Consider the following 230,686-nt stretch of genomic DNA (forward strand, 5'->3'; position numbering starts at 1 on the left):
AGTGCGTAGGGGGGTAGGGGTGCAATCCGCAGAAACAGAAAAGCCCCGCCGAAGCGGGGCTTTTTTTGTTCAACCCAATCAGCCGCGCTGATGCACGCTGCGGCCGGCGGCGAAGGTTTCCTTCACGGTACGGTCGTCGCCGAGGATGGTCAGGGCGAACAGCTTTTCCGCCAGGGTCTTCGCCTGTTGCATGCGGTAGTCCATCAGCGGCGTGGCCTTGTAGTCGAGGACCACGAAGTCCGCGTCCTTGCCGGCCTGGAAGTTGCCGATCTTGTCGTCCAGGTAGAGCGCGCGGGCGCCGCCCAGGGTGGCGAGATACAGGGACTTGAACGGGTCGAGCTTCTTGCCCTGCAGCTGCATCACCTTGTACGCCTCGTTCAGCGACTGCAGCTGGGAGAAGCTGGTGCCGGCGCCCACGTCGGTGCCCAGGCCCACGCGCACGCCGTGCGCTTCCAGCTTCTGCAGGTCGAACAGGCCGCTGCCGAGGAACAGGTTGGAGGTGGGGCAGAAGGCCACGGCCGAGCCGGTTTCCGCCAGACGCTTGCACTCGTCGTCGCACAGGTGCACGCCGTGGGCGAACACCGAGCGCGCGCCGATCAGCTTGAAGTGGTCGTAGACGTCCAGGTAGCCCTTGCGCTCCGGGAACAGTTCCTTCACCCACTCGATTTCCTTGCGGTTCTCGGACAGGTGGGTGTGCATGTACAGGTTCGGGTATTCGGCGAACAGCTTGCCCGCCAGCTCCAGCTGCTCGGGCGTGCTGGTGGGGGCGAAGCGCGGGGTCACCGCATAGTGCAGGCGGCCCTTGCCGTGCCAGCGCTCGATCAGCTCCTTGCTGTCGGCATAGCCGGATTCAGCGGTGTCGGTCAGGTAGTCCGGGGCGTTGCGGTCCATCAGCACCTTGCCGGCGATCATGCGCAGGTCGAGGGCCTGGGCTGCTTCGAAGAAGGCGTCCACCGATTCCTTGTGCACGGTGCCGAATACCAGCGCGGTGGTGGTGCCGTTGCGCAGCAGTTCCTTGATGAAAATGGAGGCGACGTCGGCGGCATGGGCCTTGTCGGCGAACTGCTTCTCGGTGGGGAAGGTGTAGGTGTTCAGCCAGTCCAGCAGCTGTTCGCCGTAGGACGCGATCATGCCGGTCTGCGGGAAATGGATATGGGTGTCGATGAAGCCGGGGGTGATCAGGGCGTCGCGGTACTCGCGCACCTGGACGCCGGCCGGCAGGCCCGGCAGCAGCGCCTTGGCCTCGCCCACAGCCTTGATGCGGCCGTCTTCCACCACCATCAGACCGTCTTCGAAATACTGGTAGGACTGCTCGACGCCCACCTGGGCGGGATCGGCGATGCTGTGCAGGATGGCGGAGCGGTAGGCGGTTACGTGGCTGGTCATGTCAGTCTCGTTCTTTCGTGATTTCGACGCCCGAAGGCGGAATTCGTCGTAGGTTGGCGCTGAGCCTGCGAAGCCCAACGTCCGGAACGGTTGGGCTTCGCTCCGCTCAGCGCCAACCTACAGGGATGTCAGGCCTGTTCTCGGCGGGAAGAGGGGATCAGTTTGGCGACCGTCTCACCCTTCTTCACTTCCTGGCCGAAGTTGGCGTTGTAGGTGGCGACCACTTCACCGGCGATGGAAATGGCGATTTCTACCGGCAGTTTGCCTTTGACTTCCTGGATGCCCATGGGGCAGCGCATGCGTTGCACGGTTTCGCTGGCGAAGCCGCGTTCACGCAGGCGGTGCTCGAACTTGACACGCTTGGTCTTCGAGCCGATCAGGCCGAAATAGGCGAAGTCGTTGCGTTTGAGGATTTCGGCGGTCAGTTCCAGGTCCAGCTGATGGTTGTGGGTCATGACGATGAAGTAGCTGCCCTTGGGCATCTCGGCGATTTCGTCGATCACCTCTTCGTTGACCACCTTCTCCACGCCGGCAGGAATCTGCTCGGGGAACTCATTTTCCCGCGAGTCGATCCAGCGCACCTTGCAGGGCAGGCTGGCGAGCAGCGGGACCAGGGCGCGGCCGACATGGCCAGCGCCGAAAACGGCGATGTGTGCCTGGGGCTGGCCCATGGGTTCGAACAGCAGCACCGTGGCACCGCCGCAGCACTGGCCGAGGCTGGCGCCCAGGCTGAAGCGCTCCAGGCGGGTGTCCAGGGTGCGTTCCTCGAGCATCTGGCGGGCGATTTCCATCGCCTTGAACTCGAGATGACCACCACCGATGGTTTCGAAGATGCGCTCTGCGGTGACCACCATTTTCGAGCCGGCATTGCGTGGCGTGGAGCCACGCTCTTCGATGATGGTCACCAGCACGCAAGGTTCTCCGCGTTGCTGCAGGTCGGCGAGGGCGCTGATCCAGCTCATTTGCTCAGTCTCCAGCTACGCAGGGGCCTTGTGGTACGCGACAGGCGCCAGTCGTCTCTGGGACGAGCCAGTGCCGGCAACGTTTCCAGCAGCACGGCATCGCTGCCTTGCTGCGTGTTCTTCGAACGATCGGTGGATGTTGTCATTGTTCTGCACCGTGGGTTTCGTGTGGCGGCCAGTCCCGGTGGACGGGCCGCCACGGGTCATGCCGGTTCGGTTTCCGTCGGGGTCGAGGCCTTGGCCGGCTGTTGGAGTTTCTTCATCTGCTCGACGCCCCAGAGCACGCGCTCCGGGGTGGCGGGCGCGTCGATCTGCGGCTGCGCCTTGTAGTCGCCCAGGCTCGCCACGGCGTCCTTGATGGCGCACCAGGCCGCGATACCGAGCATGAAGGGCGGCTCGCCCACGGCCTTGGAGTGGAACACCGTCTGCTCGGGGTTCTTGCGGTTCTCCACCAGGTGCACCCGCAGGTCGATGGGCATGTCGGCGATGGCCGGGATCTTGTAGCTCGCCGGACCATTGGTCATCAGCTTGCCCTTGGCGTTCCACACCAGTTCCTCGGTGGTCAGCCAGCCCATGCCCTGGACGAATGCACCTTCCACCTGGCCGATGTCGATGGCCGGGTTCAGGGAGGCGCCGACGTCGTGGAGGATGTCGGTGCGCAGCATCCGGTATTCACCGGTCAGGGTGTCGACGATCACTTCGCAGCAGGCCACGCCATAGGCGAAGTAGTAGAAGGGGCGGCCGGAGGCCTTGTCGCGGTCGTAGAAGATCTTCGGCGTGCGGTAGAAACCGGTGCTGGAGAGCGAGATCTGGTTGAAGTAGGCCAGCTGGATCACTTCCTCGAAGGAGAGGTAGTGGTCGCGCACACGCACCTGGTCGTTCTTGAACTGCACGTCCTCGGTGGTCACCTTGAAGTGATTGGCGAGGAACTCCACCAGGCGGCCCTTGATGGTCTCGGCAGCGTTCTGCGCGGCCTTGCCGTTCAGGTCGGTACCGCTTGATGCGGCGGTCGGCGAGGTGTTGGGCACCTTGTCGGTGTTGGTCGCGGTGATCTGGATGCGCGAGATATCGACCTGGAAGACTTCGGCCACCACCTGGGCGACCTTGGTGTTCAGGCCCTGGCCCATCTCGGTGCCGCCGTGGTTCAGGTGGATGCTGCCGTCGGTGTAGACGTGCACCAGCGCGCCGGCCTGGTTGAGGAAGGTGGCGGTGAAGCTGATGCCGAATTTCACCGGGGTCATCGCCAGGCCTTTCTTCAGCACCGGGCTCGCGGCGTTGAAGGCACGGATTTCCTCGCGGCGCTTGGCGTACTCGCTGCTGGCTTCGAGGTCGGCGGTCATCTCGGCGAGCATGTTGTGCTCGACGGTCTGGTAGTAGTGCGTGACGTTGCGCTCGTCCTTGCCGTAGTAGTTCAGCTTGCGGACGTCCAGTGGGTCCTTGCCCAGGTGGCGGGCAATGGCGTCCATGATTTCTTCGATCGCGACCATGCCCTGCGGGCCGCCGAAGCCGCGGTAGGCGGTGTTCGACGCGGTGTTGGTCTTGCAACGGTGACCGTTGATGGTGGCGTTTTCGAGGAAGTAGGCGTTGTCCGAGTGGAACATCGCGCGGTCGACGATGGAACCGGACAGGTCGGGCGAATAGCCGCAGTTGCCCGCCAGTTCCAGTTCGATGCCGGTGAGCAGGCCGTCATCGTTGAAGCCCACGTCGTACTCGACGTAGAAGGGGTGGCGCTTGCCGGTGATGCTCATGTCTTCCATGCGCGGCAGACGCATCTTGGTCGGGCGCTTGGTGTGGTGAGCGATCACGGCGCACAGGCAGGCCGGGCCGGCTGCCTGGGTTTCCTTGCCGCCGAAGCCACCGCCCATGCGGCGCATGTCGATGACGATCTTGTGCATCGGGACGCCCAGCACCTCGGCCACCAGTTTCTGCACCTCGGTGGCGTTCTGGGTGGAGGTGTAGACGATCATGCCGCCATCTTCGGTGGGCATGACGGAGGAGATCTGCGTCTCCAGGTAGAAGTGCTCCTGGCCGCCGATGTGCAGGGTGCCCTGCACGCGGTTCTTGGCGTTGGCCAGTGCGGTAGTGGAATCACCACGCTTGTGCTGGTGGCTGTCCAGCACGAAATGCTTCTTGCGCAGGGCGTCGACCACGTCGAGAACGGGCTCCAGGTCCTCGTATTCGACGATGGCCGCCATGGCCGCCTTGCGGGCGGTTTCCAGGCTGTCGGCACCCACGGCCAGTACCACCTGGCCGACGTACTCGACCTTGCCATCCGCCAGCAGCGGGTCGCCGGCGACGACCGGGCCGATGTCCAGTTGGCCGGGCACGTCCTTCGCGGTGATGGCGATGGCCACGCCCGGGAACTGGTAGCAGGGGGTGGTATCGATGCGCGTGATGCGGGCATGGGCGCGGTCGCTCATGCGGGCATAAACGTGAAGCTGGTTCGGGAACTCCAGGCGGTCATCGACGTACACGGCTTCGCCGGTGACGTGCTTGGGCGCGCTCTCGTGCTTGACGCTCTTGCCGACGCCGGTGGTGATGTCGGCGCGGAACAGTTCCGCCAGTTCTTCCTGGGTCTTGTGGTGGAAATGGTTAGACATAAGCGGTCACCCGGGTTTCGACTTCTGGGGATTGCAGCTCGAGGAAGAACTTGCGCAGCAGGTTCTGGGCGGTCAGCAGGCGGTATTCCTTGCTGGCGCGGAAGTCCGAGAGCGGCGTGAAGTCCTTGGCCAGGGCCTCGCAGGCGCGTTCGACGGTGCCCGGGTACCAGGCGGCGCCGATCAGGGCCTGTTCACAGGCGCTGGCGCGCTTGGGAATGCCGGCCATGCCGCCGAAGGCGACGCGGGCCTTGCGCACCACACCATTCTCGATCACCAGGCTGAAGGCGGCGCAAACGGCGGAGATGTCGTCGTCCAGGCGCTTGGACACCTTGTAGGCGCGGAACGTCTGGTTCTTGCGGGCGCGGGGCACGCGAATCTTTTCGATGAACTCGGATTCCTGGCGTGCGGTGACCTTGTAGTCCAGGAAGTACTCGTCCAGCGGCAGGATGCGGGTCTGGTTGCCTTTGCGCAGGACGATCTCGGCGCCCAGGGCAATCAGCAGCGGCGGGGCGTCGCCGATGGGGGAGGCGTTGCCGATGTTGCCGCCCAGGGTGCCCTGGTTGCGGATCTGCAGCGAGGCGAAGCGGTGCAGCAGTTCGCCGAAATCCGGGTACTCGCGGGACAGGGTTTCGTAGCAGTCGGACAGCGGGGTAGCGGCGCCGATCTCGATGAAATCGCCGTTTTCCTCGATGCGCTTCATGGCTTCGATATGGCCGACGTAGATCATCACCGGCAGTTCACGGTGGAACTGGGTGACTTCCAGAGCCAGGTCGGTGCCACCGGCCAGCAGGCGGGCCTGCGGGTTGGACACGTAGAAATCAGCCAGGTCGGCCACAGTCAGCGGCACCAGGCAGCGCTTGTCGCCGCTGTTGAGCTCGGCGGTCGCGCGCGGGGCGATGGCTTTGAGTTGGGCGACGGTCTGGGCTTCGGCTACGTCGAACTGGTCCGGCTGCTTCTGGCAGCAGGCCTGCTCGGCGGCGTCGATGATCGGACGATAGCCGGTGCAGCGGCACAGGTTGCCGGCCAGGGCTTCCATGGTCTGGGCCTTGTCGAAGCCGTCGCTGTTCTTCTGCAGGGCGAACAGGGACATGACGAAACCGGGGGTGCAGAAGCCGCACTGGGAACCGTGGCAATCCACCATGGCCTGCTGCACGGAATGCAGTTGGCCCTGGTGCTTCAGGTCTTCCACGGTAATCAGTTGCTTGCCGTGCAGCGAGGACACGAAGGTCAGGCAGGAGTTGAGAGTGCGGTAGCGGATGCGGTCGCCCTCCAGCTCGCCGACTACAACGGTGCACGCACCGCAGTCGCCGGAGGCGCAGCCTTCTTTGGTACCGGGTTTGCCGACATGCTCACGCAGGTAGTTGAGCACCGTGACATTGGGATCGAGGGCCTGCTCAGTGCGCAGCTCCCGATTGAGTAAAAACTGGATCAAGGACGACCTCCAGGCACTTTATTGTTTTTACGAGGGCTCGTATGGGGGCAAATTTAGAGCGACCTGACTTTCCGGTCAATAAATTTCTGACTCAAAAGTCAGGAAAGTGTCATCTCTTTCGGTTATTAGCCCGCTGCGCCCGCTCTGTCTCCGGGCGTGGGCGCCGTTGATGCCTCTTGTCATAAGTGTAGGAAAGCGCGGGCGGGGCGCCTGGCGCCTTGTGGTAGACTGCGTCGCCTGCCCTATCCTGCGGCAGAGCCGGAAATTTCCCCCATTGCTCTTGCCTGCACTGCCCGTACCCGTAGTACTGTCGGCGCCTGAGCTTTTGCGCGGAATTTCCCGGCGCAGCCCACAATGTCTTCCAGTTCGAAGGAAAACCATGACGTTCAAGGCATCGGACAGCCTCTCCGAGCAGATCGCCCAGCACCTGGCCGCGCGCATCATCCGCGGCGAGCTGAAAGAGCGGGAGCGCATTCAGGAACAGAAAGTCACCCAGGCCATGAATGTCAGCCGGGGGTCGGTGCGCGAAGCGCTGCTGATCCTGGAACGCCGTCATCTGATCACCATCCTGCCGCGTCGCGGCGCCCAGGTGTCCGAGCTGACCCAGCAGCACGTGCGCAGCCTCTATACCCTGGTGATGGAGCTCTACATCCTGCTGGGCTACGCCGTAACCGAGCAGTGGCGCAGCGAGGAAGACCTCCTGCCGTTCCGCGCGATCCAGGAGCGCCTGGCCGAAGCGCGCGAGCGGGAAGACATCCTGGCGTTCGTCGACGCCAGCTTCGCCATCATGCAGGCCGCCTATCCCTTCGCCGACAACCCGTTCCTGCAGCAGACCCTGGACAACCTGCAGCCGGCCATCGCCCGTACCTACTACATCGCCCTGGAACGCCGCCGTGGTCAGATGGGGCAGTTCGGCGCGGTCTTCGACGACCTGTTGCAGGCGGTGATCGCCCGGGACCAGGTGAAGGTCCGCGAAGTGTTGCTGGGCTACTGCAAGCAGAACTGCGAGCTGGTGCTCGCGGCCCTGGCCGAGCGTTGAGCGGAGCGCACCGATGCGGCTGAAGTGCATCAAGCTGGCGGGGTTCAAGTCTTTCGTCGATCCCACCACTGTCAGTTTTCCCAGCAACATGGCGGCCGTGGTCGGTCCCAATGGTTGCGGCAAGTCGAACATCATCGACGCCGTTCGCTGGGTGATGGGCGAGAGTTCGGCGAAGAACCTTCGTGGCGAGTCGATGACCGACGTCATCTTCAACGGCTCCAACACCCGCAAGCCGGTGGCCCAGGCCAGCATCGAGCTGATCTTCGACAACTCCGACAACACCCTGGTGGGCGAGTACGCCGCGTTCGCCGAGATTTCCATTCGCCGCCGCGTCAGCCGCGACGGCCAGAACACCTATTTCCTCAACGGCACCAAGTGCCGGCGCCGCGACATCACCGACATCTTCCTCGGTACCGGCCTGGGCCCGCGCAGCTACTCCATCATCGAGCAGGGGATGATCTCCAAGCTCATCGAGGCAAAGCCCGAGGATCTGCGTAACTTCATCGAGGAAGCGGCGGGCATCTCCAAGTACAAGGAGCGCCGTCGCGAGACCGAAAGCCGCATCCGTCGTACCCAGGAGAACCTGGCGCGCCTGACGGACCTGCGAGAAGAGCTGGAGCGCCAACTGGAACGCCTGCACCGCCAGGCCCAATCCGCCGAGAAATACCAGGAGTACAAGGCCGAGGAGCGTCAGCTCAAGGCTCAGCTCGCCGCCCTGAAATGGCGGGCGCTGAACGACCAGGTCGGCCAGCGCGAGGCGGTGATCGGCAACCAGGAAGTCAGCTTCGAGGCCCTGGTGGCCGAGCAGCGTAATGCTGACGCCAGCATTGAACGCCTGCGGGACGGGCACCACGAACTGTCCGAACGCTTCAATCAGGTACAGGGCCGCTTCTACTCCGTGGGCGGCGACATCGCCCGCGTGGAACAGAGCATTCAGCACGGCCAACAGCGCCTGCGCCAATTGCAGGACGACCTGCGCGACGCCGAGCGCGCCCGCCAGGAAACCGAATCCCACCTGGGCCATGACCGCACCTTGCTCGCCACCCTGGGCGAAGAGCTGGACATGCTCGGCCCGGAACAGGAAATGAGCGCCGCTGCCGCCGAGGAAGCCGCTGCCCAGCTGGAAGAAGCCGAAACCGGCATGCACGCCTGGCAGGAGCACTGGGATGCCTTCAACCAGCGCAGCGCCGAGCCGCGGCGCCAGGCCGAGGTGCAGCAGGCGCGTATCCAGCAGCTGGAGCAGAGCCTGGAGCGTTTGCTGGAACGCGAGCGCCGTCTGAAGGATGAAAGCACCCAGCTGTCCGCTGACCCGGAAGATGCCGCGATCCAGGAAATGCTTGAGGAGCTGGCGCTTGGCGAAATGCGCCTGGAGGAGCTCCAAGGCGCCGAACAGGCGCTGGCCGAGCGACTGGATGCTGTGCGGGAAGAGTTGCAGCAGGCTACCCAGGCCCAGCAGCAGGCCCAAGGCGAGCTTCAGCGCCTGAACGGCCGTATCGCTTCCCTGGAAGCGTTGCAGCAGGCCGCACTGAATCCTGGTAAGGGCGCCGCCGAATGGCTCCGCGAACAGCGACTGGCCGATCGCCCGCGCCTCGCCGAAGGGCTTCGGGTCGAGCAGGGCTGGGAGCTGGCGGTGGAAACCGTGCTGGGCGCCGATCTGCAGGCGGTGCTGCTGGACGATTTCAGCGGGCTCGACCTGTCCGGCTTCAGCCAGGGTGAATTACGCCTGGCCAGCGCCGGCAGAAGTGGGGCGCGGGCGCCTGGCAGCCTGCTGGACAAGGTAGAGGCTCCGGTGGACCTGGCGCCTTGGCTGGCGAAGGTCCTGCCCGTGGAAACCCTGGACCAGGCGCTGGCCCGCCGCGCCAGCCTGGGAGATGGTGAAAGCCTCATCAGCCGCGATGGCTATTGGGTTGGGCGCAATTTCCTGCGCGTGCGCCGCGCCAGCGAGGCGGAAAGTGGCTTGCTGGCCCGTGGCCAGGAACTGGAGCGCCTGCACGCCGAGCGTGAAGAGCGCGAAGCCGCCCTGGAACAGCTGGAGGAACGCCTGCAGCAGTTGCGCGATCGTCAACGCCATGACGAAGAGGCTCGCGAGCAGCAGCGCCGTCAGTTGCAGGACGAATCACGCAGCCTCGGCGAGCTCAAGGCCCGGCTCTCCGCCCAGCAGGCCAAGGTGGAACAGCTGGCGCTGCGTCGCCGTCGCCTGGAAGAGGAACTTCGCGAGCTGGACGAGCAGCGAGCCCTCGAACACGAACAATTGGGCGTGTCCCGCCTGACCTTGCAGGACGCGCTGGATGCCATGGCCACTGACACTGAGCAGCGGGAGAAACTGCTGGCAGAGCGTGACGGCCAGCGCGAGCGCCTCGATCGAATTCGCCAGGAAGCCCGCCAGCACAAGGATCACGCCCACCAACTGGCCGTGCGCGTCGGCTCCCTGCGGGCCCAACACGATTCCACCCGCCAGGCCCTGGAGCGCCTGACCCTCCAGTTTGAGCGCCTCAACGAGCGACGCGAACAGCTCAACCTCAATCTGGAGGAGGGCGCCGCGCCCCTCGAAGAGCTGCGCATGAAGCTCGAGGACCTGCTGGAACGGCGCATGGGCGTGGAGGAAGAACTCAAGCAGGCGCGACTGGCCCTGGAAGATGCCGACCGGGAACTGCGCGACGCCGAGAAACGCCGTAGCCAGGCCGAGCAGCAATCGCAGCTGCTGCGCGGCCAATTGGAGCAGCAGCGCCTGGAATGGCAGGCCCTGACCGTGCGTCGCAAGGCATTGCAGGAGCAATTGCACGAAGACGGCTATGACCTTCACGGTGTGCTTGCCACCCTGACGACCGAAGCGACCGAAGCAGGCTGGGAAGAGGAGCTGGAACGCCTCGCCGCGCGCATCCAGCGCCTGGGCCCGATCAACCTTGCGGCCATTGACGAATACCAGCAGCAATCCGAGCGCAAGCGCTACCTGGACGCGCAGAACGACGACCTGGTGGAAGCCCTGGAGACGCTGGAAAACGTCATCCGCAAGATCGACAAGGAAACCCGCAACCGCTTCAAGGAAACCTTCGACCAGATCAATGCCGGCCTGCAGGCGTTGTTCCCCAAGGTCTTCGGTGGTGGCCACGCTTACCTGGAGCTCACCGGCGAAGACCTGCTGGACACCGGCGTGGCCATCATGGCGCGGCCACCGGGCAAGAAAAACAGCACCATCCACCTGCTGTCCGGTGGCGAGAAGGCCTTGACTGCGCTGGCCCTGGTGTTCGCCATCTTCCAGCTCAACCCGGCGCCTTTCTGCATGCTCGACGAGGTGGATGCGCCCCTCGACGACGCGAACGTCGGTCGCTATGCGCGGCTGGTGAAGGAAATGTCCGAAAAGGTGCAGTTCATCTACATCACCCACAACAAGATCGCCATGGAAATGGCCGACCAGCTGATGGGCGTGACCATGCACGAGCCGGGGTGCTCGCGCCTGGTGGCGGTGGATGTCGAGGAGGCGATGTCGATGGTCGAGGCCTGACGGGGAAGCCCGATGCGAACTCCGAGCCGGGTAAGGGCTCAAATTCGCATCGCCTTTGGTGTAAGCCTCTATCAGAGGTTTCTCTGCTGGGCTGGTCGTGCTAGCTTTATGCCCAATTTTGTCGCACGTGGAAAACGCCAGTCAGAACATGGAGTTGGGCGCCACGTTTCAGGGGACGGGATGTCCTTTCTTCACCTTTGTTTGCACTTTTTCACTAGGGGACACAGGACTACATGGATATCGGTCTGCGCGAGTGGCTGATTGTCATTGGCATCATCGTAATCGCCGGCATTCTGTTCGATGGCTGGCGCCGCATGAGTGGCGGCAAGGGGAAACTCAAGTTCAAGCTGGATCGCAGCTTCTCCAATCTCCCTGACGATGATGAAGATCCGAACCTGCTCGGCCCGGCACGGCTCAAGGAGCAGCGCTCACACCAGGAACCGTCCCTGGATGAGGCCGACCTGCCATCCCTGAGCTCCCGCGAGCCCAGCAAACGTCGTGGCGAGCCCCATCAGGGCGACCTGAACCTCGATGAACCCGTGCCGACCCTGCTGACTCCGGTGGACGAGGGCGGCAAGAAGAACGGCAAGGTCCATCCCCAAGCCCAGCCTCAGGAAGTACCGGTCGAGGAAGTCCTGGTGATCAACGTGGTCGCCCGCGACGAAGACGGCTTCAAGGGCCCGGCCCTGCTGCAGAACATCCTGGAAAGCGGCCTGCGCTTCGGCGCCATGGACATTTTCCATCGCCACGAGAGCATGGCCGGCAACGGCGAAGTGCTGTTCTCCATGGCCAACGGCGTCAAGCCAGGCACCTTCGACCTGGACGACATCGACCATTTCAGCACCCGCGCCGTGAGCTTCTTCCTCGGCCTGCCGGGCCCGCGCCATCCGAAGCAGGCCTTCGACGTGATGGTCGCCGCCGCCCGCAAGCTGTCCCAGGAACTGAACGGCGAGCTCAAGGACGACCAGCGCAGCGTGATGACTGCGCAGACCATCGAGCACTATCGCCAGCGCATCGTCGAATTCGAGCGCAAGCACATGACCCAGAAGCGCTGATCCAGCGTGCAGTCGACCGAAAGAGCAGCCCCGGCTGCTCTTTTTGTTTGAAGAGAAAGAGCCAGAACCATGACTGATGCCCAAACCGCCGCCGAACGCATCAACGCGCTGCGCGCCGAGCTGGATGCGCACAATTACCGCTACTACGTGCTGGACGAGCCCAGCGTGCCCGACGCCGAGTACGACCGCCTGTTCCGCGAGCTGCAGGCCCTGGAGGCCGAGCACCCTGAGCTGGTGACCCCCGAGTCGCCCACCCAGCGGGTCAGCGGTGCCGCCCTGGCGGCCTTCGGTGAAGTGCGCCACGAAGTGCCCATGCTCAGCCTCGGCAACGCGTTCGAGGAGCAGGACCTGCAGGACTTCGACCGCCGGGTGCGAGAAGGGCTGGGCGAACTGTTGCCGGCGGGTGACCTGTTCGGCGCTGGCCCTGAGGTGGAGTACACCTGCGAGCCCAAGCTGGACGGCCTGGCCGTCAGCCTGCTGTACGAAAACGGCGTGCTGGTACGTGGCGCCACCCGGGGCGATGGCACCACGGGCGAGGACATCAGCAGCAACGTGCGAACAATCCGCAATGTGCCCCTGAAACTACAGGGCGAGGGCTGGCCGGCGGTGCTGGAGGTGCGGGGCGAGGTCTACATGTCCAAGGCCGGATTCGAGGAACTGAATGCGCGCCAGGCGGAAAGCGGCGGCAAGACCTTCGCCAACCCGCGCAACGCCGCCGCCGGGAGCCTGCGTCAGCTGGACTCCAGGATCACTGCGAGCCGCCCGCTGGAGTTCTGCGCCTATGGTTTCGGCCGGGTGGAGGGCGAGTTGCTGGACAACCAGTACGCCATCCTCCAGGCCCTGAAGGCCTGGGGCCTGCCCATCAGTCGCGAGCTGAAGCTGGTCAACGGCGCTCAGGGCTGCCTGGACTACTACCGCGATATTGGCGAGCGCCGTGACAGCCTGGCCTACGAGATCGATGGGGTGGTCTACAAGCTCAACAACCTGGCCTGGCAGCGCGAACTGGGCTTCCGCGCCCGCGAGCCGCGCTGGGCCTTGGCCCACAAGTTCCCCGCGCGGGAAGAGCTCACCGAACTGCTGGACGTGGAATTCCAGGTAGGCCGGACCGGCGCCGTAACCCCGGTTGCACGGCTGAAACCCGTGCAAGTGGCGGGTGTCACCGTGTCCAACGCCACCCTGCACAACATGGATGAAGTGGCGCGCCTGGGCCTGATGATTGGTGACACCGTGGTGATTCGTCGCGCTGGCGACGTGATTCCCCAGGTCATGCAGGTGGTGACGGAGCGCCGTCCCGCCGACGCGCGCCCGGTGCATATCCCCGAACAGTGCCCGGTCTGCGGTTCTGCTGTGGAGCGCACCCAACTGATCAAGCGCGGCAAAGGCAAGGAAACCACCAGCGAAGGCTCTGTCTATCGTTGCGTCGGCCGCCTGGCCTGCGGCGCCCAACTGAAGCAGGCAATCATCCACTTCGCCTCGCGCCGCGCGCTGGATATCGAAGGCCTGGGCGACAAGATCGTCGAGCAACTGGTGGATACCGGCTTGGTGGCTTCGCCGGCTGATCTCTACACCCTGAAATACGAGCAGGTGGTGGAACTGGAAGGCTTCGCCGACCTGTCCACCCGCAATCTCCTGGGTGCCATCGCCGACAGCCGCAAACCAACCCTGGCACGCTTCATCTACGCCCTGGGCATCCCCGATGTGGGTGAGGAAACCGCCAAGCTGCTGGCCCGAGCCCTGGGCTCCCTGGAGCGCATCCAGCAGGCCCTGCCGGACGTGCTGACCTACTTGCCGGACGTAGGCCTTGAAGTGGCCCACGAAATCCACGCCTTCTTCACCGACGATCACAACCGGAAAGTCATCCGCGACCTGCTGGAGCGTGGGGTCGAGCTGCAGGAGGAGGGCGGCCTCAGCCCTGAATTCGCTGCCTGCGCAACCTTCGCTGGCCTGATCGACAAGCTCAATATTCCCGGTATCGCAGCCACTGGCGCGAAGAACCTTGCGGAGAAGGCCGGCAACCTGGAAGGCCTCATCGCCCTCAGCCGCGACTGGCTGGAACTGAGCGTCATGAAGGGCCTGAATGAAAAGGCGAAACAGGCGCTGCGCGAATACTTCGCGGTGGAGCACAACGTTGGTCGTGCCATGGAAATCGACCAGCAGCTGCGCGCCTTCGGCATGCACTGGGAGAGCGAGAAGAAGGCCGTGGAAGGCCTGCCCTTGGCGGGTCAGACCTGGGTGCTCACCGGCACTCTTGAGGTCATGAGCCGGGATGTGGCCAAGGAAAAGCTGGAGGCGCTGGGGGCCAAGGTGGCGGGTTCGGTGTCGGCACGCACCCACTGCGTGGTGGCCGGACCGGGTGCAGGTTCCAAGCTGGCCAAGGCCAATGAACTGGGTGTTCGGGTGCTGGACGAGGAGCAATTCCTCGCTGAATTGGCCAGGTTGGGCTAGGCCTCCAGGCTGAGCACCACCTGCTCAATCTCCGCGGCGGTGGTGTCCGGCTGGACAGCACTCGCCGCGCCCTCCTGGCACAGGTGCTGGCGGTACTCGCTGGGCGTGCAGCCGACCAGCTGCTTGAAGGCGCGGGCGAAGTAAGAGGGGTCCTTGAAACCCGCCTCGTAGCCGATGCTCGTCACCGGCATCTGGCTGTTCTCCAGTAGCTGCTTGGCGTACTCCATGCGCCTGCCGAGAACGTACTCCATGAAGCCGACGCCGTTGACCTCCTTGAACAGCCGGCTGAAGCGAAAGGGTGTCATACCACACCTCCGGGCCAGCTCCTTCTGGTCCACGCTGTCGCGAAAATTCTGGTCGATGTAGGGCATTACAACGCCCAGTGCCTTGTGCTTCTGGTGATTTGCGGTGAGGCGGATACTGTCGGGCAGTGGCAGATCGCAATCCAGGAGCGGCCTTCGACCCAGGCTAGTGACGGCGCGGCGTGCTTCGATGAGTTGTTTCAGAATGAGGAGATATCGGTTGAACTCCCCGGAATCGAGGGGAAGTACGAGGTACTCCCACATCTTGGCGCGCATCGCCCAGACCGCGAGCTCTTCCGAGTGTTGCACGGTGAACATGGTAATCGGGATTGAAGGGTAAGAGCGTTTTAGTCCCAGCAGGAAATTGAGACCGTTCGCATCAGGGTGGTCGAAATGAGCGCAGATCATGTCGGTTTGTTGGTACTGGTCCTTTCCCGAATCAGGCCAGGCTCCACACAACCTGTTGTTGCAACGGCCGTCGAATTGCTCGATGAGCCTCTGCGTCGACCTGTCGTGAGTCAGATCGAGCCAGAGTAGATTCGGTTTTCCGGCCGAGATGGACTGCATCTTCTGACCCCAGAATTTTATTGTGCTTCTGTGATCAGGAGTATTGTCATTCTGCTATTACATTAAAGAACCGATCCCTATAGCACTTATTGTTTTCATAACCAGCTGTTGTGCCCTGTTCTGGAAGCCCCAATTCTGGGGGTTCCACTGGTAGCCGGTCCGTTCGTCATCCGATCAATCACCGTGATTTCCCCTCCCGACAAGGTGGCGCAACGACTGGGGCGCTCCGTCCAGATACATCAATCGACCGTTCAGGGCGATTTGCAAGAAAGTCCTACTGGTCTGCAAAAAACTCCTAACTGGCCGTTCTGGGGGAGCACTAGGGTGGACTCAGGTGGATTGGTTAGTACCGCCGAATTCTGGTTGTAGGTACAACGTTAGCGAGGTGGGCGAAATGGCTTTTGAAGGGCTCAAGCGTTCAATGATCAAGTTCGTGAAGGACGAAGATGGCTTGACCATCGTGGAGTATGCCGTTGCCGGCGGCATCATCACCCTGGGTGTGGTTGCCGCTTTCACCTTGCTGGGCACAGAAGTGGATACCAACATCAGAGGGTTGTGCGGCGCGGTCAAATCCCGTGCGGGGACCCAGGCTGCAGCGTGCTGATCGGAGCGATATCCAAAGGGAGTTCCCGTCTCACGCCCGGATTGGAAGTGGTTCGCCGTACAGTCTGGGCGGCCGAGTAGCGCGGTGGTGTGCGACAGTCTCGCCACCGCGCGCCAGTCTTGTTTTTCCCCCCTTCAGAAAGCGCCAGAAGTGCTCCTGATGCTTCGGTGCTTGGTTCCCTTCAACGCTGCACGTCGCTCTCCACCGCGTCCGGACCCTCCAGAATCGCCGTCCCATGCGGTAGCCCCGGATAGCTTGCCGTTTGTCTCCGATGGACAGACAAGTCCCCCATTCTCGCCCGTATGCCTTGCTGTGCGGTGCTTCCAGCCCAGGCCATAGGCCCTGCGACGCATCAGCGGACAAAAAAGTCCTAGCAATCAGCAAAAAACTCCTAACGGCAATGGCTGGCGGCTGACTAGCTTCGAGATAGGCGGGCGAGAAGCATCGCCTGTCCTGGAGTAATCACTTGAATGAGGTGGGCGAAATGATTGAAGCAATCAAGGCATCGGTGACGAAGTTCGTGAAGGACGAGGGTGGCCTGACCATCGTCGAGTATGCCGTTGCCGGCGGCATCATCACCTTGGGTGTGGTCGCTGCGTTCACTCTGTTGGGTGGTGCGGTGGATACCAACATCAGAGGTCTGTGTGGTGCGGTCAAGTCTCGCGCAGGAACCCAGGCTGCCGCGTGCTGATTGGACCAATCGTGGAGAAAGAGGCCGTCATGCCCATGGAGCAGATTCTGCTTGTAGTTCTGTCAGGGCTGCTGGGGTGTGCGGTGGTGACGGATGTGCGTCGCCACCGTATTCCCAACCTGCTGATCCTGTTTGGATTGGCATTGGCGCTGGGCCTGCGCCTCTTTACCGGCGGTAGCAGTTCGGTCGGTGAGGGCTTGCAAGGATTGCTGATCGGTTTCGCGATCTTTCTGCCCCTGTATGCCTTTGGCGGGATGGCCGCTGGCGACGTCAAGCTGATGGCTATGACCGGCGCCTTTCTCACGCCGGGGGGCACACTCTGGGCAGCAGCGCTCAGCCTGATGGTGGGCGGATTGTGGGGGGCAATCTGGGTCCTTTCTCGTGGGCAGGTATTGAGGACGTTCGGGCGCTACTGGTTGATGGTGAAAGCGCGCTGCTACCTGGCCCCGGAGGCGGACGAGATAGCTGGCAAGCCACTTCCCTATGCAATAGCAATTCTGCTCGGAACCTTGATCAGCATTTTCTGGCAGCCATTCGGCCAGTAGCTTGTGGGAGATGAATCATGTATGCCGTCAGCGAAAGCGAAGCCTTTCCCAGCGAGCGAGAAGCCGTACAGCGGCTTGCACCTCAACCGCGCAATATTCGGGAAACCGGTCTGGCGGACAATTTCCTTGGCGACCTCGTCTGCAAGCACCTGCATGATGCCGGCGTGCTGGATATGCCGCGGCTGGTGGAGCGCCTGGCGCTGACAGGCGCTGTTCTGGAAGAAATCCTTACCTTCCTGCGCAAGGATGGCCGTATCGAAGTGCTGGGCCAGACCGGTGGGCAGGCCTTGCGCTATGGGCTCACCGAGCGTGGCCGCGCCTCGGCGCGTGATGCCCTGTCGCGCAGTGGGTACATCGGCGCCGCCCCCTTTCCGGTCAGCGCTTACCGCTCCTTGCTGAAAGTCCAGACCATCCACCACGGGCGCATTACCGCCCGTGATATGCAAGCCGCCTTTCATGGCGTGGTGCTCTCGGCAAGCATGATGGACCAGTTGGGAGTGGCCATGAATTCGGGCCGCGCCATCATGATCTACGGTCCGGCTGGTACCGGTAAGACCTATATCAGCAGCCGGCTGATCCGTCTCTTTGCCGAGGCAATATGGGTGCCCTATGCCATCGCCATCAACGAGTCGGTGGTGGAGATCTTTGATCCCCAGGTGCACCAGCGCCTGGAGGACTGCACACAGCCGAACAAGCTACTGCTGGACGAAGGTATCGACAGGCGCCTGGTGTGCTGCAAGCGGCCCATAGTGATCACCGGTGGCGAGCTCAGCATGGAACAGCTCGACATCCGCTACGACCCCTTTTCCCGTCTCTACCAGGCCCCGCTGCAACTGAAGGCGAGCAACGGCCTGTTCATCATCGACGACATGGGCCGTCAGCGCATGGCGCCAGCGGAGCTGCTGAACCGCTGGATCGTGCCCATGGAGGAGAAACGCGACTTTCTCAATCTGGGCGGTGGCCGCCACTGTGAGCTGCCGTTCGATCTGGTGCTGGTGTTTTCCACCAACCTCAATCCGCTGGAGCTGGCAGACGAAGCCTTTCTCCGACGCATCGGATACAAGCTGCATTTCACCTATCTGCAGCCGGAAGAGTACGAGCGCATCTGGCGCCAGGAAACTGAGCGTCTGGGCCTCGCTTTTGACCCAGTACTGCTGCGTTACGTACTGCAGGGACTCTATGAGGAGCAGGGCATGCCGCTGGTGCCCTGTCATCCACGTGACCTGCTCGGCATGGCCCAGGATCGCCAGCGTTACCTGGGGGAATCAGGCCCTCTCTCGCATAGCGACATGAAGTGGGCCTGGCACAACTATTTCGTCCAGCTCGACAGCCTTGGATAAGGAGATGCCGAAATGAGTGCTCGTACCCTCACCCTGATTACCCTGTCGCTGATCCTCGGGCTCGGTGCGGCCTGGATGGCCAACAACTGGTTGAGCAACAAGCTCAACGCAAACCCTGACGACGACCTGCGTGCCGTGGTAGTTGCCACGGTTGAGATCCCCTTCGGGCAGATGATCGAGGCGCAGCAGGTAACCGTTGTGCGCATGCCCAAGGATACGGTGCCGGATGACGCCTTCGATTCCACCGACCAGGTGATCGGCAAGATCGCCACCTTCTCCCACCTCCAGGGCGACATCCTGCGCAGTGCCCGGGTTGCCGAACATCTGGGTGGCAGCACCCTGGCCTCGCTGATAGCAGCGGACAAGCGTGCGGTTTCGGTACGGGTCGACGATGTGGTGGGTGTCGGCGGGTTCCTCCTCCCCGGCAACCGGGTCGACGTGCTGGCTACCAAGCAAACGGGTTCAAACAATACTGCCGAGTCCAGGACCATCCTTCAGGACCTGCGAGTGCTGGCCGTGGACCAGACCGCCAGTACTGACAAGACCCAGCCGGTGGTGGTGCGTGCCGTGACCCTGGAAATGACCCCCAAGGAAGCGGAAGTCCTGGTCAAGGCCATGAGCGAAGGCCGTCTGCAGCTGGCCCTGCGCAACCCGCTGGATGATCAGAAGAAGCCGGAAGTCCCAGTGGCCAGCGCGGCGAAACCGACGACTCCTGCGCCTGCTCCGGCCGCCCCCAGACCCATTGTCCGCCCCAATGATGGCGGCTACGGCGTGATCATCATTCGTGGTACGGAAGTGAAAGTGGCAAAGGCTCAGCTCTAGGTCGGTACTTGCGTCAGTCGGTGCAAAGGCGGTCAGGGAAGCGACCAATCACATGAGGATAGGGTTATGCAAAGCATTTGGAATGTTGGAACCCTGGCACTGGTCCTGATCGCCTGGACCCTGCATCCGGCTCCTGTGGATGCTGCGCAGCCAGCAGTGGTTGCGGCCCCCATGTCGTCGGCCAGTACTGGCCGTATCCAGGTGCCCATCTACAAGGCGCGGGTGCTCACTACTCGCGCACCGGTGAAACGCATCTCGGTGGGTAATCCGGAAGTCGCTGATCTCCTGATGACCAGCCCTACCCAGCTCTATCTGCTGGGGCGTTCCCTCGGCAGCACCAACGTGCTGCTCTGGGACAACAGCAATCGCCTGATCGATAGCCTCGACCTGGATGTGGTGCATGACCTCGGCGGTCTGAAGGAAAAGCTGCACCAACTGATGCCCAATGAGCGCATCGAGGTTTTCAGCTCCCAGGGCTCGCTGGTGCTGCGTGGCCAGGTCAGCAGCGCCTCGGTAGTGGATACCGCCGTGAAGGTGGCCAAATCCTATGCCGCCCAGACTGCCAGCGTGGTTCAGGGGGAGGGCGATGAGGCCAAGTCAACGCCGACCCAGTCGCTGGAGGTGATCAACCTGCTCACCGTCGGTGGCAGCCAGCAGGTGATGCTGGAGGTCAAGGTGGCGGAGATGCAGCGCAACCTGCTGAAGAGCCTCGACGTACGCTTCAATGCCGTTGGTTTGACCGGTAACTGGTCGTTGGGAGGCTTCAATAACGGCCAGCGCCTGGGCTTCGACCAGGATGGCGTGGTCAACCCGACCTCTCTGTTCGGATCTGGTAAGGGCTTCTTCGGCCAGTTCCTCTCGGATGACTTCCTCTTCAACGTGGTGCTGGAAGCGGCCAAGGACAATGGTTCGGCCAAGGTACTGGCCGAGCCGACCCTGACCACCCTCAGCGGACAGCAGGCGGAGTTCATCTCGGGCGGCGAGTTCCCGGTGCCCATCACCGAGGACGATGGCATCACCGTCGAGTTCAAGGAGTTCGGTGTCGGGGTCAAGTTCATTCCGGTCGTGCTGGATGACGGGCGCATCAACCTGAACCTCAATGTCTCGGTCAGCGAGCTGTCCAACGCCAATGCCTTGGCACTGGATACCGGTCTGGACAGCGTCCTGGGTGGAGGCGTGGCCCAGGTGATCCCGTCGCTGACCAAGCGCAGTGCCCAGTCCACGGTTGAGTTGGGCAACGGCCAGACCATCGCCATCGCCGGCCTGATCAGCGAGAACACCCGAGACTTTGTCAGTCGCTTCCCAGGCCTTGGCGACATCCCGGTACTGGGCCACCTGTTCCGCAGCCAGCAGTTCCAGAACGGGGAAACCGAACTGGTGATCCTGGTCACCCCACACCTGGCCAAGCCCATCGATGCCAAGACGGTGCGCCTGCCTACCGAGAAGTTCGTCGAGCCTAGTGACATGGACTTCTATCTGCTGGGCAAGACCAAGGGCCGTGAGCCCGGAAGGACGGTACCCGTCAGTCTCGGTGTCAGCGAAGGCCGCTTTGGCCACGATCTCAAGTAACCGGAGGCATGACCATGAAACTGATCATTCCGTGCTGCCTGATGGCGCTGTGCTGCGGTTGCGTCATGGATTACGAGGAGGGCCGGGTCGGCACTCTGGGTTACACCGTCTACCAGACCACCTACCAGCAGATCGCCGACAAGGAGCGGGCGGCCCATCCGGGTACTGAAGTCTCGTCCGCCGGGATGGATGGCCCGCTTGTCGAAAAGTCGATGGAGGGGTATCGGAACGCCTCCGGCAAGGCAGAGCAGGTGGGACAGCCTATCGAGATCAACATCGGCGATTGAGGGCAGCGTCATGAGCCAGCCAATTCGGCGATCTTGCTTGCCAGCGCTTCGACACCAACGGGGCGCAGTCCTGGTCCTGGTGGTGGTAGCCCTGCTGGCACTGCTGGCCGTCGCTGCGCTGGCGCTGGATGGCGGCCACATGCTGGTGAACAAGACACGGCTGCAAAATGCAGTGGATGCGGCGGCCCTGAGTGGCGCCAAGACCCTCAGCCAGGTAATGGGAGCGGCCAACGCGTCCACCCAGGTGCAGGCTGCGGCACTGGCAACCTTGAGTCTCAACGCTGCCGCCTCCGGGAACGGAGAGCTGGCCGACGCCATGGCCGGCAATGCGGGATTTGCCACGGTGGAATTGTCGAACAGTGTCTACGGCCCCTTCTCATTCCCGGGGCCGGCCAATTCCCGCTATGTCCGTGTGACCGTCCCGAACTACCCCCTGGCCGGATTTTTCTGGGGCATCCTGCAGGCCACGGGCGCCGGCACGCCAGACAAGGCGGTAGCGGCAGTCGCCACTGCGGGCCCCAGTCCGACCAGCCCTTGCGACCTGTCGCCTCTGATGGTTTGCGGCGACACCGCACCTGGCCAGAATGACCCGACCAACGGGTTGTTCTGGGGCTATCGCTTCGGCGACCTGGAACTCTTGAAAGCCGCGAAGAACAGCACGTCAGGAATCGGTCCTGGCAATTTCCAGTTGCTCGACTTCGGTGCAGGCGGCAAAACGGTCAGGGAGGAACTGGCAGGTGGGGGATTCCTCTGCCCGGATATCGGGAACAACGTGAGTACCAAGCCCGGCAACACTGCGGGGCCCTCTGTGCAAGGCCTTAATACGCGCTTCGGTGACTACAGCGGCCCGCTCAGCGCTCAGGACTACCCCCCGGATCTTGTCATCGACTACAACAAGCTGGACAACGGCAAGCCCGCTCTGGCGCCGGATCTGGATACCGACGCCGTGTCCTATACCGGTCCCGGTGGTGGAGTGGTCAGCACGGACTCTTCCGGCAACATCAGTACCGCTGATGGCACTGCGCTCTATGACTACAACGACTGGAAAAGCCAGGTGACCGGGTGTGTCGGCAATTCCTCCGGCGCAGGCTGCCAGAGCAACGGGGTCTTTGAGCGGCGCATGCTGAAGATCGTCATAGGCCAATGCACTGGCACCGACGGGGGCACCGCGTCGGTACCCGTACTGGGCTTCGGCTGCTTCTTCGTGCTGCAACCCATGGAGCAGCAGGGTGGGCAGGCCTGGATTCTTGGTCAGTTCGTCCGCCAGTGCGAAGGCGACAACGTACCCGTCTCCAATCCGGCCAACGCGCTCGGGCCGCAGATCATCCAGCTGTACAAGACCTACATCGACAACAACCAGACGCCGAGCGGCGACTCGTAGGAGGCGTCATGGGACGTCTTGAATTCAGGCGGACGCAGGCCGAACGCGGGGCAGCCATGGTGGAGTTCGCAATCACCTTGCCGTTCCTGCTCCTGCTGATGCTCGCCATAGGCGAAATCGGACGGATGTTGTTTCAGTACAACACCCTGCTGCAGGCCAATCGCGATGCGGTGCGCTATGTGGCGGGCAAGGCCTGGAACCCGACGCTTGGCACGGTGGATCTGAGCCTGCAGTTGCAGGCCGAGACCAAGAACCTTGCCGTGTATGGCTTGCCCGTGGTGCCGTCGGGCGGCCAGCCCCTGGTTCCAGGATTGACCACCGGGGATGTGCAGATCGTTGCAGTAGGGCTCAACCAGATACGGGTCACCACCAGCTATACCTTCGTGCCGATCGTGGGCACCGGCATCCCGGCTCTGCTCAGCAGCGCCATACCGCTGAACTTTCCCCTGGTCGCCACCACCATCATGAGGGTCCTGTGATGAACGCCAGGAAGATGCGTGGGGTGTACGTGGTGGAGTTCGCCGTCATCGGCCTGCTGCTGTTTATCGTGTTGTTTGGTGTTCTGGAGCTGGGGCGCCTCTATTTCACCGTGAATGCGCTGAATGAAACCGTGCGGCGCGGCGCTCGTCTGGCCTCAGTGTGCAATATCAGCGACCCCGTCATTCTGCGTCGGGCAATTTTCAACACTGCCGCGGACACTGGTGCCAGCAGCCTGATCGCCAACCTGGATACGGCCGACCTGACGTTGACCTACCTGGACGAAAATGGCGCGACAGTGGCCAACCCGAGCGACCTGGCCAGCGCCAACGGTTTTCGCGCCATCCGCTATGTGCAAGTGCAGGTGGCCAACTTCACCTTCGACCTGATGATTCCAGTGCTCGGCGGCACCATCACGCTCCCGGTCTTCAGGTCGGTCCTGCCCCGTGAAAGCCTCGGCCGCCATGCAGAGACGGGGGTATTGCCGGGGATTACGCCATGCTGAACAACCGGGAAGTTCCCATTACCTCGTCCTCCACGGCCCGCCAGGGGCTGCGTTTGCTGATCAGCAGTCGTGATGCAGCGGCATTGCGTCATCTGCAGGGCGGCTGTCAGCGTCTTCCTGGGCTGCTGGTGAACACGCGCCTGGTGACCAATGGGCACACCGATCCACTCTATGGGCTCGAACAAGTGCCCGACTTCCTGCTGCTGCGGGTCAGTCACCTGTGGCGTGAAGAACTGGCTGCCCTGTTGCAGCGTCCGGCCCATGACCGCCCGCCCTTGCTGGTCTGCGGCCCACTGGATGAACGGGAAGGCATGCGCCTGGCCATGCAGGCCGGCGCCAGGGACTTCCTGCCGGAGCCGGTAGCCGAGGAGGAACTGCTGGCGGCGCTGGGACGCATGATGGCCGAAGTGCGTTCCAGCAGTACGACCAACAATGGCAAGTTGGTCGCCGTGATCAATGCCAAGGGTGGTTCTGGCGCCACTCTGCTGGCCTGCAATCTGGCCCATCAGCTCAGCAGCCTGGGGGGCAACACCCTGTTGCTGGATCTGGACCTGCAGTTCGGCAGTGTGGCCCATTACCTGGATGTGCCGACCGCCCACAGTCATCTGGATGTGCTGCAGCAAGTCGACGAACTGGACAGTGTGGCGCTGCGTGGTTTCTGCAGTCACTTCAGCGCTGACCTGCATGTGCTGGGCGGCCGCTCCAGCGAGCTGTGCCTATCCCAGGACGTTCGCCTGGAGCAGTTGGAGTCTCTGCTGCGGCTGGCGCGCAGTACCTACGACTGGGTGGTGGCGGACTTGCCACGACAGATTGACCACCTCACGGGTATCACTCTGGAACAGGCCGATCGGGTGTACATCGTGGTGCAGCAGAGTCTCAGCCATTTGAAGGATGCCACTCGGCTCGTGCGCATCCTGCGGGATGACCTTGGGCTGCAGGGCAACCGCCTTCAGGTGGTGGTCAATCGTTACAACAAGGCGTCGCCCGTGACCCTTCACGACATCGCCGAGGCGTTGCGCTGCGAAGTCCTGCAGAGACTGCCAAACGACTATGCGGTGGTCACTGAAAGCCAGAACACCGGCGTGCCGCTGGAGCTTCATGCACCTCGGGCACCACTGACGCTGGCCATGCGCGAATTGAGTCAGGAATTGCTCGGCACCGAAGAAACAGATCAGGGATTGCTCAAACGTGCTTTCGGCCGTCTGTTTGGGAGATAGATCATGCTCAGCGAGTTCCGCAATCGCCTGCGTCAGAACACCAGCAAGAGCACTGTTTCTCCTGGGGAGGAGCAATCTGGCGTTGCAGCTGAAAATCCGCTGATGGCCTGGGAGACCTGCGCGCCGGACACCCCCTACGAGACCAGGACGCACCTCAACCAGGTGGAGGCCGAGTGTCGGGAGAAGACCTACCAGCAGTTGCTCAAGATCATGGACCTGTCCCTGCTGGATTCCCTTGAGCCGGCTGAAGCGGCGCGGCAGATACGCGAGATTTGCCTGCGCCTTCTGGATGAGGCTGCCGCACCGGTTACCGCCAACATCCGTCAGCTGATCATCAAGCAGATCACCGACGAAGTGCTCGGACTTGGCCCCCTGGAGCCGTTGCTGTCTGACCACAGCGTGTCGGACATCCTGGTCAATGGCCACGCATCGGTGTACGTCGAGCGCCATGGCAAGCTGCAACGCACCGATGTGCGCTTTCGCGACGACCAGCATTTGCTGAACATCATCGACCGGATTGTCTCCAGCCTGGGGCGGCGTATCGATGAATCGTCGCCGCTGGTGGACGCGCGCCTGAAGGATGGCTCGCGGGTCAACGCGATCATTCCGCCGCTGGCCATTGACGGGCCGAGCCTGTCGATCCGCCGTTTTGCGGTTGACCTGCTCAATGCCGAGAGCCTGATCCAGATGGGCACCCTGATCCCAGCCATTGCTCTGGTGCTGAAGGCCATAGTGCGCGGCCGGATGAATGTCCTGGTGTCCGGCGGTACTGGCACGGGGAAGACCACCATGCTCAACGTGCTGTCCAGCTTCATCCCGCATAACGAGCGCATCGTTACCATCGAAGACTCCGCCGAATTGCAGCTCCAGCAGCCCCATGTAGTGCGGCTGGAAACCCGGCCGGCGAACATCGAGGGGCGCGGCGAGGTGAACCAGCGCGAACTGGTGCGCAACAGCCTGCGTATGCGCCCTGACCGCATTGTTATCGGCGAGGTGCGTGGCGCAGAGGCGCTGGACATGCTCACAGCGATGAACACCGGCCACGACGGTTCGCTCACCACCATCCACGCCAACACGCCCCGCGATGCCCTGGGGCGGATCGAGAACATGGTGTCCATGACCGGAGCCACCTTCCCGATCAAAGCCCTGCGCCAGCAGATCGCCTCGGCGATCGACGTGGTGATCCAACTGGAGCGCCAGGAGGACGGTCGGAGGCGTCTGGTCAGCGTGCAGGAGATCAACGGCATGGAGGGCGAGATCATCACCATGACCGAGATATTCGGCTTCGAGCGGTGCGGCATAGGCGAGCACGGCGAGGTGCTGGGGGATTACCGCCCGACGGGCATGGTGCCGGCTTTCCGCGATGTCCTGGCCAAGCGCGGCATCGAGTTGCCGCTCAACCTGTTCCGGCCTGAATGGATGGAGGGATAGCAGTCATGAGCCAGATTCCCTCGGAGTTCATCCTGGCCTTTCTGGGCATGGTGTTTGTCGCCGTCTTCCTGCTCAGCCAGGGGCTGGTGGTGCCGGTATTCGGTGAGGCGAGCAAGGTACGCAAGAGGATCCGGACACGTCTGGATCTGCTGGAACATGCCAGCAACCTGCCAAACATGCAGACCGTCTTGCGGCAGAAATACCTGAAGCACCTGTCTCCGCTGGAAGCGGCACTGGAGCAGATGCCTTTCATGGAACGCCTGGCACAAATGATCGAGCAGTCGGGGCGTGAGTACCGTGCCTATCGGGTTGTGTTGCTTGGCGTAGTACTGGCCCTGGTGGCGGCGGGCGGGATGTGGATGGTGCTGAAACTTTGGTGGGCGGCCCTGATTCTGGGGGCCGTGGTGTTCTGGATACCGATCCTGAAAGTCTCCAGCGATCGTGCCAAGCGATTCGCTGCCTTTGAAGAAGGTCTGCCGGATGCCTTGGAGGCCATGTGCCGAGCCCTGCGTGCCGGGCACCCCTTCAACGAGACCCTGCGTCTGGTGGCGGAAGAACACAAGGGGCCCGTGGCTCACGAGTTTGGTCTGACCTTCGCTGACATCAACTACGGCAACGATGTGCGCCGGGCCATGCTCGGCCTGCTGGAGCGCATGCCGAGCATGACGGTGATGATGCTGGTGACCTCCATCCTGATCCACCGGGAAACCGGCGGTAATCTGACCGAGGTTCTGGAGCGCCTGAGCAGCCTCATTCGTGGGCGTTTCCGCTTTCAGCGCAAGGTCAAGACGCTGTCGGCGGAAGGGCGCATGTCGGCCTGGATCCTGGTTGCCATACCCTTCGTGCTGTCCTCGGCGATCATGCTTACCACCCCGACCTATCTGCCTTTGCTGATCAAGGAGACGCTCGGCCAGAAACTGGTGATGGCCGCCTTCGTTGCCATGCTGCTGGGCATTTTCTGGATCCGCAGGATCATCCGAATCCAGGTTTGAGGTTCACGAACCTGACGGAAGGAGTGTGTCATGGACTATCTGCTTGGTCTGATCAATGGCGCAGTAGGCGACGAGCAAATCGCGCGTCTCCTGTTTCTCCTTGGAGTGGGCATCAGCGCGATGCTTGCCGCAGTCACCGTGGGGCTGCTGGTGCTCGGGATGCAGGACCCGGTCCAGCGCCGCTTGGCCCTGATCAAGCGTGGACAGGGCGAGCTGGTCAATGGACAGCGCCCGCCCAGCAACTTGCAATTGCTGCTGGAGCGGGTTGGCCAGCGAATTTCCCCCGAGGATGAGCGCAATCTGTCTGCCACCCGCGTCCTGCTGATGCACGCCGGTTATCGCTCGAATTCGGCCGTGCAGATGTACTGGGCCATTCGTCTGCTCTTCCCCTTGCTGACGCTGGGTGTAGCGGTGCTGGCCATGCCGTTCCTGCCCAAGATATCTGTGACGGTTGGCCTGCTGATTGCTTCGGCTGCCGTCGGTGTTGGCTGGCTGGCGCCGGCTCTGCACGTGGAGAAGCGCAAGGAAGCCCGCATCAATCGCTTGCGGGCGGCTTTTCCGGACGCGTTGGACTTGATGGTCGTTTGCGTCGAGTCGGGCCTGGCCCTGCCGCAAGCCATCGAGCGGGTGGCCGACGAGATGGCTGTGAGCCAGGTAGAACTGGCTGAGGAGCTGGCGCTGGTCAATGCCGAAATCCGCGCGGGCATTCCGAGTACCAAGGCGCTGAAGCATCTGGCCGAACGCACTGGCCTCGACGACCTGCAGGGTTTGGTGAGTCTGCTGTCGCAGAGCATCCGTTTCGGCACCAGCGTGGCGGACACCTTGCGCGTCTATGCCGAGGAGTTTCGCGACCGGCGGACCCAGGCTGCTGAAGAGCGGGCAGCGAAAATCGGCACCAAACTGGTATTCCCACTAATCTTCTGCCTGTGGCCAAGCTTCTTCCTGGTGGCCATTGGGCCCGTCATCGTCGGGGTACTCAAAGCCTTCGGGAAGCTGTGACATGAAGAAAATCAGTCTGCTGATGGCCATGATGGCTGTGCTGTCGGGATGCCAGAACATGGGGCCGGAGACGTCCGGGGGGATCAAGTCGATCTACCGCGGCGACAACTCGGTGCTCTATCAGGTTCAGACCCAGGTCAACTCTCCTGACCAGGCCATGCAGCTGGCCGCCCGATCCTATCAAGCCGGCGACATGGACCAGGCACTGTTCCAGTACCTGCGCGCCATTGAACTGGACCCCAAGCGCTATGAAGCCCTGGTCTGGGTGGGGCGCATCCATCGGGAACGGGGTAATACGCAACTGGCAGAAATGGCGTTCTCCGAGGTGCTGGACAACGACCCGGGCAATCTCCACGCCTCGGCCGAAATGGGCCTGCTCAACCTCGCCCTCCGCCGCTACGACAAGGCGGAGGAGTTCCTGCTCCAGGCTCTGGGTGGTGATCAGCAGAGGTTGGGCGGCGCCTCGAAGGTAGCACTTGGCGATGTGGCTACGCTCAAGGTGGACAGCAAGTCCCCAGTAAGGGTGTACAACGGCCTGGGCGTGCTGATGGACCTTCGCGAAAACTTCGCCGTATCCGAAGGCTTCTACCGCCTGGCCATGCAGATCGAGCCCCGTTCGGGGCTGGTGCAGAACAGCATGGGCTATTCCTACTACCTGGCGGGTCGTTGGGCCGATGCGGAGCGGGCCTACAAGCAGGGCATCAGCTTTGAGCCCGAGTACCACCCGTTGTGGCGGAATTACGGTTTGCTGCTGGCGCGGATGGGGCGCTATGAGGAAGCGATCTCGGCCTTCGAACAGGTCGAGAAGCGCGCAGAGGCGAGCAATGATGTCGGCTACATCTGCCTGGTGGAAGGCAAGCTGGAAGAGGCTGAGCAGTTCTTCCGCAGCGCCATCGAGCAGTCGCCGGCCCATTACGAGACGGCCTGGGAGAATCTGAATCGGGTACAGCAGATTCGCCGACTGCGTGGTCTGGGGAGCAATTCGGCAGACGTTGTGCCGGTTGCGGTAGTGCCAGCTGCACAGGTGAATCCTGCGCCTGCGCCCTGACGGTGGACAAAAAAGGGGCGGGCCATTGGCCTGCCCCTTCTTTCATTACTTGTTGACCGCGTCGCTCAGGCCTTTCGCCGGTACGAACTTGACCACCTTCTTCGCGGCGATCTGGATGGTCTTGCCAGTCTGCGGGTTGCGACCGGTGCGGGCGGGACGGTCGCCGACCTTCAGCTTGCCGATTCCCGGCAGGGTGATCTCATCACTGTTTTCCAGGGAATCGCTGACGATCTCGCTGAGCTGGTCCAGCACGGCGCGCACGGCGGCCTTGGTGGTATCGGTAGCTTCTGCGATGTCAGAGATCAGCTGGTCTTTGGTGATTGCCATGGTGTTGCTCCATTGAGTGAATGACTGGCTTGTGGCCTGGCCGGTCGCGCCGGCCCTGGTGAGACAAGCGGCGAGCCTGGAAGTGCGGGTGGCGGTTGCGACCGAGGGCCGGAACCCGGACGAAGCTAGCACAAATGCGCCGGCTGACTCGGGTGGTTGAGCGGGTTTTACGCAGAAATCACGCGGCCTGTTGTGCAAGGCCGGGAACAATCAAGAAAAGTGGTCGACCGATGCGGGCTCTGGCTCCAGGGGGTGGACCGGCTACGCTTGGCTGTACGCGCTACGCGCAAGGAGAGACGCCATGCTACGTGCCTTTGCTGATCTGGGTTTTCGCTGGAAAGTCGCTCTGCCCATCATGCTGCTGGCGTTGCTATTGATACTGGTGGGCGGCCTTGGGATGCAGGGCATCGCTCAGGTGGCTGATTCCAGCAAGCAATTGACCAATCGCTACCTGCCTGCCATCAGCCTGCTGCTAAATGCCGATCGTGATCTGTACCAGGCCTTCGTTGCCGAACGCAGTCTGCTGGACGAGGCCGCTGGCGACCACGCGCAGGCGCTCAAAGCGTCCCACGGGGAAAACATGCAGCAGGCGTACGACCGTGTGCACCAGTACGCGGCCCTTGGCCCCGGCGCGGAAGCCCGGAAACTGGTGGAGCAATTCGACCGCGGCTTCGCCCAGTGGAAGGCGACCTCGCTGCAGGTCCTGGAGTTGTCGACCCGGGACCCGGTGGCGGCCAGCACGCTCAGCTTCGGCGACGGCGAGCGCCAGTTCGAGGCCATGCGCGATGCCATCGACAAGCTTGGCGAGTTGGAAGACAAGGCCGCCAATAGCGAAGGGCAGGGCGCTATCGCCCTCGGGGAGGCGCGCAGCTGGCAGCAGGGCGTGGTCATCGCGGTTGGCCTGGCCTTGTGCCTGGTGTTGATGATCGGTTTCCCATTGCTGGTAACCCGTCCGCTGCAAAACCTCCTCGAACGCATCGAGCAGATCGCCGACGGCGACGGTGATCTTCGAGTGCGGCTGGATGTGATGTCACGGGACGAACTGGGCAAGCTCAGCCATGCCTTCAACAGGTTCCTCGACAAGCTGCAGCCGCTGATCCGCGAGGTCAGTCGGGTGACCGGCGAGGTTGCGGACTCGGCCCTCAGCCTGGCGGGACTGGCTGCGGCCAATGACCGGCTGATCAGCAGTGAGCACGCGGCCGTGGACCAGGTGAGCACTGCCGCCACGGAAATGTCCGCGGCGGTGCAAGAGGTGGCGCGCAATGCCCAGAGTGCCGCAGATGCGGCGCGCGTTGCGGAGGAACAGTCCCGTGAAGGTGCCCAGGTGGTGGGGGCGACCATCGATGCCATTCGGCAGCTGGCGCAGGAGGTGGAGAGCGCATCGCGCACCATCGGCACCCTGGAGCAGGAGACCTCGAAGATCGACGCGGTGCTGGCGGTGATAAAGGGCATTGCCGACCAGACCAACTTGCTAGCCCTGAATGCCGCCATCGAGGCGGCGCGTGCCGGCGAGCTGGGTCGGGGTTTCGCAGTGGTGGCGGACGAGGTGCGGGCCCTCGCGGCCCGGACCCAGGAGTCCACCAAAGACATCCAATTGATGATCGAACGCCTCCAGGCCGGGGTGCAGGAGGCGGTGCTGGCCATGCGCTCGGGCAGCCTGAAGGCCCGAGACAGTGTTGAGCGCGCGGCAGGCGCGGACCAGGCGCTTACCGATACCGGCGGCTCGGTACAGCGGATCAATGACATGGCGGCACAGATCGCCACGGCCTGCGAGGAGCAGAGCAGCGTCACCGAGGAGATCGCGCGCAACATCAGCGATATCCGTGACCTCTCCACCGAGGCCGCGCAGACGTCGGAAAAGAGCACCCAGGCCAGCCGGCACCTTTCCGAACTGTCCACTGGTCTGGCCCAGTTGGTGGGGCGCTTCCGGGTCTGATTCGCAAGTGCTTGTAAGGAAACCGGTTTTACCGGTTGTAAGTTGGCGAAGAGCCGGTACAATGGCGCGGCTCGCCGATCTGGCGAGCTGCGTGATGGTGGCCCTGCCGGTCCCCCCGCAACGATCAGCCGTGAACCCGGTCAGGCCCGGAAGGGAGCAGCCGCAGCGGTGAAATCGTGTGCCGGGGTGTGGCTGGTGGGGTCACCTCCAATCTCTCCCTCGCTGCCGAACCTTACTGGTAGCGCGCCAGAATCTCCTCGATCTCCCCTGACTCCTTCATTTGCAATAGCGTTTGCAGGATGCGTTGTGCGGGTAGCGTCGGGTCATTGCGTACCAGGCAGCTCACGGGTTCTTCTTCCAGCGTGGCAACATCAATCAGGCGATCGCCGTCCGGCAGATCGCGATTGAACCAGCCCAAGGCCATTTCGCTACTCACCGCGTACCGGTAGCGTCCCGCCAGCAGCTTTTGCAGCACCAGGTCCTGATTGCGTGCCTCGTCCCGTTGCACGGCACCGTGGTCGAACAATGGCTGCAAGCGCGGATAGGAGTAGCCAAGGACGGTGCCAATGCTCTGCCCGGATATGGCTTCGGGACTCGTTAGAGGTTCGCTGCCCTGGCGGGCCACGATCACATCACGCTGGTGGAGAATCGGGACGCTCCAGAGGTAGCTGTCGCTGTTGCCGATCCACTTTGGGCTGATATAGCACCGAACATCAATCTCGCCCTGTTTCAGGGCCAGTTCCACTCGATTGCGAGGCAGTACCAGGACTTTGACCGGAATGCCGAGTTTCTGCGACAGGCGCTGGATCACGTCGTGGATGATGCCGCCCACCAGGCGGTTTTCCTTGAACCTGGCCAGCGGCATGGCCCAGCTGTCCACTGCCGAGAAGCGTAATGTGGAGGGCGCAGCACTGCCAAAAGCGCTCCAGCAAAGAAGAAGGGCGAGGACAAATGAGCGCATTGGGCTCCCTCGTCTGGGTGGACGGTGCTTCACAATGCCCGTTGCAGGACGGATTGAACAGTGCGCAAATCGCATCGGATGCAATTTGTGCATCGCTCCGCTAGCATTAGCTTCTTCTGCTTCCCCAGACGCGATGGTTTTCAATGAGTTATCAGGTACTTGCACGTAAGTGGCGTCCGCGCTCGTTCCGCGAAATGGTCGGCCAGACCCATGTGCTGAAAGCCTTGATCAATGCCCTGGACAACCAGCGCCTGCACCATGCCTATCTTTTCACCGGCACCCGTGGCGTGGGCAAGACCACCATCGCGCGCATCCTCGCCAAGTGCCTTAACTGCGAGACCGGCATCAGCTCCACTCCCTGCGGCCAGTGTTCGGTCTGCCGGGAGATCGATGAAGGGCGTTTCGTCGACCTGATCGAAGTGGACGCCGCCAGCCGCACCAAGGTTGAAGACACCCGCGAACTGCTGGACAACGTGCAGTACGCCCCCAGCCGAGGCCGTTACAAGGTCTACCTGATCGACGAAGTGCACATGCTCTCCACGCACTCGTTCAACGCCTTGCTGAAGACCCTTGAAGAACCGCCGCCCCACGTCAAATTCCTGCTGGCCACCACCGACCCGCAGAAGCTGCCAGTCACCATCCTTTCGCGCTGCCTGCAGTTCTCCCTGAAGAACATGCCGCCGGAGCGTGTGGTCGAGCACCTGACCCACGTTCTGGGCGCTGAGAATGTGCCCTTCGAAACCGATGCGCTCTGGCTGCTGGGCCGCGCCGCCGACGGTTCCATGCGCGATGCCATGAGCCTCACCGACCAGGCCATCGCCTTTGGCGAAGGCAAGGTGCTGGCTGCCGATGTGCGTGCCATGCTGGGCACGCTCGATCATGGTCAGGTCTACGGCGTACTCCATGCGCTGCTGCAGGGCGATGCCCGTGCGCTGCTGGAGGCCGTTCGCCAGTTGGCGGAGCAGGGGCCGGACTGGAATGGCGTGCTTTCCGAGATGCTCAACGTGCTGCACCGCGTGGCCATTGCCCAGGTGCTGCCGGATGCCGTCGACAATGGCCAGGGTGATCGCGAGCGCGTTCTGGCCCTGGCGCAGGCGCTGCCTGGCGAAGACGTGCAGTTCTATTACCAGATGGGCCTGATTGGTCGCCGTGACCTGCCCCTGGCGCCGGATCCGCGCAGCGGTTTCGAGATGGTGCTATTGCGCATGCTGGCGTTCCGCCCGGCCGATGCCGAAGGCGCGCCAAAGGTGGTGCTAAAGGACCCGGGGATCAGCCAGGCCACAGCTGATCCCCGGACCAACCCAGTGGCCGGAGCCGCCGTGTCGGCTCCGGTTGCCGTTTCCGCACCGGCACCCGCTCCCGTTGCAGCGACCACGCCTGCACCGGCCGTTGCTTCCGCTCCCGTGGCGAGCGAGCCTGTCGCGGCTCCGTCTCCGTCTCCGTCTCCGTCTCCGGTCGTCGAGGCGCCTGCGCCTGCGGCCGAAGTTCCGGTCGTTGCTCCCGTGAAAGAGGACATTCCGCCGGCGTCGGTCGTCGAACCCGTTGCCGAGCCTGTTCCTGGGCCCGTGATGGAAGCTCCCGCTGTCGTGGAGGACGCTCCGGCCGAGGTGGTAGATCTGCCTTGGGAAGAGCCTTCTGCTCCTGCGGCGGCTGCTCCCGTCGTGGAGCCCCAGCCTGAGCCGGAACCGGAACCCGCGCCGATTGCTGAGTCCGCACCTGTTGTGGCCGAGTCCGTGGCGACGTCCCTGCCCGATGCGGCTCCGGCCAATGACGATGCCGATGACGAGCCGCCGCTCGGCGACTACGAGGATTACTACTCCGCTGATGGCGACAGCATCGCCTACCTGGATGACCTGGGTCCGGCGGAAGAACCGGCCGCTGCGCCGGAAGTGCTGCCCGCCGCTCAGCCGGCCACCGGTCTGGCTGCCGAATGGCTCGACCTGTTCCCGCGCCTGGGGCTGTCCGGCATGACTGGCAACATCGGCGCCAACTGCACCTTGGTGGCGGTAGAGGGCGACGTCTGGCGGCTTCACCTGGACCCCGCGCAGAGCGCGCTGTTCAATTCCAACCAGCAGCGTCGCCTGAACGACGCGCTGAATCAGTATCACGGGCGTACCCTGAAGCTTGAAGTTGAAGTGCGTCGCCCGGAACAGGAAACTCCGGCCCAGGCTGCTGCACGCAAGCGCGCCGCTCGTCAGCGTCAGGCCGAGGAAGCCATTGCCAGCGATCCGCTGGTACTGAAAATGATCGAACTGTTCGGCGCCCAGGTGCGCGCCGACACCATTGAACCCCTTGACCGCTGAGGACAATCACCATGATGAAGGGTGGCATGGCAGGCCTGATGAAGCAGGCCCAACAAATGCAGGAAAAGATGCAGAAGATGCAGGAAGAGCTGGCCAATGCCGAAGTCACCGGTCAGTCCGGTGCCGGTCTGGTGAGCGTGGTGATGACCGGTCGTCATGACGTCAAGCGCGTCACCCTGGACGACAGCCTGATGCAGGAAGACAAGGAGATCCTTGAAGACCTGATCGCCGCTGCGGTGAACGATGCCGTGCGCAAGATCGAGCAGAACAACCAGGAAAAAATGGCTGGCATGACTGCTGGTCTGCAGCTGCCCCCTGGTTTCAAAATGCCCTTCTGAGTGGGTGACGCCCAGCCGGCACGCATTACTGCGTTGCGCGCGGCCGCGGGCGTCCGCATTTACAGACATAAACTCCGGTGCCCTCGGCCGCTCGCGCCTTGCACGGCATACCGCCTGGTCGCCCCGATCGATAGCAATGGGGCGGCACCGGAGTTTCTCCAACCTCAATCTCCCCCCATCCTGAGACGCCCATGAGCTTCAGCCCGCTGATTCGCCAACTGATCGACGCCCTGCGCATCCTGCCCGGTGTGGGCCAGAAGACTGCACAGCGCATGGCGCTGCAGTTGCTGGAGCGTGATCGCAGTGGTGGTCTGCGCCTGGCCCAGGCGCTGACGGCGGCGATGGAAGGGGTGGGGCATTGCAAGCAGTGCCGGACCCTGAGCGAAGAGGCGCTCTGTCCCCAGTGCGCCGACCCGCGCCGGGACGACTCGCTGCTCTGTGTGGTCGAGGGTCCCCTGGATGTCTTCGCCGTTGAGCAGACGGGCTATCGGGGGCGCTTCTTCGTGCTCAAGGGGCATTTGTCCCCGTTGGACGGGCTCGGCCCTGAGGCCATTGGCATTCCCGAGTTGATGGCGCGCATCGAGGCCGGCAGCTTTGCCGAGGTGATCCTGGCCACCAACCCCACAGTGGAGGGCGAGGCCACCGCCCACTACATCGCCCAGTTGCTGGCGCCGAAGTCCATCGTCGTCTCTCGAATCGCCCACGGCGTGCCGCTGGGAGGGGAGCTGGAGCTGGTGGACGGCGGTACGTTGGCCCACGCCTTGGCCGGGCGCCGGCCGATTGGATCCTGAGCGGGTTCTGTTTCGGCTGATACGACCTTGCCGATGGCAAAAGTCTCGCCTTGAAAACCAAGCAAGCGCTCGGTAAGTTCATTCGATCTTACCGGGGAGTCTTGCCATGTCTGCCTATCAGGAATACTTCGACGAGTCCCACCAACTGGTGCGGGATTCGGTGCGTCGCTTTGTCGAGCGAGAAATCCTGCCCCATATCGCTGAATGGGAAGAGGCCGAAGAGTTTCCGCGTGAGCTTTATCTCAAGGCTGGCGCAGCCGGAATCCTCGGGATCGGCTACCCCGAGCCGCTCGGCGGCAGCCATGAGGGCGATCTGTTCGCCAAGGTAGCGGCCAGCGAGGAGCTGATGCGCTGTGGTTCCGGCGGTCTGGTGGCTGGGCTGGGCTCCCTGGATATCGGCTTGCCACCGGTGATCAAGTGGGGCCGCGCCGAGTTGCGGGAGCGGATCGTGCCGCAAGTGTTGGCGGGCGAGAAGATCATGGCCTTGGCCGTCACCGAGCCTTCCGGTGGCTCGGATGTTGCCAACCTCAAGACCCGGGCTGTGCGTGATGGCGCCTTCTACCGCATCACTGGTAGCAAGACCTTTATTACCAGCGGCGTACGCGCCGATTACTACACCGTGGCAGTGCGCACCGGCGGCGAAGGGTTCGGCGGTGTCAGCCTGCTGCTGGTGGAGAAGGGCACCCCGGGTTTCACCGTCGGACGCAAGCTGAAGAAGATGGGCTGGTGGGCCTCGGACACCGCCGAGTTGTTCTTTGATGACTGCAAGGTGCCGGTGGAGAATCTGATCGGCATGGAAAACATGGGGTTTGCCTGCATCATGGCGAACTTCCAGAGCGAGCGCCTGGCCCTGGCGATCATGGCCAACATGACCGCACAGCTCGCGCTGGAGGAGTCGCTGAAATGGGCCGCCGAGCGCGAAGCCTTCGGCAAGCCGATTGGTCGCTTCCAGGTACTGCGCCACCGCATGGCAGAAATGGCCACCCAGCTGGAAGTATCCCGCGAGTTCACCTATCGCCAGGCGGCGAAGATGGCGGGGGGCAAGAGCGTGATCAAGGAAATCTCCATGGCGAAGAACTTCGCCACCGATATTGCCGACCGGATCACCTACGACGCCGTACAGATGCTGGGTGGCATGGGGTATATGCGCGAGAGCCTGGTGGAGCGGCTCTACCGCGATAACCGCATCCTCTCCATCGGTGGCGGCACGCGGGAAATCATGAACGAGATCATCGCCAAGCAAATGGGTCTTTGAGCGACGCAGGAGCTTCCGAACGGGAGTTCCGGTTTTCTTTGGTTCGTATATATTTCGACCATCATTTAACTGAGCAGGATGACCCAGGAGAAACCCGATGAGCGATCTGTCCCGTGAAGAAAAACTGCAAATCTGGCTGGCTGCCGAGGCCGAAATTCGTGCGCGCCTCAAACCCGGCACTCTGAGCATTGCCGAAGTGGCAGCCCTCAGTCCGCTGGAGTTCTTCGACGGCATCGGCCGCGGCGAATTGCCTGCGCCGCCCATCGGCGAGCTGATGGGCTTCGTGCCGGTCGAGTGGTCGAAGGAGCGTTTCATTTTCCAGGGGGTGCCACAGATGCAGCACTACAACCCCATTGGTTCGGTGCACGGCGGTTATGCCGCAACCCTGCTGGACTCGGCCATGGGTTGCGCCATCCACACTCACCTGGAGAAAGGCCAGGGCTACACCACCACTGACCTGCGCATCAGCTATATCCGTGCGCTGACCACCAAGACCGGCCCGGTACGTGCCGAAGGGCGGATCATCCATGTCGGCCGCTCCACCGCCCTGGCCGAGGGACGCATCTACGACGTGGACGGCAAGCTGTATGCGACCGGCTCCACGACCTGTCTGATCCTCGGGGGCAAGTAGGCGCCGCCTGCAGATTGGCCGGCTTGCGTGTTCTCAAGGCCGTCCGGGCATTGGCATGCCGTGAATCTCGACCACGGTGCGCCGCTCGCCCGGCCAGATCGCTGCTTGGGTGCTGCTAATCTCATTTGAGATCAACGCTTGTGCTCAAGCCGGCTGGTGGTGCCGCCATGAGAATTGTCTTTCTGGTCAATCGGGACATCGAGAGCAACTACATCCTCAATCTGCTGTTGCCCGAGCTCCATCGGCATACCGTCGGTATTTTCCTTTCCGAGCGGGTTGGCGCGAGCAGCGGGGTACGGGCGCGGATGCTGGGCCAGCTGGCCTTTATCGAGCAGGACCTGTTCGGCGAGCTGGTCTTTCCCCTCATCGAGCTGACCAGTCCTGGCGGCGGGCGATATGCCGGTTTCAGTGAGTTGTCGCGACGCTTCGGTATTCCGCTGCAGGTACTCTCGACCTTGAAAGATTCGGCAGCGCTGCAGCAGCTGCACGACATGCGAGCCGACCTGTTCGTCTCGATTCGCTTCGGTTTGATCCTGGATGTCAATGTGCTGGGGATTCCCCAGTGCGGCTGCCTGAACCTGCACTCGGGCCTGCTGCCTCAATACCGGGGCGTGCTCGCTACGTTCCGGGCCTTGCTGAATGGCGACGATGAGATCGGCTGCACGCTCCACTGGATCGATAGTCCGAGCATCGACAGGGGGGCCGTTATCGACAAGGCGCGGAGGCCGGTGGTGAAGGATCGCTCCTTGTTCTGGCACATTCTTTCGCTCTACCCCTTGGGAGCCGACTTGATCTTGAGTGCTATCCGCCGCCTGGAAGATGGCGCTCCCGTCGTTGGCGAGCCGCAGGATGCAACGGCTGGCGCCTACTACTCGTTTCCCTCGGAGGACGACCTGACGCGGTTCACGGCGCAGGGGTGGCGTCTGTTCGATCGGGGAGACATCTGGGAGATTCTTGAACCGTACGGATGCAGGCCGGGTGCGGCCCTGAAGCTGTAAGTCGCGGGGTGAGTAGCCGGGCGATGCGCGATGTTCGTGCACGAAAAAAGAAGGGGGCACGCTTGTGGCGTGCCCCCATTGCCGTCAGTGAATGACAGCCAACCGTCGAAGAGAAGAGTGGGCGGAGGCGCCCGGTAAGGCGGTCCGCCTGGAGGCAGGGCCTCCGGTGTTGCGCCCGACGCGGCCTTGTGAGCCGTGCCGGGGTGGAGCGGGCCGCGCCCGGAGGCGCGGCGGGTGTCAGCCGATGGTCATCAGGCTGGCGTTGCCGCCGGCGGCGGCGGTGTTGACGCTGATGGCGCGTTCGATCAGCAGACGCTCCAGCGGGATCGCGGTCTCGCCCTGGGACAGGCCCTGGACGCCGATGATCGGACCCTTGCGGGCGGCGACCTGCTGGCAAATTCCGCGCAGTTGGTCGGAATCACCGTGGTGCAGCACTGCGTCGAAGCCGACGTCGGCCTGGGCCCAGTCCGTCACCAACTGGATGCGTGCCTGCACGGCCTTCGGCAGGGCGCCACGCAGCTTGCCGGTCAGCTCACTGGTGGCCCACAGCGCGCTGCTGCCGACGGCCAGGGTGGCGGCCAGTTGGGTCAGCAGATCGCCTTCATCGTCAGCCAGGCAGAGCACGGCCTCGCGCGGCAGCAGTACATAGGTGTTGCGCTCGCCGGTCGGGCCGGGGAGCACGCGGCTCAGGCCGCTCTGGGACTGCTCAGCGAAGCTGTCGCAGAGGCTGGCCAGGCCGTCCTTGCCGTTCTTCACGGCCCAGGCCTTGAGGGCTTCCAGGGGCTTGCCATGGCGCTCGTGCAGGGCAGTGCGATGCATGGCATCGGCGGCAGTGGCGCCGTCCAGGCGCTGGAAGGTGCGGCTCACGCCATCGGCCGGGCGAGTGGCCAGCAGGCGGTACATGTACAGCGGACCGCCAGCCTTCGGGCCAGTGCCGGACAGGCCTTCACCACCGAAAGGCTGCACGCCCACCACGGCGCCTACCATGTTGCGGTTGACGTAGAGGTTGCCGGCGTGGGCCTTGTCCACGACCTTGGCGATGGTTTCGTCGATGCGGGTGTGCACGCCCAGCGTCAGGCCGTAACCGGTGCCGTTGATCTGGTCGAGCAGGGCGTCCATGTCTTCGCGCTTGTAGCGCAGCAGGTGCAGGACGGGGCCGAAGATCTCGCGCTCCAGGTCAGCCAGGCTGTTCAGTTCGATCAGGGTCGGCATCACGAAGGTACCGCGCTGCATCACATCGCCCTCGGTGCGGGCGATCTGGAACACGCTGCGGCCTTTGTTGCGCATGACCTGGATGTGCTGATCGATGTTGGCCTTGGCTTCGGCGTCGATCACCGGGCCGATGTCCACGTTCAGGTGCTCGGGGTTGCCGATGCGGCACTCGCCCATGGCGCCCTTGAGCATTTCCACCACGCGGTCGGCCACGTCTTCCTGCACGCACAGGACGCGCAGGGCGGAGCAGCGCTGGCCGGCGCTGTCGAACGCGGAGGCGATCACGTCGGTCACCACCTGCTCAGCAAGGGCGGAGGAGTCCACGATCATGGCGTTCTGGCCGCCGGTTTCGGCGATCAGCGGGATCGGGCGGCCCTGGGCGTCCAGGCGACCGGCGACATTGCGGGCGAGGATGCCGGCGACTTCGGTGGAGCCGGTGAACATCACGCCTTTCACGCGCTCATCAGCCACCAGGGCGGCACCGACGGTGTGGCCGAGGCCCGGCAGCAGCTGTACCACGCCTTCCGGAATGCCGGCCTGGAGCAGGATGCGTACGGCCTGGGCGGCGATCAGCGGGGTCTGTTCGGCGGGCTTGGCCAGCACGGTGTTGCCGGCAGCCAGGGCCGCGGCCACCTGGCCGGTGAAGATTGCCAGGGGGAAGTTCCACGGGCTGATGCAGACCACCGGCCCCAGGGGGCGGTGAGTGTCGTTGGCGAAGTCGTGGCGGGCCTGGGCGGCGTAGTAGCGCAGGAAGTCCACGGCCTCGCGCACTTCGGCGATGGCGTTGTTGAAGGTCTTGCCCGCTTCACGGACGAGGATGCCCATCAGCGGCTGCATCTCGGCTTCCATCAGGTCGGCGGCGCGATCCAGGGCGGCGGCGCGCTCCACCGGCGGGGTGGATTGCCAGATCGGCGCGGCGGTGATGGAGGCCAGTACGGCGTTGCCCACGTCAGCGGTGGTGGCGTTCTGTACGTGACCGACCACGTCGCGGTGATCTGCCGGGTTCAGCACGGGCTCGCTCGGGCCTTCGCTGGCCGGGCAGCCGAGCATCGGCTGGGCGCGCCAGTCGGCGTGACCGGAGCTCAGCAGGGCGCTGGACAGCGAGGCCAGGCGGTGTTCGTTGGCCATGTCGATGCCGCTGGAGTTGACGCGGGCGTCGCCATACAGGGCCTTGGGCTGCGGAATGCGCGGGTGCGGCAGGCCGAGTGCGCCTTCCACGGTGGCCATGGCTTCGGCGCTGGCGACCGGGTCTTCCACCAGCTCCTTGATGGAGATGCTGTGGTCAGCGATGCGGTTGACGAAGCTGGTGTTGGCGCCGTTTTCCAGCAGGCGGCGCACCAGATAGGCCAGCAGGGTTTCATGGGTACCGACCGGTGCGTAGATACGGCACGGACGGTTCAGCTTGCCGTCGGCCACCTTGCCCACCACCTGCTCGTACAGGGGTTCGCCCATGCCGTGCAGGCACTGGAACTCGTACTGGCCCGGGTAGTAGTTCTGACCGGCGATCTGGTAGATGGCGGACAGGGTGTGGGCGTTGTGGGTGGCGAATTGCGGATAGATCGCATCTGGCACGCCCAGCAGCTTGCGGGCGCAGGCGATGTAGGAAATGTCGGTGTAGACCTTGCGGCTGTAGACCGGGAAACCTTCCAGGCCGTCCACCTGGGCGCGCTTGATCTCGCTGTCCCAGTAGGCGCCCTTCACCAGGCGGATCATCAGGCGATGGTTGCTGCGGCGGGCGAGGTCGATCACGTAGTCGATCACGTACGGGCAGCGCTTCTGGTAGGCCTGAATGACGAAGCCGACACCGTTCCAGCCTTTCAGGGACGGCTCGAAGCAGAGGCGCTCGAGCATGTCGAGGGAGATTTCCAGGCGGTCTGCTTCTTCGGCGTCGATGTTCAGGCCGATGTCGTACTGCTTGGCCAGCAGGGTCAGGGACAGCAGGCGCGGATACAGCTCGCCCATCATGCGCTCGTACTGGGCGCGGCTGTAGCGCGGGTGCAGGGCGGAGAGCTTGATGGAGATGCCCGGGCCTTCATAGATGCCGCGGCCGTGGGAGGCCTTGCCGATGGCGTGGATCGCCTGCTCGTAGGAGGCGTAGTAGCGCTGGGCGTCTTCCTCGGTCAGCGCGGCTTCGCCGAGCATGTCGTAGGAGTAGCGGAAGCCCTTGGCTTCGAAGCTGGTGGCGTTGGCCAGGGCTTCAGCGATGGTTTCGCCGGTGACGAACTGCTCGCCCATCAGGCGCATGGCCATGTCCACGCCCTTGCGGATCAGCGGCTCGCCGCTCTTGCCGATGATGCGGTTCAGCGAGCTGGAGAGGCCGGATTCGTTGTGGGTGGATACCAGCTTGCCGGTGATCAGCAGGCCCCAGGAGGCGGCGTTGACGAACATCGACGGGCTCTGGCCCAGGTGCTGCTGCCAATTGCCGGTGCTGATCTTGTCGCGGATCAGGGCGTCGCGGGTGCCTTTGTCCGGGATGCGAAGCAGGGCTTCGGCCAGGCACATCAGTGCCACGCCTTCCTGGGAGGACAGGGAGAATTCCTGCAGCAGGCCCTGGACGATGCCGGCGCGGCCGCTGGCGCTCTTCTGGTTACGCAGCTTTTCGGCGATGCCGTAGGCCAGCTTGTAGGCGGCGTCGGCCAACTCGGCGGGCAGGCGGGCCTGCTCCAGCAGCATGGGTACGGCTTCCTGCTCGGGGCGGCGGTAGGCGGCGGTGATGGCCGCACGCAGCACGGACTGCGGCAGGATGCTCTCGGCGAAATCGAGGAACGGCTGGTGAACGGGCTCGGGGAGGGCCTCGAGCGCGTCATGGTCACCCTCGGCCAGGCGTTGGGCGATGCCCTGGAGTTCGGGCAGGGTCATGCCGCTTTCCAGTGCCTCGAGGTAGCTGAAGATCGCTTGCTTGATCAGCCAATGCGGGGTGCGCTCGATCCTGCGCGCAGCTTCCTTGAGACGGTCGCGGGTTGCCTCGTCCAGTTTCACGCCAAGGGTGGTGCTCGTAGCCATTTCTTGTCCTCTTTTCAGCCGTCGTCCGCGGCAATAGCGGCGCAAAGAGTAGCGATGTCCTACATGGGGTGCAACCTGGTGCAACCAAAGGTTGCGGGGTGCAGCGCATTCTCCTGATGAAAGGTCGGTGCGATGGCTGTTCGGGGTTGCACCTGTTGAGCTCGAAGGGCAGGCCTGCCGTGATCTCTCAAAGGCAGGCAGGACTCAATTACCGATGGTGCAACCCTGGGTGCAGCCGGTTTAAATCGGGATCAGGAAAGCATAGGCGCCCCTCGGCGGATGCCGAGGGGAAAGGGAGGGGCAAGCGGGGATCAGGACTTGGCGCTTTGCAGGGCGTCGAGCTGGGTCAGCAGGCTCTGGCGCGCACTGTCGAGGATACGGTCGGAGAGTTCTTCACTGGCGACGCTGCGGGACAGGCTCAGGGCGCCCACCAAGGTGGCGAGCATGGCAAGGCTCTGCTCGGTATTGCCGGTTGCCTGCTCCAGGTGTCCCAGCAGGCCGGTCAGCACTTTGTCGGTGATGGGGCTGGCATTGCCGCGCTGACCCAGTTCCGCCGACATGGTGGGCAGCGGGCAACCCTGCTCGGGGTGGGCGCGGTGCTGTGGCGAGAGGTAGCGCTCGAAGAAGGCCTTCAGCGGTTGGTCCTTGGAGAACGCTTTGTCCCAGTTGGCACTGGCGTCATGCGCCGCAGCTTGCAGGGCTTCCTCCACCAGGGCGTCTTTGGATTTGAAGTGGGCGTAGAAGCCGCCGTGGGTCAGACCCAGGGCCTTCATCAGGGGCTGAAGGCCGGTGGCGTCTATGCCATCGCTGCGGAAACGGCGGGACGCCTCGGCGACGATGCGTCGGTGGGTCTCGGCTTTGTGATCTTCGGGATAGCGCATGGAGGTCGCCTCACGGGAGGGTTGATATGGCGATTGTAATTCCACATCCCCGGTTGCGCGAGTGTGATTCGGCCACGACGCCGACGGGCGTGTCGTGGCCGATGAATCAGGCCCTTTCCAGCAGGGTGGCCACGCCCTGTCCGCCGCCGATGCATTGCGTGGCGACGGCATAGCGGCCACCGCTGCGCTTGAGCAGGCTGGCGGCCTTGCCGGTGATACGCGCGCCGGTGGCTCCCAGGGGGTGACCGATGGCCATCGCGCCGCCATCCAGATTCACTTTCGCCGGGTCGAGGTCCAGTTCCCGGATGCAGGCCAGCGCCTGGCTGGCAAAGGCTTCATTGATCTCGAACAGGTCGATGTCGAGTGCCTCCAGGCCAGTGCGCTGCAACAGTTTGCGGGTGGCGTAGAGGGGCCCCATGCCCATGATCTCCGGTGGGCAGCCGACCACGGCCACGGCCTTGATGCGTGCGAGGACATCCAGGTTCCAGCGCGCAGCGAAGCCCTCGGTGCAGACAAACACCGCAGCCGCGCCGTCAGTCAGAGGCGAGGCGGTGCCCGCGGTGACACTGCCGCCAAAGGCCGGCTTCAGTTGGGCGAGGGCATCCGGGGTAGTGCCCGGGCGAATGCAGCCGTCCTCGGTCACCAGGCCGTCGGGCGTTTCGATGGCGATGATTTCATCCTGAAGTAGCCCATTTGCCTGGGCTGCTGTGGCCTTGCGGTGGGATTCCACGGCCATGGTTTCCTGGTCGCTGCGGGGGATGCCGTAGCGATCGGCGACCACCTCTGCGGTGTGCCCCATGGCCATGTAGGCCTGCGGGTAGCCGTTCACGAGCTTCGGATTGGGGGAGATGTTGAAGCCACCCATGGGCACGCGGGTCATGGATTCCACGCCGCCACAGAGAAAGGCTTCTCCCGCGCCTAGCTGGATCTGCCCGGCAGCGTAGTGGATGGCGCTCATGGAGGAACCGCAGAAGCGGTTGATCGTGGCGCCTGCGACGGTTTCCGGCAGTCCGGCGAGAAAGCTGGTGATGCGCGCGATGTTCATGCCCTGTTCGGCTTCCGGGTAGGCGCAACCCAGGATCAGATCCTCTATTTCCCGAGGATCGATATCCAGACGCTGCACGAGCCCCTTCACGACCTGGGCAGCCAGGTCATCTGGACGAAGGTTGATCAGGCTGCCTTTCTTGGCGAATTGAAAGGGCGAGCGGGCGTAACCGGCGATGACGATGGATTGCATGTAAGGCTCCTCGGGGTGGGGCGGGCGACATGTGTTTGCATGATATCCATCATTCAAATCGCTGTATATGACGTGTGTAATTTAACTATTGATGCAACGGCTGCCGCCAGTCGCCGCTCCATCGGCCCTGCCAGGTGAGTCTTGAGCCATGCGGGCTTAGCCGATATCTTGAGTCGCCTAATCATTAGTCTGCTATCAGGCTTTTTCCCGCAGGCGTCCCGGATCCTCCATGAGTTCCCAAAACCCTCTGTCGCAACGTGTCGACCAGCCGCTCAAAGGTATTGTCCTGGTCTGCCTGGCCACCTTTTTCTTCTCCAGCCACGACGCGATTTCGAAGTACCTCTCGGCCTTCTATCCCATCGTGATGGTGGTCTGGGTGCGTTACCTGGTGCACACCCTGCTGATGGCGGGGTTTCTGCTGCCGCGAGAAGGGGCGCGGGTGTTGCGTACCAGGCGGCCGCTGCTGCAGGTGGCGCGGGCGCTCTGCCTGATTGGCGTGAGCCTGCTGTTCACCACGGGGCTACGGCATATTCCCCTGGCCGAGGCCACGTCGGTGATCTTCCTGGCGCCGTTGCTGGTCACTGCCTTGTCGGTGCCGCTACTGAAGGAGCGGGTATCCCGGGGGCAATGGGTGGCGGTGCTGGTGGGCTTTGGCGGGGTGCTGTTGATCGTCCGGCCGGGCAGTGCGTTGTTCACTCCGGCGATCTTCTTCCCGCTGGCAGCGGCAGTCTGCTTCGCCTTCTACCAGTTGCTGACGCGCATCCTGACCCGTACCGACAGTTCGGCCACCAGCAACTTCATCACCGGCCTGACGAACACCCTGGTGATGAGTGCCCTGGTGCCGTTCTTCTGGCACCTGCCGGAGACTCTCGGGCACGGCCTGCTGATGCTGGCCGTGGGCACGTGCGGCATGGGCGGGCACATGCTGCTGACCCAGGCATTCCGCCACGCCTCGCCGCCACTGCTGGCGCCGTTCGGTTACGGGCAGATCGTCTTCGCCGGCACGCTGGGACTGTTGCTGTTCAACCATGCGCCGGACCAGATGGGGCTGCTGGGCATTGCAGTCATCGTGGGCAGCGGGTTGTTCATGGCCTACGCCCAGAGACGCTAGCGGCTCTGGGACTTGGTCCCGCGCTGCGTTCCCTACGCCGTCTCAGCCTCCCGTGAATCCACGTAGTCCTTCAACCACCTGAGTACCTGCACGGGCTCCCAGCGAGCGGGGTCGAACAGGGCGTAGGCCTGGCCCTGGTAGCCCACCACGTCCAACTGCCGGTGATAGCCGGCGCGCTGGAACAGGGCCTCGATCTCCGCCAGGCAGGTGTTGAAGTGCAGGCGGCCGAAGGGCGTCTTGCCGTCGGTTACCAGGCCTTCCAGGCGTAGTTCTTCCACCGCTTCGCGGATCTCTTCCGGGGCCATGCGGCTCACGGTGTATTTCAACTGGCGTACATCCAGCATCTGGGCCTCCTCCGGCGCGGTCAGTGCAGCCGCCGGCTGGCTAGCAGGGGCTGCACCTGGCCGCGGGGCGGGAAGGGCAGCGGCAACTGATAGGGCACAGGGATGCTCGATGGAACGGGTTGCTCGGGAATTGGCAATCGGATCGGGGCTGATACAGGCATAGGATTCTTCCTGAAATACTGTATATTTATACACATATCAGCTGCCGTCGTCTGATGGCAACCAAACCAAAGGAAAAATCTGCTGTCAGTCATTTCCCCCTGACGCAGTACCGAGAACAAGAATCCTGATGATCCGCTCTATTCTGCTGGCCTTCCTGCTGTTTTCCGCCGCAACCGAAGCCTCCGCTCCCCGCACGTTCAACGAAGCCAAGAAGGTCGCCTGGAAGCTCTACGCCACCCATCCAGTGGAGTTCTATTGCGGTTGCCGCTATGAGGGGAACCGGGTCGACCTGAAGAGTTGCGGCTACGTGCCGCGGAAAGCTCCGCAGCGGGCCAAGCGCATCGAGTGGGAACACATCGTGCCGGCCTGGGTGATCGGTCATCAGCGACAGTGCTGGCAGAAGGGTGGGCGCAAGAACTGCGCCGAGCACGACCCCACCTACCAGCGCGCCGAGGCCGACCTGCACAACCTGGTGCCGAGCATTGGTGAGGTGAACGGCGACCGTAGCAATTTCAGTTTTGGCTGGCTGTCGCAGAAGCCCGGCCAGTACGGCGCTTGCCCCATGGTGGTGGACTTCAAGGCGCGAAAGGCGATGCCGCGCCAGCAGGTGCGCGGGATGATCGCGCGCACCTACTTCTACATGAGTGACCGTTACGGCCTGCGCCTCTCCAGCCAGGACCGCAAGCTCTACAACGCCTGGAATCGCCAGTACCCGGTGGAGGCCTGGGAGCGCAATAGGAACCAGCGCCTGGCGTGCGTGATGGGCCACGGCAATCCGTTCGTGGGGAAGGTGGATATGAACGCCTGCCGGCGGTAGAGCCGGTACGAGGTTTCCGGTGCGCAGAGCGCACCCTACAGCGAAGGCCGGAGTTCTTCGATCGACCACCAGTTCGGCAATAGCCGTTGCACGTCCTGCCGCGCGAAGCGGTCGTCGATCAGGTGCACCACGCCTTGGTCCTCGGTCGTGCGGATCACTCGCCCAGCGGCCTGGACCACCTTCTGCAGGCCCGGATAGAGGTAGGCGTAGTCGTAGCCTGCGCCGAAGAGTTCGGCCATTCGCTGCTTGAGCTGTTCGTTCACCGGGTTCAGCTGCGGCAGCCCAAGGGTGGCGACGAAGGCGCCGATCAGGCGTTCGCCGGGTAGGTCGATGCCCTCGCCGAATGCGCCGCCCAGGACTGCGAAGCCAATGCCCTCGCCGCCAGCTTCGAAGCGTTGGATAAATGCCTGGCGTGCGGCTTCATCCATTTGCCGACCCTGTAGCCAGATGGGGACGTGCGGATATTCCCGAGCAAAGCGGTCGGCCACCTGTTGCAGGTAGTCGTAGCTGCTGAAGAAGGCCAGGTAGTTGCCGGGGCGCTCCTCGAACTGTCGCGCCATCAGTGCCGCGATGGGGGCCAGTGAGGCGCTGCGATGCTGATAGCGAGTAGAGACATCGGCCACTACCCGTACCTGCAACTGTTCAGCGCGGAAGGGGGAGTCCACCTCCAGCCACGGTGTGTTCTGTGCCAGCCCCAGCAGGTCGCTGTAGTAGTGACGTGGATTGAGGGTGGCGGAGAACAGCACCGTTGAGCGGCTGGCGGAGAAGCGCGGGCCGAGGAAGGGCGCCGGCACCAGATTGCGCAGGCAGAGGCGCGAAAGACAGCCGCTGCCCTTGGCGGGGCGCTTGCTGATATCGAACAGCGAGTGGCTGTCGAACTGTTCGGCCATGCGGCCGAACTGCAGGGCTTCGAAGTAGAAGTCCTGAAGCGCGGCGTCGAGGGCCGTGGGGTTGTCAGCCAGGTAGTCGGTGATGGCGGTGACGGCGCCTTGCAGGGCGTTCAGCAGCTTCTGCGGTGGTGCGTCATAGGCGCGATAGTCCTCGGCCTGGTCCCGGTTGAGCTCGCTCCAGAGGCGCCCGACTCGTTCAAGGGGTTTCTTCAGCACCGCTGGCGCGCTCTTGCGCAGGGACTTGATGGCGAATTGGTCGAGCTCGGCCGAATACATCTTTCGCGCCCGGTCCACCAGGTTGTGGGCTTCGTCCACCAGTACGGCGATGCGCCACTGATTGGCGGCAGCCAGGCCATGGAGCAGGGCGCTGCTGTCGAAGTAGTAGTTGTAATCGCCCACCACCACGTCGCTCCAGCGGGCCATTTCCTGGGCCAGGTAGTAGGGGCAGACCTGATGGGCGAGGGCCACGTCGCGCAAGGCTGCGCGGTCCAGCCAGCGGCGTTCCGCAGCCGCCGCGCGGGCGGCCGGCAGGCGGTCGTAGAACCCTCGGGCCAGTGGGCAGGATTCGCCATGGCAGGCGTTTTCCGGGTGCTCGCAGGCCTTGTCGCGGGCCGCCAGCTCCAGCACCCGCAGGGGCTCGGTGCGCAACTGCTGCAAGGCGTCCAGGGCCAATTGGCGGCCGGGTGTCTTGGCGGCGAGGAAAAACACCTTATCCAGGCGCTGGCGCGGCACCGCCTTGAGCAGAGGGAACAGGGTGCCCAGGGTCTTGCCGATGCCGGTGGGGGCCTGGGCCATCAGGCAACAACCGGTGCTGACGGCCTTGTACACGGCTTCGGCCAGTTGGCGCTGGCCGTGGCGGAAGCTGGAGTGGGGGAATGCGAGGTGCTCGAGGGCTTTGTTGCGTGCATCGCCGTGGGCCACTTCCTGCTGGGCCCAGGCCAGGAAGTGCGCGCATTGCTTCTCGAAGAACAGGCGCAGTTCCTCGGCCGTGCAGGGCTCGGTCAGGAGGGTTTCCTTCTGGCTGCCCACCTCGAAATAGACCAGCGCCAATTCGACTTCCGGCAGATCCAGCTGCTGGCAGAGCAGCCAGCCGTAGACCTTCACCTGGGCCCAGTGCAGCTGCCGATGGTTGTCCGGCATGCGCTGCAGGTCGCCCCGGTAGGTCTTCACTTCTTCCAGGCGATTGCGGATCGGGTCGTAGCCGTCGGCGCGACCGCGCACCTTCAGGGGGCCGAATTCGCCTTCGAGAGGGTGTTCGGACTGGTAGCCCTCGCCTCGGCGGCTGGCCACCACGGCGTGGCCGGCGATGCCTTCCTGGGCGGTGGGGGCAGGGGTGAAACGCAAGTCGAGATCGCCGCCCTTGGCGGTGAACTCGCAGAGCGCACGGACCGCAATGCTGTACGTCATTGGCAGGTGTCCGCCCACTGCACGTAGCAGACTTCCACGGGAATCCCGTGTTGGGCGCAGAATTCCAGCCAGCGCAGTTGGTTGTCCTGCAGGCGGTCGCCCGGCCCCTTCACTTCGATCAGGCGGTAGCGGCGCTCTTCGGGCCAGAACTGGATCAAGTCCGGCAGGCCAGCGCGGTTGGCTTTGATATCGGCAAGGATGCGCTGGAAGCAGGCTTTCAACTGCGTCGCCGGCAGGCAGGCAAGGGCTTGTTCCAGCAGGGCTTCGTCCAGGTTGCCCCAATAGACGAAGGGCGACAGCAGGCCCTGCTTGGTTGCATAGGCGCGGCGGATGCTGGTCTGGTACTCGCCGCTGTCCAGTTGTGCCAGGCAGGCATCGAAGAGCCCTGCGCGGCGGGCATGGAAGTCGGGGCTGAGCAGGTCTGCCGGGCCGTTGTGGAACGGGTGGAAGAAGGCGCCAGGCAGCGCGGCGAAGATCGCGTCCCAGCAGAGCAACCCGAACAGGGAATTGAGCAGGGTGTTTTCCACGTAGTGCACCGGCGCGCCGTCTTCGTGGAGATGCAGGAGCACCGCTTGCTCCACCGACAGTGGTTTCGGAGGCTGGGGCAGGACCAGGTCGATGCGTTGTACGGGTGCGCTGCTGGCAGGCGGCACCTTGGGCAGGCCGAGTTTGCGGCGCAGTCGCGGCAGGATTCGCGTGAGATGCTGCGCTTCCTCATCATTCTCTGGGGTTGCGCACGCCTGTTGGGCCAGGGCAAAGGCTTCTTCGTGCGCTTCCTGCCGCTCCAGCACGCGGATGCGCCGCACTCGCGCGCCGGGGTAGTCGCACAGGCCGTAGAGGCCCAGGGCGATTTCCGGCAGCTCGCAGCGTTCGCAATGCTGGCCCACCTGGAACAGCAGCTTGCGTCGACGCGCGTCCAGCCAGGGATTGGCGTGGGATTCCAGGGGCAGTTCGGGCAGGAGCTGATCCAGGGGCTCGCCAGCGTCGAAGCGCTCCCGCCAGTGGTGCAGGCGCAGGTAGTAGTCCAGGTCCGCGCGCTCGCGGAATCCCCGCGCGGAGGCGTCGATCTCGACTTTTTCGTACTGGTAGATACCGAGGTCGGCGAGGACGAATTCAGACCAGTCCTGGTAGAGGTTGCCGAAGAACATCAACCGCAATCGGTCGCAGATGCCCATCAGGCCAAGCGCGTAGACGCAGTCGACGCTGGTCGGATGCCAGTCGGCGAAGGCGCGCGGCTGTGGATGGTCGGCAAGCAAGGCCTCAAGCCGCTCGGCCTTGCGTCCTGGTGTCTTGCCGAAGCAGGCGTCCACCTCTCCCAGGGTCAGTAGGCCAAAGAGCTGCGAGAGGTCCAGTACCGGATCTGCATTCACCCAGCCCAGCTCCACCAGTGGCGCGGCTGCCTGACGGGTATCGCCGATTTCCGTGTAGTTCAGCTTGCTGGCGCGGAACAGCGTGCCCTTGCGCATGACCATTCGCACCAGAAGCGCCTGGGAGACGCGGGGCAGGGCGCGGAAATCGTCGATGAAGGCCCGCTCTTCGGCGACCAGCAGGTCGCTGTAGCGCCCGCTGATCCAGTCCAGGAGGGTGTGGAAATTCTGGAGGTAATAGAACGGGTCTTCGAGGGCGGCAGGCATGGTGGGAAAGGTCGGGTTTTACTGTGAATTTATACAGATATCAGGCCTGGCCGGACGGCGGCAAATGGATTTCGATCAGTGGGACGCAAGCACGTTGTGCCTGCGGGTGCCGAGATGGGTGGCATTACCGAAATTGTCGCGCCTGAAGCTAAAAAAACTATATCCACGCCCTTCTGCCGCGCGGGCCCCGTGCTGTCCGAGCTGGCAGCTTTTTCCTAGCCAGCGACTACAAAAATCATAATTTCGCGAATCCCTGCCTCTGAACAGAATGCGGCCATCACCACCCCATATAGCCGCAACAGCAGAACAACAATGATCGGAGTCAGAGGAGGCAGGCCATGACCGACCTGAATCAAACCGCGCTGCAGAAGGGCGCAGACAGGGCGCTTGAGAAAATTGAAATCGATACGCTGGTCGTGGGTGCCGGTCAGGCCGGCGTGGCCATGAGCGAACACCTGACCAAGCTCGGGGTGCCCCACCTTGTCCTGGAGCGCAACCGCATTGCCGAAGCATGGCGTACGGGTCGCTGGGATTCGCTGGTTGCCAATGGTCCGGCCTGGCACGATCGCTTCCCCGGTCTGGAGTTCGAAGGCCTCGATCCCGACGCCTTTGCCTCGAAAGAGCAGGTTGCGGCTTATTTCGAAGCCTATGCCAAGCAGTTCAACGCCCCCATCCGCACCGGCGTGGAAGTGAAGAAGGTGGTGCGCAATGCCGAAGGGCCGGGGTTTACCATCGAAACCTCTGAGGGTGTGATCCAGGCCAATCGTGTGGTGGCTGCAACCGGACCGTTCCAGCGTCCTGTCATTCCACCGATCGCGCCGAAAGACGACAGCATCACCCAGATCCACTCTGCTCAGTATTTCAATCCCCAGCAGCTGCCTGAAGGTGCCGTACTGGTGGTGGGCGCCGGATCGTCGGGGGTGCAGATCGCAGACGAACTGCAGCGTGCCGGCAAGAACGTTTACCTCTCCGTTGGGGCGCACGACCGCCCGCCGCGCGCCTATCGAAATCGCGATTTCTGCTGGTGGCTGGGTGTGCTCGGTCTGTGGGATGCGGAAGCCGCTCAGCCGGGCAAGGAGCACGTCACCATCGCGGTTAGTGGCGCGCGTGGCGGGCACACCGTCGACTTCCGTGGTCTGGCTCATCAGGGGGTGACGCTTGTGGGGCTGACCAAGGCATTCAATGACGGTGTCGTGACCTTCCAGGCGGACCTTGCCGAGAACATCGCCCGTGGCGACGAGAACTACCTGTCGCTGCTGGATGCCGCTGACGCATACATCGCTCGCAATGGGCTTGATCTGCCGGAAGAGCCCGAAGCCCGCGCCACCTATCCGAATCCGGATTGCGTGACCAATCCCATTCTGGAACTCGACCTGGCCAAGGCTGGCATCACTTCGATCATCTGGGCGACTGGCTATTCGGTCGATTACAGCTGGCTGAAAGTCAACGCCTTCGACGAACGCGGCAAGCCGAAGCATCAGCGCGGCGTGTCCGGTGAGCCCGGCGTTTACTTCCTGGGGCTGCCATGGCTGTCCCGCCGCGGTTCCACCTTCATCTGGGGCGTTTGGCACGATGCCAAGCACATTGCCGACCACATCGCCACGCAGCGCAAGTACCTCGCCTATCGCGATGCTTCGCAGCGCAGTGCGAAAGACTGATCGAAAGAAACGTCCTGACGGCAGCTGCCCCGATTCGCAATCTCCGAACGCTTGAATAAAGGAAATCCAGTCGATGCCTACCCATACCCGCATCCGCATGTTCAATACCAAAGACACCTATCCGAACCAGACGCTGAACAATGACCTGTGCCAGGCGGTGCGCGCCGGCAACACCGTCTATGTGCGCGGCCAGGTGGGGACCGATTTCGAAGGCCGTCTGGTTGGTCTTGGCGACCCGCGTGCCCAGGCCGAGCAGGCGATGAAGAACGTCAAGCAATTGCTGGAGGAGGCAGGCAGCGACCTGTCCCACATCGTCAAGACCACCACTTACCTGATCGATCCGCGCTATCGCGAGCCCGTGTACCAGGAAGTCGGCAAGTGGCTGAAGGGCGTGTTTCCCATCTCCACCGGCCTGGTGGTCTCGGCCCTGGGCCAGCCCCAGTGGCTGATGGAAATCGATGTGATCGCGGTGATTCCGGACGATTGGCAGCCGGCGCAGGCATAAGGAGCAGGGGTATGACGTTCTCCATCATCGGTCGTTGCCCTGAAACCGGGCAGCTCGGTATCGCCATCAGTTCGTCCAGCATTGCTGTCGGAGCTCGTTGCCCGTGGGTACGGGCCGGGGTCGGAGCGGTGGCGACCCAGAACGTCACCCTGCCGGCCCTGGGCCCGCAGATCCTCGACCTGCTCGACTCGCAGCAGTTGGAGCCCGCGGCGGCTCTGGATCGAGCGCTGAGTACCAACGGCTGGAGTCAGTACCGGCAGGTGACGGTAATCGATGGCCAGGGGCGCATCGCATTGTTCAGTGGTAGCGAGGCTCTGGGCGTCCACAACGCCGTCGCGGGTGAGCAGTGCGCCGCAGCAGGCAATCTGCTCTCCAGCACCAAGGTGATCGAGGACATGGTCCAGGCCTTCGAGACTGCGCCGGGGATGCTGGCGGACCGCCTGCTGGCCGCCATGCACGCCGCGATGGCGGCCGGTGGCGAGGCTGGACCGGTACATTCGGCCGCACTCAAGGTCGTTGGGGATCTCACCTGGCCCATCGTCGACCTGCGGGTGGACTGGGCCGAGGAGGACCCGATCGGCGAGCTGGATGGGCTGTGGCAGGCCTATCGGCCGCAGATGCAGGACTACGTGACCCGGGCACTGGACCCGACGGCGGCGCCCAGTTACGGGGTGCCGGGTGATGAGTGAGCTATCCAGTCGCGAGCTGTTGGAGCGGCTGATCGGTTTTGCCACCGTCAGTCGGGATTCCAACCTTGAACTGATCACGTTCATACGGGATTACCTGACGGGACTGGGGGTGGAGAGCGAGCTCTTCTATAACCCCGAGCGCACCAAGGCCAATCTGTTCGCCACCATCGGTCCTCGTGACCGGGGTGGCGTCGTGCTGTCCGGGCATACCGACGTGGTTCCAGTGGACGGGCAGGCCTGGACGGTGGAGCCATTTCGTCTCACAGAAAGGGAAGGGCGGTTGTACGGGCGCGGCACGGCGGACATGAAGGGCTTTATTGCATCTGTCCTGGCTGCGGTGCCGGCTTTTCTGGAGCATCCGCTGACGCTGCCGGTGCACCTGGCCTTTTCTTATGACGAGGAAGTGGGCTGCCTGGGCGTGCGTCCCATGCTGGCGGAGTTGGAGAAGCGACCGAACAGGCCGCGTTTGTGTCTGATCGGCGAACCCACCGAGCTGAAGCCGGTGCTGGGCCACAAGGGCAAGCTCGCCATGCGCTGCCAGGTAAAGGGGGCGGCGTGCCATTCGGCCTATGCGCCCTATGGCGTCAATGCCATCGAGTACGCCGCGCGACTGATCGGCAGACTGGGGGAGATTGGCACGAAGCTGGCGCGGCCCGAACTCCACGACGAGCGGTTCGATCCACCGTTCTCCACGGTGCAGACGGGCGTCATCCAGGGGGGGAGGGCGCTGAACATCGTTCCGGCAGAGTGCGAATTCGATTTCGAAGTGCGCGCATTGCCGGATTTCGATGCCCAGCAGGTGGCGGACGAGCTGCAGAGCTTCGCCGAGACGGAGCTGGAGCCGCAGATGCGGGCGGTGCAGGCGGATACCGGCATTCGTCTCACCCCGTTGAGCGCCTATCCGGGGTTGGCCACACCGCCGGACAGCGAGGCGGCCCGATTGCTGGCGCTGCTGAGTGGCTCGACCGAGTTCGGCACGGTGGCCTTCGGTACCGAGGGCGGGTTGTTCGACGCGGCGGGTATTCCCACGGTGGTCTGCGGTCCGGGAAGCATGGATCAGGGCCATAAGCCGGATGAGTTCATCAGCGTTGAGCAACTGTCTGACTGCGACGCCATGCTGCGCCGCCTGGCGCTTTATCTGCAGGACGCGGGCCGTCTGCTGTAGACTGCCGCACCTCTTTAGCGATGGCTGGGGTGTGCAATTGACGGGCGAGTACCCCGTTGCTACCATTCCAGCCCTTGTATTGGCTCGATTCCTCCGTCCGGAGGTTGAAAATGCCAATGTCAATCCCGAGATTTGCGTCGCTAACGGCTTCGGCTGAGAGCGGCGCCACTGGGGCGGCGCGGGATACCAGCTTCGATCCTCGTCGCTTCTATTGATGACTTGACCGCATTGGCTGGAGTGCGGAATAGGGCCTTTCCTGGCCTTTGACTACAGGTATGAACATGAGCGAAAGCTTTGCAGAACTTTTTGAAGAAAGCCTGAAATCCCTCGACATGCAGCCGGGTGCAATCATCACCGGCATCGTGGTCGACATCGATGGTGACTGGGTCACCGTCCATGCTGGCCTGAAATCCGAGGGCGTCATCCCGGTCGAGCAGTTCTACAACGAACAGGGCGAGCTGACCATCAAGGTGGGTGACGAGGTCCACGTAGCGCTTGACGCGGTGGAAGACGGCTTCGGTGAAACCAAGCTGTCCCGCGAGAAAGCCAAGCGTGCCGAGTCCTGGCTGGTTCTGGAAGCCGCCTTCAACGCCGAAGAAGTGGTCAAGGGCGTTATCAACGGCAAGGTCAAGGGCGGTTTCACCGTCGACGTCAGCGGCATCCGCGCGTTCCTGCCGGGCTCCCTGGTGGATGTGCGCCCCGTGCGCGACACCACTCACCTGGAAGGCAAAGAGCTCGAATTCAAGGTCATCAAGCTGGATCAGAAGCGCAACAACGTTGTCGTTTCCCGTCGCAGCGTCCTGGAAGCCGAGAACAGCGCCGAGCGCGAAGCCCTGCTGGAATCCCTGCAGGAAGGCCAGCAGGTCAAGGGTATCGTCAAGAACCTCACCGACTACGGTGCGTTCGTTGATCTGGGCGGCGTAGACGGCCTGCTGCACATCACCGACATGGCTTGGAAGCGCATCAAGCACCCGTCCGAGATCGTCAACGTTGGTGACGAGATCGACGTTAAGGTCCTGAAGTTCGACCGCGAGCGCAACCGCGTATCCCTGGGTCTGAAGCAACTGGGCGAAGATCCGTGGGTCGCCATCAAGGCCCGTTATCCGGAAGGCACCCGTGTGACCGCCCGCGTTACCAACCTCACCGACTACGGCTGCTTCGCCGAGCTGGAAGAGGGCGTGGAAGGTCTGGTGCACGTTTCCGAAATGGACTGGACCAACAAGAACATCCACCCGTCCAAAGTCGTTCAGGTTGGCGACGAAGTGGAAGTTCAGGTTCTGGACATCGACGAAGAGCGTCGTCGTATCTCCCTGGGCATCAAGCAGTGCAAGTCCAACCCGTGGGAAGATTTCTCCAGCCGCTTCAACAAGGGCGACAAGATCTCCGGCACCATCAAGTCGATCACCGATTTCGGTATCTTCATCGGCCTGGAAGGTGGCATCGACGGTCTGGTTCACCTGTCCGACATCTCCTGGAACGAAGTTGGCGAAGAAGCCGTACGCCGCTTCAAGAAGGGCGACGAGCTGGAAACCGTCATCCTGTCCGTTGATCCGGAGCGTGAGCGCATCTCCCTGGGCATCAAGCAACTGGAAGACGATCCGTTCTCCAGCTACGCCTCCCTGCACGAGAAGGGCAGCATCGTTCGCGGCACCGTGAAAGAAGTTGACGCCAAGGGCGCTGTAATCAGCCTCGGCGGCGAGATCGAAGGTGTTCTGAAGGCTTCCGAAATCAGCCGTGACCGCGTTGAAGACGCGCGCAACGTGCTGAAGGAAGGCGAAGAAGTCGAAGCCAAGATCATCAGCATCGACCGCAAGAGCCGTGTAATCAGCCTCTCCATCAAGTCCAAGGACGTTGATGACGAGAAGGACGCCATGAAGGAACTGCGCAAGCAGGAAGTCGAGTCCACCGGCCCGACCACCATTGGTGACCTGATCCGTGCTCAGATGGAGAACCAGGGCTAATCACCCTGCTCCATCAGCAAAAAGGGCGGCCTAGGCCGCCCTTTTTGTTGTCTGCGATTTCCCTTCCGGGCATTGGGCTGTTCAAAGCCACTCCGGCGTGCTAAAAACTCATTGAGCTGATCTAGCCGCTTGAATTAGAAGGGAAAACCATGACCAAGTCGGAGTTGATCGAACGAATCGTTACCCATCAGGGCCAGCTTTCGTCAAAGGACGTCGAGCTTGCCATCAAGACCATGCTTGAGCAGATGTCCCAGGCCTTGGCCACGGGGGACCGTATCGAGATCCGTGGGTTTGGTAGTTTTTCTCTTCATTTCCGCGCACCGAGGGTCGGCCGGAACCCCAAGACGGGGGAGTCCGTGCGACTGGATGGAAAATTCGTTCCGCATTTCAAGCCGGGGAAGGAGCTCCGGGATCGAGTGAACGAGCCGTAGAAAACGTTGTCAATGATCACGTTGTTCCGCCTTTTTTGCTAAAGGCGGTTTTTTGCTTTTTTTGAAATTGCTGTTGCTGATTTTTACGTTTTGAATTCTCTCCATTCTAGGAAATCGCTTATTAAAGTGATTTTGTTTTTTGGATTTTTATTTTTATATTGTGAGTAAGTCTGTGCCACAGTCTTTGCGTGTTGTTGACGAAATTGATCTTATTGAATTTGTCGGGGGGTTATGGGGACAGAGGGTTCTAATAGCGCTTGTTGCGTTAGTGGTTTTTGCCTGCGCAGCAATGTATGCGTGGCTGAGTCCTCCTGTATATGAAGCGCAGGTGTCTGTGATGCCTCCTGCTTTGAGCGACGTAGAAGGCTTCAATCTTGGGCGAGAGTCGGGTGATGACTTGGAGCCAATAAAGCCAGAAGACGCCTATGGCGTATTCACTAGGAACTTGTTGGCAGATGCCACGAAGCGACAGTTTTTCGACGAGGTTTATCTTCCGAGTCTGGCTAAGGAGGCTTCTCTCGGCTCAAGAGAGGCCTTGTATCGAGCTTTTGTCGGTGCATTGAAAATTCAAGCCACTGATAAGGCTCAGCCGTGGCGCTATACATTGACTTTCCAGTCGCCAGATCCGGAGACGGCTGCGCGTTTATTGAGTGCGTACATCGATAGAGTGTCAAGAACCGCTCTTGATGGCATGTTGATGAACACGAAAAGCCAGCTCGGCATGAAAAGTGAGAGCGTGCGTCGAAAAATCGCCACGTTGCGCGAAATCGCGAAAGTGAGACGAAGTGACCGAATTATACGCTTGATGGAAGCGCTTAGTGTTGCAGAGTCAATCGGCCTAGAAAATCCTCCGGTAATTGTCAGTCAAATGGCGAATCAGCTTTCCGCCATTATGGAGGGGGATCTTATGTATATGCGTGGTTCGCGCGCTCTGAGGGCGGAAATCAAGTCCTTGGAATCTCGCTCATCTGATGATCCTTTCATCTCTGAGCTGCGAGGGCTTGAAGAGCGACTTGCGCTTTATCGAGACATTAATGTCGATGCAGAAGCAGTTGAGGTTTTTGAGATGGATGGGCAAATAACCGTTCCTGAGTTTCCTGTAAGGCCGAAGAAACTGTTGATTCTGCTCATTGGGGTTGGTGCTGGATTGATTTCGGGTGTTTTTCTTGCTTTTTCGAAACTTCTGATTCAGCGCAAAATGGCGTTGAGTTAGGTTTTGTGCGCTTCCGGTTGATCTGGCTGATTTTCTTCGAAATGTGAGCTGAGTCTTGGCTGTCAACGATGTCTTTGGTTGTGGGACGTGTTCAACTGACTTGGAGTGCGTGCATAGGGAAAATGCAAATTTTCAGTCTTGAAGAATTTTTGTGCTCATAGAGTTTAGTTTGGTGGGGTTGCCATGAGTTCGAATGTTGATCTTGCGAGTATTGCTCGGTTTAAGAATAAAGAGGCTGTTGTTGGTATTGTTGGCCTTGGTTATGTCGGCCTACCATTGATGTTGAGATACAGTGCCGTCGGCTTTCGAGTGCTTGGCATTGATATTGATGTTGAAAAAGTGTCTAGGCTGAATGTCGGGGAGAGCTATATTGAGCATATTCCGGCTGACAAAATTGCGGCGGCCAGAAGTTCGGGGTTCGAGGCTACAACGGATTTTTCTCGCGTCTCCGAGTGTGATGCGCTTGTTCTCTGTGTTCCTACGCCGCTGAATAAATATCGCGAACCGGATATGAGTTTCGTGATTAATACGACCGACGCTATCAAACCATATTTGAGGAGAGGTCAGGTCGTCTCTCTAGAAAGTACCACCTATCCAGGAACCACGGAGGAGGAACTGCTCCCGCGTGTTCAAGAAGGTGGATTGACGGTTGGTAAAGACATCTTTCTCGTCTACTCGCCGGAGCGTGAAGATCCAGGTAACCCAAATTTCGAGACCCGCACCATTCCAAAAGTTCTCGGCGGGCATACCCCGGCTTGCCTGCAGGTAGGTATTGCCCTGTACGAACAGGCCATTGACAAAGTGGTGGCTGTCAGTTCCACGAAGGCCGCGGAAATGACCAAGTTGCTCGAGAATATCCATCGTGCGGTCAACATCGGCTTGGTTAATGAAATGAAAATAGTCGCTGACCGCATGGGAATTGACATTTTCGAAGTTGTGGATGCGGCTGCGACTAAGCCATTTGGTTTCACGCCTTACTATCCAGGTCCTGGACTTGGCGGACACTGCATTCCGATCGACCCCTTCTATCTGACGTGGAAAGCGCGCGAATATGGTTTGCACACCCGATTTATCGAGCTTTCGGGCGAGGTAAACCAGGCGATGCCGGAGTATGTGGTGAGCAAGCTTGTGGATGGTCTGAACGGGCTTGGCAGAGCGCTGAAAGGCAGTCGTGTGCTTGTACTGGGAATCGCCTACAAGAAAAATGTCGACGACATGCGCGAGTCGCCCTCTGTAGAGATTATGGAGCTTATCCAGGCCAAGGGTGGCATCGTCGCTTACAGCGATCCACATGTGCCCGTATTCCCGAGAATGCGCGAGCACCACTTCGAGCTTTCTAGCGAGCCATTGAGCGCGGAGAGCATTGCTGGATTTGATGCCGTGATTCTGGCCACGGATCATGATCGTTTTGACTACGACGCCATCAGGCAGCATGCCCGTCTGCTGGTGGACAGCCGTGGCAAGTATCGCGCTCCGCAAGCGCACATCATCAAGGCATGAATTGCCTGGAGAACCGGATTTGAAACGTTTTGCCCTGATTGGTGCCGCAGGCTACATCGCTCCCCGACACATGCGTGCAATCAAGGACACCGGCAACGAGCTGGTGTCCGCCTACGACATCAACGATTCTGTTGGCATTATTGACAGCATTTCGCCTCAGAGTGAGTTCTTCACTGAGTTCGAGCGCTTCTACGACCATGCCTGGAGTCTGAGGTACAGCCCGGAAACCGCGCTGAACTACGTCGGTGTCTGCTCGCCTAACTACCTGCACCAGCCGCACATCGCTGCCGGTCTGCGTCTTGGCTGTGACGTGATCTGCGAAAAACCGCTGGTCCCGACCCCCGCAGCACTTGATGAGCTGGCGCGAGTGGAGCGTGAGACCGGTCACCGCGTCTTCAACATCCTGCAGCTGCGCCATCACCACGCCATTCTCGCTCTTAAGGATAAGGTCGGCAGTGCTCGCACTGAGCACAAGTACGAAGTTGAACTGACGTACATTACCTCTCGTGGCAAGTGGTACATGGAGAGCTGGAAGGGGGACCCGCGCAAGTCCTTCGGCGTTGCCACCAACATCGGCGTGCACTTCTACGACATGCTCCACTTTATCTTCGGCAAGCTGCAGCGCAACGTCGTGCACTACAGTGATGACTTCAAGGCTGCCGGTTATCTGGAATACGAGCAGGCACGCGTGCGCTGGTTCCTTTCGATTGATGCGCGCGACTTGCCGGATGCGGTAAGGGGTAAGAAGCCAACCTACCGCTCCATCACTGTCAATGGTGAGGAAGTAGAATTCTCTGAGGGTTTCACTGACTTGCACACTATCAGCTACCAAGAAATCATGGCGGGTCGTGGATTTGGCATTGAAGACGCACGTCACTGCGTCGAGACAGTGAATACCATCCGTTCCACTGCAAAGAGTGCCGCGCAGAACAGCGAAGGTCACCCTTTCCTCCGGACCCTCGCGCGCTGAGGATGGCCATGAGCTACCAAGTACATCCTAGTGCCATTGTTGATGATGGCGCGGTGATCGGTGAAGGCTCCCGTGTGTGGCACTTCGTGCATGTCTGCGCTGGCGCGCGGATTGGGCGTGAGTGCTCGCTCGGTCAAAATGTCTTCGTCGGAAACAAGGTCGTGATCGGTGACAACGTCAAGATTCAGAACAACGTGTCCGTATATGACAACGTCATTCTGGAAGAAGGCGTGTTCTGCGGGCCGAGTATGGTCTTCACCAACGTCTACAATCCCCGCTCGCTGATCGAGCGCAAGAGTGAATACCGTGACACCTTGGTGAAGCGCGGCGCGACACTGGGAGCGAATTGTACTGTGGTCTGTGGCGTGACCATTGGCGAGTTCGCATTCGTGGGGGCTGGCGCCGTGGTGAATCGCGATGTGCCGGCATACGCCCTAGTGGTGGGTGTGCCGGCACGGCAGATCGGCTGGATGAGCGAGTTTGGCGAACAGCTGGGCCTGCCATTAGAAGGTGAGGCCGAAGCCCGTTGCCAGCACACGGGAGCACGCTATCAGCTTCTGGGGCGACTACTCAGCAAATTGGATGCATGAGAAATGATCGAGTTCATAGACCTTAAAGCCCAACAGGCGCGTATCAAGGATAAGATTGACGCTGGAATCCAGCGCGTCATGGCCCACGGCCAATATATCCTGGGCCCGGAGGTGGCCGAGCTCGAAGAAAAGCTGGCTGCGTTCGTTGGTGCAAAATACTGCATCTCCTGTGCCAATGGCACTGACGCGCTGCAAATTGCCCAGATGGCCTTGGGGATAGGACCGGGCGACGAAGTCATCACACCTGGTTTCACCTACATAGCCACTGCGGAAACCGTTGCGCTCCTGGGAGCGAAGCCCGTATATGTCGACGTGAACCCGCGCACCTACAACCTCGATCCGGAGTTGCTAGAGGCTGCCATCACGCCGCGCACCAAAGCGATAGTTCCGGTGTCGTTGTACGGTCAATGTGCAGACTTCGACGCAATCAATGCAATTGCTGGAAGGCATGGCATCCCCGTGATTGAGGATGCTGCGCAGAGCTTTGGCGCCAGCTACAAGGGGCGGCGTTCTTGCAACCTCAGCACAATTGCCTGCACCAGCTTCTTCCCGAGTAAGCCACTGGGCTGCTACGGAGATGGTGGGGCGATCTTTACCAATGACGATGAGCTCGCGAAGGTTCTGCGGCAAATAGCGCGTCATGGTCAGGACCGTCGATATCATCACGTTAGAGTTGGGGTTAATAGCAGGCTTGATACTATTCAAGCTGCAATACTTTTGCCAAAACTAGAAATATTTTCGGAAGAGCTTGCACTCAGAGCAAATGCAGCCAAGCTTTATAGCGACGCCTTGGCCAAAACAGGCCAGTGCGTTACTCCTTTCGTGGAGGAGTTCAATGAAAGTGCATTCGCTCAGTACACCATTCTAGTGCGCGAGCGAGATGTCTTGCAGAAGGCATTGCATGATGCAGGAATACCAACCGCGGTTCATTACCCGATTCCGCTTAATAGGCAACCTGCAGTCGCTGAAGACTCCGTGGAGTTACCAGTCGGTGATGGACTGGCAAAGCAGGTGCTCAGTCTGCCGATGCATCCTTACCTCAGTTGTGAGAGCATTCATTCTATAACCGAAGTGTTGGGCGAAAAGCTTGCGAATTATTGATTTCAGGTTGCTGAAATGGCGATCAATGTAGTTCGCAGTGCGGGCGTTTTCATGGGGGCCAACATGATAAGTGTTGGTATCCCCTTCCTGTTGCTGCCCATTCTTACCAGAGTTCTGGCGCCACATGACTATGGTTTGGTGGCGATGTTTTCGGTAATGCTCAGCATTTTCGTCGCGCTAACCGGACTGAGCTTGAATGGTGCAATCAGTGTTCGCTTTCACCAGTTGGATTCGGTGACTCTCTCTCGGTACGTTGGTTGTTGCATTGCGATTTCAGTAGCAATTTTCCTAGTCCTATCAGCCTTCGGTTTCTTTTTTGGGAACTGGATGGCGCCGTTTATTGGGCTCCCGTCTCGATGGTTGGCGATTGTTCTTTTTCTGGCGCTATGCACAAATGTGATAAACATCAGGCTTGCTCTCTGGCAAGCTGGGGGGCACGCCGTCCCTTATGCGGTTTTCCAGGTTCTTCAAGCTGGCACCAATGCAGGGCTTTCTCTTCTGCTGGTTCTCGGGTTTGCGATGGCCGGGGAGGGGCGTGTGTTTGGCCAAGGCTTGGCCGTGGTGATTTTCGCTATCGTTGCGCTACTGTCCTTGGTCATGTCCAAGGTGGTGACTTTTCCTCGGCACGGTGAAGGCCATCTGGCCGATTGCTTGCGATTTGGTGTACCGCTGCTACCGCACGCGCTAGGAGCGCTGGCTATCTCAACCGCCGACAGGTTCGTAATTACAAATATTTTGGGGGTGGAGTCCGCTGGGATTTACATGCTTGGACTTCAGCTGGGCTTGATGATTGGTCTTGTCAGTGATGCCTTTGTAAAGGTTTATGGGCCATGGCTGAATTCAAAGTTGAATAGTGGCGCAGATGAGGCTTCTGCAGAAATAGTCGGTGTCACTTATCTGGCATGGATAGCGTTTTTTGTTGTTTCAGTGCTGGCCTACTTTTTCCTGAATTTTGCCTTTTCATTTTTCTTCGGTTCGGGATTCCTTGGGGCCAAGGAACTCATGATCTGGTTCTTCCTCGGGCAGGCGTTCCAGGGGATGTATTTGTCTGTGGCTGGTTTTTTCTTTTTTACCGCTAGGACCTCGTTGGTTTCCGTTGCAACAGCGACCTCCGGTGGGGTGTCGATTGTTGGCTCTATTATCGGTTGCAAGTTTTTAGGCCTCGAAGGTGCTGCAATTTCTTATTTTATTGCGCAGGTAGTGGCTTTCTGTATTGCGTGGGGTTTGTCCGTCCGGGTATGCAAAATGCCCTGGTTCGAATGGGGAACCATACGTGGTGCTCTTGCTAGGATAAGGGGTTAGTGTGAACAAAATCCTTGTTTGGTTTGTTTCAAGATTATTGAGTTTTCTTGCGAGTTCCTATTGGAAAATTAATTATTGGGTTTATCGTCAGAGGTATGATGTTCATCATCGTTTCCGCTTCAATGGCAGATTGATTCAGCTATATGGTGAAGGGAAGATTGTAGCGGGAGAAGGTAGCTACATTGGGGAACTATCGACAATTCAGGCCTCCAAAGGTGCGGTTGTCAGTATTGGTTGTGGGTGTCATGTGTCTCATAATGTCAGGATCTATACTCAATCAGCGCTTCCAGATTCGGATTTCTCCATAAAACCTGTTCCAAGTAAGGTTGGTGATGTGAAAATTGGTGACTATTGTTGGGTCGGAGCCAATGTGCTCATCAATCCTGGAGTTGAAATAGGCAGGAATTCGGTGGTCGGTGCGAACTCTGTTGTGACGAAGGATGTTCCGCCTGACGAGATATGGGGCGGTGTGCCTGCAAAGTTTATTCGGAAGAAGAATTATTCTTCTTGAGGTTTTAAGGAGGGGATGTGAAGGCTTTAGTTACAGGCGCTGACGGTTTTATTGGGTCTCATTTGGTCGAGTTACTGGTCAGGGAGGGGTTTCAAGTCAAGGCGCTTTCCCAGTACAACTCCTTCAATTACTGGGGGTGGTTGGAAGATGTGAATTGCCTTTCCGAAATCGAGGTTTTGAACGGCGATGTCCGAGATCCTCACTACTGCAAGCACATCACTAAAGATGTGGATGTGGTTTTCCACCTGGCTGCGCTCATAGCTATCCCGTACTCCTATGTGGCTCCGGATAGCTACGTTGATACCAATGTCAAAGGTACTCTCAATATTTGTCAGGCAGCACTTGATAACGGAGTCGGGAGAATAATTCACACTTCTACCAGTGAGGTTTACGGAACCGCTCAGTATGTTCCTATTGACGAGAACCATCCGCTTCAGCCGCAGTCGCCCTACAGTGCTTCCAAAATTGGCGCTGACGCAATGGCGATGAGTTTCTTCAATGCTTTCGACCTGCCGCTCACAATCGCTCGCCCGTTCAATACTTACGGCCCGCGCCAGTCCGCTCGAGCGGTGATTCCGACCATCATCACGCAGATTGCCAATGGCAAGAAGCAGATCAAGCTTGGTGATGTCACGCCGACTAGGGACTTCAACTATGTCGCTGACACCTGCAAGGGATTCCTGCAACTGGCCAAGTGCGATAGTGCAATTGGTGAGACGGTGAATATCGGGTCAAATTTTGAGATTTCCGTCGGGGATACGCTTGAGTTGATTCGGGAACTGATGGGTAGTGATGTCGAGTTCCTCGTGGAAGACCAGCGGATCCGTCCGGAAAAGTCCGAAGTGTTCCGGCTCTGGTGCGACAACACCAAAATCAAGTCCTTGACGGGGTTCGAGCCAGAATATTCGATTCGGGAGGGCCTACGGCGTACCATTGAATGGTTCAGTGAGCCGCGGAACCTCGCCAAGTATAAAGCCGATATCTACAACGTATGAGGGATATTATGTTCGACTCTCTTATTCAGTTCGTTCGTGATTTCTATCGTACGAGTGAGTTCATTCCACTTCACGCGCCGGTCTTCAGGGGGAGCGAGCGTAAGTTCGTGGTTGAATCCATAGAGTCGACATTTGTCTCGAGCGTCGGTGCTTTCGTGGAGCGCTTCGAGCAGCAGATGGTGGATTACACCGGAAGCCCCCGAGCCATCGCTACGGTCAATGGAACTGCAGCGCTGCACGTGGCGCTGCAACTGGCCGGCGTCAGTTCGGGCGATCTGGTGATCACTCAGCCTCTGACTTTCGTGGCGACCTGCAATGCAATTGCGTATTGCGGCGCGGAGCCGGTTTTCGTCGATGTGGATCGCGAGACCCTGGGGCTCTCACCGGCTGCGTTGGAGGCATGGCTCGAAGAACATGCACACGTAGATGGCGATGGTGTATGCCGTCTGAAGGATGGGTCTCGGGTCGTACGTGCCTGCCTTCCGATGCATACTTTTGGTCATCCGGCTGATCTGGATGGCTTGCTTGCGATTTGCCAACGCTGGTCGCTGGCGCTCGTGGAGGACGCAGCGGAGTCCCTTGGCAGCCTGTACAAAGGTAGGCACACCGGAACCTTCGGTCTGCTCGGAATTCTGAGTTTCAACGGAAACAAGATCATTACCACCGGCGGCGGAGGCATGATACTGGCTGGCGAAGAACTTGGTGCGCGCGCAAAGCATCTCACCACGACAGCCAAGAAGCCGCATCCCTTTGAATATGTACACGATGAAATCGGCTACAACTACAGGTTGCCTAACATCAATGCTGCATTGGGGTGCGCGCAAATGCTGCAGTTGGATGCGTTCATTGATGCCAAGCGCGCGTTGGCATCGCGATACGCGGAGTTTTTCAGCGGATCGGATATCGAATTGATCCAGGAACCGGTTGGCTGCCGCTCCAACTACTGGCTCAACGCTGTCGTTTGCGAAGGGCGCGAGCAACGTGATGCCTTGCTCAAGGCCACCAATGAAAACGGTGTCATGAGTCGTCCCATATGGCAGTTGATGAGCCATTTGCCTAGCTTCTCCCACTGTCGTCGAGGAGATCTCGCAAATTCCGAATGGTTGGAGGCGCGAGTAGTCAACCTGCCCAGCAGCGTTCCCCAGGAGCCCTTGGCGTGAAACGCAGGATTGCCGTTTTTACCGGTACTCGGGCGGAGTATGGGCTTCTCTACTGGCTGATGTCGGATATCAACCAGCGGCCGGATCTGGATCTTCAACTGATTGTCAGCGGCATGCACCTCTCTCCGGAGTTCGGCGAGACATGGCGCGCGATAGAGGCAGATGGATTCCGGATCGACGCAAAGGTTGAAATGCTGCTGTCTTCGGACTCCGACGTTGGCGTTGTTAAGTCCATGGGCATCGGAGTTCTTGGATTCGCGGAGGCGTTAGATCGGCTGCGCCCGGATGTGCTGGTTGTCCTGGGGGACAGGTTCGAGGCCCTTGCGATCGTACAGGCAGCGCTAGTTATGAAAGTCCCCGTCGCACATCTGCATGGCGGCGAAATCACCGAGGGAGCATATGACGATGCCATCCGCCATGCGATAACCAAGATGTCGCATCTACATTTTGTAGCAACGAAGGTTTATAGGCATCGGGTCATACAGATGGGGGAATCCCCGGAGCGCGTGTTCAATGTAGGCGCGGTCGGGCTTGATCATTTGCGTCGCAGTGCTCGGATGGATGTCGCGGAGTTGTCTGCGAGCCTGGGGTTTGCTCTGAAGCAGCCGTTCTTTCTTGTGACCTATCACCCTGTCACATTGATGGAAGAACCGCCTCGGCAGAGTTTCGAAGCGTTGCTTGCTGCACTTGACGCGTTTCCAACGCATCAGATCATTCTGACTTACCCGAACGCAGACAATGGCGGTCGCGCGATCATCCCTTTGCTGGAAGAGTACGCTAGGAAGCGGCCTGAGCGAGTCCTTGCCATTCCCTCCCTTGGATACAAACGCTATCTAAGCGCCGTATCCGCCTCTGCGGCAGTCATTGGGAACTCGTCCAGCGGAATTATCGAGGTCCCGGCATTTGCTGTACCCACGGTAAACATCGGCGCGCGCCAGAAGGGGCGCCTGGCATCGGCTTCGGTCATTCACTGCGAGCCTTCGCAGGATGAAATCACCGACAGCATTCGCAAGGCGCTCTCTGAAGAGTTCAGAGACGCCTGCAAGGGGTTTACCAATCCTTATGGCGAAGGAAACGCCTCGAAGTCGATAGTAGACGTTCTGGCCAACTTCAATATCTCGGGTGTCAAGACGTTTTATGACATTGATCAACAAGAATTGGTGTGAGATGGACAAGGTCTACATCATTGCTGAAGCCGGTGTGAACCATAACGGTGAACGTGAGCTCGCCTTTGCCTTGGTCGATGCAGCTGCTGCCGCTGGTGCGGACGCGGTGAAGTTCCAGACCTTCGATGCTGAACGGCTGGCTTCCCGCAATGCGCCCAAAGCAGCCTACCAGAAAGCGAGCACGGACGCGCAAGAAAGCCAGCTCGCCATGTTGAAGAAGCTCGAGCTGCCTAGGGCTTGGCACTCTGAGTTGCAGGCGTATGCGGCAAGCAGGAGTATCGAGTTCCTGTCGACAGCGTTCGATAGTCAAAGCCTCGAGTTTCTTGTCGGAATGAACCTTCCTCTGTTCAAGGTGCCATCGGGCGAGCTGACGAATGGGCCGCTTTTGTGGCAATTCGCTAAAACGGGTAAGCCTTTGGTCGTTTCGACCGGAATGGCTACGCTGGCCGAGGTGGAACAGGGGCTGGCAATTATCGCCCATGCGCTGCGTTTCGACCGGCAGCCCAACGGCATGGAAGAAGTCTGGCGAAACTGGGCTGATTCCGAGGCGCGAGCGCGTCTGAATGGGCATGTCACGCTGCTCCACTGTACCTCTCAGTACCCTACGCCCTTTGAAGAAGTGAACTTGCGTGCAATGGACACGCTGGCATCGGCCTTTGGTCTGGATGTCGGATATTCCGACCACACCCAGGGATGCCTAATTCCTTTGGCCGCAGTCGCGAGAGGCGCGAGGCTGGTCGAGAAGCACTTCACGCTGGATAGAAGCATGGCGGGCCCCGATCACGCGGCCTCCCTCGAGCCCGCAGAGCTGGCGAGGATGGTGTCGGACATCCGCAGTCTTGAACTGGCGATGGGGAATGGCCAGAAGGCGCCGCAACCCAGCGAGTGGGATACGCGCATCGCTGCGCGTCAGCAGGTCCTTGCGGCTCGCGATATCGAATGTGGCGCGACCCTGTGTCTGGATGACTTCACCACCGCTCGTTGTGGGGGAGGGTTGGCCCCTACCGCTATCTGGGATCTCGTTGGTCGCCAGGCGGTTCGCAGCTATCGCTGCGGCGAGAGAATTGATTCGTGACCATGATTGATGTCGCGACATTGCCCTCGCTCGTCATATTGGGGGCAGGAGGACACGCTAAGGTGCTTCTGGGGCTTCTTCGTGACCTGGGAGCGAACATCGCCGGCGTGTGCGATCCGCAGTTGGCGTCGCAAGGCCTGCGAGAATGGCGTGGTTTGCCTGTTCTGGGAGGGGACAATGTGCTGGAGGCTCTAGATCCTGCAGGTGTTGCGTTGGTTAATGGAGTGGGTCAGGTTGTCGGTGGCAGAGCGCGGCAGCGGATATTCGAGTTGTGGCATGCAAGAGGCTTCGATTTCCCGACATTGATACATCCATTTGCCTGGGTCGACCTCAGCGTCCAACTGGCACCAGGCGTACAGGTGATGGCTGGTGCGGTGATTCAGGCTGATGTCCGGATAGGTGCAAACTCGATTGTCAATACAAAGGCAAGTATCGATCATGACTGTGTTGTCGGTCATGACGTTCACATCGCGCCAGGAGCAACCGTTTGCGGCGGTGTAAGGGTCGCTGATCAGGCATTTGTCGCCAGCGGCGCTACTGTAATTCAGGGGCTTCTGATTGGAGAGGGAGCGGTGGTTGGCGCGGGTACGACGCTGACGAAGGATCTGGCAGCCGGTCTGATTTCGTTCGGGCCAGGAAGGATCAGGCCTTTGAGGTCTGATAGATAATTATTTGGAAGGTTCGTTGATGAAAGCTTGGGAGTCTGCACTGATAGGTCCGCAAACCACTATCGAGGAAGCAATCGCCGTTCTCGATAAAGGAGGGCTGCGGATCGTGGTGGTGGTCGATGAGCAGCGACGACTACTGGGCACCATCACTGATGGAGATGTCCGTCGTGCATTGTTGAGGCATGTGCCACTGAACTGCAGTGCCAGCGAGATTATGTGTTCGACACCGCTGATGGCTACGCGGGACTGGAGCAAGACCCGAATCCTTGCTGCAATGGAAACTCATCAGTTGCTTCATCTTCCTGTCGTTGACGCAGGCAAGCGTATCGTCGGCCTGGAAACCCTTCATGGCCTGCTGAACAAGAAGATCAAGGACAATCCCGTATTCCTGATGGCAGGTGGTTTCGGCTCGCGCTTGCGTCCCCTTACGCAGAACTGCCCGAAGCCATTGCTTTGCGTTGGCGGGAAACCGATTCTGGAGTTGATCCTGGAAAGCTTCATCAGCGCGGGTTTTCACCGCTTCTTCGTCTCGACGCACTACATGCCCGAAATGATCCGAGAGCATTTCGGGGACGGCAGCCGGTGGGGCGTAAGTATTCGCTACGTTCACGAGGACGTCCCTTTGGGAACTGGGGGGGCGCTGGGGTTGCTACCTCGTGAAGAGATCGACCTTCCTCTGTTCATGATGAATGGCGACCTGCTGACTACGTTGAATTTCCAAAAGCTCCTCGAATTTCATGAAGAGCACTCTCCGGTGGCCACCATGTGCGTGCGCGAGTATGAGCACTGCGTACCGTACGGCGTCATCCAGAGTGAAGGGCACAAGATTGTTTCAATGGTCGAAAAACCGACCCACAGGTTTTTCATCAATGCCGGGATCTACGTCCTTTCTCCAGAGCTGGTAAAAAGTGTGTCTCCGGGCACTCGAGTCGACATGCCGACGTTGCTGGAGCAACAGATTGGCGTTGGGCGGGATGTCAACAGCTTCCCTGTCTACGAGTACTGGTTGGACATCGGAAGAATGGAAGACTTCCAGCGTGCGCAGACAGACGTGGGTCAATTGTTCAATGAGTGACCAGGTCGATATTCTGGCTGTCATACCCGCCAGGGCCGGAAGTAAACGCCTACCCGGCAAGAATGTCATGCCGCTCAACGGCAAGCCTTTGGTCCGGTGGACGTTGGAGGCGGCTATCCAGAGTCAGGTGATCGACAGGATAGTCGTAAGCAGCGATGACTCCCGGGTACTTGACGAGGCTAGCGCCCTAGGAGTCAGAGGTATTGAACGCCCTGCTGAACTGGCAAGTGATACGGCGTCGACTTTTGACGTGCTGATGCATGTGCTGGATACCTTGGCTGCCGAACAGGTCTTCCCTAGGCGGCTAATGCTCCTGCAACCCACCTCGCCTCTTCGGGATTCGACCGAGATCGCGCGCGCTGTGACTGAAATGGATGAGTCGGATGCTGACAGCGTGGTCAGTGTTTGTCCCTGCGAGCATTCGCCGTTATGGTCAAACACTTTGGGTCCACAAGGGCAGATGGACGATTTTCTTCGTGAAGAACTACGGAATATTCGTAGTCAGGATCTTCCCACCTACTATCGGCTGAACGGTGCGCTCTACCTGGCAGATACCGAGAGGTTCATCGGATCCAGAGGTTTCTTCATGCCTAATAGCCGGGCGCATGTAATGCCCGTTGAAAAGTCTATCGATATAGATACCTGGGTAGATTTCAAGTTGTGCGAACTCCTGCTTGAACAGAATAGATGAAGAATGAATTGGTAAGACTGAAGGAGCTCGCCGCGGCGGCTACCTTGTGCGATCGCTGGGGATCTTTTGTCAAGTCAGACGTGTTGGCTGTTCGCCATGATGCTGATTGTGGCTATGAGTTTCGAGGTGCCGCCTATTCTCCAATCGTCGACTCTGTAGTTGAACTTTGCACTGGTGAAGGCCTCAGCGTTATTTCCGTCGCGACGCCTTACAGTCGTCTAAAAGGTGGAGATGCGTTTAATAAGCCATTGACATTGAATCGACGATTCTTCGTGGCTGCATTGTTGAGCCGCCTGATGGCGCTTCCTCTTGGAAGGTCGAGGGCGCGTCAACAAGGCGCGGACCGCAGGGCGTCGATCTGGCGTGAAGTGTTGTCTCGCGTTCGGCCTAGGCTGGTGATCGGCGTACAACCCGATCGATACCTCTGCAGAGCCAGCAGAGAAATGGGGATACCCGTCTACGACATCCAGCATGGGGTGATCGCAGAGGATCATTGGTGGTACGGCAAGGCCCTGCGCCATGCAGTGCCCCAGAGCGACCTGCCTACCGGTATCCTGTGCTGGGACCGGCCCAGCGCGTCTGTACTGGAGCAGTGGGCACCGACCCGCGGTGTAGTTGTCGAAGTCGTCGGGCATCCCTGGTTCCAGCGTTTTCGTTCGCCTTCCTCTGCCGATGATCTTGTCGCCGAAGCATTGCAGCGAGGTCGGGTGTTCAACAACGGCAAGCCGACTGTCCTGGTCTCATTGCAATGGGGGCTGCACATCCACTACTACCAGAACACTGACTTCAACAAGGTGATGTGCAAGGCGTTGGAAGCGGCGATCCTGTGTACCCAGGAGCGATACAACTGGCTGCTACGGCTGCACCCCGTCCAGCGGCGGGGGGCGGAAGGAAGATATTGCGAGGCCTATCTCCAGGAAACCTTCGGTAGTTGCGCACAAGTCGAGTGGGAACAAGCGAGCTCGGCGCCTTTGCCAGCATTGCTCGCCCAGGCGGACCTGCACATTACCGATATGAGCACTGTCGTCACTGAGGCTGCTTGGCTGGGTGTCCCGTCAGCCTTGCTGAATCCACTCCTGCGCAAGGGCGGGGCGTTGGAAAGTCTGTATCAGCATGAGCGACAGATCGGGATTGCTAGCCTCGTGGAGCAGGATGCGCACGCGATTGAGTCCTGGATGGATGAACAACTAAGCGAAGAAGAAAAGTTGGGCCCGAGTAATTGGGGTTCAGTCGATGGATTGAGATCGGTGCTGAAGAACACGTTGGTGATGAATGACTAGTCGCACGATATCCATAATTGACTATGGCGCCGGGAATATCGCATCCGTCGTCAACATGATCAGACACGTAGGTGGTGAGGCAGAAGTCATCGATTCTCCTGATCAGCTGACGTCGGCCACAAAACTGCTATTGCCTGGAGTTGGCGCCTTCGACCATGGGATGCAATGCCTGGGGAATGGTGGTTGGCCAGAGAAGCTCCAAGGCGCAGTCATGGAACGGAAGGTTCCTATCCTCGGGATCTGCCTGGGAATGCAGCTGATGTGTCTCTCCAGCGAGGAAGGCACGCAGCCTGGCCTGGGGTGGATTGACGCTAGAGTCCGGCGTTTCAAATTCGACGGGAATGAAAGAAGCCTCAAGGTGCCTCATATGGGGTGGAGTTCTGTTCAGGTCGAACACGATGATCTGCTGGTTCCCTGCGATGTTACGGAGCGACGCTTTTATTTCGTTCATTCATACTATGTCGAATGCGCAGATCGGAAAGATGTGCTGCTAAGTTGTACCTATGGTAAGGAATTTGTAGCTGGCTTCCATCATGAAAATATTTGGGGCGTACAGTTTCATCCGGAAAAGAGCCACAGGTTCGGGATGGAACTGTTTAGAAGATTTCTAGAGGTGTGACTTGCTGAACCATAGAGTGATACCGGCTCTCCTATTGCGAGATGGAGGACTGGTCAAGACGCAGCGCTTTGGCAAGGCAAAGTATGTCGGAGATCCTGTAAACGCTATCCGGATCTTCAATGAGAAAGAAGTCGACGAACTCGTGGTGCTTGATATCGATGCAAGTCGACAGAAACGACATCCGAACTATGATCTGATAGCAGAGTTTGCCAGTGAGTGCTTCATGCCTCTCGGATACGGTGGTGGTGTTCGTACTGTAGATCAGGCGAGGCGGCTGTTTTCGTTAGGCGTTGAGAAAGTAGTGCTTCAGACCTCTGTCTTGGAGAACCCAGCTCTAATCACTGAGTTGGCTGCCCGGTTCGGAAGCCAAAGCATCGTCATTTCTCTTGATGTGAAAAGAGATTGGTTCGGGCGACCCAGACTCTGGTCATCTGCGGAAAGACGGAAGCTCTCAGGCGATTGGTTAGCCGTACTTAGAGAACTTACATCTGCCGGGGCGGGTGAAGTACTTCTCAATTCTGTTGACAGGGATGGTATGCAGTCGGGCTATGACCTGGAACTGATCAGGTCCGCTTCATCCGAGGTCGATATACCTCTCATTGCACTTGGCGGTGCCGGAAATTGTGTCCATTTTGTCGATGCGGTGAACGCTGGGGCCTCAGCGGTAGCCGCGGGTAGTCTTTTTGTCTTGCAGGGACCACACAGGGCGGTGCTCATTAGTTATCCCAGTTATTCGGTCCTAGAGGGGCTATTCAGGAGTTCCAATGCATAATTATCAGTATAAAGTTTGCGTGCGCTGCGTAATGGATACTTCTGCGCCGAACATTTTTTTTGACTCTGAGGGTATATGCAATTTTTGCACTTACTTCGAGGACCAAGTAAAAAAGGTCGTGTTTGAGTCGGAAGAGGATCGTGCTGTAAGACGCAATGCTTTCATTAAGAAAGTTAAGGAAGCAGGGGCTGGCAAGCGCTACGACTGCGTCATGGGGCTTTCTGGTGGCGTGGACAGTTCATACGCCCTTCATCTCGCGGTAGAAGAAGGATTGCGTCCTCTGGCTGTGCATATGGATAATAATTGGAATTCTGAACTCGCTGCCAATAATATAAAAAATCTTGTGTCTGGCCTCGGGGTGGATCTCTATACGCATGTAATTGAGTGGCCAGAATACAAGAAACTCATGCAGGCCTTCTTCGACGCCGATGTGATCGATGTCGAACTCCTGTACGACAATGCCATGCTGGCCGTGAACTACAGTCAATCCATAAAATATGGGGTTAAGTATATTCTTTCCGGTAGCAATTCTGCTACGGAAGGGATGCCTATGCCGGAAGGTTGGAATTGGCAGAAGTGGGATAAGCGCAATATCAAGGCGCTGGGTGCTCGCAATGGAGTAAAGCTCAGTACATTCCCTGCAATTGGTACCTCTGACTACGTAATAAATCGTGTCATTCGTCGGATACAGTGGGTTCCGTATCTGGACTATTATGACTACAAAAAAGACGAAGCGCTTGATCTTCTTGAGCAGAAGTATAGCTATAAGAGATATCCCTACAAGCACTATGAATCAATATTCACGCGATTCTATCAGGGCTACCTACTTCCTAATAAATTTGGCGTTGATAAGCGAAAGCTCCATTTGGCGACGTTGGTGATGAGTGGCCAAATGACTCGGGCAGAGGCGTTGAACAGACTTGAAGAGTCGCCCTATCCGACTGCTCAAGGACTTGAGACTGACAAGAAGTATTTTCTGAAAAAGATGGGCTGGAGCGAGTCTGATCTGGAGAGCTATCTGCAGCGGCCGGGAAAGCCGCATGATGCATATCCAAGTGATCGCGCACTTTGGGATTGGATGAAAAAGACATATCAGTCTTATCTGAAACGGAGTGCTTAAGGGCTTGGGATGTGCCGCCTGAATGGCGGCTGTAATTAAATTCTGGCAGGGGTGCTGGAATTTTCCGAGAAGGCGCTTTATGAAGTTTTTTGTGCGAAAATCGACTCTTCTGTTGTTCTTTTTCTCCATGCTAGCGATTGCCTTTTACTTCCTGATTGGGAAGTCTGCATTGGATGGAGATGTCGATTTTCAGTTTTATGCAGATTCGTTGACGTATGAACGGTTGTATAAGGAGACGTATTTCGACTCTCTCTCCGATATGGTTGCTGTTGATGGTAATTTCCTAGGGCCGCTACTGGTGCTTGAGTTGTTGGGAGGGGGTAGAGTTCTCGTATTGTGTTTTAATTTGTTTCTGCTATTTGCATCGCTTCGCCTAATTCAGGTGAGCGACAACTATAATTGGTCTTTGTTTCTGATTTTTCTTTTTCTCAGTCCGTTGACGCTGTCGAGCCTCGTTTCGATTAATAAGGAAATACTTTCGATATTCTGTTTTTCACTGCTGGTTGGCTGGGTTTTTGGGCGCGGTGCTTGGTGTCTGATCGCTGCGTTAATAGTTTCATTTTTCGTGCGTTGGCAGTTGTCTGTTTTTATTTTTTTGGTGGTCGCTTCTATTACTCCAGTCAATCCGCTTAGAAACAAGAGATTTGTATACGTCTCGCTGATTCTTGTTGCTGTCTCTCTGGTTTATTTTCTTGTGCGTGATAGTTTTAGTTATATTAACGTTGTGGCTGAGCAGGGCGCACTTTCTGATTCTGGTAGTGGTGTGTACTCGGCGCTCATAGCGCTTCAGGATAAAGGTCTTTATTTCTTGGCATTTATCCCGAAGTCGTTGCATGCGATGTTTGGTTATATATTCAAGATTCGGGATTTATTTGCTCCTGCAAACATATATAATGATGTTTTTGTTGCATTGCATTGCTGGGTGTTCTTTATAATGTTTGGCTTTGCCCTGGTTGTGGGGAGGGTGAAGTTGAGGGATGATCTTGTCTTTATTGCGATTATCTACTGTGTTGTTTTCGTTTTAACGCCAATTTTTTCGCCTAGGTATTTTTATCCAGTCTTCTTCCTGCTGTGTTTGGTGCTCTCTAGGAGGAGTGAGGCTGTGAAATTAGATAACGTCTAAGGTTTATTATGTCTCATAACATCTTGCTGGTGACGCACGTGACTCCCGACTCCATATACGGGGCCGGTTCAAGCTTGCGTCAGCACATGGAGCTGATGGCGGATCAAGAGGTATCGATTCTCTTGCCTGTGCATCGGAAAATTAAGTCGCCGGCGAATGGGTTGCGAGTTTTCAAGTTTTTCTGCCCGATAACGTATAATAATGACGAGCGACATGGGTTTGTTCGGCGAATCATATTGTCGGGTGGGTCGAGGCTGGCATTCTGGCTGAGTTCTCCCCTGGTCTTCTTCAGGTTGATGAGGATAAAGCCGGATGTCGTTCATCTGAATAGCTTGGTATTGTCCGATTTCTTGTTGTTGCTTGGACTGTATAAAGTATTTAGAAAGGTGGCTGTTGTTTCTCATGTAAGAGAGATGCTCAGCTTTGAGATGAGCGCCTATCAGAAGTGGCTTGTTTCTGTCTGCGATCATCTGGTTTTTATTGATCATGCGGTTGAGAAGCGCTTCCACGAGGTCGTTGGAGCACCGAAAGCAAGTGACGTCGTGCAAAACCCGTTTAGTGGCGCAAGTGCTGACTATAAGCTGCCGACCTCATTGCAGTTTCTGAAAAGTGAAAGCCGTATTGTCTACGCGATCGCAGGGCGGATCGAAGATGGCAAAGGAGTCCTTGAGATTTGCCAAGAATTCGCGAGGTCTCAACTGAGGAATTCGCTCCTGGTGATCGTTGGAGGGGGGAGCGAACCCTACGTTCAGAAGATCAAGGAGGCTGAAAGCGATTCCAATGGATGCGTGAGATATGTGGGGCAAATCGACAATCTCCAAGCGTCCGGTTTCTTTAGTGAGATCGACTTTCTGGTCAGGGGAGAGCCGTTTTTTTGTACTGGTCGGACTGTTTATGAGGCCCTTTACTCGGGAGCCTCGGTAGTATTGCCGGGCAGTGAGCGAAATCTCGAGATGGATACTGTTCTGGCGGATTTCAAGGAATATGTCGAATTTTATGAGCCTCGTGATTTTTCTCGAATGATTGAACTCGTTCGAGAGAACGAGGACCGTAACATGAAGGGTTCGAGTAGGATATCCCACTGTAATTATGAGGATTACTCGAAGGCTATCGCTTCAATTTACAGCAAGGTGGTTGAATGAGCATTAAGAAGGCGTTGATTACTGGTGTGACCGGGCAGGATGGCTCATATTTGGCGGAGTTTCTCCTTGAGAAAGGATACGAAGTCCACGGTATAAAGCGTCGTGCATCCTCCTTCAATACACAGCGCATTGACCACATTTATCAGGACCCGCATGTCGAGGGGCAGCGTTTCGTTCTGCACTATGGTGACCTTAGCGACTCTTCGAACCTTATCAGGATTATCAAAGAGGTCGAGCCGGACGAAATCTATAATCTGGGCGCTCAATCGCATGTGGCTGTGAGTTTTGAGTCGCCTGAATACACCGCGGACGTGGACGCAATGGGGACCCTGCGCATTCTGGAGGCCATTCGCCTGCTAGGGTTGGAGAAAAAGACGCGGTTTTACCAAGCGTCGACTTCCGAATTGTATGGCCTTGTCCAAGAAATTCCGCAGAAGGAGACAACGCCATTCTATCCGCGCTCGCCCTATGCTGTTGCAAAACTCTATGCTTATTGGATAACCGTAAATTATAGAGAAGCCTATGGCATGTATGCTTGCAACGGCATACTTTTCAATCATGAGTCACCGCGGCGCGGTGAGACTTTCGTTACCAGAAAGATAACTCGTGGTCTGGCAAATATCGGGCAAGGCCTCGAAAGCTGTTTGTATATGGGGAATATGGACGCCCTTCGTGATTGGGGGCATGCGAAGGACTATGTTCGTATGCAATGGATGATGCTTCAGCAGGATCAGCCAGAGGATTTTGTGATAGCCACTGGCGTGCAATATTCCGTGCGCGAATTCATTCGTTGGTCTGCAGCCGAATTGGGAATAACCTTGAGCTTCCGCGGAGAGGGAGTCAATGAGGAGGCGGTCGTCGAGGCTGTCATTGGCGACAAGGCGCCAGCGCTCAAGGTCGGTGACGTAATCGTCAAGGTCGACCCGCGCTATTTCCGCCCTGCGGAAGTAGAGACTTTGTTAGGTGACCCAAGCAAGGCCAAGGAGAAACTGGGTTGGGTTCCCGAGATCAGCGTGCAAGAGATGTGCGCAGAGATGGTGCGGGAAGACCTCAAGGTAGCGCAGCGACATGCCCTACTGAAGCAGCATGGCCATGACGTGTCGATGTCAGTGGAGACTTGAAAATGGCGCGTGATTTGAATCAGGTCATATTTGTAGCTGGGCACCGTGGCATGGTTGGTTCTGCCATCGTTCGCCGCCTGAAGGCGGTTGGCTACAACAATATCGTTACTGCTGATCGTGACCAGCTTGATCTTTTGGATCAATCCGCGGTTCGGGATTTTTTTGAAAAGGCCCGAATTGATCAGGTTTATCTGGCTGCGGCCAAGGTCGGTGGAATACACGCCAACAACAGTTTTCCGGCGGAATTCATCTATCAGAATCTGGTAATACAGACCAACATTGTTCACGCCGCGCACTCCAAAGCCGTTCAGCGACTCTTGTTTCTCGGGTCTTCGTGCATTTACCCCAAGCATGCCGATCAGCCAATTGAGGAGAGTGCGCTGCTCACTGGTGTTCTTGAGCAAACGAACGAGCCGTATGCGATTGCCAAGATTGCGGGCATAAAGCTTTGTGAGAGCTACAACCGGCAATATGGTCGAGATTATCGTAGTGTTATGCCGACCAATCTCTATGGCCCGAATGACAATTTCCATCCCGAAAATAGCCATGTAATTCCTGCATTGCTTCGACGCTTTCACGAAGCCAAGCAGCGCGAGGATGCGGAGGTTGTCATTTGGGGCAGCGGCAGACCTATGCGCGAATTCCTGCATGTGGACGATATGGCAGCAGCCAGCGTGCATGTGATGGAGTTGGATAGAGAAACCTATGAATCACATACTCAGCCTATGCTTTCGCATATCAATGTTGGTAGTGGCATCGATTGCACGATTCGTGAGCTGGCGGAGACTGTCGCTAATGTTACCGGCTTCAGCGGGCGCCTGATTTTCGACTCCAGCAAGCCCGACGGTACTCCCCGCAAGCTGATGGATGTATCGCGCCTGCGGCGCCTTGGCTGGGAGGCGAGTATCAGTTTGCAGGATGGCCTGCGAGACGCTTATGCCTGGTATATCGATAACGTTGAAAAGGCGCGCAGCTGACTCTTTCCGGATTACTGCGTGCGACGTATGCGCTACCGCTCACATTGACCTCGGCGCACCAGGAGGCGGCATGTGGTTGAGTAATGAAACGTTCCGAACGGTGGTCGCGTCTGCACCCTTGGTATCGATTGACCTAGTGGTGAAAAACGAGGGGGGTGAGGTTCTGCTGGGCCAACGCCTGAATCGTCCCGCTCAAGGGTTCTGGTTCGTGCCAGGTGGTCGGATTCTGAAAGGTGAAAGCCTGGATGAAGCGTTTCGTCGACTTACGTTTGGAGAGTTGGGCAGGCTTTTCGAGCGCTCCGAAGGCAATTTTCTTGGCATATTCGAGCACTTTTACAAAGACAGCGTATTTGGCGCAGGTGAGACGGGGCCAGATACTCATTACGTCGTATTGGCGTACCAACTGATTTTGTCTGGCGATGTCGTTCTGTCCCTACCTGATACCCAGCATGGCGAGTATGGATGGTGGAATTTGTTGGAAATGCAGAGCAGTGCAGAAGTGCATGAAAATACACGGGCCTATCTCCGCGTACTGCGCTGAATAGCGATTTACTCATAGGAAGATGAACATGTTTTTTCCGGTGATCATGGCTGGTGGCTCTGGCTCACGATTGTGGCCATTATCGCGTCAGCTCAACCCCAAGCAGTTTCTGCCGCTGGCTGATGACACCTTTTCCATGCTGCAGGCCACGATTCGACGCCTCGACGGCTTGGATGCAGCGGTGCCTCGATTGATCTGCAATGAACAGCACCGCTTCCTGGCTGCCGAGCAACTTCGTCAGTTGGGGTTGGAGCAGGCCCAGATAATGCTCGAGCCTGTTGGACGCAACACCGCTCCTGCTATTGCGCTGGCCGCACTGCAAAGTCTCGGCGAAGCGGATGACCCAATCCTGCTGGTGCTGGCCGCCGATCATCTGATACAGGACGTACCGGCGTTTCACGCTGGTGTTCATGCGGCGCTACAACTGGCCGAGCAGGGCAAGCTGGTCACGTTCGGCATAGTGCCGAATCGACCTGAGACCGGATATGGCTATATCGAGAAAGGCGTAGCAGCTGGTGATAGCGGTTTTGTAGTGAATCGCTTCGTAGAGAAGCCTGATCTCAAGACAGCGGAAAAATATGTGCTTGACGGCAGCTATATGTGGAACAGTGGAATGTTCATGTTTCGTGCCAGCCGTTATCTGGAGGAACTGGAGTGCTTCCGGCCAGATATTCTTGCTGCTTGTCGCTTGGCATTGGCTGGCGGGGCTCAGGACATGTATTTCACTCGGGTCGATCAGGCCGCCTTCACTTCCTGCCCTGAAGATTCGATCGACTATGCCGTCATGGAGAAGACCGCCGATGCCGTGATGGTGCCCCTGGATGTGGGCTGGAGCGACATCGGCTCTTGGTCCGCGCTATGGGATGTCAGTGGCAAGGACGGCATGGGGAATGTCTTCAAGGGCGACGTCCTTGCACAAGGTACGCACAATACCTTTGTCCATGCTGACAGCAGGCTGGTGGCAACAGTTGGTGTCGATGACCTGGTGGTAGTCGAAACCAAGGACGCGGTGTTGGTTGCACACAAAGATAAGGTTCAGGACGTCAAGAAGATCGTTGATCAGATCAAGCAGGACGGTCGCCACGAGCATATCAATCATCGCGAGGTTTACCGCCCGTGGGGGGTTTACGACTGCATTGACAGTGGGCCTCGTTATCAAGTCAAACGCATCACGGTACAACCCGGTGCCCGACTTTCCGTGCAGATGCACCATCATCGGGCCGAGCACTGGATAGTGGTTAGCGGAACCGCCAAGGTGACCAATGGCGAAACAACCTATCTGGTCACTGAAAATCAGTCCACCTACATCCCGATTGGCCAGGTGCATGCTCTCGAAAATCCGGGGAAGATTCCGCTGGAGCTAATCGAGGTGCAGTCCGGTTCGTATTTGGGGGAGGACGATATCGTGAGACTTGAGGATGTATACGGGCGAGTCTAGTCCGGCACTGTAAAGGAGTTGTTTTGAAAGTTTCTATAGTGACTGTTTGCTATAACAGTGCTTCGACCATCAGGGACACGATCGAGTCCGTCTTTTCTCAAAGCTATTCGGATATTGAATACATCATTGTTGATGGCGGTTCGAGGGACGCGACGTTATCGATCGTGGATGAGTACCGAGACCGGATCAATCGCGTGGTCAGTGAGCCCGATAGAGGCATATACGATGCGATGAACAAGGGAATCGCTATGGCCAATGGCGATATTATCGGTATCCTCAACTCGGATGACTATTTCGAGTCCGTGGACGCTATTGAAGCGGTAGTCGCTCACGCCCGTAAGTCGCCTGATTGTGAAGTGATATTCGGTGATGTCGTTTTTGTGCATCCCGATAATCTCGAGAAGGTCGTGCGCTACTATTCTTCTCGACACTTCAGGGCATGGAAGTTGAGGTTTGGTTGGATGCCGCCTCACCCCGCTACCTTTGTGAGGCGTGAAGCCTATGAGAGGGTGGGGAAGTATTCTCTTGATTATAAGATTTCCTCCGACTATGAGATGTTTGTCCGCCTGCTGCTCGTGAGTGAGTTATCTTTTTCACGACTGGAAAAAGTCCTGGTTAGAATGCGTTCCGGTGGTGCGAGTACTGCTGGAATCAGAAGTAGCATCCGGCTTAATCGTGAAATAGTCAGGGCTTGTCGCAGCAATGGTATCTATACCAACTTGTTGTTCGTTCTTTCCAAGATCCCCTTCAAGCTCTTGGAATTGCTGAAACGACCAAGTGGTGTTGCCAGATGAAAAGGCTACTCCTGACCGGAGCCAGTGGATTTGTCGGCCAAGAGATTTTGCGTCGATTGGGTGATGACCCTGGCTTTGAGGTTGTGGCCAGTGCTCGCCGTACTGAGCGATGCTTTTCCGGTGCGGCGACTACCGTGCAGGTTCCTGGTCTTGATGCCAGAACGAACTGGGAGTCGGCGCTCACGAATGTGAATGTGGTAATTCACTGCGCTGCCCGGGTGCATGTGATGAGCGATTCGGAGGCGGATCCGCTAGCAGCTTTCCGCCGAGTCAATGTCGAGGGCACCCTGAACCTGGCTCGCCAGGCCAGGGATGCCGGCGTGCGGCGATTCATTTTCGTCAGCTCTATCAAGGTGAATGGCGAAGGCACCGAGCCAGGTAGGCCCTACACCGCCGATCAGGCGCCTGAGCCTGTGGACCCCTACGGCATATCCAAGCTGGAGGCAGAGCATGGCCTTCGGCAAATCGCCGAAGAATCCAGAATGGAGGTGGTCATTGTCCGTCCGACCCTGGTGTATGGTCCGGGTGTGAAGGCTAACTTCCTTAGTATGATGCGCTGGCTGCACAGGGGCATTCCGCTTCCGTTCGGTGCAATCGACAATCGCAGGAGCCTGGTGTCAATCTACAACCTGGTAGACCTCCTGGTTACCTGCATCGACCATCCTGCCGCAGCTAATCAGGCCTTCCTGGTCAGCGATGGCCTGGATGTGTCCACCACCGATCTGCTGCGTCGAATGAGTAAGGCACTCGAACGGCCGGCTCGTTTATTCCCGGTCCCCGCCGGACTCCTCGAACTCGCTGCCATGTCCTTGGGAAAACGGTCGTTGTCGCAGCGCCTTTGTGGCTCTTTGCAGGTGGACATCGGCAAGACCCGGGCGCTGCTGGGATGGACGCCCCCGGTCAGCTTGGACGAAGGGCTAAGAAGAACCGCCAAATATTTTCTGGAATATCAACAAAAATGACCCTTCTGGTGCTTGCCGCAGCGGTTGTCGTATCGCTGCTGATGACTGGCGCACTGCGTCGTTACGCATTGAGTCGCAGCCTTATGGACGTGCCGAACGCCCGAAGCTCGCACTCGGTGCCGACCCCGCGGGGCGGCGGTGTGGCAATCGTTGCGTCGTTCATCGTCGCATTGCCGTTTCTGGCGTTGCTGGGGGCGATCAGCGAGGCCCTGTGCTGGGCGCTGCTGGGCGCCGGAATCTCTGTGGCCGTCATTGGCTTCCTGGATGATCATGGGCATGTCGCGGCTAGGTGGCGGCTCCTTGCGCACTTTGGCGCTGCGATCTGGGCGCTGCTGATCATTGGCGGACTTCCTCCAATCGAGCTGTTCGGCGCCCAGGTGCAATTGGGTGTGTTGGGTTATGTGCTTGCCGCGCTGTATCTGGTCTGGCTCCTAAATCTCTACAACTTTATGGACGGGATCGACGGCATTGCCAGTGTCGAAGCCATTACCGCTTGCGTAGGGGCTTCGCTTATCTACTGGTTCACTGGCCATGGTGAGCTGGTTACAGCTCCCTTGCTGCTGGCGGTGGCGGTCGCGGGGTTTCTGTACTGGAATTTCCCGCCGGCGAGGATCTTCATGGGCGATGCAGGGAGCGGGTTCCTGGGCATGTGCCTAGGCGTTCTTTCATTGCAGGCCGCTTGGACCGAATCCGCACTCCTCTGGAGCTGGCTCATCCTGCTAGGTGTATTCATCGCCGATGCCACCTGGACGCTGTTCCGGCGCCTGCTCAGAGGGGATAAGGTCTACGAGGCCCATCGGAGTCATGCGTACCAATTCGCTTCGCGACGATTCGGCAGGCACCTACCGGTGACCCTGGCTATCGGAGCCATTAACCTGCTCTGGTTGCTGCCACTGGCCTCGCTCGTGGGGTTGGGGGTGCTGGATGGCGGCGTCGGGCTTGCCATTGCCTATCTCCCCCTGCTCGGGCTGGCCATCAAGTTCAGGGCAGGGGAGCGGGAGTAAGTTTGATCAGTGAGATTTAACGCTAGTCTGGTGTCAGAACAAGGAGATTGTTCGCGCGAGTTGTTCGATATCTGGAATCTCGAGGCGGTCATGGGTTATTCGGTTATGGTGAAAGTTGTAATTGGAAGAGGACGGGATGACCATCAAGTTGCGTAAATGGCTGCTGAGTCTGCCAAGGCGATACAAGAGATTGATTCAGGTCTCGGTGGATATCGTCTTGGTCACTATTGCTCTTTGGTTGGCCTTCCTGGTTCGTCTGGGTATCGGTGCCCCCCTCAATCCCTTCTTGACCCACTCCTGGCTTTTCGTCGCGGCTCCGTTTGTGGCGGTGCCGATTTTCATCCGCTTCGGCATGTATCGCGCCGTCATGCGGTACTTCGGCAATGACGCGCTGATCGCCATCATCAAGGCGGTAACTCTATCCGCATTGCTCCTGGCTCTGGTGGTCTACTGGTATCGTGAGCCTGTGGTCAACGTTCCCCGCTCGGTGGTGTTCAACTACTGGTGGTTGAGTCTGGTGCTGATCGGCGGTACGCGAATAGCCATGCGCCAGTATTTTCTGGGGGATTGGTATCTAGCCAGTCATACAATACCCTTCGGCTCGAAGGATAACGGCCTACCCCGCGTGGCGATCTATGGCGCGGGGGCGGCCGGTAATCAACTGGTTACGGCACTGCGCATGGGGCGTGCCATGCGGCCGGTCGCCTTCATCGACGACGACAGCAATATTGCCACTCGGACCATCGCCGGGCTTGAGGTCTACAAGCCTAAGCACATCCAGCAGATGATTGACCAGACCGGCGCACAAGAAGTGCTGTTGGCGATTCCCTCCGTGTCGCGGACTCGACGTCGTGAGATCCTGGCGACCCTTGAAGGCTTCCCGCTGCACGTGCGCAGCATTCCTGGTTTTATGGATCTGGCCAGTGGCCGGGTCAAGGTTGACGATATTCAGGAAGTGGACGTCGCCGATTTGCTTGGGCGTGACGCGGTTCCGCCCCGCAAGGGGCTGTTTGAGCGCTGCATCCAGAACAAGGTGGTGATGGTCACCGGCGCTGGCGGCTCCATCGGTTCCGAATTGTGCCGCCAGATACTGGGGACGAGGCCTAGAATCCTGCTGCTGTTCGAGCATAGTGAGTTCAACCTTTACAACATTCAGATCGAACTCGAGCGGCGTATCGCTCGCGAGTCCCATAGCGTCCAGCTGATTCCTATTCTCGGTTCGGTGCGGAACTCGTCGCGCCTGGTGGATGTGATGCGGACCTGGGGTGTCGATACCGTCTATCACGCTGCGGCGTACAAGCACGTCCCTATCGTCGAGCACAATATTGCCGAAGGCGTGCTGAACAACGTGATGGGCACGCTCTATACCGCGCAAGCAGCACTGCAGGCTGGGGTGGAGAACTTCGTGCTGATTTCCACGGACAAGGCGGTCCGTCCTACCAATGTCATGGGTAGTACCAAGCGTCTGTCCGAAATGGCCCTGCAGGCTCTGAGTCGCGAGACGGCTCCGGTGATGTTCGGCGACAGCGAAGCGGTGCACCGGGTCAACAAGACCCGCTTCACCATGGTTCGTTTCGGCAACGTGCTTGGCTCTTCCGGCTCGGTGATTCCGCTGTTCCGCGAGCAGATCAAGCGCGGCGGGCCGGTAACCGTTACGCATCCCAATATCACGCGATACTTCATGACCATTCCTGAAGCGGCGCAGTTGGTTATCCAGGCGGGTTCAATGGGGCAGGGTGGTGATGTGTTCGTGTTGGATATGGGGCAACCGGTAAAGATTGCTGAATTGGCCGAAAAGATGGTTCATCTATCCGGCCTGACTGTTCGTTCCGAAAAAAATCCCAGCGGCGACATTGCCATCGAGTTCACCGGTCTGCGCCCTGGTGAAAAGCTCTATGAAGAACTGCTGATCGGCGACAACGTCAGCCCCACCGAGCATCCGATGATCATGCGGGCCAATGAAGAGCACCTGTCATGGGATGTCTTCAAACGCGTGCTTTCCGAGCTGTTCGCCTCAGTCGAGAATGACGACTACGTGCGCGTGAGACAGCTCCTACGCGAAACGGTCAACGGTTACACCCCAGAAGAGGAAATTGTTGACTGGATCCATCAGCAGCGTCGCATTGAGCCCTCGTAGTCCAGGCACTAGGGTGGCAGGGCGGATCAGGATGTACCGCCCTTCCCCTTACTGATGACAAGGAGTGTTCGCGATGAATCGCGTTCGATTTGCCCCACTGTTCTTCGTTCTTTGCTCGCTTTTCCTTGGCTACGCCCAGGCAGCGCCTGCTGCCAAGGCGGAGGCAGCGCCCGTGGTGACGAGCGCTGCGCCGCAGGCCGGCAAGCTCAATATCAATACTGCAGACGAAGCTGCACTGCAGGCGCAGTTGATTGCTATTGGCGCTGCAAAAGCCAAGGCCATCGTCCAGTATCGTGAAGAGAACGGCCCGTTTTCTTCGGTGGACGATCTGCTCGAGGTCAAGGGAATTGGCCTCAAGACGCTGGATAGGAATCGCGACAGGGTGAGTGTGGAGTAAAAGTCACGACTAATCAGAAAGCCGGCCTATAGGCCGGCTTTTCTATTGCCCAAAGAAAAAGCCCTCAGCGTGTGCTGAGGGCTTTTCAATTTGGCTCCGCGACCTGGACTCGAACCAGGGACCCAATGATTAACAGTCATTTGCTCTACCGACTGAGCTATCGCGGATCGGATGCGACGTATCTTACTGATTAGAAAGGAGAAGTCAAGCCTTCGCCCGAACTTCTCCTCTTTCCTCTCAGAGCACCTGGGAGATGGCGCGGGTGATGCTTTCCAGGTTGCTATTGTTCAGCGCGGCAACGCAGATGCGGCCGGTGCTGACGGCGTAGATGCCGAACTCGCTCTTCAGGCGCTCCACCTGCTCGGCGGTCAGGCCGGAGTAGGAGAACATGCCGCGCTGGCGAGCCACAAAGCTGAAGTCGCGCTTGGCGCCTTGAGCGGCCAGTTGCTCGACCATCGCGATGCGCATGCTATGGATGCGGGTGCGCATTTCGCCCAGCTCCGCTTCCCACATGGCGCGCAGCTCGGGGCTGTTGAGCACCGAAGCGACCACGGTGGCGCCGTGGGTCGGCGGGTTGGAGTAGTTGGTGCGGATCACGCGCTTGACCTGGGACAGCACGCGGCCGGCTTCTTCCTTGGAACTGGTCACCACGGACAGGGCGCCGACGCGCTCGCCGTAGAGGGAGAAGGACTTGGAGAAGGAGCTCGACACGAAGAATTGTAAGCCGGATTCGGCAAATAGGCGCACTGCGAACGCGTCCTCGTCGATGCCTTCACCGAAGCCCTGGTAAGCGATGTCGAGGAAGGGCACGTGCTCGCGCTCGCGCAGTACTTCCAGGACGGCTTTCCAGTCATCCAGGCTCAGGTCCACGCCGGTGGGGTTGTGGCAGCACGCGTGCAGGACCACGATGGAGCGAGCGGGCAGGGACTTGAGGTCCTCCAGCAGGCCGACGCGGTTCACACCATTGGTAGCGGCATCGTAGTAGCGGTAGTTCTGCACCGGGAAGCCGGCGGACTCGAACAGGGCGCGGTGGTTTTCCCAGCTGGGATCGCTGATGGCCACGACAGCGTTGGGCAGCAGACGCTTGAGGAAGTCAGCGCCGGTCTTCAGCGCGCCCGTGCCACCAACGGCCTGGGTGGTGACCACGCGGCCCTGGGCCAGCAGTTCGGAGTCAGCGCCGAACAGCAGCTTCTGCACGGCCTGGTCGTAGGCAGCGATGCCTTCGATCGGCAGGTAGCCGCGCGGGGCGTGGGCCTCGATGCGGGCCTTTTCCGCTTCCGCTACAGCGCGCATGAGCGGGATACGGCCTTGCTCGTTGTAGTAGACGCCCACGCCCAGGTTGATCTTGGTGGCGCGGGTATCGGCGTTGAACGCTTCGTTGAGACCCAGGATGGGGTCGCGCGGAGCCATTTCGACGGCAGAAAACAGACTCATGATGCGGCAGCTCGGAGGAGAAAGGTGAGGATGGAATGCAACCCCGAACGATGCGCGCTAGGGGTTGCGCAATCGGGCCGGTATTATAGCGGCCCAGGCAGCCTGCGGCGACATCGCGAACAGGCTTTCCGCCAGGTATGACGCCCGTTCTGCAAAGGTGTCACATCCAATGTCGAGGTCAGCATGTCGGAGTTCCAGCTTGTCACCCGCTTCAAGCCCGCCGGCGACCAGCCGGAGGCCATTCGCCAGATGGTGGAAGGACTCGAAGCCGGCCTTTCGCACCAGACATTGCTCGGCGTAACGGGCTCCGGGAAGACCTTCAGCATCGCCAATGTCATTTCCCAAGTGCAGCGTCCGACTCTGGTGCTGGCCCCTAACAAGACGCTGGCCGCACAGCTTTACGGTGAGTTTCGCGCATTCTTCCCGAACAACTCGGTCGAGTACTTCGTTTCCTATTACGACTACTACCAGCCGGAAGCCTACGTACCGTCCTCCGATACCTATATCGAGAAGGACGCATCGATCAACGACCACATCGAGCAGATGCGCCTGTCAGCCACCAAGGCGCTGTTGGAGCGGCCCGATGCCATCATCGTTGCCACCGTGTCGTCCATCTACGGTCTGGGCGATCCGGCTTCCTATCTGAAGATGGTCCTGCACATCGACCGCGGTGATCGCATCGACCAACGCACCCTGCTGCGGCGCCTGGCGGAGCTGCAGTACACCCGTAACGACATGGATTTCGCCCGCGCCACCTTCCGCGTGAGAGGCGATGTCATCGATATCTTCCCGGCAGAATCCGACCTGGAAGCGATTCGCGTCGAGCTCTTCGACGATGAGGTGGAAAGCCTCGCCGCTTTCGATCCACTTACCGGTGAAGTCATTCGCAAGCTGCCGCGCTTCACCTTCTATCCCAAGAGCCACTACGTGACGCCCCGCGAAGTGCTCTTGGGGGCGGTGGATCAGATCAAGGAAGAACTGAAGGAGCGTCTGGAACAACTGCGCGCAGCCAACAAGCTGGTTGAGGCGCAGCGCCTGGAGCAGCGCACCCGATTCGATCTGGAGATGATCCTGGAACTGGGCTACTGCAACGGCATCGAGAACTACTCGCGCTACCTGTCCGGCCGCGCTGCAGGCGAGCCGCCACCGACTCTCTACGATTACCTGCCGGCCAATTCGCTGCTGGTGATCGATGAATCCCACGTCACGGTTCCCCAGGTCGGGGCCATGTTCAAGGGCGACCGGTCGCGCAAGGAAACCTTGGTGGAATACGGCTTCCGCCTGCCGTCGGCGCTGGACAACCGCCCATTGCGCTTCGACGAGTGGGAGTCCATCAGCCCGCAGACCATCTTTGTTTCCGCCACGCCGGGCCCCTACGAGGGCGAGCACGCCGGCCGGGTGATCGAGCAGGTGGTGCGCCCCACTGGCCTGGTGGACCCTGACGTGGAAGTGCGTCCTGCCACCACCCAGGTGGACGACCTGCTCTCGGAGATCCGCAAGCGCGTGGCCGTCGAGGAGCGTGTGCTGGTCACCACCCTGACCAAGCGTATGGCCGAGGACCTTACCGACTACCTGGCCGACCATGATGTGAAGGTGCGCTACCTGCACTCGGACATCGACACCGTGGAGCGGGTGGAGATCATTCGCGACCTGCGCACTGGCGCCTTCGACGTGTTGGTGGGGATCAACCTGCTGCGGGAAGGCCTGGACATGCCCGAGGTGTCCCTGGTTGCGATCCTCGATGCGGACAAGGAAGGCTTCTTGCGCTCCGAGCGTTCGCTGATCCAGACCATCGGCCGCGCGGCGCGGAACCTGAACGGCAAGGCGATCCTCTACGCGGACAACGTCACCGGCTCGATGCAGCGCGCCATTGGCGAGACTGAACGGCGCCGCGCCAAACAGATGGACTTCAACGAAGCCCACGGCATCGTGCCGAAGGGCGTGAAGAAGGACATCCAGGACATCCTCGAAGGCGCCACCGTGCCTGGTTCGCGCAGCAACAAGCGCAAGGCCATGGCCAAGGCGGCGGAGGAGAGTGCCCGTTACGAAGCCGAGTTGCGCTCGCCGAGCGAAATCACCAAGCGCATCCGTCAGATGGAAGAGAAGATGTTCCAGCTCGCCCGCGACCTTGAGTTCGAGGCGGCGGCGCAGCTGCGCGACGAGATACAGAAGCTGCGAGAGCGGCTGCTCCAGCTCTGATGGAGCAAGGGCGCCGATTGGCGCCCTTTTTCATGCCGTTTCAGCGACGGCCGAAGATGATCATCACCACGCCTGCCAATGTGGCCAGGCAGGCCAGCAGAGCGGCGGCTTCCAGTCGTTCGCCAAGGATCATCAAGCCCAGCAGGAGCGCGACCACCGGGTTTACGAAGGCAAAGGTCGACACCAGACTCGGCTTCACCTCCCGCAACAACCAGAAGTAGGCGGGATAGACCCCAAGGCTGACCGGGATCACCAGATAGGCCATCCATAGCCAGGCGCTGGTGCTCAGGTGGCCCAGATCCATTCCTTGCCAATCTCCGCGCCACAGTCCGAAGATCGCCAGGGTGAGGGTGCCGGTCAGCATCTGCAGGCTGAGCCCCATCCAGCTGGAACGAAACGGCGGACGCTGGCGCAGCAACCAGGCGCCGACGGCCCAGAGCAGGGTAGCGGTGACCACCAGGCCGCCGGCGAACCACTGCTGGAAGCCGGCTTCGCTGCCCAGGGCATTTCCCATCAACATCACGATCCCCCCGCTGGACAGTGCCAGGCCACACAGGACCCAGAGCGGTGGGCGGCGATCCAGAAGCCATTCCAGCGCGACGCTCCAGAGGGGCAGGGTGGTGTAGAGCATCGCCAGCATGCCGGTGGGCAGGAACTGGTTGGCGTAGATCAGGGCACCCTGGCCGACGGCGATCAGCAGGATGCCGCCGATCAGTGCGCCGCCCAGGTCACTGCGTTGCACCTGCGCCTTGCCGCTGGCCAGGACCCAGCCCAAGGCCAGGATGCCGGCGAAGAGAAAGCGCAGCGTAGCGATGACGAAGGGCGGTAGTTCGCGCAGGAGGAAGTGGTTGGCCAGGTAGGTGGTGCCCCAGCCGATGTAAATCATGGCGAAGGCACCGATCAGGAGAAGGGTGCGGCGGGATGAAGCGTGGGAAGACATGTACAGCCTGAAACGAGGCTCGCCGGTTGGACCGGCGAGGGATTAGTGGGCGGCGGCGCTTGCGCCACCGGTGGCACCGGCGGGCAGGGCGCGGGTCAGCAGCACGGCGAGCATGCTGACGCCGAGGGCGATGCCGATGAAATGAAAGGCGTCATTGTAGGCCATGATGTTGGCCTGCTGGTGTGCGATCTCGCTGAGCTTGCCCAATGCGGCCTGTTCGCTGCCGAGTTTCTCTGCCAGCAGTGCCAGGCGTTCGGCTACCTGCGGGTTACTTGGTACCAGGGATTCGCGTAGGTAGTCGAAGTAGACTTTGGCCCGGGCGTCCAGCAGGGTGGCGAGCAGGGCGATGCCGATGGCTCCACCCAGGTTGCGCAGGATGTTGAACAGGCTGGAGGCCGAGCCGGCGTCCTGGGGCTGGATATAGGCCGTGGCGATCAGGGACACGGTCACCATCACCAGGGGCTGGCCCAGGGCGCGGAGGAGCTGGATCTGGTTGAACTGAGGTCCGGCGAAGTCCGGATTGAGCACGCCGGAGGCAAAGCTGGCGTAGCCGAACAGGCCGAAGCCCAAGGCGCAGAGGAGCTTCGGCGGGATCACCTTCATCAGTTTCGGCACGAGCGGGATCAGGAACAGCTGCGGGACACCCATCCACATGATCACTTCGCCGATCTGCAGCGCGTTGTAGCCCTGGATCTGTGCGAGATAGAGCGGCAGCACGTAGATGGACCCGTACAGGCCCATCCCCAGTCCGATGCTGGAGATGCTCGACAGCCCGAAATTGCGGTTCTTCAGGATGCCCAGGTTGATCAACGGATTGGGCCGCGACACCTGAAGGATCACGAACAGGATCAGGCTCACCAGTGCGACGCTGCCCAGGCCGACGATCAGGTTCGATTCCAGCCAGTCCTTGCGGTGGCCTTCCTCGAGGAACACCTGCAGGCAGCCGAGGCCGATGCCCAGGGTGACGATGCCGGCGTAGTCGGTGCGTTTCAGCAGCTCCCAGTGGGGCGCCTTCTTCTCCAAGCCGTACATGAGGCCGGCGATCATCAGCAGGCCCGGCGGTACGTTGATATAGAAGATGTACTCCCAGCCAAAGTTCTCCGTTAGCCAGCCGCCCAGGGTGGGGCCGATGGAGGGGGCGAAGGTGGCGGTGATGGCAAACAGCGCCATGCCCTTGGCGCGGTGGTGTTCGGGCAGCTTGATCAGGGTCAGGGTGAACGCGAGGGGGATCAGTGCGCCGCCCGTGAAGCCCTGCATGGCGCGGAACACGATCATGCTTTCCAGGCTCCAGGCCAGGGAGCAGAGCAGGGAGGAAATCAGGAAACCGATGGAGACCCAGACGGCCAGGCGCCGGGCTGAGAGCAGCTGCACCAGCCAGGCGGTGAGGGGAATCATGATGATCTCCGCCACCAGATAGGAGGTGGAAATCCATGAACCTTCTTCCAGAGTGGCGGATAGCGCGCCCTGGATGTCCTTGAGCGAGGAGTTGGTGATCTGGATGTCCAACACCGCCATAAAGGCGCCGAGCATGGCGCTCATCACCGCGAGCCAGTCGCGACGGCTGGGCTCGCCCATGGGGCGGAGCAGTGCGTCAGCCGCCATGGTTTTCGGCCTTCAGGCGCACCTTGACCAGTACGGACATGCCCGGGCGGATACGGCCCTTGAGCGGGTTGTCCGCGGCAAAGGTCAGCTTCACCGGAATGCGCTGTACCACCTTGGTGAAGTTGCCGGTCGCATTGTCCGGTGGCAGCAGGCTGAACTGGGCTCCGGAAGCGGCGAACAGGCTGTCGATGCGGCCTTCGACCGGCGTGTCAGGGAAGCTGTCGAAGATCAGTTCGGCGGTCTGGCCCGGCTGCATCCGCTCGATCTGGGTTTCCTTGAAGTTGGCCTGGACCCAGATATCCGAATCTGGTACCAGGGACAGCAGGTGTGCGCCGACCTGGACGTACTGACCGTTGCGGGCGGCGCGCTGGCCGACCCGTCCATCCACGGGAGAGCGGATTTCAGTGCGGCCGAGGTTCAGCTCGGCTTGGGACACTTCCGCGCGGGCGTTGGCGATCTGCGCTTCCAGGCGCTTGATCTCGGCATTCAGGGCGTCTACCTGTTGGCGCTGAGCCTTGAGGTCAGCCTCCGCCTTGGCGACCTGGGAGCGAGCAACTCGGGAGTCGGCGGACAAGGTGGTAACCCGCTCCTCGGAAATGAAGCCCGGCTTGCGCAGGGTCTCGGCGCGGGACAGGTCGATCTGGGTGCGGCCCAGGGTGGCCTGGCTGGCGGCTACGTCGGCCTGACTGGCGGCGATCAGGCTGGATTGCTGGGTCAGCTTGCTCTGCGCCTGGGCCAGTTCCGCCTCGCGGGTAGCGAGTTGGGCGCGGGCGCGTTCCAGGGCGAGTTTGAAGTCGTCGGCTTCCAGGCGAATCAACAGGTCGCCTTTTTTCACCTGCTGGTTGTCGTTGACCAGCACTTCTTCGATGCGGGCGCCCAGTTGGCTGGAAATTCGGGTGATTTCACCCTGGACGTAAGCGTTATCGGTGGTCTCGACGAAGCGGCCGATCAACAGCCAGTGGGCGAAGAGGCCGGTGGCGACCAGTGCCACCAGGGCAATGAAAATGAACAGGCGGCGTTGCAGTTTGGCGGGCATGGCAAAACGTGGCTCGAAGTCTTTGCAGAATATTGCGAATCTATCAGTGTTCCGTGCTCGCAAATAGCCAGTACAATTCAGAAACTTTGTTGCTTATAGGGAACAATAATGGGGCTGGATGATGCGCTGATCTTCACCCGCGTGGTGGAGTGCCACAGCTTTACCCAGGCGGCCCAGAGCCTCGGCATGCAGAAGTCGACCGTCAGTCGGCGCATCGCGCTGCTGGAAGAGCGGCTCGGCGTGCGCCTGCTCAACCGAACCACCCGCAAACTGCGCCTGACTGAAGTGGGCCTGGCCTACTACGAGCGCTGCCGGCAGATCATGCTGGACTTCGCCGAGGCGGAGCAGGCGGTGATGCAGTTGCAGCAGGAGCCTTCTGGCCTGCTTCGGGTCACCGCACCGATCGAGTTTGGACAGCTGTTCCTCGGCAAGGTGCTGGGCAGTTTCATGCGCCAGTACCCGCAGATCACAGCTGAAGTGGAGATCACTTCACGCAACGTCGATCCGCTGGAAGAGGGCGTGGACATCGCCATCATGATCGGTCAGCCCCAGGACTCCACGCTGATCGCTCGCAAATTGTTTGAAAGCGACCGTCGCTTGTGCGCCAGTCCGGCCTATTTGGCGTCCCATGGTACGCCGCGCACGGCGGAGGCGCTGGCGGGGCACCGTGCCGTGTTGCTCCCGCAGGACTCGCAGCGCTATTGGATGATTCAGGGTGAAAGCGTGCCCTGCCAGCGTGTCCTCTACTGCAACAACATCACATTCGCCCGTGAGGCAGTGCTGGCCGGCGCTGGCATTGCCGCTCTGCCGGTCCTGTTCACCGAGCCCGCAGTGCAGCGAGGCGAGCTGATCGAACTCCTGCCGGAGGCTCGCCTGCCCAGCGGCGAAATCTATGCGGTCTATCCGTCGCGGCGCTTTCAGGCGATGAAGGTCAAGGCCTTCCTCGACTTCCTGATGCGCAGCCTGCCAGTCCAGGAAGGACACTTGCTGGAGCCGGCGGCGGCCAGCCTGATAAGATCGCGCCTTTGATCGTCCCTCAGTTCCGAGAGCACCCCATGACCACCGTCCGTACCCGTATCGCGCCGTCGCCCACTGGTGACCCGCACGTGGGCACCGCCTACATCGCCCTGTTCAACCTGTGTTTCGCGCGCCAGCACGGCGGTCAGTTCATTCTGCGTATCGAAGACACCGATCAGTTGCGCTCCACTCGGGAGTCCGAGCAGCAGATCTTCGAAGCCCTGCGTTGGCTCGGCATCGAGTGGGATGAAGGTCCGGATGTTGGCGGCCCCCACGGCCCGTACCGCCAGAGCGAGCGCGGTGAGATCTACAAGAAGTACTCCCAGGAGCTGGTGGACAAGGGCCATGCCTTCCCCTGCTTCTGCACCGCCGAGCGCCTCGACAAGCTGCGCGCCGAGCAGACCGAGCGCAAGGAAACCCCGCGCTATGACGGTCATTGCATGCACCTGTCCCGAGACGAGGCCGACAAGCGCATCGCCGCCGGCGAGCCCCACGTGGTGCGCATGAAGGTGCCGAGCGAAGGCGTCTGCGTCGTGCCGGACATGCTCCGCGGCGATGTGGAAATCCCGTGGGACCGCATGGACATGCAGGTGCTGATGAAGACCGATGGCCTGCCCACCTACTTCCTCGCCAACGTGGTGGACGACCACCTGATGGGCATCACCCATGTGCTGCGTGGCGAAGAGTGGCTGCCTTCGGCACCCAAGCTGATCAAGCTCTACGAATACTTTGGTTGGGAGCAGCCCAAGCTCTGCTACATGCCGCTGCTGCGCAATCCGGACAAGAGCAAGCTGTCCAAGCGCAAGAACCCCACCTCCATCACCTTCTACGAGCGCATGGGCTTCCTGCCCGAAGCGATGCTCAACTACCTGGGCCGCATGGGCTGGTCCATGCCGGACGAGCGGGAGAAGTTCTCTCTGGCGGAAATGATCGAGCACTTCGACCTGTCCCGTATTTCCCTAGGCGGCCCGATCTTCGACCTGGAGAAGCTGTCCTGGTTGAACGGCCAGTGGATTCGCGAATTGCCGGTGGAGCGCTTCGCCGCCGAGGTGCAGAAGTGGGCCCTCAACCCCGATTACCTCATGCGCATCGCGCCGCACGTGCAGGGCAGGGTGGAAACCTTCAGCCAGATCGCGCCGCTGGCCGGCTTCTTCTTCTCCGGCGGTGTGCCGCTGGACGCCAAGCTGTTCGAGCACAAGAAGTTGACTCCGGATCAGGTGCGTCAGGTCATGCAATTGGTGCTGTGGAAGCTGGAGTCCCTGCGTCAGTGGGAGAAAGACCGCATTACCGGTTGCATCCAGGCTGTGGCCGAACACCTGGAACTGAAGTTGCGCGATGTGATGCCGCTGATGTTCCCGGCCATCTCCGGTCAGGCTAGTTCGGTTTCGGTGCTGGATGCCATGGAAATCCTCGGGGCTGATCTCAGCCGCTTCCGCCTGCGCCAGGCCATCGAGTTGCTCGGTGGCGTGTCGAAGAAGGAAACCAAGGAGTGGGAGAAGCTGCTCGCCGCCATCGCCTGATGGCGCTGCGGCCGGTGCGGGGAGGCCCCTGCATCGGCCGGCGGCGGGTAAGTGTTTGTTCTTCCAGATAAAAAAGTTCGTGTTGTTGAAAAAATAGTGTTGACAGCGGGAGGGGGCGCCCCTAATATGCGCCCCGTCCTCGCGACGGGGCTATAGCTCAGCTGGGAGAGCGCTTGCATGGCATGCAAGAGGTCGACGGTTCGATCCCGTCTAGCTCCACCACTCCTTCAAGAGTGGGTCGCGAAAAGGCATGAAGGTTTCGTCCCCTTCGTCTAGTGGCCTAGGACACCGCCCTTTCACGGCGGTAACAGGGGTTCGAGTCCCCTAGGGGACGCCAATTTCCAGCAGCATCGGCAATGCCGGTGCAGCCGAAGCGGTTTCGGGGCTATAGCTCAGCTGGGAGAGCGCTTGCATGGCATGCAAGAGGTCGACGGTTCGATCCCGTCTAGCTCCACCAAACACGATGCGCCACGCATCACAAGGGCCAGCCTAGCGCTGGCCCCGTTGTTCGAAGGTTATGTCCCCTTCGTCTAGTGGCCTAGGACACCGCCCTTTCACGGCGGTAACAGGGGTTCGAGTCCCCTAGGGGACGCCACTTTCCAGCAGCATCGGTAACGCCGATGCAGCCGAAGCAGTTCGGGGCTATAGCTCAGCTGGGAGAGCGCTTGCATGGCATGCAAGAGGTCGACGGTTCGATCCCGTCTAGCTCCACCAATCACTACTCAGGGCCAGCCTAGCGCTGGCCCTGCTGTTCGAAGGTTCTGTCCCCTTCGTCTAGTGGCCTAGGACACCGCCCTTTCACGGCGGTAACAGGGGTTCGAGTCCCCTAGGGGACGCCACTTTCAAGTTTCCCGCTCTGCGGGCTTTTCAAGGGTCATTCCAGCTTGGGATGGCCCTTTTGTTTTTCTCCCTCCTGTAAATCGCGGCTGCCGACGAGCGGCGAGCCGTGCGTCTTGCCAATTTGTATTATGCAAATAATATTATGAGTGTAATTCAATTGGAGGCTGCCATGAGCGACAAGAAGGCCCTGACCCGTGAACGCATCCTGCAAGCCGCTGGTTCCGCGCTGTTGCGACGGGGACCCCACGAGCCCGGTGTGGCAGATGTGATGGGGGCCGCTGGGCTCACGGTGGGAGGCTTCTATGCCCATTTCAGCAGCAAGGAGGCGTTGATGCTGGAAGTCTTCGAGCAGTTGTTGCGAAAGCGCCGGGACCTGATGGCACTTATCGATCCGACTCTGCCCGGCGTTGAGCGCCGTGCCCTGGCCGCGGGCTTCTACCTGTCGCGCAAGCACCGCGATACGACGGATTCCGCCTGCCCGTTACCCAGCTCCCTGGGGTTGATGTCGCAGTTGCCGGAGGCCTACCGGCAAAGGCTGATCGAGCACCTGGAGGTGCTCAGCGCGAGGATGTGCGACCGCCCCGAGGATGCCGACAAGGCCCTCGCCGATATCGCCCTGATGGTGGGTGGCCTGACCCTGGCCCGCGCCCTGGGCCAGAGTGACCTGTCCGACCGAGTACTGCGCGCCGCCAAGACAGCGGTCATCTAAGGAGCCTGACCATGAATAACCTGAGCCTGATTCGCGGTCTCCACGCCACTCTCGGCCGGCTGGCACCGCAGACGGTTGCGCGCCGTATGCGCCGCCAGTTCATGACACCGCGCAATCTGCCGCCCCGGGATTGGGAGATGCCGCTGCTGGGCAGTGCCGAGCGCATCACCCTGCGTTTTGGACTCTCCGCCCTGCGTTGGGGGAGTGGCCCCACGGTGCTGCTGATGCACGGCTGGGAAGGGCGCCCAACCCAGTTCGCCAGCCTGATCGAAGCGCTGGTGGAGGCCGGCTACGGCGTGGTGGCACTGGACGGCCCGGCTCATGGCCACTCGCCGGGACAAGAAGCCAATGTGGTGCTGTTTGCTCGCGCCCTGTTGGAGGCAGCCGGCGAGCTGCCGCCACTGCATGCGGTGATCGGCCATTCCATGGGCGCTGCCAGTGCGATGCTGGCCAGTCAGATGGGGCTGCGGGCCAGGGCGCTGGTCAGCATCTCCGCCCCCAGCCGTATCCTCGGCCCGTTGCGTAGCTTCGCCAATTTCATGGGGTTGCCACCAAGGGCGCGGGCACACTTCATCAGCCTGGTGGAAAGCCATGCGGGGATTCCGGCGGCGCATCTCGATGTAAGGCGTTATCAGCTGGAGATTCCCGGCTTGGTGGTGCACGCCGAGGATGATCCGGTGATTCCCGCCAGTGAAGCGGACGTCATCCACGACTTCTGGTTCGACAGCCAGCTGCTTCGATTGGCGCAGGGTGGTCACCAGCGCCTGCTGGCCGATCCCTGTCTGGTAACGGCCGTGCTAAGCCTGTTGGCAGAGGTGGGCGAACGCAGTGCCTTGGCGGAAGTCGCCTCCTGAGCAGGGGGCTGCGCGCCGTTGCGGGGCTGGCAGGTGACCCGTCGTCAGTGCTCTACTTCCAAGGTTCACCGGGCCGGCGTGGTCGGCTGCGAGTCGGGCCCGGGAACTTGGCGATGGGAGAACTGACATGAGCCTGACGATGGATGTGGTGTTGCAGCGGGCGCGACCGGTTCTGCCCGTGCTGGTGATCGAGGATACGGGGTTGGCCGTGGAGCTGGCGGGGGCGTTGAGCGCCGGTGGCATCGAAGTGCTGGAAGTGACCCTGCGCACACCGCGGGCGCTGGATGCCTTGGCAGCGATCCGCAAGGAGTTCCCAGACCTGCTGGTAGGGGCGGGCACCCTGATCCATACCGAACAATTCCTGGAGGCGCGCGACGCCGGAGCGCAATTCGCCGTCAGCCCCGGTTGCACCGAACGACTCGCGGCGGCTGCCGAGGATTCCGGCTTGCCGTACCTGCCCGGGGTGATGACGCCGTCCGAGGTGCTGCTGGCGCTGGAGTATGGCTACCGTTCACTCAAGCTGTTCCCTGCCGGCAATGGCAGCGTGAAGATGCTGAAGAGCCTGAAAGGGCCTTTTACCGGCATCCGCTTTTGCCCCACGGGCGGCGTGACCCCGGACAACCTCCTGAGCTTCCTGCGCCTGCCCAACGTCGCGTGTGTCGGTGGCACCTGGATCGCACCGTCGAGCCTGATCCGTGCCCGCGCCTGGGACCAGATCACCCAACTTGCCGCCGAAGCCCGCGAACTGGCCAGTAGCCTGGAGCACCATTCATGAATTGGGACATGCCCGATCCGTTCGTCATCGACATCAAGGTTGGCGCCGAAGACATCGACGGCCTCGGCCACGCCAACAATGCCGTTTACGTCAGTTGGCTGGAGCGCTGCGCCTGGCGCCATTCCCAGAGCCTGGGCCTTGACCTGACCGAATACCGGCGCCTCGATCGTGCCATGGCCGTGTTGCGTCACGAGATCGACTACTTGCTGGCCGCGTACGAAGACCAGGAGCTGCAGATGGCCACCTGGATCGTCGAATCGGACCAGCGCCTGAAGATGGACCGCCGCTTCCAGTTGGTGCGGCCGGAAGATGGCACCACCCTCCTACGGGCGAAAACCACGTTCGTCTGCATCGAACTCTCCAGCGGCAAGCCCAGGCGCATGCCGACCGAGTTCGTCGAGGGCTACGGGCGCGCATTGCAGCCGCCGTTCCCGCTGGAGCTGTAGCCGTCAGTCCGCCGCCGGCGCGAGGAAGACCTCGCGCTGGTTCTGCACGATGCGCAGGTGGCGGACTTCGCCGGGCTGGATGATGGCGGATTGGAAGCTGCCCGCTTCATCGCCGTCGCAATAGCCGTTGCCGTTCTGGGCGACCCGCAGGGCGACTTCCCCCGCCGGCACCGGGATGCTCACCGACTGCCCAGGGGCGATCTGCGCCACCAGCTCGTTCTGCACGTAAAGGTCGATATCGCAGGCGTTCGGCGCGTTCTCATCTCGGCTGACCAGCAGCTCGCCAAAGGCTTCGGGTGATGGCTGCGCGGGGGTTGAAAGGATTGCCTGGCTGGCGGCGAAAACCTCGGTGGTGACCAGCATGAGCGCGGCAAGTACGGGAATGAAGGAATTCATTCTGGCAGTTCTCCTGCACCGAATCGGTGATTTTTCGACCACCAGTCCAGCCGGATGCTCCTTGGGATATTCGCCGTCCGTCATGCTGCGTAAACTACCCGCCTTTTTCTGTTGAGCCTGTCATCCATGCAAATCGCCCTGGCCCCCATGGAGGGACTGGTCGACGAGATCCTTCGCGATGTGCTGACCCGTGTCGGCGGCATCGACTGGTGCGTGACCGAATTCATCCGGGTCTGCGACCGCCTGCTGGCGGCCAGTACCTTCGAGAAACTGGCCCCCGAACTGGCCGAGGGCGCGCGCACCCGCGCCGGTACGCCCATGCGCGTTCAATTGCTGGGCTCCGACCCGGTCTGCCTGGGGGACAATGCCGCCTTCGCCTGTGAGCTGGGCGCGCCGGTGATTGACCTCAATTTCGGCTGCCCGGCCAAGACGGTGAACAAGTCCCGTGGCGGGGCGGTTCTGCTCAAGGAGCCGGAACTGCTTCATGCCATCGTCAGCGAGGTGCGTCGCGCGGTGCCGGCGGCCGTTCCCGTGACGGCCAAGATGCGTCTCGGTTTCGACAGCCCGGATGGCGCCCTGGATTGCGCCCGGGCCCTGGCCGAAGGCGGTGCCGAGCAGATCGTGGTGCACGCCCGGACCAAGGTGGAAGGTTACAAACCGCCGGCTCATTGGGAATGGGTGGCTCGGGTGCAGGAAGCGGTCAAGGTGCCGGTATTCGCCAACGGCGAGGTCTGGACCCTGGACGACTGGCGCCGCTGCCGCGAAGTCAGCGGGGTGGAGGACATCATGCTCGGCAGAGGGCTGGTGTCGCGTCCCGACCTGGCTCGGCAGATCGCTGCTGCCCGGGCCGGCGAGCCGGTGCAGGAAATGACCTGGGGCGAACTCCAGCCGATGCTGCAGGACTTCTGGCGACAGGCCCGCAAGAAACTCGCCCCGCGTTACGCGCCGGGGCGCCTGAAGCAGTGGCTGGGGATGCTCACCCGCAGCTACCCCGAGGCCGTCGCGCTGTTCGCCGAAGTGCGCCGCGAGAACGATTGTTCGCGCATCGATGCGCTGCTCGGTGTGCCCGATCTGCAGCGGGACTGGGCCGAAGCCGTCTGAGGCTTCTGTGCGAGGCAGGGGTGCTAGCGCGCTCCCGCCACATCCAGCAACGCCCCGCTGGTGTATGACGCCTCTTCGCTGGCCAGCCAGAGAATCGCGCTGGCGACTTCTTCCGCTTCTCCGCCGCGCCCCATGGGCACCGCCACTCGTACCCGCTCGACTCGGTCAGGCTCGCCGCCACTGGCATGGATTTCGGTGCGGATCACGCCAGGGCGCACGGCATTGACGCGAATGCCTTCGGCCGCCACTTCCTTGGCCAGGCCCAGGGTCATGCTGTCGATGGCCCCTTTGGCCGCTGCGTAGTCGATGTACTCGTTGGGCGCACCAATGCGCGCGGCTATGGAGGACAGGTTGATGATGGCGCCGCCCTGGCCCCCGTGACGGGTGGACATGCGTCGGACGGCTTCCCGTGCACAGAGGAAACTGCCCACTACATTGGCCCGCAGTACACGCTCCAGCCGGGCCGCATCCATGTCCTCCAGGCGCATCTGGCGTTCCAGCATGCCGGCATTGTTCACCAGCACATCCAGCCTTCCGAACTCCCGGTCCAGTCGTTCGAACATCTGTCGCACCTGGGACTCGTCCCCTACGTCAGCACACAGCGCCAGGGCGCGGCCACCGGCGGATTCGATCTCACGCACCAGGGTCTCGGCTGCTTCCTGCTGCTGGCGATAGTTGATGCCCAAGGCGTAGCCGCGCTGTGCGGCAAGGCGCGCCGTGGCGGCGCCGATGCCGCGACTGGCGCCGGTGATCAGCATGACTTTGTGCATGGAAAATCCTCGGGGGCTTGAAATGGTGTCGGGCGTCCCTATCTAGGTTACTGCGGGATGCCGAAGTCGGGTCCCGCGATTGAAACACTTGCTGATTATTCAGGAGATCACCATGAGCACTGCATTTTCCCTCGCGCCCCTGTTTCGCCATTCCGTAGGCTTCGACCGTTTCAACGACCTGTTCGAGTCGGCCCTGCGCAACGAATCCGGCAGCAGCTACCCACCCTACAACGTCGAGAAACATGGCGACGACCGCTACCGCATCGTCATTGCGGCGGCCGGTTTCCAGGAAGAAGACCTGGACCTGCAGGTTGAACGCGGCGTGCTGACCGTCGCCGGCGGCAAGCGCGAGAAGAGCGACGAATCCGTCACTTATCTGCACCATGGCATCGCCCAGCGTGCGTTCAAGCTGTCCTTCCGCCTGGCCGACCATATCGAGGTCAAGGCTGCCGGCTTGCAGAACGGCCTGCTGAACATCGACCTGGTGCGCGTGGTGCCGGAGGAAGCCAAGGCCAAGCGCATTCCGATCAACGGGCAGCGTGCAGCGCTGGAAAACTGATCTCCGGATCAAGCCGGAAAGAGGAGGGCGCCCAAGGGGCGCCCTTTTTCTTGCCAGCTTCAGACCGGTGACGGCCGTTGCAGGCTGTGGGCCAGCATGGCGCGGAACTCACCCAGAGGCAGCGGCTTGCTGTAGAGGTAGCCCTGATAGAGGTGGCAGCCCTGGTGCTCGAGGAAGGTCAGTTGCTCGCTGTGCTCCACGCCCTCGGCGATCATTTCGAGGCCCAGGCTGCGGGCCATGGCGACGATGGCGCGAATGATCTCGGCATCGTTGGGGTCTTGGGTGGCGTCGCGGACGAAGGACTGATCGATCTTCAGCACATCCACCGGCAGGCGCTTGAGGTAGGTCAGGGACGAATAGCCGGTGCCAAAGTCGTCCATGGCGAAACTCACCCCGAGCTTCTTCAGCCGGCGCATCTTGCCGATGGTGTCATCGATGCTCTGGATGACAATGCCTTCGGTGACCTCCAGCTTCAGCATCTTTGCCGGTAGTTGGCTCTGCTGCAGGCTGCGCTCGACCCGTTCGACGAAATCACTCTGGCGGAACTGGCGGGGGCTGATGTTCACGCACAAGCTAAATCTGCCGGCATCGGCCAGGCCTTCCGATACCAGTTGGTCGCAGGCATCACAGGCTTCCTTCAGCACCCAGGCGCCGACGTCGAGGATCAGGCCGCTTTCTTCCAGCACCTGAATGAACTGGGCGGGGGACTGCGGTCCCAGGGAGGGATGCTGCCAGCGGAGCAGGGCTTCGGCGCCCACCACGCGGTTGTCCCGGGCGTCGACCTGGGGCTGGAAGTGCAGTTCGAACTCGCCGCGGGCCAGGGCCAGGCGCAGGTCGCTCTCCAGGCGCAGTCGTTGGCTGGCGGCGTCCTGCATGGTGGTGCGGAACATCTGGATGGCATTGCGGCCGGAATCCTTGGCCCGGTACAGCGCGATGTCCGCCCGCTTGAGCAGGTCCGCCGGACTGGCGCCGTGGTCGGGAATCAGGGCGATGCCGATGCTCGGGGTGACCTGCAGGCGGTGACCGTCCAGCAGCATGGGCTCGGCCAGCAGCTGGCGCAGCTTGTCGGCGATGGTGCGTACCTGGCGGGTGACTTGCGAGCGCTTGCCTTCGAGCCCGGTCAACAGCACCACGAATTCGTCGCCACCCAGGCGTGCCACCGTGTCCTCCATCCGGACGCTGGCTTCCAGGCGTGCGGTGACCATCTTCAGCACCGCATCACCCAGGGGATGTCCCAGGGAGTCGTTGATGTGCTTGAAGTGGTCCAGATCGAGGAAGAGCAGGGCGCCGCGCATGTTGTGGCGCTGCAGCAGGGCGATCTGCTGGGTCAGGCGGTCGGTCAGCAGGGCACGGTTGGGCAGGTTGGTCAGCGGGTCGTGGTAGGCCAGGTGCTGGATTTGCGCCTGGGCATCCTTCAGGGCACTGATGTCGCGCGCGGTGAGCAGCAGGCAGGCAGTGCCGTCCAGATCGATCTGTTCCACCGAGACTTCCACCACCTTCTGGCTGCCGTCACGGTGCTGGCCGAGCATTTCCAGGTGGTGCACGCGCCCATTGCGCTTGAGCTGGTCCAGCAGGTGATCGCGCTCGATGGGCTTGGCCCAGATGTTCATTTCGCCAGCGGTACGGCCCAGCACGTCTTCGGCGCGATAGCCGGTCAGGCGGCAAAAGCCCTCGTTGACTTCGATGTAGCGGCCGGTGTCGCGCTCGGTGATGGTGATGGCATCAGGGCTGGAGTGGAACGCCTTGGCGAATTTCTCCTGGCTCGCCTTCAGGGCTGCCTCGGCCTGCTGGCGTGCGGTGACGTCACGGAAGGTGGTGGTGACGCAGAGTTGGCGCTCGACGCGGATGAAGCGGCTGGAGATGACGCAGGTGATCTGGCGGCCGTCGCGGGTCGTGAAGCGCGCCTCGACGTTGTCCAGGCCCTGGTCGCGCAGCAATTCGCTGAACAGTCGTGTGCGCTGCTCGGGCTCGGACCAGAAGTGAATGTCCGGCGCACTGCGGCCGACGATCTGTTCCGGCTGCCAGCCGAATACTTCCGTGAAACTCGGGTTGATCTCGATGAACACGCCGTCGCGAATGCGGGAAACGCAGATGGGATCGGGGCTGCCCTGGAACAGCGTAACGAACTTCTCCTCCGAGGCCGCCAGGCGCTGCTCGCGGCGCACCCGCTCGCTGATGTCCATGAGGATGCCGGTCATCCGGAGCGGATTGCCCTGCTCATCGCGATAGAGCTTGGCGGTGCTTTCCAGGTAATGCACCTCGCCATCGCTGAAACGTGTGCGGTAGGTGACCTGATACTCGTTGCTGCGCCCGTCAAGCAGGTCCTGGTAGGCCCGGCGCATGCTCCGCTGGTCTTCGTCCGGCACGCAGTCGAAGAAATCGCGGAATTGGCCCTCGAAGGGCTCTTTGGCCATACCGTGCAAGGCCGAGGCACGGGCCGATCCGTAGAGGACCCCATTGGCGATATGCCAGTCCCAGGTGCCCAGGTCGGCAGAATCCAGTGCCAGGTTGAGGCGTTCCTGGCTCTCCTTCAGGGCTTGCTCCTGAGCGCGCTGGCGGGAGACATCGCGGGCCGTCAGCACCAGGCAGGTGCGGCCGTCCAGTTCGATTTCCTCGCCGTAAAGCAGGCAGATCGCGTGAGTGCCGTCGCGGTACTTCAGGTTTACTTCCAGCTCGCTGAGGCTGCCCTGGCGGTGCAGGCTGTCCAGCATCGCCTGGCGTTGTTCCAGGCTCTCCCAGATGCCCAGCTCCAGTGAGCTGCGGCCGATGGTTTCGTCCTTGCTCCAGCCGAACTGGCGTTCGAAGCCGGCATTGATTTCCAGGAATCGGCCGCTTTCGCGGTCGGTGATGACCACCGCTTCAGGGGTGCAGCGAAAAGCTTTGGCGAATTTCTCCTCGCTCTTGCGCAGGGCATTTTCGGCCCGCTTGCGCTCAGTGGTGTCGAGGAAGGTGCTGATCAGATACGGCTCGCCTTCGAGCTCGATGTACTGAGTGGAGAGCACGCCATCGAGGAGGCGGCGGTCGCGGGTGCGCAGCTTCACCTCCTGGGAGATCGGCGCGCTATTGCCCAGCGTCTGGCGGAGCAGCCACTCGCGTTGGGCGAGGTCCTCCCAGATGCCCAGCTCAAGGGTGGTGCGGCCTACGGTTTCGGTGGCCGGCCAGCCCAGTACGTTTTCGAAATGCTGGTTCGCCTCGACGATCAGGCTGTCAGTCGCGCGCACCAGCAGTACGACGTCCGGGCTCAGGTGGAAGAGGCTGGAATAGCGCTGCTGGGAGCTGGCCAGTGCCTCGGCGCGTTGCTGCTGCTGGGTGACTTCGCGGATGACGCCGATCATCCGTCGCTTGCCTTCGGTCTGCGGTTGCAGGCTGCCGCTGATTTCCAGCCAGTGCAGGCTCCCGTCAGGCCAGCGGATGCGATGGCGCAAGGCCCGTTCGGACTGACGCCCGGATACGACCTCCCGGAACAGCCGCAATACTTCGTCGCGGTCAGCCTCGGGAATCAGTTCGATGTAATTCACCGGTTCGCGCAATGGCTGGCGCGGATCGAGGCCGAACAGGGCCTGGGCGCCCCGGGACCAGCTGACCTGGCCGGAATCGATGTCCCAGGACCAGGCGCCGAGCTGGGCGCCGTTCAGTGCCGCCAGCAGGCTGGGCGCGTCTTGCCAGGTCTGCTCAAAGGCAGCGGGGTCAAGGGCGGGGATATGGGGAAGCGGAGGACTCTGATCACTGGATTTGCGCATACGCGCCCCTTCCGACGGCAGATAGTCGGGCCGGTGAATGGCTGGCCGATCATGGCGCCTTCCCGGCCTTGTTCTTATTGATGCGGCTCAACTTAGCCTTTGCGCTTACAGGTACGCAAGGTTGTCGCGTTGAGCGTCCAGCAGAGCCATGAAGGCCTTGGCGGCGTTGGACAGGGTGCGTTCGGTGTGGAGGATGTAGCCGAGCTGGCGGGACAACTGGATATCCTGCAGCGGCAGGCGTACCACCGAGTCGTCGAGCATGGTGCGGGGCAGCACACTCCAGGCGATACCGATGGAGACCATCATCTTGATGGTCTCCATGTAGTTGGTGCTCATGGCGATGTTCGGCGTCAGGCCCTCGGCCTCGAACATGCGGCGGACGATGTGGTGGGTGAAGGTGTTGCCGCCGGGGAAGACCGCCGGATGCCGCGCCACGTCGGGGAGAAAGATGGTCTTGTCGCGGGCCAGCGGGTGCTCCGGTGCGGCGACGAAGTCCAGCGGGTCGTTCCAGACCGGTACCGCCTGCACCGGAAGTGCGGTTTCCGGCGCGAGGGTGATCACGGCCAGTTCCACACGGCCATGGAGGATTTCCTCGTAGGCCACTTCGGAGTCGAGGAACTGGATGTCCAGGGCCACCTGCGGGTACGCCCTGGTGAAGGCGCGCAGCAGCGGAGGCAGGCGGTGCAGGCCGATATGGTGGCTGGTGGCGAGGGTCAGGCGGCCACTGATGTCGCCGGAGAGGTTGCTCAGGGCGCGGCGGGTATCGTCCAGGACGTTGAGAATCTGGTAGGCCCGGGGGAGTAAGGCGCGTCCGGCCTCGGTCAGGCTTACTTCGCGTCCCAGGCGGTCGAAAAGACGCACGCTGAGTTGCTGCTCCAGGGAGGCGATGCGCTTACTCACCGCCGGCTGGGTCAGGTGCAAGCGTTCTCCCGCTTCGGAAAAGCTGCCGGTCTCGGCGATGGCGATGAAGGCGTTGAGGCTGGCCAAATCCATATCTGGACTCCGTGGTTGCTGGTCCCGCGTTCGCTGCATTCCTTGCTGGAATGCTTTAAATAAAAAATATGAATTTGAGTTATTCGATGCAAGCCCCTAGGATCGACCCCACAAGCAAAAGGGGCTTTCGACCCCTTCGCACCGAAGCAAGCTGATGAGGACCTGACAATGGCCGGCAAGACGCTCTACGACAAGCTCTGGGATGCTCACGAGGTGAAGCGCCGCGACGATGGTTCGTCGCTGATCTACATCGACCGTCACATCCTCCACGAAGTGACCTCTCCGCAGGCCTTCGAAGGGCTGCGCCTGGCCGGTCGCAAGCCCTGGCGCATCGACGCCAACATCGCCACCCCGGACCACAACGTGCCCACCACCCGTGCCGAGCGCCAGGGTGGCCTCGAAGCCATCGCCGACGAAGTGTCGCGCATCCAGGTCAAGACCCTGGACGAGAACTGTGACGATTTCGGCATCCTCGAATTCAAGATGAACGACGTGCGCCAGGGCATCGTCCACGTGGTCGGTCCGGAGCAGGGCGCCACCCTCCCGGGCATGACCGTGGTCTGCGGCGACTCCCACACCTCCACCCACGGCGCCTTCGGTGCGCTGGCCCACGGCATTGGTACCTCCGAGGTCGAGCACGTGCTGGCCACCCAGTGCCTGGTGGCGAAGAAGATGAAAAACATGCAGGTGCGCGTGGAGGGCAAACTGCCCGCCGGCGTCACTGCCAAGGACATCGTGCTGGCTGTGATCGGCAAGATCGGCACTGCGGGCGGCAACGGCCATGCCCTGGAGTTCGCCGGCAGCGCCATCCGTGACCTGTCCGTCGAAGGCCGCATGACCATCTGCAACATGGCCATCGAAGCCGGTGCCCGTGTGGGCCTGGTGGCCGTGGATGAGAAAACCATCGCCTATGTAGAAGGCCGCCCCTTCGCGCCGAAGGGCGCTGACTGGGAAAAGGCCGTGGCCGCCTGGCGTGACCTGGTGTCCGACGCCGATGCCCACTTCGATACCGTGGTCGAACTGCGTGCCGAAGACATCATTCCCCAGGTCAGCTGGGGTACTTCGCCGGAAATGGTGCTGCCGGTGGATCAGCGTGTGCCGGACCCGGCCGTCGAAGCCGATCCGGTCAAGCGCGGCTCCATCGAGCGCGCCCTGAAGTACATGGGCCTTGCCGCCAACCAGGCGATCACCGATATCCAGCTGGACCGCGTTTTCATCGGCTCCTGCACCAACTCCCGCATCGAGGACCTGCGTGCCGCCGCCGAAGTGGCCAAGGGCCGCAAGGTCGCTTCGACCATCAAGCAGGCGCTGGTGGTGCCGGGCTCGGGCCTGGTCAAGCAGCAGGCCGAGAAGGAAGGCCTGGACAAGATCTTCATCGAGGCCGGCTTCGAATGGCGTGAACCGGGCTGCTCCATGTGCCTGGCCATGAACCCGGATCGCCTGGAGAGCGGCGAGCATTGCGCGTCCACCTCCAACCGCAACTTCGAGGGGCGTCAGGGTGCCGGTGGTCGTACCCACCTGGTCAGCCCGGCCATGGCTGCCGCTGCCGCGGTGACCGGCCGTTTCATCGATGTTCGCGAGTTGCTCAAGTAAGGAAGGAGAGTCGAGATGAAAGCCTTTACCCAACACACCGGTCTCGTCGCTCCGCTGGATCGCGCCAACGTCGACACCGATCAGATCATTCCCAAGCAGTTCCTGAAGTCCATCAAGCGCACCGGCTTCGGCCCGAACCTGTTCGACGAGTGGCGCTACCTGGACGTGGGCCAGCCGAACCAGGACAACTCCAAGCGTCCGGTGAACAAGGAGTTCGTGCTGAACTTCCCGCGCTACCAGGGTGCCAGCGTGCTGCTCGCCCGCGAGAACTTCGGCTGCGGCTCCTCCCGTGAACATGCGCCCTGGGCCCTGGACGAGTACGGCTTCCGCGCCATCATCGCGCCGAGCTACGCCGACATCTTCTTCAACAACAGCTTCAAGAACGGCCTGCTGCCGATCATCCTCAAGGACGAAGAAGTCGACGAACTGTTCAAGCAGTGCGAGGCCGCCGAGGGCTACCAGCTGACCGTCGACCTGGCGGCGCAGACCGTGACCCGTCCGGACGGCAAGCAGTACAGCTTCGAGGTGGACGCCTTCCGTAAGCATTGCCTGCTCAACGGCCTGGACGATATCGGCCTGACCCTGCAGGACGCTGACGCGATCAAGGCATTCGAGGGCCAGTACCGCGCAAATAGCCCCTGGCTGTTCCGCGACGCCTGACATTCAAGGAGAGAAACGTGACTGACAAGGCCCATGAGCAGGTGGTCCAGCGCCAGTTCGGCGAACAGGCTGCTGCTTATCTCAGTAGTGCCGTGCATGCCCAGGGCGCCGAGTTCGCCCTACTGCAGGCCGAGGTGGCAGGGCGCGGCGATGCCCGCGTGCTCGATCTCGGCTGTGGCGCCGGCCATGTGGCCTTCCAGGTTGCACCGCTGGTCGGCGAGGTCGTCGCCTACGACCTTTCCGAGCAGATGCTCGACGTGGTGGCCAGCGCCGCCGCCCAGCGTGGCCTCGGCAACGTGGTCACGCAGAAGGGGGCGGCCGAGGCACTGCCCTTCGCCGATGCCAGCTTCGACTTCGTCTTCAGCCGCTATTCGGCGCACCACTGGAGCGACCTGGGCGTCGCCCTGCGCGAGGTGCGCCGCGTTCTGAAGCCGGGCGGCGTGGCCGCCTTCATCGATGTCGCCTCGCCGGGACGGCCGCTGCTCGATACCCACCTGCAAGCGGTGGAAGTGCTGCGTGACACCAGCCACGTGCGCAACTACTCGCCCGCCGAGTGGCTGCGCCAGGTGGCCGAGTCCGGCTTGTCCACACGCAGCCATGCCCGCCAGCGGCTGCGCCTGGAATTCGCCTCCTGGGTCGAGCGCATGCGTACGCCGATGGTGTTCCGTGAGGCGATCCTGGCCCTGCAGAATGCGGTGGGTCATGAGGTTCGCGAGTATTTCGAGATTGCCGCGGACGGCTCCTTCAGCACCGATGTCCTGGTGCTCTGGGCCGAACGCTAGAACGAACTGCCCGGCGCGGAGCGCGCCTAACGAGAGGAAAGCATGAGCAAGCAGATTCTGATTCTCCCCGGTGACGGTATCGGTCCGGAGATCATGGCCGAAGCGGTCAAGGTGCTGGAGCTGGCCAACGACAAGTTCCAGCTCGGTTTCGAACTGACCGAGGACGTCATCGGCGGCGCCGCCATCGACAAGCACGGCGTGCCCCTGGCCGACGAGACCCTGGAGCGTGCCCGCAAGGCAGACGCCGTACTGCTGGGCGCCGTGGGCGGTCCGAAGTGGGACAAGATCGAGCGTGACATCCGCCCGGAGCGCGGCCTGCTGAAAATCCGTTCGCAGCTGGGCCTGTTCGCCAACCTGCGTCCGGCCATCCTTTATCCGCAACTGGCCGAAGCCTCCAGCCTCAAGCCGGAAGTGGTCTCCGGTCTGAACATCCTAATCGTCCGCGAGCTGACCGGCGGCATCTACTTCGGCCAGCCCCGCGAGCAGCGCGTGCTGGAGAACGGTGAGCGCCAGGCCTACGACACCCTGCCGTACAGCGAGAGCGAAATCCGCCGCATCGCCCGTGTCGGCTTCGACATGGCCCGTGTCCGCGACAAGAAGCTCTGCTCCGTGGACAAGGCCAACGTCCTGGCTTCCAGCCAGCTGTGGCGCGAAGTGGTAGAGGAAGTGGCCAAGGACTACCCGGATGTCGAACTCAGCCATATGTACGTCGACAACGCCGCCATGCAGCTGGTGCGTGCACCCAAGCAGTTCGACGTGATGGTCACCGACAACATGTTCGGCGACATCCTGTCGGATGAGGCTTCCATGCTCACCGGCTCCATCGGCATGCTGCCTTCAGCCTCGCTGGATTCGAACAACAAGGGCATGTACGAACCCTGCCATGGCTCGGCGCCGGACATCGCCGGCCAGGGCATCGCCAACCCGTTGGCGACCATACTCTCTGTATCGATGATGCTCCGCTACAGCTTCAACCAGACTGCTGCCGCCGACGCCATCGAAAAGGCCGTCAGCCTGGTGCTGGAGCAGGGCCTGCGGACTGGCGATATCTACTCTGCCGGTGCGACCAAGGTCGGTACGCGCGAGATGGGCGATGCAGTGGTCGCAGCACTGCGGAATCTGTAATCTGTCGGGCCCGCTGCATTTCCAGCGGCCCACTTTTTCAAGAAAGGTGTAGTTGTCATGAAGCGTGTAGGTCTGATCGGTTGGCGCGGCATGGTGGGTTCCGTTCTCATGCAGCGAATGCTGGAAGAGCGGGATTTCGACCTGATCGAGCCGGTGTTCTTCACCACTTCCAATGTCGGTGGCCAGGGCCCCGCGGTCGGCAAGGACATTGCCCCGCTGAAGGACGCCTACAGCATTGACGAGCTGAAGAGCCTCGATGTGATCCTGACCTGCCAGGGCGGCGACTACACGACTGAGGTGTTCCCCAAGCTGCGCGAGGCCGGTTGGCAGGGCTACTGGATCGACGCCGCCTCCAGCCTGCGCATGCAGGATGACGCGGTAATCGTCCTCGACCCGGTAAACCGCAGGGTCATCGACCAGCAGCTGGATGCGGGCACCAAGAACTATATCGGCGGCAACTGCACCGTCAGCCTGATGCTGATGGCCCTGGGCGGCCTGTTCGAAGCCGGTCTGGTGGAGTGGATGAGCGCCATGACCTACCAGGCAGCCTCCGGTGCCGGCGCGCAGAACATGCGCGAGCTGATCAAGCAGATGGGTGCCATCAATGGCGCCGTCGCCGATGACCTGGCCAACCCGGCCAGCGCCATCCTCGACATCGACCGCAAGGTGGCCGAAGCCATGCGCGGCGAAGACTTCCCCGCTGAGCACTTCGGTGTTCCCCTGGCCGGCAGCCTGATCCCCTGGATCGACAAGGAACTGCCCAATGGCCAGAGCCGCGAGGAGTGGAAGGGCCAGGCCGAGACCAACAAGATCCTCGGCCGCTTCAAGAGCCCGATCCCGGTGGACGGCATCTGCGTGCGCATCGGCGCAATGCGCTGCCACAGCCAGGCGCTGACCATCAAGCTGAACAAGGATGTGCCGATCGCCGACATCGAAGGCATGATCAGCCAGCACAACCCCTGGGTGAAGCTGGTGCCGAACCAGCGCGAAATCAGCATGCGCGAGCTGACCCCTACCGCCGTGACCGGCACCCTGACCGTTCCGGTCGGCCGTCTGCGCAAGCTCAACATGGGTTCGCAGTACCTCGGCGCTTTCACCGTTGGTGACCAGCTCCTCTGGGGCGCCGCCGAGCCCCTGCGCCGCATGCTGCGTATCCTGCTGGAGCGTTGATGGCAGTCGGGGCGCCGATGAGGCTCGTCGGCGCTTCCTGACCCTTGATTGCCTGCGTGCGGGGCGGCGGTTAAAGTGCCGCTCCTCGCATCGCCAGAAGTAATGCCCTCCCTATGAGCCAGTCCCTCGACATCGCCGTGATCGGCGCCACCGGCACCGTCGGCGAAACCCTCGTCCAGATCCTCGAAGAGCGGGAATTCCCGGTCGGCAACCTTTACCTGTTGGCCAGCGGCGAGTCTGCCGGCGCGTCGGTGCCCTTCAAGGGGCGCAACCTGCGGGTGCGGGACGTGGCCGAGTTCGATTTCTCCCTGGTGAAACTGGCTTTCTTTGCCGCGGGCGAGGCAGTGACCCGCAGTTTCGCTTCCAAGGCGGTCGCGGCCGGCTGTTCGCTCATCGACCTGTCCGGCGCCCTGGACCCGGCTGTAGCCCCCAGCCTGGTGCCTGAGGCCAACCCGCAACTGTTGGAGACCCTGGTCGCGCCGTATCAGTTGACCAGTCCCAGCGCTTCGGCCGTTGCCCTGGCCTGCGTGCTGGCACCGCTCAAGGATCTGGCGAAGCCCCAGCGTCTGAGCGTCATGGCCAGCCTTGCAGTGTCCAGTCGCGGCCGTGAAGGTGTCACCGAACTGGCCCGGCAGACTGCCGAGCTTCTCAATGCGCGTCCCCTTGAACCGCGCTTTTTCGATCGGCAGATCGCGTTCAACATCCTGGCCCAGGCCGGGGCGCCGGATGCTGAGGGGCATATCGCCCTGGAGCGCCGCTTGGCGGGCGAGGTCAGGCAGTTGCTCGGTGAGCCTGCTCTTCGAGTTTCCGCCACCTGCGCCCTGGCACCGGTTTTCTTCGGTGACAGCCTGGCCGTCTCCCTGGTGGCCGAGCAGGCCGTGGATGTGACGGCAGTGCGCGGGCGCCTTGCGCAAGCACCGGGCGTCGAGTTCGTGGAAGAGGAGGGCGACTATCCGACCGCTGTCGGCGACGCCGTGGGGCAGGATTCGGTATATGTAGGAAGGGTTCGGGGTGGGCTGGATGACCCGTGCGAACTCAATTTGTGGATTGCTTCAGATAATGCAAGAAAAGGCGCTGCGCTCAATGCTGTGCAGTCTGCCGAGTTGTTGATAAAACACTATCTGTCAAAGATACTTACCTGAAAATTGGTAGAAATATTCTAGCTTGACAATACTGGCTTGGGCTTTTCGTTGATGGGGAGCCGCCGACCAGGCGCGCGCAGGCAGCGACTTAAGACCCTCCTCTCGCATGGCGAGAAAAAAGATAAAACAAGGGAATCACTCTATGGTTCGGGTTCGCAAACTTGTGCTGGCAATCGCGGCTGCATCCGCGCTGACTTCGGGTATGGCTAATGCCCTTGGGCTCGGGGAAGTCACCCTGCGTTCGTCCCTGAATCAGCCGCTGGACGCCGAGATCGAGCTGCTCGAAGTGCGTGATCTGGCCTCGGCCGAGGTCAAGCCGACCCTGGCCTCGCCGGAAGAGTTCTCCAAGGCCGGGGTGGACCGCCAATATTTCCTGCAGGACCTCAAGTTCACCCCCGTCCTCAAGCCGAACGGCCGCAGTGTCATTCGGGTGACTTCCACCAAGCCGGTCCGCGAACCCTATCTGAATTTCCTGGTCGAGGTGCTCTGGCCCAGTGGTCGCCTGCTGCGCGAATACACCTTGCTCCTCGATCCGCCGCTCTATTCGCCGCAAACGGCGGTAGCGGCGGCTCCGCGCATTCCCGTTGCGGCGCCTGCTCCGGCGCCGCGCCCTGCCGTTGCTCCGGCTCCGGCTCCGGTTCGCACCGCTCCGGCGGCCTCCGCTGCTGCTGCGCCGCGTCCGAGCGCTTCCGCTCCTGCGCCGGCACCCAAGACGCCGACTGACCAGTACCGCACCACTTCCCGCGACACCCTGTGGGAAATTGCAGAACGCAGTCGCGCCAGCGGCTCCGTTCATCAAGCCATGCTGGCCATCCAGGATCTGAATCCGGATGCCTTCGTCGACGGCAACATTAATCGACTGAAGAGTGGTCAGGTGCTGCGTCTGCCCGATGAAAAGCAGATCGCCAGCCGTTCCCAGGCGGACGCCATTGCTCAGGTCCAGGCGCAGAACGCCGCCTGGCGTGATGGCCGCAGTCTGGCGGGGGAGGGCAAGCGCCAGCTTGATGCCACCAAGCGTGCCAGCGCTGGTGACGCACCCGAGAAGGTCGAGACCCAGGACAATCTGCGTCTGGTTTCTGCCGCCAGCGGCAAGGCTTCCAGTGGCAGCGACAAAGGTGCCAATGGCGAGAGCAAGGCCCTCAGCGACAAGCTGGCCGTGACCCAGGAAAGCCTGGACTCGACCCGCCGCGAGAATGACGAGCTGAAGAGCCGTCTGGGCGATCTGCAGAGCCAGATGGACAAGTTGCAGCGCCTGATCCAGCTCAAGGACGATCAGCTCGCCAAGCTCCAGTCCGACATGGCTGCCCAGGGCAAGCCAGCACCGGCGGCGGCAGCCCCCGCAGAGCCCGCACAGCCTGCCGAGGCTCCCGCCCAGCCTGCGCCAGCCGCCCCGGCAGAACCCGTATCCACCGCTCCGGCTGCTCCGGCCCAGCCTGCCGAGGCTCCGGCTCAACCTGCAATCGCTGAACAGCCGGCAGCGCCCGCCCAACCCGCTGCGCCCGTAGCTGCAGAGCCTGCTAAGCCCGCAGCTCCTGCCAAGCCTGCGGAAGCTGCCCAGCCTGCTAAACCGGCACAACCCGCTCCGATTGCCGAGCCGCCGCAGTCCAGCATCATTGATGATGTGCTGGCCAACCCGATGCTGCTCCTGGCCGCAGGCGGCAGTGCTCTGGTGGCGCTGCTGGTGTTGCTGATGATCCTGTCCCGCCGCAATGCGCTGAAAGAAGCCGAGCTGCAGAACAGCCTCGCTGCGCAGGATGACGACAGTACCTTCGACAGCGACCTCGATCGGAAGGACGACAGCTTTGCAGCCTCCCTCGACAGCGCCGAGCTGGAGCCTGCCGTTGGCGCCGCTCCGACCAAGGCGGAAGATCGCGTAACCGCGCAGACCGGTGATGTGATCAGCGAGGCCGACATCTATATCGCCTACGGCCGTTTCAATCAGGCTGCCGAACTGCTGCAGAACGCCATCAACGACGAGCCCCATCGCGGTGACCTGCGTCTGAAACTGATGGAGGTCCATGCCGAGCTGGGTGATCGCGAAGGCTTCGCCCGTCAGGAGCGTGAACTCCGCGAGATCGGCGGTGCCGGCAGCGACATCGAGCAGTTGAAGGGCAAGTACCCGGCCATGGCTGCGGTTGCGGTTGCCGCAACTGCTGCTGCGGGTCTGGCCGCTGCCGATGACCTCAGCACGTTCAGCCTCGACGACCTCGGCCTGGACGATACCCCGGCTGCCGCTCCCGCCGCCGCTGGTTCCGATCTGGCCGACGCCTTCGACCTGAGCCTGGACGATCTGGGGTCCGAACTGGACCTTGAGCTGTCGGACGGGAAGTCGGCCGACATCCAGCCTGACGTGGCGCCGGTGAACGAACTGAGCCTCGACGACCTGGAACTGGACGCCCCGGTAGCGCCGTCCAAGGCTGACAGCGATCTGGATTTCGATCTGGACATCGGTGCCGACGAGGAGCTGCTGACCGGTGACGAGGGCCTGGAGCTCAGCGACGACCTCGCCGACTTCAGCCTCGACCTGGAGCCGACTGCAAAACCGGCCACCGCCGACGAAGACGAGTTCCTGCTCAGCCTGGACAGCGACTTTGACGCTCCGTTGACGGTCGAAGAGCCGGCTCCAGCGGCGCAGCCGGCCAGTGCCGGCCTGCTGGACCTGCCCGCTGACTTCGATCTGTCCCTGCCCGATGAGCCTGTCGCCGAGCCGATTGCCGATGACGACAGCTTCTCGGCCCAGCTGGACGAAGTCACCGCTGAACTGGACCAGCTGTCCGACAGCTTGCAGCAGGCGCCGGAGCCGGTTGCCGTGCTGGAAGACGAAGCGCCGGAACTGGACATGGGTCTGGGCGAGGAGGATGACTTCGATTTCCTCACCGGTACCGACGAAACCGCGACCAAGCTGGACCTGGCTCGCGCCTACATCGACATGGGTGACACCGAAGGTGCTCGCGACATCCTCGACGAGGTCATGTCCGAGGGGAATGACACCCAGCAACAGGAAGCGCGCGAACTGATCGCACGACTCAGCTGATAGATGACAGAAGCAGTACCCGCAGCGGCAGCCTCTGAGGCTGCCGCTGGCGTTTCAGAATGGCGCGAATCTGCCGCTTTCAGTGCAACATTCCCCGCTATTTTTGCAGGCCCGCACCTTTTTACGGGTTCACCACCCTCCCAATGGGGCTGCACACTCGCTTGGTGGTTCCCTGCTTGGTGTGTCCCAGTAGGTGGAAGGCCTCCTCCAGACTGTCAGTATCCGGCGCGGAATTCGGGCAGATGTCGCGGAGCTGGGACTGCATGATGGTCAAGACAGGGGCGCCGTTGTCCGCGGCCATGTTGGCGGCGCGCTAGCGGGCCGGCTCGAAGTGCTGTCGATCAGCTGCTTGCCCTCTGGGGGGGCCAAGTACGGCTGGATTCAGTACAGCTCGAAAGCTCAGTCGCCTTAGAACCGTGCGTAATCCTTCAGTGTGCAGGCGAATAAGAAGCTTCTGCGCTGTCTTGTCCTGATCCGCCAATAGGAAGGAGTGGTCGCTCATCTCCAGCCGGCGCATCTTGCGCACATCCGCAGGTCGCTGGCCGGGTAGGTTGGCAATGTCCATCGTCACTTGCAGCTCCCGCGACACCTCCCTGTACGCCGTCTTCCACGCCTCGTCCCTGATGTAAACTTCGCGTGGCGCCTCATTGTCGCGTTTGACGCCCCGTGTCAGGCTGCCCAAGCGGTGGGTGACTGCCTGTATCTCGGCGCATTCCATGCCAACGCCGCCGAGAGCGTGCCAGCACCATCCTTTCCATCGTTGAGGTGCCAGTTTGGTAAACGCCCAAGCTGTCGCCCCTGATAGCTGGATTATCTCGCGGCCAGCTCTGCTGGAGTAAAATGCGCCTCGAATTCAACTCGGAGCTGTTTCGTGGACTACGCGGACGTGATTGCGCATTACCAGGCAGGGCAGCCTGTTCAGGCTGTGATCATCGGCAACTCGGTTTCCTGCGGTTACAACGCAGACGGGGCGCCGATCATCAAGTCCATCAGCCAGCCGAACGGAAAGCTGAAAGTATCCGAGCGTGAAAGCGACGAAGCACCAGGTGCGCCGACCATGCTGCGGGCCTTCCTTCGAGCCAAGAATCCATACTCCCGCATTATCAACCTCTGCGGCGACGGCTGGGACACCAATGACCACCTCGGCATCAGCACACCGGCCAGCTCAATCAACGGGCAGACCGATAGCGTCGACGAGGTCTTGGCCATGAAGCCCTATCCGGATGTCGTGTTCTTGCCGTTGCAGATCAACGACGCGCTCCACGGGCTGAGTCTGGACACCTTCGTCAAGAACACCGACTTGATTATCAACCGCCTGCGTGGCGCTGGAATCGCAGTGGTGATGGTGAAGGAGAACTTCGCCAGGATCCCGACCTATCAGCAGTTCGTGGCCGAGGTTGATCACATCGCTGAGCGTCATGGCCTGGCGGTGATCGACAGCTACACGCCGTTCGGTGACGGTAAGGGTGTCCTGGCTGACTATGCGCACCCCAACTCGGCTGGTCACGAGTTGATATTCGAGCAGTACAAAAAGTGGTTCAGCAACGATGTGGTTCGGGCCTTCAGTGGGGTCCCAGTCAACGTCAAAACGAGCATCGGGAAGGTCGCCAACAACTGATCCAGCATCGGTTTCTTTCCTCAAGCATTGCCCGAATGCGTGCCGACCTGCTCGGCCGGCTTCAGCAGGTTGTTCGATACTACGTAGAAGGAGCCGATAAGCGGGGAGGATGCGTGAGTCGGCCTATGATCGTGTGGGGAGTAGGCGTCAGGAATGGCCGGATTTGCTGTCTATAGCTAGGGCGTGTCAGCCAGGAATTACTGCTTTCCGGGGCGCTATTTCGGCATTTGGTTTTAGGGGGGCAGCGATCTAGAAGTGTGGTGCGGAAAGTGCTGGAGCGGCACTCCACCGCGACTGTTGCATTGCTGGAGCATGGCGAGCCCTTCCTTTACATAGGAAGGGTGGCGGCTTTTGGCAGAAATGCCCTCAAAGTGGTTTCCTTAACTCAAAAAGCCCCCGCGTGGCAGTAGGCCTGCAGGCCGGTATAATCTGCACCGATGTGGAAATGAAAGGGTTGTAAGTCGTTGATAGATAAAGAATCTCTGGCAGCCCCCGAAGCTGCCGCTGGCATTTACAGAATCGCACTTGGCGTCGAGTACAAAGGCTCACGCTACCGTGGCTTCCAGCGGCAGACCAAGGGCGTTCCGTCCATCCAGGAGGCTTTGGAAAAAGCCCTTACCCGCGTGGCGGGCGGCGCGCCCGTGACCCTCTCCTGCGCCGGTCGCACCGATGCCATGGTGCATGCCAGCGGCCAGGTGGTGCACTTCGATACTCCGGTGGTGCGCTCGATGCACGCCTGGACCATGGGCGCGAACATGAACCTGCCGGGCGATATCAGCGTCACTTGGGCCAAGGAAATGCCGAGAACGTTCGACGCTCGTTTCAGCGCCATGGCCCGGCGTTATCGCTATGTGATTTACAACGACGAGATTCGCCCGGCGCACATGGCTGAAGAGGTGACCTGGAATCACCGCCCCCTGGATATCCAGCGCATGCGCGAGGCGTCCCGTTGCCTGGTGGGTACCCATGACTTCAGCGCCTTCCGTGCCAGGCAGTGCCAGGCCAAGTCGCCCATCAAGACGGTGCACCACCTTGAACTGATCGAGCACGGCCGCATGATCGTGCTGGATATCCGCGCCAATGCCTTCCTCCACCACATGGTGCGCAACATCGCCGGTGTACTGATGACCATTGGTGCGGGGGAGCAGCCGGTGGAGTGGGCCAGGCAGGTGCTGGAGGGGCGCATTCGTCGCGAGGGCGGCGTGACGGCGCACCCATACGGCCTGTACCTGGTGCGGGTCGAATACCCGGAAGAGTTCGATATTCCCCAGCGTTATCTGGGGCCGCACTTTCTCTCCGGTCTGCCTGACGCGGTGGGCTGACGCTGCGATTGGCCTTTGCTAACATCCGTCACCTTTCCCCTTCAGGTGTCTGCATCTTGTCAGCCGTTCGCATCAAAATCTGTGGCATCACCCGGATCGAGGACGCCCTGGCCGCTGTGGCTGCCGGGGCTGATGCCATCGGCCTGGTGTTCTATGCGAAGAGCCCGCGGGCGGTGACTCCGGCCCAGGCGAAGGCAATCGTTGCCGCGCTGCCGCCCTTCGTGACCAGCGTCGGGCTGTTCGTCGACATGCCCCGAGACGAGCTGAAGCAGGTGCTGTCGGAGGTGCCGCTGGACCTGCTCCAGTTCCACGGTGACGAAGGTCCGGAGGATTGCGCCGGTCATGGACGTCCCTACATCAAGGCGCTGCGGGTCAAGCCGGGTGATGACGTCGCCGCGGCCATTTCCCGTTATCCCGACGCCGCCGGCATCCTGCTGGACACCTACGTACCCGGTACCCCGGGCGGCACGGGCGAGGCCTTCGACTGGAGCCTGGTGCCCCGGAATGCGGCAAAGCCCCTGGTGTTGGCGGGTGGGTTGACCCCGGAAAACGTCGGCGAAGCGGTGCGCCAGGTGCGCCCGTATGCGGTGGATGTCAGCGGCGGAGTCGAGGCGAGCAAGGGCATCAAGGATGCCGAGAAGATTCAGTCCTTCATCCGGCGTGCACGTGGCTGACATGCAAATTGCGGACTCTTTCGACGGTCTGCTCGTTGGCGTGTCTTCTGCATATGTGACGGACGGCGTTTCGCTGCCGTCCATAACCGAGTCGCCCAGGCAGGCGAAGCCTGTCGGGTCACGTGGCGAGGCTGCGTCGATCGGGCCTGATTTTTACGAGAGGGGTGGCAGGGCCATCTCCAGGGTGATTCCCGGGCATCTTGTGACTGCCGGGGTCGCAACCATGAATTCGCTCAAGGGCATGCGCGGGGCTGTGGACCGCTAGCGCGTGTTCGGGCCTGAAAGCTGTGGAGAACTAGAGCATGAGCAACTGGCTGGTAGACAAGCTGATCCCTTCGATCATGCGTTCCGAGGTGAAGAAGAGCTCGGTGCCGGAAGGCCTCTGGCACAAGTGCCCGTCCTGCGACGCGGTGCTGTACAAGCCCGAGCTGGAAAAGACGCTGGACGTCTGCCCGAAATGCAATCACCACATGCGTATCGATGCGCGTACCCGCCTGAGCATCTTCCTGGACCCGGAAGGCCGCGAGGAAATCGGTGCTGACCTGGAACCGGTGGACCGCCTGAAGTTCCGCGACAGCAAGAAGTACAAGGACCGCCTGGCCGCCGCGCAGAAGGACACCGGCGAGAAGGATGCCCTGATTGCCATGCGTGGCACCTTGCACAAGATGCCGATCGTCGCCTGTGCCTTCGAGTTTTCCTTCATGGGCGGCTCCATGGGCGCGGTCGTTGGCGAGCGCTTCGTTCGTGCTGCCAACGTTGCCCTCGAGCAGCGCTGCCCGATGGTCTGCTTCTCCGCCTCCGGCGGTGCGCGGATGCAGGAAGCCCTGATCTCCCTGATGCAGATGGCCAAGACCTCCGCCGCCCTGGCTCGACTGCGCGAAGAGGGCATCCCCTTCATTTCCGTACTGACCGACCCGGTCTACGGCGGCGTTTCCGCCAGCCTTGCCATGCTGGGTGACGTGATCGTCGGCGAGCCGCGTGCCCTGGTGGGCTTCGCTGGCCCGCGCGTGATCGAGCAGACCGTGCGCGAAAAACTGCCGGAAGGCTTCCAGCGCAGTGAATTCCTGCTGGAGCATGGTGCCATCGACATGATCATTCCCCGCGCGGAACTGCGTGAGCGCCTCGGTCGGCTGCTGGCGCAGATGATGCGTCTTCCTTCCCCGGCTATCGCATGACCCAGAGAACCCTTGCCGACTGGCTTTCCTACCTTGAACAGCTCCACCCCACGGCTATCGACATGGGGCTGGAGCGCAGCCGCGAAGTAGCCAGCCGGCTCGGCCTGGGCCGACCGGCACCGAAGGTGATCACGGTCACCGGCACTAACGGCAAGGGTTCCACCTGCGCTTTCCTGGCTGCGCTGCTGCGCGCCCAGGGGCTCAAGGTCGGCGTTTACAGTTCGCCGCACCTGCTACGTTACAACGAGCGCGTCCAGGTGAATGGCCAGGAGGCCAGCGACCAGGCGCTCTGCGACGCCTTCGCTGCCGTCGAGGCTGCTCGCGGCGAAATATCCCTGACCTACTTCGAAATGGGCACCCTGGCGGCCTTCTGGCTGTTCCAGCGTTCCGCGCTGGATGCCGTGGTGTTGGAAGTCGGTCTTGGCGGCCGGCTGGATGCCGTCAACCTGGTGGATGCTGATCTGGCGCTGGTCACCAGCATTGGCCTGGACCATGCCGACTGGCTGGGGGATACCCGCGAAAGCGTGGCCTTCGAGAAAGCCGGCATCTTCCGCGCCGGTAAACCGGCCCTTTGCGGTGATCTGGATCCCCCGCAACCGCTGCTGGAGCGGGCGAGCGCGCTTTCCGCGCCGCTGTTCCTGCGTGGGCGGGACTTTGATCTGGCGGTGGGCGAGGCTGCCTGGCACTGGCGTGGTGTCAGTGTTTCGGGGCAGGTACTCGAATTGCACGATCTCCCGCTGCTTGATCTGCCCATGGAAAACGCCTCCCTGGCGCTCCAGGCCTATGCACTTTTGGGCATGCCCTGGCAGCCGGACGCCTTGCAGGCCGCACTGCTCGGTACCCGGGTCACCGGCCGACTGGATCGCCGCAGCGTCAACTGGCGTGGCCGGCAAGTCTCCCTGCTGCTGGATGTCGGTCACAACCCCCATGCTGCCGAATACCTCGCCGCGCGCCTGGCAGCCCGTCCCGTAGCAGGCCGCCGCCTGGCCGTGTTCGGCCTGCTCTCCGACAAGGATCTCCCCGGTGTGCTGCGTCCGCTGCAGGGTCAGCTGGCCCAGTGGGCGGTGGCGCCGCTGCGGACGCCACGCAGTCGTCCGGCCGTTGAGCTGCAGGCGGCATTGACGAACCTTCACGCAACCGTCAGTGTCCACGAAAATATCGCCGCCGCGCTGGAAGCCCAGTGCGAGCAGGCGACACCGGATGATGAAATCCTGGTGTTCGGATCGTTCTATAGCGTGGCTGAGGCTCTGAGCTGGCTGGAAAGTCGCGCATCTGCGGAGTAGGGGACATGGCGGTAATGGACAAGGGACTCAAGCAACGTATCGTCGGCGCGTTGGTGCTGGTGGCGCTGGCGGTGATTTTCCTGCCCATGTTGTTCAGCCGTGAGGACGAGTTGCGCCAGGTGGTGGTGGAAGCGCCGCCCATGCCCAAGGCGCCGGACATGCCGCCGGTAGAACTGGAACAGGTGCAGGTGCCTGAGCCCCAGGCGCTGCCCCAGGAGCCGGTCCCGCCGCTGGATGCCGCCAACGCTGCCCAGGCCGCTGTCCCTCCGGCGGCTGTCGAATCTGCTCCTGCGGTACCTGCCCAGCCGACCGTGCCCGCCGTACCGGTTCCCGCTCCTGCGCAGGCACAGCAACCGCAGGTGCAAGCCAAGGCGCCGGCACCGGCCGCTCCTGTGGTCGAGGCAAAGGCCGAGGAAAAGCGCCTGGACGTCAATGGCCTGCCGGTCAGCTGGTCCATCCAGCTTGCCAGCCTGTCCAGCCGCGCCAGCGCGGAGAACCTGCAGAAGAACCTGCGTACCCAGGGCTACAACGCCTATATCCGTAGCGTGGAAGGCATGAATCGGGTCTTTGTCGGTCCGGTGATCGAGCGTGCCGAGGCCAATCGCCTGAGGGATCAGCTAAGCCGCCAGCAGAAGCTGAATGGGTTCGTCGTACGTTTCCAGCCGGAAAAAGGCTGATAGACCAGGATAATTAAGCCCTTTCTGCTTCGCGGGTTACCGGAGCTGAAGGGCTCTGCTAAAATGCAGCGCCTTTTCCGTTCGTGGGCTGCATTGTGGCATTCACCTGGGTTGATTGGACGATCATCGCCATCATCGCCGTTTCCAGTCTGGTCAGTTTGAGACGAGGCTTCGTCAAGGAAGCGCTCTCGCTGCTCACCTGGATAGTCGCAGGCGTCGTTGCCTGGACCTTTGGCGGCTCCTTGTCGCAGCATCTCACCGAATTCATCGATATTCCTTCGGGGCGCATCATTGCCGCATGCGCCATCCTCTTCGTAGCCACCCTGCTGGTGGGGGCCTTGATCAATTTCCTGATCGGCGAGCTGGTCAGGGTTACCGGTATGGACGGCACCGACCGCGTGCTGGGCATGGCTTTTGGCGCCGCTCGTGGTGCGTTGCTGGTCGTGCTGCTGGTCGGCCTGCTCAGCCTGGCGCCGGTTCAACAGGATCCCTGGTGGCAGCAATCCACGCTGCTGCCGCACTTTCTCATGGTCGCCGACTGGTCGAAGAACCTCATTCTGGGCTTTACCAGTCAGTGGCTCGCGAGCGGCATCAGCTCACCCAGCTGATGCGCCGCACCCGGAAGCATGCCCATCCAGGCCCAAACGGCCAGGTCGGGTACTTGATTAGCCTGAACTACTAGCAGGGGTTGCGTCACATGTGTGGCATCGTCGGTATCGTCGGTAAGTCGAACGTCAATCAGGCGCTGTATGACGCGCTTACCGTCCTTCAGCATCGCGGCCAGGACGCTGCCGGTATTGTGACCAGCCATGACGGCCGGCTCTTCCTGCGCAAGGACAACGGCCTGGTCCGTGACGTCTTCCAGCAGCGCCACATGCAGCGCTTGGTGGGCAACATGGGCATCGGCCACGTGCGCTACCCCACTGCGGGCTCCTCCAGCTCCGCCGAGGCCCAGCCGTTCTACGTGAACTCGCCGTACGGCATCACCCTGGCGCACAACGGCAACCTGACCAACGTCGAGCAGTTGGCCAAGGAAATCTACGAGTCCGACCTGCGCCACGTGAACACCAACTCCGACTCGGAAGTGCTGCTCAACGTGTTCGCCCACGAGCTGGCCCACCGCGGCAAGCTGCAGCCCACCGAGGAAGACGTGTTTGCCGCCGTATCCGGTGTGCATGCGCGCTGCAAGGGCGGTTACGCCGTGGTGGCGATGATCACCGGCTACGGCATCGTCGGCTTCCGCGATCCCCATGCGATCCGTCCGATCGTCTTCGGCCAGCGTCACACCGACGAAGGCGTGGAGTACATGATCGCTTCCGAAAGTGTCGCCCTCGACGTGCTCGGCTTCACCCTGATCCGTGATCTGGCCCCGGGCGAAGCGGTGTACATCACCGAGGACGGCCGGCTCTACACCCGCCAGTGCGCCACCAACCCGCAGTACTCCCCCTGCATCTTCGAGCATGTCTACCTGGCGCGCCCGGACTCCATCATGGACGGCATCTCCGTCTACAAGGCCCGCCTGCGCATGGGTGAGAAGCTGGCCGAGAAGATCCAGCGCGAGCGTCCCGATCATGACATCGACGTGGTGATCCCGATTCCGGATACCAGCCGCACTGCAGCTCTGGAACTGGCCAACCACCTGGGCGTGAAGTTCCGCGAAGGCTTCGTGAAGAACCGCTACATCGGCCGTACCTTCATCATGCCGGGCCAGGCTGCGCGCAAGAAGTCCGTGCGCCAGAAGCTCAATGCCATCGAACTGGAATTCCGCGGCAAGAACGTGATGCTGGTGGACGACTCCATCGTGCGCGGCACCACCTGCAAGCAGATCATCCAGATGGCCCGCGAAGCCGGCGCCAAGAACGTCTACTTCTGCTCGGCCGCCCCGGCGGTGCGCTACCCCAACGTATACGGCATCGACATGCCCAGCGCCCACGAGCTGATCGCCCACAACCGCTCCACCGAGGAAGTGGCCGAGCTGATCGGCGCCGACTGGCTGGTCTACCAGGACCTGCCGGACCTGATCGACGCGGTCGGCGGCGGCAAGGTGAAGATCGACCACTTCGACTGTGCCGTGTTCGACGGCCAGTACATCACCGGCGATGTGGATGAGCACTACCTGAACAAGATCGAGCAGGCGCGTAACGACGCCAGCAAGGCCAAGGCCCACGCGGTCAGCGCCATCATCGATCTGTACAACAACTGAGCCACGGACAGCGGCGAACTCGAGGTTGAGTGACATGACGCAAGAATGGGAAGCCGGAAGGCTGGACAGTGACCTGGAAGGTGCTGCCTTCGAAACCCTGGCCGTGCGTGCAGGCCAGCGCCGCACGCCGGAAGGTGAGCACGGCGAGGCCATGTTCCTGACCTCCAGCTACGTGTTCCGCACCGCCGCCGACGCCGCCGCGCGTTTCGCCGGCGAAGTGCCGGGCAACGTCTATTCGCGCTACACCAACCCGACCGTGCGGACCTTCGAGGAGCGCATCGCCGCCCTCGAAGGGGCCGAGCAGGCCGTGGCCACTGCCTCCGGCATGTCGGCCATCCTCGCCATCGCCATGAGCCTGTGCAGCGGCGGCGACCACGTGCTGGTCTCCCGCAGCGTGTTCGGCTCCACCATCAGCCTGTTCGAGAAGTACCTCAAGCGCTTCGGCATTGAAGTGGACTACCCGGCACTGTCCGACCTGGCGGGCTGGGAAGCGGCGATCAATCCGAACACCAAGCTGCTGTTCGTCGAGTCGCCGTCCAACCCCCTGGCCGAGCTGGTGGACATTGCCGCCCTGGCCGAGATCGCTCACGCCAAGGGCGCGCTGCTGGTGGTGGACAACTGCTTCTGCACCCCGGCGCTGCAACAGCCGCTGAAACTGGGCGCCGACATCGTGATGCACTCGGCCACCAAGTACATCGACGGCCAGGGCCGTACCATGGGCGGTGTGGTCGCCGGCCGCGCCGAGCACATGAAGGAAGTAGTCGGTTTCCTGCGCACTGCGGGCCCGACCCTCAGCCCGTTCAACGCCTGGGTAATGATCAAGGGGCTGGAAACCCTGCGCGTGCGCATGCAGGCCCACTGTGCCAGCGCCCTGGAAATCGCCCGGTGGCTGGAAACCCAATCGGGCGTCGAGCGTGTGTACTACGCCGGTCTGGAAAGCCACCCGCAGCACGAACTGGCCAAGCGTCAGCAGAAGGGCTTCGGCGCCGTGGTCAGCTTCGAGGTCAAGGGTGGCAAGGAGGCGGCCTGGCGTTTCATCGATGCCACCCGAATGATCTCCATCACCACCAACCTGGGTGATACCAAGACCACCATCGCCCACCCGGCCACCACCTCCCACGGGCGCCTGTCTCCCCAGGAGCGCGCCAATGCCGGTATCAGCGACAGCCTGGTCCGCCTGGCCATCGGCCTGGAAGACGTGGTGGACCTCAAGGCAGACCTGGAGCGCGGGCTCGCCGCGCTGTAATCGACTGATTTCCCGGTCGGAGAAAAGGAGGGCGGCTGCACCGGAAGGTGGGCCGCCCTTTTCATTGGGCGGCTGTTGACCGGCTGGTGAGCGTGAACGCACTTACACAGGGCCGCGTGGCGGCCCTGTGCCGTATCAAGGTTTGCGCAGGTCGATGGCCGGGGTCTGCGGCCCGTCGAACAGTTCCACCGGTTGGCGCGGCAGGATTGCCGGGCGGCCTTCCTTGTTGTGCTCGCCGACGATGCGGATGTCGTTGTATTTCTTCCCGGAGAGTGCGGCCAGGCCAGCCCGGTCGCGCACGACGGTGGGCCGCAGGAACACCATCAGGTTGCGCTTCACATGGGTGTCCTTGGTGGAGCGGAACAGCCGTCCGAGGATAGGGAGGTCGCCCAGCAGCGGCACTTTGGAGTCGGTCTGGGTGATGTCGTCCTGGATCAGGCCGCCCAGTACGATCACCTGGCCGTCTTCGGCGAGGATGGTGCTCTTGATCGAGCGCTTGTTGGTGATCAGGTCTACCGCCTGGGCCGTCAGGGACGCGGTGGGGGCGATGGATGAAATTTCCTGCTCGATCTCCAGGCGCAGGGTGGCGCCCTCGTTGATGTGGGGGGTCACCTTCAGGGTCACGCCGATGTCCTGGCGCTCGATGGTGGTGAAGGGGTTGTTGGCGCCCGACGCATCGGTGGTGAAGGTGCCGGTCTGGAAGGGCACGTTCTGGCCCACCAGGATTTCCGCCTTCTGGTTGTCCAGGGTCAGCAGGCTCGGCGTGGAGAGCAGGTTGCTCTTGTTGTTGGCCGACAGGGCCGTGATCAGCGCGGCGAAGTGGTCCGTACCGATGCCGATGATGGCGCCGTCCGGCAGGGTGTCGGGGATTTCGTCATCGCGGATGGCATTGAGCACGGTGCCCACCGAGAGTCCGGTATTGTTGAAGTTCACGCCGCCCATGCCGCCCGTGTTACCGCGGAAGTCCACCGCCCACTGCACGCCAAGGGCGTCAGTGATGTCGCCGGAAATTTCCACGATGGCCGCTTCCACCATCACCTGGGCGCGAGGTACGTCGAGCTGGCGGACGATGTCCTCCATCGCGGCGACCACGTCCGGTTCCGCCAGCAGCACCAAGGCGTTCAGGCTTTCGTCTGCGCGGATCAGGATGTTCTGCGGCTTGCCGCCACCCCCTCCGCCACCTCCACCGCCGCCGCCCTGTTCACCGCCGCCTTCGTCCTTCAGGCCCTCGGAGATCTCGCCGAGGGTTTCGGCCAGGCTCTTGGCATCGTTGTGGCGCAGGCGGATGACCCGGGTGTTGGTCGAACGGGAAGTGGGCGTGTCGAGGGACTGGGCCAGGGCCGCCAGCTTCGCGCGGGCGGACGGCGGGCCGAGGAGGATCAGGCGGTTGGTGCGGGAGTCGGCGATCACCTGGGTGCCCGAAGTGCCCTTGGACTGACCTCGGTTGAGGGAGGCGTTGAGCACTTCAGCGGCGTCCATCACCCAGGCGTACTTGAGGTTGAGCACGGTGTAGTCGTTGTCGCCCTTCTGATCGAGCTGGCGCATCAGGTCCTCGATGCGAGCGATGTTGGCCGCGCGGTCGCTGATGATCAGGGCGTTGGCTGACGTCACGGCGGCCAGGTGGCCGTATTGGGGGACCAGTGGGCGAATCAGCGGGATCAACTCCGTCACTGGCGTGTGTTGGACCTGGATCACCCGGGTTTCCAGGCGTTCCGCCCCGGGGCGGGTGCTGCCGGCTTCGGCCTTGGCTTCGGCATTGGGAATGATGCGTGCCTGGTCGCCCTCGGCGACCACGGTGAAGCCGTGGGTGGCCATGACCGAGAGGAATAGCTGGTAGACCTCGTTGATCCCCAGGGGCGTCTTCGAGACCACGCTGACCTGGCCCTTCACACGTGGGTCGACGATGAAGGTCTCTCCGGTGATATCGGCGATCTGGTCGATGAATTCGCGGATATCGGCATCCTTGAGATTGATGGTCCAGGCGTCCTGCTGCTGTTGCTGCTCGGCGCCTGGCGTGGCTGCCGGCTGGGCCGCGAGCAGCGGCAGGGGCGCGGCCAGTGCACCGGCGGCAATCAGGGCGAGCGTGAGGCGCGAGAAATTCGGGGTCATCGGGTCATTCGCTTTCCTGGGGCTGTTCGGTGGAAGCATCGTCAGTCGTACTGTCCGGGTCTTCCATTTGTTGGCGCAGTTTCTCCATGCGCTCGCGCAATTCGGCGGCGTTGTCTTCCTGCAGGCCGCTGAGGTCGTCGATCACATCGGTTGCCGGCTCTTCGGAAGCGCCTCCGGCGGGGGTGAAGCGCGAGTGCGGTGCCGGGAAGCTGAGGCTTTCCAGGCGGCCGTTGCGTTCGATTTCGACACGGTTGCGGTAGACCGCATGCACCTTCACACCGCTGGTGATCTCTTCACCTGCGCTGAAGCGGCGAGGTTTGCCGCCTTCGTACTGGATGATGGCGGTGGACTTGTCCGGCCCGGCGTGGACGAAGCTGCCCAGCAGCGTCAGGCGCAGGTTGGTGCTGGGAGGCGGACCGCTGGGCGCCATGGCTGGCGCGACACCGAATATGGGTTCGAGGTTCTGCAGGGGTTGGGTGGTGGCGACTCGGGCGCCTTGCTGCTCTGGAATTTGTGCCTGGGTATCGACCAGGCGCAACCACTCGCGGGTCTGCCAGGCGAAGCTGGCGCCCATCGCCAGTACCACTAGCGCGCCTACAAAAGCGGGCGCGTGGCGTTGCAGCCGGTGCAGGGAATCCGAGGCGTGCAAGTGGGTCCAACTCCTAATGCAGGGGCGTTCTTCTGGTCTTATGGTTTTGGCAGAACTGCTTTGATCATAGCAGCGCCGTGGAGTGCCATGCTCACCCGTCCAGATGATGTTGAGATGCAGGTGCTGTGCTAAAGATATCTCTGAATTTTTACGGCTTTAGGTGGTTTTGTTCACACGCTTCATAAGAACCGGGAAGCGGTTCTGCACAATCGTCAGATTGCGCTGCAATACTTCCTTCTGGTCCCATCTGGAATAGGCACCCGCGGATGAACCCTCCACTTGTTGAAGCCCCCTTGCGACGGCTCCCCTTCGGCTTTGCCAAGCGGCATGGGGTCCTGCTGCTGGATGGCGTGGAGCCTTGCCTGGCCCACCGTCCCGGCGTCGAACTGGTGGCCCTGGCCGAGGCGCGGCGCTTCGCTGGGCGCAGTCTGCCCCTCAGGCCTCTCAGCGGCGACGCCTTCGAGCAGGCCCTGGCCCTGGCCTACCAGCACGATTCGTCGGCCGCCATGCAGCTGGCCGAGGATTTGGGTGGCAGCCTGGACCTCGCCGCCCTGGCCGAGCAGATCCCGGAAACCGAGGACCTGCTGGAGCAGGAAGACGATGCGCCCATCATCCGCCTGATCAACGCCATCCTCGGCGAGGCGATCAAGGAAAACGCCTCGGATATCCATCTGGAAACCTTTGAGAAGCGCCTGGTGGTGCGTTTCCGTGTCGACGGCATCCTCCGCGAGGTGCTGGAGCCCAAACGCGAACTGGCGGCGCTGCTGGTATCGCGGATCAAGGTCATGGCGCGGCTGGATATCGCCGAGAAGCGGATTCCCCAGGACGGCCGCATTTCCCTGCGCGTCGCCGGCCGTGAAGTGGACATCCGTGTCTCCACGCTGCCGTCGGCCAACGGCGAGCGGGTGGTACTGCGCCTCCTGGACAAGCAGGCCGGCCGCCTGACCCTGCAGCACCTGGGCATGAGCGATCGGGACCGCCACCTGCTCGGAGAGACGGTGCACCGGCCCCACGGCATCCTGCTGGTGACCGGCCCCACCGGCTCCGGCAAGACCACCACCCTTTACGCCAGCCTCACCACCCTCAACGACCGCACTCGCAACATTCTCACCGTCGAAGACCCTATCGAGTACCACATCGAGGGCATCGGCCAGACCCAGGTCAACCCGAAAGTGGACATGACCTTCGCCCGTGGCCTGCGGGCCATCCTGCGCCAGGACCCGGATGTGGTGATGGTGGGCGAGATCCGCGACCAGGAAACGGCCGAAATCGCCGTGCAGGCCTCACTCACCGGCCACCTGGTGCTGTCCACCCTGCACACCAACAGTGCCATTGGCGCCATCACCCGCCTGGTGGACATGGGCGTCGAGCCTTTCCTGCTGTCCTCGTCCCTGCTCGGCGTCCTGGCCCAGCGCCTGGTGCGGGTGCTCTGTCCGCAGTGCAAGGAGGCCTACACCGCCGATGCCGCCGAATGCCAGCTGCTCGGCGTGGGCCCGGAAAGCGCGCCCACGCTGTACCGTGCCCGCGGCTGCGCGGAATGCCACCAGCAGGGCTATCGCGGGCGGACCGGTATTTACGAATTGGTGGTCTTCGATGACCACATGCGCAGCCTGATCCACAGTGTGGCTTCCGAGCAGGAGATGATCCGCCACGCCCGCCTGTCCAGCCCGAGCATCCGCGAGGACGGCCGGCGCAAGGTTCTGGAGGGGATTACCACGGTGGAAGAAGTGCTGCGGGTGACGCAGGAAGAATAAATGGCCGCATTCGAATACCTCGCCCTCGACGCCAAGGGCCGCCAGCAGAAGGGCGTGCTTGAGGCGGATAGCGCCCGCCAGGTGCGTCAGCTGCTCCGGGAGCGCCAACTGGCGCCGCTGGAAGTACGTGCGACCCGCGTGCGCGAGCAGGCCGAGCGCGGCCGTTTCAGTCTGAGCCGCGGCCTTTCCGCCCGTGACCTGGCGTTGGTCACGCGGCAGCTCGCTACCTTGGTGCAGGCCGCGCTGCCCATCGAGGAAGCCCTGCGGGCCGCAGCTGCGCAGTCAGGCAATTCGCGCATCCAGTCCATGCTGTTGGCGGTCCGCGCCCGGGTGCTGGAAGGGCATAGCCTGGCCAGCAGCCTGAGGGAGTTTCCGTCGGCCTTTCCCGAGCTCTATCGCGCCACCGTGGCCGCCGGCGAGCATGCCGGGCACCTGGGGCCGGTGCTGGAACAGCTGGCGGACTACACCGAACAGCGCCAGCAGTCGCGACAGCGGATTCAGCTGGCACTGCTCTACCCGGTGATCCTGATGTTCATGTCCCTGGTCATCGTCGCGTTCCTCCTGGGGTTCGTCGTGCCGGACGTGGTCAAGGTGTTCGTCGATTCCGGCCAGACCCTGCCGCTCCTCACCCGTGGCCTGATCGCCCTGAGCGACCTGGTCAAGCATTGGGGCTGGCTGATGCTGCTGGTACTGATCGGCGCTTTCCTGGGGGCGCGCTGGGCCTTGCGCGATCCAACGATTCGTCAGCGCTGGCACGGCCTGATCCTGCACATCCCGCTGGTGGGGCGGTTGGTGCGCGCCACTGATACCGCGCGCTTCGCCTCCACCCTGGCGATCCTCACCCGCAGCGGAGTGCCGCTGGTGGAGGCCCTGGGCATCGGCGCCGAGGTGATCGCCAACCGGGTGATCCGCGACCACGTCGTGGTGGCCGCGCAGAAGGTGCGCGAAGGCGGAAGCCTGACCCGCGCCATGGAGGCCAGCGGGCAATTCCCGCCGATGATGCTGCACATGGTTGCCAGCGGTGAACGTTCCGGCGAGCTGGACCAGATGCTTGCCCGCACCGCTCGCAATCAGGAAAACGACCTGGCGGCCCAGATCGCCCTGCTGGTCGGATTGTTCGAACCGTTCATGCTGGTGGTGATGGGGGCGGTTGTGCTGATGATCGTCCTCGCCATCCTGCTTCCCATCCTTTCTCTCAACCAACTCGTGGGGTAATCGCGTGAAACTGCGCCGCATCCAGTCGGGCTTTACGCTCATCGAAATCATGGTCGTCGTCGTCATCCTCGGCATTCTCGCCGCCCTGGTGGTGCCGCAGGTGATGAGTCGTCCCGACCAGGCCAAGATCACGGTGGCCAAGGGTGACATCAAGGCCATTGGCGCCGCGCTGGACATGTACAAGCTGGACAACTTCGCCTACCCCAGTACCCAGCAGGGCCTGGAAGCGCTGGTGAGCCGGCCGTCCGGCAACCCGCCGGCGAAGAACTGGAACAAGGACGGTTATCTGAAGAAGCTGCCGGTGGACCCATGGGGCAACCCGTACCAGTACCTCTCGCCGGGTAGCAAGGGCGCCTACGACCTCTATTCCTTCGGGGCCGACGGCAAGGAAGGCGGCAGCGACAACGACTCCGACATCGCCAACTGGGATAACTGATGAACCACGGGCGGCGGGGCGGCTGCCAGCGGGCTCCCGGCGCCCGGGCGTCAGCGGGCTTTACCCTTATCGAAGTGCTGGTGGTGATGGTCGTCATCGCCTGCCTCGCCGGCCTGGCCGTGATCAGCTCCGGCGTTGCCGGGCCGTCCCGCGAGCTCAATCAGGAAGCCGAACGCCTGGCGGGCCTGATCGGCTTGCTGGCGGACGAAGCTGTGCTCGACAACCGAGAGTACGGCCTGCACCTGGAGCGCGACGGTTACCAGGTGTTCTTCTACGACGAAACCCGGGCCCGCTGGCAATTGCTCTCCGAGGAAGGCCGCCAGTTGCCCGAATGGGCCGAACTCACCTTCGAACTGGACGGCGAGCCGCTGGTGCTGCCGATGCCCGAGAAGGACGTGAAAAAAGCCAAGGGCAAGGACAAGGAGCCCGTGCCGCAGCTGATCATCCTTTCCAGTGGTGAGCTCAGTCCGTTCCGCCTGGAATTGGGCGAGCGGCGCAAGGATGGGCTGCGCCTCGAGCTCTCCAGCGATGGCTTCCGCCTGCCCCGCGTGGAACCGCTGAGCGGCAAGGGGCGTGCCGGATGAGGCGCAGCCGGGCCTTCACCCTGATCGAAGTGCTCGTGGCCCTGGCCATCTTCGCCGTGGTCGCCGCCAGCGTGCTCACGGCCAGCGCCCGCAGCTTGCAGATCGCCTCTCGCTTGGAAGACAAGACCCTGGCCATGTGGATCGCCGACAACCGTCTGACCGAGCTTCAGCTCCGGGAGACGCCGCCGGGCAATGGCCGCGATCAGGGCGAGCTGGACTACGCCGGGCGACGCTGGGAATGGCTGAGCCAGATCGAAGGCACCAGCGATCCGGCTCTGCGGCGGGTCACCCTGTGGGTGGCGCCGAAAGCCCTGCGCGGAAGCTCGGGGGGCAAGTTGGAGGAACGCGCCACGGTCCGATTGGTGGGCTTCCTGGGGGGCACGCCATGAAGCGCGCCGCTGGTTTCACCCTGCTGGAACTGCTGATCGCCATCGCCATCTTCGCGCTGCTGGCTCTGGGCACCTGGCGCATGCTGGGGGCGGTGTTGGACAGCGACGAAGCCACCCGCGTCCAGGAACAGCAATTGCGTGAACTGGTACGGGCCATCTCCGCGTTCGAGCGGGATGTTCGCCAGGTGGTGTCACGACCGGTCCGCGATGCCTACGGCGAATCCCGCGCCGCCATGTTGGGGGAGCGCGAGGGCGACAGCGACAGCCTCGAATTCACCCGTGGCGGCTGGCGCAATCCCACTGGAGCCCAGCGTTCGCGCATGCAGCGGGTGCGCTGGCAACTGTCCGGCGAACGCCTGGAGCGGCGCTACTGGACCGTGCTGGACCAGGCCCAGGACAGCCTGCCGAGGGTGCAGGCGGCCCTGGACGGTGTGATGTCCATGAAGCTTCGCTACCTGGATGATAACGGCGGTTGGCAGGACAGCTGGCCGCCCTCCGGACTGGCGGGGGACGAGCGCCTGGACCGCCTGCCGCGTGCCTTGGAGCTGACTCTGGAGCACCGTCGCTACGGCGAATTGCGCCGGGTGCTGCGCCTGGTGGACACCCCAGCCCGGCAGCAGCCCCAGGCGGGAGGAGCGGTCCCGCAGGATGGCCAGCAACAAGCGCCGCAGCAGGGCCAGCAGACGGGCCAGCAGGGCGGTGCCGGCAAGGAGAAGGCGCAATGAAGCGGCAGGGAGGCGTCGCGCTGCTGACGGTATTGCTGGTGGTGGCGGTGGTCACCGTGATCTGTGCCGGGCTGATTGCCCGCACCCAGGTGTCCATTCGCTCCAGCGGCAACGAACTGCACGTGCGTCAGGTGGCCCAGTACGCGCTGGGCGGCGAGGCCCTGGCCAAGGCCATCCTCACCCGCGACCTGCGCCAGGGCGACCCGCGTAATCCCGTGGATCACCTGGGCGAAGCCTGGGCGCAGCCCCTGACCACCTTCCAGTTGGACGATGGCGGTTCCCTGAGCGTGCGCATCGAGGACCCCAGCGGCCGCTTCAACCTCAACGGACTGGTGCGCGACGGTCGGATCAACGACCAAAGTGTCCGCCAGTTCCGCCGCTTGCTGTTGCGCCTGGGGATCACGGCGCCCTACGCCGAGCGCCTGGTGGACTGGCTCGATCGTGACGAGGAGCCCTATGGCGGCAACGGCGCCGAAGATAACCAGTACCTGTTGTTGCAGCCGCCGTACCGCGCCGCGAACCACGCGATGAGCGACGTGTCCGAGTTGCGCCTAGTGTTAGGCATGACGGAACTGGATTACCGCAAGCTGTTGCCCTTCGTCACTGCGCTGCCAACCGACGCATTGCTCAACGTCAACACGGCCAACGCCCTGGTGCTGTCCACCCTGGCCGACAACCTCGATGCCAGCATCGGCGGTTTGCTGGTGGCTGCGCGGGGTACTACGGGCTTTCGCACCCTGGATGCCTTCCTCGGCCAGCCGGCACTGGCCGGGATGGGCCTGGAGGCTCAGGGGCTTTCGGTGGGCAGCCACTATTTTCAGGTGATCAGCGAGGTACGCCTCGCCGGTCGCCGCCAGGTTCTGGTCAGCACCCTGCAGCGCGGCAGCGACGGCAAAGTGCGGACTCTCTATCGTGATCTCGGGCAGGGCGGCTTGCCGCCGGCGCCCGTCAAGGAGCCGAAGTCATGACACAGGCTTGCATCTTCCTCCCGGTGGCCGCCTGCACTCAGCTGGACGCCGAACTGGAGGTGCTGCTCTGGCAGGGGGGCGCCAGTCGTCGCCTGCCATTCGCCAAGGCGCTGGAGGAAGTCGCGCCGCCCTGGCGCCTGATCCTGCCGGTGGAGGCGGTGACCTGTTGCGCGGTCCGCTTGCCCACGCAAAAGGGGCGTTGGCTGCGTCAGGCGCTGCCGTTCGCGGTGGAGGAGCTGCTGGCCGAGGAGGTGGAGAGCTTTCACCTGGGGCTGGGCAGCGCCGTGGCTGATGGCCGGCATCGGGTGTTCGCGGTGCGACGTGCCTGGCTGTCGGGTTGGCTGGACCTGGCCGGTAAGCTCGGCCCGTCGCCATCCGCCATCCAGATCGATGCCGACCTGTTGCCGGAGGAGGGCACCCAACTGCTCTGGCTCGACCAGCGTTGGCTGCTGGGCGGCGAGGGCAGCGCTCGACTGGGTTTCGACCAGCAGGACTGGCCTCATCTGCGGGATGCCTGCCCGGCACCGCGCATTGGCCGTGCGCCGGCTGAACGACAGGGCCTGGACGGTGTGGAAGCGTGGCGTGAGGAAAGCGATCCCTATGCCTGGCTGGCTGCGCAGAACGGCAGCGACCTGGCCCAGGGCGAATTCACGCTGAAGGAAGAGCGCCGGCAATGGTCTCGCTGGAAGCCATTGCTGGGGTTGGTCGGCCTCTGGCTGGTGCTGCAATGGGGCTTCAACCTGGTACAGGCCTGGCAACTTCAGCGCCAGGGCAATACCTACGCCCAGGCCAATGAGGCCCTGTATCGCGAACTGTTCCCCGAGGACAACAAGCTGGTGAATCTGCGGGCGCAGTTCGACCAGCATCTGGCTGAAGGCTCGACCGCCGGCCAGGGGCGTCTGCTGGCCCTGTTGGGCCAGGCTGCCCAGGCACTGATCTCCGAGGGGGCTCAAGTACGGGTGCAGCAACTGGACTTCAGCGAAACCCGCGGCGACCTCGCCCTGCAGGTGCAGGCGCCGGGCTTCGATGCCTTGGAGCGGTTGCGGGAGCGGCTGATCAGCAGCGGGCTTTCGGTGCAGATGGGTTCCGCCAGCCGCGACGACGCCGGCGTCAGTGCACGACTGGTGATAGGAGGATGAAGATGCTCGACGCAATCAGGACGCCGCTCCAGGCGCAATGGCAGGCTTCCTCGGTGGGTGCACGCTGGCGTGCCCTGCCGTCCCGGGACCGCATGGCCCTGCTGGGATTGGGCATTTTCCTCGCATTGGTCCTGCTCTACCTGCTGCTTTGGCTGCCGGCCGAGCGCCGCCTGGCCAGTGCCCGCGAATTCTTCGAAACCCAGCGCAGCCTGCATGCCTACCTGCAACTTCACGCACCCGAGGCGCGGGCGGTGCAGGGCAAACCCCAGAGTCAGGTGGAGCCGGAGCGCTTGCAGGGGCTGGTCACCGCGACGGCGGCTCAACAGGGGCTCGCTGTCGAGCGCATCGAGAGCGATGCGCCCGGCGCCGTGCAGGTGAACCTGCAGCCCGCCGCCTTCCCCAACTTGCTGCGCTGGCTCGGCGTACTGGAAGGGCAAGGGGTGCGGATCGATGAAGCCGGGATGGACCGCAGCGAAGATGGCCGAGTGACCGCCCGGCTTTCCCTCAAGGTGGGCGGCTGAGGTTGCACCGGAAGAGGGCGGGCGCTTCGAGACGGTGCGTTTGTGCGGCGGCTATGGAATCGTTTGAACGACCGATCTGAAGAAAAATTCCATACAGGGTGTTGACTTAGCTGATCCCTCTGCGTAAATTGCGCGCCTCGCAAGGCGATGGGTGGTTAGCTCAGCCGGGAGAGCATCTGCCTTACAAGCAGAGGGTCGGCGGTTCGATCCCGTCACCACCCACCATTCCTTGTGAGATTCGGACGAAAGTCCGGCCGACGCGCAGCGGTAGTTCAGTCGGTTAGAATACCGGCCTGTCACGCCGGGGGTCGCGGGTTCGAGTCCCGTCCGCTGCGCCATATTTCCCATGTTCGAGATGCTCGGGCATGAGGCGGCAAGGTCCACAGGATCAGGTCGCCAGACGATGCAAAGGTTTCACCGGACGCAAGTCCAGCCGACACGCAGCGGTAGTTCAGTCGGTTAGAATACCGGCCTGTCACGCCGGGGGTCGCGGGTTCGAGTCCCGTCCGCTGCGCCATATAGAGAAGCCCTCAGGTAGCGATACCTGGGGGCTTTTTCTTTTCCTGGCTTTCATCCCGCCGCTACGTTCAACACGCCAGTAGGGTGCGCCATGCGCACCAGACAGTCCGCGTAGAGGGTACGAGAACGCTCAGCGCTCTCTGGCTGAAGTAATTTTCCCGTCACCTGGAATCCTTAGCCTGTTGGCATGGTCTTTGTTTTCATGACCTCGACAGACACCAGGAGGAGACCAGGATGGACGATTACCAGGAAGAAATTCTCGATTTCCACGCCACCGAACAAGACCCGGTGGAGCCCGCCGACGACGCCACTGAAATGTGATCAGCCTGCCTGGCGCTGGGCGCGGCGGAACTCCCCGGGAGTGCTGCCGCTCCAGCGCTTGAAGGCGCGCTGGAAGGCTTCCGCCGAGGCGAAGCCGAGCAGGTAGGCGATTTCGCCAAAGGCCAGTTCCGTGTCGCGGATGTAGGCCATGGCCAGGTCGCGCCGGGTTTCATTGAGGATGGCGCGGAACTGGGTGCCTTCCTCGGCCAGCTTGCGGCGCAGTGTCCAACTGGGCATCTGCAGGCGCGCCGCCACCTCCTCCAGGTCCGGCTCCCGCCCGTGCAGCAACGGCCCCAGCAGCTGGGTAATGCGCTCACGCAGGCTGCGGGTGCGGGTCAGCTGCAGCAGTTCACGCTCACAGATATCCAGCAGTTGCCGCCAGGTGCTGGGGCAGTGTTCGCGCCCGAGAGTCGCCAGGGTGTCCAGGGATAGGCGCAGCTGATTGGCGCCGGCCTCGAATTCCACCGGACAACCGAAGTGCTCGGCATAGCGTTCGGCGTAGTCCGGCGCAGGAAATTCGATCTCTACCTTCTCCACCCGGATGCCGCTGCCGGCCAATTGGCCCAGATAGCTCAGCCAGCCCGCCAGTATCGAATCCACCACGAAGCGGTTATAGGCGTTGTACGGGCTGATGGAATAGAAGCGCAGCCAGGCGCCTTTGCTGTCTTCGTGGAAGCTGGATTGGCCGCGGTAATTACTGGCGTAGAGCCGTTCGAAGCGGGTCAGGGCGCGAGCCGCTTCCCGCAGGTTCGGCGCCTGGGCCGCGCAGACGCCCGTAAGGCCCAGGTGCCCCAGGCGGCTCAGGCGTCCCATGGCCAGGCCAAGGGCTGGGTCGCCACTCTGCTGGATGGCCGCGTGGCCCAGGCGCATGTAGCGCGGAATCGACAGGCGCGCCTGAGGCTCGGCCATCCGAGCAGCATCCAGTCCGAAGCGTTCCAGCAATTCCCCGGGGCATTGGCCGGCCTCTTCCAGGGCCGCCGCCATGCTATGGACGAAGCCTACGGACAGGTCGCCCAGCTTTACCCGTTGCGGTTTCATCGGGGCTCCAGCCAGGCATTGAGCAGGTGAGTGCCTGGCGCCTTGCTGGCCTGAGGAGCGGCGGCAGGCGTCAGTTCGCTGCCGGCCGGGGCGTTGTACAGCGGCCAGAGCCGGCCGCGCAGGAAGAGCGCTTCGCTGGCGCTGCCCTGGCCGTTGTTCAGGGTCACCTGGTTCTGCGGGTAGCCCGGGCTCCAGCTGCGGGTAATGGTGACCTGGCCGCTGGTGGTTTGCAGGCTTTGCCGGGACTCGCCCCGGGCGCTTTGCGGCCAGGGCTGGCTGAAGGGTTCACCCAGCAGCCGACCATCCGGGGAGAAGGCGAGCGCCAGGTTGTAGAGGGCGCCGTGGCCGCTACGCAGCTTGCCGTCCTTGAAATAGGGCGAGGGCAGCAGGATGGAGCCGGCGAGGATGGTCACCCGGTACTGGCTGGCCAGGCCGCTGAACAGCTTCTGGTAGTCCCGCGCCATGCGTCGTGCCTTGGCGCGCAGCAGCGCCTCTTCCAGGTCCTGGCCCTGGAGGAACAGGCGACCCAGCAGGGTGGGGTGGCTGAGGGTGAGCAGGCGGCCGGTCTCGGCGAAGGTGCGGGCCTGGTAGAGATGGTGCTTTTCGTCCCGCAGCAGCAGCCAGGTGCCGATATGGTCGGGCAGGGCGACCACCGTTTTCTCGTTCAGCAGGCCCTTGGCGCGGGCCTGGTCCAGGGCGGCGGCCAGCTTCATGCGCAGCAGGTCGGGGTCGCGGTAGTCGCTGGGGTAGAGCGCCGGGCGGATTGCCAGCAGGTTGCCGCTGGTGCCGGCTGCGCCGACGTCGCTGGCGAGGCTGGCACGCAGGTCGGACAGGTAATGCGCGCGCGGCCGCTCGCCGGTCCAGACCGCATAGGCGGTCATGCAGCTCACCAGGATGGCGGCGATCAGAGGCGTCAGCAGTTTGCGCATGGGAATTCCGGAAATTCTGGATGCCGCTCAGGGTAGGGGAGGCAGTGGGGATTGCCAAGGGTGACTGTCAGTTTGGGTCAGTAACTTGTTACTTCCGATCATTGAGGCGGCCACGTCCGGTCTTTATCGTCTGCCCCACAACCGACCCCGGCCCGCAGAGGCCAGGGGCACTTCGTGAATAGCACTGCCTGTTGTGGAGGAACCATGACCGCCGCCCGTTACCCGCATCTGCTCGCGCCCCTCGACCTGGGCTTCACCACCCTGAAGAACCGCACCCTGATGGGCTCCATGCACACCGGCCTGGAAGAAAAGCCCAACGGATTCGAGCGCATGGCCGCCTACTTCGCCGAGCGTGCCCGTGGTGGCGTCGGCCTGATGGTCACCGGCGGCATCGGCCCGAACGCCGAAGGTGGCGTCTATGCTGGCGCAGCCAAGCTGACCACCGTGGAAGAGGCTGAAAAGCACCGCATCGTCACCCGCGCGGTGCACGAGGCGGGCGGCAAGATCTGCATGCAGATCCTCCATGCCGGTCGCTACGCCTATAACCCCAAGCAGGTGGCGCCGTCGGCCATCCAGGCACCGATCAACCCCTTCAAGCCCAACGAGCTGGATGAGGCGGGTATCGAGAAGCAGATCCAGGACTTCGTCACCTGCTCGTCGTTGGCCCAGCAGGCCGAGTACGACGGCGTCGAGATCATGGGATCCGAGGGCTACTTCATCAACCAGTTCCTCGCCGCCCACACCAACCAGCGCACCGACCGCTGGGGTGGCAGCTACGAGAACCGCATGCGCCTGGCGGTGGAGATCGTCCGCCGCGTACGTGAGGCGGTAGGCCCGAACTTCATCATCATCTTCCGTCTGTCCATGCTCGACCTGGTGGAAGGCGGCAGCACCTGGGACGAGATCGTCATCCTGGCCAAGGCCATCGAAGCCGCTGGCGCCACCCTCATCAACACCGGCATCGGCTGGCACGAGGCGCGCATTCCCACCATCGCCACCAAGGTGCCGCGCGCGGCCTTCACCAAGGTCACCGCCAAGCTGCGTGGCGAGGTGAAGATTCCGCTGATCACCACCAACCGCATCAACACCCCGGAAGTGGCCGAGCAGGTTCTGGCCGAAGGCGATGCCGACATGGTGTCCATGGCCCGTCCCTTCCTGGCCGACCCGGACTTCGTGAACAAGGCCGCCGAAGGCCGCGCCGACGAGATCAACACTTGCATCGGCTGCAACCAGGCCTGCCTGGACCACACCTTCGGCGGCAAGCTCACCAGCTGCCTGGTCAACCCCCGTGCCTGCCACGAGACCGAGCTGAACTACATCCCGGTCGTCCAGGCCAAGAAGATCGCCGTGGTCGGCGCCGGCCCGGCGGGCCTCGCAGCCGCCACCGTCGCCGCCGAACGTGGCCACAGCGTGACCCTGTTCGACGGCGCCTCCGAGATTGGCGGCCAGTTCAACGTGGCCAAGCGCGTACCGGGCAAGGAGGAGTTCTTTGAAACCCTGCGCTACTTCAAGCGCAAGCTGGACACCTCCGGCGTCGACCTGCGCCTGAACACCCGGGTTTCCGCTGACGACCTGGCCAAGGGCGGTTTCGACGAAATCATCCTCGCCACCGGTATTTCCCCCCGCACCCCGGACATCCCCGGCATCGATCACCCGAAGGTGATCGGTTACCTGGACGCCATCCTCCAGCGCAAGCCGGTGGGGCAGAAGGTGGCGGTGATCGGCGCCGGCGGCATCGGCTTCGACGTCTCCGAGTTCATCACCCACCAAGGCGAATCCACCAGCCTGAGCCGCGAGGCCTTCTGGAAGGAGTGGGGCATCGACGGCGCCCTGGAGGCCCGTGGCGGTATCAAGGGTATCCAGGCGCAGCCGCATCCGGCGGCGCGTCAGGTGTTCCTGCTGCAGCGCAAGAAATCCAAGGTGGGCGACGGCCTCGGCAAGACCACCGGCTGGATCCATCGCACCGGCCTGAAGAACAAGCAGGTGCAGATGCTCAACGCAGTGGAGTACCTCAAGGTAGACGACGCCGGCCTGCACATCCGCATCGCCGAGGGCGAACCCCAGGTGCTGCCGGTGGACACCGTGATCGTCTGTGCCGGCCAGGACCCGCTGCGTGAACTGCACGAAGGCCTTGTGGCTGCCGGGCAGAGCGTGCACCTGATCGGCGGTGCCGATGTGGCCGCCGAGCTGGATGCCAAGCGCGCCATCAATCAGGGGTCGCGCCTGGCCGCCGAACTCTGATCCCCTCCGCCGCCCGGTTCCCCGCCGGGCGGCTTTCCCTCCAGTTCCAACCACGTCACAATTTCGTCCTGCCGCCGGTCCGACGGGCTTTGGCGGCAGGCGAGTGCCAACCCAGTCACATTGCTCGCCGGCTAATATCCCCTAGACTTTTCTACAGTCCGGATCAGTGCGTGCGGGTTGAACCCGCGCACGTCAGGCCCCCATCAACGCCCACCGCGATTCACCGCACTGAGCCAGAGGTCGAGGGATGAGCAAGCTTAAGAAGCCGCAACTGGTGGAAGCCGTCGTGTTTTACAACGACCGCGGCATCTGCAAGCAGATGCTCTACTCCGAATTCGAAGCGATCCTTGACGGCGTGGTCGGTCTGCCGGAGTTCGCCGACAGCCAGGTGCGCCTGGCCTACCTGATGATCAACGCGCGCCTGCAAGTGCGCTCGGTGGTTTTCTTCTACCTCGACTTCGATGAAGACGGCCGTGCCGATACCGGCTGGAACCTGCCCCTGCGGCAGTTGGCCGAACGTGCCGGACGCGGCCCTGACCTGGGCGCCGGGCCCATCCGCCTGGCCTGTCGCAGCCAGTGCCCGGTGTCCTGGCAGCAGATGCACCTCTGGGACCCGAGCCTCAACGCCGACTGCAATGACCTCGCGCTGCTGCGCGATGCGGTCAAGGTCAACAGCCTCGGGGTGCTGGTGGAGGAGGAGGCGCCCCAGGTGCTGGATGCCGAACGGTTGCAGGTGGCTCAGGAAGACAGTTGGTACGCGCCGCCGGAAATCACCAAGGAGATGGCCGAGCAACTGGCGGAGAAGATGGAAAAGGAGCATCGGCTGAAGACCGCCCAGCTGGTGCGCCAGCAGCGTCTGCGCCTCAGCTCCCTCAACCAGCAGAACGAAGAGGCCCTGGCCCGTGTGCGCCAGGCCGCCGACCAGAGCAATTCGGCCTTGCAGGAGCAGATGCGCGCCCTGCAGCACGCCTTGCGCCAGCAGGAGGAGGTCAATGCCGGATTGCAGGCCCAGCTCGCTGGCGAAACGGAGCGTTACCAGGCCAGCCGCGAAGAAATGGCCCTGCAAATGCGTGCCCTGGAACGCCACGGACGCACCGAGGCGGATATCCTCCGGGCCCAGTTCGAGGGCGAGCTCCAGGCGCGGGTCGACGCTGCCGTGAACGAGTACCGCGAGCAGCTTGCCATCCGCGATGTCGAGTTGGCCTACCGCGACCAGGTGGATGCCCAGTTGCAAGCCGAGATCAATCGTCTGCGCCAGGAATGCGAAGCCCTCGAAGGCCAGTCAGGCCAACAGGTGCTGGAGCGCCTGTCCCAGTTGGGGGTGGTCTTCGTCGTCTATCATCCCGGCGCCGGTCACCTGACCATTCCGCTGACCGATATCCCCCGCTACCAGGACAACCCCCAGGCCTACGCAGCGGCCAAGTGCTTCGTGTCCGAGACCCAGTACCGCCAGTGGCTGGCCCATTACCAACAGCCCACCTGCGAGGCGAGCCTGCCCAGCGGCGAGCGCTGCAGCATGCCCATCGATCGCGTCGAGGCCCCCAGCCGCTTCGTCGTCGGCGAATCCAACTGCTGCCCCCGGCATCGGGCGGGAGGGCGCCTGCGTACCGCCGGCTGAGCGGCGTTCACTCCACGCTCACGAATTTTCCTTGCGCCCGCTGATCGGGCGCCGACGGACTCGACCTTGCCCCTGACCCTGCCTGACTGGAACCCGCGCGCCATCCTTGAACCGCTGCGCCTGCCCTGGCTGGCCACGGCCGGCGTGGAAGTGGCCGTGCTGCGCCTGGATGCCCTGGATCCGTTGGTGTCCGGCAACAAGTGGTTCAAGCTGGCACCCTACCTGGCACGGGCCGCGCGTGAAGGCGCCGAGGGCGTGATCAGCCTGGGTGGTGCCCATTCCAATCACCTCCATGCGCTGGCGGCAGCGGGCAAGCGCTTCGGCTTTCCCACTGTCGGTCTGCTGCGCGGCGAGCCACAGGACACGCCCACGGTACGGGATCTCGAGCGCTTCGGCATGGCGCTCCACTGGCTGGGCTACGGCGGCTATCGCGCACGCCACCAGCCGGGCTTCTGGGAGCCCTGGCTACAGCGTTACCCACGCTTCCAGCCGGTGCCTGAAGGAGGTGGCGGCTTGCCGGGTGCCCAGGGCTGTGCCGCGTTGGTGGAAATGATCCGCGAACAACTGCCGTCGCTGGGCTGGGACGACTACCACAGCCTCTGGACTGCCGCCGGCACCGGTACCACTTTGGCTGGCCTGGTGCTGGGCGAGGAGGGCCGGCACCCGGTGATGGGGGCGCTCGCAGTGCCGCCGGACCATGGTGTGGCCGAGCAGGTGAGCGCCATCCTGGCTGAGTCAGGGCGGGCAGACGCGGGCTATCGCCTGATCGACGCCAGCCGTGCCGGCTTCGCCCGCCTGGATGCCGAGTTCGCACGTTTTCTGCTGGATAGCGAGCGGGAGAGTGGTGTCCCGCTGGATCCGGTTTATACCGCCAAGTCCGTGCTTGCCATCGCGGGCGAAGTGCGGGCCGGACGCATCCCGTCCGGCAGCCGGCTGGTGCTGTTGCACACCGGCGGCCTGCAAGGGCGTCGGGCCATGCAGGCCGATCTGTTGAAACTGGCCGGCTACACTGACCGGGCAGTGCAAGAACAAGGATGATTCCATGAGCGAACCCCTGAATCCCCAGCAACTGCGTAGCCTGGTTCCGCTCAACGCGCTGTCCGACCAACAGTGGCGCGAATTGCGTTCACAGCTGGTGCCGCAGCCTCTGCTGGCCGGCCAATTGCTGTTCCGGCGCGGCGACCAGGCGCGCCTGACCTGGTACCTGCTCTCCGGCGAACTGCTGCTGCGTGATGCCGAAGGCGTGGAAGTGCGCCTGGAGGCCGGCAGTGAAGCCAGCTGTCATCCCCTCTCCCCAAGTCTGCCGCGCTTGCATGAAGCCTTGGCGTTGCGCGACTGCTCGCTGTTGTCCATCGACAGTGCAGCCCTGGCACGCCAGCTCACCTGGGGCTCTACCCACCAGGACCTGATGCTGGAAATGGGTCAGGACGGCGACAGCGAGTGGCTCGAGTTCCTGCTCGCCAGTCCGTTGCTGGCCAAGGTGCCGCCGGCCAATGTGCGCAGCATGCTGGAGCGCCTGCGGCGTGTAGAGCTGCCGGCGGGCAGCCAGGTGATGCGCGAAGGGGAGGAGGGCGACTGCTGCTACTTCCTGCAGTCGGGCCGCGCCGAGGTGATTCGTGGCGCAGGCAGCGAGCGGCAACTGCTTGCTGAACTGGAAGTCGGTGCCTGCTTCGGTGAGGAGGCCTTGTTGGGGGATTGCCCGCGCAACGCCAGCATCACCTTGCTGGAGGACAGCGTGCTCCAGCGCCTCGACCGGGAGGACTTCCTCGAACTGCTCAAGGCGCCCGTGGTGGACGAGGTGAGCCTGGGAGAAGCGGTGCGCTTGATGGGCAGCGGCGGCCAGTGGCTGGATGTGCGCCTGCAGGAGGAGTACGAGCGCGCCCACGCGCCCCAGGCGCTGAACATGCCGCTGCACCTGCTACGGCTGAAGGCGCGCCTGCTCAGAAGCGGAGGCACCTACCTGTGCTATTGCGACAGCGGCAAGCGCAGCGCCAGCGCGGTCTTCATGCTGTCCCAACTGGGCTTTCGCGCCTACGCCCTGAGGGACGGCCTGGACGCCCTGCCGGCGGTGCAGCGGGATGCCCTCATCAGCGAAGCCGGCTCCGGCTACCTGGCCCGCTCCGGTGGGCGGGTCGAACGCAGCCGCTGATCCCCTGTCAGCGTGACGTTTCGGGCCTGCCGTTCGGGGGCGGTTTGCCCATCGACGGAACCCGGATCATGCCTGCAACGGTTCCAGCGGCCAGCGGTCGCTGACCACGAAGACCCGCTCGGTTTCCATCCAGCGCCCATCGTCATCTGGCTCCAGGCGCACCAGCAAGCGGGCGGGGCTGTCAGGCTCCAATTGTTGGCGCCATTGGAGGAAGCGCTCTTTGCTCCAGCACCCCTCGGCCTCGCAGGTGGCTGGGGCGAGCCAGGATTGCCGGGGTAGCGGTTGCCAACTGCCGTCCCCGGCCTGGTCGAGGAAGTCGTCCAGCTCGTTGTGGCGCAGCCAACGGCCCTGCAGGTGGGCGGGGTTGGCGCCCAGCGGGGCGGTGCAGCTGCCCGGCCACGGATAGAAGAGATAGCCGCCGAGCCAGAGTTCGGCGCTGGCCGGTTGGGCATCCAACTCGTCCAGCACCTGGCGGCTCTCGGGGCTGGCGGAAAGCGGCAACTGGTGCTGGCTGAGGTGCTCCAGTTTGAGGTCCAGGCGATCGTGGCTGCCCGGACCCAGCCATTCCGACGGATTGCTGCCGTCGCCATGACGCGGCCCCAGGTAGAGCTTGATGGCCAGTTCCAGGTGGTGCACGCCTTCGGCATCCCGCAGCAGGAGATCCAGTTCGCCCAGGGTCTGGCCAGCGATGCGGATCGGCAGGTTGGCCGCCAGCAGTTCCACGTCTGGCGCCTGGCCCAGGGCGAACTGCCAGAGGCGCTCGTAGTAAAGACCAAGGCGGCGGTTGGTTGCCTGCGCCAGCCAGTGCTCAAGCGCGTCAGGCGTCTTGTCCAGGCCGCGCAGCCAGTCGGCCAGGTGCTCGGGGTGGTCGGCCCAGCCGCTGGCGCAGAGGGGGTGGCGCTGGCGCCAGGGTGATTGGCTGAGCAGTGGCGGCGAGAGTAATGCCCAGGCCAGGTCGCGCACGCCGGCGTGGCGCAACTGGCGGGGGAGGTCGGTAATCGATTCGAAGGCTTGCATGCTGCGAGCATAGCTGACTGCGGTTTGCCGCTGTCCGCAGCTATCCCCCATAATTCCGCCATTCCCCATCCTGCCATGCCGTTCTGGAGCCCCATGGAGCAATTCCGCAATATCGGCATCATCGGTCGCCTGGGCAGTTCCCATGTGCTCGACACCATTCGCCGCCTGAAGAAATTCCTTCTGGACCGCCATCTCCATGTGATCCTCGAGGACACCATCGCCGAAGTCCTGCCGGGACACGGCCTGCAGACGTCGTCGCGGAAGATCCTCGGTGAGGTCTGCGACCTGGTGATAGTGGTCGGCGGCGACGGCAGCATGTTGGGTGCAGCGCGAGCCCTGGCCCGGCACAACGTACCGGTGCTGGGCATCAACCGCGGCAGCCTGGGCTTCCTCACCGACATCCGTCCCGACGAGCTGGAAGTGAAGGTGGCCGAGGTGCTGGACGGCCGCTACAGCGTCGAGACGCGCTTCCTGCTGGAGGCGGAGGTGCGTCGTCACGGCGAGGCCATCGGCCAGGGCGATGCGCTGAACGACGTGGTGCTGCACCCCGGCAAATCGACCCGGATGATCGAATTCGAGCTGCATATCGACGGCCAGTTCGTCTGCAGCCAGAAGGCCGACGGCCTGATCATCGCCACCCCTACCGGCTCCACGGCCTACGCGCTGTCCGCCGGCGGGCCGATCATGCATCCCAAGCTCGACGCCATCGTCGTCGTGCCCATGTATCCGCACACCCTGTCCAGCCGGCCCATCGTGGTAGACAGCACCAGTGAGCTGAAGATCGTGGTTTCGCCCAATCTGCAGATCTATCCGCTGGTGTCCTGCGATGGCCAGAACCACTTCACCTGTGCCCCCGGCGATACCATCACCGTGGCCAAGAAGCCGCAGAAGCTGCGCCTGATCCATCCCCTGGATCACAACTACTACGAGGTCTGCCGGACCAAGCTGGGCTGGGGCAGCCGACTCGGCGGAGGCGACTGATGAGCCTCGATCCGGCCCGTGGCTACGACCTGATCGGCGACGTCCACGGCTGCGCCCATACCCTGGAACGCCTGCTCGACCGCTTGGGCTACCGCAAGCAGGGTGACGTCTGGCGGCACCCGCAGCGGATGGCGCTGTTCCTGGGCGACATCATCGATCGCGGCCCACGTATCCGCGAGGCGCTGCATCTGGTTCACGCCATGGTGGAGGCTGGGCAAGCCCGTTGCATCATGGGCAACCACGAATTCAACGCCCTGGGCTGGAGCACGCCGGCGCCGCCTGGTAGCGGCCGTCACTTCGTCCGCGAGCACACGCCGCGCCATGCCCGCCTGATCAAGGAAACCCTGGAGCAGTTCGAAGGCCATCCGGCGGACTGGCGGGACTTCCTCGGCTGGTTCTACGAACTGCCGCTGTTCCTTGATGGCGGCCGCTTCCGCATGGTCCACGCTTGCTGGGACGGCGAGATGATCGCCGCGCTGCGGGACATGCATCCGGACGGTCGTATCAACGAGGCGTTCCTCAAGGCCGCCGCCGAGCCCTCCAGCTTCGCCACGCGGGTGTTCGACCGGCTGCTGCGTGGTACCGACCTGCCGCTGCCCGGCGGCATGACCCTGACGGGCAGCGACGGCTTCACCCGCTCGGTGTTCCGCACCAAGTTCTGGGCCGAGGACCCGCAGACCTACGGCGATGTGGTCTTCCAACCGGACGCCCTGCCGGAGCAGGTGGCCAGCCAGCCGCTGTCCCAGGCCCACAAATCGCGTCTGCTCAGCTACGGCCCGCAGGAACCGATCCTGTTCGTCGGCCACTATTGGCGGCGTGGCCGCCCGGCGCCGATTCGCGGCAACCTGGCTTGCCTGGACTACAGCGCGGTGATGTACGGCAAGCTGGTGGCGTATCGGTACGACCAGGAAACCCGCCTGGACCCGGACAAATTCGTCTGGGTGGAAGTCGAGCGCCCCGAGGAGTCCAGATGAGCGCGGTCGAAGTATTGCGGCTGCCCTTGACGGTGGACCTTTCCGGTTTCATCGCCTTGCTGCGGCGGCTGGAAGTGCCTTACCGCGTTAGCGAGGAATCCGGCGAGCAGGTGCTCTGGGTGCCGGGGCCGCAGTTGGCGGAACAGGTGCGCGGGCTGTACGAGCGCTACCCCGATGGCGATCCGCACTTCCAGTTGTCGGAGGATACGCCGAAGGAGGCGCCGCGCGCCGGTCTGCTTGCCCAGCTCAAGGCCCGCCCCATTACCAGCCTGGTGCTGTTACTGACCCTGGTGGTGGCTGGGCTGACCAACCTGGGAGACAACTTTTCGGTCATTCGCTGGCTGAGTTTCCAGGACTTCGAAATCCAGGGCGACTTCATCTATTTCCTGCCCGTGGCCGATGGTCTGGAAGCCGGACAGTGGTGGCGCCTGGTGAGCCCCATGCTGATCCACTTCGGCATCCTGCACCTGGCGATGAACGCCATGTGGTTCTGGGAACTGGGGCGGCGTATCGAGTCGCGCCAGGGCGGACTCATGCTGCTGGCGCTGACCCTCGGCTTTAGCCTGGTGTCCGATGTCGCCCAGTTCTTCAGCAGCGGCCCAACGCTGTTCGGCGGGCTTTCCGGCGTGCTCTACGGCCTGCTCGGCCATTGCTGGGTGTTCCAGCGCCTGGCGCCGTGCCCGGCCTACCGGCTGCCGCCGGGGGTGATGGCGATGATGCTGGTCTGGCTGCTGGTCTGCCTGTCCGGGCTGATCACAGCACTGGGCTTTGGCGCCATCGCCAATGGCGCGCACGTCGGCGGGCTGGTCGCGGGCTGTGCCACCGGACTGATTGGGGGTGCCCTGGCTCGTCTACGCCGTTAGAATGCGCAGCCTGTTCCATTTCCCTGCGAGGGGCCCATGTCGTCTTTTGCCCAACTGATCAGCAACATCACCCAGGATGTCTACGAGAGCCTCAAGCTGGCCGTGGAACTCGGCAAGTGGCCGGACGGCCGCAAGCTGACCCAGGAGCAGAAGGAGCTGTCGTTGCAGGCGGTGATCGCCTGGGAAATGAAGAACCTGCCCGAGGAAGAGCGCACTGGCTACATGGGCCCGCAGGAGTGCAGCTCCAAGTCCGAGCCCATCCCCAACATTCTGTTCAAGTCGAATTCGGTTCACTGATGCTGGAACTAGGACGCGGCACACTGAGCAAGATGTCGGTGCGCCTAGAAGCTCCCGTGCAATACGGCTTTCGCCTGGGCGAAGCGGAAGTTGCGGCAAACCCGCTGATCGGCAAGCAGCTGCGCCTGGAGTTCCTCGGCGCCATCCACTGCATCCACTGCGGGCGCAAGACAAAAAAGAGCTTCAGCCAGGGCTACTGCTACCCCTGCTTCACCAAGCTGGCGCAGTGCGACAGCTGCATCGTTAGCCCGGAGAAGTGCCATTACGACGAGGGCACCTGCCGCGAGCCGGAGTGGGGCGAGCGCTTCTGCATGACCGACCACGTCGTCTACTTGGCCAACTCCTCGGGCGTCAAGGTGGGCATCACCCGTGCCAGCCAGGTTCCGACCCGTTGGATCGACCAGGGCGCCAGCCAGGCGCTGCCGATCTTCCGTGTGGCCACCCGCCAGCAATCCGGCTTCGTCGAGGACCTGCTGCGCAGCCAGGTGGCCGACCGCACCAACTGGCGCGCCATGCTCAAGGGTGATGCGCCCCCGCTGGACCTGCCGGTCATCCGTGACGAGTTGTTCGATCACTGCGCCGAGGGCATTCGCGCCCTGCAGGATCGCTTCGGCCTGCAGGCGATCCAGCCGGTCATGGACCTGGCGCCCATCGAGATCAGCTATCCGGTGGATGCCTATCCGACCAAGGTCGTCAGCTTCGACCTGGACAAGACGCCGGTGGTGGAAGGTACGCTGCGGGGCATCAAGGGCCAGTACCTGATCCTCGATACCGGCGTGATCAACCTGCGCAAGTACACCGCCTACCAGTTGGCCATCAGCGCCGCGTAGCTCACGTCATCAAGTAGTCAGGTCGGCAGGGGAATAGTCCATACTCCGACCTTGCCCCATTCATCAGGCGCGGCCCAGGGTTATGGGGCCGCCCCGCAATCGAAGAGACGACCATGCGCACCGAGCAACCGAAAGTCATCTACCTCAAGGACTATCAGGCCCCCGAGTACCTGATCGACGAGACCAACCTGACCTTCGAGTTGTACGAGGACCACACCCTGGTCCACGCCCAACTGGTGATGCGCCGCAATCCGGAGCGCGGCGACGGCCTGCCGCCCCTGATGCTGGACGGCCAGCAACTGGAGCTGCTGTCGCTGTCCATGGACGACCGCGAGCTGACCGCCGCCGACTACCAGCTGGATGACAGCCACCTGACCCTGCAGCCGAAGTCGAAGTCCTTCACCCTCGACAGCACCGTACGCATCCACCCGGAAACCAACACCGCGCTGGAAGGCTTGTACAAGTCGGGCAAGATGTTCTGCACCCAGTGCGAGGCCGAGGGTTTCCGCAAGATCACCTATTACCTTGATCGCCCGGATGTGATGAGCAAGTTCACCACCACGGTGAGCGCCGAACAGCATCGCTACCCGGTACTGCTGTCCAACGGCAACCCGGTGGCCAGCGGGGCGGAGGAGGGCGGCCGGCACTGGGCCACCTGGGAAGACCCCTTCAAGAAACCCGCTTACCTGTTTGCCCTGGTGGCGGGTGATCTGTGGTGTGTGGAAGACAGCTTCACCACCATGACCCAGCGTGAAGTGGCCCTGCGCATCTACGTCGAGCCGGAGAACATCGACAAGGTCCAGCACGCCATGGACAGCCTGAAGAAGTCCATGCGCTGGGACGAGGAGGTCTACGGTCGCGAGTACGACCTGGACATCTTCATGATCGTCGCGGTCAACGACTTCAACATGGGCGCCATGGAGAACAAGGGGCTCAACATCTTCAACTCCAGCTGCGTGCTGGCCAAGGCGGAAACCGCCACCGATGCCGCCCATCAGCGTGTCGAGGCCGTGGTGGCTCATGAGTACTTCCACAACTGGTCGGGCAACCGTGTGACCTGCCGCGACTGGTTCCAGCTGTCCCTCAAGGAAGGCTTTACCGTATTCCGCGATGCGGAGTTCTCGGCCGACATGAACTCCCGCACCGTCAAGCGCGTCGAGGACGTGGCTTTCCTGCGCACCAACCAGTTCGCCGAAGATGCCGGCCCCATGGCCCACCCGGTGCGCCCGGACTCCTTTATCGAGATCTCCAACTTCTACACCCTGACCGTCTATGAAAAGGGCTCGGAAGTGGTGCGCATGATTCACACCCTGCTGGGTGCCGAAGGGTTCCGCAAAGGCACCGACCTCTATTTCGAGCGCCATGACGGCCAGGCCGTGACGTGCGACGACTTCGTCAAGGCCATGGAAGACGCCAACGGCGTCGACCTGACCCAGTTCAAGCGCTGGTACAGCCAGTCCGGCACCCCGCGCGTGACCGTGGAAGAGGTGTTCGACGCCACCGCGAAAACCTACAGCCTGACCTTCCGCCAGAGCTGCCCGGCCACTCCCGGCCAGAAGGAAAAGCAGCCTTTCGTCATTCCGGTGGAGCTTGGCCTGCTGGACAGCAACGGCCGCGAACTGCCCCTGCGCCTGCAGGGTGAGGCGGCGGCCCAGGGCACCAGCCGCGTGCTGGCGCTGAATGAGGCCGAGCAGCGCTTCACCTTTGTAGAGGTGCCGGAACGTCCGCTGCCTTCGCTGCTGCGCGGGTTCTCGGCGCCGGTGAAACTGGCGTTTCCCTACAGCCGTGACCAGCTGATGTTCCTGATGCAGCACGATTCGGACGGCTTCAACCGCTGGGAAGCTGGCCAGCAACTGTCGGTGCAGGTGCTGCAGGAGCTGATCGGCCAACATCAGCGTGGCGAGCCGTTGGTGCTGGACCCGCGCCTGATCACTGCCTTGCGCACCCTGCTGGAAGACGCGTCCCTGGACCAGGCCATGGTGGCGGAGATGCTGTCGCTGCCGAGCGAGGCCTATCTCACCGAAATCAGCGAAGTGGCGGATGTGGATGCCATCCACGCCGCCCGCGAATTCGCCCGCCAGTCCATCGGTGATGCCCTGTTCCAGCCGCTGCTGGCGCGCTACCAAGCCAACCGCGCGGCGTCCCGTGACACCGCCTATGTGGCCGAGGCCGCGCACATCGCCCGCCGTACCCTGCAGAACATCGCCCTGTCCTACCTGATGCAGAGCGGCAAGGCGGAAGTGCTGGAAGCCTGCCTGGAGCAGTTCAACGATTGCGACAACATGACCGAGCGCTTGTCCGCCCTGGCCGTGCTGGTCAACTCCAGCTTCGAGACGGAGAAGGCCGACGCCCTGGCGCGCTTCGCCGAGCACTTCAAGGATGACCCGCTGGTGATGGACCAGTGGTTCAGCGTGCAGGCCGGGTGCAGTCTGCCGGGTGGGTTGGAGCGGGTTCAGGCGCTGATGCAGCATCCGGCGTTCACGCTGAAGAACCCGAACAAGGTGCGTGCGCTGATCGGTGCCTTCGCCAACCAGAACCTTGTGAACTTCCACCGCGCCGATGGAGCGGGCTATCGCTTCCTCGCCGATCATGTGATCACGCTGAATGCGCTCAACCCGCAGATTGCCTCTCGCCAACTGGCACCGCTGACTCGCTGGCGCAAGTATGACGCCAGCCGTCAGCAGCTCATGAAAGCGGAGCTGGAGCGCATCCTCGCGTCCGGCGAGCTGTCCAGCGACGTCTTCGAAGTGGTTAGCAAGAGCCTCGCCTGACGCCCCCCCTCTCGGCAGCCCGCGAGAGCGGGCTGTCATCCCTTCGAAATCGTTCCTTCATGAAGTGTTACTGGTTAGTTCCGGTAACACTTTTTTGTTACTCAACGAAATATCCCCGACCACAACTATGCGCGATCGGTCTTAAAAGCCCATAAAAGGCTTGACCAGGCAGCCATTAGTATGAACGTTCATCGTCAGTAAGTGTGATCTTGAGTGACAAATCGTGCCAGATCGTCCGACAAGATCGGACAGAAAATCTGGATTTGATCAGTGGATGATCAGTCACTTGTTTGACAATTTTCTGTCGGACGACCTGCGGAACTTTTCTGACAGCTATTTCTGAATTGGCACCATGGTTGCAAAGTCGGTGCTGGTTTGGCCCTGTTTCGGTGCATACGAAGCGGGGTGCGCTCTGCGCTGGGGATTTCCTGCCGAAGCAAAAAAAGCCGCCAAGAGCGGCTGGACAAACAAGCCCGCCTGACGGGCAGCCAATAACAAAGTGATCAGTCCACGGAGTAAGACTCAATGGAGCTCAAGTCCCGTAAGCCCATGTTGCGTTTCGCACCGGCCAAGGCAGGTTTCGCCTTCGCCGGCATTCTGCCGCTGCTGGTAGCCGCCCAGGCCCAGGCAGTGGAATTCAGCTTCGCCAACGATGAAATTTCCGGCTCCATCGACACCACCGTGTCGTATGGCCAGTTGTGGCGCGTCCAGGGTCGCGACAAGACCAACGACGACATCAACACCAACGACGGTAACCGCAACTTCGATACCGGCCTGGTCTCCGAGGTCTACAAGATCACTTCCGACCTGGAAGCGACCTACAAGAACTACGGCATGTTCGTCCGTGGCACCGCTTTCTATGACACCCAGATCATGGACAAGCGCAATGACTACCTGGACAACAACAATCCGCCCCAGCCGAGCCAGAATTTCCCGAAGGATGACAGCTTCACCGACGCGACCCGCGACAAGGCCGGCAGTGACGCGCAGATCCTCGACGCCTACCTCTATGGCAACTGGGACGTGGCCGACATGCCGGTCACCGGCCGTGTGGGCAAGCAGGTGTTCAACTGGGGCGAGGGCATCTTCTACCGCGGTGGCGTGAACACCACCAACCCGGTGGACGCCGCCAAGTTCCGCCTGCCGGGCTCCGAGCTGAAGGAAGTGCTGGTACCGGTGGAAGCCCTGAGCTTCAACCTCGGTCTGACCGAGAACCTGTCGATGGAAACCTTCTACCAATGGAACTGGAAGGAATCGGCCATTGACCCGGTGGGCACCTACTTCTCCGAGACCGACCTGTTTGCCGAGGGCGGGAACACCGCCTATTCCACCCAGCCGCGCCTTACGCCCCTGGCCGGCGCGTACTCTGCGCTGAGCGCCCGAGGGGTGGGTGGCCTGGCCGGTGGTCCTACCGTGAACAGCGACGGCGTGATCAAGGTTGCTTCCATCCGTCCGGATATCAACGCCAAGAACGATGGTCAGTTCGGTGTGGCTTTCCGCTATATCGCCGAAGAACTGAACTCCACTGAGTTCGGCTTCTACTTCGTCAATTATCACGCCAAGGAACCCACCATCCAGGCTGATCTGGGCAGCTACGCGGGCCTGAACCTGCAGCAGGTCGCTCAAGGCGTGGTGACTGGGCAGACCGTTCAGCAGCTGATGCAGGCCGGCTTCACCCAGCAGCAGATCGCCCAGGTCGCCGCAGGCGGCACCACGGGTGTTCCGGCCTTCGACGCCGCCATCGGCGGTGCCTTAGCCAACATTCCCAACCTGGTGAGCGCTGGCCTGTCTGATCCGACCTCGCAGCTGTCCCAGGCCGTTGGCGGCCTAGCCACCATCGACGTGGCGAACCAGGTCGATGCCCGTCGCGAATACGCCGAAGACATCCGCATGTACGGCCTGAGCTTCAACACCACCATTGGTGAAGCCTCGGTCTTTGGTGAGCTGGCCTACCGCCCGAACCTGCCGATCGGTGTCGCCACCACCAACGACCTGCTGGGCGATCTGCTGCTCCAGGCTCCGCAGTTGGCTTCGGGCCAGACCGTCAACATCGGCGGCCAGGACGTCCACCTGGGCGACTCAATCCACAACGTCGAGCGCGTAGAGGCTTACAACAGCTCCCTGGGCACCATCTACAACTTCGGTCCCGGGCTGACTTTCGACTCTCTGATCGGCGTTGCCGAACTGGCTTCCGAGCACCTGCGCGGCAGCTCCCTGCAGTACACCGCGTTCAACGGTGAGAACCGCTACTTCTCCGGCCGTGGCAACAACTCCTACGTCTCCGGTGGCGATCGTGACGATCAGGTCAACAAGAACGCCTACGGCTACACCCTGCTGGTGTCCGGTACCTGGAACGACGTCTACGCCGGTGTGAACATTTCGCCCTATGCCGTCTACAAGGACGACTTCGAGGGTAACTCCTTCCAGACCGGCAACTTCATCGAAGGTCGCAAGGCCTACACCCTGGGCGTGAAGGCGACCTACCTGAACAGCCTGGAGGCCGAGCTGCAGTACACCGAGTTCTACGGCGCTGGCCAGAACAACTCGGCTCGTGATCGCGACAACATCGGTTTCAACGTCAAGTACTCCTTCTAAGCCCAACAAGAACAAGACGGGCGCCTTCGGGCGCCCGACGCAGACCCATCACGGAGAACCCACATGCTGAAGAAGCTTTCGCTGATTAGCGCCGCGGTCGCCCTGGCGCTCTCCGCCAGCAGCGCCATGGCGTCGGTTTCGGCCCAGGACGCCGCCAAGCTCGGCACCAGCCTGACCCCCTTCGGCGCCGAGAAGGCCGGCAACGCCGCCGGTACCATCCCGGCCTGGACCGGCGGTATCACCCAGGCTCCAGCGGGCTACAAGTCCGGCCAGCACCATCCTGACCCGTTCCCGGAAGACAAGCCGCTGTTCACCATCACCAAGGCGAACCTGGACAAGTACAAGGCCAACCTGACCCCGGGTCAGATCGCCCTGTTCAACGCCTACCCGGACAGCTTCCAGATGCCGGTGTACCAGACCCGTCGCTCCGGCTCCGCGCCGCAGTGGGTGTATGACAACACCGTCAAGAATGCCACCAGCGCCAAGCTGCTGGACGGCGGTAACGGCTTCGCCGATGCCTACGGCGGTATCCCGTTCCCGATCCCGCAGAACGGCGTCGAGGCCGTGTGGAACCACATCACCCGTTATCGCGGCTCCTACATCGTGCGCCGCGCCTCGGAAGTGGCTGTGCAGCGCAATGGCGACTACTCCCTGGTGACCTCCCAGCAGGAAGCCCGGTTCAAGTACTACAACCAGCAGGGGTCGTACGCCGACCTGAACAACATCCTCTTCTACTACCTGTCCTTCACCAAGAGCCCGGCTCGCCTGGCCGGTGGTGCGACCCTGGTCCACGAGACCCTGGACCAGGTGAAAGAGCCGCGTCAGGCCTGGGGCTACAACGCCGGCCAGCGCCGCGTGCGCCGTGCGCCGAACCTTGCCTACGACACCCCGATCGCTGCGGCCGACGGCCTGCGTACCGCCGACGACACCGACATGTTCAACGGTGCTCCGGACCGTTACGACTGGAAGCTGGTGGGCAAGAAGGAAATCTACATCCCGTACAACAACTACAAGGTTTCCAGCCCTGAAGTTAAGTACAAGGACCTGCTGCAGCCCGGCCACCTGAACCCGGCCTTTACCCGCAACGAACTGCACCGCGTGTGGGTCGTGGAAGGCACCTTGAAGGCGGGCGCCCGCCACATCTACTCCAAGCGCACCCTGTTCCTCGACGAGGACAGCTGGCAGGCCGCTGTGGTGGACCAGTACGACGGCCGTGGCGAGCTGTGGCGCGTATCGGTGGCTTACCTGAAGAACTACTACGACCTGCCGACCACCTGGTCCGCGCTGGACGTGTTCCACGACCTGCAGGCCCGCCGCTACCACGTGCAGAACCTGGACAACGAAGAGCCGACCACCATCGACTTCACCCAGGCTGTGCCGGACGATGGCTACTTCAAGCCTTCCGCCCTGCGTCGCCGCGGTACTCGTTGATCCCGTAACGCTCCACGAAAAGGCCGCTCTCCGTAGCGGCCTTTTTTTTGCGGTGTCTCTCGCTCCCCACGCCGGGGTGTCCAGTCGGTGGGTAATGCATCCACCTGCCTCGCACTGATCGCCATGTGACAGGTAGTGAAGGAAAGTGATACGGCGGCCCGTGACCGCTCGGTCAGTTATCAGTTACGAAGCGGCTTTCTTGCTTAACAAAACATAACGTCCCGCTGATTGTGCGTGCTTTCCAAAGCTGGCTAGGATTAGGGCGCTGCCTACCAGGGCAGTTTCACCTATAACAATAAGGGGAAAGGTGTATGAGTGAGCCCGTCATGCGGCGCACCCCGTCCGGCCTCTCCGTGGATGCCCTCCACAAGCCGACGTTCCGCTTCCACTCGCCGCTGGCCAAAGCGCTCTCGCTGTTCAGTGTGCTCTCCGTCCTTGCTGCTGCCGCTGCGCCCATTCCCGCGTCCGCGCTGGCTGCTGATGCTCCTGTCCTCTCCATCGAATCGCCCAAGGCCGTGAGCAGCCTGCTGCTCGATGTCGCCCATGCCGGCAAGCGCCTGGTGGCCGTTGGCGACCGTGGCCACATTCTCTATTCCGACGACAACGGCAAGTCCTGGACCCAGGCCAAGGTGCCGACTCGCCAGATGCTCACCGCTGTCTATTTCGTCGATGACAAGAAAGGTTGGGCCGTGGGCCATGACGCCCAGATCCTCGCCAGCGAGGATGGCGGCGCCACCTGGACCCTGCAGTTCGAAGACCTGAAGCGTGAAGCGCCGCTCCTCGACGTCTGGTTCAAGGACGCCAGCACCGGTTTCGCCGTTGGCGCCTACGGTGCCCTGCTGACCACCCAGGACGGTGGCAAGAACTGGGAAGACGTCAGCGACCGCCTGGATAATGAAGACCAGTACCACCTCAACTCCATCACCGCCGTGAAAGACTCCGGCCTGTTCGTGGTGGGTGAGGCGGGCAGCATGTTCCGTTCCGCCGACTGGGGCGAGACCTGGGAACGCCTCGAGGGCCCCTACGAGGGTTCCCTGTTCGGCGTTCTCGGTACTGCCGAGCCTGGCGTGGTGATCGCCTACGGCCTGCGCGGCCACCTGTTCCGTTCCGCCGACTTCGGCAACACCTGGGAAACCGTGCCGCTGAAGACCAGCCACGGCGAACTGGAGTTCGGCCTGTCCGGCGGCGTCCTGCTGCCCGATGGCAGCCTGGTGGTGGTCGGTCACGGCGGCAGCGTGCTGAAGAGCACCGACAACGGCCGCAGCTTCGCGGTGGTGAACCGCAGCGACCGGATGTCTCTCGCCAGTGTCATCGCCGACGAGAAGGGTAACCTGATCCTGGTGGGACAAGGCGGTGTGCGCGTAGCGTCGCCGACCGGCGCCGAGCTGGGCCAACTATAAGAAGGGCGGAGAGTTTCGATGAGTACCCATCACCAGGACAAGGCGACCTTCCTGGAGCGCCTGATCTTCAACAACCGGCCGGCCGTGATCGGCATCTGCCTGCTGGTCAGCGTCTTCCTCTTCTGGCAGGCCATGCATGTGCGGCCGTCCACCAGCTTCGAGAAGATGATCCCGCTGCATCATCCGTACATCCAGAAGATGCTGGAACACCGCAATGACCTGGCCAACCTGGGCAACACCGTGCGTATCTCGGTGGAAGCGGTCAACGACGACATCTTCAGCAAGGAGTACATGGAGACCCTGCGTCAGATCCATGACGAGGTCTTCTACATCTCCGGCGTCGACCGTTCCGGCCTGAAGTCCCTGTGGAGCCCGAGCGTTCGCTGGACCGAAGTGACTGAAGAAGGCTTCGCCGGTGGCGAGGTCATTCCGCAGACCTACGACGGTTCCGCTGCCAGCCTGGAAGAGCTGCGCAACAACGTGCTCAAGTCCGGCCAGATCGGCCGTCTCGTGGCCAACAACTTCAAGTCCAGCATCATCGACGTGCCGCTGCTGGAGTCCTACCCGGACCCGAACGACCAGGGCAAGCTGCTGAAGCTCGACTACCGCCAGTTCTCCCACGAGCTGGAAGAGAAGATCCGCGACAAGTACCAGGCTCAGAACCCCAATGTGAAGGTCCACGTGGTGGGCTTCGCCAAGAAGGTGGGTGACCTGATCGATGGCCTGATCATGGTGGTGATGTTCTTCGGCATCGCCTTCCTCATCACCCTGGTGCTGCTCTACTGGTTCACCTGGTGTATCCGCAGCACCATCGCCGTGCTCATCACCACCCTGGTGGCGGTGGTCTGGCAGCTGGGCCTGATGCACTCCGTAGGCTTCGGTCTGGACCCCTACTCGATGCTGGTGCCATTCCTGATCTTCGCCATCGGCATTTCCCATGGCGTGCAGAAGATCAACGGTATCGCCCTGCAATCCAGTGACGCCGACAACGCCCTGACCGCAGCCCGGCGTACCTTCCGCCAGTTATTCCTGCCGGGCATGATCGCGATCCTCGCCGACGCCGTGGGCTTCATCACCCTGCTGATCATCGACATCGGCGTGATCCGCGAGCTGGCCATCGGCGCCTCCATCGGTGTGGCGGTGATCGTCTTCACCAACCTGATCCTGCTGCCGGTCGCCATTTCCTACGTCGGCATCAGCAAGAAGGCCATCGAGCGCAGCAAGCGGGACGCCAAGCGCGATCATCCGTTCTGGCGCCTGCTGTCCAACTTCGCTCATCCGGTGGTGGCCCCCATCTCCGTGGTGATCGCCCTGATCGCCTTCGGCGGCGGCCTCTGGTATGGCCATAACCTGAAGATCGGTGACCTCGACCAGGGCGCTCCGGAACTGCGTCCGGACTCCCGCTACAACCAGGACAACAACTTCATCATCAACAACTACTCCACCAGCTCCGACGTGCTGGTCGTCATGGTCAAGACCGGCCCCGAAGGCTGCTCCACCCATGACGCCCTGGCGCCGGTGGATGAGTTGATGTGGAAGATGGAGAACACGCCGGGCGTGCAGTCCGCCATCTCCATGGTCACTGTCTCCAAGCAGGTGATCAAAGGGATGAACGAAGGCAACCTGAAGTGGGAAACCCTGTCCCGCAACCAGGACGTGTTGAACAACTCCATCAGCCGTGCCGAAGGCCTGTACAACTCCGACTGCTCGCTGGCCCCGGTGCTGGTGTTCCTCAACGACCACAAGGCCGAGACCCTGTCCCGCGCCGTGGCCGCAGTGGAGGAGTTCGCCAAGGAAAACAACAAGGACGGCCTGCAGTTCCTGCTCGCCGCAGGCAACGCCGGCATCGAAGCGGCCACCAACGAGGTGATCGCCCAGGCCGAGCTGACCATCCTGATCCTGGTGTACATCTGCGTCGCCGTGATGTGCCTGATCACCTTCCGCTCCATCGCCGCCACCCTGTGCATCGTGCTGCCGTTGATCCTCACCTCGGTGCTGGGCAACGCACTGATGGCCTGGCTCGGCATCGGCGTGAAGGTGGCGACCCTGCCGGTGATCGCCCTGGGCGTGGGTATCGGTGTCGACTACGGCATCTACATCTACAGTCGCCTGGAGAGCTTCCTGCGCGCCGGCCTGACCCTGCAGGAGGCCTATTACGAGACCCTGAAGTCCACCGGCAAGGCCGTGCTCTTCACCGGTCTGTGCCTGGCCATCGGCGTCGCCACCTGGATCTTCTCGGCCATCAAGTTCCAGGCCGACATGGGGCTGATGCTGACCTTCATGCTCCTCTGGAACATGTTCGGCGCCCTGTGGCTGTTGCCGGCCCTGGCGCGCTTCCTGATCAAGCCCGAGAAACTGGCGGGCAAGGTCGGAGGTTCCCTGCTGGCCCACTAAGGCGAGTTGATTGAAGAAAAACCGCGGCCCTGGCCGCGGTTTTTTTTATGGGCTGTTCCGGGGACGGTGCCTACGGACTGCGGGAGAGGGAAGCCGTGCCTCGCTCGGAATTCAAAGGGCAGCCCTGCGGCCTGCTTGGCGAATGAATTCGCCCCCACAGGAAGAGCACCACTGCCCAGCGCGCGCCCGGACTGCCCCCCTTTTCATTTCAGGGAGAGGGCAACCATGGCCTGCGCGGACCTCGAAGGCACAGGAGAAGCACCACAGCTCATCTCACCGTGGGTACAGCGGCGGCAGCTGGCTCGCCTCGCTGGTCGTCTGCTGCTGGGCTTGCGGAGCAGGGAGGGCGCGGATGGCTTTCCAGAGGTCTTCGCCCTGCCAGTGCTGGCCGGCTTCGCTGTAGAGGGCGCCGTTCAGACCGTCCATGGCGTCGGACAACGGCACGAAGCGGGCGGCCATGTCGGCCAGGGTTTCCGGTTGCTGGCGCGCCCAGTTGTCCAGGGCCTGGCGCGTCGCGTGGGGATCGTTGGACTGGCAGGCGCGGCGCAGGTCGTCCAGCAAGGTACGTGGGCTCGGGCCGGCCTGGACCGTGGGCAGGATCGCCGGCTGGCGGCGGGCACGCCACCAGAGGCCGAAGCCCAGGAGCGTGGTGCAGGCGAGCAGGGCGCTGGCGAGTTGCCAGGGCCAGAGTCGCGCGCGGGTGGCTGCGTTGTCGACCTGAGCGTCACCGGCAGGAGTGGTGCTGGCTTCCAGTTCCGGGTTGGTGGCCACTTCCAGGGTGCGGGCCGGAATCTCGCTGTGCTCCAGGCGATTATCCCGGGTGTTCCACCAGGTCACCGTCACTGCCGGCAACTGCAGGTGACCACTGGCGGTGGGCACCAGCGCCTCGCGCTCTTCGCGGCTGCCAATCAGGCCGCGCTCGTCGATCTGGTTGCTCAATTGCGGCTGGTCCGGATAGCGCCGCAGCCCCTGGGCCTGGGTCGCGGGCATCGGTGGAATCTGCGCGCTGGACAACCCTTCCGCCCTCAGCATGAGGCTGCGGGTCAGCGAATCGCCTGTCAGAACCGCATTGGGATCGGGGCTCCAGGATTCGGTCAGGGTCAGGCTGCGTGCCGGCAGCCAGGGGGCGTCGGACGGGTATTCGGCCGGCTTGGGCAATACCGTCAGGGGAATGCGCGGCGAGTTCACACGGGTCAGCTTGCCGGGGCGAGGGCCGAAGGGCTGGAAACTGTTCTGGCTGCCGGCGTCCACCAGGGTGGCGCTGAACACCTGCGGGGGAATGTTCAGCACGCCGCTCTTCTGTGGGAAGACGGCATAGCGCACTTCGATCACCCCGTGGCGAACGCCGTTGATCTCCTTCTCGTAGGTGCGCGGCTCGCCCAGTTGCTCGACCCGGGCATCGTCCATCTGCAGCGGGCTGAGGCTGCTGTCGTCGTAGAGGGAAACCGAGTGGTAGATGCGCAGGGTGAGGATGGCCTGGGCCTGCACGTAAACGCTTTCCTGGTCGAGGCTGGCATCGATGAACACCGGAGCCAGATTGCCATTGCCGGCCTTTTCCGCCTTCTCGACGTTCAGGGTAATGGGCGCGCTGTGGACTTCTCCCAGCTTGATCGACGGGATGGTGACGAAGCCGCTCTGCTTGGGTTGCAGGGTGATGATCCAGCGGGTGGCGCGGTCGTTCCGGCCATTGAAGGTGCCCAACTGGTTGATCTGGCGAGTGGCGAGCACCTCGAACTGGTCATTGAGGGGCGTCAGGTCGGGCTTGCCGAAGAGCGTCGGGTCGGAGGATTCGAGGGTCAACTCCACGGTCTCACCCTCGCTCAGGCGCGTGCGGTCGACGGAGGCGGTGAAGCCTGCGGCCTGGGCGACCATGGCCAGCAGGCTGAGGAGGAGGGTGCATAGCAGGCGCGTCATCACTGTTCTTCCTGGCGCTGTTGCTGTTCGTACCAGAACTTGCGGCGCAGCAGTTCGGCGGGGTCGTCCGGGATCTGCCGCAGCCATTGTTCGAGGGCCTGGCGGCGTTCGTCGCCCAGGGGCTCGGCTCTGGCGGTCTGGGCCTGGGCGGCATCCGTGGGCGTGGCCTCTTCGGCCGTGCCACCTGTGGCAGGCCGTGCCTGGCCGTGTTGCTGGACCTCGCCAGCGCCCTGCTGCTGGGCATTGGGGCTGTCGCTCTGATCGCCGGATTGCTGCTGTTGCTGAGCCGCGCTCTGCTCGGCGGTCTGGCCAGCCTCTTTCTGCTCGCCGGTCTGTTGGTCCTGGCTGTTGGCAGCGGCCTTGGCCTCACGCTGGCGCAGCAGTTCTTCCACCAGCGCCTTGTTCTTCTGGGCGGCGGCCAGGTCAGGCTGGCGTTGCAGGGCTGAGTCGTAGGCGTCGATCGCCGCCTCCAGTTCGCCCGCCTGGGCCAGTGCGTTGCCGCGATTGTAGTGATCCGCCGCACTGTCGCCCTGGGCGAAACGGGCGGCGGCCTCGGCGTAGTCGCCCGCCTGGTAGAGCGCCATGCCTTGCCAGCGCGGATCGGAGAAGTGCCGGGCGGCCTCGGCGGGGCGCTGCTCCTCCAGCAGGCGCCGGCCCTGCTGGTCGGGGCGCAGCCAGAGGTCTTCGAAGCTCATGGCGTAACTGGAGGTCGGCAGGGCCAGCAGCAGCGGCAGGCAGAAGAGCCAGCCACGGCGGCCGGCGCAGGCGGCGATCAGCAGCAGGGGCAGAAGCAGCCAGTGGCCCTGGTCGGCCCAGGCGGCCAGACGAGCGATTTCGCCGCTCTCTCGCAGCCTGTGGGGGCCATCCAGCAGTTGCAGGCTGCGCAGGTCGCTTTCATCGAGCTGGACACTGGTGTAGCGACCGCCCAGGTCGGAAGCGAAGCGTCGCAGCTGGGCGCTGTCGAGCTTGGGCAGGAGGATGGCGCCGGTGTCGTCCTTGAGGAAGCCGCCATCTTCCTGGGCGATGGGGGCGCCGGCGGCCGTGCCGATGCCGAGGATGGCCAGGCGGTCACCACGGGAACGGAGTGCCTTGCGGATGCCTGCCTGTTCCTGTTCGCCAAGGCCGCTGGTGATCAGCAGCAGCCGGCCCTGGCCCTGGGCGCCCTGGTCGAGCAGCGTGAGGGCTTTTGCCACGGCTAGGTCGGCGCGCTGGCCGTGCTCGGGCATGATCGAGGGCTTGAGGGCTTCGATCAGGTTGAGGCTGGTCATCAGGTCATCGGACAGCGGCACCAGGCTGTGGGCGCTGCCGGCGTAGACCACGATCGCTGTCTGGGCGTCGCGGCGAGCGTCAAGCAGGTCGCGGAGTTTGCGCTTGGCCTGTTCCAGGCGGCTGGGCACGACGTCGGTGGCGAGCATTGACGGGGTCAGTTCCAGCATGACCACCAGTGGGTCGGCGCGCTTCTGGGTGTTTTGTTCCACTGGCTGCCAGCTCGGGCCGAGCAGGGCCAGCAGGCCGAGGAGCCAGGCCAGGCACAGCGCGACCCAGGGCAGGCGCGTGGCGCGCTGGCGGCCGCCACTCAGCAACCAGGGCTGGAACGCGCGAGGCAGCAGTTGCTCCCAGCGGCCGCTGCGGCGTTCACGGTGCCAGAGCTGCCAGAGCAGCCAGCCCAGTAGTGGCACCAGCAGCAGCCAGGCGGGACGCAGCCAGTGGGGCCAGAGTTCGATCATGTGCGCCTCCGCAGCCATTGCGGGCGCTGTTGCAGGGCATGGGGCCAGAGCACGCGACCGACCAGGGCGATGCTCAGCAGCAGGGCGCCGGCCAGGGGCCAGCTATAGAGCGCGTACGCCGGGCGTGCCTGGCTGGCGCGTTGGGTGACCGGTTCCAGGCGATCCAGGCTCTGCTCGATTTCCTCCAGTTCCGCGCTGCTGCGGGCACGGAAGTAGCGGCCGCCGGTCTGCTCGGCGATGGCGGTGAGGGTGGGCTCGTCCAGGTCCATGCTGGGGTTGAGGCCGAGGATGCCGAGGGCGTCGCCCTGCTGCGGGTCGGCGCCGATGCCGATGGTGTAGACCTTGACCTTCTCTTCGGCGGCGAGCCGGGCGGCGGTCAGCGGATCGATCTCGCCGCCGGTGTTGGCGCCGTCGGTGACCAGGACCAGGACGCGGCTGTCCGCCGGGCGCTGGCGCAGGCGTTTCACGGCCAGGCCGATGGCATCGCCGATGGCGGTGTTCTTGCCGGCGATGCCGATCAGCGCTTCATCGAGCCAGGTGCGCACGGTCTGGCGGTCGAAGGTCAGTGGCGCCTGCAGGTAGGCCTGGCTGCCGAAGAGGATGAGGCCGATGCGGTCGCCGCGGCGGCCTTCGATGAACTGGCCCATCAGGTGCTTCACCAGGGTCAGGCGGCTGACGTCCTCGTCGTTCCATTGCATGTCGGCGTAGTCCATCGAGCCGGACACATCCACCGCCAGCAGCAGGTCACGGCCGCTGGTGGGCAGGGGCTGCGGCTCGCCCACCCATTCCGGTCGCGCGGCGGCGCAGATCAGCAGCAACCAGAGCAGGGCGAAGGGCGCCTGTTGACGCCACGCCGGGAGGTTGGCGCGGGCGCGGCGGCCCACCAGGCCTTCGAGGTCGGCCAGGAAACTCACCTTCAGCGCCGCTTCCCCGCTGTCCGCGGGCGGCAGCAGCAGGCGCAGCACCCAGGGCAGTGGGGTGAGGAGAAAGATCCAGGGCCAGGTGAACTCAAACATGCTTGCGAATCCAGATCTCGACGGACTGGTAGAGGCCGCCGATGGCCCTGTCGTCCAGCTTGCACTGGGGGCGATAGGCACCTTCCACCAGGATCATCCAGCGCGTCAGGCCGGCGGCCGGGCAGCGGTTGTCCAGGTAGGCCAGCCAGGCACGGCCGCTGAGGGTGTGGCTCTGGTCGCCGGGGTAGTGCATGCGACACAGGCGCTTGAGCAGGCCGTTGAGCTCCTGCAGCCAAGGGCCGGCGGGCGCACCGTCGTAGGGTTTGGGCAGGCGCGCCAGTTCCTCCAGGGCGGCCTGGCGCAGCGGGTCCAGCGGTTGTTCGGGCTCGGTGGCGGCCTGGCGCGAGTGCAGTCGCCACCAACGCCAGCAGGCCCAGGCCAGCAGCGCGGCCAGGGGCGGCAGGCTCCACCAGCCGGGGGCGGGGGGCCACCAGGAGATGGCCGCCGGGGCGATCAGCGGTTCCAGGCCGTCCAGCGGGTTCATCGTGCGCCGCCCTTGTGCTGCAGGTAGTCACGCAGTTGCTCGATCATGCCTTCCTGGGTGGAGAGCGGCAGCAGCAGCACGCCGAGCCGCTTGGCCAGGCGTTCCCAGCGGGCGGTGCGCGCTTCGCCCTGTTCCCGATAGGCCTGGCGCAGGTCGCTGGCGTGGGTGTCCAGCTCCAGTTGGGCGCCGTGCTGGGCAAAACGCAGCAGCCCGGCGGCGGGCAACGCGTGGTCCAGTGGGTCGGAAACCGGCAGCAGGATCAGGTCGGTGTGGCGGGCGAGCAGGGCGATCTGCTGCTCCGAGGTGTCGGACAGGGTGCGTTCGTCGCAGAGGATCACCACCAGGCTGCCCGGGCGCAGCACTTCACGGGCTCGGCGCAGGGCCAGGCTGAAGCCCTCGCGCTGGGTGTCGCCGGGGCTGCCGAGGGCCTGGTTGGCGCGGGCCAGGCGGCTGAGCAATTGCAGGAGACTCTGCTTGCTGCGCCTGGGCTTGATCTCGTGGTGCTCCAGATCGCTGAACACCAGGCCGCCAACCCGGTCGTTGTGCGCCAGGGCGGCCCAGCCAATAAGGCTGGCGGCCTGGGCGGCGAGCACCGACTTGAACACCAGCCCGGTACCGAAGAACAGGCGCTGGCTCTGTTCGACCATGATGAATACCGGTCGCTCCCGCTCTTCGTGGAAGAGCTTGGTGTGCGGCTCCTGGGTGCGGGCGGTGACGCGCCAGTCGATGGTGCGCACGTCGTCGCCGGCCTGGTAGATGCGGACCTGGTCGAAGTCCACGCCACGTCCGCGCAGCTTGGAGTGATGCAGGCCGATCAGCGGGCTGCGCCGGGCGGGACTGGAGAAGATCTGGACTTCCCGTACCCGGTGGCGCATGTCGATCAGCTCGGCGAGGCCGACATGCACCCCTTCCGCGCTGGCAGCCGGCGGGGCGAAGCCGGGCGTCACCGGACGGCGTTTCATGACCCGGAATTTCCAGGCCGCCGCTTTCAGGCGCATCAGGCCACCGCTACCACATCCAGGATGCGCTGGATCACCCGGTCCTGGTCGATGCCGGCGGCTTCCGCCTCGAAGGAGAGGATCAGGCGATGGCGCAATACGTCGAAGAGCACGGCCTGGATGTCCTCGGGGCTGACGAATTCGCGGCCGGCCATCCACGCGTGGGCGCGGGCGCAGCGGTCCAGGGCGATGGATCCACGGGGGCTGGCGCCCCAGGCCAGCCACTCGGCCAGTTCGCTGTCGAACTTGGCCGGGGTGCGGGTGGCCATGACCAGGTGCACCAGGTATTCCTCCACGGCGTCGGCCATGTAGAGGCCGAGGATTTCCTTGCGCGCGGCGAAGATGGCCTGCTGGCTGACCTGGTGCTCGGCGCGGGTCTCGCCGTGCAATGCCTCGCCACGGGCCTGTTGGAGGATCTTGCGCTCCACCGAGGCGTCCGGGTAGCCGATGCGCACGTGCATGAGGAAACGGTCGAGCTGGGCTTCGGGCAGGGGATAGGTGCCTTCCTGCTCGATGGGGTTCTGGGTCGCCATCACCAGGAACAGCGGCGGCAGGTCGTAGGTGCAGCGGCCGATGGACACCTGGCGTTCGGCCATGGCTTCCAGCAGGGCGGACTGCACCTTGGCGGGCGCACGGTTGATCTCGTCCGCCAGCACCAGGTTGTGGAAGATCGGGCCTTGCTGGAAGACGAAGCTGCCGTTTTCCGGGCGGTAGATTTCGGTGCCGGTGATGTCGGCCGGCAACAGGTCGGGGGTGAACTGGATGCGATGGAACTCCGCCTCCACGCCATCGGCCAGGTCCTTGATGGCCTTGGTCTTGGCCAGGCCAGGGGCGCCTTCCACCAGCAAGTGGCCGTCGGCGAGCAACGCAACCAGCAGGCGGTCGATGAGTTTTTCCTGGCCGAGGATCTGGGTGGAAAGGAAGTTTCGAAGTGCGACTAGCGCTTCACGGTGTTCCATTGATGGACTCGTCGAACTGGGGAAAAGAGAGCTGTAAGCCCTCCGGTATTGGGGCATAACTTTAATCCAGACCAGGGTAGGCGGCCTAGAAGAGCCTGTGACCGGGGTATTGGTTCCGTGACGCGAGCAGGTTTTACACCAGCCTTACACAGGGCGCCGGTGCTTGCTTGTGGACGCGAATTCATTCGCGACGGGAACTTTCTGCACTGGCATCGGGGCGGACTCTGATTGAACGAATATGTCGCAGCTCCGTAAGCGCTTCGCCTCGCTCCCTCGTTAAGCTTTCGCGGCAATGGTGACCGCCGGGTCGCAGTTGTTCCCCCGGCGTTCGCCCGGAGCGGGGCCACACTGCCCGGATCGACCTGTGGCCCTCCCTCCGCACGTAGGCGTTCTACGCTTAACCCCAACAAAACGAGCCCAGCGGAGCACAACCATGACGTCCTTCACCGCAGCCAGCAAAGCCGACTTCCAGCACCAACTGCGAGCGGCCCTGGCGCAGCACGTCAGCGAAAAGGCGTTGCCACAAGTAGCGCTGTTCGCCGAGCAATTCTTCGGCATCATCGCGCTCGACGAACTGACCCAGCGCCGTCTGTCCGACCTGGTCGGCTGCACCCTGTCGTCCTGGCGCCTGCTTGAGCGCTTCGACGCCGCCAGCCCGGAAGTCCGGGTGTTCAACCCCGACTACGAGAAGCACGGCTGGCAGTCCACCCACACGGCTGTGGAAGTGCTGCACCCGGACATCCCCTTCCTGGTGGACTCGGTTCGCATGGAACTGAACCGCCGCGGCTACAGCATCCATACCCTGCAGAACAACGTCATCAGCGTGCGCCGCGGCGCCAAGGGCGAGCTGCTGGAAGTGCTGCCCAAGGGCGCCCAAGGCAAGGATGTGCATCACGAATCGCTGATGTACCTGGAGATCGACCGCTGCGCCAGCAATGGCGCCATGAAGACCCTGGAGAAGGCCCTGCTGGAAGCGCTGGGCGACGTTCGCGTGGCCGTGGCCGACTTCAAGCCGATGAAGGCCAAGGCCCAGGAACTGCTGGCCTGGCTGGACAAGGCCAAGCTCAAGGTCGATGGCGAAGAGCTGGCGGAAGTGAAGGTGTTCATCGAGTGGCTGCTGGACGACCACTTCACCTTCCTGGGGTATGAAGAATTCACCGTTGCCGACGACAAGGACGGCGGTCATCTGGTCTATGACGAGAAGTCCCTGCTGGGTATCTCCAAGCTGCGCCGCGCAGGCCTGAAGAAAGAAGACCTGCACATCGAGACCGAGGCGCTGAACTACCTGCGCGAGTCCACCCTCCTGTCTTTCGCCAAGGCCGCCGAGCCGAGCCGCGTGCACCGTCCCGCCTACCCGGACTTCGTGTCCATCCGTGAGCTGGATGCCAAGGGCAAGGTGATCAGAGAGTGCCGCTTCATGGGCCTCTACACCTCCGCCGTCTACGCCGAAAGCGTCGGCCGCATCCCCTACATCCGCCGCAAGGTGGCGGAAATCCAGCGCCGTTCCGGCTTCGACGCCAAGGCCCACCTGGGCAAGGAACTGGCCCAGGTGCTGGAAGTGCTGCCCCGTGACGACCTGTTCCAGACACCGGTGGACGACCTGTTCACCACCGCCATGTCCATCGTGCAGATTCAGGAACGCAACAAGATCCGCCTGTTCCTGCGTCGCGATCCCTATGGCCGCTTCGCCTACGCCCTGGCCTATGTGCCGCGTGACGTCTACTCCACCGAGACCCGCCTGAAGATCCAGCAGATCCTGATGGAGCGCCTGCAGGCCAGCGACTGCGAGTTCTGGACCTTCTTCTCCGAGTCGGTGCTGGCGCGCGTGCAGTTCATCCTGCGCCTGGACCCGAAGATCAAGCTGAACGTCGATACCGTCATGCTGGAGAAGGAAGTCGTCCAGGCCTGCCGTTCCTGGAAGGACGACTACGCCAGCCTGGTCAACGAGACCTTTGGCGAGGGGCAGGGCACCCGCGTGCTGGCCGACTTCCCGAAAGGCTTCCCGGCCGGCTACCGCGAGCGTTTCGCCCCGCACTCGGCGGTGGTGGACATGCAGCACCTGTATAGCCTGTCCGAAGAGCGTCCGCTGGTGATGAGCTTCTACCAGCCGCTGGCCCAGGGCGAGCAGCAGCTGCACTGCAAGCTGTACCACGCCGACACCCCGCTGACCCTTTCCGACGTGCTGCCGATCCTGGAAAACCTCGGCCTGCGCGTGCTGGGTGAATTCCCGTACCGCCTGGTGCGTCAGGACGGCCGCCAGTACTGGATCCATGACTTCGCCTTCACCAGCGCCCTGGGCGACGAAGTCGACCTCCAGCAACTCAACGACACCCTGCAGGACGCCTTCGTCCACATCGTGGGTGGCCATGCCGAGAACGATGCCTTCAACCGCCTGGTGCTGACCGCTGCCATGCCCTGGCGCGACGTCGCGCTGCTGCGCGCCTATGCCCGCTACCTGAAGCAGATCCGCCTGGGCTTCGACCTGTCCTATATCGCCAGCACCCTGCTGAACCACGCCAACATCGCCAAGGAGCTGGTGCGTCTGTTCAAGACCCGCTTCTACCTGGCGCGCAAGATGGCGTCGGGCGACCTGGACGACAAGCAGCAGAAGCTGGAGCAGGCCATCCTCGGTGAGCTGGACAACGTTGCCGTGCTCAACGAAGACCGCATCCTGCGTCGCTACCTGGACCTGATCAAGGCGACCCTGCGCACCAACTTCTACCAGCCGGATGCCGCTGGCCAGAACAAGGCCTACTTCAGCTTCAAGCTGAGCCCGCGCCTGATCCCGGATATCCCGCGACCGGTGCCCAAGTTCGAGATCTTCGTCTACTGCCCGCGGGTGGAAGGCGTACACCTGCGCTTCGGCGACGTGGCGCGTGGCGGCCTGCGCTGGTCCGACCGCGAGGAAGACTTCCGTACCGAAGTGCTGGGTCTGGTGAAGGCGCAGCAGGTGAAGAACGCCGTGATCGTGCCCATGGGCGCCAAGGGCGGCTTCATCCCGCGTCGCCTGCCGGTGGGCGGTTCCCGTGACGACATCCAGGCCGAAGCCATCGCCTGCTACCGCATCTTCATCTCGGGCCTGCTCGACGTCACCGACAACCTCAAGGAAGGCAAGGTGGTGCCGCCGGCCAACGTGGTGCGCCACGACGCCGACGACCCCTATCTGGTCGTGGCCGCCGACAAGGGCACCGCGACCTTCTCCGACATCGCCAACGGCATCGCCCAGGAGTACGGCTTCTGGCTGGGTGACGCCTTCGCCTCCGGTGGTTCGGCCGGTTACGACCACAAAGGCATGGGCATCACCGCCAAGGGCGGCTGGGTGTCGGTGCAGCGTCACTTCCGCGAGCGCGGCATCGACGTGCAGAAGGATCACTTCACCGTGATCGGCATCGGCGACATGGCTGGCGACGTGTTCGGCAACGGCATGCTGCTGTCGGACAAGCTGCAGCTGGTGGCCGCCTTCAACCACATGCACATCTTCATCGACCCGAACCCGGACGCGGCGTCCAGCTTCATCGAGCGCAAGCGCATGTTCGACCTGCCGCGTTCCTCCTGGGCTGACTACGACACCAAGCTGATCTCCGAAGGCGGCGGCATTTTCCTGCGCAGCGCCAAGAGCATCGCCATCACCCCGCAGATGCAGGAACGCTTCGGCATCGAGGCGGACAAGCTGACCCCCACCGAGCTGCTCAACGCCCTGCTGAAGGCTCCGGTTGACCTGCTCTGGAACGGCGGCATCGGCACCTACGTCAAGGCCAGCAGCGAAAGCCACGCCGACGTGGGCGACAAGGCCAACGACGCCCTGCGCGTGGACGGCCGCGAACTGCGCGCCAAGGTGGTGGGCGAGGGCGGCAACCTCGGCATGACCCAGCTGGGTCGCGTCGAGTACGGCCTCAACGGTGGCGCCAGCAACACCGACTTCATCGACAACGCCGGCGGCGTGGACTGCTCGGACCATGAGGTCAACATCAAGATCCTGCTCAACGAGATCGTGTCCAACGGCGACATGACCAGCAAGCAGCGCAACAAGCTGCTGGCCGACATGACCGACGACGTGGGCAACCTGGTGCTGGGCAACAACTACAAGCAGACCCAGGCGCTGTCCCTGGCGCAGCGTCGCGCACGGGAGAAGATCGGCGAATACAAGCGCCTGATCGCCGCCCTGGAAGCGGCCGGCAAGCTGGATCGCGGCCTGGAGTTCCTGCCCTCGGACGAGGAACTGAACGAGCGCATCGCCGGTGGCCAGGGCCTGACCCGTCCGGAGCTGTCGGTGCTGATCTCCTACAGCAAGATCGACCTCAAGGAAGCCCTGCTGAAGTCCCTGGTGCCGGACGACGACTACCTGGCCCAGGAAATGGAAACCGCCTTCCCGGCGCGCCTGGCCGAAACCTTCGGCGACTCCATGCGCCGCCATCGCCTGAAGCGCGAGATCATCAGCACCCAGATCGCCAACGACCTGGTCAACCACATGGGCATCACCTTCGTGCAGCGCCTGAAGGAGTCCACCGGCATGAGCGCAGCCAACGTGGCTGGCGCCTACGTGGTGGTGCGGGACATCTTCCGCCTGCCGCACTGGTGGAAGCAGATCGAGTCCCTGGACTACAAGGTGCCGGCCGAGCTGCAACTGACCCTGATGGACGAGCTGATGCGCCTGGGCCGCCGTGCGACCCGCTGGTTCCTGCGCAGCCGTCGCGAGGACCAGGACGCCGCCCGTGACGTCAAGCACTTCGGCCCGCGCGTGGCGGCACTCGCCGGCCGCCTGGACGAGCTGCTGGAAGGCCCGTCCCGCGAGCAGTGGCTGGCGCGCTACCAGGCGTATGTCGAAGCGGGCGCCCCTGAGGACCTGGCGCGTGTCGTGGCGGGTACCACCCACCTCTACACCCTGCTGCCGATCATCGAGGCCTCGGACGTCACCGGCAAGGACACCGCCGAAGTCGCCGCCGCCTACTTCGCCGTCGGCGGTGCGCTGGACCTGTCGTGGTACCTGCAGCAGATCACCAGTCTGCCGGTGGAAAGCAACTGGCAGGCCCTGGCGCGGGAAGCCTTCCGCGACGATCTGGACTGGCAGCAGCGGGCGATCACCGTCTCCGTGCTGCAGATGAACGAAGGCCCGGCGGACATCGAGCAGCGCGTGGCCTACTGGCTCGACCAGCACCGTGCGCTGGTTGAGCGCTGGAAAGCCATGCTGGTGGAACTGCGCGCCGCGACCACCACCGACTACGCGATGTATGCCGTGGCCAACCGCGAACTGATGGACCTGGCCCAGAGCGGCCAGCACGGCGTGTGCATCCCCTGACACCCGTGAAGCGGTAAGTTTTTAGTGCTCTCAGCCCCGCCTCGGCGGGGCTTTTTTTTGCCCCCGGCAACAGGAGCAGCGCGATGCGTGGATCGGGTTTCTGGAGGGGCTCGGCGAGATGGGCTTCGCTTCGCTCTAGCGCCTCCTGCGAAAGTTTCTCCAGTGCGGGGATCGAATTTATTTGAACGTGGGAATTCACGTCCTTGGGACGTGGTCATGCGTTACCGGCGCTGCCTGTGACGATTCGACTGCCCGGGCTGGCAGGATAAAGCCGATCCGGTAGGGTCAGGCGAAAGGGGCTACCGCAAGTCCACGTTCTACGAACGTGGATGTTTACTCGCGAAAGGCGCGATTTACCCCAATGCCTTCAGGTACCGCACCACGTCTGCCGCACCGGCCAGGCGCAGGCCTTCGCCCAGGGCGGTGGCGTCGGCGTGCTTCTTTGGTAGCAGGATGAACTCCGGGGCGCCGGTATGGCGCAGGAAGGTCAGGCGCGAATAGGGAATGCCGCCGTCCAGCAGCAAACCCATGAAGGCCGGGTCGTTCCAGGCCTGCACCGGCATGGCCAGCACGTGGTAGCGCTCGCCCAGGAGCTCCAGGCCCGCCGGATCGAGGTGATAGTCGGTGATCTCGGCGGGGAGGGTGGCTTCCAGCTTGCGCAACCGCGCGTAGGCGATGGAGGCGGCAAAGGCTTCGGCGTGCTGTTCGCCGCTCCAGAACAAGCGTCTGCCGTACCAGTTCGCCCGGCAGAGGCTGATGGGCTCACCGGCGAGGAAGCGCGGCAGGGGCTGGCTGATGGCCTTGACGAAGTCCTTGTAGCTGATGATCCGCACCATGCGACTCTGCAGGCCGGCCAGGTAATCCTCGAAACTGGGAACGGGCGCCGCGTTGATGTCGGTGCCGCAGAGACCATCGACCTGGCGCAGGTCGAAACTGTCGAGGCGCTGCTCGCTCCGTTTCACCACGCCCACCAGCACGGCATGGGCTTCCGCCTTGTCCTCCTGGACAGGGCCGGACAGGGCGCCGCGACGCAGTTCTACCAGGCGTTGCAGGGGCGGGCCGGCCTGCCACCAGATGGTTTCCTGGGGGAGGGGCAGTGGCTGGAAGGGCAGTCGTAGCTGGCTGGCTCGCTCCAGTATCCGGCGCGACGCCTTGCCGATACCGAAGCGCTGGGCGATCGCAGCCAGGCGGGCGGTCAAGGGTGGTGGCTGCGTCGGACTCATGGCCTGAATACTCCCCGGTCATGGGTGGCAGTGTGGCAGAGGGTTGCCGGCTGCGCACGCCGGGCATCGCTCATTTCCGCCTGGCGGGGAGGGAGCGCAAGTGGACGCTGTGGCAGAATTCCACGGTTCATTGACGAGGATGCCTCCATGCCCAGCCTGGTGCTGGATATTTCCCTGACTGCCGACGAATTCCTGGCAGTCTATCAAGGTCGGGCCAACCGCGTGTTGCTGCGCAGTCGGGATGGCCGCAAGGTCAGCCTCCCGGCTCAGCACCTGCGACCCCACCTGGGTCATGGCGGGGTGCGCGGCACCTTCCAGCTGGATTTCTCCGCCGAAGGCAAGCTGTTGCGCCTGCGCCGCCTCGCGTGACGGGGGCGGCGCAGCTATAATCGCCGGCCCATCCCGCCTATCGATGCCCGACCGACCATGTACAAACTGGCCCGCGAGCTGCTCTTTTCCCTCTCCCCGGAAACCTCCCACGAACTCTCCATCGACCTGATCGGAGCTGGTGGCCGTCTCGGCCTCAACCGACTGCTGACCAAAGCGCCGGCGAGCCTGCCGGTGAAAGTGATGGGGCTGGAGTTTCCCAATCCGGTGGGGCTGGCCGCTGGCCTGGACAAGAACGGCGACGCCATCGATGGATTCGCCCAGCTGGGCTTCGGCTTCGTCGAGATCGGCACCGTGACCCCGCGGCCGCAGCCGGGCAATCCGAAGCCGCGCCTGTTCCGCCTGCCGGAAGCCGAGGCCATCATCAACCGCATGGGCTTCAACAACCACGGCGTCGACCACCTGCTGGCGCGGGTTCGCGCAGCCAAGTACGACGGCGTGCTGGGCATCAACATCGGCAAGAACTTCGACACCCCTGTCGAGCGCGCGGTGGACGATTACCTCATCTGCCTGGACAAGGTTTATGCCCACGCCAGCTACGTGACCGTGAACGTCAGCTCGCCGAACACCCCCGGCCTGCGCAGCCTGCAGTTCGGCGATTCGCTGAAGCAGCTGCTGGAGGCCCTGCGCGTCCGTCAGGAAAGCCTGGCCGCGCAGCATGGCCGGCACGTGCCGCTGGCCATCAAGATCGCCCCGGACATGAGCGACGAAGAAACGGCAATGGTTGCCAAGGCGCTGCTGGAGTCCGGCATGGACGCGGTGATCGCCACCAACACCACCCTTGGCCGCGAAGGCGTCGAAGGCCTGCCCTATGGCGGTGAAGCGGGCGGCCTTTCCGGTGCCCCGGTCCGTGACAAGAGCACTCACACGGTGAAAGTGCTGGCGGGAGAGCTGGGCGGCCGACTGCCGATCATCGCCGTCGGCGGCATCACCGAAGGCCAGCACGCAGCGGAAAAGATCGCCGCTGGCGCGAGTCTGGTGCAGGTGTACTCGGGCTTCATTTACAAGGGACCGGCGCTGATCCGCGAAGCGGTGGATGCCATCGCCGGTCTGCCGCGTAGCTGAGGGGAAATAAAAAGGGCTCCCTCGAAGGGAGCCCCTGGGCTTGCGCCCGCCGCCCGGATGGGGCGTGCTTGGTGAAGTCGGTGTGATCCAGTGTCAGCCGACAGCGTGGAGTTCGTTCAGACGGTGAATACCGGCGGTGCCGGTGAGGCCATCCCAGTTATCGCCACGGCCCTCGCGCCAACCGTTGATCCAGGCTTGCCGTGTGGTGGGATGGGTGAAAGGACAAAGGTCGCGGGATTTGCCGTTGATGCCGTGCTGATAGCCGCGCAAGAATGCTCGTTCCATCGGATCACGCTTAAGTCTTCTCATAGGGTGTAGCCCTCATTTGTTGACTGTTATGTCCATTGGTCCAAGTCGGGACCAGGCAGAAAAAGTTCTGCCTTCGAGGACTCGTTGCCGGCGTGACGAGCCCTCAACCGGCGCCATTGCGGCGGCGGGTTAAGCTGAGTTCTAACCAATGCCCCTTGGCCTGTGAATGATCGTTTTGTCATAAGGACGTAACTTCTTGGTGGCAACGGCCATAAGGTGAAGGAAACGTTTTTTGCAATTTTTCGGTCTAAGCCCCGTGGCTTGGGGCTCGGCCGAATCACTGATGTCGCAGTGCCGCAGCCATTGGCGAGCGAGTCAGGGACTTTTTCATTCCGACGAAGGGCCGTTCTGCGACCTCGCGTCACACACTTTGTTACCGCACAGCTTGAGTTCTGTGCCGCTGATCGCCTCTGAAGGCCCTGGATTGCCCCATGTCGGACCTCTACGAACTTTTCCTCACCTGCCCGAAGAGCCTGGAAGGCCTGCTGGTCGAAGAGGCCACGCGCCTCGGCCTCCAGGAGGTGCGCGAGCAGGTAGCTGCGGTGCGTGGCCAGGGTGACCTGGAAACCGCATACCGCCTCTGCCTCTGGTCCCGCCTGGCCAACCGGGTGCTGCTGGTGCTCAAGCGCTTCCCGGTGCAGAACGCCGAGGACCTCTACCAGGGCGTGCTGGCGGTGGACTGGCATGACCACCTGATGCCCAGCGGCAGCCTCGCCGTCGAATTCAGCGGCCATGGTTCAGGTATCGACAACACCCACTTCGGTGCACTCAAGGTCAAGGACGCGGTGGTGGACAAGCTGCGCGGCGCCGACGGCGTACGCCCGTCCATCGACAAGGTGAACCCCGACCTGCGCATCCACCTGCGCCTGGAAAAGGGCGAGGCCATCCTCTCCCTCGACCTCGCCGGCCACAGCCTGCACCAGCGTGGCTACCGCCTGCAGCAGGGCGCCGCGCCGTTGAAGGAGAACTTGGCCGCCGCCATCCTGATCCGTGCCGGCTGGCCGCGCATCGCCGCCGAGGGTGGGGCGCTGGCGGACCCCATGTGCGGTGTCGGCACCTTCCTGGTGGAAGCGGCGATGATGGCCGCTGACATCGCCCCCAACCTCAAGCGCGAGCGCTGGGGCTTCACCAACTGGCTGGGCCATGTGCCGGCGCTGTGGAAGAAGCTCCACGAAGAGGCTCGCATCCGCGCGGAAGAGGGTCTGGCGAAGCCACCGCTGTGGATTCGCGGCTACGAAGCTGACCCGCGCCTGATCCAGCCTGGCCGCAACAACATCGAGCGCGCCGGGCTGAGCGACTGGGTGAAGATCTACCAGGGCGAACTGGCCACCTTCGAGCCGCGTCCGGACCAGAACCAGAAGGGGCTGGTCGTCAGCAACCCGCCGTACGGTGAGCGTCTGGGCGATGAGGCCAGCCTGCTGTATCTCTACCAGAACCTCGGCGAACGCCTGCGCCAGTCCTGCCTGGGCTGGGAAGCGGCGGTTTTCACCGGCGCGCCGGAACTGGGCAAGCGCATGGGCATCCGCAGCCACAAGCAGTACGCCTTCTGGAACGGCGCCCTGGCGTGCAAGCTGCTGCTGCTGAAGGTGCTGCCGGAACAATTCGTCACCGGCGAACGACGCCAAGCCGGGGAGGGCGAACGCGCCACTCTGCGCAGCGAGCCGGCACGCCTCTCCGAAGGCGGCCAGATGTTCGCCAACCGCCTGCAGAAGAACGTCAAGCAACTGGGCAAGTGGGCGCGAAAGGAAGGCATCCAGTGCTACCGCCTGTATGACGCCGACATGCCCGAATACGCCCTGGCCGTCGATCTCTATGGCGACTGGGTGCACGTGCAGGAATATGCGCCACCGCGCTCCATCGACCCGGAGAAGGCCCAGGCGCGCCTGCTGGACGCCCTGGCGGCGATTCCCCAGGCCCTGGATGTGGACCCTGCCCATGTGGTGGTCAAGCGCCGCGAGCGCCAGAGCGGCACCCGCCAGTACGAGCGCCAGGGCACCGAGGGTCGCTTCATGGAAGTCAGCGAAGGTGGCGTGAAGCTGCTGGTGAACCTCACCGACTACCTGGACACCGGCCTCTTCCTCGACCACCGGCCGATCCGCCAGCGCATCCAGCGCGAGGCCGCCGGCAAGCGCTTCCTCAACCTGTTCTGCTACACCGCCACCGCCAGCGTGCACGCAGCCAAGGGTGGCGCCCGCAGCACCACCAGCGTCGACCTGTCGAAGACCTACCTGGACTGGGCGCGGCGCAACCTGTCGCTGAACGGCTTCTCCGACAAGCACAAACTGATGCAGGGCGATGTGATGGCCTGGCTGGCCGAGGACCGGGGCGAGTACGACCTGATCTTCATCGACCCGCCGACCTTCTCCAACTCCAAACGCATGGAAGGGGTGTTCGACGTCCAGCGCGACCACGTGGAACTCCTGGACCTGGCCATGGCTCGCCTGGCGCCGGGTGGCGTGCTGTATTTCTCCAACAACTTCCGCAAGTTCCAGCTGGATGAGGGCCTGGCCGCCCGTTACTCGGTCGCCGAGATCAGTGCCGACACTGTCGACGCGGACTTCGCCCGTAACCCGAAGATTCACCGCGCCTGGCGCCTCGGCACCCGCTGAGGCGTCACTTCCAAATCCTTTCGCAAAGCCCGCCGGCCGCTCCGGCTGTCCGGCGTTTGCCTGGGACAGTCGCCTGCCGGCGGCTGCTTCTAGGCAAAGTGCCACCACTCTGACTATGTTGATGCTCACAGGGACGGTATTTCCAACACCGATTTCGAGAAGTGAGCATGCGGTCGCTTGCGAAGGAAAAACTGAACCTGTCGGCGCTGTTGTCCGGCCGCCCCCTGGTGTGGCTGGTCTGCGTCCTGACCCTCTTCGGCGGGGTGGGTCTCACCCTACTGCTCAGCGAGGCCGTGCGCAGCGCGGAAGAGGAGCAATTGCGCGAACGCTTCAACCTGGCCGCCAGTGAGCGCATCAGCCGTATCCAGGATCGACTGGACGGGCAACTCAGAGAGCTGGATGCCGTCCAGCGTTTCTTCAGTAATTCCCAGGTCGTCACCCTCGGCGAGTTCCAGGGCTTCGTCGGCCCCCTGCTGGGGGACACCCTGGTCTATTCCTGGGTGCCCCGTGTGCCGGGTAACGAGCGGGAGCGCTTCGAGGCCCGGGCCCGCGCCGAGGGCATGGCCGGTTACGCCATCCGCGATCTCAAGGGCGAGGATCTGGTGCCCAGTCCGCCGCGGCGCGAGTACTTCCCCGTCTACTACAGCGTGACATCGCGAATCGAGCAGGTACCCCTGGGCATGAACCTCGACTCCGATCCTGCGCGACACGCCGCCATCGCCAAGGCGCGCCGTACCTACGGGGTCACCGTCACCGAACGGCTGCGGGTGATCAGGGTGGCCGATCGGGAATCCAGTGGCGTGGTGATCATGGCGCCGGTCTATCAGGGCGGGGTGCCCGACGATGCCGGCCTGCGTGGCTTCGTGGTCGCGGCGCTCAGCCTGAACCTGGAGATGGAGGCTGACATCGCCCAGCGCAACCTGAAAAGCCTGGTGATGCGGGTCAGCGACGTCAGTCAGGACGACAAGGAGCAGATGATCTACCAGAGCGGTGAAGCGCCACGAAGCGATTTGCGCCAGATTCGCGTGGTGCCTTTCGCCGACCGCCGTTATCTGCTGGAAGTGATGCCGAGCGAAGACTTCCTGGCCGGGCCGCCGTTGTCCACCGCCAACCTGGTGGCGGTCAGCGGGCTGGCTTTCACCCTATTGCTGGCCGGCTACCTGCTGCTGATGGTCAACCAGCGCCAGAGCGCCCTGAGCCTGGTGGCTGAACGCACCCTGGAGCTGCGCGAGCGCGAAATCGAGTTGCAGCTCAGTGAGGAACGCTGGAGCTTCGCCCTGGATGGCGCCGGGCACGGGGTCTGGGACTGGGAGCCGCAGGTTGGGCGCCTGTTCCTCTCCCGTGGCTGGAAGACCATGCTCGGCTACGCGGAAAACGAGGTGGAGGACAGCTTCGAGGCCCGCAATCGGCTGATTCACCCGCAGGATCAGCCATTGGCCCGGGCCGAGCTGGAGCGCCACCTGCGCGGCGCCACCGCTGCCTACCAGAGCCAGCACCGCATGCTGCACAGGGATGGTCGCTGGGTCTGGGTGCTCGATCGCGGCAAGGTGGTGGAGCGGGGCGCCAACGGATCGCCCCTGCGCATGATCGGCACCCAGACCGACATCAGTTCCAGCAAGGCCGTGGAGCTGCAATTGGCCATGGCTCATGGCCAGTTGCGCGGCCTACTCAATGCTGCGACCCAGGTGGCCATCATCAGTACCGACCTGCACGGCGCCATCCTCCAGTTCAATGTCGGCGCCGAGCGCATGTTCGGCTATCGCGCCTTGGAAATGATCGGACGTCATCCGGTGGTGCTGCACCTGGAAAGCGAGGTAGCGGCACGTTGTCGAGAGCTGGGACGGCGCCTGGGCAAGCTGATCCCGGACTACCAGGCCTATGTGGAGGAGGTCACCGCTGGCGACCGCTACGACGAGAGTGAGTGGACCTTCCTGCGCCGCGACGGCAGCCAGCTCATCGGCAGCCTGATCCTCACCGGCGTGCGCGACGAGCGCAACCTGCTCGTGGGGTATCTGGGAGTAGCCATCGATATCACCGAGCGCAAGCATGTGCAGCAGGCCCTGGAGGCGAGGGACCGGCTGCTGGAGAAGCTCAGCGGACGGGTGCCTGGGATGCTCTACCAGTTCCGCATGGAGCCGGACGAGCGATTCAGCTTCCCCTACACGAGCGCCGGAATCGTTGAAGTCTTCGAGGTGGAGCCGGAGTCCGTGCGGGATGATGCCCGTGGGCTGCTGGAGCGCGTCCATCCCGATGATGTGGATCGGGTGCAGGCCTCGATCCGTCGTTCCGCCGAGCTGCTTACTACCTGGCGCGAGGACTTCCGTGTGTTGCTGCCGCGTCAGGGCCTGCGCTGGCTTCGAGGGGAGTCGGTGCCCGAGCGCAGCGAGGACGGCGCGGTGCTCTGGCACGGCTACATCACGGATATCACCGGGCTGAAACTGGTCGAGCAGGAGTTGCGGGCGCTGTCCGTCACCGATGCCCTGACCGGCGTCTACAACCGGCGCTATTTCCAGGAGCGCCTGGACCTGGAAATCGCCCGTGCCGAGCGCCGAGAGGGGCCGCTGGCGCTGGTGATGCTGGACGTCGACCACTTCAAGCAGATCAACGACCGCCACGGCCACGAGGCGGGCGACCGGGTGCTCAAGGCCCTGTGCGTGCGGGTCGGCGAACGCCTGAGGCGTATCGACGTGCTGTGCCGGCTGGGTGGTGAGGAATTCGTCGTGCTGTGCCCGGACACCAATGTGGAACAGGCCGTTTCACTGGCCCAGGCACTCTGGCAGGCGGTGGCGCGGGAGAGTGTGGCGGGCGTCGGCCAGGTCACGGCCAGTTTCGGTTGTGCCGCGTGGCGGGAGGGGGAGAGCGCCGATGACTTGCTGCGGCGGGTGGATGCGGCGGTCTATGCGGCCAAGCAGGCAGGCCGCAATCAGATCCGTGTTGCCGACTGACCCGGCGGCCGCCCGTGCGGGGCGACCGCCATGGCCTCAGTTGGTGTCGGCGACGGCCTTCGGCTGGCGGTAGAGGTCTACCAGCACCTGGTCGAGGATGGCCGAGGCACCCCAGGGGCGCGGATCGTTGAGGATGGCCACCACTGCCCAGGTGTTGCCGTTGCTGTCGCGGCTGAAGCCGGCGATGGCACGCACGGTGTTCAGGGTGCCGGTCTTGATATGGGCTTCGCCTTCCAGTGCGGTTCGGCGCAGGCGCTTGCGCATGGTGCCGTCCATCGCCACCAGCGGCAGCGAGGAGATGAACTCGGCGGCGTAGGGGCTCTGCCAGGCGGCCTGAAGGATGGCGGCCATCTCCCGTGCGCTGACGCGCTCGTTGCGGGACAGGCCCGAGCCGTTCTCCATCACCAGGTGCGGCGCCGTGATGCCCTTCTTCGCCAGCCAGTTGCGGATCACCCGTTGGGCGGCCCTGGCGTCGTCGCCGTCAGCCTCGGTGCGATAGCGCGCGCCGATGCTGAGGAACACCTGCTGGGCCATGGTGTTGTTGCTGTACTTGTTGATGTCACGGATGACTTCAACCAAGTCCGGGGAGAAGGAACGGGCCAGCAGCTTGGCGTCCTTGGGCACGTCGCCCAGGCGGTCCTTGCCGTCGATGGTGCCGCCCAGCTCCTTCCAGAACGCGCGCACGGCGCCCGCGGCGTAGCCGGGATGGTCCAGCAGGGACATGTAGGTCTGCGCGCTGCAGCCTTCCGGCAGTTGGCCGCTGGCGATCAGCGTGGTGCCGTCGAACTGGGTGACCGGGTTGTAGCGCACGTCCGGCCAGGACGGGCATTTGCCGGCCTTGGTCACCTTCAACCGATTGTCGATGCGGATGCTCTCGATGGGCGGCTCCATGGCCAGGTTGACCTGGCCGCCCTCAGCGCGGGCGATCAGGCGCACGGCCTTGAGGTTGACCAGCAGCGAGTCGGGGCCCACGAGGAAGGGCTTGTTGTCGTCGCCGCCGTCATCGTTGAAGGACGGCAGTTGCGGGTGCACGAAGTAGCTGCGGTCCAGCACCAGGTCGCCGGTGACCTGGCGCACGCCGTTGGCGCGCAGGTCGCGCATCATCAGCCACAGCTTCTCCATGTTCAGCTTGGGATCGCCGCCACCCTTGAGGTAGAGGTTGCCGTTCAGCACGCCGTTCTTCAGGGCGCCGTCGGTGTAGAACTCGGTCTTCCACTGGTAAGTGGGACCGAGCAGTTCGAGGGCCGCATAGGTGGTGATCAGCTTCATGGTGGACGCCGGGTTCACCGAGACATCGGCATTGGCCAGGGTCTGGGCGCCGGGGCCGGTCAGCGGCAGTGTCACCAGGGACAGCGAGGTGGGGGCGATCTTGTTGGCGGTCAGTGCCTTCTGCACTTTGGCAGGCAGATTGGTGTTGACCTGTGCAGCCTGCAGCGGCAGGGCACAGGGCAGGATCAGGGCGGCGACGGCGAAGGTACGAATGGACTTGAACATCAAGCATTGCCCTCCTGGCGAGGGCAGATGGCAACAACAGATGGCATGGTGAAAGTTCCCATAGGGGGTCGGGAAATCGGCGCATTATGCCGCAACCCTGTACCGACTGTGCGAGTTGTCCGTTCATTTCGTCCGCCACCAGCCCCTGGCAGCGGCTCTGGACGGGCAAGTTGCTCCGGAAGCTGCTAGAGTGCCGCCCGTCATTTATCCCGAGGATCCGCCTTATGGCCACCAACCGCTCCCGCCGCCTGCGCAAGAAGCTCTGTGTCGATGAATTCCAGGAACTGGGCTTCGAGATCACCCTGAACTACAAAGAGGGTCTGGATCTGGACGCAGTGTCGGCATTCTTCGAGCGTTTCATGACTGAAGCGATCGAAGGCGTTGGCCTGGGCTTTATCGGTTCCGAGGACTACGGCTTCGTCTGCCTCGGCAAGCGCGGCTCGGTCAGCGCCGAACAGCGCGCCCAGGTCGAGGCCTGGCTGAAGAAGGGCCACGCCGAGTTGGCCGGCTCCACCATCAGCCCGCTGATCGACGTGTGGTACCCGGAGAATCCCGTCAACGCGTGACGGGCTTCGGATGAAAGAAGGGCGCCTTGACGGCGCCCTTTTTCATGCCTGGCCGTTTCTTTTCTGCGATTTCATCCGGGCGCGGGAAACCACGTCGTCTGGACGGAGCAACGACACCAAACATGTAGAGTGCGCCGCGCGCACCGGTGGTCAGGCGTTGCGCGGTCCTGACCCCGTTATCGGTGCGTGTAGGCACCCGCCAGTCAGGCCAACCCCGCCTTGGCCAGCACCGCCGCTTCGTCCACCGGGTCGATCTGCTCCGGCTTCAGAAAGCGCCTTGCATAGTCCCTGTAGACGCCCGAACGGACGAACAGGCCAAACAGGTCCGGATCGATATGGGCGCCACGGCACATGCCGGTCATGATGCCCAGGGCCTCGGAGAGGGTCTTGCCCTTCTTGTAGGGACGGTCCACCGCCGTCAGCGCTTCGAAGATGTCGGCGATGGCCATCATTCGCGCCGGCAGGCTCATGTCGTCCCGCGTCAGGCGCTTCGGATACCCGGTGCCGTCCATCTTCTCGTGGTGCCCGCCTGCGATTTCCGCCACGTTCGCCAAGTGCGGCGGGAAGGGCAGGTGATTGAGCATCAGGATGGTCTGCACGATGTGGTGGTTGATGATGTAGCGCTCCTCTTCCGTCAGGGTGCCGCGGCCGACGGAGAGGTTGTGCAACTCGCCCCGGTTGAACTTGAACTCGGGCACCTGAAGCTTGAAGCCCCAGGGGTTGTCCGGAGGTATCAGGTCGCTGGCGGGGCGTTCGAAGAGGTGGTCGGGGCGGTCGGCCAGCAGCTTCTCCTCCACTGGCAGCGGTTGCGGCGGTGTGCGCGCAAAGCGCTGGGCTTCCTCCCACGACACGCCCTGACGGTTATCCAGGGTGCGGGTCCAGGTGCGCGCGGCAATTCGTTTCAGGCGTTCCTGGTCGGCTTCGGCCATGGCCTCTCCGCCCAGGTTGCAGTGGGCGACGAAGGCGAAGTCATCGTCCAGGGCGTTCAATTCCTCGTCCCGCTGGCGGGCTTGCTCGCTTTCTTCCGCGCCCTGGGCCAGGGCCTGCCAGTAGCGCACCCAGGCGTCGCGCTTGAGCACCTCGAATCGGGTGCGGATCTCATGGATGCGGTCGTTCAGGGTTTCCAGCTTGGTGGCCTTGTCCACCACGTACTCCGGGGTCGTGACCTTGCCGCAGTCATGCAGCCAGGCCGCGATGTGCAGGGCTTCCCACTCCTCGTCGCTGGGGTTGAAACCCCGGAAGGCCGGTTCATTGCTGGCTGCGGCGGCCCGGGCGAGCATCAGGGTGATTTCCGGTACGCGCTGGCAGTGGCCGCCCGTGTAGGGGCTCTTGGCGTCGATGGCGCCTGCCATCAATTGGATGAAGGCATCCAGCAGCTGCTTCTGCTTCTCCAGCAGGCGCTGGCTTTCGATGCACAGCGCGGCAACGCCGGAGATGGCCTCGACGAAGGCAACGCGTTCAGGCCGGAGGAGGGCGGGGCGTGAATCCGCGCCCGTATCCCGGTGCAGTAGGACGAGCACGCCGATGGTGACGCCATGGCGATTGTGCAGCCCGGTGCTCACCAGGTGCACCCGCGGACTGTCCAGCGTCTTCAGCAGGTCCTTGTAGGCGCCGGCCTGGTCATAGCCGAAGGAGCACAACTGGCTGGGGCCACCGTGGGAGGGCAGGTCCAGCCAGCGTGGCATGGCTGGGCTTTCCAGGCCGAAGCCCCGGATGCCGTGGGCGTCGAGGTCCTGCTCGCTGTCGTTGAGGAACAGGCCGTGGGGCTCCAGCCGGCCCTTCTGATTGTCGATCAGGTAGATGAGGCCGCCGGAGGCTTCGCTGATGTCGATGGTTTCGTCGAGGACGCGGCGCAGCAGGTGGTCGAAGCGGGTCTCTGCGGACAGGCTGGAGGCAATTTCGAGGAAGCTGGAAATCGTTTCCTTCATCCGTGCCATGGCGACCGCCAACTGGTCCACCTCAAGCACCGGCGAGTGACCCATGGCGGGCAGGCTGAAGTTGAAGCTGCGAATGGCCTCGGCCTGGACCACCAGCGCCTTGAGCGGTTTGACCACGATGCGCGAAAGCAGGAAGCCGACCGGGATGCACAGCAGCAGGATGGCCAGGGTCAGTACCGCGCCCTGCCAGCGGATGCGGTAGGCATCGTCCAGCAGTTCGTCCTCCGGCACCAGGATGGCCAACTGCAGGCCTTTCGGGCCGCCTTCCGCGAGATGCTGTCGGGTCACCACCCAACGGCGCTGATCGATCTCCAGGCTGGTGCGCAGATTACCGTCGCCCTTGAGGTCGACCAGGGCGGCCAGCGCCGGGCTGAAGTCCTTTATCTCGCCCAATTCGGGCGCACCGTCGATCCGACGAATCAGCTTGCTGGCGTCCGGGTAGGCCACGGCACGGCCGTCGGATTGATAGAGCACCACTTCGGTGGAAGGCGTGACCCGGTGGCTGGCCAGGGTTGCGGAGAGGTCCTGCAAGGTCAGGTCAGCGCCTATGACGGCGTCGACGCCACTGGGGCGGGCCAGGGTCGTTCCGACCACGCCGCTTGAGAAGAAAATGTAGGGTGCGGTGGTGATCGCTCCATCCTGCTCCAGCGCCCGGTAGAACCAGGGCCGGTTTCGAGGGTCGTAGCGTTCCTTGAGGTTCTGGCGGCGGACGATTTCGTTGAGCTGGTCATCGAAGAAGAACGTCAGCGAACGGGCCCGGGTCAGGTTGTCACGTTCGATGCTCCAGACCTGATAGGCCGCATTTGGCGGGGCATCGAAGGCCTTCTTCAGCGTTTCGTTGCGCAGGGGGCGGACCATGAAGAAGTCGCCGTCGTCGTAGCCGAGATAAAGGGCGGCCAGCTTGGGGTTGTCCTTCAGTGCCTGGGTCAGGGGTTTGAGCAGACCGTCCACGCGGTCGAAGCCGTCCTGTCGCTGGTCCATGCCGCCCAGCGCGAGCAGGTTCAGCAGGCGATGGATGGGCTGGTAGGTGTGCTCCAGGTCGGTTTCCACGTCCTCGCTGATCCGGCCGAAGAGTTCATTGCTGCTGGAGAGGATGATCTGGCTGGTCTGGTGGTAGTTGAACAGCCCAAGCACCACTCCGGTGAACAGCAGAAGCAGGGTGAACAGCGCGCTGATATGCACGTGCAGCGGAAAGCGACGCTCAGCGAACTTTTGCGGCATTACGGCAGCTCCTTAGCCCCTGTCCCTGAGGGGCTACAGGAGCATAGATGAGGCGTGTGACGGTCGTCGTGCAAATTGCCATGGGCAGCGGAATGCGGGGAGTGGACCTTGGTCCGGAGAGGCGCTGACAGGGTCGATGAATGCCTTGAGTCCATCTGCTGCCTCCCCTCGTTTGACCTTTCCTGGCCGTGGATGGGGCTGTCGGGACCACTGAATCGGGATAACGCTCCAGTGGAAATGAATCCTGGATTGTAGGACGGGGCCCAACGTCAAGTAGGTGCCTTCCTGAATCCACCTGCCGGGCCGTTCGAGGGGTCGACAGTGCACCGGGCTTCACTATCTTGGCAGCCTCCAAACGCGCCAAGGGAGAGCCGCCGTGAGCAAACTGGTCAATCTGGATGATTTTCTAGAACCCGGAAACGAGTCCGCCTACAAGGTAATGGTTGTCGACGATCACCCGGTGATTCGCCTCGCCGTGCGACTCCTGCTGGACCGGGAGGGCTACTCGACCGTGGCGGAGACGGACAATGGCGTGGATGCCATCGCCCTGGCCCGGGAACACCAGCCGGACCTGGTGATCCTCGACATCGGCATTCCCAAACTCGGCGGTCTGGATGTCATCGCCCGACTGCAGGCGCTCGATCTGCCGATGCGGGTGCTGGTCCTGACCGGCCAGAACCCCAGCCATTACGCCACGCGCTGCATGCAGGCCGGGGCAGCAGGCTTCGTCCGCAAGGAAGGTGACCTTGCCGAAGTCACCTCAGCGGTGCGGGCCGTTCTATCGGGCTACAGCTACTTCCCCAGTGAGGTGATCAAGTCGGGCAAGCGCCAGATGGGGCTTTCCAACGAGGTGGAGATGGTCGGGCGCCTGTCCGATCGCGAACTGGTGGTGCTGCGGTTCCTGGCCAATGGTTACAACAACCAGAGCATCGCCGATGAAATGTTCATCAGCAGCAAGACGGTCAGCACCTACAAGACCCGCCTGATGCTCAAGCTCAATGCCCGCTCGCTGATCGAGTTGGTGGAATTCGCCAATCGCAACGCCCTCGTGTAAGCCCAACCATGCGCCTATTCGCCCTGCTGGCATGCCTCCTATTTGGAGGCCTGCTGCTGCCGTCATTCTGCGTGGCGGAGCACGTCGCTTCCCTGCAACTGTTGGGGCGTTCCCAATCCCACGACCTCAAGGTCCAACTGGAAGATGCGGATTGGCGCTGGCTACGGGACAAGGGCGTATTGCGCATCGGTACCAGCGAGCCCGACTTTCCACCTTTCGATATCACCGCCAGCGGCCGCGACTACGAAGGCATCACGGCCGACTACCTGCAGTTGGTGACCCAGGCGCTTGGGGTGAAAACCGAGGTGCTGCGATTCCATGACCGGCAGGCTGCGCGGGACGCCCTTCGTGCTGGGAGGATCGATCTGCTGGGTAGCGGCATGGAGGCTGACATCGGCAGCTCCGGACTGATCCAGACCAAGCCCTACCTGCCACACCAGCCAGTGATGGTGACCCGCATCGACGATCGCCGCGCTGCCGGCGGCGATCTCACCGGCCTGCGGTTGGCCTTTTCTGCAGAAGGGCCGGGTCTGGACCTGATCCGCCAACTCTACCCCGACGCTATCCCCAGCCTGCACGGTTCGGTGCGCGGCGCTCTGCAATCGGTGGCGTTCGACCAGAGCGATGTGTTCATTGGCGATGCCATCGTCGCCAACTACCTCATCAGCCAGGGCTACCTGATCCACCTGCGCATGACCAACTTCGCCGGTTTCGACGGAGCAGGCGTCAGCTTCTCCCTGGCGGCAGGAAATGAACGCCTGCGCCGCATCCTCGACAACGCCATCGCCGCAATCCCGGAAGCGGATGTGGCCGGCATCCTGCGCCGTTGGGGCGGTGGGGCCGGCATGTTTCTGGACAACGCCCGGCCCAAGCTGACCGAGAGGGAGCAGCGCTGGCTCAAGGCGCACAGCCCAGTGCGGCTGGTGGTCGATGGCACCTACGAGCCGCTGACGTTCTTCAACCGTCAGGGCAACGTTCGCGGCATGGTGCCTGACCTGCTGGAGCTGATCCGGCAGAAGACCGGCCTGGAGGTCGAAGTCATCGCCGGGACCTCCATCAATCAGTTGCTCAATGACCTGAGGGCGGGCAGGGCCGATATGGCCGCAACCCTGCTCCCCACGACGGAGCGCCGCCAGTACCTGGGATTCAGCCGGCCCTATTTCAGCAACAGCACCGTCCTGGTGGCGCGCAGTTCCGAGCCGGGCCTGCAAGGCCTGGCGCAGCTCGATGGACGTACCCTGGCAGTGCCAGCGGGGCACGCGATGCGGGACTACATCCGCCAGCACCACCCCAAGGTGCGACTGGAAGAGGTGGACAGCGGTCTCCAGGCCCTGGCCCGTGTGGCGGATGGCAAGGCCGATGCGGCCATTCACTCCATGGCGTCCACCATCTTCCTGATCAATCGCTATTACGCGGGCCGACTCCGCATCATCGATACGGTCGGGCGGGACCCAGGGCGCTTCGCCTTTGCCGTGTCCCGCAGCGAACCCGAGCTGCTGAGCATTCTCGACAAGGCCCTGCTGTCCATCTCCCCCGATGAACTGGGCAACATCATCAATCGCTGGTACACCAACGGCGAGCTGGCCGAGAGCAGCTGGGACGACTACCGGTCGTGGGTTATCCAGGGGGGAGGTGTCCTGCTGGTCCTGGCGTTGTTCTGCATCGGCTGGGCGCTCTGTCTGCGTCGCCAGGTCAGGCGCCGGGAGCGGGAGCAGCGCCGGTTGAACGACCAACTGGCGTTCAAGCGATCCCTGATCGACGGCATCCCCTTTCCCCTGTCCGTGCGGGGCCTGGACGGGCGCACCATCACCTGCAACCTCAGCTTCGTCGAGGCCATCGGTGTCAGCCTCGACGCGTTGCTCGATCGGTCACTGGAGGCGGTGGACGGCCTCCGGGGAGATGCCCTGGCGGAGCTGGAAAGACTCAGCCGGTGCGCCCTGGAGCAGGGCGAGGCCCTGTTCAGTGATCAACAGCTGCACCTGCGCGACTGCACCCTGATGGTGTCCTACTGGGCGAATCCCTACCGCAACGCCCGCGGCGAAATCCTCGGACTGATCTGCGGCTGGGTGGACATCACCGAGCGCAACCGGCTGATGGACGAACTACGCCAGGCCAAGGAACAGGCCGAGTCCGCCAGTGTCGCGAAGAGCCGCTTCCTCGCCACGATGAGCCACGAAATCCGCACGCCCCTGAACGCCATCACCGGCATGCTGGAACTGGCGCTGAAGCGCGAGCGTCTGGATCGGGAGGCGGTCAAGATCGCGCGGGATTCCGCCGACTCCCTGCTGGCGTTGATTGGTGACATTCTCGATATCGCCAAGATCGAGGCCGGGCGCATGGTCCTGGAGCCCCGCCGTGCATCGCCCCGGGCCCTGACCGAATCCGTGGTGCGGGTGTTCGAGGGACTGGCCCGGCAGAAGGGACTGGACCTGGTGCTGCGGCTCGACTTGGTTGCCCCGGACGACGTGATGGTGGACCCGTCCTGCTTCAAGCAGATTCTTTCCAACCTCATCAGCAACGCCATCAAGTTCACCGACCGGGGCAGGGTGAGCGTCACCTTGCAATCCACTCGCCAGGGCACGGAGCTGCTGGAGCTGACCGTGGTGGTGGCGGACAGCGGTATTGGCATCGACGAAGAAGACCTGAAGCGGATCTTCCAGCCGTTTGCCCAGGTCACCACGGGTGCAACGGCCGAGCGGGGCGGCACCGGACTGGGGCTGAGTATCTGCCGCCGGTTGGTGAAACTGATGGATGGCCGCCTGGAGCTGTGGAGCGAGCCGGGTGCTGGCACAAGGATTTCGGTGAACCTTCTCCTGCCGAGGCTGGAGCCAGAACCGCAGGTGGCGGACGTACCCGTGGTGCCGCTGAAAGCTGTCAGGGCCCTGCGGGTGCTCGTGGCAGACGACCACCCCGTGAACCGGATCATGCTGGTGCAGCAACTGGAGTTCCTCGGTCATCTCCCCGAGCACGTGGAGAATGGCGAGGTCGCGCTGCGCGCCTGGGTCGGATCAGCCTTCGACTTGCTCATCACCGACTGCAACATGCCGGTCATGGATGGTTACCAGCTGGCGCGGCGCATACGCGAATGGGAACGCGAGACGGGGGCCAGCCCGAGCCTGATTCTCGGCCTGACCGCCAATGCCCAGCCGGAGGAATTGGCGCGCTGCCGCGAGGCCGGTATGGACGATTGCCTGTTCAAACCCATCGGCCTGGACGGGTTGCAGCGATACCTGCGTCGTCTGGCACCGACCAATGCCGTTCCTGAACCTGGCGTGGACGAGCTGCCGATGTGCCTCGACCTCGATTTGCTGGAGCGCACCACGGGCGGTTCCCCGGCGGCGGCGCGCCTGCTGCTCACCGAGCTGCACCGGGCCAACGAGGCGGATGCCCAGGCGCTGGATGACTTGCTCCGCGAGGAGCACTGGGACGCACTCGGGCATCTGATCCACCGAGTCAAAGGGGCAGTGGAGTTGGTGGGGGCTCAGCAATTGCTGGACCAGTGCACGGCCTTTGGCGACGCCCTCGACGAGGGGGCGGAAGCGGAGCAGCTGGGCCCGTTGGCCCATGCGGTGAAGAGAAGCCTGGCCGACCTGCAGGATGAGCTGGCGCAGCGCCTCGACGCTGAGTCATAAGGGGCCCGTTCCGAGCGACGGAGCCGGCCGGGTAGGTCGGCAATACGCCGGATTGTGTGACGGGGAGAATGAACCCACCTCTTCGTAGGAGCATCCGGAAGTCCACGTTCTACCAACGTGAATCGCTATTCGCCCTGGTGTGCCTGCACCATCGCGGGGGCCGGTGTGGCCCAGCGCAGGCGTGCGCGATGGGCGAGGTAGGCCACCAGCAGCGCCAGCGCAGCGCCGAGCAGGGTGTTGTAGAGGCGCAACTGTGGCAGGTGCCAGTCGAGGGACAAACACTCGGCCAGCAGCACGAAGCACACAGTGGTTTGCACCACGAACAGCCCGTAATGCTGGGCAATGAACGCGCGGCTGAAGACGATCAGCGGCAGCATGCAGGCCACCAGCAGCGCAGGGCTCTGCAGCCAGCTTCCCAACCCGATGAGGATCAGCGCGCCCACCAGGCTACCCAGGCAACGCTGAATGCCGCGCTCCAGGCTGCCGTTGAAGTCCATCTGGATGGTGGTCATCACCGTCATGGTCAGCCAGTAGCCCCGTGGCAGGCCGGAAAGATTGACCGCCAGGCCGGCCAGGGCAGCCGCGGTTACGCAGGCCATGGCGTGGATTACCCAGAGCCGCTGGGGCAGGCGCCGGGCATGGCGCCGCATCACCTTGGCGAAGTTGCCAAGGCGCGGCATCAGCGGCCACAGCCGCATCCCCTGCGATGCCCTCAGCGCAAAGGCCAGGAGCATCACCCAGAGCCCGCCGATGGCGAACAACGCCCCCACGGCCAGCCCGTTGTGCAGGTTTCCCAGACCCGCCTGACCCTGGCCCAGGCAAAGGCAGGCTGCGAGGCCGGCGCCCAGCTTGCCCAGCTCGGTGCCATAGCGTTGCAGCAGGGCCAGCAGCAGGCCCATCAGGGCGAAGCTGGCCAGGCTCGGCAGCGGGTGGCTGGCGGCCCAGAACCCCAGGCCGGCGCTGATCGCCCCGAGTCCGGTGAGCAGGGTCATGCGCAGCATGCCGAGGCGGTGGAAGGGATTTGCCAGGCCGGCCTGAAAGGCACCGGTCGCCGCCCAGAGAAAGCCGCTGTGGCTGGTGAACAGACCCAGCATCAGCGGCAGCCCGCAGCCCAGACCCGCCATCAGCGCCGCGCCCCAGGCAGGGGGGCCGGCATGCCAGCGCAGGCTTCGTCTGAACAGAGTTCGCATCGGCGCTACTCCTTTCCTTGGGGGCCTGGGTCAGATGGGGCTGGAGCGGCCGGTCATTTCACGGGCCATTTCGGTGGCGTAGCTGTCGGTCATTCCGGCGATGAAGTCGATTACGCGGACGAACGACCGGTAGAGTGGCCAGCCCGGATCGGGCGCGTTGTTGCCCAGCAGATCGAGGATGCGCCGGTGCTTGAACGACGGCGTGCGCCCGCCGTGCTGCTCCAGGGCCGCACCGCAGAAAGCGTTCAGGAGGATTTCCAGCGTGGTGTAGGCGCCGATCTCGTGGAGGGTCTTGCGCTTGTCCTGGAAAATCTTCTCTCGGGCGATGGCCTTGGCCTTGAGCACGCAGCGCTTGGCCGGGCCGTGCATGTGCTCCACCAGGTCGCCTTGCAGGGTGCCGGCCAGCAGGGCGTCCTGCTGCTCGACGAAGGCGCGGGCCGCCGCGTTGGTCAGGTGCTCGATGGCCTTGCCGCGGAGAATCGCCAGCTTGCGTCGACGCGAATCCTTCGGACCCAGCTGGCGGTAGGTTTCCGGCAGGTCGTCTCCCACCAGGCCGAGGAGTAGGGCTTCCACTTCCTCGTAGTCCAGCAAATCCATCTCCAGCCCGTCTTCCAGGTCGATCAGGCCGTAGCAGATGTCGTCGGCTGCCTCCATCAGGTAGACCAGCGGGTGGCGGCCCCAGCGGTGCTCGTCGATGCGCGGCAGCTCCAGTTTGGCGGCGATCTGCTCCAGCAGCGGCAGTTCGCTCTGGTAGCAGCCGAACTTGTGCTTCTTGTAGCCCAGGGCCTCGGCGTGACGGGACGTCCAGGGGTATTTCAGGTAGGTGCCGAGTGTGGCGTAGGTCAGGCGCATGCCGCCGTCGAACTGGTGGTACTCCAGTTGGGTCAGCACGCGCAGACCCTGGGCGTTGCCCTCGAAGCTGAGGAAGTCCGCCCGCTCGGTGTCGCTCATGGCGTCCAGCCAGCCCCGGTTGGCGGCCTGCTCGAACCAATGGCGGATGGCGTCTTCGCCCGAGTGGCCGAAGGGCGGGTTGCCGATGTCGTGGGCCAGGCACGCCGACTGGACGATGACACCCAGGTCCGAGGGCTCGCACCAGTCCGGCAGCGCATCACGCAGGGTTTCTCCGACGCGCATGCCCAGGGAGCGGCCCACGCAGCTCACTTCCAACGAGTGGGTGAGGCGGGTGTGGATGTGATCGTTGCTGGAAACCGGATGAACCTGGGTCTTGCGTCCCAGGCGGCGGAACGCGCCGGAAAAGATGATGCGGTCGTGGTCTTTGTGGAAGGGGCTGCGGCCCAGCTCATCGGTGCTGTGCACCGGTTTGCCGAGGCGTTCGCGGGTGAGCAGGGTCTGCCAGTCCAAGGCCTGTCCTCGCCGTTCAGTGGCCGAAGTCCCTACTCTAACCCAAGCCTCCGAGGACGGCTCGGCCCTTCGCTGGCCACCAGGCAACCCGACTCCCTAGACCACTGGTACAGCGCTTGCATCGGCCTGGTGCGCGGTTGTGATTCGCTGCGCTGGTTCGGGGCGTCCGGGATGGCCCTTCCGAGCCGGCGATCAGCGGACAACCCAATGAAAAACAAAGAGAAAGGCTGTTTCGGACAAGTCCAGCACCGACCGGCATGCACCAAATCGGGATCGTGGTCCGATCCGTTGCGGTGCGGCATGGCTTCAGGATGGTGCGTGCCGGGCTTGGCTTGAACCGCTTTGGTGCTTTTTCCTCGCTGCCGGAGCTGTCTTCGCCAATGGAAAACCTCAACAGCGCCGTGGAAACCCTGATCCACGGCTCGAACACCCTGTTCATCCTGATGGGCGCCGTCATGGTGCTGGCCATGCACGCCGGCTTTGCCTTCCTCGAAGTCGGCACCGTGCGGCAGAAGAACCAGGTCAACGCCCTGTCGAAGATCCTCTCCGACTTCGCGGTGTCGACCCTGGCCTACTTCTTCATCGGCTACTGGGTCGCCTATGGCGTGACCTTCCTCCAGCCGGCCAGTGTCCTGGCGGCCGATCACGGCTACGGTCTGGTGAAGTTCTTCTTCCTGCTGACCTTCGCGGCGGCGATCCCGGCCATCATCTCCGGCGGCATCGCCGAGCGCGCCCGGTTCTATCCGCAGCTCTGCGCCACCTTGCTGATCGTGGCGTTCATCTATCCCTTCTTCGAGGGGCTGATCTGGAACGGCAATTTCGGCCTGCAGGACTGGCTGAAGAACGATTTCGGCGCCAGCTTCCATGATTACGCGGGCTCCGTGGTGGTGCATGCGGTGGGCGGCTGGCTGGCGCTCGGCGCGGTGCTGCTACTGGGCCATCGCAACGGCCGCTACCGGGACGGTCGCCTGGTGGCCTTCGCGCCGTCGAACATTCCGTTCCTGGCGCTGGGCTCCTGGATCCTGATCGTCGGCTGGTTCGGCTTCAACGTGATGAGCGCCCAGACCTTGCAGGGTGTCAGCGGCCTGGTGGCAGTGAATTCGCTGATGGCCATGGTCGGCGGCACGGCCGCTGCGCTGCTGGTGGGCCGCAACGACCCCGGCTTCCTGCACAACGGCCCGCTCGCCGGCCTGGTGGCCGTGTGTGCGGGCTCCGACCTGATGCATCCGGTTGGCGCCCTGGTCACCGGCGCTGCGGCCGGCGGCCTGTTCGTCTGGGCCTTCACCGCGACCCAGGTGAAATGGCGGATCGATGACGTCCTCGGTGTCTGGCCGCTGCACGGCCTGTGCGGCGTCTGGGGCGGCATCGCCTGCGGCATCTTCGGCCAGGAAGCCCTGGGCGGCCTGGGGGGCGTCAGCCTCGTGAGCCAACTGATCGGCACCGGGCTGGGCGTGTTGATTGCGCTGGTGGGCGGGCTCGCCGTCTACGGCCTGTTGAAGTCCACCGTGGGCATCCGCCTCAGCCAGGAAGAGGAGTACTACGGCGCCGACCTGTCGGTGCACAAGATTGGTGCCACGTCGCAGGATTGAGTCGCTGTAATTCGCGAATGAATTCGTTCACAAATGCGCTGCTCGATTTGCTGTCGCTTTGGCTGCAGGGGGCGGCAGAACCTGTAGGGGCGAATTCATTCGCCAAGGGCGGCGAAGCTGCCCTATGAGGCCATTCACACCAGAACGAGAAAGCCCGCCGAATGGCGGGCTTTCTTCTTCAGGCCGCTTACCAGAGCGGCACCACGTAGCTGAGTATCAGACGGTTTTCGTCGATATCGTTGCCGAAGTTGGTGGAGCGTACCGTGGCGTTGCGCCACTTGACGCCGAAGTTCTTCAGCGCGCCTTCCTGGAACACGTAGGCGATGTCGGTGTTGCGTTCCCATTCCTTGCCTTCTTCGCGGTTGGCGCCCAGGTCGATGTTGTCGCCGGACAGGTAGCGGGTCATGAAGGTCAGGCCGGGAATGCCGATGTCGGCGAAGTTGTAGTCGTAGCGCGCTTGCCAGGACTTTTCATCCTTGTTGGCGAAGTCGCCGATCTGCACGTAGTTCACCAGGAAGGGATCGGTGCCGTTGATGTAGGCGAAGCCCGTGTCGCCGCTCATGCTCTGATAGCCGAGGCCGAAGGCGTGGCCGCCGAGGGCGTAGGTGAACATGGCGCCGAAGGCCTTGTTGTCGACGTTGCTGCTGCCTTCATCGGTGGAGCGGGCGAAGCGAATGTCACTCTTGAGGGACTGCTTGTCACCCAGCGGCAACTGATGCACCAGGGTCAGGTAGTGCTGCTTGTAGAACTCGTCCAGTTCGCCGTAGTGGTAGCCGGTGGTAAGGCTGTCGTTCCACTTGTAGCTGGCGCCGGCGAAGTTGAACTCGTCGCTGGTGGTGCCGGGGCGGACGACAATGGCGCGGGCGGCGCCCGTGGTGATCGTCATGTCCTCGTAATCGGAGGAGTCACGCTGGTTGACCTCCTTGAGCTGGCCGCCATCGAAGGTCAGGCCGGCGAGCTCCATGGAGTTCAGGTGGCCGCCCTTGAAGGTCTGGGGCAGCAGGCGGGAGTCGTTGTACTGGACGACCGGGAGCTTGGGCAGCAGCGTGCCGATCTTGAGCACGCTCTTCGAGGCGCGCAGCTTGGCGGTGAGGCCGAGCTCGCCGTACTCATCCTGGGCGCGGCCGGTTTCGCGGTCGCGCTTGAGCAGGCCGGTGTTGCTGCGATCGGGGCTGGAGTCGAGCTTGACGCCCAACAGGCCGAGGGCGTCCACACCCACGCCGACGGTGCCTTCGGTGAAGCCGGACTCATAGCGCAGGAGGAAGCCCTGGGCCCATTCCTCGGCCTTGGACTGTGGAGCGTTGTCCTGGCGGAAGTCGCGGTTGAAGTAGAAGTTGCGTAGCTCCAGGCTGGCCTTGCTGTCCTTGATGAACTCCGCCTGGGCGATGCCCGGCAGGGTGACACTGGCGCCAAGCGTGGCGAGGGCCACGGCTTGCGCAAGCGAGGTTTTGCTCATTGTTATTGTCTCCTCGTTGGATTGCAGGTCGGTCGGATCGTCCTGTTACAACAATTTGACTAAAGCATTACGTTACAAATTTGTCCTCTAGACGATAGTCGGCAACTCACTGCACCCAGTGCGGGTAATAGCCGAGCTTGTCCTGCACCTTGGCATCGTGGGCCGGAATCACGGTGAGCCCGGGCTCCCGCTGAAGCAGATCGTGGACTTTCTGCAACTGGGCGCGGGTGCCCGCGCGGTCGTTGTCGACCATGTTCCGGCTGATCCAGAACTTCTCCCGCAGGCCGGTGAACCCTTCCAGGCGCCAGCTCGTGTCGCCGGTGAAGAAGAAGCGGCGACCGTCGTCCAGGGTCAGGAACAGGCCAACTGATCCCGGTGTGTGGCCCTCGAGCGGGACCAGTACGAGGCTGCGGTCGCCGAACAGGTCGAGGCTTTCCTCGAAGCCCATGAACGGCACGGGCAAGAACAGGTAGGGCCGCCACTTCACGCCGTGGGCGAACTGGCTGGGCAGCACCGCCGGCGGAGTCCCGACTTCCGAAAACTCGATTTCCTCGTAGGGCGCCCAGACGGTGACGTCGGGGAAGTCCGCCAGCGCCGAGGCGTGGTCCCAATGGGCGTGGCTGAGGTAGATGCGGTCGATGCGGATGCCGTCCCGGTCCAACTGGTCCCGAGCGGGCGTCACGGGGCCGTACTTCATCAGCGGCTTGTCCCACCAGGGCATTTCGTTGTCGAACTGGCTGTCCACCTGGCGGCCGAGCCCGGTGTCGAAGAGCAGGGTTGCGGCATGGTGCTGGATCAGCACGGCCACGTGGTTGGCCGTCACCTTCTCCGTCCAGCTACCGTCGGCCAGGGTGAAGGCTTCCAGGGTTTCGGTCTGGGACGTCTTCACCAGGGCGAAGCGCAGCCCCTCTGCCTGGGCGGCGAGGCTGCAGGTGCTGAACAGGAACAACAGGAATAACGAACGCAGGCGCATGGAGTCAGTGTCCTTGGGGCAGGAAGGGGGAGGGATGTACGTCGCCGAAACCCAGCGGCAGCCGGCTGCGGCGCAGGCGCCAGCGACTCGGGGTGAGGGCCACCAGGCGTTCGGCGCCGGGCAGGGCCGGCAAGCCGTGGGTACCGGCCTGATCCGGCCAGAGGATTTCCGCCCGGGCTTCCAGTTGCAGCAGGTCGCCGCTGGCGAAGTCGATCCAGAGCAGGCCGCAGCGGGGCTCCAGCAGCAGGTTGCCGAGGGTGTTGAACATCTGGTTGCCGCTGTAGTCCGGTAGCCAGAGACGGCCGTCGTCGCCTAGCTGCACGAAGCCCGGCGCCCCTCCGCGATGGGAGATGTCCACGCCGCCGGTTTGCGGATCGAGGTGCTGGCTGGCGATGAACAGCGTGTCGCTGCGGTTCACCAGTTCCAGCCAGCGTGGGTCCAGGCCGACGCCCTGTTCCAGGGCTCCGGCCGGTCGGGCTTCCCAGTGCCAGTCGCGTGCCTGGATGTACTTCGGGCAGTTGCCGAAGGACTGCTGCACCGCGAGGGTGAGTCCTTCGCCATCGCGTTCCACCAGCGGGCCGTTCATGCGGTTGCGCCGCCGCGTGGGCAGCTCCAGCCCGAGCACGCCCAGGCGGGCCGTGCTGTGCAGGTTGGCGGCGAGCGGGTCGTCCACCTCCGGGCGGGCGTTGATCCTGAGCAGGGTCGCTTCCGGCGAGTGGGCAAAGCCCGGTTTGCCCCACAGCACTGAAGCCTGGGGCTGGCCGTCGCTGTCCTGGCTGCCCACCAGCAGCCAGGGCAGTTGGGCGAAGAACAGCCGGTGCTGCTCCGGCATGTAGTCGCGGATCATCCGGCTTCCGATGGGCTCCATCTGTTCGCGGACACCCGCGCGGGCCTGGATCGCTTGTTCACCGGGATGGAATGGGCTGTTCATGCGGCCTCCGGGCCCCTTAGCGAGGCAGGTCCACATAGCCGGGCAGGGCGTGGATGCGCGCGAACCAGGCGTCGAGGTGGGGGTAGGGCGCCAGGTCCAGGCCGCCTTCGTCGGCCAGCGCCAGGTAGGGGTAGACCGCCACATCGGCGACGGTGGGCTGGTCGCCGACCAGCCAGGCGCGGTCAGCGAGGTGCGCGTTGACCAGCTCCAGCACCTGCCGGGCGCGGCCCTGCGCTTCTTCCAGGTCGATTTCGCGGCCGAACTTCAGGCCCACCCGTGCCCGCGCCGCGCCGTGGTGGACCTCGTTGGCGGCCAGGCTCAGCCAACCGGCGATAAGCCCCACGGACAGAGCGTCCTGCGGATACCAGTGCTCGTCCCCGTAGCGTCGCGCCAGGTAGACCAGGATGGCCTGGGAGTCGACCAGCGGCTGGCCGTCATCCACCAGCACCGGCACCTGGCCGCGTGGGTTGAGGGCGAGGAACTCAGGGCGCTTCTGGGCGCCGTGGGCAAGGTCTACGGTCACAATTTCCGCGCGCTGGCCGATCAGGCCCAGGAAGAGGCGGACCTTGTAGCAATTGCCGGAAAGGTAGAAGTCGTGAAGTTGCATGGCGAATCCCTCGCGTTGAATAGTGAATTGATAGTAGACAGACCTGTCTGTATATTTCAAGCACGAACCTTGCCTTTCTCCAAGGTCCGCGTCCCGCGCGGTTTGAGCCGGCTATGGCGGATGCGCATAATGCGCCGGTTCAGGAGGCTGCAATGGCATCAAGCAAACGCGAACATCTGGTCAACACCGCCCTCGGTCTCTTTTATCGCGAGGGATTCCACGCCACCGGCATCGACCGCATCCTGGCCGAATCCGGTGTGGCCAAGATGACGCTCTACAAGCACTTCAAGTCCAAGGACGATCTGATCATCGCCGCCTTGGAGTCCCGCTTTGCGCCGGCTGCCGAGAGGATGGCCTGGGCGTTCACGCACTTGCCGCCGAGGGACGCCATCCTGCGGGTATTCGATGGGCTCCACGCCTGGATTAGTGACCAGGAATTCTGCGGCTGTGCCTTCATCAATGCCGCAGCCGAATTCCATGACCGCGATCACCCGGTGCACCGCATCGCCGCGTCCTACAAGGCCGGCACCCAAGCGTATTTCCGGGGCGCCCTGGAGCGCCTGGAGGCGGCGGAGCCCGAGCGCCTGGCGCGTCAGTTGCAATACCTGATGGAAGGGGCGATCAGCATGGCCCACATCGAAGGGCCGAGTGACCAGGCGTTGGAGGCCCGGGACGCCGCCGACCGACTGATGCGCGCCGCCGGCATCTGACGTTGCGCTCCGCTCGTCTGGAGCGGCTCAAGTTCTTCGGCTGCCGGCCGCAACAGAGGGGACACCGCTGACTCCGGATGCCCCGTCATGAATGCCCTGGCCTCGCTCGCTTCCTCCGCCCAACGCTCGGCTTTCCCCGGCCTTGCCTCCGCCTTTGCGCGCAAGCAGGTGGATGCCCAGGAAACACTGGCCGGGCGTCTTGGCGAGCGTCTCGGCCTTGAGCCGGGCGCGCTGAAAGGCAAGGCTGCCGACTACAGCCCGGAAAAGGTCGCCGACCGTGTGGTGGACGCAATCGACCAGCGACTGCGCAAGGAAGCGGCCAACGGTGCTGACAAGGCGACACTGCAGGGGCTCCTCGACCAGGCTCGTGCCGGGGTGCAGAAGGGCTTCGACGATGCGCGCAAGACCCTCGACGGGCTGGGCCTGCTGGGCGGCAAGGTGGCCGAGGATATCGACGACACCTTCAACCGCATCCAGAGCGGCCTCGATCAGCTCCAGAAGACCCGGATCCAACCCGACCAGGCCGTGCAGCCCGGTGCGGTCGTCGCGGCGGCCGGCTACAGCGAACGCTTCGCCGCCCAGGCCGAGACCTTCGACCTGGAGGTGAAGACTCGTGACGGCGACAAGCTGCGCATTTCCATCGCCCAGGCGTCGGCCAACTGGTCCCGCAACAGCGTGGCAGCGGCGAGCGACGGGACGACCTCCCTGGTCGCGGCCAGCAGCCAGTCCTCCTCCTTGCAGATCGGCGCCTGGCAGATCCAGGTGGACGGTGAGCTGGACGACGAGGAGAAGGCCGCCTTGAGCGATCTGCTCAGCCAGGTCCAGGACATTTCCAGCAGCTTCTACTCGGGTGACCTGGCCGGCGCCTTCGACCGCGCCATGGACCTGGACATGGATGGTGAACAGCTGGCTTCCATGTCGCTGCGTCTTACTCAGACGCGGGTGATGCAGGCCACCGACGCCTATGGCGCCGTCGCCCAGCAGGGCGGGCAGGCGGCCAGTGCGGTCAATGGTTCCCTCAAGGACTACGCGAACGGCCTGCTGGACGCCCTGCGCAAAGCCAGCGAACTGGCTGAGGACGGCCGTGGCACCCTGGAGAAATTGCTCAAGGGCGGGGCCTCCCTGGACGAGCGTTTCTCCCCGGCGCAACTGGCCAAGGCCGATGCCTTCAACGAGCGCCTGCTGGATGGTCTGGAGCCCTTGCTGGGCGAGGCTCACAGCCAGTCCACCGACGACTGACCCCGTGGTAGACTTCGGCCCTCGCTGATCTTCGAGGCGCGTCTCCATGCTTCCTGAATGCCAACTCTTCGGCACCCTCGGCTGTCACCTGTGCGAGGTGGCGGAAGGTGTGCTCATGCCCTTCGTCGAACGTGGCCTGTTGGTGGAGCTGGTGGACATCGCCGACAGCGAAGAGTGGGTCCAGACCTATGGCCTGCGCATTCCCGTCCTGCGCCGCTGCGACACCGGCAGCGAACTGAACTGGCCCTTCGATGCCGGTTCGGTGGCGTCCTTTCTCTCCAGCTGAGACTTCAGCTCGCGCTGACTTTTTGTGGTGGGCTGAAGCCCACCCTACCTCCTAGCCTTCGCGTGGTCTGGACCGTAGGGTGCGCTGTGCGCACCGCTTCCGGGATCGGCTTCGGCACCCCGTCAAACCGCCGGTGCGCACGGCGCACCCTACCGGATCGGCTTCATCTTGCTGGCCCAGCCAGTCGAATCGTCACAGGCAGAGTCGGTGACTCATGACCACGTCCTCAGGACGTGGTTTCTCACGTTCAAATGAATTCGCTCCCGCAAGGGCGGGCCTAGGCGCCTGCCCGGAGCGCCGCCTTTCGCGCGGCCGCGAACAGGTCGCTGGCGTCCGCAAGCAGCAAGTGAGCCGCGTTGGCCACGCTTACCAGGTCTCGGCTTTCCGCGATGTCGATCTTCATGCAGGTGAATCTGAGCAGAAGATTCTTGGCGGCATGCAGACGCTGCTCGGCGCAGTCCTGCAGGTCGTCGTAGGAACAGCTGGAATCCAGCAGCAACACGGGCGCCTTGATGGCATTTTCGGAAAGGGGAATGAAGCGGGAATCGTCCATGGTGAAACTCCTTTTATCGGAGTCGCCACCGTTCGCGGCCAAGCGAATGAGGGTGGCGACTGTACGCGGGTTGGCCGACCGGGTAAGGAGGACCCGGCACACCCGAAGGTGTCCCGCGCACAGCCGCCATGAAGCGCAGGCAGCAAAAAAGCGCCTGCACGGACATGGGCGCTTGTGCGCCTCCTTAAACGCGACCGGCCAAGGTCGGCCACGGGATTGACCGCGGCGCGCGGACTATAGGCGGGCCTGCAATGGGATGGCAAGGATTCGGGGGGAGGGGAGTGCCCGATGAGGGGCGATGGCAAAAATCGCAGGCAATAAAAAACCCGCCTTTAAGGCGGGTTTTTCGGGATTTGGTCGGAGCGACTGGATTCGAACCAGCGACCTTCTCGTCCCGAACGAGACGCGCTACCAAGCTGCGCTACGCTCCGTTGTGTGGCGCGCATTCTACAGAAAAACTTTTGGCCTACAAGGGGTTAGCGAAAATTTTTTTGAATTATTTTGCGCTGGGAAGGGGTGGGGGCGGGAAGCTGCGGATGGCGCGGGGTTGCCGGGGAGGGGGAGGGCCCGTTCCGGCCCGGCGGCGGGAACGGGCTGTTCGATCAGAGCTCCTGGATGGTGCGCACCTGGTCCTTGTTCACCTTGGCGTGCCTGCCGTCCAGTTGTTCGAATTCGTAGAAGCCCGTGTCTTCGTCGAATTCGGGTTTATCCACGGCCTGGATCTCACGCCCGTCATTGAGGGTGATCAGGGACGGCGAGGAGCAGCCGGCCAGAGTGACAAGGCCCATGGCGAGCAGGAAAGCGGGGACGATCCGCTGGTTCATCGATATCTCCTTGATGAGTACGCTGGTTGTGTGGCCCTTCTGACGAGAATCTTCCCGTCAAAGTTCCTGCAATCCGGCTCAATCCTTCAGCCGATTGCCACTTAACAGTTCAGGCGTATTGAGGTTGGCCAGGCGCGGGTCGCCTTCAGGGCAGTCCACGGCCACCGGGTCGAGCTGGCGCAGGATGCGTTGAGGGCTGCGCTCTCCGGCCTGCCAGCCGGCTTCCAGCACGGGCAGCAGCGCCCGGGGCAGGATGCAGAACAGCGGCTCCCAGAACTTGCCCTGACGCACCATGACCGGCCGCTCGCAGGCGGCGGCGAGCAGGCTGGCGATCAGGGTGTCGTCCACCTGCGGGGCGTCGCAGGGCAGGATCAGCACCTGCTCGTGGCGGGCTACCGCCAGGCCGGCGCGCATGCCCGCCAGCGGCCCGTGGAAGTCGGGGGTGTCATCCCGCACCAGTTGATCGGCCCAGGCCGCGTAGCGGTCTTCATTACGGTTGCAGGAAATGATCAGGTCGTCGGTGAGGGGGCGCACGCGCTCGTGCAGCCAGGCGATCAGGGGGCGGCCCCGCCACTCCACCAGGCCCTTGTCGCGACCACCCAGACGATGCCCGCGCCCACCGGCGAGCAGCAGGACGGAGCAGGGCGGTAAAGGCGTGTCGGACATGGCACGGTCTCCGGGGCGGCGCTGTGATATAACACCGGTCATTCACTCCTACAACTGGAAGCCTGCCATGAGTCACAAGGCCGAGGCGGTGTTCGTGCCGCTCAATATTGCCGTTCTTACCGTCAGCGATACCCGCAGCCTGGAGACCGACACCTCCGGCCAGCTCTTCGTCGATCGCCTCACCGCCGCCGGCCACAACCTGGCGGCGCGGGTGCTGCTGAAAGACGACCTGTACAAGATCCGCGCCCAGGTCGCTACCTGGATCGCCGACGACGAGGTGCAGGTCGTGCTGATCACCGGCGGCACCGGCTTCACCGGCCGTGACAGCACCCCCGAAGCGGTGGCGTGCCTGCTGGACAAGCAGGTGGATGGTTTCGGCGAGTACTTCCGGCAGATTTCCGTTACCGACATCGGCACCTCCACCATGCAGTCCCGCGCCCTGGCCGGCCTGGCCAACAACACACTGGTCTGCTGCCTGCCGGGCTCCACCAATGCCTGCCGTACCGCCTGGGACGGCATCCTCGCCGAGCAGCTGGACAACCGTCATCGCCCCTGCAACTTCGTCCCGCATCTGATGCAGGCCAATGCCTGCGAGAGTCGCGGGTGAGCGGTTGCGACCATCCCGGCCTGATGCCGGTGGAAGATGCCCTGGCGCGCCTCCTGGCGCTGGCCGGGGCCGCGCAGATCACAGACAGCGAAACCGTCCCCCTGGCCGAGGCCGATGGCCGCGTGCTGGCCGAGCCACTGGTGGCTGGCCTGGACCTGCCGCCGTGGGACAACAGCGCCATGGACGGTTACGCCCTGCGCCTGGGCGATCTTTCGGGGGAGCCGCTGGTGGTGAGCCAGCGCATCCTCGCCGGCAGCGCCCCTCAGCCTCTCCAGCCGGGCACCTGCGCGCGCATCTTCACCGGTGCGCCGCTGCCGGACGGCGCGGATGTGGTGGAGATGCAGGAAAACGTCGAGGTTCTGGAAGATGGCCGGGTGCGTTTCCTGGAGCCGTTGAGGGCTGGCCAGAATGTGCGCCCCCGTGGCCAGGAAACCCGCGTTGGCGATACCGTGCTGCCCGCCGGCACCCGTTTGGGGCCCATCGAGATGGGCCTGTGCGCCTCCCTGGGCGCCGCCGAACTGGTGGTGCGCCGCCGTCCGGTGGTGGCGGTGATCTCCACGGGCGATGAGCTGGTACCGCCCGGCCAGCCGCTCGGCCCGGGGCAGATCTACAACAGCAACCGCAGCCTGCTGATTGCCTGGCTCAAGCGCCTGGGTTGTGCGGTGCTGGATGCCGGCATCCTTGCCGACGACCTGGAGCTCACCCGCACGGCCCTGGCCGGCCTGGCGGAGGTGGACCTGATCCTCTCCACCGGCGGGGTTTCCGTGGGCGAGGCGGACTTCCTCGGCGCGGCCCTGCGCGAGGAGGGCGAGCTGGCGTTGTGGAAGCTGGCGATCAAGCCGGGCAAGCCGCTGACCTTCGGGCACTTCCGTGGGGTGCCGGTAATCGGCCTGCCGGGCAATCCGGCCTCCACCCTGGTGACCTTCGGCCTGCTGGCGCGACCCTACCTGCTGCGCCGCCTCGGCGTGGAAGAAGTGGAGCCGCTGGGCTTCGTGGTGCCGGCCGGCTTCCTCTGGAAGAAACCCGGCAACCGCCGTGAGTACCTGCGCGCACGCCTGGAGCACGGCCGTGCGGTGATCTACCCGAACCAGAGCTCCGGCGTGCTGCGCAGCGCGGCCTGGGCCGAGGGGCTGGTGGAGGTGCTGGAAGGCACCACATTGGCCGAGGGGGATTCCGTGCGCTTCATTCCCTTGAGCGAGTTGCAGGCTTAGCACCTGCGAGGCATCTGCCTCACCATGTGGGGGCGAATTTATTCGCTAAGGGCAGCGCAACTGCCCCTTGCAAGCCGCTAGGGCAGGACTGCGTCCTGCTTGGCGATTGAAATCGCCCCCACAGGTTTCCCCCCAAGGCGAGTTCCGATATTCAGCCTTGCCGCTTAGCTTCCCGATACTCCCCCGGCGTCTGCCCGGTCCAGGCCTTGAAGCTGCGGTGGAAGGAGCGGGATTCGGTGAAGCCCAGGTAGCAGGCGATGTCCTGGATCGGCAGGTCGCTGCGCAGCAGGTAATGCTCGGCCAGTTCGCGGCGCAGTTCGTCGAGGATCTGCTGGTAGCTGGTGCCGGCCTGCTGCAGGTGACGCTGCAGGGTCCGCACAGTCATGTGGAATTTTTCCGCCACCCGTTCCTTGCGCGGCAGGCCGTCCTTGAGCAGCAGGCGCAAGGCATTCTTCACCCGTTGCGGCAGCGGCTCGTCGTCGTCCAGCCCGGCCATCAGCGACAGCGCGTGTTCTTCCAGGGTGCGCAGCAGGTTGGCGTCGGCCTGGCGCAAGGGCACAGCCAGATAGTCCAGCGGCACCAGCAGGGCACTGCAGGTTTGCTCGAACCGTACCGGGCAGCCGAACACCGCTTCATAGTCATCGGTCCGCGCACCCTCGGGCTGGGCATGCTCGAACCACACCTCCCGAGGTGAACGCTGCATGTCCGCGATCCAGCGTGCATAGAGCAGCCAGGACGCCAGCACGTTCTCCACCATGTGGCGGCGGATGGTCGGGTCCTGATGGCGGCAACTCCAGATCATCCGCACCACATCGCCTTCGGCTTCAATACGGCTGACGCCCATGTCGCCCACCAGCTTCTCGTAGGGGGCGATGCGGCTCATGGCTTCGCCCAGGGTCGCGCAGTTCATGGTGATGTAGCCCAGCACGCTCCAGGAGCCCGGCTGCACGTAGCGGGCGGAATGCAGGCCGAAGAGGGCGTCGCCGGAAACACGGATCAGATGGGCCAGCAGGCGCTCATGGGCTTCACTGGGCAGACGCTTGCTGTTGTCCGCCAGGTCCTCGGGACGGATGCCGACAGCAGCCAGCGTGCTGGCCTGGTCGAGGCCGAGCTGTTCGGCGTGACGCAGGTACTTGATGAGGGCGGGAACCGAGGTGTAGCCGAGCGAATGCATGGGGTTTCTTGTTATGTCCTGATTGGCGAAGGCCACTGTCCCGATTCGACAGTGACGCCCTGGAGCGGCTGGCTAGTATAGGCAGCCATCAAGAGCCTTCGAAATAACCCGAACAAGGAGAATGGCATGCGACGCTGGAACGGCTGGGGCGATGAAGCGACGGTGGTGGAACTGCCCGACAATGGGGCGGCTTTCCTGGCCGAACGCATAAGTGCTGGCCAACCCCTGCCGGACGCCAGCCTGGAACAGGTGCTGGCCCGAGTGCCCGCTTCGCGGCTGGACGCCCACCCGCTGATCAGCCTGGATGCCGAGACCCGTGTGCGCCACGCCCGTGGCCAGAGCCTGCCGGATTGGCTGGCGATGCGCGAAGGTGATTTCGGCCAGTTCCCCGACGGCGTCGCGTTTCCGGAAACCGCCGAGCAGATTCGCCAGTTGCTGGCCCTGGCCGCCGAGCGCGATCTGGTGCTGATTCCCTACGGCGGCGGCACCTCGGTGGCGGGCCATATCAATCCCCAGGCGGGCGACCGGCCGGTGCTGACCCTGTCGCTGGAACGCATGAACCGTTTGCTGGAGCTGGACGAGGAAAGTCTGATCGCCACCTTCGGTCCCGGCGCCAATGGCCCACAGGTGGAAAGCCAGCTTCGTGCTCGGGGCTACACGCTGGGGCATTTCCCGCAGTCCTGGGAGTTGTCGACCCTCGGTGGCTGGGTGGCCAGCCGTTCCAGTGGCCAGCAGTCCCTGCGCTATGGGCGGATCGAGCAGCTGTTCGCGGGCGGGACCCTGGAAACCTTCGCCGGCCCCATGGCGCTGCCCACCTTCCCGGCTTCGGCGGCGGGGCCCGACCTGCGCGAGCTCGTGCTGGGTTCCGAAGGCCGTTTCGGGGTGATTTCCGAAGTGCGGGTGCGGGTCACCCGGCTGGCGGAGCAGGAGTCCTTCTACGCGGTCTTCCTGCCCAACTGGAACCAGGCGCTCCAGGGCATCCGCAGCCTTGCCCAGGCGCGCGTCCCGCTGTCCATGCTGCGTTTGTCCAACGCCATCGAAACCGAGACCCAACTGGCCCTGGCCGGACACCCCGGGCAGATCGCGCTGCTGGAGAAGTACCTGGCCCTGCGCGGCGCGGGCGCCGGCAAGTGCATGCTGACCTTCGGCGTCACCGGCAACCGCGCCCAGAACGCCGCGTCGCTGAAGCAGGCCCGGCGCCTGTTGAAGCGCTTTGGCGGGGTGTTCACCGGCACCTTGCTGGGCAAGAAGTGGGCGCACAATCGCTTCCGCTTCCCCTACCTGCGCCATGCCCTGTGGAGCGCCGGCTATGTGGTGGATACCCTGGAAACCGCCACCGACTGGGTCAACGTCGACAGCCTGCTCGGCAAGATCGAAGCCAGCCTGCGCAATGGTTTGAAGGACGAAGGCGAGCGGGTGCATGTATTCACCCACCTGTCCCACGTCTATGGCGAGGGATCGAGCATCTACACCTCCTACGTCTATCGCCCAGGCAGCAGCTACGCCGAGGCGCTGGCGCGCTGGCGCAAGTTGAAGTCCGCCGCCAGCGATGTAATCGCCCAGAACCGCGGCACCATCAGCCACCAGCACGGCGTCGGCCGTGACCACGCGCCCTGGCTGCCGGCGGAAAAGGGTCCGCTGGGCATGGCCGCGCTGCGCAACCTTGCGCGGCATTTCGATCCCGAGGGGCGCCTGGCTCCCGGCGTGCTGATCGAGGATTGAACATGGCCACCTGGAACGCCGAGTGGCGCGTGGCAGCGTTGCCGGAACTGGCCCGCCGCGACTGGGACCTGATCGTGGTCGGCGGCGGTATCTGCGGCGCCGGCATCCTGCGTGAGGCCGCTCGGCGGGGGTGGAAATGCCTGCTGCTGGAGCAGCGGGACTTCGCCTGGGGCACGTCCAGTCGCTCGTCGAAGATGGTCCATGGTGGCTTGCGCTATATCGCCAAGGGTCAACTGGCCCTGACCCGTGCTTCGGTACGCGAGCGCCAGCGCCTGCTGGCCGAGGCACCGGGGCTGGTGGACCCGCTGAGTTTCGTCATGCCCCACCGCGGTGGCTTTCCGGGGCCAAGGGTGTTCGGCGGCCTGCTATCCCTCTACGACGCCCTGGCCGGGCGTCGCAACCATCTCTATTACCCGCTGCAGCAGTTGCGCTATCTGGTGCCCGGTCTTGCCGAAGGCGGCCTGGAGGGCGGCACTCGGTTCTTCGATGCGGTGACCGATGATGCGCGGCTGGTGCTGCGGGTGTTGGGCGAGGCTCGCGCTGAAGGTGGCGAGGCGCTGAACGGCATGCGCGTGCTGACGCTGAAACGGGAGCAGGGCAGGGTGACCGGCCTGGAGGCTGAAGATACCGAGAGTGGCCAACGTTGCGCCTTCCGCACCCGTGCCGTAGCCCTGGCGACCGGCGCCTGGGCCGATCGACTGCGCACGGTCGACGGTGCGGAACATATCCGCCCGCTGCGTGGCAGCCATTTGCTGCTGCCGGGCTGGCGCCTGCCGTTGGCCCACGCCGTCAGTTTCATGCACCCGGCGGATGGTCGACCGGTGTTCGTCTTCCCCTGGGAGGGCGCCACCGTCATCGGCACCACGGATCTCGACCACGACCAGGGGCTGGACCAGGACGCGAGCATCAGCGAGGCCGAGGTGGATTACCTGCTGGAGGCCTGCTACCTGCAATTCCCGGCGGCCGGCATCGGTCGGGGCGACGTGCTCTCCACGTGGGCGGGTGTGCGCCCTGTGGTGAGTGACGGCGAAGCGCAGCTGAAGCCTTCGGACGAAAAGCGCGAGCATGCGCTCTGGACTGAACCCGGTTGCGTGACCCTGGCCGGCGGCAAGCTGACCACCTTCCGCCTGCTGGCCCTGGACGTGCTGCGAGCGTGCGCCGGATTCGTCGGTCGCAGCCTGGAAGACCATGGCAGCGCAGTCTTCGAGCCCTGCGCCGAACAGGCACTACCGGCCTTGTCTCCGGCCCAGCGTCTGCGCCTGGCGGGCCGTCATGGCCGCGCCCTGGCGGAGCTGGCGCCCTGGGTCGAATCGCTCGGCAATGAGCGAATCGGCGCCACCGACACGCTCTGGGCCGAGCTGGCCTGGGCGGCGGAAGGCGAACTGGTGCTGCACCTGGATGATCTGCTGCTGCGCCGCACGAGGATCGGCCTGCTGCTGCCCCGGGGCGGCCGGGACGAGCTGCCGCGCATCCGCGCACTGTGCCAGCCATTGCTGGGCTGGAGCGACGCCCGCTGGGCGCGCGAAGAGGCCGCTTACCTGGCCCTCTGGCAACGCTGTTACAGCCTGCCTGCATAACAAGAACAAGGACGCATCGTGAGCGAAAAAAGCTATCTGCTGGCTATCGATAACGGCACCCAGAGCGTGCGTGCCCTGCTGTTCGACCTGGAAGGCAACCTGGTGGGCAAGGGCAAGGTCCCGCTGGAGGCCTATTACTCCAGCCAGCCCGGCTGGGCGGAGCAGGACCCGGAATACTACTGGGCCAGCCTGGGCGAAGCCTGCCGGCTGCTGTGGGCGTCAGTGGACATCGACCGGAGTCTGATTCGCGGCGTGTCCCTCACCACCCAGCGCGGCACCGTCATCAATGTGGACGAGCAGGGCACGCCGTTGCGCCCGGCCATCCTCTGGCTGGACCAGCGCCAGGCCGAGGTGCGGGGGCGCATCAAGGGTCCCTGGGGCTGGCTGTTCAAGGCGATCGGCCTTGAGGGCACGGTGGACTACTTCCGCGCCCAGGCCGAGGTCAACTGGGTGGCGCAGAACCAGCCCGAACTCTGGGGCCGGACCCACAAGGTGCTGTTGCTCTCGGGCTTTCTCAGTCACCGGCTATGCGGGCGATTCGTCGACTCGGTGGCCTGCCAGGTGGCCTATCTGCCGTTCGATTACAAGCGCCTGCAATGGGCCGCGCCACGGGACTGGAAGTGGCAGTCCATGCCGGTGCGCCGTGAGCAGCTGCCGGAGCTGTTCAAGCCCGGTTCGCGGCTCGGCAGCATCACCGCCGAGGCCTGCCGGCATACCGGCATTCCGGAAGGGCTGCCACTGATTGCCGCCGGTGCCGACAAGGCCTGCGAGGTGCTTGGCGCCGGTGGGGTGGAGCCGAGCGTCGCCTGCCTGTCCTACGGCACCACCGCGACCATCAACACCACGCGGCGCAAGTACCTGGAAACCATTCCGCTGATCCCGCCCTATCCGGCGGCCGTGCCTGATCACTTCAATACCGAGGTGATGATTTATCGCGGGTTCTGGATGGTCAGCTGGTTCAAGCAGGAGTTCGGCCTGCGGGAAATTCAGCGGGCGAAAGAGTTGGGGGTGGAGCCCGAGGCGCTGTTCGATGAACTGGTCAACAGCGTACCGCCTGGCTCCATGGGGCTGATGCTTCAGCCCTATTGGTCGCCTGGCATTCGCGAGCCGGGCCTGGAGGCCAAGGGTTCCATTATCGGCTTCGGCGACGTGCATACCCGCGCCCATGTCTACCGCGCCATCCTGGAAGGGCTGGCCTATGCGTTGCGCCAGGGGCGGGAGCAGATCGAGAAGCGCTCCGGCACGCCCATCACCCGGCTGCGGGTGTCGGGTGGTGGCTCGCAGAGCGATGCGGCCATGCAATTGACGGCCGATATCTTCGGCCTGCCGGCTGAGCGGCCCCATGTCTATGAAACGTCAGGCTTGGGCGCGGCCATCGACTGTGCGGTGGGCCTCGGCCTGCACCCGGATTTCCCAACCGCGATCCGCGCCATGACGCGGGTAGGGCAGGTGTTCCAGCCCGATCCGCAGGCGAGCCGCACGTACGACCGGCTGTACCGCGAGGTCTATCAGGGCATGTACAAGCAGCTACGGCCGCTGTACCGGAAGATTCGGGATATCACTGGCTATCCGGCGTAATGCTGGAAATCGTAGGGTGCGCCGCGCGCACCGGAACTCCGCGCGGGGTTCCGGTGCGCATGGCGCACCCTACGCTGCGTCAGGCCACATCCACCAGCACGATCTCGCTGTCTTCGCTGGCGGTGAAGCTGAGCACCTCTTCATCACGCACGGCCACGCCGTCACGGGCTTCGGCGGCGACACCGTTCACCTCGTAGCGGCCCTTGGCTGCCACCAGGTAGGCCTTGCGGCCTTTCTCCAGCCGGTACTCGGCGCTCTGGCCCGCTTTCAGCGTGGCGGCGACGAGCCGTGCATTGGCGCGGATAGGCAGGGCGTCGCTGCCCGCGTCGATGCCGCTGGCCAGGGTCACGAAGCTGCCGGAGCGCTCCCCTTTGGGGAAGGGGCGGGTGCCCCAGGAGGGCTCGGCGCCGTACTCGGTAGGCATGATCCAGATCTGGAAGATTCGGGTGGTCTCATCTTCCAGGTTGTATTCGCTGTGGGCGATGCCGGTGCCCGCGCTCATCACCTGCACGTCGCCAGCCACGGTGCGGCCCTTGTTGCCCAGGTTGTCCTGGTGGGTGATGGCGCCTTCGCGGACGTAGGTGATGATCTCCATGTCCTGGTGCGGATGGGGCGGAAACCCGGAGTGGGGCGCGATTTCGTCGTCGTTCCAGACGCGCAGCTGGCCCCAGCTCATCCGCTGGCTGTCGTAGTAGCCGGCAAACGAGAAGTGGTGTCGGGCATTGAGCCAGCCGTGGTGGGCACCACCCAGGTCGGCGAAGGGGCGTACTTCGATCATGTTCGGGTCTCCTGTCGGCTCGCGGAGTGGTTTCTCCGGGAGGAATGGGCGCCATGATCGGGGAATCATCTATCGATAAAAAGCGTAATTTCTCGGATTTTCCAATCAGTTTATTCGATTGTTTTTTGGGCGCGGCGGGCCTGAATTGCGGCGGGGCGCGGTCCTATACTCGGTCGATTGCCGAGTGATGGAGGCGACCATGGCTGAGCGCAAGGTGCTGCTGATCCTGCATGGCAAGCAGGCTGCCAACGACGAGGTACGTGCCGCCGTTCACGCCCGCCGTGACGCAGGCATGGACCTGACGGTACGGGTCACCTGGGAGAGCGGTGATGCCCGGCGCCTTGTGCAGGAAGGTCTGGCGGCGGGCTGCCAGACACTGATCGCCGGAGGTGGCGATGGCACGCTGCGCGAGGTGGCCGAGGCCATGGTGCAGGGAGGGGGCGATGCCAGCCTGGCGCTGCTGCCCCTGGGCACTGCGAACGATTTCGCCCGCGCCGCTGGCGTGCCGCTGGAGCCGGACCAGGCGCTGGCGCTGCTGGATACACCGCCACGGGCCATCGACCTGGGGGAGGCCGATGACCATCTTTTCCTCAACATGGCGACGGGTGGGTTCGGTTCAAGGATCACTGCCAATACCCCGGAAGACCTGAAGAAGGTACTGGGCGGGGCGGCCTACTTCCTCACCGGGCTGAGTCGCTTCTCCGAAGTCCATTCGGCCTTTGGCCGCTTCCGTGGGCCGGATTTCGCATGGGAGGGGGAGTTTCTCGCCCTCGGAATCGGTAACGGGCGCCAGGCGGGCGGCGGGCATACCTTGTGTCCCCAGGCGGTGGTGAATGACGGGCTCCTCGACCTCTGCATCATCCCGGCGCCCCAGGATGTGGTAGGCACCCTGGCGACCTTGCTGTCGGGCGGCATTCTCGGGCTGGAAACGGTATCCGTCAGCGCACGCCTGCCCTGGGTCGAGGTGGAAGCCCCGGAAGGACTGGACCTCAACCTGGACGGCGAACCGATGGAAAGTGCGCGCCTGCGTATCGCCGCCAGGGCGCGTGCGCTGCGGGTACACCTGCCCGTGCATTCGCCGCTGCTGCGGGCGGAATAGTCGTCGGGCGGCTGGTGTCGCCGAATCGGCTGCGGCATGATGGCGCAGTGCCATGGCTTCAGTTTTTCGGCCCGCTGCCGAAACGCTGGCAAGGCGCTCCAGCCCCCAACGCAAGCCCAGCAGAGGAAGTTCCATGGCCGGTATTCTCGACACCGTCGACCAACGCACCCAACTGGTGGGTGAAAACCGGCTGGAAATCCTGATGTTCCGACTGACGGGCCGGCAGCTCTTCGCCATCAACGTGTTCAAGGTGCAGGAAGTGCTGCAGCTGCCGAAGATGACCCTGATTCCGCAGCGCCATCCGGTGGTGTGCGGGGTGGTCAACCTGCGCGGCCAGACGCTCCCGGTAATCGACCTGTCCCAGGCCATCGGCATGCGCCCGCTGGTGCCCGATGAGCGCAGCACCATCATCGTCACCGAGTACAACCGCTCGGTGCAGGCCTTCCTGGTGGGTGGCGTGGATCGCATCCTCAACCTCAACTGGGAAACCATCATGCCTCCCCCTGGCGGTGCCGGCCGCCAGCATTACCTGACCGCCATCACCAAGGTGGACGAGCAGATCGTCGAAATCATCGACGTCGAGAAGGTGCTGGCCGAAATCGTGCCCATGAGCACCCGTGTTTCCGCGGACCGCCTGGACAACCCGCTGCTGCAGATGGCGGTGGGGCGTGAGGTGCTGCTGGTGGATGACTCCAATGTTGCCTTGACCCAGCTGCGGGAGACCCTGTCGCAGCTCGGCATGCGCATGCACGTGGCCAGCGATGGCCTGAAAGCACTGAACATGCTCAAGGCCTGGGCGGACAGCGGCGAAGACATGACCGAGAAGCTGCTGATGGTCTTTACCGATGCGGAAATGCCTGAGATGGATGGCTATCGCCTGACCACCGAAATCCGCAATGACCCACGCCTGCGCAATCTCTATGTGGTGTTGCACACCTCGCTGTCCGGTAGTTTCAACGACGCTATGGTGAAGAAGGTCGGCTGCGACAACTTCCTCTCCAAGTTCCAGCCCGACAAGCTGGTGGATGTGGTGCTCGACCGGCTGAAGCGGGACCAGTGAGCTTGAGCTGAGGGCACGCGGCTGCGTATAAGGGAGGCTTCGCTCGAACGCCGAACAGGAAGCTGGCCATGTTGCGTCTCTCGTCCCTCTACCGTTTCCCCCTCAAATCCGCCATTGGCGAACGCCTGCCGCACGCCCGGATCGACGCGCTGGGCCTTGCCGGTGATCGCCGCTGGATGCTGGTGGACGCCGAGAACGGCCGTTTCCTGACTCAGCGTGCCTTCGCGCAGATGTCTCAGCTTTCCGCCCGCTGGAATACGTCCGGCGGCCTCACTCTGAGCGCCGAGGGGCTGTCGCCTCTCGATGTCGCCCTGCCTGCCCCGGATGCCAATCTGCGCGGGACCTTCGTCTGGGGTTCTCCCATGGTCGTGCCGGATGCCGGCGACGAAGCGGCGGAATGGCTCAGCAGCTTCCTGGGCAAGGCCTGCCGCCTTGTGCATGTACCCGAGCACCGCGCCCGGGACATTCCCGGCAGCCTTCTGCCCGAGGAAAAGGTGGGCTTTGCCGATGGCTTCCCCTTGCTGCTGATCGGCCAGGCTTCCCTGGAGGACCTCAGTGCGCGGGTCGGGCGGCCCCTGGAGATGCTGCGCTTCCGTCCGAACCTGGTGGTGGAGGGCAGCGCCCCCTATGCCGAGGACAGCTGGAAGCGTATCCGCATCGGTGACATCGAATTCAGCGTGGCCAAGGGCTGCAGCCGCTGCATCCTCACCACCATCGACCCCGCCACCGGCGAACGCAGCGCCGACCGCGAGCCGCTCACTACGCTGAAGACCTACCGCGAACGCGAGGGGGAGGTGTACTTCGGGCAGAACCTGATCAACCGCGGCACGGGGGTGCTGGAGGTGGGGATGGAGATTGAAGTCCTGGAGTGAGGCACTGACGCGAGGCGTGTTGGTGGGCTGAGCTCAGCCCGGTTCGAAGCGGGTGGTACTCAACGAGAAAGGGCGCCGATTGGCGCCCTTTTTCATGTCTTACTGATCGTCGAAATATCGCTCGTGCCAGTCCACCAGGGGCTGCGGAGCATTCAGCTTGTGCCCGTAGATCACCGAGTAGGACAGGACGTTTTGCACGTACTGGCGGGTTTCGTCGAACGGAATGGTTTCCACCCAGACGTCGAAGGACAGGTGATTGGCGCCCTTCAGCCACTGGCGTACGCGCCCGGGGCCGGCGTTGTAGGCGGCCGATGCGAGTACGCGGTTGCCGTTGAACTGGCCGTGGACCTGGCTCAGGTAGGCGGCGCCGAGCTGGATGTTCATGTCGGGGTTGAGCGCTTGCTGAGGCGAGGACAGCGGAATGCCGAACTTGCGCGCGGTTTCCTTGGCGGTGGATGGCATCAGCTGCATCAGGCCCATGGCGCCGACGCCTGAGCGGGCGTCCGCCATGAAGGCGCTCTCCTGGCGGGTGATGGCGAAGACCCAGCTGGAATGGAGGCCGCGAATCTTGGCCTGCTGGGTCAGTGTGGAGCGGTGTGCCATGGGGAAGCGGATGTCCAGGTCGTCCCAGTACTGGGCCTGGCTGATGGTGCGAATGGCCGGGAAGTACCACTCCAGGTCGTAGGCGATCTTGGCCTGGGCCACCAGCTCGTCACGGTTGAACAGGCGGCTGACGTGGTACCACTCGCGGCGGCCGTTGACGATCTCGCCACGGTCATGGAACTCCAGGGCGCGGCGGATGCCGGCAGTGTTGCGCACCTTCTGCATCACCCTGGGGTCGATGACCAGCGGCTTGTTGTTCAGTTGGTAGGGCGCCTGGATGCGGTCGGCGGCCAGGAAGCCGTAGAAATCGCGCTCGCGGGCCACGGGCTGGTAGAGCGGGATCGGCTGCTGGCTCTCGGGCTGGGCCAACTGCAGGCTGCGAGCCTGCCAGTAGCGCCAGCGGTTGGTGTTGGCCAGGTCGGCGGGCATGCGCTGAGTCAGCTGGTAAGCGTCCTGCCACTGTCCCAGACGCAGCAGCAGGCGCGCGCGCCATTCGCTGACCGTGTTGTCGCGCAGTTCCGGATCGTACTGGGCCATGACCTTGAGGGCGCGGGAATCGAAGCGCTTGGCCAGGGTCAGGCCGATTTCCCGGGCAATGGCCACTTTCTCGCTCTTGGAGAAGGGCAGGCGGGCGGAATAGACCTCCAGCAGGCTCAGCGCCTTCTCCGGGTCCTGGCGAGCGAGGCGGCGCAGGCCGAGGCCGGCTGCGTCAGCCGTGTAGCGGTCCGCCGGGGTGAAACGGTCGGTCTGGCTCAGCAGCTGGGGCTTCTGCGCCACTTCGATCATGAGCGCGCCCTGGGTGCCGAAGCGCGGCATGGTCTTCACCAGATGCTTGGCCAGGCCATAGTTGCGTGCTTCGGCGGCCAGCTTGGCGCGTTTCCAGCGCAGCTCCTCGGTCAGTTGGCCCTGGGCGCTCCACATGTTGAAGAGCACGTCGCACGCGTCAGGTTGGGACTTGCCCACCAGCCAGAGCTTCTTGGCCGTGGCGTAGCCTTCCTTCTTCATGCCGTGCTTGAGCTGGTACTGGCCGAACAGGCAGTCCAACTCGGTGAAGTTGAGCTTGGGGTCGTAATAGTTGGCGAAGGTCTGCCACTCGCCGCGTTCGGCCAGCCAGCGCAGCCAGCGCAATTTCATCCAGCCGGCCTGGGGCAGGTCACCGTGTTCGGCGAGGAATTTTTCGATTTCTTCGTTGCTCGCCCATTTCAGACGGGCGGTCAGCTCGTCGTAGGCGAGGTAGGGCTCCAGGGGGTAGTCGCGCAGGGCGCCGGCGTAACGCTGGTAGGGGCCGGAGTCGCCCTTTTCCAGGGCGCGCTTGGCCTCGTCGTACATCACGCGTTGCTGGGCAAGGGGGACCGAGGCGGCCTGGGCGGCTTCCAGGCCGACCGTGGAGAGGAGCAGACAGGACAACAGGCTGAGCAGACGACCGCGCATGACACTTCCGTGGGGCAGATATTTCGAGGTGAATGCCCCGTTGCGGGCATCGAATAGCGCCTAGCTTAGCCGTTAGGCCGAGGCGGTTAAAGCATTGGGCCAGCTTGGGAAAACGCTGGAAAAAATGGCCGGGAGTCGGGGCGGCAAGTCGGGTAGAATGCGCGCCCTGATTCAGGAGGCCACCCATGACACTGCTCAAGTTCACCGACGTATCCCTCGCCTACGGCGCCATGCCGCTGTTGGATAAGGTGTCCTGGCAGATCGCCCGTGGCGAGCGGGTGTGCATCATCGGCCGCAACGGTACCGGCAAGTCCAGCCTGCTGCGCCTGGTCAAAGGCGACCAGTTCGCCGATGACGGCGAGATCTGGCGCGCCCCGACGCTGAAGATCGGCGAACTGCCCCAGGAGCTGCCGCTCGCCGACGACCGTACCGTGTTCGATGTGGTGGCCGAGGGCCTGGCGGAAGTCGGCGCGCTGCTCGCCGAATACCATCACCTCAGCCAGCACATCCAGTCCGACTCCGACCTGACCAAGCTGACCCGTGTCCAGCAGGAGCTGGAAGCCCGCGACGGCTGGCGCTTGCAGCAGCTGGTGGACAGTACCCTGAGCCGCCTGCAGCTGCCGGCGGACAAGACCCTCGCCGAGCTGTCCGGTGGCTGGCGCCGTCGTGTACTGCTGGCCCAGGCCCTGGTGGCCGAACCCGACCTGCTGTTGCTGGACGAGCCCACCAACCACCTGGACATCGGCGCCATCGCCTGGCTGGAAGAGGCCCTGCTGGGCTTCAACGGTGCCGTGCTGTTCATCACCCACGACCGTTCCTTCCTGCAGAACCTGGCCACTCGCATCCTCGAGCTGGATCGCGGCCATTTGATCGACTGGAACGGCGACTACGCCAGCTTCCTGGTGCACAAGGAGCAGCAACTGGCGGCCGAAGAGGCGGCCAACGCCTTGTTCGACAAGCGCCTGGCGCAGGAAGAAGTCTGGATTCGTCAGGGCATCAAGGCCCGTCGTACCCGTAACGAAGGCCGGGTCCGCGCCCTCAAGGCCATGCGCGTCGAGCGTGCCGAACGCCGCGAGCGCCAGGGCAAGGCGACTTTCCAGCTGGAAGCGGCGGACAAGTCCGGCAAGCAGGTGATGGTGGCGGAGAACGTCAGCTTCGCCCATGCGGGTGGCGAGCCGCTGATTCGTGATTTCAACCTGGTGCTGCAGCGTTCCGACCGCATCGGCCTGCTGGGTGCCAACGGCACCGGCAAGACCACGCTGCTCAAGCTGCTGCTGGGCGACCTCCAGCCCACCAGCGGCAGCATCGAGGTCGGAACCAAACTGGAAGTGGCGTATTTCGACCAGTTGCGTCACCAGCTCGACCTTGAGAAGACCGTGATCGACAACCTGGCCGAAGGCCGTGAGTTCATCACCATCGATGGCCAGAACCGCCATGTCCTGAGCTATCTCGGGGACTTCCTGTTCAGCCCGCAGCGGGCGCGTACGCCGGTCAAGGCGCTGTCGGGTGGTGAGCGGGCACGACTGTTGCTGGCCAAGCTGTTCAGCAAGCCGGCCAACCTGTTGGTGTTGGACGAACCGACCAACGACCTGGACGTGGAAACGCTGGAGCTGCTGGAAGAAGTGCTGCTGAGTTTCCCCGGCACCGTGCTGATGGTCAGCCACGACCGGGCCTTCCTCGACAACGTGGTCACCAGCACGCTGGTGTTCGAGGGCCAGGGCCGAGTGCGCGAGTACGTCGGCGGCTACCAGGACTGGCTGCGTCAGGGCGGCTCGCCGCGCCTGCTGGGTGTGGGTGAGAACCGCGAGGCCAAAGCCGAGGCGCCCAAGGCTGCGGAGCCGGCCCCTGTCGCCAGGGCGGCTACCGCTGAAGCGTCGAAGAAGAAATTGAGCTACAAATTGCAACGCGAACTGGAGGCCATTCCGGGACAGATCGAGGCGCTTGAGGCGGAGCAGGCGAAGGTGCAGGAGGAGATCTCCGATCCGGCCTTCTATCAGCGCCCGCCGGAGCAGACCCGCGTGGTACTGGAGCGTCTGGACGACTTGCAGAAGGAACTGGACCGCCTGATCGAGCGTTGGGCGGAGCTGGAAGACAGTTGAGGGAGTGAGCCGGAGAGCCCATGGCCATCGAATATCGCATCCGCTTGGATGATGTGCACGAGTTCAGCTATCGCATCGAACTGGACCGTGAGTACGACCAGGACCGCGCGGCCAATGCGCCGAAGTGGACGCGCCTGGAGCACCAGCAGTGCAGCAATTGTCCGCTTCGCACGGAAACCCACACCCATTGTCCGGCGGCGGTGGACCTGCACCGGGTGATCGAGGACTTCCAGGGCTTGCCGGCCTTCAAGAAGGTGAATGTCTGGGTGCGTACCCCGGAGCGTGAGTACACCAAGGTGGTGGGGTTGGAAGAGGGCCTGCGGGCCCTGCTGGGCGTGATCATGGCCACCAGCGCCTGCCCGGTGCTGGGCAAGCTCAAGCCGATGGCCCATCAGCACCTGCCGTTTGCCAGCAACCAGGAGTTCATTCTGCGGGCGGTATCGCTCTACCTGGCGCGGCAGTATTTCAACTTCCGCGAAGGACGCCATGCGGACTGGGAGCTGAAGGGGCTGGTGCGGCTGTTCCAGCAGTTGCAGCTGGTCAACCAGGCCTTCTGGCAGCGTATCCACGATACCTGCGAAGGCGATTCCAATCTCAAGGCCTTCCTGACCTTCTTCTCCATGGCTTCCAGCATGACCTACTCGCTGGAAACCCAGTTGCAGAAGATCCGGCCGCTGGTGATGAGCGCGGGCGAAGGCTTCGACTGAAGCCCTCGCCCGCTGTTTTCCTCTATTTATTCAGTTTTTTTCAGACGTACTGCCAGCACGTCGCAAGGCGCGCCGTGCAAGACGTCGTTGGCGGTGGAGCCGAGCAGCAGGGCGAGGCCGTGGCGGCCATGGCTGCCGACCACGATCAGGTCGCAGCCCTGTTCCTCGGCGAGGCGGTGGATTTCCTGGCGTGGTTGGCCGTAGGCCAGGTGGCGCTGGTCGGCAGTCAGCTCGGAGTAGATGCCAGCGAAGGTCTGAAGCCGCTCGCGGGCCTGTTCGAATTGCTGCTGCTGAAGCATCGAGAGATCCATGGGCACGTCGCCGCCGAAGGCCATGGCCATCGGCTCGACAATGTGCACCAGCGAAAGCTTGGCATTGCTGGCCTGGGCCAGCGACTGGGCACGACGCACCACCGGATGGCATTCATCGGTCAGGTCGACAGCGACCAGTATGTGCTGGTAGGGCATGGGTGACTCCTCCTTAAGGCTACGCATGATCACAAGTATGGCTTTCCGAATCGTTTAACACAGGCTTTTGCGCAGGGATAACCCTTATGACCCTCTGGATCGTCCTCTTGCTTCTCCTGGCGGTACTCAGCCCCTTGGTCTGGCTGGTGCCGTCCAAGGGCCAGCGGGGGCGCATGGAGTTGCGCCTGGAAGCGCGGCGGATGGGGCTTGCCATGCAGCTGTCGCGCCAGGACTGGCCCCACTGGCTGGCGCAGGAGCCGCCGCATTCCTGTGCCCAGTATCACCGTCCCCGGCTTCGCGGGCGCGAGGCGTGGTGCTACTGGCAGAACGAGCCAGGCATCTGGCTGAACCAGTGGCGCGAACCTTGTGAAGACGAGGCTGTGCTGGCCCACCTGGCCGGGCTGCCGAAGGATGTCTACAAGGTGGAGGCGAGTTCGCAGATGATCGCCCTCTATTGGGGGGAGCGCGGCACGGTCGACGACCTGCAGCGTATCGCTGCGACGCTCAAGGCGCTGGCTTGAGGGGAGGGCGCGGCGGGTGTGCCGTCGCGCCGGGTGCTGTCGGTTCAGCTCTGGACGGCCGAATAGCGGGCGGAAACGTCTTCGAGGCCGTCAATGATGCGGTCTGAGTACTTGTTGATGAGGAACGGCACGCTCTTCTCGTTGTAGTTCTTCAGCGATTTCTCGATATAGCGCCACTTGGTGCTGATGCCATCCAGTGCCTGGCGGATCTCCGGCGTGTTCTGCGGGGCCTTTTCCAGGCTGGCCAGTTGGCTGGCGAATTCGCCGGCCAGTTCGTCGATGGCCTTGCTGCCATTGCTCCCCATGAAACTGCCGCCGATGGATGCGCTACGAGAGGCGTAGTCCACGGCGATGGTCTGCATCAGCAGGCTCTGGTCTCGGCTGCGCTGGGTCAGGGGTGGGACCTGGGCAGCGCCTTCCTGCTGGATCTTCGCGTATAGCTCGTTGGAGAGCTCCAGAAGGCGCTTGTTGCGCTCGGTCAGGTCCGCCACCGGTTGCAGGTCGGTGTAACCCTTCTGCTTGAGGGAGATGACCAGGCCGCTCAGTTCGCTGTGGTAGCTCTGCCATTCCTGCACCAACTGGGCGTGCAGGGCCTTGGAGGCTTCTCCGGGCATCTCGCCCAGTTCATTGAGGCGGGCGTCGGCCGTCTGCGTCGATTCATCGATCAGGCGAGCGTAGCGCTGGTCGCCTTCCATGCCGTTGTACATATAGAAGTCGCCAAGGCTGCGCTGGGCGGCGAGGCGCATCTGGTGGAGCTTGAGGAGGCTGTCCGCCGAGGGGGCGGGCGGGGTGCTGGCGAGCGTGGGAAGAGTGAGCAGGGTACCCAGCAGCATGGCAAGCAGGCGGCTCGACATTGGCGCTTCTCCGTGGGCCATTGGCCTTGATTGTTGTTGTTTTGGCGCCCGAGTCCTGACGGCTCGAGTGGCACGAATGTACCCGCGGAAAAGGCAATTTGCCAGCGGCCCTCCAGGGAATCATTTGAGTGCCAGTGGCGTTGGTGATGGGGTGCCATCGTCCCCGTGAATTTACGTGCATCTCCTTGTGCGGCGCGCTGTGAGGCCGGGCTCAGGGCGGTTTTTTCGTGGCCGGTCGGTCACGCTGCGAGATTGACAAGCGCGGACTTTTCCCTGAATCTCGCCTCACCCAAATCAAACGGGCGTATGAATCGAGCGTTTGTCTTGTATGACATTTCCAATCATACGGCCCGAATATCGTGTCGGCGGGTGTGCCCTACCGATCGGGACTATGCTCCGGCAGCGCCGGGGGCGAGTCCGCCGGTAGGCTCCGATGCGTACAGTCCAGTTTCCCAAACCGTGGAGATCAGTTGATGATTTACGAAGGTAAAGCCATCACGGTTAAGGCTCTTGAGGGCGGTATCGTCGAACTGAAATTCGACCTCAAGGGTGAGTCCGTCAATAAATTCAACCGTCTCACCCTCAACGAACTGCAGGAAGCAGTTGTAGCCATCAAGAACGATGCTTCGGTCAAGGGCGTAATCGTCAGCAGTGGCAAGGACGTCTTCATCGTCGGTGCCGATATCACTGAATTCGTCGACAACTTCCAGATGCCCGACGAAGAGCTGATGGCTGGCAACCTCGAAGCCAACAAGATCTTCAGTGCCTTCGAAGACCTCGAAGTCCCCACCGTTGCCGCGATCAACGGTATTGCTCTGGGTGGCGGCCTGGAAATGTGCCTGGCGGCTGACTACCGCGTGATGAGCACCACCGCCAAGATCGGCCTGCCGGAAGTCAAGCTGGGCATCTACCCGGGCTTCGGCGGCACTGTGCGCCTGCCGCGTCTGATCGGCGTGGACAACGCCATCGAGTGGATCGCCTCCGGCAAGGAGAACCGTGCCGAGGACGCCCTGAAGGTCGGCGCTGTTGACGCCGTGGTCGCTCCCGAACTGCTCCAGGCCGGTGCGCTGGACCTGGTCAAGCGCGCCATTTCCGGCGAGCTGGACTATAAGGCCAAGCGTCAGCCGAAGCTGGAAAAGCTCAAGCTGAACGCCATCGAGCAGATGATGGCCTTCGAAACCGCCAAAGGCTTCGTCGCTGGTCAGGCCGGCCCGAACTATCCGGCTCCGGTCGAAGCCATCAAGACCATCCAGAAAGCCTCCAACTTCGGCCGCGACAAGGCGCTGGAAGTGGAAGCCGCCGGCTTCGTCAAGCTGGCCAAGACTTCGGTTGCCACCAGCCTGATCGGTCTGTTCCTGAACGACCAGGAACTGAAGAAGAAGGCCAAGGACCACGACGAAATCGCCCGCGACGTGAAGCTGGCCGCTGTTCTGGGCGCCGGCATCATGGGTGGCGGCATCGCCTACCAGTCCGCCTCCAAGGGCACTCCGATCCTGATGAAGGATATCCGCGAAGAGGGTATCCAAATGGGCCTGAAAGAAGCTTCCAAGCTGCTTGGCAAGCGCGTCGAGAAGGGCCGGATGAAGCCCGAGAAGATGGCCGAGGCCCTGACTGCCATCCGCCCGACCATGTCCTACGGCGATTTCGGTCACGTCGACATCGTGGTCGAAGCCGTGGTCGAGAACCCGAAGGTCAAGCACGCCGTGCTGGCCGAAGTGGAAGGCCATGTTCGCGAAGACGCGATCATCGCTTCCAACACCTCCACCATCTCCATCAGCTACCTGGCCCAGGCCCTGAAGCGTCCGGAGAACTTCGTCGGCATGCACTTCTTCAACCCCGTGCACATGATGCCGCTGGTGGAAGTGATCCGTGGTGAGAAGTCCAGCGATGTGGCCGTGGCCACTACCGTCGCCTACGCCAAGAAGATGGGCAAGAACCCGATCGTGGTGAACGACTGCCCCGGCTTCCTGGTGAACCGCGTGCTGTTCCCGTACTTCGGCGGCTTCGCCAAGCTGCTGGAACTGGGTGTCGACTTCGTTCGCATCGACAAGGTCATGGAGAAGTTCGGCTGGCCCATGGGCCCGGCCTACCTGTCCGACGTGGTCGGCATCGACACCGGCCACCACGGCCGTGACGTGATGGCCGAAGGCTTCCCGGATCGCATGGCTGTCGAGGGCAAGACTGCCGTTGACGTGATGTACGAAGCCAATCGCCTGGGCCAGAAGAACGGCAAGGGCTTCTACGCCTACGAGATGGACAAGCGCGGCAAGCCGAAGAAGGTCTCCGACCCGGTCGCCTATGAAGTGCTGAAGCCGATCGTCAAGGAGCAGCGTGAGCTGACCGACGAGGACATCATCAACTTCATGATGATCCCGCTGTGCCTGGAAACCGTGCGCTGCCTGGAAGACGGCATCGTATCGACTGCTGCCGAGGCCGACATGGGCCTGATCTACGGCATCGGCTTCCCGCCCTTCCGCGGTGGTGCGCTGCGCTACATCGATAGCATCGGCGTGGCGGAGTTCGTTGCCATTGCCGACAAGTACGCCGACCTGGGCGCGCTGTACCACCCGACCGCCAAGCTTCGCGAAATGGCCAAGAACGGCCAGAAGTTTTTCGGCTAATTGAGCGAGAGTGAAGAATATGAGCCTGAATCCTAGAGATGCAGTCATTGTCGACTTCGGCCGCACCCCGATGGGTCGCTCCAAGGGTGGCATGCACCGCAACACCCGCGCCGAAGACATGTCGGCCCACCTGATCAGCAAGCTGCTGGAGCGCAACACCAAGGTCGACCCGGCGGAAGTCGAGGACGTGATCTGGGGCTGTGTGAACCAGACCCTGGAACAGGGCTGGAACATCGCGCGCATGGCGTCGCTGATGACCCAGATCCCCCACACCAGCGCCGGCCAGACCGTCAGCCGTCTGTGCGGTTCCTCCATGAGCGCCTTGCACACCGCCGTGCAGGCCATCCAGACCGGCAACGGCGACGTATTCGTGGTCGGTGGCGTGGAGCACATGGGCCACGTCGGCATGATGCACGGCGTTGATCCGAACCCGCACCTGTCCCTGTACGCCGCCAAGGCGTCCGGCATGATGGGCCTGACCGCCGAAATGCTGGGCAAGATGCACGGCATTACCCGTGAAGCCCAGGACCAGTTCGGTGTGCGTTCGCACCAGCTGGCGCACAAGGCCACCGTCGAAGGCAAGTTCAAGGATGAAATCATCCCGATGCAGGGCTACGACGAGAACGGTTTCCTGAAGGTGTTCGACTTCGACGAAACCATTCGTCCGGAAACCACCCTGGAAGGCCTGGCTTCCCTGAAGCCGGCGTTCAACCCGAAAGGCGGCACCGTGACCGCGGGCACGTCCTCGCAGATCACCGATGGCGCTTCCTGCATGATCGTGATGAGCGCCCAGCGTGCCCAGGACCTGGGCATTCAGCCGATGGCCGTGGTTCGCGCCATGGCGGTGGCCGGCGTCGACCCGGCGATCATGGGCTACGGTCCGGTTCCGTCCACCAAGAAGGCCCTCCAGCGTGCTGGCCTGACCATTGACGACATCGACTTCGTTGAGCTGAACGAAGCCTTCGCTGCCCAGGCCCTGCCGGTGCTGAAGGACCTCAAGCTTCTCGACAAGATGGAGCAGAAGGTCAACCTGCACGGCGGCGCCATCGCTCTGGGTCACCCGTTCGGCTGCTCCGGTGCCCGTATCTCCGGTACCCTGCTGAACGTGATGAAGCAGAACGGCGGTACCCTGGGCGTGTCCACCATGTGCGTGGGCCTTGGCCAGGGCATTACCACCATCTTCGAGCGCGTCTGAGCGTAAGACAGATGAGAAAACCGGGGCCCAGTGCCCCGGTTTTTGCTTTCATGTGGAGAACCATCGCAGGAAATTTCGTGCAAGGGCTGGCTTCGGGCTGATTCACACGGCACCATGCGCAACCTTTGCGGGATAGCCTGCATTCATCACTGTGAGGCAATCATGAGCCTGCAACCGGGTCTCTATCGTCACTACAAAGGTCAGCAATACCGGGTAATCGGTGTTGCGCGGCATTCCGAGACAGAGGAAGAACTGGTGGTCTACCAGGCCCTCTACGGCGAATACGGCCTCTGGGTGCGTCCGCTCAGCATGTTCACCGAGACTGTCCAGGTGGATGGCGAGCAGATCGCACGCTTCGCACTGATGAGCGCCGAGTCGAACCCCTTTCCGAAGCCCTGATCACCAGAGGGGCTGTCCGGGGCGCGCTTGACCGCGCTGCGCCGGCCACTATATATAGCGGTGCCGCGACAGGCGGCTCCCGCCTTTTACATTTTTTATTCAGGAACACACCGATCCATGGGCAAATCGCTGGTCATCGTGGAATCCCCGGCAAAGGCCAAGACCATCAACAAGTATCTGGGCAGCCAGTACGTGGTGAAGTCGAGCATCGGCCATATCCGTGACCTGCCTACCAGCGGTTCGGCCAGTACCAGCAAGGAGCCGGCCAAGCGCGGCAAGGCCGCTGCCGAGGCTCCGGCGCTGTCCGCGAAGGAAAAGGCCAAGCGTCAGCTGGTCGCGCGGATGGGCGTTGACCCCGAGCACGGCTGGAAGGCCAAGTACGAGATCCTGCCCGGCAAGGAAAAGGTGATCGACGAACTGCGCCGTCTGGCCAAGGATGCCGACACCATCTATCTCGCAACCGACTTGGACCGCGAAGGGGAGGCCATCGCCTGGCACCTGCGGGAATCCATCGGTGGCGATGATGATCGTTACAAGCGTGTGGTGTTCAACGAGATCACCAAGAAGGCCATTCAGGAGGCCTTCTCCCAGCCTGGCGAACTCGACATCAACCGCGTCAATGCCCAGCAGGCCCGCCGCTTCCTCGATCGGGTGGTGGGTTACATGGTTTCGCCGCTGCTCTGGCAGAAGATCGCCCGTGGCCTGTCTGCCGGCCGCGTGCAGTCGGTGGCGGTGAAGCTGGTGGTGGAGCGCGAACGCGAGATCCGTGCCTTCGTGCCGGAAGAGTACTGGGAAGTACACGCTGACCTCGGTACCGGCAAAGGCGCCAAGGTGCGCTTCGAAGTGGCCCGCGAGAATGGCGAGGCCTTCAAGCCGCTGAACGAAGCCCAGGCCATGGCGGCCCTGGAAAAGCTCAAGTCGTCCGCCTACACGGTGGCCAAGCGCGAGGACAAGCCCACTTCCAGCCGTCCTTCTGCACCCTTCATTACCTCTACCCTGCAGCAGGCAGCGAGCAACCGCCTGGGCTTCGGGGTGAAGAAGACCATGATGATGGCCCAGCGCCTCTACGAGGCCGGCTACATCACCTATATGCGTACCGACTCGACCAACCTCTCGGCTGACGCCATTGGCATGGTGCGCGGTTTCATCGAGGGCGAGTTCGGTCAGAAATACCTGCCGGCCAAGCCGAACGTCTATTCCAGCAAGGAAGGCGCCCAGGAGGCTCACGAGGCGATTCGCCCCTCCGACGTCAACCTGCGTCCCAACCAGTTGTCTGGCATGGAGCGTGACGCCGAGCGCCTGTATGACCTGATCTGGCGCCAGTTCGTGGCTTGCCAGATGCCGCCGGCTGAGTATCTGTCTACCAACGTCAGCGTCACCGCCGGCGCTTTCGAACTGCGTGCCAAGGGCCGCATCCTCAAGTTCGACGGCTACACCCGCGTGCTGCCGCAGCAAAGCAAGCCGGGCGAGGACGACGTCCTGCCGGAAATGAGCGAAGGCGAGCTGCTCAAGCTGCTGCAACTGGAGCCCAGCCAGCACTTCACCAAGCCCCCGGCACGCTACTCCGAAGCCAGCCTGGTCAAGGAGTTGGAAAAGCGCGGCATCGGTCGTCCGTCCACCTACGCGGCGATCATTTCCACCATTCAGGAACGTGGCTATGTCACCGTCCATAACCGTCGTTTCTACGCGGAGAAAATGGGCGATATCGTCACTGAGCGCCTGAATGAAAGCTTTGCCAACCTGATGGACTACGGCTTTACCGCCGGTATGGAAGAGCACCTGGACGATGTCGCCCAGGGCGAGCGTGACTGGAAGCACCTGCTGGACGAGTTCTACGGCGACTTCAAGAAGAAGCTGGAGTTGGCCGAAGGCACCGACAAGGGCATGCGTGCCAATCAGCCGACCCTGACCGACATTGCGTGCCGTGAATGTGGCCGGCCGATGATGATCCGCACCGCGTCCACCGGCGTGTTCCTGGGTTGCTCCGGCTACAGCCTGCCGCCGAAAGAACGCTGCAAGGCCACCATCAACCTGGTGCCGGGCGACGAAATCGCAGCGGATGATGAGGGTGAATCCGAATCCCGCGTGCTGCGCGGCAAGCATCGCTG

At 62.9% G+C, this 230,686-nt stretch carries 188 protein-coding genes, 11 tRNA genes and 1 other RNA gene (1 of these 200 cut by a window edge); 148 read left to right on the forward strand and 52 right to left on the reverse strand.

Going from position 1 to position 230,686, the window contains the following annotated elements; translation table 11 throughout:
- Positions 1-78: 78 nt before the first annotated feature.
- From guaD to xdhA, 4 genes are all read right to left on the reverse strand, one after another.
- Positions 79-1,386: a guanine deaminase gene (gene guaD / locus TQ98_RS08385; protein ID WP_044874892.1), complete on the reverse strand. Its 1,308-nt coding sequence runs from the start codon at positions 1,384-1,386 to the stop codon at positions 79-81.
- Between the two features lie 128 nt (positions 1,387-1,514).
- Positions 1,515-2,348: a xanthine dehydrogenase accessory protein XdhC gene (gene xdhC, locus TQ98_RS08390; RefSeq protein ID WP_044874893.1), complete on the reverse strand. Its 834-nt coding sequence runs from the start codon at positions 2,346-2,348 to the stop codon at positions 1,515-1,517.
- Positions 2,349-2,551: 203 nt separating this feature from the next.
- Complete coding sequence (xdhB, locus tag TQ98_RS08395; protein WP_044874894.1) at positions 2,552-4,948, reverse strand: xanthine dehydrogenase molybdopterin binding subunit; 2,397 nt, start codon at positions 4,946-4,948, stop codon at positions 2,552-2,554.
- Entirely contained in the window at positions 4,941-6,380 is a 1,440-nt protein-coding gene (gene xdhA / locus TQ98_RS08400; protein ID WP_103102915.1) for a xanthine dehydrogenase small subunit, read from the reverse strand. Before xdhA ends, xdhB begins: the two co-directional genes overlap by 8 nt.
- 379 nt (positions 6,381-6,759) lie before the next feature.
- On the opposite strand from xdhA, the gene TQ98_RS08405 reads away from it, so the two are divergent.
- From TQ98_RS08405 to ligA, 4 genes are all read left to right on the forward strand, one after another.
- Positions 6,760-7,419, forward strand: coding sequence for a GntR family transcriptional regulator (locus TQ98_RS08405; RefSeq protein WP_044874897.1), 660 nt, complete (start codon positions 6,760-6,762; stop codon positions 7,417-7,419).
- A gap of 13 nt (positions 7,420-7,432) precedes the next feature.
- On the forward strand, positions 7,433-10,921 hold the full coding sequence (gene smc, locus TQ98_RS08410) for a chromosome segregation protein SMC (RefSeq protein ID WP_044874898.1): 3,489 nt from the start codon (positions 7,433-7,435) through the stop codon (positions 10,919-10,921).
- 233 nt (positions 10,922-11,154) lie between these two features.
- Positions 11,155-11,976 carry a cell division protein ZipA gene (zipA, locus tag TQ98_RS08415; RefSeq protein WP_044874899.1) on the forward strand — a complete coding sequence of 274 codons (822 nt, stop codon included), beginning with the start codon at positions 11,155-11,157 and terminating at the stop codon, positions 11,974-11,976.
- A 69-nt stretch (positions 11,977-12,045) separates the two neighbouring features.
- Entirely contained in the window at positions 12,046-14,421 is a 2,376-nt protein-coding gene (gene ligA / locus TQ98_RS08420) for an NAD-dependent DNA ligase LigA (RefSeq protein ID WP_044874900.1), read from the forward strand.
- Here the strand turns inward: ligA and TQ98_RS08425 are convergent.
- Complete coding sequence (locus TQ98_RS08425) at positions 14,418-15,290, reverse strand: DNA-binding response regulator (protein ID WP_044874901.1); 873 nt, start codon at positions 15,288-15,290, stop codon at positions 14,418-14,420. The genes ligA and TQ98_RS08425 overlap by 4 nt on opposite strands.
- A 394-nt stretch (positions 15,291-15,684) precedes the next feature.
- Here TQ98_RS08425 and TQ98_RS08430 point away from each other — a divergent pair, with 394 nt between their 5' ends.
- From TQ98_RS08430 to TQ98_RS08500, 15 genes are all read left to right on the forward strand, one after another.
- Positions 15,685-15,894, forward strand: a complete 210-nt coding sequence (locus tag TQ98_RS08430; protein WP_044874902.1) for a pilus assembly protein PilA — start codon at positions 15,685-15,687, stop codon at positions 15,892-15,894.
- Between the two features lie 484 nt (positions 15,895-16,378).
- Positions 16,379-16,585, forward strand: coding sequence for a pilus assembly protein PilA (locus tag TQ98_RS08435; protein ID WP_044875457.1), 207 nt, complete (start codon positions 16,379-16,381; stop codon positions 16,583-16,585).
- Between the two features lie 29 nt (positions 16,586-16,614).
- A complete protein-coding gene (locus TQ98_RS08440) occupies positions 16,615-17,130 on the forward strand; it encodes a prepilin peptidase (RefSeq protein ID WP_044875458.1) in 516 nt (171 codons plus the stop codon).
- Between the two features lie 17 nt (positions 17,131-17,147).
- Positions 17,148-18,470 carry an ATPase AAA gene (locus TQ98_RS08445; protein WP_044874903.1) on the forward strand — a complete coding sequence of 441 codons (1,323 nt, stop codon included), beginning with the start codon at positions 17,148-17,150 and terminating at the stop codon, positions 18,468-18,470.
- A gap of 12 nt (positions 18,471-18,482) precedes the next feature.
- Complete coding sequence (gene cpaB, locus TQ98_RS08450) at positions 18,483-19,292, forward strand: Flp pilus assembly protein CpaB (protein WP_044874904.1); 810 nt, start codon at positions 18,483-18,485, stop codon at positions 19,290-19,292.
- Positions 19,293-19,358: 66 nt separating this feature from the next.
- Entirely contained in the window at positions 19,359-20,861 is a 1,503-nt protein-coding gene (locus TQ98_RS08455; protein WP_052659254.1) for a type II and III secretion system protein family protein, read from the forward strand.
- A gap of 14 nt (positions 20,862-20,875) precedes the next feature.
- Positions 20,876-21,148, forward strand: coding sequence for a hypothetical protein (locus tag TQ98_RS08460; RefSeq protein WP_044874905.1), 273 nt, complete (start codon positions 20,876-20,878; stop codon positions 21,146-21,148).
- Between the two features lie 37 nt (positions 21,149-21,185).
- Positions 21,186-22,529: a pilus assembly protein TadG-related protein gene (locus TQ98_RS08465; protein ID WP_242443068.1), complete on the forward strand. Its 1,344-nt coding sequence runs from the start codon at positions 21,186-21,188 to the stop codon at positions 22,527-22,529.
- Positions 22,530-22,537: 8 nt separating this feature from the next.
- Complete coding sequence (locus TQ98_RS08470; protein ID WP_044874907.1) at positions 22,538-23,008, forward strand: TadE family protein; 471 nt, start codon at positions 22,538-22,540, stop codon at positions 23,006-23,008.
- On the forward strand, positions 23,008-23,511 hold the full coding sequence (locus tag TQ98_RS08475; protein WP_044874908.1) for a TadE/TadG family type IV pilus assembly protein: 504 nt from the start codon (positions 23,008-23,010) through the stop codon (positions 23,509-23,511). Before TQ98_RS08470 ends, TQ98_RS08475 begins: the two co-directional genes overlap by 1 nt.
- The gene (locus TQ98_RS08480) at positions 23,505-24,728 is read left to right on the forward strand and encodes an AAA family ATPase (RefSeq protein WP_044874909.1); all 1,224 of its coding nucleotides are present in this window, start codon (positions 23,505-23,507) and stop codon (positions 24,726-24,728) included. Before TQ98_RS08475 ends, TQ98_RS08480 begins: the two co-directional genes overlap by 7 nt.
- 3 nt (positions 24,729-24,731) lie before the next feature.
- The gene (locus tag TQ98_RS08485; protein ID WP_044874910.1) at positions 24,732-26,159 is read left to right on the forward strand and encodes a CpaF family protein; all 1,428 of its coding nucleotides are present in this window, start codon (positions 24,732-24,734) and stop codon (positions 26,157-26,159) included.
- Between the two features lie 5 nt (positions 26,160-26,164).
- A complete protein-coding gene (locus tag TQ98_RS08490; protein WP_044874911.1) occupies positions 26,165-27,151 on the forward strand; it encodes a type II secretion system F family protein in 987 nt (328 codons plus the stop codon).
- 30 nt (positions 27,152-27,181) lie between these two features.
- Positions 27,182-28,150, forward strand: a complete 969-nt coding sequence (locus TQ98_RS08495; protein ID WP_044874912.1) for a type II secretion system F family protein — start codon at positions 27,182-27,184, stop codon at positions 28,148-28,150.
- 1 nt (position 28,151) lies between these two features.
- Positions 28,152-29,198, forward strand: a complete 1,047-nt coding sequence (locus tag TQ98_RS08500) for a tetratricopeptide repeat protein (RefSeq protein WP_044874913.1) — start codon at positions 28,152-28,154, stop codon at positions 29,196-29,198.
- A gap of 45 nt (positions 29,199-29,243) precedes the next feature.
- Here the strand turns inward: TQ98_RS08500 and TQ98_RS08505 are convergent, their stop codons facing one another.
- Positions 29,244-29,657: an HU family DNA-binding protein gene (locus TQ98_RS08505; RefSeq protein WP_277949287.1), complete on the reverse strand. Its 414-nt coding sequence runs from the start codon at positions 29,655-29,657 to the stop codon at positions 29,244-29,246.
- 169 nt (positions 29,658-29,826) lie between these two features.
- Between TQ98_RS08505 and TQ98_RS08510 the strand changes: the two genes are divergently transcribed.
- Together TQ98_RS08510 and ffs are read left to right on the forward strand one after the other, a co-directional pair.
- The gene (locus tag TQ98_RS08510; RefSeq protein WP_044874915.1) at positions 29,827-31,461 is read left to right on the forward strand and encodes a methyl-accepting chemotaxis protein; all 1,635 of its coding nucleotides are present in this window, start codon (positions 29,827-29,829) and stop codon (positions 31,459-31,461) included.
- Positions 31,462-31,565: 104 nt separating this feature from the next.
- An RNA gene (gene ffs / locus TQ98_RS08515) (signal recognition particle sRNA small type) lies at positions 31,566-31,662 on the forward strand.
- 31 nt (positions 31,663-31,693) lie between these two features.
- Here the strand turns inward: ffs and TQ98_RS08520 are convergent.
- Complete coding sequence (locus tag TQ98_RS08520) at positions 31,694-32,422, reverse strand: transporter substrate-binding domain-containing protein (RefSeq protein WP_044874916.1); 729 nt, start codon at positions 32,420-32,422, stop codon at positions 31,694-31,696.
- A gap of 143 nt (positions 32,423-32,565) precedes the next feature.
- On the opposite strand from TQ98_RS08520, the gene dnaX reads away from it, so the two are divergent.
- The 6 genes from dnaX (at position 32,566) to TQ98_RS08550 (ending at position 38,738) form a co-directional block, all read left to right on the forward strand.
- Positions 32,566-34,725, forward strand: a complete 2,160-nt coding sequence (dnaX, locus tag TQ98_RS08525) for a DNA polymerase III subunit gamma/tau (RefSeq protein WP_044874917.1) — start codon at positions 32,566-32,568, stop codon at positions 34,723-34,725.
- Between the two features lie 11 nt (positions 34,726-34,736).
- Entirely contained in the window at positions 34,737-35,063 is a 327-nt protein-coding gene (locus TQ98_RS08530; protein WP_044874918.1) for a YbaB/EbfC family nucleoid-associated protein, read from the forward strand.
- A gap of 191 nt (positions 35,064-35,254) precedes the next feature.
- A complete protein-coding gene (recR, locus tag TQ98_RS08535) occupies positions 35,255-35,854 on the forward strand; it encodes a recombination mediator RecR (protein WP_044874919.1) in 600 nt (199 codons plus the stop codon).
- Positions 35,855-35,960: 106 nt separating this feature from the next.
- Positions 35,961-37,109 carry an acyl-CoA dehydrogenase family protein gene (locus tag TQ98_RS08540; protein ID WP_044874920.1) on the forward strand — a complete coding sequence of 383 codons (1,149 nt, stop codon included), beginning with the start codon at positions 35,961-35,963 and terminating at the stop codon, positions 37,107-37,109.
- A gap of 97 nt (positions 37,110-37,206) precedes the next feature.
- A complete protein-coding gene (locus TQ98_RS08545; protein ID WP_044874921.1) occupies positions 37,207-37,740 on the forward strand; it encodes a PaaI family thioesterase in 534 nt (177 codons plus the stop codon).
- Between the two features lie 167 nt (positions 37,741-37,907).
- Positions 37,908-38,738, forward strand: coding sequence for a formyl transferase (locus tag TQ98_RS08550; protein ID WP_044874922.1), 831 nt, complete (start codon positions 37,908-37,910; stop codon positions 38,736-38,738).
- 237 nt (positions 38,739-38,975) lie between these two features.
- Here TQ98_RS08550 and putA read toward each other — a convergent pair whose 3' ends face one another.
- From putA to TQ98_RS08565, 3 genes are all read right to left on the reverse strand, one after another.
- Positions 38,976-42,953, reverse strand: a complete 3,978-nt coding sequence (gene putA, locus TQ98_RS08555) for a trifunctional transcriptional regulator/proline dehydrogenase/L-glutamate gamma-semialdehyde dehydrogenase (protein WP_044874923.1) — start codon at positions 42,951-42,953, stop codon at positions 38,976-38,978.
- A gap of 311 nt (positions 42,954-43,264) precedes the next feature.
- On the reverse strand, positions 43,265-43,834 hold the full coding sequence (locus tag TQ98_RS08560) for a TetR/AcrR family transcriptional regulator (RefSeq protein WP_044874924.1): 570 nt from the start codon (positions 43,832-43,834) through the stop codon (positions 43,265-43,267).
- A gap of 106 nt (positions 43,835-43,940) precedes the next feature.
- Positions 43,941-45,071: a thiolase family protein gene (locus TQ98_RS08565; protein ID WP_044874925.1), complete on the reverse strand. Its 1,131-nt coding sequence runs from the start codon at positions 45,069-45,071 to the stop codon at positions 43,941-43,943.
- A gap of 229 nt (positions 45,072-45,300) precedes the next feature.
- On the opposite strand from TQ98_RS08565, the gene TQ98_RS08570 reads away from it, so the two are divergent.
- Positions 45,301-46,182, forward strand: a complete 882-nt coding sequence (locus TQ98_RS08570; protein ID WP_044874926.1) for a DMT family transporter — start codon at positions 45,301-45,303, stop codon at positions 46,180-46,182.
- A 32-nt stretch (positions 46,183-46,214) separates the two neighbouring features.
- On the opposite strand, the gene TQ98_RS08575 is transcribed toward TQ98_RS08570, so the two are convergent.
- Positions 46,215-46,526, reverse strand: a complete 312-nt coding sequence (locus tag TQ98_RS08575; RefSeq protein ID WP_044874927.1) for a hypothetical protein — start codon at positions 46,524-46,526, stop codon at positions 46,215-46,217.
- A 289-nt stretch (positions 46,527-46,815) separates the two neighbouring features.
- On the opposite strand from TQ98_RS08575, the gene TQ98_RS08580 reads away from it, so the two are divergent.
- On the forward strand, positions 46,816-47,505 hold the full coding sequence (locus tag TQ98_RS08580) for an endonuclease I family protein (RefSeq protein ID WP_103102916.1): 690 nt from the start codon (positions 46,816-46,818) through the stop codon (positions 47,503-47,505).
- Between the two features lie 35 nt (positions 47,506-47,540).
- Here TQ98_RS08580 and TQ98_RS08585 read toward each other — a convergent pair whose 3' ends face one another.
- The gene (locus TQ98_RS08585; protein ID WP_044874929.1) at positions 47,541-49,802 is read right to left on the reverse strand and encodes an ATP-dependent DNA helicase; all 2,262 of its coding nucleotides are present in this window, start codon (positions 49,800-49,802) and stop codon (positions 47,541-47,543) included.
- A complete protein-coding gene (locus TQ98_RS08590) occupies positions 49,799-51,436 on the reverse strand; it encodes a VRR-NUC domain-containing protein (protein WP_044874930.1) in 1,638 nt (545 codons plus the stop codon). The genes TQ98_RS08585 and TQ98_RS08590 overlap by 4 nt, the downstream gene beginning before the upstream one ends.
- A 338-nt stretch (positions 51,437-51,774) precedes the next feature.
- Between TQ98_RS08590 and TQ98_RS08595 the strand changes: the two genes are divergently transcribed.
- The 35 genes from TQ98_RS08595 (at position 51,775) to TQ98_RS08765 (ending at position 87,289) form a co-directional block, all read left to right on the forward strand.
- Positions 51,775-53,094, forward strand: a complete 1,320-nt coding sequence (locus TQ98_RS08595) for an NAD(P)/FAD-dependent oxidoreductase (RefSeq protein WP_044874931.1) — start codon at positions 51,775-51,777, stop codon at positions 53,092-53,094.
- Positions 53,095-53,167: 73 nt separating this feature from the next.
- Positions 53,168-53,599 (forward strand): RidA family protein, encoded by a 432-nt coding sequence (locus tag TQ98_RS08600; RefSeq protein ID WP_044874932.1) that lies wholly within the window; start codon positions 53,168-53,170, stop codon positions 53,597-53,599.
- An 11-nt stretch (positions 53,600-53,610) separates the two neighbouring features.
- Positions 53,611-54,288 carry a DUF1028 domain-containing protein gene (locus TQ98_RS08605; protein ID WP_044874933.1) on the forward strand — a complete coding sequence of 226 codons (678 nt, stop codon included), beginning with the start codon at positions 53,611-53,613 and terminating at the stop codon, positions 54,286-54,288.
- Positions 54,281-55,453, forward strand: coding sequence for an acetylornithine deacetylase (argE, locus tag TQ98_RS08610; protein ID WP_044874934.1), 1,173 nt, complete (start codon positions 54,281-54,283; stop codon positions 55,451-55,453). The genes TQ98_RS08605 and argE overlap by 8 nt, the downstream gene beginning before the upstream one ends.
- A 281-nt stretch (positions 55,454-55,734) precedes the next feature.
- Positions 55,735-57,414 (forward strand): 30S ribosomal protein S1, encoded by a 1,680-nt coding sequence (rpsA, locus tag TQ98_RS08615; RefSeq protein WP_044875460.1) that lies wholly within the window; start codon positions 55,735-55,737, stop codon positions 57,412-57,414.
- Between the two features lie 149 nt (positions 57,415-57,563).
- Complete coding sequence (ihfB, locus tag TQ98_RS08620) at positions 57,564-57,845, forward strand: integration host factor subunit beta (RefSeq protein WP_036991518.1); 282 nt, start codon at positions 57,564-57,566, stop codon at positions 57,843-57,845.
- A gap of 139 nt (positions 57,846-57,984) precedes the next feature.
- Positions 57,985-59,058, forward strand: coding sequence for a Wzz/FepE/Etk N-terminal domain-containing protein (locus TQ98_RS08625; RefSeq protein ID WP_242443078.1), 1,074 nt, complete (start codon positions 57,985-57,987; stop codon positions 59,056-59,058).
- A 183-nt stretch (positions 59,059-59,241) separates the two neighbouring features.
- Complete coding sequence (wbpA, locus tag TQ98_RS08630) at positions 59,242-60,558, forward strand: UDP-N-acetyl-D-glucosamine 6-dehydrogenase (protein WP_044874935.1); 1,317 nt, start codon at positions 59,242-59,244, stop codon at positions 60,556-60,558.
- Positions 60,559-60,577: 19 nt separating this feature from the next.
- Positions 60,578-61,528: a UDP-N-acetyl-2-amino-2-deoxy-D-glucuronate oxidase gene (gene wbpB, locus TQ98_RS08635; RefSeq protein ID WP_044874936.1), complete on the forward strand. Its 951-nt coding sequence runs from the start codon at positions 60,578-60,580 to the stop codon at positions 61,526-61,528.
- Between the two features lie 8 nt (positions 61,529-61,536).
- Positions 61,537-62,118, forward strand: a complete 582-nt coding sequence (gene wbpD, locus TQ98_RS08640; RefSeq protein WP_044875462.1) for a UDP-2-acetamido-3-amino-2,3-dideoxy-D-glucuronate N-acetyltransferase — start codon at positions 61,537-61,539, stop codon at positions 62,116-62,118.
- A gap of 3 nt (positions 62,119-62,121) precedes the next feature.
- Positions 62,122-63,219, forward strand: coding sequence for a DegT/DnrJ/EryC1/StrS family aminotransferase (locus tag TQ98_RS08645; RefSeq protein WP_044874937.1), 1,098 nt, complete (start codon positions 62,122-62,124; stop codon positions 63,217-63,219).
- 15 nt (positions 63,220-63,234) lie between these two features.
- Positions 63,235-64,521: an oligosaccharide flippase family protein gene (locus TQ98_RS08650; protein WP_044874938.1), complete on the forward strand. Its 1,287-nt coding sequence runs from the start codon at positions 63,235-63,237 to the stop codon at positions 64,519-64,521.
- A gap of 1 nt (position 64,522) precedes the next feature.
- A complete protein-coding gene (locus TQ98_RS08655; RefSeq protein WP_082073308.1) occupies positions 64,523-65,032 on the forward strand; it encodes an acyltransferase in 510 nt (169 codons plus the stop codon).
- Positions 65,033-65,049: 17 nt separating this feature from the next.
- Positions 65,050-66,027: an NAD-dependent 4,6-dehydratase LegB gene (locus TQ98_RS08660; protein WP_044874939.1), complete on the forward strand. Its 978-nt coding sequence runs from the start codon at positions 65,050-65,052 to the stop codon at positions 66,025-66,027.
- An 8-nt stretch (positions 66,028-66,035) separates the two neighbouring features.
- Positions 66,036-67,187 (forward strand): LegC family aminotransferase, encoded by a 1,152-nt coding sequence (locus tag TQ98_RS08665; RefSeq protein WP_044874940.1) that lies wholly within the window; start codon positions 66,036-66,038, stop codon positions 67,185-67,187.
- Positions 67,184-68,353 (forward strand): UDP-N-acetylglucosamine 2-epimerase, encoded by a 1,170-nt coding sequence (gene neuC, locus TQ98_RS08670; RefSeq protein ID WP_044874941.1) that lies wholly within the window; start codon positions 67,184-67,186, stop codon positions 68,351-68,353. The genes TQ98_RS08665 and neuC overlap by 4 nt, the downstream gene beginning before the upstream one ends.
- Entirely contained in the window at positions 68,325-69,428 is a 1,104-nt protein-coding gene (gene neuB / locus TQ98_RS08675; protein ID WP_044874942.1) for an N-acetylneuraminate synthase, read from the forward strand. The genes neuC and neuB overlap by 29 nt, the downstream gene beginning before the upstream one ends.
- Positions 69,429-69,430: 2 nt before the next feature.
- Positions 69,431-70,096, forward strand: coding sequence for an acetyltransferase (locus tag TQ98_RS08680; RefSeq protein WP_044874943.1), 666 nt, complete (start codon positions 69,431-69,433; stop codon positions 70,094-70,096).
- A gap of 19 nt (positions 70,097-70,115) precedes the next feature.
- Positions 70,116-71,171 carry a nucleotidyltransferase family protein gene (locus TQ98_RS08685; protein ID WP_044874944.1) on the forward strand — a complete coding sequence of 352 codons (1,056 nt, stop codon included), beginning with the start codon at positions 70,116-70,118 and terminating at the stop codon, positions 71,169-71,171.
- Positions 71,164-71,862, forward strand: coding sequence for an acylneuraminate cytidylyltransferase family protein (locus TQ98_RS08690; RefSeq protein WP_044874945.1), 699 nt, complete (start codon positions 71,164-71,166; stop codon positions 71,860-71,862). The genes TQ98_RS08685 and TQ98_RS08690 overlap by 8 nt, the downstream gene beginning before the upstream one ends.
- On the forward strand, positions 71,859-73,142 hold the full coding sequence (locus tag TQ98_RS08695; protein ID WP_146035992.1) for a glycosyltransferase family 4 protein: 1,284 nt from the start codon (positions 71,859-71,861) through the stop codon (positions 73,140-73,142). Before TQ98_RS08690 ends, TQ98_RS08695 begins: the two co-directional genes overlap by 4 nt.
- A complete protein-coding gene (hisH, locus tag TQ98_RS08700; protein ID WP_044874947.1) occupies positions 73,135-73,761 on the forward strand; it encodes an imidazole glycerol phosphate synthase subunit HisH in 627 nt (208 codons plus the stop codon). The genes TQ98_RS08695 and hisH overlap by 8 nt, the downstream gene beginning before the upstream one ends.
- Position 73,762: 1 nt before the next feature.
- Positions 73,763-74,533, forward strand: coding sequence for an AglZ/HisF2 family acetamidino modification protein (locus TQ98_RS08705; RefSeq protein WP_082073310.1), 771 nt, complete (start codon positions 73,763-73,765; stop codon positions 74,531-74,533).
- Complete coding sequence (locus TQ98_RS08710) at positions 74,526-75,653, forward strand: N-acetyl sugar amidotransferase (RefSeq protein WP_052659255.1); 1,128 nt, start codon at positions 74,526-74,528, stop codon at positions 75,651-75,653. Before TQ98_RS08705 ends, TQ98_RS08710 begins: the two co-directional genes overlap by 8 nt.
- Positions 75,654-75,675: 22 nt before the next feature.
- Positions 75,676-76,776 (forward strand): hypothetical protein, encoded by a 1,101-nt coding sequence (locus tag TQ98_RS08715; RefSeq protein ID WP_146035993.1) that lies wholly within the window; start codon positions 75,676-75,678, stop codon positions 76,774-76,776.
- Between the two features lie 38 nt (positions 76,777-76,814).
- Positions 76,815-77,918, forward strand: coding sequence for a glycosyltransferase family 4 protein (locus tag TQ98_RS08720; protein ID WP_146035994.1), 1,104 nt, complete (start codon positions 76,815-76,817; stop codon positions 77,916-77,918).
- Entirely contained in the window at positions 77,915-79,039 is a 1,125-nt protein-coding gene (gmd, locus tag TQ98_RS08725; protein WP_044874950.1) for a GDP-mannose 4,6-dehydratase, read from the forward strand. The genes TQ98_RS08720 and gmd overlap by 4 nt, the downstream gene beginning before the upstream one ends.
- 2 nt (positions 79,040-79,041) lie before the next feature.
- Positions 79,042-80,016: a GDP-L-fucose synthase gene (locus TQ98_RS08730; protein WP_044874951.1), complete on the forward strand. Its 975-nt coding sequence runs from the start codon at positions 79,042-79,044 to the stop codon at positions 80,014-80,016.
- A gap of 70 nt (positions 80,017-80,086) precedes the next feature.
- On the forward strand, positions 80,087-80,557 hold the full coding sequence (locus TQ98_RS08735) for a GDP-mannose mannosyl hydrolase (RefSeq protein WP_044874952.1): 471 nt from the start codon (positions 80,087-80,089) through the stop codon (positions 80,555-80,557).
- A 28-nt stretch (positions 80,558-80,585) separates the two neighbouring features.
- Complete coding sequence (locus tag TQ98_RS08740) at positions 80,586-81,995, forward strand: mannose-1-phosphate guanylyltransferase/mannose-6-phosphate isomerase (protein WP_044874953.1); 1,410 nt, start codon at positions 80,586-80,588, stop codon at positions 81,993-81,995.
- Positions 81,996-82,018: 23 nt separating this feature from the next.
- A complete protein-coding gene (locus tag TQ98_RS08745; protein ID WP_044874954.1) occupies positions 82,019-82,789 on the forward strand; it encodes a glycosyltransferase family 2 protein in 771 nt (256 codons plus the stop codon).
- A complete protein-coding gene (locus TQ98_RS08750) occupies positions 82,786-83,751 on the forward strand; it encodes an SDR family oxidoreductase (protein WP_044874955.1) in 966 nt (321 codons plus the stop codon). Before TQ98_RS08745 ends, TQ98_RS08750 begins: the two co-directional genes overlap by 4 nt.
- Positions 83,748-84,755 (forward strand): glycosyltransferase family 4 protein, encoded by a 1,008-nt coding sequence (locus tag TQ98_RS08755; RefSeq protein ID WP_044874956.1) that lies wholly within the window; start codon positions 83,748-83,750, stop codon positions 84,753-84,755. The genes TQ98_RS08750 and TQ98_RS08755 overlap by 4 nt, the downstream gene beginning before the upstream one ends.
- Positions 84,756-84,891: 136 nt before the next feature.
- The gene (locus TQ98_RS08760) at positions 84,892-86,892 is read left to right on the forward strand and encodes a nucleoside-diphosphate sugar epimerase/dehydratase (protein ID WP_044874957.1); all 2,001 of its coding nucleotides are present in this window, start codon (positions 84,892-84,894) and stop codon (positions 86,890-86,892) included.
- 73 nt (positions 86,893-86,965) lie between these two features.
- Positions 86,966-87,289 carry a helix-hairpin-helix domain-containing protein gene (locus TQ98_RS08765; RefSeq protein WP_044874958.1) on the forward strand — a complete coding sequence of 108 codons (324 nt, stop codon included), beginning with the start codon at positions 86,966-86,968 and terminating at the stop codon, positions 87,287-87,289.
- Positions 87,290-87,380: 91 nt separating this feature from the next.
- On the opposite strand, the gene TQ98_RS08770 is transcribed toward TQ98_RS08765, so the two are convergent.
- Both TQ98_RS08770 and TQ98_RS08775 read right to left on the reverse strand, forming a co-directional pair.
- Positions 87,381-87,456: transfer RNA gene (locus tag TQ98_RS08770), tRNA-Asn, on the reverse strand.
- A 70-nt stretch (positions 87,457-87,526) separates the two neighbouring features.
- Positions 87,527-88,723 carry an amino acid aminotransferase gene (locus TQ98_RS08775; RefSeq protein ID WP_044874959.1) on the reverse strand — a complete coding sequence of 399 codons (1,197 nt, stop codon included), beginning with the start codon at positions 88,721-88,723 and terminating at the stop codon, positions 87,527-87,529.
- Between the two features lie 183 nt (positions 88,724-88,906).
- On the opposite strand from TQ98_RS08775, the gene uvrB reads away from it, so the two are divergent.
- Entirely contained in the window at positions 88,907-90,922 is a 2,016-nt protein-coding gene (gene uvrB / locus TQ98_RS08780) for an excinuclease ABC subunit UvrB (RefSeq protein ID WP_044874960.1), read from the forward strand.
- A gap of 40 nt (positions 90,923-90,962) precedes the next feature.
- Here the strand turns inward: uvrB and TQ98_RS08785 are convergent, their stop codons facing one another.
- From TQ98_RS08785 to TQ98_RS08795, 3 genes are all read right to left on the reverse strand, one after another.
- The gene (locus tag TQ98_RS08785; RefSeq protein ID WP_242443081.1) at positions 90,963-91,808 is read right to left on the reverse strand and encodes an EamA family transporter; all 846 of its coding nucleotides are present in this window, start codon (positions 91,806-91,808) and stop codon (positions 90,963-90,965) included.
- 96 nt (positions 91,809-91,904) lie between these two features.
- Positions 91,905-93,404, reverse strand: coding sequence for an MDR family MFS transporter (locus tag TQ98_RS08790; protein ID WP_177410213.1), 1,500 nt, complete (start codon positions 93,402-93,404; stop codon positions 91,905-91,907).
- 49 nt (positions 93,405-93,453) lie between these two features.
- Positions 93,454-94,500, reverse strand: a complete 1,047-nt coding sequence (locus TQ98_RS08795) for an HlyD family secretion protein (protein ID WP_044874963.1) — start codon at positions 94,498-94,500, stop codon at positions 93,454-93,456.
- Between the two features lie 108 nt (positions 94,501-94,608).
- On the opposite strand from TQ98_RS08795, the gene TQ98_RS08800 reads away from it, so the two are divergent.
- The 12 genes from TQ98_RS08800 (at position 94,609) to TQ98_RS08855 (ending at position 100,661) form a co-directional block, all read left to right on the forward strand.
- Complete coding sequence (locus TQ98_RS08800; RefSeq protein ID WP_044874964.1) at positions 94,609-95,529, forward strand: LysR family transcriptional regulator; 921 nt, start codon at positions 94,609-94,611, stop codon at positions 95,527-95,529.
- A 26-nt stretch (positions 95,530-95,555) separates the two neighbouring features.
- A complete protein-coding gene (gltX, locus tag TQ98_RS08805; RefSeq protein WP_044874965.1) occupies positions 95,556-97,037 on the forward strand; it encodes a glutamate--tRNA ligase in 1,482 nt (493 codons plus the stop codon).
- Positions 97,038-97,183: 146 nt separating this feature from the next.
- Positions 97,184-97,259: transfer RNA gene (locus tag TQ98_RS08810), tRNA-Ala, on the forward strand.
- A gap of 39 nt (positions 97,260-97,298) precedes the next feature.
- A tRNA-Glu gene (locus tag TQ98_RS08815) sits at positions 97,299-97,374 on the forward strand.
- A 44-nt stretch (positions 97,375-97,418) separates the two neighbouring features.
- Positions 97,419-97,494: transfer RNA gene (locus tag TQ98_RS08820), tRNA-Ala, on the forward strand.
- A gap of 62 nt (positions 97,495-97,556) precedes the next feature.
- Positions 97,557-97,632: transfer RNA gene (locus TQ98_RS08825), tRNA-Glu, on the forward strand.
- Between the two features lie 43 nt (positions 97,633-97,675).
- Positions 97,676-97,751, forward strand: a tRNA-Ala gene (locus tag TQ98_RS08830).
- A gap of 49 nt (positions 97,752-97,800) precedes the next feature.
- A tRNA-Glu gene (locus TQ98_RS08835) sits at positions 97,801-97,876 on the forward strand.
- A gap of 170 nt (positions 97,877-98,046) precedes the next feature.
- Complete coding sequence (locus tag TQ98_RS08840; RefSeq protein ID WP_044874966.1) at positions 98,047-98,586, forward strand: TetR/AcrR family transcriptional regulator; 540 nt, start codon at positions 98,047-98,049, stop codon at positions 98,584-98,586.
- Positions 98,587-98,597: 11 nt separating this feature from the next.
- A complete protein-coding gene (locus tag TQ98_RS08845; protein ID WP_044874967.1) occupies positions 98,598-99,440 on the forward strand; it encodes an alpha/beta fold hydrolase in 843 nt (280 codons plus the stop codon).
- Positions 99,441-99,567: 127 nt separating this feature from the next.
- A complete protein-coding gene (locus TQ98_RS08850) occupies positions 99,568-100,215 on the forward strand; it encodes a bifunctional 4-hydroxy-2-oxoglutarate aldolase/2-dehydro-3-deoxy-phosphogluconate aldolase (RefSeq protein ID WP_044874968.1) in 648 nt (215 codons plus the stop codon).
- Complete coding sequence (locus TQ98_RS08855; RefSeq protein ID WP_044874969.1) at positions 100,212-100,661, forward strand: thioesterase family protein; 450 nt, start codon at positions 100,212-100,214, stop codon at positions 100,659-100,661. The genes TQ98_RS08850 and TQ98_RS08855 overlap by 4 nt, the downstream gene beginning before the upstream one ends.
- A gap of 3 nt (positions 100,662-100,664) precedes the next feature.
- Here the strand turns inward: TQ98_RS08855 and TQ98_RS08860 are convergent, their stop codons facing one another.
- Positions 100,665-101,057, reverse strand: coding sequence for a hypothetical protein (locus tag TQ98_RS08860; protein ID WP_052659256.1), 393 nt, complete (start codon positions 101,055-101,057; stop codon positions 100,665-100,667).
- A 126-nt stretch (positions 101,058-101,183) separates the two neighbouring features.
- Here TQ98_RS08860 and TQ98_RS08865 point away from each other — a divergent pair, with 126 nt between their 5' ends.
- Positions 101,184-102,158: a tRNA-dihydrouridine synthase gene (locus TQ98_RS08865; RefSeq protein WP_044874970.1), complete on the forward strand. Its 975-nt coding sequence runs from the start codon at positions 101,184-101,186 to the stop codon at positions 102,156-102,158.
- 23 nt (positions 102,159-102,181) lie between these two features.
- On the opposite strand, the gene TQ98_RS08870 is transcribed toward TQ98_RS08865, so the two are convergent.
- Positions 102,182-102,928 (reverse strand): SDR family oxidoreductase, encoded by a 747-nt coding sequence (locus TQ98_RS08870; RefSeq protein WP_044874971.1) that lies wholly within the window; start codon positions 102,926-102,928, stop codon positions 102,182-102,184.
- Between the two features lie 112 nt (positions 102,929-103,040).
- Between TQ98_RS08870 and TQ98_RS08875 the strand changes: the two genes are divergently transcribed.
- On the forward strand, positions 103,041-103,487 hold the full coding sequence (locus TQ98_RS08875; RefSeq protein ID WP_044874972.1) for an Hsp20 family protein: 447 nt from the start codon (positions 103,041-103,043) through the stop codon (positions 103,485-103,487).
- Between the two features lie 59 nt (positions 103,488-103,546).
- On the opposite strand, the gene TQ98_RS08880 is transcribed toward TQ98_RS08875, so the two are convergent.
- Both TQ98_RS08880 and TQ98_RS08885 read right to left on the reverse strand, forming a co-directional pair.
- The gene (locus tag TQ98_RS08880; protein ID WP_103102918.1) at positions 103,547-107,227 is read right to left on the reverse strand and encodes a bifunctional diguanylate cyclase/phosphodiesterase; all 3,681 of its coding nucleotides are present in this window, start codon (positions 107,225-107,227) and stop codon (positions 103,547-103,549) included.
- Between the two features lie 105 nt (positions 107,228-107,332).
- Positions 107,333-108,220: a LysR family transcriptional regulator gene (locus tag TQ98_RS08885; RefSeq protein WP_044874975.1), complete on the reverse strand. Its 888-nt coding sequence runs from the start codon at positions 108,218-108,220 to the stop codon at positions 107,333-107,335.
- Positions 108,221-108,388: 168 nt separating this feature from the next.
- On the opposite strand from TQ98_RS08885, the gene leuC reads away from it, so the two are divergent.
- The 16 genes from leuC (at position 108,389) to TQ98_RS08980 (ending at position 127,924) form a co-directional block, all read left to right on the forward strand.
- Positions 108,389-109,813, forward strand: a complete 1,425-nt coding sequence (leuC, locus tag TQ98_RS08890) for a 3-isopropylmalate dehydratase large subunit (RefSeq protein WP_044874976.1) — start codon at positions 108,389-108,391, stop codon at positions 109,811-109,813.
- A gap of 15 nt (positions 109,814-109,828) precedes the next feature.
- Positions 109,829-110,473, forward strand: coding sequence for a 3-isopropylmalate dehydratase small subunit (gene leuD, locus TQ98_RS08895; protein ID WP_103102919.1), 645 nt, complete (start codon positions 109,829-109,831; stop codon positions 110,471-110,473).
- Between the two features lie 17 nt (positions 110,474-110,490).
- Positions 110,491-111,255, forward strand: a complete 765-nt coding sequence (locus TQ98_RS08900; RefSeq protein WP_044874979.1) for a class I SAM-dependent methyltransferase — start codon at positions 110,491-110,493, stop codon at positions 111,253-111,255.
- A gap of 42 nt (positions 111,256-111,297) precedes the next feature.
- A complete protein-coding gene (gene leuB / locus TQ98_RS08905; RefSeq protein WP_044874980.1) occupies positions 111,298-112,380 on the forward strand; it encodes a 3-isopropylmalate dehydrogenase in 1,083 nt (360 codons plus the stop codon).
- Positions 112,381-112,437: 57 nt separating this feature from the next.
- The gene (gene asd, locus TQ98_RS08910; protein ID WP_044874981.1) at positions 112,438-113,550 is read left to right on the forward strand and encodes an aspartate-semialdehyde dehydrogenase; all 1,113 of its coding nucleotides are present in this window, start codon (positions 112,438-112,440) and stop codon (positions 113,548-113,550) included.
- Between the two features lie 113 nt (positions 113,551-113,663).
- Entirely contained in the window at positions 113,664-114,692 is a 1,029-nt protein-coding gene (locus tag TQ98_RS08915; RefSeq protein WP_044874982.1) for an aspartate-semialdehyde dehydrogenase, read from the forward strand.
- Positions 114,693-114,834: 142 nt separating this feature from the next.
- Positions 114,835-117,726, forward strand: coding sequence for a FimV/HubP family polar landmark protein (locus tag TQ98_RS08920; protein ID WP_044874983.1), 2,892 nt, complete (start codon positions 114,835-114,837; stop codon positions 117,724-117,726).
- 871 nt (positions 117,727-118,597) lie between these two features.
- A complete protein-coding gene (locus tag TQ98_RS08935; protein ID WP_044874984.1) occupies positions 118,598-119,344 on the forward strand; it encodes an SGNH/GDSL hydrolase family protein in 747 nt (248 codons plus the stop codon).
- Positions 119,345-119,808: 464 nt separating this feature from the next.
- Positions 119,809-120,666 (forward strand): tRNA pseudouridine(38-40) synthase TruA, encoded by an 858-nt coding sequence (gene truA, locus TQ98_RS08940; RefSeq protein ID WP_044874985.1) that lies wholly within the window; start codon positions 119,809-119,811, stop codon positions 120,664-120,666.
- Positions 120,667-120,722: 56 nt separating this feature from the next.
- Positions 120,723-121,340 carry a phosphoribosylanthranilate isomerase gene (locus TQ98_RS08945; RefSeq protein WP_044874986.1) on the forward strand — a complete coding sequence of 206 codons (618 nt, stop codon included), beginning with the start codon at positions 120,723-120,725 and terminating at the stop codon, positions 121,338-121,340.
- Between the two features lie 302 nt (positions 121,341-121,642).
- A complete protein-coding gene (gene accD / locus TQ98_RS08955) occupies positions 121,643-122,515 on the forward strand; it encodes an acetyl-CoA carboxylase, carboxyltransferase subunit beta (protein ID WP_044874988.1) in 873 nt (290 codons plus the stop codon).
- The gene (folC, locus tag TQ98_RS08960; protein WP_044874989.1) at positions 122,512-123,798 is read left to right on the forward strand and encodes a bifunctional tetrahydrofolate synthase/dihydrofolate synthase; all 1,287 of its coding nucleotides are present in this window, start codon (positions 122,512-122,514) and stop codon (positions 123,796-123,798) included. Before accD ends, folC begins: the two co-directional genes overlap by 4 nt.
- 5 nt (positions 123,799-123,803) lie before the next feature.
- Positions 123,804-124,475: an SPOR domain-containing protein gene (locus tag TQ98_RS08965; protein WP_044874990.1), complete on the forward strand. Its 672-nt coding sequence runs from the start codon at positions 123,804-123,806 to the stop codon at positions 124,473-124,475.
- A 95-nt stretch (positions 124,476-124,570) separates the two neighbouring features.
- The gene (locus tag TQ98_RS08970) at positions 124,571-125,083 is read left to right on the forward strand and encodes a CvpA family protein (RefSeq protein WP_044875465.1); all 513 of its coding nucleotides are present in this window, start codon (positions 124,571-124,573) and stop codon (positions 125,081-125,083) included.
- An 89-nt stretch (positions 125,084-125,172) separates the two neighbouring features.
- Entirely contained in the window at positions 125,173-126,678 is a 1,506-nt protein-coding gene (purF, locus tag TQ98_RS08975; protein ID WP_044874991.1) for an amidophosphoribosyltransferase, read from the forward strand.
- A gap of 34 nt (positions 126,679-126,712) precedes the next feature.
- Entirely contained in the window at positions 126,713-127,924 is a 1,212-nt protein-coding gene (locus tag TQ98_RS08980) for an O-succinylhomoserine sulfhydrylase (protein ID WP_044874992.1), read from the forward strand.
- A gap of 135 nt (positions 127,925-128,059) precedes the next feature.
- Here the strand turns inward: TQ98_RS08980 and gspD are convergent, their stop codons facing one another.
- Together gspD and TQ98_RS08990 are read right to left on the reverse strand one after the other, a co-directional pair.
- Positions 128,060-130,033 carry a type II secretion system secretin GspD gene (gene gspD / locus TQ98_RS08985; RefSeq protein WP_044874993.1) on the reverse strand — a complete coding sequence of 658 codons (1,974 nt, stop codon included), beginning with the start codon at positions 130,031-130,033 and terminating at the stop codon, positions 128,060-128,062.
- Positions 130,034-130,037: 4 nt separating this feature from the next.
- Positions 130,038-130,682, reverse strand: coding sequence for a type II secretion system protein N (locus TQ98_RS08990; RefSeq protein ID WP_044874994.1), 645 nt, complete (start codon positions 130,680-130,682; stop codon positions 130,038-130,040).
- Between the two features lie 266 nt (positions 130,683-130,948).
- Between TQ98_RS08990 and gspE the strand changes: the two genes are divergently transcribed.
- The 12 genes from gspE to TQ98_RS09050 all read left to right on the forward strand — a co-directional run bounded on the left by gspE (position 130,949) and on the right by TQ98_RS09050 (position 138,930).
- Positions 130,949-132,436 carry a type II secretion system ATPase GspE gene (gene gspE / locus TQ98_RS08995; protein ID WP_044874995.1) on the forward strand — a complete coding sequence of 496 codons (1,488 nt, stop codon included), beginning with the start codon at positions 130,949-130,951 and terminating at the stop codon, positions 132,434-132,436.
- Positions 132,437-133,651: a GspF family T2SS innner membrane protein variant XcpS gene (gene xcpS / locus TQ98_RS09000; RefSeq protein ID WP_044874996.1), complete on the forward strand. Its 1,215-nt coding sequence runs from the start codon at positions 132,437-132,439 to the stop codon at positions 133,649-133,651.
- Between the two features lie 4 nt (positions 133,652-133,655).
- The gene (gene gspG / locus TQ98_RS09005; RefSeq protein ID WP_044874997.1) at positions 133,656-134,087 is read left to right on the forward strand and encodes a type II secretion system major pseudopilin GspG; all 432 of its coding nucleotides are present in this window, start codon (positions 133,656-133,658) and stop codon (positions 134,085-134,087) included.
- Complete coding sequence (gspH, locus tag TQ98_RS09010; RefSeq protein WP_044874998.1) at positions 134,087-134,671, forward strand: type II secretion system minor pseudopilin GspH; 585 nt, start codon at positions 134,087-134,089, stop codon at positions 134,669-134,671. Before gspG ends, gspH begins: the two co-directional genes overlap by 1 nt.
- Positions 134,668-135,060 (forward strand): type II secretion system minor pseudopilin GspI, encoded by a 393-nt coding sequence (gspI, locus tag TQ98_RS09015; RefSeq protein ID WP_044874999.1) that lies wholly within the window; start codon positions 134,668-134,670, stop codon positions 135,058-135,060. The genes gspH and gspI overlap by 4 nt, the downstream gene beginning before the upstream one ends.
- Complete coding sequence (gene gspJ, locus TQ98_RS09020; RefSeq protein ID WP_044875000.1) at positions 135,057-135,785, forward strand: type II secretion system minor pseudopilin GspJ; 729 nt, start codon at positions 135,057-135,059, stop codon at positions 135,783-135,785. The genes gspI and gspJ overlap by 4 nt, the downstream gene beginning before the upstream one ends.
- Positions 135,782-136,753, forward strand: coding sequence for a type II secretion system minor pseudopilin GspK (gene gspK, locus TQ98_RS09025; RefSeq protein ID WP_044875001.1), 972 nt, complete (start codon positions 135,782-135,784; stop codon positions 136,751-136,753). The genes gspJ and gspK overlap by 4 nt, the downstream gene beginning before the upstream one ends.
- Positions 136,750-137,892, forward strand: coding sequence for a type II secretion system protein GspL (gene gspL / locus TQ98_RS09030; protein WP_044875002.1), 1,143 nt, complete (start codon positions 136,750-136,752; stop codon positions 137,890-137,892). The genes gspK and gspL overlap by 4 nt, the downstream gene beginning before the upstream one ends.
- Positions 137,893-137,894: 2 nt before the next feature.
- Entirely contained in the window at positions 137,895-138,413 is a 519-nt protein-coding gene (locus TQ98_RS09035) for a type II secretion system protein M (RefSeq protein ID WP_082073312.1), read from the forward strand.
- Positions 138,414-138,562: 149 nt separating this feature from the next.
- Positions 138,563-138,638 (forward strand) — tRNA-Val (locus TQ98_RS09040).
- Between the two features lie 36 nt (positions 138,639-138,674).
- Positions 138,675-138,751: transfer RNA gene (locus TQ98_RS09045), tRNA-Asp, on the forward strand.
- A 102-nt stretch (positions 138,752-138,853) separates the two neighbouring features.
- Positions 138,854-138,930: transfer RNA gene (locus TQ98_RS09050), tRNA-Asp, on the forward strand.
- A 323-nt stretch (positions 138,931-139,253) separates the two neighbouring features.
- Here the strand turns inward: TQ98_RS09050 and TQ98_RS09055 are convergent.
- Both TQ98_RS09055 and TQ98_RS09060 read right to left on the reverse strand, forming a co-directional pair.
- A complete protein-coding gene (locus TQ98_RS09055) occupies positions 139,254-140,291 on the reverse strand; it encodes an AraC family transcriptional regulator (protein ID WP_044875004.1) in 1,038 nt (345 codons plus the stop codon).
- Positions 140,288-141,220: a hydrolase gene (locus TQ98_RS09060; protein ID WP_103102921.1), complete on the reverse strand. Its 933-nt coding sequence runs from the start codon at positions 141,218-141,220 to the stop codon at positions 140,288-140,290. The genes TQ98_RS09055 and TQ98_RS09060 overlap by 4 nt, the downstream gene beginning before the upstream one ends.
- Positions 141,221-141,424: 204 nt before the next feature.
- Here TQ98_RS09060 and TQ98_RS09065 point away from each other — a divergent pair, with 204 nt between their 5' ends.
- The 4 genes from TQ98_RS09065 to TQ98_RS09080 all read left to right on the forward strand — a co-directional run bounded on the left by TQ98_RS09065 (position 141,425) and on the right by TQ98_RS09080 (position 147,228).
- Entirely contained in the window at positions 141,425-143,461 is a 2,037-nt protein-coding gene (locus TQ98_RS09065) for an NADPH-dependent 2,4-dienoyl-CoA reductase (RefSeq protein WP_044875005.1), read from the forward strand.
- Between the two features lie 247 nt (positions 143,462-143,708).
- Entirely contained in the window at positions 143,709-145,079 is a 1,371-nt protein-coding gene (locus tag TQ98_RS09070; RefSeq protein WP_044875006.1) for a chromosome partitioning protein ParA, read from the forward strand.
- A gap of 72 nt (positions 145,080-145,151) precedes the next feature.
- Positions 145,152-146,117, forward strand: coding sequence for a pyridoxal-phosphate dependent enzyme (locus TQ98_RS09075; protein ID WP_177410214.1), 966 nt, complete (start codon positions 145,152-145,154; stop codon positions 146,115-146,117).
- A 4-nt stretch (positions 146,118-146,121) separates the two neighbouring features.
- Complete coding sequence (locus TQ98_RS09080) at positions 146,122-147,228, forward strand: cyclic nucleotide-binding domain-containing protein (protein WP_044875008.1); 1,107 nt, start codon at positions 146,122-146,124, stop codon at positions 147,226-147,228.
- Positions 147,229-147,294: 66 nt separating this feature from the next.
- On the opposite strand, the gene TQ98_RS09085 is transcribed toward TQ98_RS09080, so the two are convergent.
- On the reverse strand, positions 147,295-148,245 hold the full coding sequence (locus TQ98_RS09085; protein ID WP_044875009.1) for a DUF1853 family protein: 951 nt from the start codon (positions 148,243-148,245) through the stop codon (positions 147,295-147,297).
- Between the two features lie 93 nt (positions 148,246-148,338).
- Here TQ98_RS09085 and TQ98_RS09090 point away from each other — a divergent pair, with 93 nt between their 5' ends.
- From TQ98_RS09090 to TQ98_RS09135, 10 genes are all read left to right on the forward strand, one after another.
- A complete protein-coding gene (locus TQ98_RS09090) occupies positions 148,339-149,226 on the forward strand; it encodes an NAD(+) kinase (RefSeq protein ID WP_044875010.1) in 888 nt (295 codons plus the stop codon).
- Entirely contained in the window at positions 149,226-150,200 is a 975-nt protein-coding gene (locus TQ98_RS09095) for a metallophosphoesterase (RefSeq protein ID WP_103102922.1), read from the forward strand. The genes TQ98_RS09090 and TQ98_RS09095 overlap by 1 nt, the downstream gene beginning before the upstream one ends.
- Positions 150,197-151,063, forward strand: coding sequence for a rhomboid family intramembrane serine protease (locus TQ98_RS09100; RefSeq protein ID WP_044875013.1), 867 nt, complete (start codon positions 150,197-150,199; stop codon positions 151,061-151,063). Before TQ98_RS09095 ends, TQ98_RS09100 begins: the two co-directional genes overlap by 4 nt.
- A gap of 36 nt (positions 151,064-151,099) precedes the next feature.
- A complete protein-coding gene (locus TQ98_RS09105; RefSeq protein ID WP_044875014.1) occupies positions 151,100-151,360 on the forward strand; it encodes a DUF1315 family protein in 261 nt (86 codons plus the stop codon).
- Complete coding sequence (locus TQ98_RS09110; RefSeq protein WP_177410165.1) at positions 151,360-152,190, forward strand: DUF2797 domain-containing protein; 831 nt, start codon at positions 151,360-151,362, stop codon at positions 152,188-152,190. Before TQ98_RS09105 ends, TQ98_RS09110 begins: the two co-directional genes overlap by 1 nt.
- Positions 152,191-152,303: 113 nt before the next feature.
- The gene (gene pepN / locus TQ98_RS09115; protein ID WP_044875017.1) at positions 152,304-154,961 is read left to right on the forward strand and encodes an aminopeptidase N; all 2,658 of its coding nucleotides are present in this window, start codon (positions 152,304-152,306) and stop codon (positions 154,959-154,961) included.
- A 525-nt stretch (positions 154,962-155,486) separates the two neighbouring features.
- On the forward strand, positions 155,487-157,556 hold the full coding sequence (locus TQ98_RS09120) for a DUF1302 domain-containing protein (protein ID WP_044875018.1): 2,070 nt from the start codon (positions 155,487-155,489) through the stop codon (positions 157,554-157,556).
- Positions 157,557-157,619: 63 nt separating this feature from the next.
- Positions 157,620-158,987: a DUF1329 domain-containing protein gene (locus TQ98_RS09125; protein ID WP_044875019.1), complete on the forward strand. Its 1,368-nt coding sequence runs from the start codon at positions 157,620-157,622 to the stop codon at positions 158,985-158,987.
- Positions 158,988-159,298: 311 nt separating this feature from the next.
- Positions 159,299-160,387 (forward strand): YCF48-related protein, encoded by a 1,089-nt coding sequence (locus TQ98_RS09130; RefSeq protein WP_044875020.1) that lies wholly within the window; start codon positions 159,299-159,301, stop codon positions 160,385-160,387.
- 18 nt (positions 160,388-160,405) lie between these two features.
- Entirely contained in the window at positions 160,406-162,781 is a 2,376-nt protein-coding gene (locus TQ98_RS09135) for an RND family transporter (protein WP_044875021.1), read from the forward strand.
- Between the two features lie 273 nt (positions 162,782-163,054).
- On the opposite strand, the gene TQ98_RS09140 is transcribed toward TQ98_RS09135, so the two are convergent.
- The 6 genes from TQ98_RS09140 to TQ98_RS09165 all read right to left on the reverse strand — a co-directional run bounded on the left by TQ98_RS09140 (position 163,055) and on the right by TQ98_RS09165 (position 169,879).
- A complete protein-coding gene (locus TQ98_RS09140; RefSeq protein WP_044875022.1) occupies positions 163,055-164,695 on the reverse strand; it encodes a BatD family protein in 1,641 nt (546 codons plus the stop codon).
- A complete protein-coding gene (locus TQ98_RS09145; protein ID WP_044875023.1) occupies positions 164,695-166,422 on the reverse strand; it encodes a VWA domain-containing protein in 1,728 nt (575 codons plus the stop codon). Before TQ98_RS09145 ends, TQ98_RS09140 begins: the two co-directional genes overlap by 1 nt.
- The gene (locus TQ98_RS09150; protein WP_044875024.1) at positions 166,419-167,438 is read right to left on the reverse strand and encodes a VWA domain-containing protein; all 1,020 of its coding nucleotides are present in this window, start codon (positions 167,436-167,438) and stop codon (positions 166,419-166,421) included. The genes TQ98_RS09145 and TQ98_RS09150 overlap by 4 nt, the downstream gene beginning before the upstream one ends.
- The gene (locus TQ98_RS09155; RefSeq protein ID WP_044875025.1) at positions 167,431-167,922 is read right to left on the reverse strand and encodes a DUF4381 domain-containing protein; all 492 of its coding nucleotides are present in this window, start codon (positions 167,920-167,922) and stop codon (positions 167,431-167,433) included. The genes TQ98_RS09150 and TQ98_RS09155 overlap by 8 nt, the downstream gene beginning before the upstream one ends.
- Positions 167,919-168,797 carry a DUF58 domain-containing protein gene (locus TQ98_RS09160; protein WP_103103136.1) on the reverse strand — a complete coding sequence of 293 codons (879 nt, stop codon included), beginning with the start codon at positions 168,795-168,797 and terminating at the stop codon, positions 167,919-167,921. The genes TQ98_RS09155 and TQ98_RS09160 overlap by 4 nt, the downstream gene beginning before the upstream one ends.
- Positions 168,798-168,919: 122 nt before the next feature.
- The gene (locus TQ98_RS09165; RefSeq protein WP_044875026.1) at positions 168,920-169,879 is read right to left on the reverse strand and encodes a MoxR family ATPase; all 960 of its coding nucleotides are present in this window, start codon (positions 169,877-169,879) and stop codon (positions 168,920-168,922) included.
- A gap of 433 nt (positions 169,880-170,312) precedes the next feature.
- Between TQ98_RS09165 and TQ98_RS09170 the strand changes: the two genes are divergently transcribed.
- Positions 170,313-175,175 carry an NAD-glutamate dehydrogenase gene (locus TQ98_RS09170; protein ID WP_044875027.1) on the forward strand — a complete coding sequence of 1,621 codons (4,863 nt, stop codon included), beginning with the start codon at positions 170,313-170,315 and terminating at the stop codon, positions 175,173-175,175.
- A gap of 353 nt (positions 175,176-175,528) precedes the next feature.
- Here the strand turns inward: TQ98_RS09170 and TQ98_RS09175 are convergent, their stop codons facing one another.
- A complete protein-coding gene (locus TQ98_RS09175; RefSeq protein ID WP_044875028.1) occupies positions 175,529-176,398 on the reverse strand; it encodes a DUF6685 family protein in 870 nt (289 codons plus the stop codon).
- Between the two features lie 147 nt (positions 176,399-176,545).
- On the opposite strand from TQ98_RS09175, the gene TQ98_RS09180 reads away from it, so the two are divergent.
- Positions 176,546-176,767, forward strand: a complete 222-nt coding sequence (locus TQ98_RS09180) for a DUF2835 domain-containing protein (protein ID WP_044875029.1) — start codon at positions 176,546-176,548, stop codon at positions 176,765-176,767.
- A gap of 57 nt (positions 176,768-176,824) precedes the next feature.
- Complete coding sequence (locus TQ98_RS09185; RefSeq protein WP_044875030.1) at positions 176,825-177,850, forward strand: quinone-dependent dihydroorotate dehydrogenase; 1,026 nt, start codon at positions 176,825-176,827, stop codon at positions 177,848-177,850.
- 93 nt (positions 177,851-177,943) lie between these two features.
- Here TQ98_RS09185 and TQ98_RS09190 read toward each other — a convergent pair whose 3' ends face one another.
- Entirely contained in the window at positions 177,944-178,159 is a 216-nt protein-coding gene (locus tag TQ98_RS09190) for a ribosome modulation factor (RefSeq protein WP_016491998.1), read from the reverse strand.
- 431 nt (positions 178,160-178,590) lie between these two features.
- Between TQ98_RS09190 and rlmKL the strand changes: the two genes are divergently transcribed.
- Together rlmKL and TQ98_RS09200 are read left to right on the forward strand one after the other, a co-directional pair.
- On the forward strand, positions 178,591-180,768 hold the full coding sequence (gene rlmKL / locus TQ98_RS09195) for a bifunctional 23S rRNA (guanine(2069)-N(7))-methyltransferase RlmK/23S rRNA (guanine(2445)-N(2))-methyltransferase RlmL (protein ID WP_044875031.1): 2,178 nt from the start codon (positions 178,591-178,593) through the stop codon (positions 180,766-180,768).
- Between the two features lie 167 nt (positions 180,769-180,935).
- On the forward strand, positions 180,936-183,713 hold the full coding sequence (locus tag TQ98_RS09200; RefSeq protein ID WP_044875032.1) for a diguanylate cyclase: 2,778 nt from the start codon (positions 180,936-180,938) through the stop codon (positions 183,711-183,713).
- A gap of 36 nt (positions 183,714-183,749) precedes the next feature.
- On the opposite strand, the gene dacB is transcribed toward TQ98_RS09200, so the two are convergent.
- Positions 183,750-185,207 (reverse strand): D-alanyl-D-alanine carboxypeptidase/D-alanyl-D-alanine-endopeptidase, encoded by a 1,458-nt coding sequence (gene dacB, locus TQ98_RS09205; protein WP_044875033.1) that lies wholly within the window; start codon positions 185,205-185,207, stop codon positions 183,750-183,752.
- A gap of 224 nt (positions 185,208-185,431) precedes the next feature.
- On the opposite strand from dacB, the gene TQ98_RS09210 reads away from it, so the two are divergent.
- Entirely contained in the window at positions 185,432-185,773 is a 342-nt protein-coding gene (locus TQ98_RS09210) for a 50S ribosome-binding protein YggL (RefSeq protein ID WP_044875034.1), read from the forward strand.
- 203 nt (positions 185,774-185,976) lie between these two features.
- Here the strand turns inward: TQ98_RS09210 and TQ98_RS09215 are convergent, their stop codons facing one another.
- A complete protein-coding gene (locus tag TQ98_RS09215) occupies positions 185,977-188,931 on the reverse strand; it encodes an HD domain-containing phosphohydrolase (RefSeq protein ID WP_044875035.1) in 2,955 nt (984 codons plus the stop codon).
- A 439-nt stretch (positions 188,932-189,370) separates the two neighbouring features.
- Here TQ98_RS09215 and TQ98_RS09220 point away from each other — a divergent pair, with 439 nt between their 5' ends.
- The gene (locus TQ98_RS09220; protein WP_044875468.1) at positions 189,371-189,985 is read left to right on the forward strand and encodes a response regulator transcription factor; all 615 of its coding nucleotides are present in this window, start codon (positions 189,371-189,373) and stop codon (positions 189,983-189,985) included.
- 8 nt (positions 189,986-189,993) lie between these two features.
- Positions 189,994-193,617, forward strand: a complete 3,624-nt coding sequence (locus TQ98_RS09225) for a transporter substrate-binding domain-containing protein (protein WP_052659259.1) — start codon at positions 189,994-189,996, stop codon at positions 193,615-193,617.
- Between the two features lie 125 nt (positions 193,618-193,742).
- Here the strand turns inward: TQ98_RS09225 and TQ98_RS09230 are convergent, their stop codons facing one another.
- Positions 193,743-194,807, reverse strand: a complete 1,065-nt coding sequence (locus TQ98_RS09230; protein ID WP_044875036.1) for an FUSC family protein — start codon at positions 194,805-194,807, stop codon at positions 193,743-193,745.
- A 30-nt stretch (positions 194,808-194,837) separates the two neighbouring features.
- A complete protein-coding gene (locus TQ98_RS09235) occupies positions 194,838-196,169 on the reverse strand; it encodes a deoxyguanosinetriphosphate triphosphohydrolase (RefSeq protein ID WP_044875037.1) in 1,332 nt (443 codons plus the stop codon).
- A gap of 380 nt (positions 196,170-196,549) precedes the next feature.
- Between TQ98_RS09235 and TQ98_RS09240 the strand changes: the two genes are divergently transcribed.
- Positions 196,550-197,758 carry an ammonium transporter gene (locus TQ98_RS09240; RefSeq protein WP_044875038.1) on the forward strand — a complete coding sequence of 403 codons (1,209 nt, stop codon included), beginning with the start codon at positions 196,550-196,552 and terminating at the stop codon, positions 197,756-197,758.
- Between the two features lie 187 nt (positions 197,759-197,945).
- Here TQ98_RS09240 and TQ98_RS09245 read toward each other — a convergent pair whose 3' ends face one another.
- From TQ98_RS09245 to TQ98_RS09260, 4 genes are all read right to left on the reverse strand, one after another.
- Positions 197,946-199,214, reverse strand: a complete 1,269-nt coding sequence (locus TQ98_RS09245; RefSeq protein WP_044875039.1) for an OprD family porin — start codon at positions 199,212-199,214, stop codon at positions 197,946-197,948.
- A 106-nt stretch (positions 199,215-199,320) separates the two neighbouring features.
- The gene (locus tag TQ98_RS09250) at positions 199,321-200,187 is read right to left on the reverse strand and encodes an MBL fold metallo-hydrolase (RefSeq protein ID WP_044875040.1); all 867 of its coding nucleotides are present in this window, start codon (positions 200,185-200,187) and stop codon (positions 199,321-199,323) included.
- Between the two features lie 4 nt (positions 200,188-200,191).
- Entirely contained in the window at positions 200,192-201,118 is a 927-nt protein-coding gene (locus TQ98_RS09255) for a pyridoxamine 5'-phosphate oxidase family protein (protein ID WP_044875041.1), read from the reverse strand.
- Between the two features lie 16 nt (positions 201,119-201,134).
- Complete coding sequence (locus TQ98_RS09260; protein WP_044875042.1) at positions 201,135-201,725, reverse strand: glutathione S-transferase family protein; 591 nt, start codon at positions 201,723-201,725, stop codon at positions 201,135-201,137.
- Positions 201,726-201,877: 152 nt separating this feature from the next.
- Between TQ98_RS09260 and TQ98_RS09265 the strand changes: the two genes are divergently transcribed.
- From TQ98_RS09265 to TQ98_RS09275, 3 genes are all read left to right on the forward strand, one after another.
- Positions 201,878-202,435, forward strand: coding sequence for a TetR family transcriptional regulator (locus tag TQ98_RS09265; protein ID WP_044875043.1), 558 nt, complete (start codon positions 201,878-201,880; stop codon positions 202,433-202,435).
- 87 nt (positions 202,436-202,522) lie between these two features.
- Positions 202,523-203,674, forward strand: a complete 1,152-nt coding sequence (locus tag TQ98_RS09270; protein ID WP_103102925.1) for a DUF5610 domain-containing protein — start codon at positions 202,523-202,525, stop codon at positions 203,672-203,674.
- A gap of 46 nt (positions 203,675-203,720) precedes the next feature.
- Positions 203,721-203,960 carry a glutaredoxin family protein gene (locus TQ98_RS09275; RefSeq protein WP_044875046.1) on the forward strand — a complete coding sequence of 80 codons (240 nt, stop codon included), beginning with the start codon at positions 203,721-203,723 and terminating at the stop codon, positions 203,958-203,960.
- A 277-nt stretch (positions 203,961-204,237) separates the two neighbouring features.
- On the opposite strand, the gene TQ98_RS09280 is transcribed toward TQ98_RS09275, so the two are convergent.
- The 4 genes from TQ98_RS09280 to mobA form a co-directional block, all read right to left on the reverse strand.
- On the reverse strand, positions 204,238-204,513 hold the full coding sequence (locus TQ98_RS09280) for a hypothetical protein (protein ID WP_052659260.1): 276 nt from the start codon (positions 204,511-204,513) through the stop codon (positions 204,238-204,240).
- Between the two features lie 354 nt (positions 204,514-204,867).
- Positions 204,868-204,944 (reverse strand) — tRNA-Pro (locus tag TQ98_RS09285).
- A gap of 171 nt (positions 204,945-205,115) precedes the next feature.
- A complete protein-coding gene (locus tag TQ98_RS09290; RefSeq protein ID WP_044875047.1) occupies positions 205,116-205,337 on the reverse strand; it encodes a YgdI/YgdR family lipoprotein in 222 nt (73 codons plus the stop codon).
- Positions 205,338-205,415: 78 nt separating this feature from the next.
- On the reverse strand, positions 205,416-206,003 hold the full coding sequence (mobA, locus tag TQ98_RS09295) for a molybdenum cofactor guanylyltransferase MobA (RefSeq protein WP_044875048.1): 588 nt from the start codon (positions 206,001-206,003) through the stop codon (positions 205,416-205,418).
- Positions 206,004-206,070: 67 nt separating this feature from the next.
- On the opposite strand from mobA, the gene moaB reads away from it, so the two are divergent.
- Together moaB and glp are read left to right on the forward strand one after the other, a co-directional pair.
- On the forward strand, positions 206,071-206,610 hold the full coding sequence (moaB, locus tag TQ98_RS09300) for a molybdenum cofactor biosynthesis protein B (protein WP_044875049.1): 540 nt from the start codon (positions 206,071-206,073) through the stop codon (positions 206,608-206,610).
- A complete protein-coding gene (glp, locus tag TQ98_RS09305; RefSeq protein WP_044875050.1) occupies positions 206,607-207,821 on the forward strand; it encodes a gephyrin-like molybdotransferase Glp in 1,215 nt (404 codons plus the stop codon). The genes moaB and glp overlap by 4 nt, the downstream gene beginning before the upstream one ends.
- A gap of 151 nt (positions 207,822-207,972) precedes the next feature.
- On the opposite strand, the gene TQ98_RS09310 is transcribed toward glp, so the two are convergent.
- Positions 207,973-208,995: an AraC family transcriptional regulator gene (locus TQ98_RS09310; protein ID WP_044875051.1), complete on the reverse strand. Its 1,023-nt coding sequence runs from the start codon at positions 208,993-208,995 to the stop codon at positions 207,973-207,975.
- Between the two features lie 126 nt (positions 208,996-209,121).
- Between TQ98_RS09310 and TQ98_RS09315 the strand changes: the two genes are divergently transcribed.
- Genes TQ98_RS09315 through TQ98_RS09325 form a run of 3 tightly spaced genes read left to right on the forward strand, consistent with a single transcriptional unit; the run spans position 209,122 to position 213,872 of the window.
- Positions 209,122-210,717: an FAD-binding oxidoreductase gene (locus TQ98_RS09315; protein ID WP_044875052.1), complete on the forward strand. Its 1,596-nt coding sequence runs from the start codon at positions 209,122-209,124 to the stop codon at positions 210,715-210,717.
- 2 nt (positions 210,718-210,719) lie between these two features.
- Positions 210,720-212,294, forward strand: coding sequence for a glycerol-3-phosphate dehydrogenase/oxidase (locus TQ98_RS09320; protein WP_044875053.1), 1,575 nt, complete (start codon positions 210,720-210,722; stop codon positions 212,292-212,294).
- An 18-nt stretch (positions 212,295-212,312) separates the two neighbouring features.
- A complete protein-coding gene (locus TQ98_RS09325; protein ID WP_044875054.1) occupies positions 212,313-213,872 on the forward strand; it encodes an FGGY-family carbohydrate kinase in 1,560 nt (519 codons plus the stop codon).
- Positions 213,873-213,951: 79 nt separating this feature from the next.
- Here the strand turns inward: TQ98_RS09325 and TQ98_RS09330 are convergent, their stop codons facing one another.
- Positions 213,952-214,650 carry a pirin family protein gene (locus TQ98_RS09330; protein WP_044875055.1) on the reverse strand — a complete coding sequence of 233 codons (699 nt, stop codon included), beginning with the start codon at positions 214,648-214,650 and terminating at the stop codon, positions 213,952-213,954.
- A 199-nt stretch (positions 214,651-214,849) separates the two neighbouring features.
- On the opposite strand from TQ98_RS09330, the gene yegS reads away from it, so the two are divergent.
- From yegS to TQ98_RS09345, 3 genes are all read left to right on the forward strand, one after another.
- Positions 214,850-215,749 (forward strand): lipid kinase YegS, encoded by a 900-nt coding sequence (gene yegS, locus TQ98_RS09335; protein WP_044875056.1) that lies wholly within the window; start codon positions 214,850-214,852, stop codon positions 215,747-215,749.
- A gap of 133 nt (positions 215,750-215,882) precedes the next feature.
- Complete coding sequence (locus TQ98_RS09340) at positions 215,883-216,809, forward strand: chemotaxis protein CheV (RefSeq protein ID WP_044875057.1); 927 nt, start codon at positions 215,883-215,885, stop codon at positions 216,807-216,809.
- A gap of 68 nt (positions 216,810-216,877) precedes the next feature.
- Complete coding sequence (locus tag TQ98_RS09345; RefSeq protein WP_044875058.1) at positions 216,878-217,681, forward strand: MOSC domain-containing protein; 804 nt, start codon at positions 216,878-216,880, stop codon at positions 217,679-217,681.
- Between the two features lie 99 nt (positions 217,682-217,780).
- On the opposite strand, the gene TQ98_RS09350 is transcribed toward TQ98_RS09345, so the two are convergent.
- On the reverse strand, positions 217,781-219,715 hold the full coding sequence (locus TQ98_RS09350; RefSeq protein ID WP_044875059.1) for a transglycosylase SLT domain-containing protein: 1,935 nt from the start codon (positions 219,713-219,715) through the stop codon (positions 217,781-217,783).
- Between the two features lie 185 nt (positions 219,716-219,900).
- Here TQ98_RS09350 and TQ98_RS09355 point away from each other — a divergent pair, with 185 nt between their 5' ends.
- Complete coding sequence (locus TQ98_RS09355) at positions 219,901-221,814, forward strand: ATP-binding cassette domain-containing protein (RefSeq protein WP_044875060.1); 1,914 nt, start codon at positions 219,901-219,903, stop codon at positions 221,812-221,814.
- Positions 221,815-221,834: 20 nt separating this feature from the next.
- Positions 221,835-222,521, forward strand: coding sequence for a hypothetical protein (locus tag TQ98_RS09360; protein WP_044875061.1), 687 nt, complete (start codon positions 221,835-221,837; stop codon positions 222,519-222,521).
- Between the two features lie 26 nt (positions 222,522-222,547).
- On the opposite strand, the gene TQ98_RS09365 is transcribed toward TQ98_RS09360, so the two are convergent.
- A complete protein-coding gene (locus TQ98_RS09365) occupies positions 222,548-222,988 on the reverse strand; it encodes a universal stress protein (RefSeq protein WP_044875062.1) in 441 nt (146 codons plus the stop codon).
- An 86-nt stretch (positions 222,989-223,074) separates the two neighbouring features.
- Between TQ98_RS09365 and TQ98_RS09370 the strand changes: the two genes are divergently transcribed.
- Positions 223,075-223,509 carry a hypothetical protein gene (locus TQ98_RS09370; RefSeq protein WP_044875063.1) on the forward strand — a complete coding sequence of 145 codons (435 nt, stop codon included), beginning with the start codon at positions 223,075-223,077 and terminating at the stop codon, positions 223,507-223,509.
- Between the two features lie 44 nt (positions 223,510-223,553).
- On the opposite strand, the gene TQ98_RS09375 is transcribed toward TQ98_RS09370, so the two are convergent.
- Positions 223,554-224,363, reverse strand: coding sequence for a F0F1-type ATP synthase subunit beta (locus TQ98_RS09375; RefSeq protein ID WP_044875064.1), 810 nt, complete (start codon positions 224,361-224,363; stop codon positions 223,554-223,556).
- 473 nt (positions 224,364-224,836) lie between these two features.
- Between TQ98_RS09375 and fadB the strand changes: the two genes are divergently transcribed.
- The 4 genes from fadB to topA form a co-directional block, all read left to right on the forward strand.
- Complete coding sequence (fadB, locus tag TQ98_RS09380) at positions 224,837-226,984, forward strand: fatty acid oxidation complex subunit alpha FadB (protein ID WP_044875065.1); 2,148 nt, start codon at positions 224,837-224,839, stop codon at positions 226,982-226,984.
- Between the two features lie 19 nt (positions 226,985-227,003).
- Positions 227,004-228,179, forward strand: a complete 1,176-nt coding sequence (gene fadA / locus TQ98_RS09385; protein ID WP_044875066.1) for an acetyl-CoA C-acyltransferase FadA — start codon at positions 227,004-227,006, stop codon at positions 228,177-228,179.
- Positions 228,180-228,341: 162 nt separating this feature from the next.
- Positions 228,342-228,578: a DUF1653 domain-containing protein gene (locus TQ98_RS09390; protein ID WP_177410166.1), complete on the forward strand. Its 237-nt coding sequence runs from the start codon at positions 228,342-228,344 to the stop codon at positions 228,576-228,578.
- Positions 228,579-228,695: 117 nt separating this feature from the next.
- A protein-coding gene (gene topA / locus TQ98_RS09395) for a type I DNA topoisomerase (protein ID WP_044875067.1) crosses the window boundary here: on the forward strand, positions 228,696-230,686 show its 5' portion. The gene runs 616 nt beyond the window's last position; the window shows 1,991 of its 2,607 coding nt (coding positions 1-1,991); its start codon is at positions 228,696-228,698; the stop codon falls past the right edge of the window.

This window comes from Pseudomonas sp. LFM046, assembly GCF_000949385.2.
In the GTDB taxonomy this organism is placed as follows: Bacteria; Pseudomonadota; Gammaproteobacteria; order Pseudomonadales; family Pseudomonadaceae; genus Metapseudomonas.

Excerpts from the sequence above, each read along its gene's own strand:
- guaD (WP_044874892.1), bottom strand. The coding sequence starts at position 1,386 with ATGACCAGCCACGTAACCGCCTACCGCTCCGCCATCCTGCACAGCATC.
- xdhC (WP_044874893.1), bottom strand. The coding sequence starts at position 2,348 with ATGAGCTGGATCAGCGCCCTCGCCGACCTGCAGCAACGCGGAGAACCT.
- xdhB (WP_044874894.1), bottom strand. The coding sequence starts at position 4,948 with ATGTCTAACCATTTCCACCACAAGACCCAGGAAGAACTGGCGGAACTG.
- TQ98_RS08405 (WP_044874897.1), top strand. The coding sequence starts at position 6,760 with ATGACGTTCAAGGCATCGGACAGCCTCTCCGAGCAGATCGCCCAGCAC.
- smc (WP_044874898.1), top strand. The coding sequence starts at position 7,433 with ATGCGGCTGAAGTGCATCAAGCTGGCGGGGTTCAAGTCTTTCGTCGAT.
- zipA (WP_044874899.1), top strand. The coding sequence starts at position 11,155 with ATGGATATCGGTCTGCGCGAGTGGCTGATTGTCATTGGCATCATCGTA.
- ligA (WP_044874900.1), top strand. The coding sequence starts at position 12,046 with ATGACTGATGCCCAAACCGCCGCCGAACGCATCAACGCGCTGCGCGCC.
- TQ98_RS08425 (WP_044874901.1), bottom strand. The coding sequence starts at position 15,290 with ATGCAGTCCATCTCGGCCGGAAAACCGAATCTACTCTGGCTCGATCTG.
- TQ98_RS08430 (WP_044874902.1), top strand. The coding sequence starts at position 15,685 with ATGGCTTTTGAAGGGCTCAAGCGTTCAATGATCAAGTTCGTGAAGGAC.
- TQ98_RS08435 (WP_044875457.1), top strand. The coding sequence starts at position 16,379 with ATGATTGAAGCAATCAAGGCATCGGTGACGAAGTTCGTGAAGGACGAG.
- TQ98_RS08440 (WP_044875458.1), top strand. The coding sequence starts at position 16,615 with ATGCCCATGGAGCAGATTCTGCTTGTAGTTCTGTCAGGGCTGCTGGGG.
- TQ98_RS08445 (WP_044874903.1), top strand. The coding sequence starts at position 17,148 with ATGTATGCCGTCAGCGAAAGCGAAGCCTTTCCCAGCGAGCGAGAAGCC.
- cpaB (WP_044874904.1), top strand. The coding sequence starts at position 18,483 with ATGAGTGCTCGTACCCTCACCCTGATTACCCTGTCGCTGATCCTCGGG.
- TQ98_RS08455 (WP_052659254.1), top strand. The coding sequence starts at position 19,359 with ATGCAAAGCATTTGGAATGTTGGAACCCTGGCACTGGTCCTGATCGCC.
- TQ98_RS08460 (WP_044874905.1), top strand. The coding sequence starts at position 20,876 with ATGAAACTGATCATTCCGTGCTGCCTGATGGCGCTGTGCTGCGGTTGC.
- TQ98_RS08470 (WP_044874907.1), top strand. The coding sequence starts at position 22,538 with ATGGGACGTCTTGAATTCAGGCGGACGCAGGCCGAACGCGGGGCAGCC.
- TQ98_RS08475 (WP_044874908.1), top strand. The coding sequence starts at position 23,008 with ATGAACGCCAGGAAGATGCGTGGGGTGTACGTGGTGGAGTTCGCCGTC.
- TQ98_RS08480 (WP_044874909.1), top strand. The coding sequence starts at position 23,505 with ATGCTGAACAACCGGGAAGTTCCCATTACCTCGTCCTCCACGGCCCGC.
- TQ98_RS08485 (WP_044874910.1), top strand. The coding sequence starts at position 24,732 with ATGCTCAGCGAGTTCCGCAATCGCCTGCGTCAGAACACCAGCAAGAGC.
- TQ98_RS08490 (WP_044874911.1), top strand. The coding sequence starts at position 26,165 with ATGAGCCAGATTCCCTCGGAGTTCATCCTGGCCTTTCTGGGCATGGTG.
- TQ98_RS08495 (WP_044874912.1), top strand. The coding sequence starts at position 27,182 with ATGGACTATCTGCTTGGTCTGATCAATGGCGCAGTAGGCGACGAGCAA.
- TQ98_RS08500 (WP_044874913.1), top strand. The coding sequence starts at position 28,152 with ATGAAGAAAATCAGTCTGCTGATGGCCATGATGGCTGTGCTGTCGGGA.
- TQ98_RS08510 (WP_044874915.1), top strand. The coding sequence starts at position 29,827 with ATGCTACGTGCCTTTGCTGATCTGGGTTTTCGCTGGAAAGTCGCTCTG.
- TQ98_RS08520 (WP_044874916.1), bottom strand. The coding sequence starts at position 32,422 with ATGCGCTCATTTGTCCTCGCCCTTCTTCTTTGCTGGAGCGCTTTTGGC.
- dnaX (WP_044874917.1), top strand. The coding sequence starts at position 32,566 with ATGAGTTATCAGGTACTTGCACGTAAGTGGCGTCCGCGCTCGTTCCGC.
- TQ98_RS08530 (WP_044874918.1), top strand. The coding sequence starts at position 34,737 with ATGATGAAGGGTGGCATGGCAGGCCTGATGAAGCAGGCCCAACAAATG.
- recR (WP_044874919.1), top strand. The coding sequence starts at position 35,255 with ATGAGCTTCAGCCCGCTGATTCGCCAACTGATCGACGCCCTGCGCATC.
- TQ98_RS08540 (WP_044874920.1), top strand. The coding sequence starts at position 35,961 with ATGTCTGCCTATCAGGAATACTTCGACGAGTCCCACCAACTGGTGCGG.
- TQ98_RS08545 (WP_044874921.1), top strand. The coding sequence starts at position 37,207 with ATGAGCGATCTGTCCCGTGAAGAAAAACTGCAAATCTGGCTGGCTGCC.
- TQ98_RS08550 (WP_044874922.1), top strand. The coding sequence starts at position 37,908 with ATGAGAATTGTCTTTCTGGTCAATCGGGACATCGAGAGCAACTACATC.
- putA (WP_044874923.1), bottom strand. The coding sequence starts at position 42,953 with ATGGCTACGAGCACCACCCTTGGCGTGAAACTGGACGAGGCAACCCGC.
- TQ98_RS08560 (WP_044874924.1), bottom strand. The coding sequence starts at position 43,834 with ATGCGCTATCCCGAAGATCACAAAGCCGAGACCCACCGACGCATCGTC.
- TQ98_RS08565 (WP_044874925.1), bottom strand. The coding sequence starts at position 45,071 with ATGCAATCCATCGTCATCGCCGGTTACGCCCGCTCGCCCTTTCAATTC.
- TQ98_RS08570 (WP_044874926.1), top strand. The coding sequence starts at position 45,301 with ATGAGTTCCCAAAACCCTCTGTCGCAACGTGTCGACCAGCCGCTCAAA.
- TQ98_RS08575 (WP_044874927.1), bottom strand. The coding sequence starts at position 46,526 with ATGCTGGATGTACGCCAGTTGAAATACACCGTGAGCCGCATGGCCCCG.
- TQ98_RS08580 (WP_103102916.1), top strand. The coding sequence starts at position 46,816 with ATGATCCGCTCTATTCTGCTGGCCTTCCTGCTGTTTTCCGCCGCAACC.
- TQ98_RS08585 (WP_044874929.1), bottom strand. The coding sequence starts at position 49,802 with ATGACGTACAGCATTGCGGTCCGTGCGCTCTGCGAGTTCACCGCCAAG.
- TQ98_RS08590 (WP_044874930.1), bottom strand. The coding sequence starts at position 51,436 with ATGCCTGCCGCCCTCGAAGACCCGTTCTATTACCTCCAGAATTTCCAC.
- TQ98_RS08595 (WP_044874931.1), top strand. The coding sequence starts at position 51,775 with ATGACCGACCTGAATCAAACCGCGCTGCAGAAGGGCGCAGACAGGGCG.
- TQ98_RS08600 (WP_044874932.1), top strand. The coding sequence starts at position 53,168 with ATGCCTACCCATACCCGCATCCGCATGTTCAATACCAAAGACACCTAT.
- TQ98_RS08605 (WP_044874933.1), top strand. The coding sequence starts at position 53,611 with ATGACGTTCTCCATCATCGGTCGTTGCCCTGAAACCGGGCAGCTCGGT.
- argE (WP_044874934.1), top strand. The coding sequence starts at position 54,281 with ATGAGTGAGCTATCCAGTCGCGAGCTGTTGGAGCGGCTGATCGGTTTT.
- rpsA (WP_044875460.1), top strand. The coding sequence starts at position 55,735 with ATGAGCGAAAGCTTTGCAGAACTTTTTGAAGAAAGCCTGAAATCCCTC.
- ihfB (WP_036991518.1), top strand. The coding sequence starts at position 57,564 with ATGACCAAGTCGGAGTTGATCGAACGAATCGTTACCCATCAGGGCCAG.
- wbpA (WP_044874935.1), top strand. The coding sequence starts at position 59,242 with ATGAGTTCGAATGTTGATCTTGCGAGTATTGCTCGGTTTAAGAATAAA.
- wbpD (WP_044875462.1), top strand. The coding sequence starts at position 61,537 with ATGAGCTACCAAGTACATCCTAGTGCCATTGTTGATGATGGCGCGGTG.
- TQ98_RS08645 (WP_044874937.1), top strand. The coding sequence starts at position 62,122 with ATGATCGAGTTCATAGACCTTAAAGCCCAACAGGCGCGTATCAAGGAT.
- TQ98_RS08650 (WP_044874938.1), top strand. The coding sequence starts at position 63,235 with ATGGCGATCAATGTAGTTCGCAGTGCGGGCGTTTTCATGGGGGCCAAC.
- TQ98_RS08665 (WP_044874940.1), top strand. The coding sequence starts at position 66,036 with ATGTTCGACTCTCTTATTCAGTTCGTTCGTGATTTCTATCGTACGAGT.
- neuB (WP_044874942.1), top strand. The coding sequence starts at position 68,325 with ATGACATTGATCAACAAGAATTGGTGTGAGATGGACAAGGTCTACATC.
- TQ98_RS08680 (WP_044874943.1), top strand. The coding sequence starts at position 69,431 with ATGATTGATGTCGCGACATTGCCCTCGCTCGTCATATTGGGGGCAGGA.
- TQ98_RS08685 (WP_044874944.1), top strand. The coding sequence starts at position 70,116 with ATGAAAGCTTGGGAGTCTGCACTGATAGGTCCGCAAACCACTATCGAG.
- TQ98_RS08690 (WP_044874945.1), top strand. The coding sequence starts at position 71,164 with ATGAGTGACCAGGTCGATATTCTGGCTGTCATACCCGCCAGGGCCGGA.
- TQ98_RS08695 (WP_146035992.1), top strand. The coding sequence starts at position 71,859 with ATGAAGAATGAATTGGTAAGACTGAAGGAGCTCGCCGCGGCGGCTACC.
- hisH (WP_044874947.1), top strand. The coding sequence starts at position 73,135 with ATGACTAGTCGCACGATATCCATAATTGACTATGGCGCCGGGAATATC.
- TQ98_RS08710 (WP_052659255.1), top strand. The coding sequence starts at position 74,526 with ATGCATAATTATCAGTATAAAGTTTGCGTGCGCTGCGTAATGGATACT.
- TQ98_RS08715 (WP_146035993.1), top strand. The coding sequence starts at position 75,676 with ATGGCGGCTGTAATTAAATTCTGGCAGGGGTGCTGGAATTTTCCGAGA.
- gmd (WP_044874950.1), top strand. The coding sequence starts at position 77,915 with ATGAGCATTAAGAAGGCGTTGATTACTGGTGTGACCGGGCAGGATGGC.
- TQ98_RS08730 (WP_044874951.1), top strand. The coding sequence starts at position 79,042 with ATGGCGCGTGATTTGAATCAGGTCATATTTGTAGCTGGGCACCGTGGC.
- TQ98_RS08735 (WP_044874952.1), top strand. The coding sequence starts at position 80,087 with ATGTGGTTGAGTAATGAAACGTTCCGAACGGTGGTCGCGTCTGCACCC.
- TQ98_RS08740 (WP_044874953.1), top strand. The coding sequence starts at position 80,586 with ATGTTTTTTCCGGTGATCATGGCTGGTGGCTCTGGCTCACGATTGTGG.
- TQ98_RS08750 (WP_044874955.1), top strand. The coding sequence starts at position 82,786 with ATGAAAAGGCTACTCCTGACCGGAGCCAGTGGATTTGTCGGCCAAGAG.
- TQ98_RS08755 (WP_044874956.1), top strand. The coding sequence starts at position 83,748 with ATGACCCTTCTGGTGCTTGCCGCAGCGGTTGTCGTATCGCTGCTGATG.
- TQ98_RS08760 (WP_044874957.1), top strand. The coding sequence starts at position 84,892 with ATGACCATCAAGTTGCGTAAATGGCTGCTGAGTCTGCCAAGGCGATAC.
- TQ98_RS08765 (WP_044874958.1), top strand. The coding sequence starts at position 86,966 with ATGAATCGCGTTCGATTTGCCCCACTGTTCTTCGTTCTTTGCTCGCTT.
- TQ98_RS08775 (WP_044874959.1), bottom strand. The coding sequence starts at position 88,723 with ATGAGTCTGTTTTCTGCCGTCGAAATGGCTCCGCGCGACCCCATCCTG.
- uvrB (WP_044874960.1), top strand. The coding sequence starts at position 88,907 with ATGTCGGAGTTCCAGCTTGTCACCCGCTTCAAGCCCGCCGGCGACCAG.
- TQ98_RS08785 (WP_242443081.1), bottom strand. The coding sequence starts at position 91,808 with ATGATTTACATCGGCTGGGGCACCACCTACCTGGCCAACCACTTCCTC.
- TQ98_RS08795 (WP_044874963.1), bottom strand. The coding sequence starts at position 94,500 with ATGCCCGCCAAACTGCAACGCCGCCTGTTCATTTTCATTGCCCTGGTG.
- TQ98_RS08800 (WP_044874964.1), top strand. The coding sequence starts at position 94,609 with ATGGGGCTGGATGATGCGCTGATCTTCACCCGCGTGGTGGAGTGCCAC.
- gltX (WP_044874965.1), top strand. The coding sequence starts at position 95,556 with ATGACCACCGTCCGTACCCGTATCGCGCCGTCGCCCACTGGTGACCCG.
- TQ98_RS08840 (WP_044874966.1), top strand. The coding sequence starts at position 98,047 with ATGAGCGACAAGAAGGCCCTGACCCGTGAACGCATCCTGCAAGCCGCT.
- TQ98_RS08845 (WP_044874967.1), top strand. The coding sequence starts at position 98,598 with ATGAATAACCTGAGCCTGATTCGCGGTCTCCACGCCACTCTCGGCCGG.
- TQ98_RS08850 (WP_044874968.1), top strand. The coding sequence starts at position 99,568 with ATGAGCCTGACGATGGATGTGGTGTTGCAGCGGGCGCGACCGGTTCTG.
- TQ98_RS08855 (WP_044874969.1), top strand. The coding sequence starts at position 100,212 with ATGAATTGGGACATGCCCGATCCGTTCGTCATCGACATCAAGGTTGGC.
- TQ98_RS08860 (WP_052659256.1), bottom strand. The coding sequence starts at position 101,057 with ATGAATTCCTTCATTCCCGTACTTGCCGCGCTCATGCTGGTCACCACC.
- TQ98_RS08865 (WP_044874970.1), top strand. The coding sequence starts at position 101,184 with ATGCAAATCGCCCTGGCCCCCATGGAGGGACTGGTCGACGAGATCCTT.
- TQ98_RS08870 (WP_044874971.1), bottom strand. The coding sequence starts at position 102,928 with ATGCACAAAGTCATGCTGATCACCGGCGCCAGTCGCGGCATCGGCGCC.
- TQ98_RS08875 (WP_044874972.1), top strand. The coding sequence starts at position 103,041 with ATGAGCACTGCATTTTCCCTCGCGCCCCTGTTTCGCCATTCCGTAGGC.
- TQ98_RS08880 (WP_103102918.1), bottom strand. The coding sequence starts at position 107,227 with ATGCGCAAATCCAGTGATCAGAGTCCTCCGCTTCCCCATATCCCCGCC.
- TQ98_RS08885 (WP_044874975.1), bottom strand. The coding sequence starts at position 108,220 with ATGGATTTGGCCAGCCTCAACGCCTTCATCGCCATCGCCGAGACCGGC.
- leuC (WP_044874976.1), top strand. The coding sequence starts at position 108,389 with ATGGCCGGCAAGACGCTCTACGACAAGCTCTGGGATGCTCACGAGGTG.
- leuD (WP_103102919.1), top strand. The coding sequence starts at position 109,829 with ATGAAAGCCTTTACCCAACACACCGGTCTCGTCGCTCCGCTGGATCGC.
- leuB (WP_044874980.1), top strand. The coding sequence starts at position 111,298 with ATGAGCAAGCAGATTCTGATTCTCCCCGGTGACGGTATCGGTCCGGAG.
- asd (WP_044874981.1), top strand. The coding sequence starts at position 112,438 with ATGAAGCGTGTAGGTCTGATCGGTTGGCGCGGCATGGTGGGTTCCGTT.
- TQ98_RS08915 (WP_044874982.1), top strand. The coding sequence starts at position 113,664 with ATGAGCCAGTCCCTCGACATCGCCGTGATCGGCGCCACCGGCACCGTC.
- TQ98_RS08920 (WP_044874983.1), top strand. The coding sequence starts at position 114,835 with ATGGTTCGGGTTCGCAAACTTGTGCTGGCAATCGCGGCTGCATCCGCG.
- accD (WP_044874988.1), top strand. The coding sequence starts at position 121,643 with ATGAGCAACTGGCTGGTAGACAAGCTGATCCCTTCGATCATGCGTTCC.
- folC (WP_044874989.1), top strand. The coding sequence starts at position 122,512 with ATGACCCAGAGAACCCTTGCCGACTGGCTTTCCTACCTTGAACAGCTC.
- TQ98_RS08965 (WP_044874990.1), top strand. The coding sequence starts at position 123,804 with ATGGCGGTAATGGACAAGGGACTCAAGCAACGTATCGTCGGCGCGTTG.
- purF (WP_044874991.1), top strand. The coding sequence starts at position 125,173 with ATGTGTGGCATCGTCGGTATCGTCGGTAAGTCGAACGTCAATCAGGCG.
- TQ98_RS08980 (WP_044874992.1), top strand. The coding sequence starts at position 126,713 with ATGACGCAAGAATGGGAAGCCGGAAGGCTGGACAGTGACCTGGAAGGT.
- gspD (WP_044874993.1), bottom strand. The coding sequence starts at position 130,033 with ATGACCCCGAATTTCTCGCGCCTCACGCTCGCCCTGATTGCCGCCGGT.
- gspE (WP_044874995.1), top strand. The coding sequence starts at position 130,949 with ATGAACCCTCCACTTGTTGAAGCCCCCTTGCGACGGCTCCCCTTCGGC.
- xcpS (WP_044874996.1), top strand. The coding sequence starts at position 132,437 with ATGGCCGCATTCGAATACCTCGCCCTCGACGCCAAGGGCCGCCAGCAG.
- gspH (WP_044874998.1), top strand. The coding sequence starts at position 134,087 with ATGAACCACGGGCGGCGGGGCGGCTGCCAGCGGGCTCCCGGCGCCCGG.
- gspI (WP_044874999.1), top strand. The coding sequence starts at position 134,668 with ATGAGGCGCAGCCGGGCCTTCACCCTGATCGAAGTGCTCGTGGCCCTG.
- gspJ (WP_044875000.1), top strand. The coding sequence starts at position 135,057 with ATGAAGCGCGCCGCTGGTTTCACCCTGCTGGAACTGCTGATCGCCATC.
- gspK (WP_044875001.1), top strand. The coding sequence starts at position 135,782 with ATGAAGCGGCAGGGAGGCGTCGCGCTGCTGACGGTATTGCTGGTGGTG.
- gspL (WP_044875002.1), top strand. The coding sequence starts at position 136,750 with ATGACACAGGCTTGCATCTTCCTCCCGGTGGCCGCCTGCACTCAGCTG.
- TQ98_RS09035 (WP_082073312.1), top strand. The coding sequence starts at position 137,895 with ATGCTCGACGCAATCAGGACGCCGCTCCAGGCGCAATGGCAGGCTTCC.
- TQ98_RS09055 (WP_044875004.1), bottom strand. The coding sequence starts at position 140,291 with ATGAAACCGCAACGGGTAAAGCTGGGCGACCTGTCCGTAGGCTTCGTC.
- TQ98_RS09060 (WP_103102921.1), bottom strand. The coding sequence starts at position 141,220 with ATGCGCAAACTGCTGACGCCTCTGATCGCCGCCATCCTGGTGAGCTGC.
- TQ98_RS09065 (WP_044875005.1), top strand. The coding sequence starts at position 141,425 with ATGACCGCCGCCCGTTACCCGCATCTGCTCGCGCCCCTCGACCTGGGC.
- TQ98_RS09070 (WP_044875006.1), top strand. The coding sequence starts at position 143,709 with ATGAGCAAGCTTAAGAAGCCGCAACTGGTGGAAGCCGTCGTGTTTTAC.
- TQ98_RS09080 (WP_044875008.1), top strand. The coding sequence starts at position 146,122 with ATGAGCGAACCCCTGAATCCCCAGCAACTGCGTAGCCTGGTTCCGCTC.
- TQ98_RS09085 (WP_044875009.1), bottom strand. The coding sequence starts at position 148,245 with ATGCAAGCCTTCGAATCGATTACCGACCTCCCCCGCCAGTTGCGCCAC.
- TQ98_RS09090 (WP_044875010.1), top strand. The coding sequence starts at position 148,339 with ATGGAGCAATTCCGCAATATCGGCATCATCGGTCGCCTGGGCAGTTCC.
- TQ98_RS09095 (WP_103102922.1), top strand. The coding sequence starts at position 149,226 with ATGAGCCTCGATCCGGCCCGTGGCTACGACCTGATCGGCGACGTCCAC.
- TQ98_RS09100 (WP_044875013.1), top strand. The coding sequence starts at position 150,197 with ATGAGCGCGGTCGAAGTATTGCGGCTGCCCTTGACGGTGGACCTTTCC.
- TQ98_RS09105 (WP_044875014.1), top strand. The coding sequence starts at position 151,100 with ATGTCGTCTTTTGCCCAACTGATCAGCAACATCACCCAGGATGTCTAC.
- TQ98_RS09110 (WP_177410165.1), top strand. The coding sequence starts at position 151,360 with ATGCTGGAACTAGGACGCGGCACACTGAGCAAGATGTCGGTGCGCCTA.
- pepN (WP_044875017.1), top strand. The coding sequence starts at position 152,304 with ATGCGCACCGAGCAACCGAAAGTCATCTACCTCAAGGACTATCAGGCC.
- TQ98_RS09120 (WP_044875018.1), top strand. The coding sequence starts at position 155,487 with ATGGAGCTCAAGTCCCGTAAGCCCATGTTGCGTTTCGCACCGGCCAAG.
- TQ98_RS09125 (WP_044875019.1), top strand. The coding sequence starts at position 157,620 with ATGCTGAAGAAGCTTTCGCTGATTAGCGCCGCGGTCGCCCTGGCGCTC.
- TQ98_RS09130 (WP_044875020.1), top strand. The coding sequence starts at position 159,299 with ATGAGTGAGCCCGTCATGCGGCGCACCCCGTCCGGCCTCTCCGTGGAT.
- TQ98_RS09135 (WP_044875021.1), top strand. The coding sequence starts at position 160,406 with ATGAGTACCCATCACCAGGACAAGGCGACCTTCCTGGAGCGCCTGATC.
- TQ98_RS09140 (WP_044875022.1), bottom strand. The coding sequence starts at position 164,695 with ATGACGCGCCTGCTATGCACCCTCCTCCTCAGCCTGCTGGCCATGGTC.
- TQ98_RS09145 (WP_044875023.1), bottom strand. The coding sequence starts at position 166,422 with ATGATCGAACTCTGGCCCCACTGGCTGCGTCCCGCCTGGCTGCTGCTG.
- TQ98_RS09150 (WP_044875024.1), bottom strand. The coding sequence starts at position 167,438 with ATGTTTGAGTTCACCTGGCCCTGGATCTTTCTCCTCACCCCACTGCCC.
- TQ98_RS09155 (WP_044875025.1), bottom strand. The coding sequence starts at position 167,922 with ATGAACCCGCTGGACGGCCTGGAACCGCTGATCGCCCCGGCGGCCATC.
- TQ98_RS09160 (WP_103103136.1), bottom strand. The coding sequence starts at position 168,797 with ATGCGCCACCGGGTACGGGAAGTCCAGATCTTCTCCAGTCCCGCCCGG.
- TQ98_RS09165 (WP_044875026.1), bottom strand. The coding sequence starts at position 169,879 with ATGGAACACCGTGAAGCGCTAGTCGCACTTCGAAACTTCCTTTCCACC.
- TQ98_RS09170 (WP_044875027.1), top strand. The coding sequence starts at position 170,313 with ATGACGTCCTTCACCGCAGCCAGCAAAGCCGACTTCCAGCACCAACTG.
- TQ98_RS09175 (WP_044875028.1), bottom strand. The coding sequence starts at position 176,398 with ATGAGTCCGACGCAGCCACCACCCTTGACCGCCCGCCTGGCTGCGATC.
- TQ98_RS09180 (WP_044875029.1), top strand. The coding sequence starts at position 176,546 with ATGCCCAGCCTGGTGCTGGATATTTCCCTGACTGCCGACGAATTCCTG.
- TQ98_RS09185 (WP_044875030.1), top strand. The coding sequence starts at position 176,825 with ATGTACAAACTGGCCCGCGAGCTGCTCTTTTCCCTCTCCCCGGAAACC.
- TQ98_RS09190 (WP_016491998.1), bottom strand. The coding sequence starts at position 178,159 with ATGAGAAGACTTAAGCGTGATCCGATGGAACGAGCATTCTTGCGCGGC.
- rlmKL (WP_044875031.1), top strand. The coding sequence starts at position 178,591 with ATGTCGGACCTCTACGAACTTTTCCTCACCTGCCCGAAGAGCCTGGAA.
- TQ98_RS09200 (WP_044875032.1), top strand. The coding sequence starts at position 180,936 with ATGCGGTCGCTTGCGAAGGAAAAACTGAACCTGTCGGCGCTGTTGTCC.
- dacB (WP_044875033.1), bottom strand. The coding sequence starts at position 185,207 with ATGTTCAAGTCCATTCGTACCTTCGCCGTCGCCGCCCTGATCCTGCCC.
- TQ98_RS09210 (WP_044875034.1), top strand. The coding sequence starts at position 185,432 with ATGGCCACCAACCGCTCCCGCCGCCTGCGCAAGAAGCTCTGTGTCGAT.
- TQ98_RS09215 (WP_044875035.1), bottom strand. The coding sequence starts at position 188,931 with ATGCCGCAAAAGTTCGCTGAGCGTCGCTTTCCGCTGCACGTGCATATC.
- TQ98_RS09220 (WP_044875468.1), top strand. The coding sequence starts at position 189,371 with ATGGTTGTCGACGATCACCCGGTGATTCGCCTCGCCGTGCGACTCCTG.
- TQ98_RS09225 (WP_052659259.1), top strand. The coding sequence starts at position 189,994 with ATGCGCCTATTCGCCCTGCTGGCATGCCTCCTATTTGGAGGCCTGCTG.
- TQ98_RS09230 (WP_044875036.1), bottom strand. The coding sequence starts at position 194,807 with ATGCGAACTCTGTTCAGACGAAGCCTGCGCTGGCATGCCGGCCCCCCT.
- TQ98_RS09240 (WP_044875038.1), top strand. The coding sequence starts at position 196,550 with ATGGAAAACCTCAACAGCGCCGTGGAAACCCTGATCCACGGCTCGAAC.
- TQ98_RS09245 (WP_044875039.1), bottom strand. The coding sequence starts at position 199,214 with ATGAGCAAAACCTCGCTTGCGCAAGCCGTGGCCCTCGCCACGCTTGGC.
- TQ98_RS09250 (WP_044875040.1), bottom strand. The coding sequence starts at position 200,187 with ATGCGCCTGCGTTCGTTATTCCTGTTGTTCCTGTTCAGCACCTGCAGC.
- TQ98_RS09255 (WP_044875041.1), bottom strand. The coding sequence starts at position 201,118 with ATGAACAGCCCATTCCATCCCGGTGAACAAGCGATCCAGGCCCGCGCG.
- TQ98_RS09260 (WP_044875042.1), bottom strand. The coding sequence starts at position 201,725 with ATGCAACTTCACGACTTCTACCTTTCCGGCAATTGCTACAAGGTCCGC.
- TQ98_RS09265 (WP_044875043.1), top strand. The coding sequence starts at position 201,878 with ATGGCATCAAGCAAACGCGAACATCTGGTCAACACCGCCCTCGGTCTC.
- TQ98_RS09270 (WP_103102925.1), top strand. The coding sequence starts at position 202,523 with ATGAATGCCCTGGCCTCGCTCGCTTCCTCCGCCCAACGCTCGGCTTTC.
- TQ98_RS09275 (WP_044875046.1), top strand. The coding sequence starts at position 203,721 with ATGCTTCCTGAATGCCAACTCTTCGGCACCCTCGGCTGTCACCTGTGC.
- TQ98_RS09280 (WP_052659260.1), bottom strand. The coding sequence starts at position 204,513 with ATGGACGATTCCCGCTTCATTCCCCTTTCCGAAAATGCCATCAAGGCG.
- TQ98_RS09290 (WP_044875047.1), bottom strand. The coding sequence starts at position 205,337 with ATGAACCAGCGGATCGTCCCCGCTTTCCTGCTCGCCATGGGCCTTGTC.
- mobA (WP_044875048.1), bottom strand. The coding sequence starts at position 206,003 with ATGTCCGACACGCCTTTACCGCCCTGCTCCGTCCTGCTGCTCGCCGGT.
- moaB (WP_044875049.1), top strand. The coding sequence starts at position 206,071 with ATGAGTCACAAGGCCGAGGCGGTGTTCGTGCCGCTCAATATTGCCGTT.
- TQ98_RS09310 (WP_044875051.1), bottom strand. The coding sequence starts at position 208,995 with ATGCATTCGCTCGGCTACACCTCGGTTCCCGCCCTCATCAAGTACCTG.
- TQ98_RS09315 (WP_044875052.1), top strand. The coding sequence starts at position 209,122 with ATGCGACGCTGGAACGGCTGGGGCGATGAAGCGACGGTGGTGGAACTG.
- TQ98_RS09320 (WP_044875053.1), top strand. The coding sequence starts at position 210,720 with ATGGCCACCTGGAACGCCGAGTGGCGCGTGGCAGCGTTGCCGGAACTG.
- TQ98_RS09330 (WP_044875055.1), bottom strand. The coding sequence starts at position 214,650 with ATGATCGAAGTACGCCCCTTCGCCGACCTGGGTGGTGCCCACCACGGC.
- yegS (WP_044875056.1), top strand. The coding sequence starts at position 214,850 with ATGGCTGAGCGCAAGGTGCTGCTGATCCTGCATGGCAAGCAGGCTGCC.
- TQ98_RS09340 (WP_044875057.1), top strand. The coding sequence starts at position 215,883 with ATGGCCGGTATTCTCGACACCGTCGACCAACGCACCCAACTGGTGGGT.
- TQ98_RS09345 (WP_044875058.1), top strand. The coding sequence starts at position 216,878 with ATGTTGCGTCTCTCGTCCCTCTACCGTTTCCCCCTCAAATCCGCCATT.
- TQ98_RS09350 (WP_044875059.1), bottom strand. The coding sequence starts at position 219,715 with ATGCGCGGTCGTCTGCTCAGCCTGTTGTCCTGTCTGCTCCTCTCCACG.
- TQ98_RS09355 (WP_044875060.1), top strand. The coding sequence starts at position 219,901 with ATGACACTGCTCAAGTTCACCGACGTATCCCTCGCCTACGGCGCCATG.
- TQ98_RS09360 (WP_044875061.1), top strand. The coding sequence starts at position 221,835 with ATGGCCATCGAATATCGCATCCGCTTGGATGATGTGCACGAGTTCAGC.
- TQ98_RS09365 (WP_044875062.1), bottom strand. The coding sequence starts at position 222,988 with ATGCCCTACCAGCACATACTGGTCGCTGTCGACCTGACCGATGAATGC.
- TQ98_RS09370 (WP_044875063.1), top strand. The coding sequence starts at position 223,075 with ATGACCCTCTGGATCGTCCTCTTGCTTCTCCTGGCGGTACTCAGCCCC.
- TQ98_RS09375 (WP_044875064.1), bottom strand. The coding sequence starts at position 224,363 with ATGTCGAGCCGCCTGCTTGCCATGCTGCTGGGTACCCTGCTCACTCTT.
- fadB (WP_044875065.1), top strand. The coding sequence starts at position 224,837 with ATGATTTACGAAGGTAAAGCCATCACGGTTAAGGCTCTTGAGGGCGGT.
- fadA (WP_044875066.1), top strand. The coding sequence starts at position 227,004 with ATGAGCCTGAATCCTAGAGATGCAGTCATTGTCGACTTCGGCCGCACC.
- TQ98_RS09390 (WP_177410166.1), top strand. The coding sequence starts at position 228,342 with ATGAGCCTGCAACCGGGTCTCTATCGTCACTACAAAGGTCAGCAATAC.